This is a genomic window from Arthrobacter sp. AOP36-A1-22, assembly GCF_052377615.1.
GTDB lineage: Bacteria > Actinomycetota > Actinomycetes > Actinomycetales > Micrococcaceae > Arthrobacter_H.
Map to the genome: position 1 here is coordinate 1 of NZ_JBQSWX010000003.1, position 204,831 is coordinate 204,831.

A 204,831-nucleotide genomic window follows, 5' to 3' on the forward strand; every position below is an offset into this window, starting at 1 on the left:
GCCAGTTGGTGTTGTGCACGATGCGGCCCACAATCGCATCCGCGTGCATTCCGAAACCAAGCCGCTGATGCCAATCCTTCTTGGCATACTGCGTGCAGAACACCGTCGAAGTGGCGTCATACCGGCGCTCCACCAACTGAGTATTTGACGGCTTGAGAGCCTGTGGATATTGCCAAAGGGAGCCAGCGTTATTGCCGAAGAGCGCCAGTAGCCGCCTGCATGGGAGCCACTGGCGCTCTCGGGGCTTCTCACTACCTGCCAGCCGCGTTAACCTGCTCTCGCATGTTGAAGGTCCCGGTCTCCATCCATATGGTGTTGTGGATAATCCGGTCCATGATCGCATCCGCGTGGACCCCGGAGCCGAGGCGCTGATGCCAATCCTTTTGCGGGTATTGCGAGCAGAACACCGTTGACGTCGCGTCGTAGCGCCGCTCCAGCAGCTCAAGGAGCATGCTCTGCATTGGCACCGATGGCTTGTCCAGTAGCCACTCATCAATTACCAACATCGTGAACGAGGCGTATTTGCGTAGGAACTTCGCGGCGCCGGATGGTTTGTCCTTGGCCTGCGCCCAGGCTTCCTCAAGGTCGGGCATGCGAATGTAGTGCGCCCGGATCCTGTGCTGGCAGGCCTGCTTGGCCAACGCGCATCCCAAGTAGGACTTCCCGGACCCCGTGAAGCCCTGGAAGACCACGTTGTCCCGACGCTCGACGAACGAGCAGGTCCCCAATTCGGCGATCATGGTGCGCGATAGCCCGCGTTCCTCAATCAAATCCACCCTGCACAGGTCCGCATTCGGATACCGCAGCCCGGCCCGCCGCAACAGTCCGGCGACCTTCGAATTGGCGAACTCCGAATACGCGTCGTCAACGAGCAGGCGAACACGTTCCTCGAAGGCCAGATGCATGCTCAAGGCCTCGTCCTGGGATTCGATGGCCGCGAGCAGGTCCCCGGCATTCATCTCGCGCACCTTGCGCTTGGTCTCGATATCCACGATGCTCATCGGTTCCCTCCTGCATAGTAGCCGGCACCACGGACGTAGCCGCTGGGTTCGCCGGGGTCCTCTGGTGGTGGTGTCCGCATCTGGTCTTGTCTGGTTTCCAGAATCGGGCGCAGATGCGCATAGCGCGGGGAACGGACATTTCCGCGCAAGGCGAGCTGGCAGGCAGCTTCCACCCGGGACGGTGAATAGCGCCGAGACAAACGCAGCACCGCAAGCGCGGCGTCCAGCCCTTGTTCCTCCATGGCCACCGACTCAAAGATCCGCTCGATGACCGTCACCGTTCCAGAACCAATCCGACAAGCCCATGCCCTGACGCGTGCCCCGCCCCATTCGCGCCAGCGGCGGTCCTCGGGCAGGTCGGCATCATTGGTGCGGTACTGGTTGATGCTCCCCGCTGGTTGCAGCCGGTGGCTGGTCAGCCGTTGGTGATCGCGATAGACCTCCAACACCGATTCACCCACCCGCAAATCCACGCGCGCACCGATATGGATGAAAGGCACGGAGTAGAAGTTCCGCTGCCAGGACACGTAGCTGTTACGCCCAACCCGTCGACCCCGGATCCAGCGGCTGATCTCGTAGGGAACCGCGGGCAGGGGGCGCAACAGGGGTTTCTCCTCGCTGGTGAACACGCCCAGACGCGATCCGGCACGCTTCTGGAACGGCTCGCGGTTATAGGCCTCGATACGTTCGCCGATGGCCAGGCGCAACTGATCCGACGTGGTGAAGGAGTGCTCGCGCAGTGAGGCGATCACCCAGGTGGCGACGTGCCCTACGGTGTTTTCCACGCTTGGTTTGTCTTTGGCACGCTTCACTCTGGCGGGCAGCACGGCGGCGCCGTAGTGCCCGGCGAGTTCGCGGTAGGCGTCGTTGAGTACGATCTCGCCCTCGCGGGGGTGGGAGATGACCCCGGTCTTGAGGTTGTCCGAGACGATCCGAGGCACCGAGCCGCCCATGAATTCGAACATCGCCACGTGCACGCGCAACCAGCTGTCCTGTTTCATGTCCAGGGTCGGCGCCACGAAGGCGTACCTGCTGAACGGCAGGCAGGCGACGAACAGATACACGGTCCGCTTGCTGCCGGTCACCGGATCATCCAAGTGCATGGTCGGGCCCGACCAGTCGACCTCGACGCTGACGCCGGCCTTATGCCCGACCCTCGAGGCGGCGCCGGCGACGAGGACGTGGCGTTGGTAGGACTTACAGAACCGGTCGTAGCCCATCGCCGGCTGCCGTGATGCCGCGCAGGCATCCTGGTATTCACCGTGTAGCAGCTTCAGCGTCACCCCGACCCGGGCCAGTTGCCGGTGCACCTGGTTCCAGTCGGGTTGGACGAACACGCTTTGGTGTTCGCCGCGGCCGGGGAACAGCAGCGCATAGACCTCGACCTCGGATCGTTCGCGCAACTCGTCCCAGTCGGCACCGAGCCGGTCGGCGGCTTCGATAACGTCCGCGATGCTGTTCCTGGAGATGCCCTGCGAGGCAGAGATTGCCCTGCCCGATAGGCCATCGGCGCGAAGACCGAGCACGGCTTTCGCATTGATTTTCTTTACCATTGGAATTACTCCTTCCACCACGTGCCCTCACATGGTGGAAGGAGCCTAAGCAGGTGGCTCTGACCGACGTCAATGGTGGCTCCCAAACGCAATATCTGCGCAACGGGAACTGGCTCTGAACCGGACTACTGCTGGTCCTCAGCGACGCTAATATTCACCAACTCCAGCAACATGCTGCGCATACCCTGATCGGGATGGTCCAGAAGCCATTCATCGATTACCAGCACCGTGAAGGCCGAGTACTTCTTCAGGAATTTGTTCTGTCCTTGGGGCCTGTCCTTCGCCACCGCCCAGGGTTCCTCGAGGTCAGGCATACGGATGTAATGGGCCCGAATCCGGTGCTGGCAGGCCTGCATGGCCAGAGCGCACCCCAAATACGACTTCCCTGACCCGGTGAACCCCAGAACACGACGTTCTGCCGACGGTCGATGAACGAACACGTCCCGAGCTGGGCAATCACGTTGCGGTCTAGGCCACGCCCTTCCACCAAATCCAGCCGGCGAAGATCGGCCCCGGGATAGCGCAGCCCCGCCCGCCGGATCAGTCCCTCGACCTTGGAATGGTTGAACCCGCAGTGCGCCTCGTCGACCACGAGCCTCGGCCGTTCCTCGAAGGTCATCCCCAGTACGAGCGTCTCTTCTTGGGCCTCGATTGCTTCCAGCAACGGGCCCGCGCCCATTTCGCGGAGCTTGCGCTTGGTCTCGATATCGGTCCCGGTCACTTTGCGTCGCCTGCGTAGTAATCGGCACCGCGTACGCATCCGCCGTGTTCGGTTGGATCATGCCGTGGAGGTACTCAGCCTGGCAGCCGCTCCTGCCCAGTGGCCAGGAGCGGCTGCAGATGCGCAAACCGCGGAGATCGTATCGGACCCTTCAACGCCAGCTCGCAGACGGCCTCCACCCGCTGGGCCGAGTATCGCTTTGAGAGCCGCAACACGGCCAGAGCCGCGTCCAGGCCCTGTTCGTCGATGGGGACCGGACTCGAAGATTCGGTTGATAACGGTCATCGCCGCCGCGCCGATCCGTCCGGCCCATTCCCTTACCCGGGCAGAAACCCATTGCCGGTGCTGCTGTCCGGCAGGCAGGTCCGCGTCGTTGGTGCGGTATTCATTGGCCGCACCTTCGGGCAATAACAGGTGGCTATGGTGCCGTCCGGAGCCCCGGTAGATCAGTCGGACCCGATCGGTGATGCGCAGATCGACATTGGTCCGATATGGGCCAATGGCACCGAATAGTATTTCCGTTCCCAGACCACGTGCCCGTTGCGGCCCACGCGACGCCCGTAGGCCCAGGTGCTGATTTCGTAGGCCACCGCCGGCAATCCCGTCAGCAAGGGCTGTTCTTCTCGGCGAAGACGCTGGCCCGGGAACCGGGCCGCTTTTGGAACGGTTCCCCGCTATAGCCCTCCACTCGCTCGGTGATAGCCGATTTGAGTTCTGGCAACGTGGTGAACCGGGTCTGCCGCAAGTCGGCTCTAGTACGCATCGTCGCATGCCAGACTGTACTCTCAACGCTAGCCTTGTCTTTCGGCGCCTTCACGCGTCCGGGGAGAACCGCCGCGGAGTAGTGCGCGGCCATCTCGCGATAGGCGTCCTTGAGCACGATCTCGCCCTCGCGTGGGTGCTTGATGACCCCGGTCTTGAGATTGTCGGGCACGATTCTGGGCACCGAACCGGTGAAGGCCTCGAACATCGCCACGTGCGCCCTCAGCCAGGTGTCCTGCTTCATATCCAGTGTGGGCTCGACGAACGCGTACCGGCTGACAGGAAGGCACCCGACGAACAAGTACACAATTGTGGTCGTCCCAGATGCAGGACCGGCCAACTGAATCGTTGGTCCCGACCAGTCGACCTCGCCCGTTTGCCCTGCTTTATGTCCGACTCGTGAGGAAGCGCCGGTGATCCGCCCACGTCGCTGGTTGGTCCTGCAGATTCGGTCGTAACCCGTGGCCGGGTCACGGGCGACGGCGCATGAGTCCGCATACTCCCCATGCAGCAGCTTCAGTGTCACCACGACGCGGGCAATCTCCTTGTGGTTCCGGCCCCAATCCGGCTGGGCAAACACGCTGTGATGCTCTCCGCGGCCCCGGAAGACCAGGGTGTGCACCTCGGCCTCCGGGAATTGGGAGATTGCATCCCAGTTGAGTCCGGCTGCGTCGACGACTTCGAGGACTTCGAGGACCTCGGTGATGCTCTTGCGGGACATTCCCTGTGATGCCGCGTTCGCCCGACCGGAAAGGCCCTCGGTGCGCAACTACAAAATGAGCTTTGCTCCGATTTTCCCTACCATTGATGATTGCTCCTTCCGCCGCGTGCCCTATACACGCGTCGGAAGGAACCTAAGCTGGGTCGCCCCCAACAGCACCATAACCGGCCCCGAAGCCCGCCAATGCTGAATATGTCTACTGGCCCCCGAAGGCACGACCGGTGGCCCCCCAGCGAAGCGAATATTCAGCCGGAGAACGGCGTCGCACCCGTATACCTGTACTCCGCCCGAAGGAATCGCCGCGATGCCCCAACCAGGTGGTATTGGTGCGCCGCTCCGGCCGTGTGAAGATACAGCTAGCAGCCAACTCCGACATTCGAGTATGCGTGACGAAGTAGGCAGGGCCCGGAACAGCTGCTGAGTGCTAGATGGAGAAGGCCAGTGACTTGACGATGACTGCCACCACCAGTCGCACTGCGGATTCAGGGGCTCGGATCCTGCGGGGCGCCGGTCAGACTCTCGACCCAATCAGCAGTGGCCAGAAGATATAGAATTTTTCCTCGCCAGATAGCGAGCAGAAGTGCCGGACTGGAAAAGCTGCATGGTCTGCGGCCAGGTAACCACGCTAGTGGACGCCAGTGCCCAATTACACACGTAGAACGCCGAGGAAACTAACTGATGGTCGACATCCTTCCACTCGGCATCCGGAACCAGCATCCGTCCGGCACCCACCGCACAAGCCAAGACCACAAACGCGGAGGGCAGGAGTCGACGGATGCGTCGGGCCCAGAAGGCAACGAAATCGCCAGCCCAACGGGGAGGGGCCTTTATCAGATGCGCGGTGAACAAGAACCCAGAAATCGCAAGAAAGACATCCATCCCGACGAAGGCACCGTGAATTTAGTCGGCCAGAGTTGGTAGACGTCCACCATCGGCACGGTCGTATTCCTTGGATGTCTGGTCGGGACCAGGTGCTGCGAAGTGCCTGCGTGAACCTACCGCCTTCAGACTCTACTTCCATCTCGGAGAATATGACGGCTCTACTCATCTGCGAATAGACTTCGCTGGTTACGAACTACGCCATTCAGCGCTCGAAATCGGAAGGTACCGGATATGAGTGGTCCAGGAAGTGCCTGACCATGTGATCAATCCTGAGTTCGTCTCCGCACCGCGACTCAACTTCGTTGAGACAATATACTTCTGGCATCGTCCCACGCATCATTCGCAGCAATTGTAGTTGTGCCTTCTCGGAGGAAATATCGACGTAGCCGGAGGTGATGGAGGCGGGTACTGCGCTTCCGAGGAAAAGCCCGTAATAATGCGCCAACGACGAGGGGATCGAAAGGTCAGTGGAACTGCGAAACGGTGCAGCAGCCGTCGCGGATACGGCTTCCGGATAGTCCTTCTCGATACGTTCTAAAGTGGATCTGCGCTGCGCATGCGGTGCATGGAGGAACTTGCGGGTCGTTGTGCGCCCGAATCGGTCCGCGATGATGGCACCGTTGTTCTTGGCGGCGAGATCAACCGGCAGCACTCCCGAACCTGCTCCCCGAATGGTGATCGAGCTGAGGAAGAACCTACTCTGGCCCATGCTAGTGAAGAAATCACCCGGCGAGACGCTCCGCCCTAAGAAGACATCATCATTCATGTAGATGAAGTGTTCTGCAAGGTTCGGAATGCGGTGTAGTTGGGATTCGATGGAATGGGAATTGAAAGTTGGAAGGTTCAATGGATCCGCGAAGATTTCCCCATGGTCGACGATGTTTATCCGCCCGTCCTCGGTATTAAGCCATGTCGGGATCTGTCCGGCCGTCACCAAGTGAATGCGACGGACCCATGGTGCAAAGTACTCGACGGAACGCAGAGAATAGCGCAATTCATCATGTGAACTGTATCGGCCGTCGTCGTCCGCCGTGGGAAGGTCCGGGCCTTCATGACGCTGGCGAGCTGCCAGACGATCGGCCCGCCATCGCAAGTCACCTCCATCAACCCAGGTGTAGACGAGGTCGATGCCGAAGGTGGGCTCAAGTGCATCGGGCAATGACGGCGTCGCTGTGTCGCCGGGGATGATGACGACGGCGGCATGTGCCCTATCGACTTCCCGCAGCCCAGTCACCGGAGCTCCTACGCGCCAGCACAGGCCCGCACCAGGTGCTGGACGGCCAATCTCGACCTGAAGACCGGCTTGTCCCAGCACGGCACGGATTGCCCCGGCGTCCGCGATCCGGGCCCCAGTGAGCATGATGGCCTCTCCCGTGCCATTGAAAGTCGTCGTCGTCGGTACCCAGTTGACGAGCTTCCCGCGAATCACGGCGTCGTTCATGGCCCGTAGAGAACTCACGGTCATCCCTTGCAGGGGCCGCCGTGTCCTCGCCCCGTGCCCCAGATTCGCGACGGCACGGAGCATCGAGGCTGGAATCAACCCGGCAGCCCTTCCCCGCCACGCGCGCATGCGAACCTCCCTAGTCTGTGTCATTAGAAATCCGATGCCCGGAAGCCCCGACCCCACTTTAGCAGCGCGGCTCCCAGCCCTTTAGGCTGAATGCATGTCACCATTCTCCCGGCTCCAGCGCGTGGTCCGCCTGACGACAGATCGACTCAGCGCCATCCTGCTACGCCCCTTGGTCAACAGTTTGTTGGCGGCGCGTCGCCCCTCTCCAACGGAAGACGTTCCCTTCGTCGTTTATTTTGCCGACGTGCCCTCAAGCAGCTACCAGTTGGAACAGTGGATCCACCCGCTTGAAGTCTTGAACGCCAGATATGGTCCAGTGGTGTTGCTCCTTCGCAACCCGCAAGTGGCGCGACACATCGCCACCATGACACGGCTCGATATCGAATTGGCGGACACCTCAGACCATTTCGAAAGGTTCGTGCGGAGACACGACGTCCGAGCTGTCTTCTATCTCAATAACAACCAGAACAATTTCACGCCCTTGCGGATTAATGGTCCTGCGCACGTTCACTTGAGCCACGGTGAAAGCGAGAAGGCCTCGATGTTCTCCCACCAGCTCAAGGCCTATGATTACGTTTTCGTCGCTGGTCAGGCTTCTCGAGACCGTATCCTAGCCCACGTGCGGCACATAGACCCTGATTGTTTGATCCCCATCGGCCGGCCCCAACTTGCCGTCCCGACCACGAAGGGCGAAGCAACCGATCGACGGGTCACCGTCCTCTATGCCCCCACTTGGGAGGGTGACGGGCCAGACATGTCCTATGGCTCACTGGCCAGCCATGGCGAAGGTCTCGTACGCCGTTTGCTCTCCGATGACCGCGTTCGTGTACTCTTTCGTCCCCACCCCAAATCCGGAACCAATTCCCTGTCACACCGGACAGCTCTACGCACCATCACGAGCTTGCTTTCCACTGAAGCCGCCCGCGTGGCCGGACACCGTATCGATAATGAGCTCAATCCCGTCGTCAGCATCGAGACCGCAGATGTGCTCGTCTGCGATGTGTCGGCCATGGCCATGGATGCCTTGGGGCTGGGCAAGCCCTTGGTGCTCTGCCTGGCTGGCGGCCTAGTATCCGGTGACCTCTCCACGCACGTACGGACCTGGGTGGGCGGGCTACCATCGGCACCCGTGGACGAGTTGGTAGCCCTCGCCGTTCGTCCTGTCGCTGCGGAGCAGGTTGCCTACGCATCTCAAGTCTTCGGAGTAGGCTCCCCCGAACAGGCCATCGATGCCTTCGTCGCCGCCGCGAAGATGGCTTCAGAACTGCCGTGACGGCTACTCGTCCCGCCTCGGCGACAAAGCGGCTAGCTCAACTCCCTGACGATCTGACTCAAACTATCAAGGGTCTTTTTTAGTTCCGTCACGTGCCGTTCGTCGAAGGCGCTGAGCACGCGTTTCATTTCGGTCGTGGAAATACCCGAGGTCCGCGGCAGGTAAATCACCTCCACCTTATCCTCTAGATCGTCGAACTTTCCCTGCCAGTCATCGCCGATGCCGAAGACATCGACGTTGTACTTGGCGATATCCTCTCGTTTCTGCGCCCAGTTGTCTTCCGGGACCACCTCGTCCACATAGCGAATCGACCGCACAATCTCGGCGCGTTGGTGGTAGGGGACAATAGGCTTTTTGCCCTTGATGGCGTTGAACTCGTCGGTCGAGACGCCGACGATAAGATGATCTCCCTTTTCCTTCAGCCTCTTCAAGATATTGAGATGGCCGATATGGAAGAGGTCGAATGTTCCGTACGTCAATACGGTCTTGGTCATGTCTTTATACCTGACGTCGAGTTCCGGTTGTCCATCACAACTCTAGACGACCCGCATCCTGCGTTAGGCAACCGTTCATTCCGTGTTCGAGGACTCTGCGCCTAGATGATGGGAGGACGACCAGCCAGCGTCATACGCAGGTGCGTGCTCCACGCGAGCTTGGGACGCGGTGACTGATACCAGGGCGACGTACGATAGCCGGACACCAATCCGGCGAGATGCTGCCTTAGGCCCGTGCGGTCGTTGCGGAGACGGACGAAGTTGATTAAAGTCCAAGAAACCACGTAGGCCCAGCTGAAGGGCCACCGCAGGTTCCTGCGCGCCAACCAGACGCGGTTGCGTGCGTTCAGACGATAGAACTCCCCATGTCGTCGAGGGTCGACCACCGGATGGAATACACGCAGATCACCCGCGTACCAGACACGATGACCGGTGTCCCAAACACGCCAAGCTAACTCAATTCCCTCGTGGGCATACCAGAAACCTCCCGCCCATCCACGGGTGGCTTCAAAGATCGTCCGAGGTAGGAGAAGACAGGTCTCGCCAACATGGAAAATGTTACTTGACTCCCCCGCAGTTTTTTTATTGAGGCGAGGGATCCACCGCCGCGGCGACTCCTCACCTTCAGGATCGGCGATGCGTGGCATAAGCATTCCCATATCCGGGTACTTTCGGAAACGGCCCACCGCGTTTTGGAGAAAATCTACGTCTGGAAGCCAGGAATCATCATCAAGGAACAGAATGAACTCCCCTCGAACATGAGGCACTCCGGCGTTCCGACCTGCGGGGATGCCTTGGTTCTCTTCCAAATAGACGGGGACGAAACTTTCCGGTAGTCCTCCCGGCATCGATGCCGGGTCCCAGCCATTGCCGACTACGGCAACATCTAACTGGACGTTCTGCTGGAACTGAAGCGATGCGAAAGCACGCCTGAGCTCCTGCGGCCGGTCTCCCATCGTGAGAATCACGACGCCAATGCAAGGATCACTCTTCGTTGTGACCACGTCGTCCCCCTATGCCTTAAGCCTTGAGGAAGCGAGGCTGGCAACGAAATGGCCGACGATGACAAAAAGAGTAACCGGCGCTAGAAGCCACAAGACCCAAGATTCAATCAATCCAGGGCTACCAACAATCAAGGAAACTATGCTGGCGGCCAGGAACAAAAGGCTCAATTCCACTGCATGCAAAAGCCGATGAAACGGCAGATACCGTGCGAGTTTCCGTAACTTGCCCAAAAGAGTCATCGGCGGGATAGAGCGAGCGTCACCGGTGTCGGGAAGCTTGCCTAAGCCCGCCATGCCCCGAGCGGCGTGAACCATCAAACTTAATGAACGGTTGAGCACTAAAAACAGTGCAACCAACGCTCCGACGAACAACACTTGGTAGTCAAGGTCAGCCGACGGACCATGTTCAAGGCTCCGAGAAATCCGAACCGCAAGGGCGATCGGCAAAAGTGCCTCGGTAGTGTGGTGGCCGACCATGTCGATGAAAATTCCCTTAGGACCCTGCGTCTGCCGCCATCGAGCGACTTCGCCGTCACAACAGTCAAAATAAAGCTGGAGTTGGGACAACACGACAGCGAGAAGAGGGCCCCAAATACTTGGGACGAGCAACGCTGCAGACATACCCCAGCCGGCAAGGATCATCAGTCCTGTGACCCCGTTGGCGCTGATAGGGGTGCGGACTAGTAGCGCAGTGAAATAGATGGAAATATGTCGGAGGTAAAGTTCTGCCGTCCAATGTTCGGCGTTCCGTCGAGATCTCACTTCCGGAGGCTGGCAAACAGCACGGAGTTCGTCCAAGGACGGCCTAGCGGGCCGAGTTTCTGTATCTGTCATTCTGCATTCTCCGAGGAGGATTTCCCAGGATTTCCCAGCCGGCTCTGGTCCGTGGTTTGACCCGCTCCCAAGAGTCGTCCCCTAACGAATCCGTAGGCCCATGGGAAGTGGATGGTCGGCAATACTCGCAGCAAATGGAGCCGCTCCTGCACCGTGCAAGTACTGGCTTGTGCCGACGCGGCGACCGCCAATACGGAATAAGCTACTGGGACACTGCGCAAGGTTTGCTGGACGAATCGTCCCACGCCTTGATGATGATCCGCGCCAACGAGCCATGCCACGGTTCCCAAGGCAACCGATACAGCCATCGCCGGTGGCGCGAAGTGCCGCAGTGACTTTCCTTCTGGATACCTACGGGCTAATTCTCCGCGCCAGACGCCAGCGGCGTAACTTTGTGCCGCCAGACGACGGTAGTTGTCCCGAGGGAAGTAAGTCGTCTTCAGCAATGGATCGAACCAGACGGCTTCCCCCGCCTGGCGAATTCGGAGGCATAGCTCCCAGTCTTGACCTCGCCATAATGACTCATCGTAAAAACCGACCTCGTCGAAGATCGAGCGACGGAAGATTCCGAGATATGCAGACTCGGCCGGGCCTTCAGGAGCGCCCGAGTGATATGCCGCTCCCCCAAGACCCAGAGGAGAGTTATATGCCGCTGCGACCGCTCGTTGCAGTGAGTTCCGGCCCTGAGCATCCATCCGACCGCCAACATCGGCTGCCCCACTGCGCAATAGGGTGGCCACGCCACGACGCGTGTACTGGGGGTCAAGAACGCTGTGGGCATCGACACGAATGACGATGGGTGCCGTAGACGCCTTAATCGCGAGATTCAATCCCGCGGGTGTGCGACCGGACGGGTTTTGAACCCATCGAATTCTTGAATCTTGTAAGGCCATCTGTTCCACCACGGCATTGGTACCGTCGGCGCTTGGACCGAGGGCAAGGATGATCTCCTTGGAACCGTCGAAATCCTGACCGAGAATCCCTTCTACAGCGTTTCTAACGTACTCAGCCTCATTCAGCACGGGCATGACATACGAAACGGCGGGTATCTGGTCGGGTAAGTTCACTTCTTTGATTCCTTATATGCCTTCACGACGTCCTCCGCGTCCCCATCCATTTCAAGGACTCCCTGGTTTATCCAAAGCACCCTGTTGCAGGTATCGAGAATCGACTTCATGGAGTGTGAGACGAGGAAGACTGTTCCAGCTTCTTCCCTGATCTGACGGATCCGAGCTTCACTCCGCTTGCGGAAACGAGCGTCGCCGACTGCCAGCGCTTCGTCAACGATGAGAATTTCGTGTTGTTTCGAAGCGGCGATCGCAAATTTTAGGCGAGCGGACATACCGGACGAATAGGTGCGCATGGGAAGATCGATGAAGTCCTCGAGCTCAGCGAATTCGATAATGTCACTCCGCATCGCTTCGACTTCCTTGCGGCTATAGCCTAGGGCCAGACCACCCAGAGTAATATTTTTATCCCCTGATAATTCAGGAATGAGCGCAGCGCCGACGCCAAGCATATTGGGGCGTGAGGTCGCATAGACGGCGCCCGAAGCAGGCGGGGTCAGGCCCACGATGCTGCGCATTAGTGTGGACTTGCCTGATCCGTTAGACCCTATGATCCCAATAGATTCGTTCTCATAGGCGGTAAAAGAGATCCCCTTGACCGCGTGCACTTCCCGCAGTCCCCGGGTTTTTGTCATTAGCCGGCGTCCGCCTGCTGAACCTGCTGACTTTCCGCTGGAATACACCTTATATCGAACGTGAAGGTCCTCTACGACTACCACTGGACGTCTTCCGTCTGGATGGGTTTCAGCCGGCCCGCTCAATGGAGATACAGCGGCGGAAGACGGCGATTGTTCGGGCAAAATCTCACTAGGAAAAGTGCCCGTTCCTTCGGCTTGCTGGTGATTTCCATCGGCATTCCGGCGTCTCGCCGGAAGTCCCTGTGTGGTTGTTCGGGCGCTAGTTGCACTTCCATTGGTGCCGATGCGTTCTTCAGACTGTCGCCTGGGCCGAATCAGGTCATCAAAATCAGTTGACTCGGCCATAACGCTCCTCTGCTACCCAAAAGAAAATGACACCAAAGATCAACGTAAGTACAGACCAAATCGTCAAGTAACCCCAATACTCAACCGGGTAGTCGGTGCCCATGATGCAGCCCCTAGCAATCTGCAATGTCTGGTAGATCGGGTGGAAGTCAAAGATCTTCACCATGATTGGGAACATCTTCAGGATCCTATCCACTGAAAACAGCACACCCGACGTGTAGAACAACAGCCTATTGATTAGTGGTAATAGTTGCGTCAAGTCCCGCAAATGTACGGTGAGCCGCGCCGTGATGAGTGCAATCCCGGTGTTGAACAAGGTGTAGATGCCAACAAGCGGCAAGATGAGAAGCCAACTCCACGAAAGTTGGGCTCCCAAAATGAGGCAGTAGACATACATCACTCCCAGCATGGGTGCCAGAGTGAGCAGCTGCTGAAGGACAGTAGCTAGCGGAAGGGTAATGCGTGGAAACGAGAGCGACTGCACAAGGGAAGTATTCCCGGTGATGGACTTTGCGCCTTGGTTCATGGACTGGCTAAAGAATTCGAACAGGAAGACACCGATCACGACGTACATCGGAAACCCAGGGGGTCTGCTATCGCCCTGCAAAAGACCGAATATTGCACCGTACATCAATGCGTTCAAGGTCGGCTTGAGGACGACCCACAGCATGCCAAGCCGGTTGCGGCCGTTGCTGGCCTCGATTCGGCTGCGGGCCAACTCGTAGGCAAAGTCGCGGCGCCCCCAGGCTTGCTTCAAGTACGCAGCCAGCTTGGGCCGAGCGCCAACACGATGGAGCCCTTCTGGGCTCACTGAACCAATGACCGTCATCCGTTCAAACTCCTCATTTGGCCTTGGCTTCCAAGTCGTCGAAATACGATCCCATCGTATCGCTGCTCAGGGCTTCACCGACGTCATCAACAGCTTGTTCATCTTCCAACACGATGGATTGTCCGTCTGCGCTCGTCGATGTGCCTGCCGTTGGGAGGGTGAACAGGTGGACGTCTTTAGAACGCAACCCCTTGAATTGGATGGCCAATCCGGCAACGGTCCCTGCATCGAGCGAGTCGTCAAGTGATACATAGGGGGAGACCTTGTCAATGACCCTATAGACCTTGCTCGGATTGGTCAGTGTTTCTGACCGCAGGAGCTTGTCCATGACAGCTTTCAAGAACGTCTGTTGATTTTTCACCCGTTGGTAGTCACCATCGGAGAAGGACTTTCTTTCGCGGACAAAGCGGAGCGCGCGGTCGCCCTCCAAATCAATGTTTCCTACCGGGTAGAAATAGTCGGTGTCGTTCGCCGTGAAGGGAATTTCATTCTTCACTGTCACGCCACCCAGTGCGGTGGTGAGATCTCGGAACCCCTGGAAGTCCACTACCGCGACATGATCGATTTTAGCGTCGAATAAGCCTTCAAACGTTTGAACCACCAAGGGGACTCCCCCGAAAGCCATCGCCGAGTTAATCTTGTGCTTTCCATGGCCCGGAATCTCCAGCCACGTATCTCGCATGACTGACATGACGTAGATACCTTCGCGGTCGGCAGGAATATGGACGAGCATCATCGTGTCAGAGCGCTGGCCTGTACCACCGGTGTCGATGACGTCTTCGGTGACCTGGTTCGCTCCACCGTGGTCGGCACCCATCAACAAGATGTTCATGGACTTATCGCCCGGATCCTTCACTGGCCGAAGCGATTCGTCAGGAAAGGCTGAGCCTAACTCGGGGGTTTGGCCATCGAAGGTGTTGGCGAGCGTGAATAAGTATCCGCCGGCGACTAGAACGGCAACCACTATCAACGCCGACAACGACAGAATAACGGCGCGCACTGGGTGTTTTTTCCGCGGTGCCATCCTGCGTGGGGCATACCCGGATTCAGGCTGCGTACTGTTCAAGTCTTCTCCCGTGGGGACGTCGGCCGTGAAATGGCCCGAATTTGGCCGCGACGATGCCCGAATCAAGTGGATGGTCGTAAGCAAGCAAGTCTAGCGTCATTAGAAGACCAGATTTGCTCTACCTAGATTCAGCTGAATCTAGGCCTCCAAGTCCGCAACGAACTCCTTGAGCCACGGAACCAGTCGTTCGCCGATATCCTGCCGTTCTGCTGCGAGGCTAATGACCGCCTGAATATAGGAGAGCTTATCTCCCGTATCGTACCTACGACCACGGAAAATAACTGCGTGCACGCCACCTCCAGACTGATCCGAAGCAGCAAGTTCCTGAAGGGCGTCGGTCAGCTGGATTTCGTTGCCACGGCCGGGTTCAGTCCGCTCAAGAACCTCAAAAACTGAAGGATGCAGTACGTAGCGGCCAATCACCGCCAAATTGGACGGTGCTTCTTCCGGGTTCGGTTTTTCAACCAATCGGTTGACCTTGACGTAGTCCTCACCGTCTACGGCACTGACGTCAGCACATCCATAAGCACCGATCTGTGCAGGATCAACTTCCATCAACGCGATCACAGACCCACCCGAAATTTGTTGGACCCTGATCATTTCGCTCAGGAGATTGTCCCGTTCGTCAATGAGGTCATCGCCGAGAAGAACCGCGAAAGGGTCATCCCCCACGTGCAACTTCGCGCACAGAACAGCATGCCCTAACCCCTGGGGATCGCCCTGACGGATGTAGTGGATCTCTCCAAGGTCAGTCGCCTCCTGGATCAATGCGAGCTTCTCCGTGTCACCCTTGTCGGTCAAGACCTGCTCAAGATTCGGGACCCGGTCAAAGTGATCTTCAAGGGCTCGTTTGCTGCGTCCGGTGATCATCAATACGTCGTCTAAGCCTGCCTTGGCCGCCTCGGCGACGACATACTGGATAGCTGGCTTATCGACAACAGGGAGCATTTCCTTGGGCATCGCCTTGGTAGCCGGCAGGAAACGGGTCCCCAGGCCCGCTGCCGGAATCACTGCCTTGGTGATGCGTTTCGTTTCAGTCATGTTCTGACTTTACAAGACCTTTAGGATTTCGGGCTGCAGGCTCTAGCGACCATTGCGAAAACGGTTGACGACCGAACGTGGAAGGTACTCCTCCACATCACCGCCCAGAGCTTGGACTTCTTTGATCAGGCTTGAAGACAGATGCGCATACCTGTTATCCGCGGAGAGGAAAACAGTTTCGACGCCTGTCAGGTGCCGGTTCATGGCGGCCATCGGAACCTCGTATTGGTAATCCACAACCGAGCGCAGGCCTTTGACGATGGCATCTGCTCCGACTTCACGACAGAATCCTGCCAAGAGCCCGTCCCCCATCGGCACGACGCTGATGCCGGCAAGCCCAGAGACTGTTTCACGCGCCATGGCGATCCGCTCCTCCTCGTCGAAGCGGTACTTCTTGGAGTAGTTCGTCGACACGGCCACCACGACCTCGTCGAAGAGGCTACTGGCACGGGCAATGATTTCCACATGGCCCTTATGAATGGGATCAAAGGATCCGGGGCAGACGGCGCGACGCATACATGCAATCTATCAATTGGAGGCGTCCATGGCCTGCAAAAGTCGTCATGTTGGCCGCGTCCTTGCCATACTAAGTCCATGTCCCACAGCTTTCCCTGGCAACGTGCCGCCCATGGCGCAAACCTCCTCGGCACAGACGGCCACCTGGCAGCAACCATTTTCGAAGAGATCACAGTCCTCGCACGAAAACACGATGCCGTTAATCTCGGTCAAGGATTCCCCGACACGGACGGGCCCGACTTCATGGCCGAAGCAGCCGCAAAAAATATTCGATCAGGTCAGAACCAATATGCACCCGGTCCGGGTATTCCGGAGCTCCGCGAAGCTATTGCAGAACACCAGCAACACTTCTACGGGCTTTCGCCCGACCCGGCGGACGGCGTGGTGGTCACCACGGGTGCTACTGAAGCAATTGCTGCATCGGTCCTCGCCCTGGTCAACCCGGGAGACGAAGTTCTCACCTTCGAGCCCTTCTACGACTCCTACGGAGCCACCATCGCTTTGGCGGGAGGTATCCACCGAACGGTTCCGCTGCGGCTTCCTGATTTCCAGCCAGACCCGGCAGATCTTCAACGCGCCATCACCGACAAAACGCGGATGATTCTGCTTAATAATCCGCATAATCCGACGGGAATGGTCTTCAAGCGCGAAGTCCTCGAACAGATCGTCCAGCTCGCTGAACGTCACGACGTACTGATCGTGTCCGACGAAGTGTACGAGCACCTGACCTTCGGCTGTCAGCACATTCCGGTGGCCTCCATCGATGGCGCTTGGAAGCGGACGATCAGTATTTCCTCGGCAGGCAAGACTTTTTCCTTTACCGGGTGGAAGGTCGGATGGGCGAGTGGACCAGCCGACTTGATTGCTGCAGTCCGCACGGTGAAGCAGTTCCTTTCCTATAGTTCGGGTCCGGCCTACCAACCCGCCGTGGCCGAGGCACTCCGGCTTCCCGACGAATACTTCGCGAATTTTGCGACGGATCTGGCAGAACGCGGCACATTCCTGGCCGACGGCTTGGAGAACGCTGGCATGGGGGTGTACCGCCCTTCAGGCACGTACTTCGTCGTCGCCGATGTGGCACCCCTGGGAATCGACGACGCCGCGGACTTGGCGCGACAGATGCCTGAAATCGTTGGGGTTGCCGGGATTCCCCTGTCGGTCTTCTGTCACCAGGAGGGTGCCGCTGCTACACGTACGTTGATCCGGTTCGCCTTCTGCAAGCGGCCCGAAGTCCTCGCCGAGGCGACGAAACGGCTGAGTCGGCTGCGTGAAGTAATCACCCGATGAACGTCCCTCACCACAAGACCCATCGCCGCTGGCTGTCCGGTGTCGGTCAGCACGCGGACCTCATTCCGGACACGTGGATTCCCGGGGCATGGGTTCTCTCGATCGGCGGCGCCGAGCAATCCCACGTCAATCCAGCGGCTCCCGGCGACATCTTCTACGAGTACCTCCGCCGGACGGCAAACCATCTGGATCTACTCGGTTCTCCTGGGAGTCCGCTCAGTGTCCTCCATCTGGGGGCAGGAGCACTCACTTTGGCCCGCTATCTCGACGCAACACGGCCCGGCAGCACGCAGCTTGCCGTTGATTCAGAGCGGGAGCTCTTGGACTTCGTTACCGAGATCCTGCCGTTACCCGCCGAGGCGAACGTTCAACTGATGATCGCTGATGCACGTGATGTTGTCGCTGGGAAGCTTGCCGGGGAAACCTTCGACGCCGTCATACTGGATGTTTTTGCCGGAGCCGACGCTCCGGAGCACTTGCGTGCGGATGAATTCCATCGAGAAATCCGGCGATTATTGACCCCTGCGGGGATTTCATTGGTCAATGTCGGGGACGATCCGCCCTTTGCCTTCATCCGCCAACAGATCCGCGCCATGGAAGAGACCTACCGGCAGGTCACCGTCGCTGCTCCCCAGGATCTATTCGAGCTCCGGGCCCCGGGAAATTTCATTCTCATGGGGACGGATACCGCGTGGGACGGCTCTCGGCTAGACGACTTGCGTGGCATGGGCCCCCACCCCGGCAGTGTCCTTTCAGGCGTCGATCTTGACGACCTCCGCAAACCATAGGGTCGTCTCCCCGTATTTTTTCGTCGACAGTCCGGCCAGCTCCGCCGGCCACGAAGGTTCAGGGGAACGTGAGGAACGTTCCAGGACCACCAACGCCCCCTCGTTCAAGACAGGCACCAACGCCAGGAGCGTGGCCGAGAGCTCGGCGTCAGTCAGAGGGTAGGGCGGGTCCATGAAGACCAGGTCCCAGCCACGCCCCGACTCGGTTTCCGCTGCCAAAAACGTCTTGACTGACCCGCGCCGGGCCGCGATAACTTCGCGGCGCAGGTGTTTGTTGACTAACGCGGCATTGGCTTGGCACACCGCCAAAGCCTTGGGAGCTTGTTCAACGAGCACTACTGCTCGAGCTCCCCGACTGGCTGCCTCAACGCCGAGTGCGCCGGAGCCAGCATAGAGGTCCAGAACACGAGCGCCGTCGAGTTCGTCCTGGCTTTCCAACCTCGAGAAGAGTGCTTCCTTCACACGATCGGTCGTCGGTCGAGTAGCGTCACCCGGTACGGAAGTAAGGCCCAGTCCCCCGGCTGCACCGGCAATAACACGTCCCATATGCAGTTAACCTCGTTCCAGAAAAGCTTGCATGTCATCATCCACCCAGCTGTGCACCAGTTGGCGCAGTCCCGGGTGCGCGGCGAGCCCTCCGATGCTTTCAACGATTTTTCCGGCATCAGTTCGGGCTGCCGTGATGATCTTCCGGTCACGGACGACCCGGAGGATCTTCAGGGTGTTCTGTGTTCCCGATTGTCTGGCCCCCAGCACGTCTCCTTCGCGGCGTTCGGCCAAATCAACTTCTGCCAGCTCAAAACCGTCGGTGGTTTTGGCCACGGCTGCGAGTCGTTGCAAGGAAGGGTGCTCCTGGGGCAGCCATGACGCCAAGAGACAGGTCCCTGGCAGGCCGCCACGGCCAACGCGTCCGCGCAGCTGGTGCAACTGCGACACACCGAAGGAGTCGGCATCAAGGATCACCATGGCGGTGGCATTGGGGACATCGACGCCTACTTCGATGACCGTAGTGGAGATCAGGATTCCGGTCTCCCCCGATTCGAATCCTGACATTGAGGCTGCCTTCTCTTCGGTCGTCATCCGACCGTGCAGCGTATCGATGCCTACCCCGTTGAAAAGCGGCATGTTTGCCACACGTTGGTACATCTCCTCAACGGTAGCCTTCGGCGGTGCAGGCAGACCGGGCAGATTAGCGCCTTCAGATCCTGTGTCCGAGCCCATAGCTTCGGAGCCGTTCAGCCCCGGAGCCATGCCTTCTTCCGTCGCCTGTTCGGAGATGCGCGGGCACACCAAATAGACCTGGTGTCCCTGATCAACCTCTTCTCGCATGAGAGCAAACATTCGGTCGCGGTATCGTTCGTCATGGAGGTCAACGACATAGGTACTGGTCGGGGCCCGGCCGGCCGGCAATTCCGACAACGTACTGATCTCCAGATCCCCAAAGACCGTGATCGCGACGGTTCGCGGGATAGGTGTTGCCGTCATGACCAACATATGGGGTTGAATGCTGCCCTTGGCTCTCAGGGTATCTCGTTGTTCGACGCCAAACCGATGTTGTTCGTCGACAACAACGAATCCCAGTTCGGCGAAGATCACGTTTTCCGATAGCAATGCGTGGGTGCCGATGAGGATTCCGGTCTCCCCGGAGGCAACCCTCAGCAGGACTTCCTTGCGCTGTGCGGCGGGCATGGACCCAGTGAGCAGATCCACGCGTGTCCCGTTCGGATGCCCGTCTAGCTGCCCTGCACGTCCTAGTGGACCCAGCATCTTGGAGATGGAAGCATAGTGCTGCTGCGCCAGGACCTCTGTCGGTGCCATCAACGCCGTTTGTGCCCCGGCATCGATCACTTGGAGCATGGCCCGCAACGCCACGACGGTCTTACCTGACCCGACTTCGCCCTGGAGCAGACGGTTCATCGGTCGTTGACGCGCGAGATCCGCTGAAATTTCCATCCCAGCCCGGATCTGGCCTTCGGTGAGCGTGAACGGCAGAGATGCTTCGAAGGCATTGAGTATCCCGTCGACTCCCCCGACCCGAGCGGTCGCTGGCTGGCGGAAGCGGTGCGCCCGGCGCTCAGCCAAGGCCAGCTGGAGCACCAATGCCTCGTCGTATCGGAAGCGTTTCTTCGCCGCTTCACCATGGGCGACCGTATCCGGCGCGTGGACCGCGTGTAGGGCTCGTGCGAGCTCGGGAAGGCGGTGTTGCTCGCGGAGTGATTCGGGCAGCGGATCTGGGTATGTTGTCGATGAGACGCCAGCCAACACCAGGTCCATCATGCCCCGCAGTGCCTGGCTACTAACAGCAGCGGTCGCCGGGTAGATGGGGATCGGCCGGGGTTCGGCGTCCTCTGCGGTTTCCAAGAGTGCGTATTCGGGTTGGGCTAGTTGAAGTGTCTGCCGGTAGGCACCGACTTTTCCACTGAACATGGCCACGGTTCCGTGGGTCAGTTCCTTGGCAGCCTTGTACCCGTTGAAGAAGGTCATGTTGAGTAGGCCCTGCGTGTCGCCGAGTTCGTCCTCGACAGCTACTTGCAGGAGCATCCCTTTGCGTCGTTGCATTCTGCGTTGCTCCGAGGAGACGACCCGGGCCACCACGGTCACGGTTTCACCGAACGGAAGTTCGTCGATACGCGTCAGTTCACCCACGTCGAGATAACGTCGGGGGAAGTGGTGGAGCAGTTCCCCACAGGTTTCAAGGTGAAAGGCCTTGGCCACTGCGTCGGCTGCTCGACTTCCAATTGCCGAGCGCAAGGGTGTTTCCGGGCCGAAGGACGTTGAGTCAGCCACTGTGGGTACACAAGTCCGTAATAGAAACGTTGACCGGTTCACCGGCCTCACGGATGGCTTCCAGCGCGTCTTCTGCAGCAGGAACATGGACGTGGACACGCCAGCGATAAGCCTCGTTGGGACCATTGACCGCGCTCATGATGACCGAGTTACCGAGCGAGTCGAGCCGGGCACGCAGCGTGGCAGCTTCCAAGGCTCCCAACGTGATCGTGCACATCACTTCGACGCCTTCCTCAGTTGAGGACGTGGCATGAATGTGGGGATCCTGGATTCCGTACCCGTGTAACGGTGTATAGCGCGATTCCTCAGGTTCTTCACCCGTCAGCGCTGCACACAGCGTATCGAGGACCAGCAGCATGCCCACGGCTCCGGCATCTACCACCTTGGCTTTGGTCAGCGTCCCGAGCTGGTCTTCAGTACTGACCACGGATTGGATCGTTACTTCCTGCACGGCAGTCAGAACCTCGCGCAGGTTTGCTCGACTGGACGGATCGGCAGTCGATTGTGCCACCGCGCTACTTGCCGCCCGAGCCGCGGACTCCGCCACGGAGAGCATGGTCCCCGGAACCGGGTCGCTGAGCGCGGACCATGCCCGGACCCTTCCACGTTCAAGGGCGGCGGCGAGCAAGGGGCCGGTCAATCGTGGCTGTCCTAGCAGCGGTTCTGAAAAACCGATAAGGAACACCGAAAGCAGTGTCCCTGAATTACCGCGCGCCGATTCCATTCCGGCTCGACCAGCCGTCGCCAGATACTCGCCGAGGTCCTCTGATTCCAATACCGACACCGCGTCGTGGGCAGTTCGCGCGGTCAGGTAAAGATTGGAGCCAGTATCCCCATCAGCTACCGGAAAGATATTGATAGCGTCCAGCCGGTCGCTATGGTTGGCCAGGGCCCCGACCATCGATTCGAGCCAGGTGGCTGCTGCGGGCACCCCTGAAGCGATCTTGGCGGTCATGTTCGTTCCCCTTACGGGTTGCTTAGAGTCCGTGTGACTGGACGAATTCGCCGACTTTGTCATCCTTGAGTGCGGTGGCGAGTTCATCGATCGCCGCGTCGTCAGGGACAACGATTGATTGGCCGTCGTTGGACCAACCGGTGCCCTTATTCGGCAGTGTGAAGAAGTGCATGTCCCCACTTCGCACACGAGCCAGAGAGCCGCCCAATTTACCAACCTCGACCGCGCCGAATTCATCGTCGACAGCGATATATGGCGAGATTTCATCGACCACATCGGTCATCTTGGCCGGGTTGGCCAAAGTTTTCGGAGTCAACACCTTCCCCACGACAGCCTTGATAAAGGTCTGTTGGTTCTTCACTCGCTGGTAGTCGCCATCCTTGAACGACTTTCGCTCGCGGACGAAAGCCAAGGCCTTATCTCCTTCGAGATGTGTCTGTCCTTGAGTGAAGTCATAGTGCCCGTACCCTGACGTGAAATTCGATGGCACGTTGACATCGACACCACCTATCGCCTCGGTGAGCCCCTTGAAGCCTTCCATATCAATGGAAGCAACATGGTCAATACGCGTATCCAAGAGTGTCTCCAGCGTCTGGACCGCCAGCGGGACTCCACCGTAGGAGAAGGCTGCGTTAATCTTGTGGCTGCCCTTCCCCGGAATCGGCACCCAAGTATCGCGCATAATCGAGGTGACGAAAACGTTCTTTCGGTCTGCCGGTACGTGGATCAGCATGATGGTGTCAGATCTGCCGGCATTGGGGACACCCTTGAGGTTCTCCGAGTCACCGGATCCGCCTCCAGAGTCGCTGCCCAGGAGAAGAATGTTGGAGGCTCCATTGGCCGACTTCTCAGGGCGGACTGAGTCCGAAGGGAAAGCTGACTCGATTTTTGCGCTGTGCGAATCGAAGTTCTTGGCGAGCATGAAGACGTATCCACCGGCGACCAGGGCGGCAATCACGACCAGTGACAAGAGAGTGATGATGGTCGCTCGTACCGGGTGCTTCTTCTTATGTTCGGGTTCACCGAACGCCAAATCCATGTTCTCGTGGGACATGTCAGCCTTTCATCGCCGTGGTTGCCGTCTCATCTTAGCCGTGGCACCACGGGTTAGAGTGGAGGTGTGCGTTTGCCTGTTGATTTTTCTGTCCAGCGCCGGGCCCTCCCGGCGGTCGTTGCCCTTCTCGCGGGCCTATCATTGGCAGGATGTGCCAGCCCCGCTACCGTGCAACCGGCCGATGACGCCGCCAATCCCCTCTGCGCTGACATGATGGTCACCATGCCCGATGAGCTGGCCGGCTACAAACTTCGCCCCACAACCAGTCAAGCAACGGCAGTCTGGGGGGACCCTGCGAAAATCATCCTGCGGTGCGGCGTCAATGTTCCGGGCCCGACGACGGATCAGTGTGCCGGCGTGAACGGTGTGGATTGGGTGGCCAAGGAGGGTGAAGTCGCGTGGACGTTGACCACCTACGGCCGGACCCCCGCGACCGAGGTCCTTTTCAACCCGGATGAAGTGCCTTCCAGTTCAGTGCTGTCCCAGCTTGGATCCGCCGCCGAGCGTATTCCCGCCCAAGGAGGGTGCAGCACCCAAGACACCTCCGAGGACCTGCCGTAGGTTCCCGAAGGGAGCCACCGGGGCCTAGCGAAGACCGGTTTTTCGGTTCACGGCCAACCAGATCAGTTCGTCCACGAGTTCCGCGTAGCCGATTCCGGTTTCTCCCCAAATACGCGGGTACATGCTCACCGGGGTGAAGCCGGGCATGGTGTTGATCTCGTTGATGATCCAGCGGCCGTCATCGGTGTAGAAGAAGTCGACTCGAGCCAGGCCTTCACCACCGATCGCGTCGAACGCGATGGAAGCCTGTTCCCTGATGATCGAGATCTGGTCTTCAGGTAGAGCGGCCGGGCAGGTGAGCTCCGCGGCTCCCCCGTCCACGTATTTGGCGTTGAAATCGTAGAAGGTATCGGCCCCGGCCGTGACCTCGATTTCTCCGGGCAAGGAGGTGCGCGGTGCGTCCGAGCCGCGTCCTTCGAGAACACCGCATTCGATTTCACGGCCGGCAATGCCCTGTTCGATGATGACCTTCGGATCGTGCTCGCGCGCCGCGTCGATGGCTTCAACCAGGCCCGCTTGATCAGCCACCCGGCTCACGCCCACGGAGGATCCGGCCCGGGCAGGTTTCACGAAGATCGGATATTCCAAGCGCGACAGCCGGTCCAGACAGGACTGGCGATCACGCTGCCATTCCTTGTCGGTGATCACTTCGTAGGGACCGATTTCCAGCCCGGCGGCTTCGAAAACAAGCTTGGCGAAGTGCTTGTCCATACCGATCGCACTGGCGGCAACGCCGGAACCTACATAGGAGATATCCGCCATTTCCAGCAGACCTTGGACCGTCCCGTCCTCACCGAAGGATCCATGCAGGACCGGGAAGACTGCGTCTACTCCCCCAAGGCTCCGCATGGCCCCGGATTTGCTGTGTCCAACGAGTTCGCTCGCCTCGTTGGTGTGGGAGAACTGCAGGGACTCGTTGCTGGGCTCGACCTCAGGTGCTGCGCCCGATCTCAGCGACCAGGACTCCGGGTCGGCTTCCTCGATGGTCCACTGTCCTTGACGGGTGATACCGATGGGGATGACTTCGTATTTCTCCGGGTCCAGGACCCGGAGGATCCCGGCGGCAGTGACACAGCTCACGGAGTGTTCCGGCGACCGGCCGCCGAAGAGCAGTGCGATCCGTGTTCTGGTCTTCTTGGTCTCGCTCATGAGCCCTCTCCCTCGGATTTCAGTTCGCGGCCCAGCAGGCGTTCGGCCATGGCGGAAACGGTGAGCTTGCCTTCGAGGACCATGACGACGGCCTCGGTGATCGGCATTTCCACCTGCACGTTCCGCCCTAGGTCCAACACGGCTCGGGCGGACTTGATGCCCTCTGCCGTCTGCGTCATCGTGTCGTTGACTTCTTCGAGGGTGAGCCCGTTGCCCAGATACCTACCGGCCGTGCGGTTGCGTGAAAGCGGCGAGGAACAGGTGGCAACCAGGTCTCCCAGACCGGCAAGTCCGGACATGGTTTCCAGTTTTCCACCGATGGCCAGGGCCAACCGGGTCGTTTCGGCCAATCCACGGGTGATGACGGAGGCCTTGGTGTTGTCTCCCATCCCGCGGCCGTCGCAGATGCCGACGGCCAAGGCGATGACGTTCTTGACGATGCCACCGATTTCGACTCCGATGAGGTCGGTGTTCGTGTAGGGCCGGAAGTAGTCGGGAGAGCACGCGTTGGCGATCCATGCCGCGGTATCCCCGTCCGGGCAGGCAACCACCGAGGCGGTAGGCTCCTCACGCGCAATTTCCATGGCCAGGTTCGGGCCGGAGACCACGGCAATTTCGTCCTGGGTTCGGTCGAGCTCCTCGGCAATCACTTCCGTCATCCGTGAATCGGTGCCGCGCTCGAGCCCCTTCATCAAGGACACGATGACGGCGCCTGCCGGAATGAGGCCTGCTACGTTCCGGAGTTGTTCGCGGAGTTGTTGGGCCGGCACAGCCAGCACGACCATTTCCGCGTCGGCCAAGACGGCTGCGGCATCCGACGAGGCGATGATGTTGGCCGGAAGGACAGTCTCCTTCAGATAGGTCGAGTTCGTGTGCTTCGAGGTGATTTCCTCGGCGACCTCGGCACGACGCGCCCAAAGTTGGACCGTGGTTCCGTTGTCGGCACAAGAGTCCGCCAGGACCTTGGCGAAGGTCGTTCCCCAGCTCCCGGCTCCGAGAACGGCAATCTTCTGCGGTGTTGGCCTCATCGGTCCCCTCCCGGTCGGTCGTCTTCGGTGCGGTTCTTGTCTTCTGACTTCATACGTCCTGTCGCAGCCTGTCCGTGCGCGGCCGGGTCCCATGGGGTTTCCGGTGGCTGCTCGCCACGGAGTTCCCCGACCTCGACCGACACGGCGGCAATGATTCGTGTGGTTGCCTGGTCGAGAACTGCGCGAGTCATCGGCTGGTCCCGCAGATCATCGAGATCCACCGGCTCGCCGGCCCTCACATAGACCCGCTTCCGCGGAAGGATCTTCAAGGATTTTCCGTACCGGGGCAGAACTTTCTGGGCCCCCCAATGGGCGATCGGGACCACCGGAGCGCCGGTCTGCAAGGCGAGCCGGGCGGCCCCGGTGCGTCCGCGCATGGGCCATTCCTCGGGGTCGCGGGTCAGGGATCCTTCGGGATAGATGATGATCACGTCCCCGGCCTCCAACACCTCCTGCGCGATAGCGAGGGATCCGCTGGCACCCAAAGTGGCTCGGGAAACCGGAACCTGTCGGGAAGCCCGCAAGGCTGCCCCCAGGAGTGGAACCTTGAACAGCGAATCCTTCGTGAGGTACCGCGGAAGGCGCCCTTGGTTGTAGAAGGCATGGCCCACCACCACCGGGTCGAGCTCCGTGACATGGTTGGGGCAGGCGATGAATCCGCCTGCCGGCAGGTCATCGAACCCGATCCAGGTTTTGGCCATCAGCACGTTCATCAGGGGTCTGGCAATACCGGCCAGCACCCCGAAGACCAGTCGCTGTCCCCGTTCTTCCTTCATGCGGGCCCTAGACGATTTCGCTGATTTCGACGCGCGCTCCGAGGCCCTGGATCTTGTCCAGGAAACGCTCGTAGCCACGGCTGATCAGCTCGATACCGGTCACGTGGCTGGTCCCCTCGGCAGCCAGGGCCGCAATCAGGTGCGAGAAACCTCCGCGTAGGTCCGGAATGTCGATATCGCGGCCCATGAGCTGCGAGGGGCCGGTGATCACTGCCGAGTGTTTGAAGTTTCGTTGTCCGAAACGGCAGGGAACCGCGCCGAGGCATTCGCGGTGCAACTGGATGGTTGCTCCCATGCGCACCAAGGCCTCGGTGAACCCGAAACGGTTTTCATAGACAGTCTCGTGGACGATCGAGACCCCATGGGCCTGGGTCAGGGCAACCACCAGGGGCTGCTGCCAGTCGGTCATGAATCCGGGGTGGACATCGGTTTCGAGAACCAGAGGCTTCAGTTCCCCTCCGGGGTGGAAGAAGCGGATCCCATCATCGTGCACCTCGAAGTCCCCACCGATCTTGCGGTAGGTGTTCAAGAAGGACGTCAGGTCCTGCTGGTCCGCTCCCTCGACATAGATGTCTCCCCGCGTGGCCAACGCCGCAGAGGCCCACGAGGCCCCTTCATTGCGGTCGGGAATGGCACGATGGTTGTAACCATGGAGCGCGGCGACCCCCTCGATCCGGATGACCCGGTCGGTCTGGACCGTGATGATGGCACCCATTTTCTGCAGGAGCGCGATCAGGTCCATGATTTCAGGCTCCACCGCAGCACCGGTGAGTTCGGTGATGCCTTCGGCACGGACGGCCGTCAGCAGGACCTGCTCGGTGGCACCGACACTCGGATAGGGCAAATCCACCTTGGCGCCCTTGAGACCGTGCGGCGCACTGATCGAAATGCCATTGGCACGCTTATCGACCACCGCACCGAAGTTGCGGAGGACGTCCAAATGGAAATCGATAGGGCGGTCCCCGATCCTGCATCCCCCGAGATCGGGGATGAAGGCCTCACCGATGCTGTGGATCAACGGGCCACAGAATAGGATCGGAATACGAGAGTCCCCGGCATGGGCATCGATCTCATTGGACGGGGCCGTCTTGGCGCCCTGGGGGTCGAGGGTGAGATCACCGGATTCAGGATCCTTTTCGACCGTGACGCCGTGGATCTGCAACAGACTCGTGACGACGTCGACATCCTTGATTTCCGGAACGTTGCGCAGTACCGAGGGGGTGTTTCCCAAAAGAGAAGCCACCATCGCCTTCGGAACTAGATTCTTGGCCCCCCTGACCTTTACTCTCCCCTGTAGCGGGACGCCGCCGTGGATAGTCAGGACCTTGCCCATGTATCAAAACCTCACACTTGTATGGTTCTTCGAGTTCTCCGAAGGTTCTCGGCAAGCATACAGCCACCAACCCCGACGACCTTTGAACGCGCGGCGGTTCGGCGTGCGCGATTCGCTGTCGGCGGAAGTGTGGAACACCTACGCTCAGGAATATTTTGCGGGAAGCGTCTTCGGCTTCCAGCTCGGTCTGGTCTGCTCGTAGGCGGTGATATCCGGCTCCTGTTGCAGGGTCAGGCCGATGTCATCCAGGCCTTCCATGAGCCGCCAACGCGTGTAGTCGTCAATCTCGAAGGGTGCGACGAGCGATCCGCAGCTGACGGTCCGCGATTCCAGGTCCACGGTGACCGTGGTCCCTGGATGATTATCGAGTTCCTTCCAGATGAGCTCGATATCACCCTGGTCGACCTGCGCAGCGACCAGCCCCTGTTTACCGGAGTTGCCCCGGAAGATGTCGCCGAAACGCGACGAGAGGACTGCACGGAAACCATAGTCCTTCAGCGCCCAGACGGCGTGCTCACGGGAGGAGCCGGTCCCGAAGTCCGGTCCGGCCACGAGGACGGAACCCTGGGAGAAGGATTCCTGGTTCAACACGAACTCGGGATCCTTGCGCCAGCGGGCAAACAACGCGTCGTCGAAGCCCGTGCGGGTGATCCGCTTGAGGTAGACGGCGGGGATGATCTGATCGGTGTCGATATCCGACTGCCGCAGCGGAACGCCGATACCCGTATGTGTGGTGATCTTTTCCATGTCTGCTTCCTTAGGCTGCTGAGACGGTTGCACCGTCGGCTGGTTCCAGGTCCGAGGGCGAACTCAGGGTTCCCCGAATGGCGGTGGCTGCTGCCACCAGCGGGGAGACCAGGTGGGTGCGACCGCCCTTACCTTGGCGGCCTTCGAAGTTGCGGTTGGAGGTGGAGGCACAGCGCTCTCCTTCGGCCAGCTGGTCCGGGTTCATGCCCAGGCACATCGAACAGCCGGCAAAGCGCCATTCGGCGCCGAAGTCCTTGAAGATCCGGTCCAATCCTTCGGCTTCGGCTTCGAGGCGCACGCGCGCGGAACCGGGAACCACGATCATGCGGATCTCCGGATCCTTCTGCCTACCGTTAATGATGTTGGCGGCAGAGCGCAGATCCTCCATGCGGGAGTTGGTACAGGAGCCCAAGAAAACGGTATCGACTCGGATGTCCTTCATCGGGGTGCCCGCTGACAGATCCATGTAGGTCAAGGCCCTTTCGCAGGCGGCACGTGCGTTCTCGTCCTGGAAGTCCTCGGGGGCGGGGACCGATTCGGAGAGTGAAACTCCTTGGCCGGGGTTGGTCCCCCAGGTGACGAAAGGCTCGAGTTCATCGGCGTTGACGTTGACCTCGGCATCGAACCGGGCGTCTTCGTCGGTACGCAACGTCTTCCAATAGTCCACGGCAGCATCCCAGTCTTCGCCCTCCGGGGCGTGCGGGCGGCCTTCGAGGTAGTCGAAGGTGGTCTGGTCGGGGGCGACCATACCTGCGCGGGCGCCGGCCTCGATCGACATGTTGCAGATCGTCATGCGGGCTTCCATGGACAGCGCACGGATGGCCGATCCACGGTATTCCAGCACATATCCCTGTCCGCCGCCGGTGCCGATCTTGGCGATGACCGCCAGGATGATGTCCTTGGAGGTCACACCTGTACGCAGCGTCCCCTCGACATTGATGGCCATCGTCTTGAACGGCTTCAATGACAGGGTCTGGGTCGCCATGACGTGCTCGACTTCGGAGGTGCCGATGCCGAAGGCCAGCGCGCCGAACGCCCCGTGGGTGGAGGTATGGGAATCACCGCACACCACGGTGACCCCGGGCTGAGTCAGGCCCAGCTGCGGCCCCACGACGTGGACGATTCCTTGCTCCTGATCGCCCAACGAGTGCAGCCTCACACCGTACTCGGCGCAATTGGCCCGCAGCGTCTCGATCTGGGTACGGGACGTCGGGTCCGCGATGGGCTTGTGGATCTCCAATGTCGGAGTGTTGTGGTCCTCGGTGGCGATGGTCAAGTCCGGCCGACGCAGCGGCCGGCCGGCCAGTCGCAGTCCTTCGAAGGCCTGCGGGGAAGTCACTTCGTGAATCAGGTGCAGGTCGATGTAGATGAGGTCCGGGCGTCGTGCCGAGCCCTCACCACCACCTTCTCGGACCACGTGTGCGTCCCAGACCTTTTCGGCCAGCGTCTTGGGCGTGGTGGGTGCCGTGGATCGTTCCTGTTCAGACATTGGGTTCCTCCTGGATTCTTCCCTCGCTATCTAGGACACCACCAGCGACACTCCGCACGCTAGCAGAATGACGTGCATCTCATATGTTGAGACGCTAGTATCAATAGATGGACACATCAAGCGGGGTCGGCGTCATCGACAAGGCAGCTTTGGTTCTCGATTCGCTCGAGGCCGGCCCCATCAGTCTGGCTCAATTGGTCGCAGCCACGGGACTCTCACGCCCCACGGTCCATCGGTTGGCCCAGGCCCTGGTGCACCATCGGCTGGCGGGAAAGGACATCCACGGGCGCTTCATGCTCGGGAGCCGGCTGGTGGAACTGGCCTCGGCAGCCGGTGAGGACCGCCTCATCGCCGCCGCCGGCCCCCTCCTGGTCCAGTTGCGCGACGCCACCGGAGAAAGCTCGCAGGTGTTTCGGCGCCAGGGCGAGAACCGGGTCTGCGTTGCCTCGGCAGAACGCCCCGTGGGTTTGCGTGACACCATTCCGGTGGGAACCCAGCTTTCGATGAAGGCCGGTTCCGCCGCCCAGGTCCTGTTGGCGTGGGAAGACCACGAACGGCTTCTTCACGGACTCAGCCACGCCCGCTTCTCCCCCACCATCCTTGCCGGCGTACGACGGCGCGGGTGGGCCCAATCCCTGGGGGAACGGGAACAAGGGGTGGCTTCGGTTTCGGCACCCGTCCGCGGACCCTCCGGCAGGGTCATCGCGGCAGTGTCGATCTCGGGTCCCATCGAACGCCTCGGTCGTCAGCCGGGCAAAGCCCATTCGGAAATCGTGTGCCGAATGGCCGCCCAACTCAGCGATGCCTTGAAGAAGCCAACGGTCTAGGTGCGACTTTCCTGCACCTTATTCGCTGAAATGGTCGAATCCTTCGGGGGAACCCTTCACGACTCCTGAAGGATACCGCTGGCCATCCAGGAATATCCGCTGCCGGGGTCCCTCGCCGGTCTTCTCGCGGCCCACCTGGCCGACGGGCACGAACCCCTGCGGCAGAGCGGTCTCTCGAGGGAAGGTTGCCAGCAACCCGTGGTCCTCTCCCCCACCGAGAACCCAACCCAAGGGCTCCCGCTCCAACAGTTCCGCAACGGCCCCGAGATCGAGGCCTTTGTGCCCCATCAAAACGAGGTGGGCCCGAAGCGCCATGGATTCCAACTCAATCAACACCCCGCTGGCCTCTGCCAACCGACCCGCGTCACGGACCAACCCGTCGGAGAGGTCCATCGCCGCCGTGGCTCCGGCGGCTGCTGCCCGGGGGCCTGCGTCCAAGGGCGGCCGCGGCCGGCACTGGCGTTCAACGACGGTCGAGCATGATGGACCGAGCGCAGCGTAGTCATGCTCGGATTCCAACAGGTCCAAGCCGGCCGCGGCAGCACCCATCACCCCGCAGACGGCGACGATGTCACCTGGACGGGCCCCGCTCCGTAGTAGCTCGGAACCAGGAATCATACCGGTCAAGGCGGCCGTGATCGACAGCTCACCGCCCGAGCTCAGGTCCCCGCCGGCCAGCGCACAGTGGTCGGCGCCGAGTTCCCGCACGGCGTCCGAGAAGCCGTCGGCAATCCCCTCGACCCAGGACACCGGTGTCTCCGGGGGGAGCGTCAGGCTAATCACTGCGGCCGTCGCCACGGCGCCCATGGCGTTGATGTCCGAGAGGTTCTGCGCCGCCGATTTCCAGCCGACGTCATATCCTGTGCTCTGATAGCCGTTGCGCCAGTTCAGGCGGAAGTCCTGATCCTGGACGAGGGTGTCGATGGTCACCACGAAGCGTCCTCCCGGTGCGGAGATGATGGCCGCGTCGTCCCCGGGGCCCAGCAGCATGTCGGCACCGCGCAGGCGCGGCAGGATCCGCTTCAGGACCCCTGCTTCGCCGATCCCGGCCACCGTGCGTTCCTGATCCGGAGTCTCAGCCACGGGCCCTCCGAACGGCAGAACCGAAGTTGTTGAAGCGACTGACTTCGGCATTCACCGGTTCCACCACCAGGTCCTGCGCCACGCGGGTGATGGATGCCCTGAGTTCCCTACGCGCCCTTCGGGCCCTCCCGGAAGCCGCTGCCCGAGCCAGGAGACCGGTCACCAGACCGAGGACGATCCCCAGCAGCACTCCCCCGACCAACATCAACGTCGGCACAGGAAATCCTTCAACCCGGGGGACCGCAGGGGCGTCGAACTGGAGATATCCCATGATCGCCAGCACGGCCAGCCATCCAGCCCCGGCCAGAGCCACAGCCAAGGCGGCCCACTGCACGACCGATACGACGGGCCACCACCAGGACCCGCGCCCTGCCGAGATATTTGTTGAGGCTATGGCCTGATCCAGTGCATCGGGCAGGTTCTTTGAGCTCGCCCGGGCGGCACGTCGGATCGATCCCCGCCAAGCTTCGGGAGCACCCTTGCTTGCCCCGTCGGCGAAGAGCCTCACCGCAGAATCCGCCTGGGCCCGTTGGGCAGCACCGGGCGCCGGTAATGACGTCCTGTTCACTGCAGGGTTGACGTCACGGCTGCGCAGGTTGAGCCGCCGCAGGGGATCGGGACGAAGCCTCGACAACCACCGGGTCACCGGCCAGCCGGTCCGACCTCGAGCTTGAAGCCGGTAGGAGGTCCGGGTCGCGGCAACCACGGTTTCCACACCGGCTGCATCCGCCAAGTGATCAGCCAGTGCTCGTTGCTCGGCAGTGCCAGGTTCGGTCAGCCCCCTCCCGATGGCCACTGCCGGGTCCTCTCCAGCTCCCGCTTCAGGAGCCGCCGCTGAGTGAGTTGGTCCCACCAGACCGTCCGCAGCAGCCGCCACGTCCTGAAGTAGGCGATCCGTCGACGCCGATCGGGCAACGGCAACATCGGCAATTGCTTCACGCAATCCATCGATGCCCTCCCCGGATTTCGCCGACACGGCATGGAGCCGTGGACGGCGCAGACCATCGGTCTCCAGAATGCCGCGGAGGGACTCGATTACTGCCGTGCGATCCGAGGAATCCAGGAGATCTATCTGGTTCAACACCACGAGCGTGATCCCGGCATATGCGGCCAGTGGACGGATAAATTCGTGATGAACCGCGGCATCGGCATATTTTTGTGGATCGAGCACCCACACCAGGACATCCACCTGGCCGGCAAGCCGCTCCGCGGTTTCGCGATTCCCTGCCGTCGTGGAATCAAAATCCGGAAGGTCCACCAGGATCAGCCCGCTGGCCTGGCCGCTTCGTCGTCGCAACAGCCCGGCCCGACTCGTACCCAACGGCTGATCAAGTTGGTGGCGTTCGGGAACCTGCAGCCAATCCAGGAGATCATCACTGCCCTCGGCCTGCCACACCCCGGCCAAGGGCACGCTGGTCGTCGGGCGCGTGGCCGCGGCACGGGCCAGATCCCTGCCGGTCACCGCGTTGAAAAGCGAGGACTTGCCGCTGCCGGTGGCACCGAAGAATCCAACGACGGTGTGCTCGGCGGACAGGGACCTGCGGGTGGAAGCCTGTTCCAGCACGGCGTCCGCTTTCTCGATTTGCGCCTGGGGCACCCGGCCCGTGCCAAGCTCGGAGGCATGTTGGAGCGCTTCGAGTCGTTCGATCAACGGTGTGGTCACCGCTTCCTTGCCCCGGCGGCTCATTTGAACTCTTTCGCAGTGGTCTGTGCCAGTTGTTCCAGCCGTCCGGACACGTCCTGCAAGCTGGCGATCTCCTCCATCGTCGGGATACCCCTCAACAGATCGAGGAATCGGGTACCTTCCTCGTCGAGTAGTTGCTTCACACGTTCTTCGAGCCCTTCACGCGCCGTTTTGGCCAAGCGCCGGACAGCGTCTTCTCCGAAAATGGACTCAAGCAGCTTTTGTCCGACCACGGCGGTACCACCGGCGATGCCGACCTCTAGTCCGGTCAATCCAGCCGTGGAGGCAAACACCACAACTATCAGGGCGACGGCAACACCGTTGACGCCGAAGGACACCATCCTCGCGGTGAAACGCTTTCCGGATCCTTCCGATCTGATCAGGGCCAACAGCTCGTTTTGCCAGTCACGAATTTCCGCTGCCACGCGATCGCTGAATCCCTCGGAGGTCGATCCGTAATCGACGTCGCCAAGAAGTGAGCGGGCCGCAGGATCCGCCCGCCAGAAGTTCTCCGACTGTTCTGCCGCCTTCGCCGCTTCGTCGACGATGACAGCGTGCAAACCAGTTTCGATGGCTTCTTCGACGGTGCTGACTGGCTGTGGCCTCCCGGAGAAAAACGCCCCGATGCGGTCGCGGACCTTGCCGATGTTCGATTCCAACGACCGGAAGAACTCCCCGGTCCCCACGAAGTCCTGCCACCGGGCCAGAACCTCGCCCCTCAACAGTGTTCCTTCGCTGGTCGCCTCAGCAATGCGCTGCGCGGCACCAGCGTAGGCGTCGGCGACATGGACGGTCAGTTGGTCTCCGGCAGCATGTTGCGCCTCCTGGGCCTCGACGACCTCTAATAAGAGGCGGGCCAGGCTGGCGATCACCCCACTGAGGGTCTTGCGCGCGATTGCGGCCCGGCCGGCACTGTCCTGGGCAATCCCGGCCAACCATTTCCTCACGGGTGCCACGGCTGCGTCGGAGAGCATGCCTTGCCCATCCAGCGTGGATTCCTGGACGACGAAGAGTTCGGCGGCCGCCAGCCCCTTTCCGTCGAGCATCGCCCGCAGATCGGCGGCGACTTCGTCGTCGACACCCGGAGGGACACGGTCCAGGACAATGGCCACGGTGATCTCGCGGGAGGCTGCATCCGTCAGAAGCTGCCAGGGCACGGCATCGGCGTATCTGTTGGCGGTAGTAACGAAGATCCAGAGATCGGCTGCCGAAAGCAGCTGCCCTGCCAGTTCACGGTTGGCGTCAGACACCGAGTCGATGTCAGGTGCGTCCAGCAACGCAATCCCTTGCGGGATGGTTGCGTGGCCGAGGAGCAGCAACGATGGCCGCCCCATGGTCGCTGGGCCTTCATCCGTCCCAACGGCCTTGGTGATTGCCGCCCCGGGAAGTTCCGCCCCTGGTTCGGCGCTGCCGCTCACGCGTGGAAGACCGGGCAGGATACGGCTCCCATCGAACCAGTCTCGCTCATCCGGATGATGGACGAGGATGGGCTGTCGCGTGGTCGGACGAATGGCGCCGGCCCGCGTCACCGGATGACCGACCAACGCATTGACCAGGGTGGACTTTCCGGCGCCCGTTGAACCACCGACCACCGCCAGAAGCGGGGCGTCGAGGCTGCGGTAGCGGGGCAGGACGTAGTCATCGAGTTGGACCCTCGCGTCCAGCACGCTGGTGCGCACCCGGTTGGCCTCTGGAAGGTCAAGTGGCAAGCGCACCGCTTCAAGGGCGGACCGGCACTCATGGAGTAGTCCGAGGGCCGGCGGTCCTGCTTGGCCATCGCTGTCTAGGGAAGTCACGACTACATCATGCCAAACGAGGCGGCGGAACAGTGCAACCAGCTCAAAGGAACCGCCCCGCGCGTGGCCTTGGGGTACAAAAGAAAATCGCGGCACATCATGATGATGTACCGCGAAATTCGACAGGTGACCCCAGCGGGATTCGAACCCGCGTTACCGCCGTGAGAGGGCGGCGTACTAGGCCGCTATACGATGGGGCCGCATAGCTCGCATCGTTGAGGGCTGATGCCGCCCTGTTCTGGTGAACGTGACCCCAGCGGGATTCGAACCCGCGTTACCGCCGTGAGAGGGCGGCGTACTAGGCCGCTATACGATGGGGCCATAGCTTGTCCTGATTGCTCATCGGACAATGCCAGCCGGCGCAGAATCTGCCCCGGCTGTAGCGCTGGGATACCAGGACTCGAACCTAGAATGTCGGTACCAGAAACCGATGTGTTGCCAATTACACCATATCCCAATGGTTTGCCGGACTACGTTCACATCCTTTCCGGGATGTTCCGTAGGCCTCGGCACGAGAAATAACTTTACCCGAGGATTCCGACAAAACCAAAATCGGCTGTTCGCGCCCAGCAATGGACGCTCAGACCAGCGTGGTCCTGAAGTTCTGCAGGCGCTTCAGGGATGAATCCTTGCCCAGGATGACCATGGATTCGAACAACGGAGGCGAGACACGCTTACCTGACATGGCGGTACGCAGCGGACCGAAGGCAAGCCGCGGCTTGATACCCATGTTCTCGATCAGCGCTGCGCGCAAGACCCCTTGAATCGATTCCGCGTCCCAGGCGACCAGTTCCGTCAGCTCGGCCAGGGCCGCGTCGAGAACTTCGTCGGCATTTCCGGGCATGCCCTTGAGAGCTTCCGGTTGGATCACGATCTCGTCATCGCCACGGAAAAGGAACTCGAGCATCTCTGGTGCCTCACCCAGCAAGGTGATGCGTTCCTGGACCAAAGGCGCCGCCTGGTCCAATATGTGCTCCTCCTCTGCGGTCAGCGTCTCCCCCGTGACTCCGGCAGCCCGTAAATAAGGAACCAATCGGTCGCGGAAATCCCGCGCTTCAAGCATCCGAACATGGGTGCCGTTGATGGCCTCAGCCTTTTTCACATCGAACCTGGCCGGGTTGCCGAGTACGTCGTGGATATCAAAAGCCGCCACCAGTTGGTCGCGCGTGAAGATGTCTTCGTCTGCCGACAGACTCCACCCCAGCAACGCCAGATAGTTCAACAGGCCTTCGGGGATGAAACCCCGGTCACGGTGGAGGAAGAGACTGGCCTCGGGGTCACGCTTGGAGAGCTTCTTCTTGCCGGCACCCATGACGTAGGGCAGATGCCCGAAGAGGGGCATGTGTTCGGCGATTCCCACATCGATCATCGCGCGGTACAGGGCGATCTGTCGTGGCGTCGAGGAGAGGATGTCCTCGCCGCGCAGGACGTGGGTGATCCCCATGAGGGCATCATCCACGGGGTTCACCAAGGTATAGAGTGGCTTCCCGTTGGCGCGGACAACGGCAAAATCGGGGACTGACCCGGCTTTGAAGGTGATCTCACCGCGAACGAGGTCGGTAAACGTCAGATCGTCATCCGGCATGCGCAATCTCAGGACGGGCTCCCGCCCCTCGGCCCGGAAGGCGGCGATCTGGTCCTCGCTGAGGGTCCGATCGAAGTTGTCATAGCCGAGCTTGGGGTCCTCCCCCGCCGCACGGTGGCGTGCCTCGACTTCCTCAGGGGTGGAGAACGACTCGTAGAGGTGCCCGGCGCTACGCAACTTCGCGATCGCGTCCTGATAGATATCTGCGCGCTGGGACTGCCGGTAGGGCTCGTGCGGGCCGCCGACGTCGACACCTTCATCCCAGGTGATGCCTAGCCAGTCGAGCGCGTCGAGGAGCTGACGATAGCTTTCCTCGGAGTCACGCTTGGCGTCGGTGTCTTCGATCCGGAACACCATTTTTCCGCCGGTATGCCGGGCATAGGCCCAGTTGAACAGTGCGGTGCGGATGAGTCCGACATGTGGGGTCCCGGTCGGGGACGGGCAGAAACGGACGCGGACAGGGGTCTCGTCGGTGACGATGGGAATCTGGGATGGCTCAATCATGATGCCACCCATCCTAATACGGTCAGGGGAAGTTGATCCGCGTCATCGCTCTGCGGTCCGACTCCTGCCACGTACCGCTGTGACAATACGGCGGGTCAATAGTGCCACGGCCACCACGATGGCGATGACCAACAACGTGGTGGTGACCGGAACAGGCCATCCTGCCCGGTAGGAGATCCGTGAGCAGACGGCCAATGCCCATGCGGTCGCCCAAAAAGCGGAGCGGCGCTTCTGCCAGGCAGGGCGGGCCGCCCGGCTCCGTTGGGTCTCCGTCATCGACTCCCTGATGGCCCGTCCGACGCGACGCTTTCCGTACATAGCAGCTGCCTCTAGCGACGGAACGTGTTGGTGAGCGTGCCGATGCCCTCGATCTCTACATCGAAACGCTGCCCTTCACGGAGCAGTCCGACCCCGGCAGGTGTCCCGGTCAGCAGGATGTCGCCGGGCAAGAGCGTGAACGCCTGCGAGGCATACGCCACCAGATCGGGAACGCTCCAGACCATCAAGGTGGTATCCCCGTCCTGGACGGTGTCGCCGTCCAAGCGTCCCTGGATCCGCACGTCTTCGACATCCAGTTCCGTTTCGATCCATGGGCCGATGGGGCAGGCACCATCCCAGCCCTTGGCACGGGCCCACTGGTTATCGGTTCTCTGCACGTCACGGGCCGTGAGATCGTTGGCACAGGTGTACCCGAAGATCACATCCCCGGCCTTGTCCGCGGGAACGTCTTTGCAGATGCGGCCGATCACGACGGCCAGTTCGGCTTCGTAGGACACTTCTTCGGAAAAGGCAGGAAGGGTCACCGGGTCACCAGGGCCGGCCACCGAAGTGTTCGGCTTGAGGAACATCAACGGAGTGACAGGTACTTCGTTGCCCATTTCCCGGGCATGTTCAGCGTAGGTGCGGCCGAAGCAGACGACCTTCGAGCGCGGGATGATCGGGGCCAGTAGCCGGACATCGTCGAGCCGGTGACGGGCACCGGTGGGCTTGATGCCTTGGAAGAAGGGGTCACCGGCGATGACGATGACTTCTTCGCCGTCGACTACGCCGTACATGGGGTCATCGTCTAGTACAAACCGAGCAATACGCATGGGTTACAGCCTAGTAGAGGAATCGTGGTCGTCGCGATCCGCGTCCCCGGGGGTAGGGCGTTTTCCGCTCAAGTCAGCTCTTCGAGATTTCGAATGGGATTCATCCGGGCTCATCTCCTCGGGAGCCAGTTCCCGGTAGCCTTCCGGGTTGGCTGATTGCCAGCGCCAGACATCAGCCACCATGTTCTCGAGCCCACGCTCTGATTTCCAACCGAGTTCCTCTCGAGCCAACGTGGGATCCGCCCAGTACGCCGGCAGGTCCCCAGGTCGGCGATCGGTGACTTCATATGGAACTTCTTTCCCCGAAGCACGGGAGAAAGCCTGAATCACATCCAGGACGGACGTCCCGACACCGCTACCCAAATTCCAGGAGTGCAGTCCGTCGTGGGCCACGAGGTATTCGAGGGCCTTGAGATGCCCTGCCGCCAGATCCACTACGTGGATGTAGTCCCGGACACCGGTGCCATCTGCCGTGTCATAGTCATTACCAAAGACATTCACTTTCTCTCTGCGCCCAACGGCAACCTGAGCGACAAAGGGCATCAGATTATTCGGCAGTCCCTGCGGGTCCTCGCCGATTCGGCCTGATTCATGGGCTCCCACGGGGTTGAAATACCGTAAATTGGCGATCTTCCAACGTCCATCCGAGGCCGCCAGATCCTGCAGGATCTGTTCGATATGCATCTTGGTCCGCCCATAAGGGTTCATGGCGTCCAGTGGCAGGGCTTCCGTGTACTCCACGGTGCCTCCTGCTTCGCCATAGACCGTGGCGGATGAGCTGAAGACGATGGTACGAACGTCGTGGGCTTCCATCGTCTCAAGCAGGTTGAGCGTCCCCACGACGTTGTTTCGGTAGTACCAGAGCGGTTTCAGCGCCGATTCACCAACGGCCTTCAACCCGGCAAAGTGAATAACTGCTTCGGGGTCCGCCTCGGTGAATACTCGATCAAGTGCTGCCGGATCCAGTAGGTCCGCCACGTGCAAGGAGGCTTCACGTCCCGCTAGTTCCGCAACCCGCCTCAGTGCTTCGACTGATGAATTCGACAGGTTATCCAGAACATGAACATCATGCCCGTCTTCAAGTAGTTGGAGAACAGTATGTGAGCCGATGTACCCGGCTCCGCCGGTAACGAGAATGCGCATGACCCAAGTCTATGAGGTCCGTCTCGGTCTCGGAGGTCATTGCACCGACGCTAGCCCGATTCATTTTTCATCGTTGCTCTCAGGCCCAGGCAGTTTCGAATGCTTCTCCACTCGCGAAGCCCGGTCCGGCACCACCGGTTCAATGCAGGCTGCGTCACCCCTCAGGTCCTCGAATTCGGACTCGGAGCGGCATCCGATCAATCGACAGAGACAGTTCGCCCGCTTCGAGTTATCCCTGGAGAGACGCGTGGTGACCCGCGCCTGCTTCGCCAGTTCGGTAATCGTGAGGGGTTGGGTGCTGGCCAGTTCCCATGGGACCTGCCCAGCCTGCCTCCACTTGGCCGGGCCCCTCCTGGTGCTCCGTCGTCCACGGGCGGTCCAGGGCATCTGGACGTTTACCTGGAGACCTCGACTGCTGTCAGCGTGGCTCCTCCACGGAGGCCATCCCCGACACCTACGCGGGCCACGGCGTTGCGTTGGTGTCGGGCCAGATGAGTCCGATTCGGAATACGTCTTTCCTAGACGAGGCGAGTCAGCCAGCCGTGGGTGTCTTCGACGGCTCCGGTCTGGATACCAAGCAGCTGTTCACGGATGGCCATGGCCACCGAATCCTGGCCGGTTTCGGGAGTAACGATCGATTCATCAGTGGTCTTCAGTTCCCCGATGGGAGTAATGACCGCAGCGGTACCGCAGGCAAAGACCTCGGCGAGGGAGCCGTCGGCTGCCGCGGTTCTCCATTCATCGATGGTGATCTTGCGTTCCTGCACCGTCAGGCCACGCTCACGGGCCAGCTCGATCACCGAGGACCGGGTGACGCCATGCAGGATGTTCCCGTTCAGTTCCGGGGTGACCAGGGTGCCATCGGTGAAGACGAAGAAGACGTTCATGCCGCCCAATTCGTCGACGGCGAAGTCGTTGGTGGGATCCAGGAAGAGGACCTGCTTGCAATCGTTGGCTTCTGCTTCGAGCTGGGCGGCCAGCGATGCGGCGTAGTTACCACCACATTTGGCTTCACCGGTGCCCCCGTGACCGGCCCGGGCATAGCTCGTCGATAGCCAGATGGAAACCGGCTTGAGCTCTCCCCCGAAGTAGTTTCCCGCCGGTGACGCGATGACACGGTAGGAGACCTCATGGGAGGGGCGCACGCCCAGGAAGGCTTCCGTGGCGATCATGAATGGACGCAGGTACAGCGCCTCGCCCTCGCCGGACGGAACCCAATCAACATCGACGGACACCAACCGCTTCAGCGAATCAATGAACACGTCGGTGGGCAGTTCGGGCAGGGCGAGCCGACGGGCAGAGGTGTTGAAACGTGCCGCGTTCGCTTCGGGCCTAAAGGTCCAGACACTTCCGTCCGCGTGGCGGTAGGCCTTCAACCCCTCGAAGATCTCTTGTCCGTAGTGCAGGACCGATGCCGCCGGGTCCATCATGATCGGACCATAGGGTTCGACCCGGGCATCGTGCCAGACCCCCTTGCCGGAGGCATCCTGGGTCCAGTCGACGACGGCGGTATGGTCGGTGAAGTAGTCGCCAAATCCGGGATCTGCCAGAATCTTGGCGCGTTCTTCGGCGCTCTTGGGGGTGGTGGAGAGCTGTTGTGAGAATTCCATGGTGCCTACGCACTTCCTCTGCAAAGTTTTCGTGCCGCCCCTCACACGGGACGTTGTTCCGGCACCAGCTTATGACAGCTCCAGCGTGATCGCGTCTCCGACTTCCGCAGTTGATCGCGGATCGGTCAGTTCCGCGCGTGAATCCAGATCTTTTTCAACTGCGGCTTCGACCCGGCGGGCAGCATCGGCCAGGCCCACATGTTCAAGCAGGAGCGCCGCGGAGAGGATCGCCGCGGTCGGGTCCGCGATCTGCTGTCCCGCGATGTCCGGAGCCGAGCCATGCACCGGTTCGAACATCGAGGGACCCGTACCCAGCATGTTGATGTTCCCCGAGGCCGCCAGTCCGATCCCCCCGGTGACCGCCCCCGCGAGGTCGGTGAGAATGTCGCCAAAGAGGTTGTCGGTGACGATGACATCGAAACGTGAAGGGTCCGTGGTCATGAAGATCGTGGCGGCATCGACGTGCATGTAGTCGTGGGTGACATCCGGATATTCGGTGGCGATGGCTTCGACTGTTCTGCGCCACAGGTGCCCTGCATGGACGAGAACGTTGTGCTTATGCACCAGAGTGACATGGCGACGCGGACGCTCGTTGGCGCGGCGGAAGGCCTCTCGGACTACCCTTTCGACTCCATAGGCCGTGTTGACGGAGACCTCGGTGGCGATCTCGTGCTCGGTGCCAACACGCAGTGCACCACCGTTGCCGACATAGGGTCCCTCGGTGCCCTCGCGGACGACGACGAAATCGATGTCCCCGGGATGTGCCAGTGGACTCGGGACCCCGGGATACAGGCGCGACGGGCGCAAGTTGATGTAGTGGTCGAGGCTGAAGCGCAGCTTGAGCAGCAGTTCGCGTTCAATCAGGCCCGAAGGAATGCGGGTATCCCCCGGCGCGGCACCTACGGCGCCGAAAAGGATCACCTCGTGGGCGCGCAGGGATTCGAGGGTCTCATCGGTGAGGGTCTCGCCGGTTTCCAACCAGTGCTGGGCGCCCAGGCTGTAGTTGGTGAACCGCAGTGAACGTTCCCCGCCTTCGGTTGCCTTCTTCAGGACCTTGAGGGCTTCGGCAATGACCTCTGGGCCAATGCCGTCACCAGGGATGACGGCCAAATCAATCGCGTTGCTCATGCTTCCAGAATATTGCCCTGTCCGGATAGCGGACAAACCGTCTCACCATTTGATACCAAGTCAACGGATCCCGTACACCCCAGAGCACCGCTACAACCACGGTATGACGCGGGGCGGGGGCGACCAAAAGTAGAGTAGGTCCATGACCCCGCACCGCATCCTGGATGTTTGGATCCGTAACCACCCGGGCAAAGTCGATGGGGCCCTGGCGATCGGACTGTGGCTGCTCCTCACGCTGTCGGCCTTCCTCCTGGGCGGATTCTCCGGACAGCACCGCGTCATCGAATTCATCATCGCGTCGTTGCAGGTCCTGCCGCTGATCTGGCGGCGCTCCCATCTGCTGCTGAGCAGTGCCGTCGTCGTGCTGGGATGCCTGCTGCAGGTCGTCCTAATCCCGACGTTCCTTCCCTCCCAAGTGACCGTACCGATCGTGGTATTTACGTTGGCGAAGTACGGCAAGCGTTGGGCCTCCTCCGCCGGTCTCGGCGCCGGCATGCTCGGGGCCCTGCTGGCCACGCTGCGCTACGGAAACCCGACCGGGCAGGCATTGGGCCTGCACCTGTTGCCCAACCTCGTGGGCCTGGCCCTGATCGTGCTGGTCGCCTGGACGTTCGGCGACCTTGCCCGCACCCGACGTCTGGCCATGCAGGCCTTGTCCGACCGGGCCAGCCGGTTGGAGATCGAACGCCAACAGGAACGTGACCTCGCCGCCTCCGATGAACGCGGCCGCATCGCCCGGGAGATGCACGACATCGTCGCCCATTCGCTCTCGGTCATCATCACCCAGGCCGATGGTGCCCGCTACGCGAGTGAACACGATCCGCTGGTCGCCCGCGAAACGCTGGGCACGCTCTCCGAAACCGGACGAAAGTCGCTACGCGAGATGCGCCGGCTACTCGGTGTCCTGCGGGGCGACGAGCAAGCCTCCACCCGCCCGTTGCCCACGCTGGCCGATATCGAATGGCTTCTGGACGAAACCCGGACCGCCGGGTTGGACGTTTCCTCCTCGATCACCGGGGCGCCCCGCCGTGAGCTCCCGCCGGGGGCGGAATTGACCGCCTACCGGGCCATCCAGGAAGCGTTGACCAATACGATCAAGCACGCCGGGCCGGCCGCTTCCTCGCAGGTCCGGTTGGAATGGACCTCCACCGGATTGGACGTGGAAGTCACCGACGACGGGCGCGGTGCGGCGGCGACCGAAGACAATGTCGGGGCCCGCCAGGGTCTGGTCGGCATGGCCGAGCGGGTGGGCCTCTACGATGGACGCATCGAGACCGGTCCGCGCAGCACCGGTGGATTCTCCGCCAGCATCTTCATCCCCTACACCGAGGACTAAGTGGACACCGAGCCCAACACCCCGATCACCGTCGCTCTCGTCGACGACCAGCTCCTGGTCCGCAGCGGATTCCGTATGCTGATCAATTCGCAGCCCGACCTGGAGGTCGTGGCCGAAGCCACCAATGGCCGTGAAGCCCTCGCCTCCCCCGCGCTGGCCCGCGCCGACGTCGTCCTGATGGATGTGCGCATGCCCGAAATGGACGGGATCCAGACGACGGCCAAACTACTCGAACACGGGCCGGGGGCCGACCCCCGCATCATCGTGCTGACCACCTTCGATCTGGACGAATACGCGTTGGCGGCCATCCATGCCGGGGCCAGCGGGTTCCTGCTCAAGGACGCCCCGCCGGAGGAACTCCTCGAGGCCATCCGCACCGTCTTCCGCGGGGATGCGGTGATCGCCCCCTCCACCACCCGGCGGCTGCTGGACCATGTCGCCCCGATGCTGCGCCAGCCGGCCGCCACCACGTCGGGGCACGAGGCGGCCGTGGCCTCACTGACGGCCCGCGAGGCCGAGGTCTTCGAACTCATCGCCTGGGGCAAGTCGAACCCGGAGATCGCCGCCGAACTATTCCTGTCCGAGGCGACCGTGAAGACCCACGTGGGGCGGATCCTGTCCAAGTTGCAGGCCCGCGACCGGGTCCAGGCCGTGGTCATTGCCTACGCCACCGGGGTCGTCACCCCATGATCGCTTTTCAGCGGCGGTAGCGGGGTTTTTCCTTGGGCTGGTGGATGAAGACGAAGAAGTACCAGAGCCCGCCCAGCCCCAGCAGGGCACCCAGCCCGACGGCGGGGGCCGATGGCGAGGTGACCAGATCCATCACGACAGAAGGCCGGTCGGCGGAGTCCCCGGCTTGGCTCGTGGCCTTCGAGGTCGGGACGACGGCCGCGGCGTTCGTGCCCCCGACCCCGGCCCCGGCCGAAGGGACCGGTTTCGCGGCATCGGAGCCGCCATCGTCCTGTTCGATGGAGAGCTTCACGCTCTGTGAGGCCTGGTCATAGACGAAATCACTGGCCTCCAACGATCCACGCACCAGCATCCGTCCGGTACCGGGTTCGATGAGCAGCCCGGTCTTGGGGTGGATCGGATATCCGGTGGCCGGGTCGATGAGGAACCCCGTGGCGGCATCGCGGGCGCCATACCGCGCTTCCGGGTGCGGGGTCCTGATGTTCTTGGAGGACTGGCCGGGCCACGGGCTCCTGGTCGAGCTGCCGGGTTTCGAGGGATACCGCGGGGGCTTCGGTGGTGCCGGAATGACCCCCGGGGTGGTTTTCGACGGCATCGTCGACGGTGCCGGGGCCGGAGGCTTCGAGCTCGAATCCGAGGACGACCCGCTGGACCCCGAGGAGGAGCCGGGCTGCGACGGGGACGTCGACGAGGGCGGCGGGGTCGTGGGATCCGGGCTGGAGGGCTCCGTCGTGGGGTCGGTCGTCTCCGTGGGGTCAACGGGCTCAGTGGGTTTAGTGGGTTCCGTCGGCTCGGTGGGCCCGGGGGATTCATCGGGGTCCGCCGTCTCGGAAGGGGTTTCCGGCCCGGGAGATTTCGATGGCGTGTCGCTCGGGGTGATCGGCGATTCCGGGGTGACCTCGGGGGTCTCCCCCGGCGTGTCGGTGTCGGTCTGGTCCGCGGTGTCGGCGGCGTTGACGCTGACTGCGTTGGATGTTTCAGCGGCGGAAGCGGGCGCGATGGCGAGGGAACCGCCCAGCACCAGGGCGCCGGCGATGGCGGCCCAGCGCAGGGTGGAGCGCGGGGTCGAGTATGGGGTCGTCGCGCGCATCCGCCTCCTTCACCGGGTCAGACGCCAAACGACGCCTCTGCCATTGTAACGAAAAGGACACGATTGGCGATATTCTTCGTTACTTCGACAGATTTCCGTCCTTGAAGTCCGCGAATACCTTCCGGGTTGCGCCGGTGATCTCCAGGATCGATTGGCCGTCGGCACTGCGCCCGTAATCGGCGGTGGGCACCTGGTGGCCCATCTTCTTCAACTCGATCCGGTAGGCCCAGGCCCCGAAGGTCAGCGCCTGTGCTGCCGTCAGATCGGTGGAGACGTGTTCATCGGCGATGTCGAGGATCTTCGCCAATCCGGAGGGCCCCTCGGCGACCGCCTTGGCCCCGATCCCGGCCAGTGCGATCCCCTGGTTGGAGGTGCGGTCGAAGTCGCCGTTGGGTAGCGTCTTGCGTTCGCGGGTGAACCAGAAGGCGTCGTACCCGTCGACCTTCTGCGTGCCCTTCTCCACCGCCCGCACCTTCATCGGGGCCTTGATGGTGATCCCGCCGAGCTCGTCGATCATCTTCTGGAATCCGGTGAAGCCGGTCAGGACGTAGCCCTGGACCGGCAGGCCGGTGGCCTTGGAGACGACCTTCGTCTGAGCGTCGGGCCCGCCGGTGGACAAGGCGCTGTTGATCTTGGCGTTGCGGCCATTGGCCTGGGGTACCCAGAGGTCACGCGGGATGCCCATGACCCCACCGCCGCCGTGGCCATCGACCCCGACCAGCTGCAAGGCATCGGCTCGGGCCTCTTCGATCTTCTCCCCCTGCTTTTCCCGGGCGTCGGAGCCCATGAGCAGCACATGGCGTTTTCCGCCCAATGCCTCCTTCGGGATCCCCAACGAGGGCCACCAGCCGCCCACCGCGGTCCAGCTGCCCTTCTTCTTCACCACCAGGGTGACGTCCTTGCCACTGGTGAGCACGGCGAAATGTTCCTTGTTCCAGGTCCCGGTCGACGCCTTCACCGTGGCGGCCTTCCCGGGTGCCTGGGCCTTCTTCAGCGCCTGGGCCGCCGGTCCGCTGGCGGGCACGGATTCCCCGGTGTAGAGGCTGGTGGCGAATCCTGCGAGGTCCTTCTTCATCCCTGGGGTCTTCACCGCCGGGGCGGAGGGGCTGGGCGTGGACGACGCCGAGGAGGCAGCCGGGCTCGGGGAGGCTTCCGGCTCGGCCGGGGTGCTGCAGCCGGTCAGCAGGGCCAGGGTCATTACGGGGGCCAGCACGGCGGCGGCAGTGGAGGAACGCACAGTCATGGGCTCATTCTGCCGTTCTGGGGGTTCGCGGGCCGTGATCGCCACACCAAAAAGCCCCGGCGGGTGGTCCGGATCAACCGCTGACTGGTGCCGATGTCATACCCCGGTATGACCTGGCGGGCCTCCAAGACCCTCCACCGGGTTGATCCGGCAGGGGCACCCGGGCCAATAGGTTTGGAGCATGACGATCACCAACACCCCCACCACCACCCAGGCAGTCTCCGCCCGCGGCCTCACCAAGGTCTACGGCAGCGGCAGCACAGCGGTCCACGCCCTGGCCGGCGTCGACATCGGCTTCACCGCCGGACGCTTCACCGCCATCATGGGCCCCTCCGGTTCCGGGAAGTCCACGCTCATGCATTGCCTGGCCGGACTGGATTCGGCCACCAGCGGTTCCATCACGATCGCCGGGCAGGAGATCACCTCGATGAACGACAACGAGCTGACCCGCCTGCGCCGCGAGAAGATCGGCTTCGTCTTCCAGTCCTTCAACCTGGTCCCGACCCTGGACGCGGAGCAGAACATCCTGCTGCCGCTCCAACTCGCCGGGAAGAAGCACGACGCCGCATGGCTCGCCACCGTCGTGGACACCCTGGGCCTCGGGGACCGGCTGGGCCACAAGCCGCATGAACTCTCCGGCGGACAGCAGCAGCGCGTCGCCGTCGCCCGCGCCCTACTCACCCGCCCCGCCGTCGTCTTCGGTGACGAACCCACCGGCAACCTCGATTCACGCACCGGTGCCGAAGTGCTCTCGCTGCTGCGCTCCTCGGTGCGCGAAATGGGCCAGACCATCATCATGGTCACCCATGACCCGGCCGCCGCCGGCTACGCCGACGAAGTCGTGCTGATGCGCGACGGCGAACTGGTCGGCCACCTTCCGGATCCGACGCCGGAAGCCGTGACCTCGGCACTGGCCGGTCTGGGGGCCTAGGATGTTTTCACTCGCCCTGGCCAACATCCGCATGTATTCGCGGCGTTTCATCGCCGTCACCCTGGCCGTGATGATCGGCACCGCCTTCCTGGCGGCCACCTTGATGGTCAACGCCTCCACCACCGCCTCGCTGGAACGCAGCATCGGCGAGGCCTACCAGAACGCCGATCTGGTCGCCGGCATCAGTCCCGATGAGACCGACGACAGCGTGGGACTGGGCCCCGAGCAGCTCACCGCGGTCCGCCAGGCCCCCGGCGTCGCCGCCGCGGAGGCCCAAAGCAGCGCCGGAGCCAGGATCGAAACCGGCTCGGGCGACTATAACGCCATCGTGCAATCCTATGGATCCGACGAACAGTTGCGCACCACCAAGCTGGACTCCGGTGCCGTTCCGGCCGGCCGCGAGGAAATCACGGTGGACGATCAGCATGCCAAGACCTACCACCTGAAGGTCGGCGACGAGGTCGGGATGTCCGGGTCCTCCGCGGACGGCTCCACGGTGGACTTCACGGCCCGGATCAGCGGGATCACGACCTCCAGCAACAGCCCTTTCATGGGGTCAAATCTGCAGGTGACCGTCTCCCCCCAGCGCTACTCCACCCTGATCGGCTCCGACCCGCAGTATCAATCCCTGCTCGTCCGACTGGATGATGGAACCGACCCGGCAGAGACCACCTCGGCCGTCACTGCCGCACTGAAGTCCGCGGGTGTCCCCCAGGCGTCGGTCATGACCGCGCAGGAACGCACCGTCGAAGACCTGGCAGGTTTCACCGGAGGCCAGGATCAGCTCACCGGGGTGCTGCTGGTCTTCGCATTGATCGCCCTGGTGGTCACCGGGCTGGTGGTCATGAACACCTTCGCGGTCCTGGTCGCCCAGCGCACCCGTGAACTCGCCCTGCTCCGAACCCTGGGTGCCCTGAGCTCCCAACTGCGCCGCTCGGTGCTGGTCGAGGCCCTGGTGGTGGGGCTGGTCTCCTCCGTCCTGGGCGTGCTGCTGGCCATCGGGGTCATGGCCGGGCTGGTCGGCTACGTCTCGACGCTGCCTTCGGCTTCCTTCGCCGTGTTGGCGGTGCCCCCGGGCGCGATCATCGCCGGTCTTCTCGCCGGCACCGTGATGACCCTCTTCGCCGCCTGGGCCCCGGCCCGCAAGGCGATGAGCGTGGCCCCCCTGGCCGCCCTGCGTCCTGCCGAGAACGCCACCGTGCACAACCGGGTGGGCAAGGTCCGTCTGGTCTTCGGGGCGCTCCTGCTGCTGGGTGGCGGAGGGTTGCTCATCGTCGGAGCGGTGCTGGGCCTGCTCCTGGTGGGTTTCGCCGGCGGCCTGTTCTCCTTCATCGGGGTACTGATGCTCGCCTCGCTCTTCCTGCCCGGTGCCGTCCGCGGCGTGGGACGGCTGATCGGTGGATCCTCGGTTCCGGCGAAGCTGGCGTCGTTGAACTCGGTGCGCAACCCCGGGCGCACCACCGCGACCGCAACGGCGCTGCTGATCGGCGTCACGCTGGTGTCGATGATGATGGTCGGCGCCCAGACCACCAAGCAGTCCTTCAACGACGAGCTGGCCCGCAACTACCTGGTCGATGTCACCGTCGCCTCCCCCGCCAGCTACGGTGAGGGCTTCGACGGCGGCGCCCAGCCCGGCCCCGATGCCGCGCCGGGGGTCGGCCAGCTCGGTACCGAACAAGCCAAGCTCGCCGCGGGGGTCGACTCGATCGAGGAGGTCGCACTGCTCAAACCCGTGGGGCGGAACGCCGCCGGGGAGCCGGTCTACGCCGCAACCGCCGAGCAACTGGCCCGGGTCCTCAAGGACCCGTCGCTGGTACCGGGCACCGGCGAAGTGTTGGTCGGCCAATCGACCACCAGTGACGACGTCGAGGTCACGGCGTTCGAGGGATCCACCGCCAGCTCCTTGGCGACCAAGCATTCCCAGTCGGAGATCTCGGCACCGCTGATGAGCCTGGAAACGGCACAGCAGCTCGATGGATACACCACCGGCGCTTCGGCGGCCCGTGCCGCGGCCGAGGCGGGACCCGATCAGGTGGGCGCCTATCCGCTGCTGTGGCTCAAAGCCGCCAACGGGCTGAGCACAGATCAGCTGCAGGAACTGAGCAGTACGTTGGCCGCCGAACTACACGTGCAGGACTACCAGGTCGCCGGTGGCGCCCTGGAGCGCTCGCTGTTCAACCAGGTCATCGACACGCTCTTGCTCGTGGTCTCCGGGTTGCTCGCCGTGGCGGTGTTCATTGCGCTGATCGGGGTGGCCAACACCCTGAGCCTGTCGGTGCTCGAACGCACCCGTGAGTCGGCCCTGCTGCGGGCCCTGGGGCTGACCCGGGGCCAGCTGCGCTCCATGCTGGCCCTGGAGGCGGTCTTGATTGCCGGGGTGGCCGCGGCACTGGGGATCGTGTTGGGTACCGCCTATGGCGCCCTGGGGGCCCAGTCGGCCCTGGGCGCCTTCACCGACGTGACGCTGTCATTGCCGTGGGCCCAGTTGGCGCTGGTCCTGGGGGTCTCCGTGGCCGCGGCGCTGGCCGCCTCGGTCCTGCCGTCCCGCCGGGCGGCCCTCCTCTCCCCCGTGGAGGGCCTGGCCACCGAATAGGCCCAGGACGGCCGGAAGCCCCGCCCCTCGTGCTATCGCCAGGAGCGGGGCTTCCGTTGTGTCGGATCCGGGTGGTCCGGCCTCGGACAAGCCGGGCCTTGCCTACTTCGAGACCTTGCCCATCAACCCGGCCACTGGACGCAGGAACAGGGGCCTGGCCAGGAGCCAGGCGGCGACCATGACGGCCAGCGAGGCAGCGAAGAATCCGAAGCCGAGCCATCCTGCCCCCTCCCTCGCGGCATACATGTGGTTGAGGTTGGCCAGCATCCCGGTGGAGAACACCAGCACCACGTGCACGATGACGAATCCGACGAAGAAGACCATCACCGGAAAATGGATCCTGCGGGCGAGTTCGATCGGGAAGGCCTTATCCAGCCTACGGTGGCCCTTGGGCCAGGCAGAGCTCATCCGCACGCCGGTGATCGCTGCGAGCGGAGCAGCGATGAACACGATGGCGAAATACGCCAACAGTTGCAGCGAGTTGTAGTTCACCCAGCCGTTCTCGATCGGCCAGTTCAACGAGGCATATTGCAAGGCGGCACTGAGCGCATTCGGGACCACGTCCCAACTCGTGGGAACTATCCTCATCCAGCCACCGGTGACGAAGAGCAACACCACGAAGACCAGCCCGTTGAGCAACCACAGCACGTCCAGGCTCAGGTGGAACCACAGGTCCAGGCTGATCTTGGTCGGCTTGTTCCGGGTCTTGAACAGTCCGGTGTTCCGGCGCGTCCAATGACCCGGGGGTCGGGCGGTGTTCCTCACCTGCCAGCCCGTACGGATGATCAGCACCAGGAAGAACGCGTTGAGGAAGTGCTGCCACCCCAGCCAGGCCGGTATCCCGACCGGGGCCCCGTCGGGAAGTTCGGACCGTCCGGGGTAGGTGAGCAGGAAGTCCTGCACCGGTTCCAACCCCCGGATCCACCGGGCCAGCACGACGACGACGGCCAGGGTCACCATGGCCACACCGATCCACAGCAGAATCGCCTTCACCCCGGTGGGATGCCTCCGGGTCCCGGGCTTTGTCCGGCCGGGCTCGGTCTTCAACGTCATCTCCGGTCCCCGCCCTAGACGCCCGCGCCGACGCCCGCGCGGTCGGCGAGGCCCTGCTGGAGCTGCGGAAGGATCGTGAACAGGTCACCGACGATGCCGAAATCGGCAATGTCGAAGATGGGGGCGTCCTCGTCCTCGTTGATGGCCACGATGCGTTGGGCGGTCTGCATGCCGGCGCGGTGCTGGATCGCCCCGGAGATGCCCACGGCCAGGTAGAGGTCCGGCGACACGCTGACACCTGTTTGGCCGACCTGGTGGTTCTGCGTGATGTAGCCGGCGTCGACGGCGGCCCGGGAAGCCCCCAGGCCGGCACCGAGGGCGTCGGCCAGCTGTCCCACCAGGGCGAAGTCCTCCTCCGAGCCCAGTCCCCGTCCACCGGAGACCACGATCTTCGCCGACGCCAGATCCGGGCGACCCGAGGTCGCCGGGGCGGGGTGGGTGGCCATGATGGCAGCTGCCGTGCTGGTCTCGACCTCCAGATCGAGGGTTTCGACCTTCGGGGTGTCGACGGGGGCAGGGGCGGCTTCTCCACTGGAGGAGACGGTCACCAGCGCAATGCCGGAGCCGACGGTGGACTCGGTGGAGTAGTTCCCTCCATAGACCGTATGCGTCGCGCGGACCCTGCCGTCCGCGGTGGTGACGTCGATGGCTTCAAGCATCACGGGGTTCCCCGTGCGGGCAGCCAGGCGGCCGATGGTCTCCCGGGCATCGGCCGTGGTGGAGGCCAGAACGGCGGCCGGTGCGTACCGGGTCACGGCCTCGGTGAGGGCGGCGACCGCGCCGGCGGCCACATGGCTGGTGGCTGCCGGGGTGTGGCCGATGAGGATCACGGGGGCGCCCCAGGCGGCGAGATCGGCACCGACCGTGGTCCCTGCAGGGGCGGCCACCACCGCGACCGGTTCGCCCAACCGGGCCGCCAGGGCCAGCAGATGGGCGGTATGGGGGCGCAGCGCGCCATTGGCCGCTATTTCACAGTTGACGAGAATCTTGCTCATGGTGTCCAGTCCCTTCAGATCAGGTGTTCGGCGCTGAGGTAGTCGATGAGTTCCGAGGCCGCCTGGCCCTCGTCGATGATCTTCGGCCCTGCGGTCCTGGCCGGACGTCTGCTCGAGGCGAGGACCAGGTTGCCGTCGTCGTGCGCGAGATCGGTAAGGCCAAGGGTGGCCGCGTCGCTCACGGTGACCGGCTTCCGTTTGGCGGTCATGATGCCCTTGAACTTGGGGAAGCGTGGTTCGGCGGCCCGTTCGGTGATCGAGACCACGGCGGGCAGGGGCGCGCTCACCGTCTCGGTGCCCTCGGCGGATTCGCGCTCGCCCGTGATCGATCCGCCGGTGAAATCAGCGGTGTTCAGCGGGCCGGCGAACGGGATCCCGAGCAGTTCGGCGATCATCGCCGGGACCACGCCGCCGCGGCCGTCGGTGGATTCGTTGCCGGCGAGGATGATGTCGTAGCCATCGTCCTGCAGCCCGGCGGCCAGTGCGCGGGCTGTGGTGAGGGCATCGGCACCGGCCAGCGTGTCGTCGTTGATGTGCCTGGCTGAGTCGGCTCCCATCTGGAGGGCCTTGCGCAGCGCATCACTGGCCTGGGCAGGACCCATCGTGACGGCCACCACCTCCACCGATTTATCGGCGTCCTTCTGGAGCAAGGCGATCTCGAGGGCGCGTTCGGTGATTTCGTCGGCAATGCGCTCGCTGGCGGCCCGGTCGACGTGGCCGGAGGCCGTCAGTTGTCTCTCGTCCCACGTGTCGGGGACCTGTTTGATCAGAACGGCAATCTTCATGGGGTTTCCTCCCTGCTGGTTTCCGGCGGAGCCGTGACTGCTCCCGCCGCGACGGTCCGGTCCGCTCCGAGGGATCGGTGGGTGTAGGTGCCGCGGTCCAGGACGACGGTGTCCCCGACGCGGACCTGGAACACGGCGCCGGTTTCGGTATGCCAGATGTTGGTCGTCAGTTCATCCCCGGGCACCACGGGGGAAACCAGGCGGACGCTGATGGCACCGAAGCGGTCGGGATCCGCATCGGCCACCTCCTCGAGCACGGCCACTCCGGCGAAGCCCATGGTGCACAACCCGTGCAGTATCGGCTTCTCGAAGCCCACCATGCGAGCCAGCTGCGGGTCGGAGTGCAACGGATTGCGATCCCCGTTCAGCCGGTAAAGCAGGGCCTGGTCCCGGGCAGTCCTGCGGGACACACTGATATCCGCCGGGCGGTCGGGGACGGCCCAGGTTTCCTTGGGTCCCGGATCCCCACCAAATCCGCCTTCGCCCCGGATGATCATGGTGGTGATGCTGGTCGCCACCGGTTCACGGGTCCGGGCATCCAAGAGCTCGGTGGTCAACTCGATCACCGCGTGCTTGCCCTTGTCGTGGACGGCAGTCATCCCGCTGACCGGGATCACGGTGCCCGCCGGCTCCAGGGTGCGGTGCAGGGTGATGGTCTGGCCGCCATGGAGGATCTGGGAGAGCTTGAAGTCCCCCAGCTCCTCCATCGAACCACCCGAACCGCCCAGGACGACGGCGAAGGTCGGCAGGACCTGCTGGTCGATGCCGCGGGAATTTTCTGTGGTGAACGCCAGGTTCTCCCCCGGGTTCGACGCCCCGGCTCCGACACTGAGCGCATAGAGCAACGCATCCCGGGACTCCCAGCTGTAGGGCTCTCCCTCAGTGGTCTTCCCGATGTTCTCGACGTTGATCGTCATGGGGTTCGCTCCTTCCACGGGGATCCCCCGTGCTGCTGTGGACACGCACCGGGACGGTGGTGCGGATCACGTACCTATAAATACTATAACCAGATTCTAGTTCTTGTCTATCTGTGATGTTCCGCCGGCACGGCCATGGCGTTCTTCCCGCGGCGCGCGCCCCTCTCGGCAGCCGTCTCGGGAACCCATTTCAGCGGATGGCGTTTGAGCATCAGCCCCAGTACGACCGACAGGACCGAGAAAGCCAGCACGAACAGGAAGGCTGCGCTGACGCCGGCCTGGTTGACCAAGGTCGTGCTGGGGTCCTGGTAGCTGGCCAGGATGTAGGCGCCGATGGCCGTCGCCGCCGACTGCCCGACGTTGCGCACCATGGTGTTGGTCCCCGCGGTTTCGGAGGTATTGGCCTCGGGAATGGCTTCGATGAGCACATTGGGCAGCGCGCCGAAGGTCAGCGAGATGCCGATGCCGTTGATCCCCTGGGCGATGATGAACATGGGGGCGTTGCCGAAGGACAACAGGATGATGGCCAAGGCCGCTGTCATCAACGTCAGCCCGCAGACGAAGACCGAGCGGGCACCGAACCGATAAGCCATCCGTCCGCCCAACGGGGAGAACGCGTAGCCCAGCAGCGCCGTGATGCAGCTGAGCACCCCGGCCGCCGTGGCGCTGAAACCCAGCCCGAACCCTTCACTCGTCGGATATTGCAGGACCATCTGCGTGGGCACTGCCAATCCACCGATCGGCCCGATGGCGGCACAGAGGGTGGCCGTCATGACCAGGGCGATCTGCCGGTTCTTGAACATCCGCAGATTCACGATCGGGGATTCCACGCGCAGTTCCCACCAGGCCCAGACCGCGGAGACGAGCAGGCCGGTGCCCATCAGACCGATGAACTGGGCCGAGGCGAATCCGGTTTTGGAACTGCCGGACAGGGCCAGCAGGACGGCACTGACGGCGATGGGCAGCAGCAGGGCCCCCAGATAGTCGGGTTTCTCCGTCGTGGGGGCGGTCGTGTCCCGGGGGATGACAATCAGGATGGTGACGATCGCGACGCCGGCCAGCACCGCGGCGAAGGCGAAAATCCCATGCCAGGAGAAGGCGTCGATCATGAATCCTGCAATGAAGGCACCGGCGGCGCCGGCGATCAGGGCCGAAGCCCCGATCATGGAGACACCCACCGGAACGCGTTCCTCCTCGAGGTGTTCCCGGGCCAGGCCGAAGGCCAGCCCCATGACCGCGCCGGCAGTGCCTTGAATGGCGCGGCCCAGGATGATCATCCCCAGGGTTCCGCCCAGCAGGGAGATCAGCGAGCCGACCCCGGCGATGGCCAGCACGATAAGCAGGACCTTACGCCGGCCGTAGAGGTCCCCGAAGCGTCCGCCCATCACCCCGGCGGAGGCGGAAACCAGCAGGTAGGCGGTCACCACCCAGGCGACGGTGTTGGCGTCGACCTGGAATTCGGTGATTAGCGTCGGAAGGGTGACGTACATCATCGACAGTTCGAAGGCCGAGACGATCTCCGCCAGGATCAGCACCACCACGACGGCGGCGAATCCCGGTTTCTTGAGTTGTTTGATCAGGGTGGCCTGGCGGCCAGCGGGTGCGGACATCGTTGTCCCAACCTTTCAGGTAAGCGGCGAAAGAAGCATGGTGCAAACATTCCGTGGGTCCGCAACCCGCTCCGGTCAGGAACGGTCACAGCCCACCGGTGGCCCCACGGCTTTGAGGGGGACCACCGGTTGTGACTCGTGGGTGGTGGCTGGATCAGCCGTTTCCGTAGGCGACGGATTTGGTCCAGAAGAACTCCTCCAGGCCTTCCACCCCGCCTTCGTTGCCGTTGCCGGAGTGCCCGATCCCGCCGAAGGGTCGTTCGGTGACCGCATTGGGGGCGCCGTTGACGATGACTTCGCCGGTCTCGAGCTCTTCGGTGATTCGGATCGCCCGGCGCGTATCCGCGGTCCACAGGTAGCCGGAGAGCCCGTAATCGGTCCCGTTGGCCAGTTGGACCGCCTCTGCTTCGTCGCTGAACCGCATCACTGCCAAGACGGGGCCGAAGACTTCCTTCTGGGCCAACTCGCTGGCGGGGTCGACGTCGTCCAGGATGGTCGGCAGATAGTAGAACCCCTCGGCTAGTTCCCCCTCACCTCGGGAGCCGCCCATGACGAGCCGGGCGCCCTCGTCCTGGGCCCGGCCGACCATGCCCTCGATCCTGTCGATCGCCGCCTGGTTGACCACCGGCCCGCAGATCGTTGTCGGATCCTGGGGATCTCCGATGCTGAAGGAGCCGGCGATGGCGGCGACCTTGGCCAGGAACTCGTCGTGGATGGAGTCCTGCACCAGCAGCCGGGTCGGCATGGCGCAACCCTGCCCGGTCATGATCGCGAAGGCCATGACCGCCGCCTGCTGGGCTGCGGCATCCAGATCGGCGTCCTCGAACACGATGTTCGCCGATTTGCCCCCCAGTTCCAGCAGGACCGGCTTGAAGGTCTGCGCGGCGGTGGCGGTGATCTTGCGCGCGGTCTCCGGGCCACCGGTGAAGGACACCTTCTTGACCAGCGGGTGTTCCACCAGGGCTGCGCCCGCGTCGGCTCCGCCGGTGACGACGTTGAAGACGCCGTCGGGGATGCCTGCCTCCTGGACCAGGTCGGCGAAGAGCATGACACCCAGGGGCGTCAGTTCGCTGGGTTTGACGACGACGGTGTTCCCGGCGGCCAGGGCCGCGGGGACCTTCATCGCCAGGGACATCAGCGGGGCGTTCCAGGTGATGATGGCCCCGATGACACCGTAGGGCTGACGCAGGGTGTGCCCGAAGACCCCGCCGGCACCGACAGTAGAGGAGATCCTGCCCAGCGGCAGCTTATCGGCCCATCCCCCGTAGTACCTGATCCAGCTCACGGCAGCATCCACCGAGAGCCGGGCGGTGGTCCTCGGGGTCCCGTTGTCGGCGATGCCGAGTTCGGTGAACTCATCGACGTGGGCTTCGATGAGCCCGGCGAGTTTGAGCAGGGCCCGTCCGCGCTCGGCGGCGGGCGTGGCTTTCCACGTGGCGAAGGCCAGATGGGCGGCCTGGACGGCCTCGTCGACCTCTGCCGGTCCGGCCATCGGGACGCGGGCATCCATCTGGCCGGTGGCCGGGTTCACGTGCTCGTGGACGCCCTGGGCGTGCGTGCGGATTTCGGAGCCGATGCGCAGCGTGACCGCTGGCAGGGCGTCGGTGGTTTCTGTGCTCATTTCATACCTCCGGTTCGTAGCGCAGCATGGTGATGTCGGATGCGGGGTAGTCGCAGAAGACCGGCTTGACGCGCATGCCGATCGTGAGGTCTGCGTGGTCGATGTTGATCAGTTCGGTGGAGAACTTCGGGCCCTCATCCCATTGCACGACGGCCAGGACCATGGGGCCCTCGGCCGCGAAATGTGGTGACACCGGCCGGGTGGTGATCGTGTAGGTGTAGAGGGTCCCGGTGCCGGGGATCTCCCGCCATTGAAGGTCGTCGGCCAGGGTGCGCGGGGCCAGCGGCCGGGGGTAGAAGACGTATTCGCCCAGTGACGGGGAGTACTGGATGCGGACCTTGTGTTCGGCCAGCGCATCCCAGAACGGCTGGGTCAGCGGGGTCGGGACGGGCATGGGCCGTTCGAAAACGGGTGCTGTATCTGTGCTCATGGTCAAAGCTCCTATTCGCCTTCGAGGATCAGTGCGGTTTGTTCGCTCATGATGCCGCCGTTCCCGGAGACAAACGCCCGGTTGCAGTCGTTGACCTGGGCTTCTCCCGAGCGGCCCATGATTTGTCGGACGCCGTCGATCACGTGGTGCATGCCTCCGGCGATGCCCGCCTGGCCGAAGGACAGCTGGCCACCGGCGGTGTTCATCGGGAAATCACCGCGGAAGGTCAGGTCGTGTTCGTTGACGAACTGCATTCCCTTGCCCTTCTCGGTGAAGCCTGCGTCCTCCAAGGACATGAGCACGGTGATGGAATAGCAGTCATAGATGGAGACCATGTCCATATCGCCCCGGCCCAGGCCCGCCATATCGAAGGCCTGGTCGGCGGCGTGGATCATCGGCGAATACATCAGATCGTGGGCGTAGGTCGGCGTCTTATAGGGCACGCGTTCCCAGAAGCCCTTGATCCAGGCCGGACGGTTCTTTGACTTTTTGGCCTGGTTCTTGTTGCCGATGACGACCGCGGCGCCGCCCTGGCACGGCATGACGATTTCGAGTTTATGCAGGGGATCGGCGACCATCGGCGACGCCAGCACGTCCTCGATGGTCAGTGGCTGGCCGTGGAAGATGGCATCCGGCGTGGAACAGGCGTTGGTGCGCTGGTCGACGGCGATCTTGGCCATCGCGCGTTCGTCGTAGCCGAATTCATGTCCATAGCGTTTGGCGATCTGGCCGTAGGGCCCGTTCTGGCCCAGATTGGCATACGGGATTTCGAACTCCGCCTGCGGGGATCCGTAGGCGTTGGAGGAGGCCCCGAAGAGCATGCTGTCATCGAGGACGAACGGCCGACGCTCGTGGGTGGGCACCTCGTGGGTCCCGGGGAAGGTGACCAGGACTGTTTCGCACAATCCCAGTTCGACGGCGGCGGCGGCACGCCAGACGGCGGCAGCGGAGCCGGCCCCACCCAGGTCCACTATTTCGGCGAAGTTGGCGTTGATGCCCAGATATTCGGTGATGGTGGAGGGGACGAACATGCTGGCTTCGCCGATGAGCGGGGTGACGATTCCGTCGACGTCCGTGGCATCCAGGCCTGCGTCGTCCAACGCCGCCTTGGACAGGCGCGCCCACTGTTCGAGGTTGAAGGTCTTATCGCGGGTCAGCTTGCGCTGTGGCGGCAGTTCGTGGAAACCGAGAATCGCGGCTTCTGCTTTCAGTCCCATGGTGTTCTCCTGAGATCGGGGATGGTTGGTTCGGTGACGCGCCGATGGTCCGGCGCCTGGCTGTGGTGGTCGATGGTGACAGCTGGCGACGGTGGGATCTAGCTGTCCGCCGACACCGTTGCGGAACGCAGTGCGGCAATGCGGATCCCGAGTTCGGGATGCCCGGTGCCCTCGCCCAGCTGCGCGGTCAGGTCTGTGGGGTAGTCTCCCGGCGGCCAGAAAGTCTCGGCTGGCAGGATGCCGATGGCGTCCACCCCGATGGCTGTTCCTTGGCTCAAGACCAGGTCGGCGCCCTCGTTCCAGCCGAAGCCCAGAACATCGCTCTGGCCGCGGGGTGCGGGACCGATGCCGAAGGTGCGGGCACCGAGAACGTCCACGAGGACGGTGCGGGCGAGAGGCAGGTCCTCGACGACCCCATGGATGAGCTGGACCCGCACCGGATCGGTGTTCTGCTCATCCCACGGGCAACCACCGGTGGAATGGGGCAGTTGCTCCGCCGACGCGTCGAGGATCGTTGTGCTCTGGACCAGTTGGGCCAAAAAGCCCAGCCCGGTGTCCCGAGGGTGGAGGAAGGCCTCCTGCCATCCGGGGTGCTGCAGGTTCACCAGGATCGGCTCGATCCCTGCCTCCTGCGCCGCGGCGATGGCCGAACGGATGTCGCCCACCTTGAAGGTCACATGGTGCGGGGCCGCTGAGCCCTCGTGCTGGTCAAGGAAACGCTGGATGAAGGAGTGTTCGGACCCGCTGGGTTCGAGTAGTTCCACCCGCATGTCGTCGACCACCGCCAACTGGCAGGGGTTGAAGGCTTCGGTGGTGAATCCTCCGCCCCACCGGGCACCCAGCTCGCGGTTCAGCACCGGGCCGGCGGGCGCCCAGGCGGGCACCGCGATGGCCAGATGATCCAATTCGTGGGCGCTCATGAGAGCACCCCAGTATCCGTGGCCGAAGCCGCAGCCGGACTGAGAAGGGCTGCGCCGGTTAGGCGCCCTCGGCCTCGAACTGAGCGACCCGCAGGCCGATCATCCGCACGAAGCTGTCGATCACCCGATGGGCTTCGGGAATCGTCTTGTCCCCGGTCAGCAGCCGGGCCACCAGATCCATCAGCACGCACCACACCATGGCGGTGATATCGGCTGCCTCCTCGTGACCGAGCATCGCAAAGTCCGCGTGGATGGGTTCCTCCAGCACGACGCCGAGTTGCTGCATCAACGCCGAAACCTGCGGGTCCGAGGTGGAGCGCAGCAGCCAAATGGCCTTGTAAAAGTTCGGCTGTCGTTCGAAGGCCGCCAGCGCCGAGCGCATCCGATACTGGACGCGTTCGGTGGTGCTCAGGCCCTCCGCCCAGGACTGGTCGGCCGAGTTGAAGGGCACGCTCCAGTCGTAGACGACGTTCGCATACAGGTGCTCCTTCGAGGAGAAGTACCGGTATAGAGTGCCCAGTGCCACGTTGGCTTCGGCGGCGACGTCCCGAATCTGGATGGAGTCGTAGTCGGTTCCCACCAGTAGGGTTTTCGCCGCGTCCAGGATGCGCTGCCTGCGCATCACCTGGTAGGCGGGAAGATCGACGAGATCCGCGGAGAGTTGGCCGGACATCGTGCTCCTTCTGCTGCCGGTCGGAATGGGACTCCAACGCTATCACCGGGCTACGTCCCCATGGCCCAGCTCCCCCGGTCATGCCCGGTCCTTCCACCGGACCAGTGCGTCGAGGGCTTCAATCTGGTTCCCCGCCACCCTCAGCGGGTTGATTTCCAACTCTTCGAGTTCATCGCCCAGCCCGAGAGCGACCTGGGAGATCCTGAAGATGACCTCTGCCAGCTGGTCCAGATCGGTGGCCTCCCCGCCACGGAACCCGGTCAGCAAGTCGACTCCCTGGAGGGATTCGAGCATCCGTCGAATCTCTGCAGGGCCGACGGGCAGCAGCCGCAGGGCCGAGTCCTTGAGAATCTCGACCATGACGCCGCCGAAACCGACGGCCATCACCAGCCCCCACTGCGGATCACGGATGATCCCCACCAGCAGCTCGGTGCCGGCCGGGCGCATGGGTGAGACGGCGACGCCCTGGACGCGGGCTTCGGGGGCCAGATCGGCGACGGAAGATCTGATCGATTCGTAGGCGGCCGTGACCGCTTCCGCATCCCGCAACATCAATTTGACGCCGCCGACCTCCGTCTTATGGGCAATATCTTCAGAGGCCACCTTCAGCACCACGGGGTAGCCCAGGTCTTCGGCGACGGCGACAGCCTGTTCGGCCGAGCCCACGATGGTCGCCGGAACGTAGGGCACGCCATGCTCACGCAGGAAGGCTCCGGTCTCGATTTCGGTCCAGGTGTCCGTTCCGGCGGGTTGGTCGATGGCCGGCGCCTCTGGCACCGCAGGGTCGGCCGCCAGTTCCGCGGTGCGCCGACCCCACCAGGCGCTGCGGGCCACGGCAGGGATGCCCCGGTCGAAGGAGTCGGAGGCGTGGGGGTAGCCGTATTCGGTGGCGAAGGCCCGCCCGAATTCGGTGACCTCGGTGGGCAGGAAGCTCATCGGGATCACCGGTTTGGGTGAGGAGGTGAGCTGGGCGAGCAGCGTGTCCTGGGTGGACCTGCCCATATCGGCCATCATCTGGTTGGCCGGCCAGGAGGCGTTGATCACGACGAAGTCGAAGTTGGGGTCATCGATGAAGCATTGGTTCGCCTTGGTCAGGATGGACGGATCCACCGAGATGTAACCGGTGGTGTCCATGGGGTTGTTGACCGTCGAATACTCCGGCAGGCCTGCCTCGTGCAGAGCCCGGACCGTGGAGGGCGAAGGCGCGGGCATCTGGAGGCCGAGTGCCTCGGATTTATCGGCGATCAGGGCGCACATGGCGCCGGAGCCGGTGACCACGCCCATCCGGTTGCCGTCCACGGCACCGTAGGATTCGATGATCCCCGCGGTGGCAATCAGGTCCTCGATGTTCTCCACCCGGATCACCCCGAACTGCCGGCAGGCGGCATCGATGACGCTGTCGTCTCCGACCAGGGAGCCGGTATGGGCGGCGGCGACGCGGGCCGAGGCCTCGGAGCGTCCGGCTTTGAAGACCACTACCGGTTTGCCGGCCTTTCGGGCCCGTGCGGCGACGTCGAGGAACTGCGCGGGATTGGTAATTTGTTCGAGATAGGCGGCGATGACCGTGGTGTTCTCGTCATCGACCAGCAGGTCCATCACGTCGATGGCCGAGACCATTGCCTCGTTGCCAACCGTCACCGCGGTGGAGCAGCCCACCCCGCGTGAGGCCATATAGGGCAACAGGTAGATGGCCAGGGCACCTGACTGGCTGGCGATCCCGACACCACCGGAAATCATGGGCATCTGGGTCATATGGCTGAAAGCGGCGACCTTGGCATGCGCGTTGATGAAGCCGAGGTTATTGGGTCCCAGGATCAGCTGGTCTGCCGCCCTGGCCCGTTCGACCAGGCTCTCCTGCAAGGCCCTGCCTTCGGCACCGGCCTCGCTGAGCCCGGCGGCGAGCATCACGAGGTTGCGGATGCCCTTGAGCCGGGCGTCCTCCAAGATGGTCTCCAATGATTTGGTGCCGGTGAGCACGATGGCCAGATCGGGGGCAGTCGGCAGCTCGGCGATCGAGGTGTAGGAGGATTGTCCGTGGCATTCCTCGCCGCGGCGGTTGACCAGGTAGAGCTCACCGTCGAAGCCACCGGAGATGAGGTTGGTGTAGGTGAATTGTGACCAGGCTGACTTGCTGTTGGCGCCCACGATCACCACGGATCGTGGCTGGAGCAATTCGTGCAGTCGGTCGGTGGCGAGGGTTCTCACGTTCTGAGTATCGCGCGTCATCGTTGTCATGCGAAGGGTATCCTTTCGGGAATGGCTTGAGGTCTGGAGTCCTGCGGGGCGGTTTAGCCGCGCGGCAGGCCGAGGATGCGTTCGGCAATGACATTGAGCTGGATTTCCACGGTGCCCCCGCCGAGCAGCACCTGGGGGACGTCGAGTTGACGGGTCACCGCGCCGGCCGGGGCGTTGGCGAAGAGCATGGCCGGCCCGGCCAGGGCGGTCACCAAACTGGCTGCCTCGCGGGTCAGTCGGGCCTGGGCGACCTTGGCCAATGAGGAACCAACTCCCGGGTCGCTTCCATTGACCTGGCGCAGGGTTTCGCGCAGGTTCAGCGCGCCGATGGCCGAGCTGCTGGCCACGATCTTGCCCAGGGCGGTGAAGGCTTCGCGTTCGGTACCGATGTAGCCGTCTTCGCTGATCAGCTCGCGCATCGCGTCTTCGGTTCCTGCCGAGACGCCGGCGGAGATCTGGGTCCGTTCGTTCTGCAAGGTGGTGGCGGTGATGCGCCATCCCTGCCCCGGCTCCCCCAGCAGGTACTCATCGGGGACGAAGACCGCATCGAGGAAGACCTCGTTGAATTCCGAGGCGCCGGTGGGTTGCATCAGTGGGCGGACGTCGACGCCCGTGCTGCGCATATCAACCAGGAAGTAGCTCAGCCCCTTGTGTTTGCGCACCTCGGTATCGGTCCGGGCCAGGCAAATGCCCCAGTCCGCTTCGTGGGCCCCCGAGGTCCAGACCTTCTGTCCCTTCAGCTCCCAGCCGCCGTCGACGCGGGTGGCCCGGGTGGATAGTCCTGCCAGGTCGGAGCCGGCGCCGGGTTCGGAGAAGAGCTGGCACCAGGCCAGTTCCCCACGCAGGGTCGGCAGGGCGAACTGTTCCTTGATGGCCTCGGTGCCGTAGGCCAGGATCGTGGGCATCGCCCATTCCCCGATCACCGAGGTGGGCTGGACCAGGCCACGGCGGGCATATTCCTGCCCGATGACGACCTGTTCTGCCGGGGTGGCGCCGAGCCCGTAGGGGGCGGGCCAGTGTGGGGCGGCGAGCCCGTTCTCGGCTAGGAAGGTTCGTTGGGAGCCACGGGAGTACCAGCGGCCGCCGTCGTGCTCGTTGTCCAGTTGCGCCGCTTCATCGAGAAGTGCCCCGATGCGCGTGCGGAAGGCCGGGTCTTCGTCGGGGAGCACGATATCGATCTGCCGGTCGGCATCCAAGGCGGTGCGGCCCAGGGCTGCGACACTGTCGGCCACCGGGGCCACTTGTGCCGCGAGGCTCATGGCGCGGCGCCAGTAGAGGTGTGCGTCGTGCTCCCAGGTGAAGCCGATGCCACCAAAAATGGTGACGGCCTCGGTGATCGCCTCGACGGCGGGGACGATGGCCGACTGGATGGCCGATCCTGCGGCCAGGGCCTGCTGGGTACGGTCCTGGTCGAGTGAGACCACTGCCGACCAGGCGGCGGCGGTGGCCAGTTCGGAGGAAATGAGCAGGTTCGCGCATTTGTGCTTAATGGCCTGGAAGGAGCCGATGGGCTGGTCGAACTGTTCGCGGATTTTGGCGTAGTCGGTGGTGGCTTCCACCGCCCACCGCATGAGGCCAGACGCCTCTGCGGCGAGCAGGGCCGCCTTCAGGGCATCGACGTAGCTGGCCTCCAGTCCCTCGAGGATGGCTTCGTGCCCGATGGCCAGGCCGTCCAGCTCCAGGATTCCCGCATCGCGGGTGAGGTCCGAGGATGCTGCCACACGCTTGGTCAGACCGGCTGCCTGGGCATCGACCAGGGCGAAGCGGGTCACGTCCTCGGAGGTGAACCCGATGACCAGCTGTTCGGCGGAGAGCAACGAGGCGACGCCGATGCTGCCGCTGAGGAGCCAGCCCTCGGCCGAGGCGGCGACGGTCACGGCGGCGGTGGGCATCACCAGGGCGCCGGTGGCCCCATCGGCGAAGAGGTCCAGACCACTCGTGGAGGCCTTGCACTCGGTGGCCCCGGCCACGGCGGAGCTGGCGAGCACGGTGGAAACCAACGGGCCAGGGACGAGGCGGTGGCCGAATTCCTCCACCACGATCGCCGTGTCGGCCACGCTTCCGCCCTGGCCGCCACGTTCTTCGCTGATGTGCAGGGCGTGGAGTCCGTTATCCACGAGTTCGGCCCAGTGGTCGGGCCGGCCTCCCTCGGCATAGGCCTGGAGGTGTTCGCGGGTTTCGAGGATATCGGCGAAGCGTTCGGCGAAGTCGGAGACTGCGGAGGCTAGGTCGGTGTGCTCTTCGGTGAGGGAAAGTGGCATCTGTTCACTCCAAAATCACGGACGATGCACTCCCCTGCGACGGGGAGGATCGTCGAGCTGTGTTTCAATAACTGAAACTAGACTCTAGTTTAATTTAGTGAGCCACGCAACACCCCCTCGATGCCCCTGCCTGCGGGGAGAATCGGTGGCAGTCGTGGAGATGTTTCCTGCCCGGGCCGCGACCACGCGATGTCGCCGAGCAGCCATCCCGGCGGTCACAACAAAAAGCAGGGCCCCCTCTGGAAGAAGTTCCAGAGGGGGCCCTGCTGTGATGCTGCTTGGTCCTCGAGGCGACTTAGAGTCGAGGACGCCTATCGCGTGGCTTCCACGGGCGTGGAGGGGTCTTGACGTTGGATGGAAGTGCCGTTTCAATCCGGTCGTCCACCTGCTCGCCGAAGCGCTCATCGAAGTTGTCCGTGAGCTCGTCGGTCACGCCTTCGCCGACCTCGCGGGCCAGCTCACGCCGACGCTGGCGACGTTCGGCCCGCAGGAGCACCTGATGTTCGGCGTTCAGGGCCTTGAAGGTGGCCAGGCACATCCCGATGATCACGATGCTGACCGGCAGCGCGGTGAGGATGGACGCCGTTTGGAGGGCGCCCAGACCACCGGCCAACAGCAGCGCGATGGCGACGAGGCCTTCGAGGGACGCCCAGAGCACACGGCTCCACTTGGGCGGATCGGTATCTCCGCCGGAAGCCAGCATGTCGATCACCAGCGACCCCGAGTCCGAGGAGGTCACGAAGAAGATCGTCACCAGCAACACGGCGATGACCGACAACACCCCACCCAGCGGCAACTGGCTGAGCATGTTGAACAGGACGTTCTCCGAGACGATGCCTTCCTTCTCGTCGAACAGTCCGCCGTTCATATCATCCCAGGCGGCCTGGATGGCCGTTCCGCCCATGATGGAGAACCAGATGAAGCTGACGATGGTCGGAACCGCCAGGACGCCGAGGACGAATTCGCGCACGGTCCGGCCACGGGAGATCCGGGCGATGAAGACACCGACGAAGGGTGCCCAGGACATCCACCAACCCCAGTAGAAGATGGTCCAGTCGCCCAGCCACTCCTGACCGGCTGCACCGGTGTAGGTCGCGGTGTCGAGGGTCATGCCCAGGATGTTCTGCAGGTAGTAGCCCAGCGAGGAGATCAGGTCGCGGAAGATGAACAGGGTCGGGCCGAGCAGCAGGACGGAGATCATGAAGACCCCGGCCAAGCCCAGGTTGATGTTCGAAAGCCACTTAATGCCCTTGCCGACGCCGCTGACGGCGGAGACGAGCGCGAAGAGGGTGATGATGATGATCAACACCACCAACAACGTGTTGTTCACTTCACCGACAACGCCCATATGGGACAGTCCGGCTGAGATCTGCTGGACGCCCAGGCCCAGCGAGGTCGCGATGCCGAACAGGGTGCCGACCACGGCGATCACGTCAATCGTGTCGCCGAGCCCGCCCTTGACCTTGTCCCCTAGCAGGGGTTCCAGGGTCCAGCGGATGGAGATCGGGAATCCTCGACGGTGGATGGCATAGGCCATGGCCAGACCGACGACTGCGTAGATGGCCCAGGCATGCAACCCCCAGTGCATGAAGGTCTGTCCCATGGCGGCCCGAGCAAGATCCGCCTCGTCCCCGGTCACGCCGGGTTTGGGGTTCACGAAGAAAGTCAGTGGTTCGGCGGCGCCCCAGAACACGAGGCCAATGCCCATGCCTGCGGCGAAGAGCATGGCGAACCATGACAGCAGGCCGAATTCTGCCTTCTCGTCGTCCTTGCCGAGCTTGATGTTGCCGTAGCGGCTCAAGCCCATCCAGATCGCGAAGGCCACGAAGGCTCCGACCACCAACATGTAGTAGGGGGCCAGGCCCTCCACCACTGCAGACTGCATATTGCCGAAGACCTTCGACGTGCCATCGGGGGCAATCATCGCCACGGCGACCAGCGCCACGATGACGGCTAGTGCGGGCCAGAAGACGCGCGGTGCGGGGATAATGGGCTTCTTCGCCTCCGTCGGGGAGGCACGCCTCTGGTCTAGATTCTCACCGCTGATTTCCGGTGGGATGCTCATGACAGTCCTCAAATACGGGGTAGGGGGTACGAGTAAGTCCGTTGACCCACTTTACTGACAAGGCATCCACTGTCAATTTGCCGGTCTCTTCCCCCGGACCCGTCATCGGCGCGATCCCCGCCAGCCGGTACTCCCTGTCACCCGGCGGCAGGCACCCGCCGTCAGGCCGTTGACTAGCGCCTATTCACTCCGCGGCGGGCTCTTCGTACTTCGGGAAAATCGGCCTCGGGGCAGGCAGTTCGGCCCCCGGTTCAATGGCCGAGTCATAGGCGGCGAACGTGCGTGCCGCTCCCCCTGATTGGCCCAGGACGTCCAGCAGCTGGCTCCCCGCGGTGGGCATCACCGGCTGCACCAGCAAGGCGACCTTCCGCAGGATTTCCAACGTCACATACAGGACGGTTTCCATCCGGGCGGTATCCGTTTTGCGCAGCACCCAGGGCGCATTTTCTGCGAAGTAGGCGTTCGTATCCCCCAGCACATGCCATACGGCCTCGAGTCCCTTGCTGAACTCCTGGCGATCGTAAGCGCTGCGCGACAGCTCCAGCAGTGCCTCGGCGTCGTCCAGTAGTTCCCGGTCGGCGTCGGTGAAGTCGCCTGGGGTGGGGACGAGTCCCCCACAGTTCTTGGCGACCATGGACAGGGAGCGTTGGGCCAGGTTGCCGAGGTTATTGGCCAGATCCGAATTCATCCGGGCGACGATCGCGTCGTGGCTGTAGTTTCCGTCGGCGCCGAAGGGGACTTCGCGCAGCAGGAAGTACCGCGTCTGGTCCAGACCGTAGTTTTCCACCCAGTCGGCGGGGGCCACGGTATTGCCCAGGGACTTGGACATCTTCACGCCGTTGTTGTGCAGGTGGCCGTGGATCATGATCCGGCGTGGCAATTCCAGCCCGGCGGACATCAGGAAGGCCGGCCAGTAGATGGCGTGGAAGCGGGAAATGTCCTTGCCAATGACGTGCAGGTCGGCGGGCCAGTATTTACGGAAGGAGGCCGAATCGGTGTCCGGGAAACCTACCCCGGTCAGGTAGTTGGTCAGCGCGTCCACCCACACGTACATCACGTGGGCCGGGTTTCCGGGTACGGGGATCCCCCAGTCGAAGGAGGTGCGTGAGACCGAGAGGTCGTTCAGCCCACCCTCAACGAAACGGATGACCTCGTTGAACCGGTAGTGCGGTGCCCCGAAGTCGGGCTGGTCGCGATAGAGATCCAGCAGTTTGTCCTGGTAGGCGGAGAGGCGGAAGAAATAGGATTCCTCTTCGGTCCAGGTCACCTCGGTATCGGATTCGGTGGCGTACCGGATGCCGTCCTCGCGGACCTCGGTCTCGTCCTGACCGTAGAAGGCTTCGTCGCGCACCGAGTACCAGCCGGCGTACTTATCGAGGTAGATGTCGCCGCGTTCCTCCATGCGCTTCCAGATGGCCTGGGCGGCTTCGAGGTGGTCCACGTCGGTGGTGCGGATGAACCGGTCGTAGCTGATCCCCAGTTCGTCCTGCGCCTCCTGGAAGACGTCCGAGTTGCGCTGGGCGAGCTGGCGGGGCGTGATGCCTTCCTTCTCGGCGGTCTGCAACATCTTCTGGCCGTGTTCGTCCGTACCGGTCAGGAAGAAGACGTCACCCCCGTCCAGGCGCTTGAAACGCGCCATGGCGTCCGTGGCAATGAACTCGTAGGCATGGCCGATATGCGGGTCGCCATTGGGGTACGAGATGGCCGTGGTGATGTAGAACGGGGTCTGATCCTGAGTTGAAGTCACCCCAGAAATCTACCGCACCCTGGAGCTCCGCCGCCCATCGACGCTGTAGTAACCGGACTCATCGGCCCCGGCGGGCCCATCCGCAGCTTGCGACGCAGGGCGTGGGGTGCACCGACGATGCCGATGCCCCCCACGCCCTGCGGCGGGTTGATGCTGCGCGTGAATTACTCGGAGAGGTCTACTTCGCGGGCCGTGGTGGCGCTAATCGAATCCCTGACCTCATCCAGGACCCCGGCCGGCAGGGAGGAATCCACAGCGAGCACTGCCAGGGCCGGGCCGCCTTCCTCATTGCGGGAGACCTGCATGGCGGCGATGTTCACCCCGTGCTGGCCCAGGGTGCTGCCCAGGGTGCCGATGACCCCTGCCCGGTCCTGGTAGATCAGCACGATCATGTGTTCGGCGATGGGGATCTCGAGTTCGTACCCGCCAATTCCGACCAGCTTCTCGATCTGCTTCGGCCCCGTCAGGGTGCCCGTCACCGAAATCTGCTGGCCGTCGGACAGGGCGCCCTTCAGGGTCAACGCGTTACGGTATTCGGGTGATTCGGTGGTGGTGACCAGCCGGGTGGAGATCCCGCGTTGTTCGGCCAGCACGGGGGCGTTCACATAGGAGACCTGGTCGGAGACGATATCCCGGAAGACGCCCTTCAGTGCCGAGAGTTCCAGCACCTTGACATCGAGTTCGGCAATCTCCCCGGCCACCTCGACATCCAGTGAGGTGAGCGAATCCACGGTCAGCGCGGTGAAGATGCGTCCGAGCTTCTCGATCAGCGGGATGCCGGGGCGGACCTGTTCGTCGATGACGCCGCCGGCGACGTTGACCGCGTCGGGGACGAGTTCTCCCGAGAGCGCCTGGCGAACCGATTTGGCGACCGAGACGCCCGCCTTTTCTTGGGCTTCCGCGGTGGAGGCTCCGAGGTGGGGGGTGACGGTGACGTTGTCGAAGTCGAAGAACGGCAGGTCGGTGCTGGGTTCTGAGACGTATACATCCACCCCGGCGCCGGCGATCTGGCCCTCTTTCAGCGCGGTATACAGGGCGTCTTCGTCGATCAGGCCGCCACGGGCGACGTTGACGACGTAGGCGCTGTCCTTCATTTTGCCGAAGGCCTCGGCACCGAGCATGCCCAGGGTTTCGGGGGTTTTGGGCATGTGGATGGTCACGAAGTCCGAGGTGGCCAGCAATTCGTCGAGTTCGAGCAGGCGCACCCCCATCTGCTGGGCGCGGGCGCTGGTGACGTAAGGGTCATAGGCGACCACATCCATGCCGAAGCCCTGCAGCCGGGCCGCCACGAGGGCGCCGATACGGCCCAACCCGATGATGCCCGCGGTCTTCTCATAGAGTTCGACGCCGGTGTAGGCCGAACGCTTCCAGGCACCGGATTTCAGCGAGGCGTTGGCCGCGGGGATCCTGCGGGCCAGCGAAACAATATGCCCGACGGTGAGTTCTGCAGCCGAGATGATATTTGAGGTCGGGGCGTTCACGACCATGACACCGGCCTGGGTGGCGGCCTTGATGTCCACGTTATCCAGTCCGACGCCGGCGCGGGCGATCACCTTGAGCTTGGTCGCGGCGGCGATGGCCTCGGCGTCGACCTGGGTGGCTGAACGAACCAGGATCGCCTCGGCGTCCACGATGGCCTCCAGCAGCTGGGTTCGATCGGAACCATCGGTGCTGCGGATCTCAAAGTCCGGGCCCAACGCCTGGACGGTGGCGGGCGAGAGTTCTTCGGCCAAGAGGACGACGGGCTTGGTTTCTGACACGGAGGTGGCACCTTTACGATCGACGGCTGCGGGTCAGGGCCGGGGTCGTCCGGTCCCGCACCCCCAGATTATCGGCCGGGCGCCGCCAGCCCGGTGTCCGTGTGCCCATATTACGGGCCGGTAGACGTCAATGACCCGCACTGTTCACACAATGCGGGTCATTGACGTCATGCTCCGGGGGAGCCGGTCCGCTGCCGCTTAGCGGGCGGTGACGCCATCGGTGTAGTCGTCATCGGTCTGGATCCAGGAGAACAGCTTGCGCAGGTCCCGGCCGGTGGACTCGATCGGGTGGTCCTCGCCGCGCTTGCGCAGCTCAAGGAATTCCTTCCCGCCGGCGGCCTGGTCGTCCATGAAACGCTTGGCGAAGGAACCGTTCTGGACGTCGGCGAGGACGGCCTTCATGTTTTCCTTCACGTCCGGGGTGATCACCCGCGGGCCGGAGACGTAGTCGCCGTATTCAGCCGTGTCGGAGACGGACCAGCGCTGCTTGGCGATGCCCCCTTCGACCATCAGGTCAACGATGAGCTTGAGCTCGTGGAGGACCTCGAAGTAGGCGATCTCGGGCTTGTAGCCGGCCTCGGTCAGGACCTCGAAGCCGTACTGCACCAGCTGCGAGGCCCCGCCGCAGAGCACTGCCTGCTCGCCGAAGAGGTCCGTTTCGGTTTCTTCGGTGAAGGTCGTCTCGATGACACCGGCGCGGGTTCCGCCGATGCCCTTGGCGTAGGACAGGGCCAGTTCCTTGGCCTTGCCGGAGGGGTTCTGTTCCACGGCGATGAGGTCCGGCACGCCGCGGCCTGCCTCGAATTCGCGGCGGACGATGTGGCCCGGGCCCTTGGGGGCGACCATGGCGACGTCGACATCGGCCGGCGGCTGGATGTAGCCGAAGCGGATGTTGAAGCCGTGGCCGAAGAACAGTGCGTCGCCGGCGACCAGGTTCGAGGCGATCTCGTCCTGGTAGACCTTGGACTGGATCTGGTCCGGGGCCAGCAGCATGATCACGTCTGCTTCGGCTGCCGCCTCGGAGACGCCGACGACCCGCAGGCCCTCGGCCTCTGCCTTGGCCCGGGAGGCGGATCCTTCGCGCAGGCCGACGCGGACGTCGACGCCGGAGTCGCGCAGGCTCAGCGCATGGGCGTGGCCCTGCGAGCCGTAGCCGATGACGGCCACCTTGCGGCCCTGGATGATCGAAAGGTCTGCATCGTCGTCGTAAAACATATCGGTCACAGTGATAACTCCTTGGTGCTGTTCGGTATCTGAGTCTGGAAGTCTGGTGTGGGTGTTCAGGCCGAGACCGCGCGCAGGGCGCGGTCCGACATTGATTTGGAGCCGCGGCCGATGGCCAGGGTGCCGGATTGGACGATCTCGCGGACCCCGAACGGTTCGAGGACGGCCAGCAGCGCATGGAGCTTATCCGGGGTGCCGGTGGCCTCGATGATCAGTGAATCCGTGGCCACGTCCACGACGGAGGCGCGGAACAGGTCGGCGGCCTGGGTGACCTGCAGCCGGGTGGCGGCATCGGCACGGACCTTGACCAGGATGTGGTCGCGCTGCACCGAGGAATCCGGGGTCAGTTCCACGATCTTGATGACGTTGATCAGCTTGTTCAGCTGCTTGGTCACCTGTTCGAGCAGGTCGCCTTCGGCGTCGACGACCACGGTCACCCGGGACATCCCGGGCACTTCGGTGGGGCCGACGGCCAGTGAATTGATGTTGAACGCCCTGCGGGCGAACAGGCCGGCCACGCGGGTCAGGACGCCGGGGACGTCCTCCACGAGCACGGAAAGGGTATGGCGTGCCATGGTCCTAGTCCTCCTCTTCCCATTCAGGGGTCATTCCGCGGGCGATCTGGATCGCGTCGTTGCTCACGCCGGTGGGGACCATCGGCCACACCATGGCGTCGGCACTGACGACGAAGTCGATCACGACCGGGCGATCGTTGATCTCCAGTGCCTTCTGGATGGTGGCGTCGATGTCTTCATCGCGTTCGCAGCGCAGCCCCACGCAGCCGTAGGCGTCGGCGAGCTTGACGAAGTCCGGCACCCGCGCGGTTCCGTGGCCGGTGTTCAGATCGGTGCTGGAGTAGCGGCCGTCGTAGAACAGGGTCTGCCATTGGCGCACCATGCCCAGCGACGAGTTGTTGATGACCGCGACCTTGATCGGGATGTTGTTGATCACGCAGGTCGCCAGTTCCTGGTTGGTCATCTGGAAGCAGCCGTCGCCGTCGATGGCCCAGACCACGCGGTCGGGGTTGCCGACCTTCGCGCCCATGGCCGCCGGAACGGCGTAGCCCATCGTGCCCAGGCCGCCGGAGTTCAGCCACTGGTGGGGGCGTTCGTACTTCACGAACTGGGCCGCCCACATCTGGTGCTGTCCGACCCCTGCGGCATAGACGCCCTCGGGTCCGGTCAGGGCGCCGATGCGCTCGATGACCCGCTGCGGGGCGGTGAGCCCGTCGTCGGTCTCGGTGAACCCGATCGGGTAGGTCTTGCGCAACCGGTCCAGGGTCGACCACCACTGGGTCAGATCCGGGTGGCCGTCGGAGGCGAACCGGGCCCGGCAGGCCTCTGTGAGCTCGGGCAGGATCTCCTTGACCGAGCCGACGATCGGGACATCGGCGGTGCGGTTCTTGGAGATCTCCGCGGGATCGATATCCGCGTGGATGACCTTGGCATACGGGGCGAAGGTGTGCAGCACCCCGGTGACGCGGTCATCGAACCGGGCGCCGAGGGTGATCAGCAAGTCTGCCTGCTGCAGTGCCGTGACCGCCGAGACGGAACCGTGCATCCCGGGCATCCCCACATGCAGTTCGTGCGAATCGGGGAACCCGCCGCGGGCCTGCAGCGTGGTGGCGACCGGGGCACCGACCAGTTCGGCCAGCTCCATCAGTTCGGCGGAGGCGTGGCCCTTGATGATCCCGCCGCCGACGTAGAAGGCCGGACGCTGGGCGGCACCGATCAGTTTGGCAGCCTCACGGACCTGTTTGGAATGACCGCGCACCACGGTGCGGTAGCCCGGCAGGTCGATCTTCGGCGGCCAGGAGAAATCGGACTTGCCCTGCTGGGCGTCCTTGGTGATGTCCACCAGCACCGGCCCGGGGCGTCCCGTGGCGGCGATGTGGAAGGCCTCGGCCATGACCCGCGGGATGTCGGCGGCGTCGGTGACCAGGAAGGAGTGCTTGGTGATCGGCATGGTGATCCCGACGATGTCCGCCTCCTGGAAGGCGTCGGTGCCGATGAAGGCCGAATGCACCTGTCCGGTGATCGCGACCATGGGGACCGAGTCCATATGCGCATCGGCAATGGCGGTCACGAGGTTGGTGGCTCCGGGGCCGGAGGTGACGATGCATACCCCGACTTCCCCGGTGACCATGGCGTAGCCCTGTGCTGCGTGGCCTGCGCCCTGTTCATGGCGGACCAGGACATGGTTGAGCCTGGTCGAGTCCATCAGTGGGTCGTAGGTGGGCAGGATAGCCCCTCCCGGCAACCCGAAGACGTCTTTGACGCCCAGTTCTTCCAACGAGCGGACGATGGCTTGTGAGCCGGTCATCCCGGTGGGTGCCACAATGTTGTTCGGACCCTGGACAGGGTTCGAGGCATCCACGGTGGAAGAGACAGGAGCATGATCCTTGGCACGGCCGGCGGCCTTGGCCACCAGCGACGGGCTGATGGGTGTTCCGTTACTCATCGGATATTCCTTCTCTTCTCTAGTTCTGCGCATAAAAATACCCCGCTGGCCTTCATGGCTTCAGAGGGGTTCGCGCGTCACCGTGTCCTACAAACGAGGCTTAGGCTCCGCGCTTGGTAACTAGTAGGACTTCGGTTCGGATCTGCATGTCTTCAGTTTCCCCGGTGCTGCGGGGGCTGTCAACGAAACCCACTGACTGTCTCAACATGTGGACGCGACGTCCAGTCCGTGGACATGCCCGGTGACCGGACGTCGCATCCCGTTGGTTTAGCTAGCCACAGTAGGCCCCCGTGCTGGCGGACTTCACGAGCTTGGCGTATTTGCCCAGCACGCCGGTGGTGAACTTCGCCGGCAACGGCTCCCAGCCCTCACGGCGTGAGGCCAGCTCCGCCTCGTCGACCAGCAGTTCGAAGGAGCGGGCGGCGATGTCCACCCGGATCCTGTCCCCGTCCTTGACGAAGGCGATGGGTCCGGCGTCGACCGCTTCGGGGGCCACGTGCCCGATGCACAACCCGGTCGTGCCTCCGGAGAAGCGCCCGTCGGTGAGCAGCAGGACGTCCTTGCCCAGCCCGGCGCCCTTGATGGCACCGGTGATGGCGAGCATCTCGCGCATCCCCGGGCCGCCCTTGGGCCCCTCGTAGCGGATGACGACGACGTCGCCGGCCTTGATCTCCCCGTGGTCCAGCGCATCCAGGGCACCTTGTTCGCGTTCGAAGACGCGGGCGCTGCCTTCGAAGACATCCGCGTCGAAGCCGGCGCTCTTGACCACTGCACCCTCGGGGGCCATCGAGCCCATGAGCACGGTGATGCCACCGGTCGCGTGGATCGGGTTGTCCAGCTCACGCAGGACATGTCCGTCCAGTGCCGGCGGTTCGATGTCAGCCAGGTTCTCGGCAACGGTCTTGCCGGTGACGGTCAGGCAGTCGCCGTGGATCAGCCCGGCGTCGAGCAGCGCCTTCATGACCACCGGGACGCCGCCGATCTTGTCGACGTCGTACATCACGTATTCGCCGAAGGGCTTCAGGTCCCCCAGGTGCGGGATCTTGTCGCCGATGCGGTTGAAGTCCTCGAGCTTGAGCTCCACGTTGGCTTCGCGGGCGATCGCCAGCAGGTGCAGGACGGCATTGGTCGAGCCACCGAAGGCCATGGTCACGGCGATCGCGTTTTCGAAGGCCTTGCGGGTCATGATGTCGCGGGCGGTGATGCCCTGGCGCAGCATCTCCACCACGGCTTCACCGGATTTGCGCGAGAACATGTCGCGGCGGCGGTCCGCCGAGGGCGGGGCGGCGGAGCCGGGCAGTGACATGCCCAGGGCCTCGCCGATGCAGGCCATTGTATTGGCGGTGTACATCCCCCCGCAGGCGCCTTCGCCCGGGCAGATGGCCCGTTCGATGGTGTCCAGGTCCTTTTCGCTCATCTTGCCCGCCGCGCAGGCCCCGACGGCCTCGAAGGCGTCGATGAGGGTGACTTCCTTCTCGGTGCCGTCCTCGAGCTTGGCGGTGCCGGGCATGATCGACCCGGCGTAGACGAAGACACTGGCCAGATCCAGTCGGGCTGCGGCCATCAGCATGCCGGGCAGGGACTTGTCGCAGCCGGCCAACAGGACCGATCCGTCGATGCGCTCGGCCATCATGACGGTCTCCACGGAGTCGGCGATGACCTCACGGGAGACGAGGGAGAAGTGCATGCCCTCGTGGCCCATGGAGATGCCGTCGGAGACCGAGATGGTTCCGAACTGCATGGGGAACCCGCCCCCGGCGTGGACGCCGTCCTTGGAGGCCTGCGCCAACCGGTTCAGGGAAAGGTTGCAGGGCGTGATCTCGTTCCACGAACTGGCCACCCCGATCTGCGGCTTGGCGAAGTCGTCGTCTCCCATACCGACCGCGCGGAACATTCCGCGGGCCGGGGCAGCGTGGATGCCGTCGGTGACGGCTCGGCTACGTGGCTTGATGTCTATGGTGCTGTCCTGGCTCATAACCCAGAGTCTAGAACTCCCGGCCAAACGCAACGAACACGTGACCTGCTTCTGAAACATTTGCCCTGAACTATCGGGGCACTCCCTTTAGGATGGATGCATGGGGAAAACAGACAGTGACGTCAGCGCGCCCGAGACCACGGATGACTCGACGCTCAAGGCGCACCTGCATCGCGCCTTCGATCAGCAGATCCCTAACTTCGGAAGCTACAACCTCGTCTATGCGACGGGGCGTGCCGGTGAAGGCGGTAAATACATCGTCGGCTACCGTCGTGAACCGATGGAGCTCCTGGTGGCCCCGCTGCATGCCGGGACCTTGGCAGCGCTCGAACCCGCAGTGGCGATCAACCTCACCAACCTCAGCCATCTGGCGGAAGACCGTGCCGGTGGCCACGAGGTCGGAACCAGTACCGGACGGGTCTACCGTTTCGAAGTGGCACCGGAAACAACCGTTGACGCACCGCCTGCTGCAACCAGCGCCCCGGGGTCCCGTGTCAGGCTCCAGCAACACCACGACGCCGAGGACTTCTCCGAGTTCTTCGATGAGTTCCTGACCCTTTTGGACGGTTTCGGCGAGCCCGGAAATATCTCCGACGACCAGTAGCCGCACGGGGTCGCTCGTTGATCCACCGACAGCCATCCCGCCTAGTCATTGCCTCAAGCGATGAAACTCCTTGACGGCCAGCGCCGGGAAAAGTCGTCACTTACCCCTCCCCGGACTTTGGGCTCCGCGCCCAGGCGAGCTTGAGTGTTCACGAATTAGGTATAAACTTTAGTCTTCGTTGATCGTGTTGCACTCAGCCCTATGGAACAGGCGGCACCACGACGGGCTTGGGCGAAACCTCCCCCGGCTCCACGACCACGAGCACAGGGGCCCATGCTTCAAGAACACGAGGGTGGACCGCCTCCGGCCGACCTTGGCGTACCCCAGACACTTCGAAGTGCCATCCCGGCATCCAGCCCTGACGGCCACACCGTCCCTGGGGCGACCACGACATGCTCCCTCGAGCGCATACTCGGGCTACTCGAGGTAGTTGGATTCGAGATCGACCAATTCATGAATTCACACACCCTGCCGGGCGAAAAGGACGACGAAATTGCCCTGTCTTGGATGAGCACAGCCTTGGAAGACATGTCCGCTACCCTCATCGGCGTCTCCAACCATCCGCGGCATCGCCACGAGGACTGATCCTTCAGCTGTGTATGTAGGTGCATCCCGCCCTGTGCCGAACTTCTATTTCGGCCGGATCCACGCCGTGGCGTGATTTGTGAGGCACCTTCATGTCTCTTCGGCGATTCCACCGTGTCTTCCACTGCCGCCATCAGCCGAGGTTTCGTTTCATCGTCGTGGGAAACACGGAGTTGTGGATAACTATTCAGTCGAGTTGATTTCCGGGCTAGGGTGCGTTTACACCCGTTTCAATGTCGAACCCGGAAGGCCTCATGCCGCTCACGATCGCCCGAAAGGCACTCAGCGGTTTCGCCGTTGGAGCAGCCATCGCCATCACCTTGAGCGCCTGTTCCCCGTCGGACGGCGCTGAAAACAGGAGTCCCAGCGGCACTACACCAGCGTCATCTTCAGCATCCCCGTCAGTAGCCGGGAAGGACGGCAGCGCTGCGGCCTCCCCCACTTCGAAGTCCGCCTCGCCAACTCCGGTTGCCGCAAGTTCTGATGGGCCTGCCAAAAACTGGCCCGTCCCGAAGATGCCTGCTGAGGCCTCTAAGAAAACGTTGGAAGGTGCCGCCTCGTTCTCTGAGTACTATTTCGAAGTCATCGAATACACCTCGGTCACGACCGAAACGAAACCGGTGAAGCAAGCCACGATGCCAACCTGCAAGGTGTGTCAAGACGACATCATCGCTCCGTCTATTCAAAACGAGAAAAACCATGCTTGGAATTCTGGTGGCGCCTACCATTCAACGATTACGGCAGCGAAGTTTGCCGAAGCAGGAGGGGCGCTCGTTTCGTTTAAATATGACCAAGACAAACGCTACGTCCATGACTCAGACGGTGAGGCAACAACAATCTACGGAAAAACAAAGAAGCCCGTCTATGGAACTTTCTCCCTAGCGTGGGATGAAGGCTGGAAAGTCCAGTCCATCAACATCGTTGAGTCATAAGTTGATACCGTGCCAAAAATCATGAAACTCACCTGCACGGACGGACACTGGTCCAGTTCACTGATTTGCTCGTTGATATTGATATTGGTGGTGCTGGCGACACCCGAACAATCTTTTGCCAAAGGGCCTAGTTCTGGAGCCGGCGCTGGTGTCGGCATAAACGCCCAAGACGAAATCTATTCAGCCGCAAAAGGCCAGAAGAAAACTACTGACCGGCCTTTGGTTCCTCCGAAGAGTTCAAAGCCATCAGACTCGGCCGCGAAGGGAGAGATGGTAAAAGAAACTGTTAAAAGGGTCCCCCCTGCGAAGAAGGCTTCGCGGCCCAAATACAAAATCAGCTACGAGACCATGTGCGAAATGCTCAAGTCTGGCCAGGGAGGCTGCATCACTTTCGATGAAGAAGTCTGCCCTACAGGAACTCCTTTGATTACCCGTACTATCACCACGGTTTCTGGAAGCCTTGTCCACAAAGATTCCTACTGCACTCGCGAGCCTCAGCCCGAGCTGCCAGAGAGTTCAACGGACGATGCCCATGAGGTACAGACTGCGATCCAGGCGGCGATCAAGGAGCAGAAGAAAGTCGAAGTGACGCCGAATAGGTTCCAGAGTTTTCCCATCCTCTCTTCCCAGACCGCAAGCCAGCCGAACGGCTTCTCTCTCCGAAATGGCAACGCACATATGTATGCCATCCCGAACCCGCAGACATTCAACGTGGAAATATTCGACGAGCCGGTTCGTGTCCGGGCGATTCCCCAGACCTATCTCTGGAACTACGGAGATGGTCACAGCAGGAAACTTCAAAAGCCCGGGAAACCCATGCCTGGCCACACCTTCGATCAGCCCACCGACACCAGTCACGTCTATACGAAGACCGGCGACTACAGCATCCAGCTGAACACCGCCTATCGCGGCGAATATTCCGTCGACGGCGGTCCGTGGATGCCCATTCCCGGAACCGCAACGGTCCCCAGCGATCCCATGCCCATGAGCGTCTGGCGGACCAAGAAGCTCCTGGTTGACGAGGACTGTGCCGAAAACCCTGGCGGCCCGGCGTGTGACTCACCGTTCCTGAATGGGGAAACCGCATCGAAATAGGCGTCGGTTTTCCCATACCGGAGGGGAAGCGCGCAGCTACCTACAGCAGGTGCTCGCCCTCATGCACCAGGTTCTTCGGCTTCTCCCCAACAGACATGCTGGCCATCTGTTCGTGGACCAGCTGGGCAATACGTGGCGGGAAGGCTTCCGTATTGCCGCCGACATGCGGTGTGATCAGTGCGTTCGGCAACTTCCACAGCGGGTGATCGCTCGGCAGAGGTTCGGGGTCGGTCACGTCCAAGGCGCAGTGCAGTCGCCCCGAGGCTACTTCCGCCGTCAACGCGTCGGTATCGACCACCGGACCGCGGGCCACATTGACGACCACTGAACCGTCGGGCAGCGCCCCCAGCAGGTCCCGTCCCAGCAGATGGTGGGTCGAATCATTCAGCGGGACGATCGCGATGACCGCTTCGAGGCCGGGCGCCAGTTCCATCAGCTCGTCCAGACCATGGACCTGCCCGTGTTCGTCGGTCCGCGCATGGGTTCCGATCCGGACCAGGTCGATCTCAAAGGGATCCAGCCGGCGGCGGATCTCCTCGCCGATGCCGCCGACACCGATCAAACCGATCCGACGGTCCGCCAGCCCCTTCCATCGTGCCGAATCCCAGGTACCGGTCAGCTGGTTCTGCGCCGCCTGGCCGATGCCGCGTAGGGCCGCCAGGAGCAGGCCCACGGTCAGTTCAGCGGTGGCCGCGGCATGGACCCCATGGGCCGACGCAATGGCAATGTCTTCGCCCACGGCATCCACAACGCCGTCGTACCCGGTGGACTGGGTATGAACCAGACGCAGATTGGGGGCCCGACGGACCTGGCCCAATCGTTTCCTTGAGGCCATCGAGTAAGGCAGCACCACGGCGCCGATGTCTTCCAGCTCCACCCCCTGGGGTTCGCCGTCCAGATCCCATACTCCGCAGCGCACCCCGGCGGGTAGTGGCGAGCAGGCATCGAGGAGGTCTTGGTCAGGGACGGTGAAGGTGGTGATCGGTTCCATGTCCACAGCTTAGGATTCATCCCCGGCACAGCCGCCAATCGGAGTCCGGAAACCGGATGGAATGTGACACGGAACGCATTCAGGAAAGCGGTTTTGCACGGTCGGAAAAGTGCTGGTAATGTTTCATCTCGTTGCAAAGCGCGGTCCCGCAAGGAAATCGCAGCCAGCAGCAATGCACCTCTAGCTCAATTGGTAGAGCAACTGACTCTTAATCAGTAGGTTTCGGGTTCGAGTCCCGAGGGGTGCACACACGATGAAGGAGGCCGGCCGAGAGGCCGGCCTCTTTTTGTATACCCGGATACCTGGAGGAAGCCCATGACCACCCCATCCCAGCGCCTCGCCGTCGGCGATGCAGCTCCCGCCTTCACCCTGACCGCCGCGGACGGCTCCACCGTCTCGCTCTCCGATTACGCCGGCTCCAAGGTCGTCGTCTACTTCTACCCGGCGGCGATGACCCCCGGCTGCACCAAGCAGGCCTGCGACTTCCGTGATTCGCTCTCCTCGTTGGCTTCCGCCGGGTACCAGGTGCTGGGGATCTCCCCCGACGCCCCCGCGAAGCTGGCGAAGTTCACCGACAAGGAATCCCTGACCTTCCCGGTGCTCTCCGACGAGGACCACGCCGTCGCGGCCGCCTACGGCGCCTGGGGCGAGAAGAAGAACTACGGCCGTGTCTACGAGGGCCTGATCCGCTCGACGATCGTGGTCGGCGAGGACGGGAAGATCCAGCTCGCGCAGTACAACGTCAGGGCCACGGGCCACGTCGCCAAGCTGCACCGCGATCTGGGCCTCGACACCGCCTCCTGACCGCACGGGCCAATCCACCGGTCCTGCAATGGGTTCCGTTACACTGGTTGAGGCCTTCCGCGTGCAGGGGGCCTCAGCGAGCGTGGCGGAATTGGTAGACGCGCTGGATTTAGGTTCCAGTGTCTTAGGACGTGGGGGTTCAAGTCCCCCCGCTCGCACCAGGTGATGATGACCGACGAGAAAGAACGACCCATCGGCTCGTCACAGGACCTTCATCGGCCCCGCAGAACCCATCGGGACGCCCCCTAGGCAAGGAGCAAGTCAGCGTGGAGTCCACCAACCGCCCCGGCGACGCTCCGGGGCCTGGTACCTCGCTCCCCGCGGGAGGACGTCCCTCGCGGCGGACGGTACTGGGTATCGGGTCGATCGCCATGGCCGGACTGGTCGGATGCACCAAGGCCACCACACCGGAGGAACTGCCCACCGCTGCCCCGCCATCCAGATCGATCGTGAAGAACCTGGAAATACGGTTCGGCACGCCTGCCTCCCCGGCCATCCTGGATCCGGCCCTGGCCTCGGACAACGAATCCTTCAGGGTCACCCGGCAGATCTTCGAATCGCTGATCAGCGTCGACCCGGATACCGGGGCCCCCACCCCGGGGCTGGCCACCAAGTGGACGACCAGCAAGGACGGGCTCACCTACACCTTCACCCTGCGGGACGGGGTGTCCTTCCACGACGGCACCGAATTCAACGCCGACGCCGTCGTCCACAACTTCGAACGCTGGGCCAACCTGCCGAAGGATCTCGGAGGGCAGGTCGGGCAGGCCTTCGAATCGGTCTTCCACCACAACGATGTGCAACTGGCCCACGACAAGTCCATTGCCCCAGATACCCGGGCGGCCACCCAATCCGCGCTGCGCTCCCCCGACGTCCTGGGCGGGTTGGGCCTGGATAAGGACCCCGGCAAGGAGCCGGCCCCGGAGGACCCGATCAAGACGGTGACTGCCAGCTACTACCAGGGCTGTCGCGCCGAGGGGACCCACACGTTCGTCTTGACGCTCACCAAGCCGATCACGGGTTTGATCGATGCCCTCACCCTTCCGGGTTTCGGGATCGCCTCGCCGTCGGCGCTGCGGAAATACAAGGCCGACGAATCGACGAAGGATTCCTCCGGCGGCATCAGCACCGGTTTCAGCAAGCATCCGGTGGGCACCGGCCCCTATCTCTTCGACGAGGCGGCGGAAGATTCGGTCACCGTCATCGCCAACGAGGACCACTGGCGGCACAGCACCCAGATCGGTCGGGCCACGTTCGCCGTCCTGCGCGATCCCTCCTCGCGTCTGCAGTCCCTGCGGCGGCAGAAGATCGCCGCCTATGACATGGTCACCGTCGGGGAACTGCGCGAGCTCGTCCGTGAAGGCCAACAGGTCCTGCAGCGCGACCCCTTCTCGATCCTGTACATGGGGATGAACCAGTCCAACCCGGTCCTGGCGGACCGGAAGATCCGCCAGGCGGTGGCCCATGCCGTGGACCGGCAGAAGCTCATCGAGGAGTTTTTCATCTCCGGGACCAAGGAGGCACGCAGCTTCGTGCCACCCAGCCTCGGGGTCCCCGACGCCCAGACCTACTTCGGCTATGACCTCCCCAAGGCCAAATCGTTGCTGAAGAGCTCGGACTACGACGGCGAACCGATCCCCTTCACCTATCCGCTGAATGTCACCCGGGCCTATCTGCCGATGCCCGAGCGGATCTATGCCGCGCTCAGCGCCCAGCTGACCGCCGCCGGGTTCAACATCAAGCCCTACCCGGTCGAATGGGAGGACGGCTATCTGGAGGACGTCGTCTCCGGCCACCGCCCCGGCTTCCACCTGTCGGGGTGGAACGGCGGCTACCGGGACCCGGACAATTTCATCGGCACGCTGTTCGGCACCACGTCCCCGGAATTCGACTACGACGCCCCGAAGGTGCGCGCGAAGATCGTCAAGGCCCGCTCCATGCCCAACGGGGACCAGCGGGCGACCACCTACCAGCAGATCGGCGAACAGCTGGCCAAGGATCTTCCCGCCCTGCCGCTGGCCTACCCGATCTCCGCCGTCGCAGCCGACGATACGGTCCTGCATTACCCCACCAGTCCCACCCTGGACGAGCCCTTCGACCGGGTGAGGCTCGCCACCTAGGGCGGCCGAGGGCACTGCTTGATTTCATGGCGGTGATCCGACCGCGCTAACCTTGACTTAAGCCACCAGAGTCGTCGGATGGAGAATCCTGTGCCGAGCCAAACCAGCTCATCGAATGTCGATATCGCCCTGATCGGCGGTGGGGTCATGAGTGCAACGCTGGGAACGCTGCTCAAGCAACTGGAGCCCAGCTGGGATGTCGCCCTGTTCGAGAACCTCGACCAGGCAGGCCAGGAGGCGTCCGACCCCTGGAACAACGCTGGTACCGGCCACTCCGCCCTGTGCGAACTGAACTACTCCCCGCTCGGCGCCGACGGCAAGGTCGACCCGGCCAAGGCCGTGGGCATCAACGAGCAGTGGCAGGTCTCCCGCCAGTTCTACTCCCACCTGGTGGACCAGGGCCGCATCTCCACGCCCAGCTCGTTCATCAACCCGCTGCCGCATATGAGCTTCGTCCATGGCGAAAAGAGCGTGGACTACCTGCGGACCCGCTTCGAGTCACTGCGCACGCAACCGATGTTCCAGGAAATGGAGCATACCGAGGACGTCGCCACGATCGCCGAATGGGCGCCGCTGGTCGCCGAGGGGCGCAACCCGTCCGAGCATGTCGCCGCATCGCGCATCATGGGCGGAACCGACGTCGACTTCGGGTCGCTGACCCGCCAGCTGATCGCCAACCTCGGTGAGGACGGGGTCGACCTGAACTTCGGCCATAAGGTCACCGGCCTGGAGCGCAACGGTGCCGGCTGGACGCTGACCGTGAAGAACAAGGCCACCGGGGACAAGCACACCGTGAACGCCAAGTTCGTCTTCGTCGGTGCCGGTGGCGGCGCCTTGCATCTGCTCCAGGCCGCCGGCATCCCCGAAGCCCACGGCTTCGGCGGCTTCCCGGTCTCCGGGCAGTTCCTGCGCAGCACCAACGAGGAGGTCATCTCCCGCCACCATGCCAAGGTCTACGGCCAGGCCTCCGTCGGCGCCCCGCCGATGTCGGTGCCCCACCTGGACACCCGCTTCGTCAACGGCAAGCGTTCGCTCATGTTCGGCCCCTACGGCGGTTTCTCTCCCAAGTTCCTCAAATCAGGTTCCTATATGGACCTGGTGGCCTCGGTCCGTCCGGGCAACCTCATCCCGATGCTGGCCGTCGCCAAGGACAACCTGGGCCTGGTGAAGTACCTGGTCACCGAGGTCCTCAAGAGCCGCGAGGCCAAGAACGAGGCCCTGCGCGAGTACTACCCCAACGCCTCGGGCGATGGCTGGGAACTGATCACCGCCGGCCAGCGGGTCCAGGTCATCAAGAAGGACAAGAAACGCGGCGGTGTGCTGCAGTTCGGCACCGAGGTCATCACCAGTGCCGACGGGTCGATCTCGGGTCTGCTCGGCGCTTCGCCCGGCGCTTCGACCGCTGCCCCGATCATGATCGAGGTCCTGCGCCGCTGCTTCCCGCAGAACTTCGCCGGCTGGGAGTCCAAGCTCACCGAGATCGTCCCGAGCTTCGGCGTCAAGCTCAATGAGAATCCCGAGCTGCTTGCCCAGGTCACCGCGGCCACCAACAAGTCCCTCGGACTGAAGTAGCCGGACAGTGCCGGCGACGGTGGGACGGGTACTGCCCGTCCCACCGTTCGTTAACGCCCCGGTCGGCGCCGCCGCCACTCTGCCTCCCCGCACCGCTGGGAATACCGGGGAAACCACCGTGGTTCTTACATGCATACGCATACATTTTCTGGCATACTGAAAGCCGGAGCCACGAAGGAGCACCATGGAAATCGGCGTCTTTTCGGTCAGCGACATCACCGCGGACCCCACCACCGGGCATCTGCCGACCGAGCATGAACGCATCACCGCGATGGTGGCGATCGCGAAGAAGGTCGAAGAGATCGGGATGGACGTCTTCGCCATCGGCGAGCACCACAACCCGCCGTTCTTCTCCTCCTCCCCCACCACCGAGCTGGCCTATATCGCCGCTCTGACCGAACGCATCACCCTCTCCACGGCCACGACCCTGATCACCACGAACGACCCGGTGAAGATCGCCGAGGATTTCGCGATGCTCCAGCATCTGTCGGGCGGCCGGACGGATCTGGTGCTCGGACGCGGGAACACGGCCCCGGTCTACCCCTGGTTCGGCAAGAGCTCGGCGGATGCGGTGGAACTGACCGTGGAGAACTACCATCTGCTGCGCCGCCTCTGGGACGAGGAGAACGTCTCCTGGTCCGGCAAGCACCGTACGGCGCTGCAGAACTTCACCTCCACCCCGCGTCCGCTGGATTCCGTTGCCCCCTTCGTCTGGCACGGTTCCATCCGTACCCCGCAGGTCGCGGAGATCGCCGCCTACTACGGTGACGGGTTCTTCGCCAACAACATCTTCTGGCCCAAGGAGCACTACCAGGAGCTGATCGGCCTCTACCGGCAACGTTTCGAGCACTACGGCCACGGCCGGGCCGACCAGGCCTATGTGGGCCTGGGCGGACAGTTCTACCTGGCCGAAAACTCGCAGGACGCCGTGGCACAATTCCGCCCGTACTTCGACAAGGCCCCGGTCTATGGCCACGGACCCTCGCTGGAGGATTTCACCGCCCAGACGCCCTTGACCGTCGGCAGCCCGCAGCAGATGATCGAGAAGACGCTCACGTTCCAGGAATACTTCGGTGACTACCACCGCCAGCTCTTCCTGGTCGATCACGCCGGTCTGCCCCTGAAGACGGTGTTGAACCAGTTGGATCTGTTCGGCGAGCGGGTCCTGCCCGAGCTGCGGGCCGAATATGCCCGGCGCAAACCCGCGGACCATCCGGAACCCCCGACCCACGCCAACCTGCTGGCAGCGCGGCGGGCAGGCATCAAACCGGCCACCGCCCGCAACGAGGTCCCGCTGCCGGCCACCACCTTCGAGGAGTCCCATGTCTAGGCCCGCCACCCTCCGTGAAACCACGCAGGCCTGGGAAGCGCTTTTCCGGGCCCAGGTGGCCATCATGCGTCGGCTCCAACGCCATCCGGCCTTCAAACGACTCACGATGCGCGAATACGACGTGCTCGTCACCCTGGACCGCTGCCCCGAGGGCGGGATCCGGTTGGGCGAACTCAACGAGGACGTCCTGCTCAGCCAACCCAGCCTCAGCCGGATGGTCGACCGGCTCGAGGCCAAGGGGTACATCACCCGGACCGTGGACCCGGTGGACCAGCGGGCGATGCGGCTACGGCTGACCGAGGACGGGCGCAGGATCCAACGCGAGATCGGCCGCGAGCATGTCCGACACATCCACGAGGTGATGGGATCCGGGCTCTCCGTGGATGAATTCGCCGAATTGACCCGGCTGACCCGCAAACTGGGGGCCTCCGTCCAGGCCAGGGACTGACCCCCGGTCCACCCCCGGTCCACCCCCGGGCCGCCGCGTCCCTAGAATGGGTGGATGAGCGCCCATCTCGTGGCCAAGGACCTCGCTGGAGGTCCTGCCCACCGCACCTTGTTCTCCGGTTTGAGCTTCACCGTCGCCCCCGGCGACGTGGTCGGGGTGGTCGGTGCCAACGGGGCCGGTAAATCCACGCTGCTGCGCCTGCTCGCCGGACTGGACACCCCCCGCTCCGGTTCGGTCACCGCCTCCCCCGACGGGGCCTTCATCGGCTGGCTGCCGCAGGAGCACGAACGCCGCCCCGGGGAGAGCATCGCCGACCATCTGGCCCGTCGGACCGGTTGCGCCCAGGCCACCGTGGCCATGGAAGCCACCGCCGAAGCCCTGGCCACCGGGGCCCGCGGTGCCGAGGACGCCTACTCGGAGGCCTTCGACCACTGGATGGCCTCCGGGGCGGCCGACCTCGAGGACAGGACCGCCCCGGTGCTGGCCGAACTGGGGTTGGAACTGGACCCCTCCACCGTGATGACGGCGCTCTCCGGGGGCCAGGCCGCCCGGGTCGGCCTGGCGGCCCTGCTGCTCTCCCGCTTCGACCTGGTGCTGCTGGACGAGCCGACCAACGACCTGGATCTGGCGGGGCTCCAACGACTGGAGGCCTTCGTGCGGGGACTGCGCACCGGCGTCGTGCTGGTCTCCCACGACCGGGAATTCCTCTCCCGGTGCGTCAACCGGATCGTGGAACTGGACCTGCCGCAGCAGCAGGTCTCGGTGTACGACGGCGGATATGACGCCTACCTGGCCGAACGCGCGGTGGCCCGCCGGCATGCCCGGGAGGCCTATGAGGAGTTCGCGGAGAAGAAGTCGGAGCTGGTGTCCCGGGCCCGGACCCAGCGCGAATGGTCCTCCCAGGGGGTGCGCAACGCGATGCGCAAGGCCCCGGACAACGACAAGATCCGTCGTCGGGCCAGCATGGAGTCCACGGAGAAGCAGGCACAGAAGGTCAGGCAGATGGAGTCGCGGATCGCCCGCTTGGACGAGGTGGAGGAGCCGCGCAAGGAATGGGTACTGCAGTTCTCCATCGGCACCGCCCCCCGCTCCTCATCGGTGGTGGCCACGCTCAATGACGTGGTGTTGACCCAGGGCTCATTCACTCTCGGCCCGGTCTCGCTGCAGGTCAACGCCGGCGACCGGATCGGCATCACCGGGCCCAATGGGGCCGGCAAGTCGACCCTGCTGCGGCTGCTCTTGGGCTGGACGGCCCCGGATCAGGGGACGGCGTCCCTGGGGGCCAGCGTGGCCATCGGAGAGATCGACCAGGCCCGGGGGCAACTGGAGGACGGCCTGGCCCTGGGCGAGTCGTTCGCCCGGGTCGTCCCGTCGATGGATCCCGCGGGGATCAGGACGCTGCTGGCCAAATTCGGGTTGAAGGCCGACCAGAGCACCAGCCTGGTCTCGGAGCTTTCCCCGGGCGAGCGGACGCGGGCCTCACTGGCCCTGTTGCAGGCCCGCGGAGTCAATCTGCTGGTGCTCGACGAACCGACCAACCATCTGGATCTGGCGGCGATCGAGCAGCTCGAGGAGGCACTGGAGTCCTATACCGGGGCGTTGCTGCTGGTCAGCCACGACCGCCGGCTGTTGGAGAACGTCCGCCTGGACCACCGGTGGGCCGTGGCGGATGGGCGGGTCGACGTCGCCGCCGCCCGCTAGGGACCCCACCAGTCGGTGGCGGGAACCGCGGGGCCTAGTAGTGGCCGGGGTGGCGGCGCTTGGTCATCCCGATGAGCCCGAAGACGACCATGACCAGGCCGATGATGACGCCGAGCCAGAGCGAGGTGTGCGTCTGGTCCACGAAAGGGTTCTGCACCAGCACTGCGGAGGTGCCGTAGATCGCGATGATCACCAGCCCCAGCACGAACCAGACGATTCCCGTGCGGTCACGACTTTTCGTTGTTGCTTCCTTCGTTGCCATGGCAGGCTCCCTTCCACCGGTGGAAGAGGCGACCGGCTGTTCCGGGGGGTCTCTTCGTCGTGCCATTCCGACCCGTGCCTCGCCTCATGCGCCGAAGACGGCCGGTCCTTTCAATTTACGCCTCCTCGGGCCGTGCGACAACGCGGGCCGGCGCCGTGTCGGTGACTGCCTGGACCGCGGCGACGACGGCGCGGGCCGCGGTGCTCAGTTGCACCTCGGTGGTCTCGGCGGTGAAACTCAGCCGCACCGCGGTGCGGGCGACGTCGGGGTCGAGCCCCAGGCCCAGCAGGACCGGTGAGGGGTCGGTGGATCCAGCGGCGCAGGCCGAGCCCGAGGAGCAGATGACCCCGCGGCGTTCCAGCTCCAACAGGATCGTTTCCCCGTTGGCCCCGGGAAAGACGAAGGACACGATGCCCGGCACCCGCCGCCCGCGGTCCCCGGTGAGCAGTGCCGCTTCCTGCCCGGGGGCCCGTCCGTGGTTGAGCCCGTCCAGGACGGTATCGATCAGCTGTTCGGTCCGGTCCCGGGTCGTCTCGAAGGCTTCCACCTGGGAGGACGCCAACCGTAGGGCGGTGGCCGTGGAGACGGCTCCTGCGATGTTCTCGGTCCCCGAACGGCGCCCGCGTTCCTGTCCCCCGCCATGGATCCCGGGTTCCAGGGCCAGTTTCCCGCGGATCATGGCCAGCCCGGCCCCCTTCATCCCGCCGAGCTTATGTCCCGAGAGGCTGAGGGCATCCAGGTCCCTGGCCAGTTCGGCGATGGGCAGCCAGCCGGCCGCTTGGACGACGTCGGCATGCATCAACGCCCCCACCGCATGGGTGGCGGCGGAGATCTCCGGCAGGGGCTGGATGGTGCCGATCTCGTTGTTCACTGCCATGACGGTGACCAGCGTCGTGTCCTCCCGCAGCAGGGCGGTGAGTTCCGCGGGGTCCACCAGTCCCCCGGGGCCCACGGGGACGATGTCGATGGTGAACCCGTGGTGGCGCTGCAGGTAGTCGCAGGCCTCCCGGACCGAGGAGTGTTCGATTCCCGAGCGGATGACGTGTCTGCCGCGGGGGTTGGCCAGGGCCAGACCGATGATCGCCAGGTTGTTCGCCTCGGTACCACCGGAGGTGAACACAATGTCCCCGGTGCGCACCCCCAGGGTGCCGGCCGCCGTGGTGCGAGCGTAGTCCAGCGCCCGGGCCGCGGTCTCCCCGATGCCGTGGGTGCTGGAGGGGTTGCCGAAGTCCCGGGCCATCAGCGGCCAGACGAGCTCGAGGATCTGCTGTTTGACCGGGGTGGTGGCGGCGGCGTCGAGATAGATCATGCCCGCACCGTGCCCTGCGCTTGAGGGGCGCCGGCAATCGGGGTGCCGGGGGCCCGGCTGGCGCCGAGGCGCATGTCCAGTCCCACGTCCAGCGCCCGGACCGAATGGGTCAGTGCTCCGGAGGAGATGACGTCGACCCCGGTGGCCGCCAAGGCGGCGACGGTATCCAGGGTGACGTTCCCCGAGGCCTCCACATAGGCGGCCCCGTTGATCCGTCGCACCCCTTCGACGAGGTCTTCGACGGTGAAGTTGTCGAGCATGATCGTATCCACCCCGGCGGCCAGGACAGCTTCGAGCTGGTCGAGCCCGTCGATCTCCGCCTCGAAGTGCACGGTGTGTCCGAGCCGGGCGCGGGCGGCACGCAGGGCGGCGGTCAGCTCGGCCCCGGTGCCCAGCAGGGCCAGGTGGTTGTCCTTGGCCATCACGGCCTCGGAGAGGGAGCCACGGTGGTTGTGTCCGCCGCCGCAGCGCACCGCGTAGCGTTCCAGGGCCCGCAGCCCCGGGGTGGTCTTGCGGGTGTCGGCGATCCGCGTGCCGGTGCCGGCGACGGCGTCGACGAAGGCCCGGGTCAGGGTGGCGATCCCGGAGAGGCGTTGGAGCAGGTTCAGTGCCACCCGTTCACCGGCGAGCACCGAACGGGCCGATCCCCTCACGGTGGCCAGCACGTCCCCTGCGGCGAACTCCTGCCCATCGGCGAGCGCGAATTCCACGGTGGTGGTCGGATCGGTCCGGGTCATGGTGGTCGAGAAGATGCCCAGGCCGCTGGCGATGCCCGGTTCCCTGGCGATCACGTCGGCGGTCGCCGTGGCGTGGACGGGCAGCAGGACGTTCCCGGTCAGGTCCCCGGTGGGGTTGTCTTCGGCGAGCGCCGCGTCGACGAGGCTCTCGATGACACGTTGCGGCACGGGCATCGGCTCGGGTGTCTCTACAGCGGCAGAGTGGGCCCCGGTGGTGGGGCCGTGGTGCAGGGTGGTCATTCGTTCCTCAGGGGTTGGGGCTGCCGGTCAGCAGCAGGTCGTTGCTGCCCGTCCCGGCGGAGGTATCAGGTGTGGGTGTCCGGGTGGCCCGGACGAAGCCGGTGCGGACCCGTCGGGGTGCGGCGGTGGGTGGCGGGGCATCGGTGCGGTAGTGGGCGCCGATGGAGGTGGTGCGGGCCAGCGCGGCTTCGGCGATGAGGCGCCCCACGGTGATCAGGTGGCCCAGTTCGGCCTCCTCCCGTGTCCTTGCTCCCGGGCCCGAGGGCGCGGCGGTCAGTGTAGCCACGGCTTTGGCCAGTCCCTCCCCGGTGCGTTCGACCCCCAGCCGGGCGGTGGCCAACTCCTGGAGCCCTTCGAGGCTCAGCGGTGCCGCCGCGGGATCGGTGGCCCCGTCACTGAGTTCGAACACATAATCGATCGCGGTGGGGGTGCAGGCCTCCCCGGCGTCGTCGGCCCCCAGGGAGGAGGCCGCTCCGAAGCCGTGGACGAGTGCTTCGAGCAGCGAGTTGGAGGCCAGCCGGTTGGCCCCGTGGGTTCCGGTGCAGGCCGCCTCCCCTGCCACCCGCAGTCCGGGCACGGTGGTGCGTCCACACCCGTCGGCATGGACCCCGCCCATCCAGTAGTGCTGGGCCTCGGTGACCGGGACCGGTGCGGCGGCCAGGTCCAGGCCCAGGGCGGCCAGACGGGTGGTGATGGAGGGGAACCGGCGGGCCAGATACCCCTGCCCCTTCGCGTCCTCCACGGCCCGGGCGTCCAGGAACACCTGTCCTCCCGTGGCGTGGACGTGGTGGATGGCCCGGGCCACGACGTCGCGGGGCGCCAGTTCGGCCGCCGGGTGCACCCCGGTCATGAAGCGGTGCCCGTCACCGTCGATCAGTATCGCACCCTCCCCCCGGACGGCTTCGGAGACCATGAACCTGCCGGCACGGACCAGGGTCGGATGGAACTGGACGAATTCGGCATCCACCATCAGGGCTCCGGCCCGCCACGCCAGGGCGGCCCCGTCGCCGGTGGCCCCCGCGGGGTTGGTGGTCCATCCGTACAGCGAGCCGATCCCCCCGGTGGCCAGGAGCACGACGTCGGCCTCGAGCCGGATGGCCTCTGCCCCCTGGAGGTACCGCAGGCCGGTGACCACCCCGGCGTCGTCCACCAGGTCGGTGACGAAGGCGTGTTCGAGGATCTCCAGGCGTCCCTGCCCGGCGAGCCGGCGGCAGAGGTCAATGAGCGCCGAGGCGATCACCTTCCCGGTGGAGTCCCCGCCGGCGTGCAGGATGCGGGCGTGGGTGTGGGCGGCTTCGAGCCCCAGGGCCGGATGCTCCCCGGAGGGTTCGGCGTCGAAGTCGGTGCCCAGTGCCATCAGGGCTTCGATATGCCCCCAGGCGGAGGAGCAGAGAGCCCTCACGGCGGCCGGGTCGTTCAGCCGTGCCCCTGCCGTGAGGGTGTCCTCGATATGGCTGGCCACCTGATCCCCGCGGGATGTCCCCCGGGGTCCGACGGCGGCGATCCCGCCCTGGGCGTACCAGCTGTTCGAATCGGCCAGGGCGTCCTTGGTGAGCAGGGTGACCCGGTGGCCGTGTTCGACGGCGGTGATCGCCGCATAGAGCCCGGCGACCCCCGATCCGACGACCGCCAGTTCCAGCGGCTTCCTCACGGTTTAGCCGCCAGCATCCGTTCCAGGGCCACCCGGGCGTTGGCGGCATCGGTTGCGGGGACGGAGATCTGGTTGACCACGCGTCCGGCGACGAGTTCCTCCAGGACCCAGGCGATGTAGCCCGGGTGGATCCGGTACATCGTCGAGCAGGGGCAGATCACCGGGTCCAGGCAGAAGATGGTGTGCTGCGGGTACTGGTCGGCGAGCCGGTTGACCATGTTGATCTCGGTGCCGATCGCGAAGGTGGTCGGCTCGGTGGCGGCGGCGACGGCCTTCTGGATGAAGTCGGTGGATCCTGCCGAGTCGGCGGCGTCGACGACCTCCATGGGGCATTCGGGGTGGACGATGACGTTCACCCCCGGGTATTCGGCACGCGCCTTGTCGATCTGGCCGGTGTTGAACCTGCGGTGCACCGAGCAGAAGCCGTGCCAGAGCAGGACCTTCGCGTTCTGGAGCGCCTCGGGGGTGTTCCCGCCCAACGGCTTGGCCGGGGACCACAGCGGCATCTGCTCCAGGTCGATGCCCAGCGCCTTGGCGGTGTTGCGGCCCAGGTGCTGGTCGGGGAAGAACAGGACCCGCTGGCCGCGTTCGAACGCCCATTCGAGCACGGTCGTGGCATTGGAGGAGGTGCATACGATCCCCCCGTTGCGTCCCACGAAGGCCTTCAGCGCCGCGGAGGAGTTCATGTAGGTCACCGGGATGACGGGGACCCGCCCCTCGGAGTCGGCTTCGGTGCCGTAGATCTCCTCGAGCTGTTCCCAGCATTCCTCCACGGAGGATTCATCGGCCATATCCGCCATGGAGCAGCCGGCGGCCAGGTTGGGCAGGATGACCTTCTGCGCGTCCTTCGAGAGGATGTCGGCGGTCTCGGCCATGAAGTGGACCCCGCAGAACACGATGTATTCGGCTTCTTCGCGGTTCAGCGCCTGGTTGGCCAGCTGGAAGGAGTCCCCGATGAAGTCCGCGTACTGCACGACCTCGTCGCGCTGGTAGAAGTGTCCGAGCACCACCAGCCGCTCGCCCAGGGTCTCCTGGGCCGCACGGATGCGTTCGTCGAGTTCGGCGTCGTCGGCGGTGCGGTATTTCTCGGGGATGACCCCCTGTTGCGGGGTGTCCTCAGGGGCGACGTCATCCATCGAGGAGCCGGGGCCGTAGGAGGGCAGCCCGGTGTCGAGGTCCCAGGGGGATTTCACCTGATCGGAGGTGCAGACCCCCGAGTCCGCGGTGTCCCCGACCGGGGTCAGGGTGAGCTGGGCGATGGTGTTGTTGACACTGGTCATGATCTATCCCGTTGTTCTTCCGTGTTGGTGTTCTCTTGCGGTACCGCGGCGGTGTCCCCCGCGTACCGGTACAGGCGCGGTGGGCGGTGCTTGCCCCCGTGCAGGTATTCGTCGGTGGCCTCGATGCCGGGGGCTCCGCGCAGGTGGCGGCGGAAGTTCGCGGCGTCGAGGCGGCGATCCAGGACGGCCTCGTAGACCTCCTGGACCTGGGCCAGGGTGAAGCGTGGGCCCAGGAAGCGGTGGGCGATGGATCCGTATTCGACCTTGTTCCGCAGCCGCCACAGGGCGTAGCGGACGATCTCGGCATGGTCGAAGGCCAGGGCCTCGATGACGGCGTCGTCGCGGGCCGGGAACCAGGCCACGTTGGGGTCCTTCAGCAGCCGCTCCCGGTGTGTCGGGGCCCCGCCGGCGACGGGGGCGGCTTCGGTACCTTGCTCGTCGTCTTCCCGGACCAGGGCCCAATACACGATCGAGACGACCCGGTGGGCCGGGGACCGGTCCAGCCCGCCGAAGGCGTAGAGCTGTTCGAGGTGGCTGGGGGCCAGACCGGTGGTGGCCCGTAGGTTCGCTGCGGCGGCATCCTGCAACGTCTGCCGGGCCCCCAGCGGACCACCCGGCAGCGCCCATTGACCGCGGTAGGGTTCGCGGGTCCTGCGGATCAGCGGCAGCCAGAGCGTGGGCCTGCCGACCGCCTCGCCGTCGTCGGCCTCGTCCCGCAGGGCGAAGATCACCGTCGAGACAGCCAGTTCCGGGCTCATGGCCTGGCGTTCGGAGACATTGGCGAACTCCATTCCGGCTCCTTCCCGACGCAGTTCCGAGTTATTGTCGAAGTGACAATAAGTCAGCATACGTGGGTGTCCGGGCATTTCCAACACCCATGACGCGGGTTTTGGGCTCCGGTCTCCGCCCTCTACCGGCCGGCCACATCGTCGTCGTCGAGCAGGACCTCTTCGATCCGTACGGTGCGGAAGGGAGAGACGGCCAGCAGCATCATGCCTGCGGCAATGAATCCCGCGGCGACCCACAAGGCAGCACCAACACCCGCCACGGTGGCGATGAACCCGCCCACAGGGGCCCCGAGAACGATCATCCCGCGGTTGGCCGAACGGCGGACCGACGTCATCCGGGCGATCATCGCATCGGGTGTCAGTCCCTGCCAGAAGCCCATCTCCAATGGACTTTCGGCCCCCATGGCCACACCCCAAAGCAGCTGTGCCGCCCCCAGGCACACCAAGAGGGCGACCCGCCCCCCGGAGGCGGGCGACAGTTGCGGCAGTAGCGAGGCGATGAGGGCCAAAGCCACCACGGAGAGGGCCTCGAGACCACGGGCCAGGACGACGACGCGGCCCGTCCCCCACCGTTCTCCACACCGGGCGGAGACGCTGGTACCCACCACTGCTCCGACACCCGCGCAGCTCAGAACCACCCCCAGATCGAGGGGACCCAGCCCGGCAGCCTGCAGGATGAGCACCGGCAGGGCCGTGCCCACTATCGCCGATCCGATGAACCACACATGCGTGCTCCAGGCCAGTGGACCCAAGTAGTGGTGCCCATAGAGCCAACGCACCGATTCGGCCACCCGCGAGCGTAGGCTCGGCCCCTTCCCGCGGTCCTTGGAGACACTGTCATTCCCCGCAGGGCGTCCGGGCAGAGTGGCCACCACGATTCCTGAGAACAGGAAGCTTCCGGCGTCGAGCAGCAGGGCCCAGGGCGCCGTGAGCACGGCGACCAGGCCGCCCGCCACCGCAGCTCCGATGGTCTGGGCCACCGTGCCGCTCTGCTCCAGACGGACGTTGGCCCTGACCAACAACTTCCGCGGCACCAGCTGCGGGATGAAGGATTGGTAGGCGGCATCGCCCACCAGCGACAGAACCCCGAAGCCGAAGACCAACGCAACGACAGCGGGAACGGACAGCCATCCCGACACCCCTCCGAGGCACAGCACCCCCAGGAGGACCGCCCGACCGAGGTCGGCGACCATGAGGGCACTGCGTCGACTGAAGCGATCCACCCAGATCCCGGCCACGAGCCCGAAGATCAGATACGGCGCCCACCGCGCGGCACTGACCCACCCCTGGTCCTGCGCGTTTCCATCCAAGGTCACCAGGACCAGGACGGCGAGCGCGACGGAGGTGACGTAGGTGCCGAAGTCCGAGACGGTGGATGCGGCCCAGAATCGGACGAACGGGCCATGCCGGCGCAACCGTCCGGGACTGCGTGGCGCGCTCATGGTGTCGAGGCTACTGCAGCGGCCCCCGCCGAGGCGGCACCCCGGCCACCGCCATCCTGATCCCCGCCCCTGCCTGGGTCATGGGTTCGGTCGCGGTGGGCCGGGGTGTCAGCGAGGCGCAACCTGCCATCGCCCTGACGCCGCCCGCTGCCGGGGACATGGGTGCGAGTTCATGTTGGTCTCCGTGGAGACACCGGCCGCGGCGACGCCTGCCCTGCTCCCACGCTAGGGCCCGGCCGGGCGGGGAACCAGCGAGGGGCCCTCTTGCCTTTCGTGGCCGAAACACGTGTTTTCCCCGCACGGATACTCGGATCCCGGCGGCGGGCCGATTAAAAACTCCCCGTCGCAGGGTTGGGTCGTTCAGCCGCCGAACCCGGGCTCGAACTTCCATCCTTCGGCGAAGAAGTGTCGTTCACCCAGGGGATGGTCCGGATGCTTCTCCAGCCATTGCTCCTGCGCGGCGAGCAATTCGGCGGTCGCCTCCCAGGTTTCCCCGGTCGATGGCGGATGCACTCCGGCATCGCGGGCAATGGAACGCAGTTCCTGATCCGTGTACTCGGCCAGTTCCTCGGGCCCGAGGTGCCGATCCCAGAGGAACCGGGCGAGCTTCTTGGCCTTGGTCGCCCGGTTGTTCATCGCCCGCGCCGTGCTGCCGAAGGCATTGGGGTCCTGGCTCATGCCTCTATTCCTCTCACCGTGGACAAGGCCAGCAGCCTACCAAGCGGGGATGGGCGTGTGGGCCATGATCCGAGCCCGGGCTCACCCCCAGAGTGCCGAGTAGCCCCTGATCCAGCCACCGGTGACGCCGAGACCCAACACCACCACCAAAACGGTGAGCACACCGAAAGCCATGATCCAGTCGGTTCGTTCGACCCGGATGGGCTTCCAGACGGTTCTCGGAGCCAACCCCAGGCCGCGGGACTCCATGGATTGGGCCATGCGCTCCCCCCGGCGCAGCGAGACCACCAGCAGTGAGAAGGCAGCGTGGCCGAACTCCCGGATCCCGGGCCGGCGCACCCCCGGGGCCGGCGCGGGGGCCCGCACGGATTGGGCTTGCCGGATGGTCTGCCAGGTGCCGGGCATGTCCTGGAGCATCTGGTACCCGGCGAGGATCGCATGACAGAGCCGTGGGCCCAGCCGGGCCTGCTGATGCAGGCTGTCGGTCAGGGCCACGGCGTCGGTGGAGAAGACGAAACCGATCGACAGCACCCCCAGGACGAAGGTGCGCAACGCCAGGGAGGCACCCAGGGTCACCCCTTCGACGCTGGCCTGCAGGCCCAGGACCGTGAACAGTTCCTCCCCCGGCCGGGTGATGGCGTTGATCATGAGCATCCCGAGGGCGAACCCCAGGAACGGGATATGGGCCAGCAGCAGCATCCGGGGTGAGGGCCGGCCCCAGATCAGCACGGCGGCCAGCGCCAACGGATACAGCAGGGCGGGGGTCAGCGGATCGAAGACGAACAGCAGTGCGAAGGAGACCACGAACAACACGGCGAGCTTCATCGTGGGGTTGCGCCGCCCCAACGGCGTGGCCGTGTTCACCCAGGGCAGGGGGCCCGCGCTCACGACTGCACCTGCATCCCGGGCACCGGGGAGACTTCCCGATCCAGCCCGTCCAGGATGGCCCTGATCGCCTCCGGGCGGTCCTCGACCTCCACCAGCCAGTCCAGCAACGGGGGCAGCACGATCCCGGCCCGGGACAGCACCCCCCGGTCGCCCAGCACCTCGAAGATCGGCCCCTCGGCGATGATCGTGCCCCCGGCGATGACGATCCCCCGATGGGCCAGGGTGGCGACGCTGCGCAGATCATGGCTGGAAAACAGGATCGACTGCCCCTCGGCCGCGGCGTCCCGGAAGGCTGTCATCATCGAGATCGTGGCCTTGCGATCCAACCCGAAGCCCGGTTCGTCGGCCAGCAGGGTGGCGCGCGAATGGGCGAGCATGGCCGCGACGCTGAGCCGGCGCTTTTCCCCGCCCGAGAGCCGGAAGGGGTTGGCCTCCGCCAGATGGGTCAGCCGGTGTTCGGCCAGCAGGGCCTCGATCCGCTCATCGGCGGGACGACCATTGATGACCGCGGGCAGGCCATGGCCGATCTCCTCGCGGACCGTGGAGGCCACGAACTGGTGTTCGGGGTTCTGGAACACCAGCCCGGGGCGGTCCCCCGTCACTGTGCCGGCTAGTGGTTGCAGCAGCCCGGCCAACGCGAGCAACAAACTGGTCTTGCCCGTCCCGTTGGCGCCCAGCAGGGCCGTGATCTCCCCGGAATGCAGTTCCAGGTCGATGCCTTCCAGCTGGGCGGTGATGGTTTCCGGGTCGCGCCGGCGTTTCCTGGCCGATGCCGGGGCCCGGGTGACCGAGAGTCCCCGCGCGGATAGGACGACCCCGCCGCGGGACGGTGCCGGAACCGTGGGCCGGTCCTGCGCCCACCCGAGCAGTCGGTCCCGGATGATCGGGCAGGCCAGCCCTCCCCCGGTGCCGAAGGCCGCCTGCAGTTCGGTGTCCAGCGGTGTCCAGCACCCCGCAGCCACCAACCGTCTGGACCACTGCTCCAGCACGGTCGGCGTGGGGCCGTCCGCCAGCAGGGTTCCTGCGGCATCGAGCACGATGGCCCGGGCAGGGAGCCCCGCGACGCCGTCGCTTCCCGCGTACTCGTCGATGCGGTGTTCCACCAGCACGACGGCGGGGCCGCGCGTTTCCACGGCCCGGTCGATGGCCCGGCGCACCGAGGAGATGCCCTCGGCGTCGAGCATCGAGGTGGGTTCGTCGAGCAACAGCACCGGGGGCTCCGCGACCAGGCTGGCCGCCAGGGCCACCCGTTGGCCTTCACCGCCGGAGAGCTGCCGGGTGGATCTGCCTCGCAGCCCGGTTCCGTTGATGTGTTCCAGCGCCGCGTCGATCAGGGCGTCGATCCGGGGTGGGGCCACCGCATGGTTTTCCAGTGGAAGGGCGATCTCCCGGTCCACATCGGGCATGCACATCGCCGATTCGGGGTCCTGGGCCAGGACGCCCACGGTCCGGGAGAGCTCGGCAACACTGCTGTGGGCGGTGTCCTGGCCGGCTACGAGGACCCGGCCGGTGGTGCGGGCCGCCACCGAATGCGGGATGACCCCGGTCATCAGCTGCAGCAACGTGGATTTCCCGGCCCCCGAGGGGCCCAGGATGATGACCTGCTCCCCGGCGTCCAGGCCCAGCGACACCTCCTGCAGCACCGGTGCCGCCCGCCGGGGGTAGTGCACCGTGGCCTCCTGAAGCGCGATCACCGCCGCGCCCACCGGTTTCATGCTCCCCCGGTGGTGGGCAGATCGCGTCCGATGGCGTAGTTGTCCACCACGCCGGTCTTCGCCAGGGCGTTGACCGTCCGGCGGGCCAGCAGCCCGCCGAGGATGAGACCGGACAGCAGTTGGACGACGAGCCGGATGACGAAGAAGTCCTGCCCGTACCATCCGAAGCGGAAGGCCGAGACGGCGAAGGCCAGCCCGGCCCCGAGCAGCCCCGAGCAGGCGTACACGCCCCAGCTGAAGGACCGGTATCGGCGCAGGGCGAAGGGCAGTTCGCTGCCCAGACCCTGGATGGCGGCCACGAGGAAGAGCATCGGACCCGCCGTTGAACCGAGGAAAACGACTTCCACCCCGCCGGCGATGACCTCGGCCAGGATCCCGGCGCCGGGGCGTCTGATGACGGCGACGGCGATCGGGGCGACGATCAGCCACCCGCCGAAGAGTAGATGCGAGGAGAGGTCCCCGAACGGGCCCATCAGCAGGGTCAGCCCGGCCGATGCCTGGACCAGGGCCCAGTAGAGGAACCCGAAGACGACCCCCAGGACCACGATGAGCACCAGGTCCTTGAGGTCGAAGGAAAAGCGTCCCCGCGCCGGTACTGGCGTGGTGGATGGCGGCGTTGTCGAGTGCACTGTCGTGCCCCTTCCGTTGAGTGAACAGGGCACGGGATTCAGAGTTTTGCCTCCCTGCGCTGGCATGACCCAGATCAGGTTCGACGGTCGAAGCTTGATCAGCTTCCTCTCAGCCCGGCTCACCGGACTCCCGTGTTCAGCACAGACTGTACACGGGGACACGAAGTTGTCGAATCGCCACGTCACGTGTGTAGGCTGTGGTGCAGTGACACGGGGTGCCACGATTTCCTGGCTGAGAGAACACCCGTTGAACCTGATCTAGTTCGAACTAGCGAAGGGATGTTGCAGGTGTTTCTCCACCTAGACCCCCATTTTGGAAGGTCCTGCCGGACCGCTGCCCCACTGCCCGGTACCAGCTTGTCCCGGTTGCGTCCGCCCTGGCGTCCGGCGGCTTGTCCAGGACCCGCCCGGCCAGGCGTTTAGCGTCTGCCCACCAGCTGCACCGCAACCAAGAATCCTGCCCGAAGCCTGCTCTCCGCCGTCGGGCAGGACAGCACGTGAACGATGCTGCCCACAGTGCTTGCCGCGCCATTCCCTACTCTCCCCGGGCGACTCCGCCTCCGGGGCCCCCTCGCCATTTCCACCACCCCCTGCCCTCGGCAGCCATGAAAGTGAGACCAGATGAACCTCTCCGACCAGCTTGTCCTCGTCACCGGAGGCGCCCGCGGTCTGGGCCGTCACATCGTGACGGCCTTCGCCGGGCAAGGCGCCCGCGTCATCATCAACTACCGGCAATCCGCCCAGGCCGCCCAGGAGCTCGCCTCCACCCTAGGGCCCGACCGCGCCCTGGCCGTCCAGGCGGATGTCACCGATCCGGCACAGGTCGCCACCATGCTCGAGACCGCCCAGGCCCATTTCGGTTCCCCCGTGACCACCGTGGTGAACAACGCGTTGGCCGATTTCTCCTTCAACGGCGAGGCCCGCTCCTCGGCCGCAGACATTGGGTGGGAGGAGTTCACCACCCAGTTCTCCGGCAGTGTCCGCGGCGCCCTGAACACCGCCCAGGCCGCCCTGCCGGGAATGCGTGAACACGGCTTCGGGCGGATCATCAACATCGGCACCAACCTCTTCCAAAACCCGGTGGTCCCGTACCACGACTACACCGCCTCCAAGGCCGCCCTGTTGGCGCTGACCCGCACACTCGCCGCCGATCTGGGCCAACACGAGGTCTCGGTGAACATGGTCTCCGGCGGCCTGCTGCGGACCACCGATGCCAGCGCCGCCACCCCCGAGGAGGTCTTCGACTTCATCGCCTCCTCCACCCCCTTGCGCAAGGTGACCACCCCCGCCGAATTCGCCGACGCCATCCTGTTCTTCGCCTCCCCCTGGGCCCGTGCGGTCACCGGACAGAACCTGGTGGTCGACGGCGGACTGGTGATGAACTAGAGATGAGCGCACACACCACCGACACGGCACCACGCCAACTGCATTTCAACGCCTTCCTCAACGCCTGCGGGCACCACCAGGCCGCCTGGCGCCACCCGGGCTCAGCGGTCGAACAGCTGGGGGACATCGACCACTACGAACGCCTGGCCCAAACCGCCGAACGTGGCCTGTTCGACGCGGTGTTCTTCGCCGATGGGCATTCGGCAGGGAATCCGTCAGTGGGTCCACGGTGGTTCTTCGAACCGTTGACGGTCCTGGCCGCCATGGCACGGAACACCAGCCGCATCGGGCTGATCTCCACCGTCTCCACCACCTTCTACACCCCGTACCACGCGGCACGGATGCTCGCGTCGCTGGACCACATCAGCGCCGGGCGCATCGGGTGGAACGTGGTGACCTCGATGTTCGACGCCGAGGCACGCAACCACTCAATGGATGCCATGCCGGCCAGCCCCGAGCGTTATGCCCGGGCGGCCGAGTTCATCGACGTCGCGCTGGGACTATGGGATTCCTGGGCCGACGACGCCGTGTTGGCCGACAGGGAAGGGCTTTTCGCCGATCCCGAGAAAGTCAGACCCATCAACCACGACGGCGAGCATTTCAGCGTCGACGGGCCGCTGAACGTGCCCCGGGGCCCGCAGGGCCGGCCGGTCCTGTTCCAGGCGGGGGCCTCCGAGTCCGGCCGCCAGCTGGCGGCACGCCATGCCGAGGGCATCTATGCGGTGGCCTACGATCTGGCCAGTGGACAGGACTACTACGCGGACCTGAAGCGGCGCATTGCCGCCGAAGGCAGGGACCCGTCCAAGGTCGCGATCATGCCCGGCCTGGTCACCTTCCTGGGGTCCACCGAGGCCGAGGCGCTGGCCGGGCAGGCCGAGGTGGACGCCCTGCTGCCCACCGAACAGTCGCTGGCCCAGCTGGGGATGTTCATCGGGCAGGATTGCCGCGACTGGGACCTCGACGCACCGGTTCCGACCCTGCCACCGGCGAGTGAATTCACCGGCCCGCAGGGCAGGTACGCCACGATCCTGCGCATCGTGGAGGCCGAACGTCCCACGGTGCGGCAACTGCTGGGCCGGTTGGCCGCAGGAGGCGGCCATTGCACGATGGTGGGGACCCCGGAGCAGGTGGCCGACTCCATCGAACGTTGGTTCGTTTCGGGGGCCGCCGATGGCTTCAACCTGATGCCGCCGATGCTGCCTGACTCCCTGGAGGAGTTCGTGGACCGGGTGGTGCCGGTGTTGCAACGTCGGGGGCTCTACCGCACCGAATACTCGACCGACACCCTGCGCGGGCATCTGGGGCTGGAGCGGCCGGTGGCCTAAGCCGCCACCGGCCCCTCAGGGCTCAGCCCCGTTGGGCGGCGGCGCGGGCCAACGGCAGCATGCGTAGGGCGATGGGCGAGTTCAGCACCACCAGCGAGGAACTGCGCAGCACGGTCCGGGTGGCAATGATCGCGTCCAGGACCCGTTGCAGGTCGTCGTTGGACGTGGCCACGATGGTGGCCATCAGGTCGGACTCGCCCGAGACGGTCTGGAGTTCGAGCACCTCGGGGACCTCGGACAGGGCGGCGGCCACACCGTCGTGACCGGCATCCTGGTGGATCACCAGGGAACAGTAGGCGCGCACCGGGTATCCGAGCCCCTCGGCCGAAAGGTGCGGTCCCCAGCCGGTGACCACCTCTTCACGGGTGAGCTTATCCAGCCGCGACTGCACCGTGGCCCGGGCGACCCCCAGGGTCCGGGAGGCCTCCAGGACCGACATCCGTGGGTCCGAGGAGAACTCCTCCAGGATCCTGGCGTCCAATTCGTCGATCTTCACTAACCCCTCCTAGCTATACAATGTGCACAGTTGATCATTCTTAACTATAGACACTCTGCGCAGATTGTTGGTCCAACCATCGGCGTATTGCGCATGAACTTCCGGGTCATTACGGTCGGAGCAAGTCCACCGAACCACACCCCCAGGGAGTCGAACATGACCGATGCACCCCGGCTTGAGCCGCACGCCGACGAGCTCGGCACCGATGAACTACTGAAGCTGTATTCCCTGATGGTGCGCACGCGGCAGCTCGATGTCGCCGCCATCGCCTGGCAGCGACAGGGCATCCTGCCCGGTTACGCCCCGGAACTGGGCCAGGAAGCAGCCCAGGTGGGCAGCGCCTACGCGCTGGACTCCGCCCGCGACTTCGCCTTCCCCACCTACCGCGAAATGGGCGTCGCCCTGGCCGCCGGGGTCGACATGGTCGAGTACATGTCCACCCATAAGGCCTCCTGGCATGGTGGCCTGTGGAACCCCGCCGAAACCCATGTGGCACCCATCCAGGCCGTCGTCGCCGGTTCGGTGCTGCACGCCGTGGGCTGGGCCCACGGACAGACCGTCGATGGCACCGGCAACGTCGCGCTCACCTACTTCGGTGATGGCGCCAGTTCGCAGGGCGACGTCCACGAGGCCATGAACTTCGCCTCGGTCTACAAGGCCCCGGTGGTCTTCTTCACGCAGAACAACGGCTGGGCCATCTCGGTTCCCACCGAACGCCAGGTCGCCGGCGGCTCCGTTGCCGCGCGCGGGGCCGGCTACGCGATCCCCTCGATCCAGGTCGACGGCAACGACGTCGTCGCCGTGGTCCGCGCCGTACGTGCCGCCGTCGAACACGGCAGGGCAGGCAACGGTCCGGCCATGGTGGAGGCCATGACCTACCGCCGCGGACCGCACTCCACCTCCGATGACCCGGGCCGTTACCGCAGCCTGGACGATGAACGTCGTGACGGCGGCGAGGACCCGCTGAACCGCCTCGAAGCGACCCTGCGTGAAGCAGGCGCCCTCGATGACGCGACGGTAGCCGACATCAGCGAGCAGGCCGGCGAATTCGTCGAGCAGGTCCGCCTCGGAGTCGACGCTCTCGACGCCCGCCCGGGCACGGAGATGTTCGACTTCGTCTTCCAGGAACCCACCGAAGCACTAGCAGCCCAGGCCGCGAACTGGCGAGAGGAATCCGAACATGTCTAACCCGGCCACCGCAACCGTGCAGGAGCGTCCGATGGAGAACACCGTCGTCGAAATGTCCATGCAAAAGGCCCTGAACCGCGGCCTGGACGAACTATTGACCGAAGACCCGCGCTCGATGATCTTCGGCGAGGACGTCGGCGGCCTCGGCGGCGTCTTCCGCATCACCGACGGGCTGCAGGCCAAACACGGCAGCACCCGCGTCTATGACACCCCGCTGGCCGAATCCGGCATCCTGGGCATGTCCATCGGGCTGGCCATGGCCGGCTGGCATCCGATCCCCGAAGTACAGTTCGACGGTTTCGCCTACCCGGCGATCAACCAGATCGTCTGCCAGCTGGGCCGGATGAACTACCGTTCCCGCGGGACGTTGCCGATGCCGGTGACCCTGCGCGTGCCCTCCTTCGGCGGCATCCGCGCCCCCGAAATGCATACCGAGTCCCTCGAGTCGCTCTTCGCCCACGTCCCCGGGCTCAAGGTCGTCTCCCCCTCGACCCCGCACCAGGCGTACCACCTGCTGAAGAAGTCGGTCCTCATGCCCGATCCGGTCATGTTCATGGAGCCGAAGTCCCGCTACTGGCAGAAGGGCGAGGTCGACACCGAGAACCCCGGGGACCTGGAGGGCTCGGTCATCGCCCGCGAAGGCCGCCATCTGACCCTCATTGCCTGGGGCGCCATGGTCGCCCGCTGCCTGCAGGTCGCCGAACTGGCCGAAGAGGACGGGATCAGCATCGAGGTGTTGGACCTGCGCTGGCTCAAGCCCATCGACGCCGCCGGTCTGGCCGCCTCGGTCTCCAAGACCAAACGCGCCGTCGTCGTCCATGAGGGCCCGCGGACCGCGGGGCTGGGCGCCGAAGTCGCCCAGCTGGTCTCCGAGTCCTGCTTCGGGGTGCTCAAGGCACCCGTTGAGCGGGTGACCGGTTTCGACGTACCGTATCCCTCAGGTGACCTGGAGGACGAGTACATCCCCAACATCGACCGCATCCTGTTCGGCATTCAACGAGTATTGGAGTACCGCCGTGGCTGAAATTTCCTTCCCGCTGCCCGATCTGGGTGAAGGCCTCATCGACGCGACCGTGCTCGAATGGCTGGTGGCCGTCGGCGACCAGGTCGAGCGCAACCAGCCGCTCGTCGAGGTCGAAACGACCAAGAGCTCGCTGGAGCTGCCGTCCCCGCAGGCCGGCAAGGTGCTGCGCATCCACGGCGAGCCCGGCGACACGATCAACGTCGGCGAGGACCTGATCGTCTTCGAGGTCCCCGACGACACCGCAGGCATCGTGGGCACCGTACCCAAGGAAGCCGCCCCGAAGCGCCGGGTGCGTCTGAGCGCCAACCTGGACGAGGACTGATCGTGGCCCCGGTCGAAAACACCGGCGCGGACCGGCCGGCCACCGCACATCATGAGGCGGAACACCGGGTGGAGGGCACCGAGAATTCCCTGGCCGTGCGGATCTTCTCCGCCGGGGACGACTCGGCCTCCCGCCCGGTCCTGCTCATCCACGGATTCGCCTCCTCCACCGAACTGAACTGGGTCGCCACCGGGTGGATCACCGCCCTGAACGACGCCGGTCGCAAGGTCATTGCCGTGGATCTGCCGGGTCACGGGCTCAGCCCCGCCCCGGATGACCTCGATGCCTACACCCCCAGCCGGATCCGTGCGGAGCTCCTGCAGATCCTGCAGGACCAGCACGTCAGGCCGTTGGCCGACGGGGATCCAGACTCGGGGGTGGACGTGTTGGGCTACTCGCTGGGCTCACGTCTGGCCTGGGAGTTCGCCGGGACCCAGGACCAACTGGTGCGCCGGGTGGTGCTCGGCGGGCCGGCCAGCAACGACCCGTTGGCGACCTTCGACCTCGACGCGGCCCGGGAGCACCTCGCCGGCGGTTCCGAGATCGGGGACCCCACGACGGCGGAGCTGGTGCGCATGGCCCAGCTGGTGCCCACGAACAACATGTTCTCGATGCTGTCCCTGATCGAGGCCATCAAATCCGAGCCCTTCGACCCCGCGGAGGCCGTGCCCTCGATGCCGGTGTTGCTGGTGGCCGGCGAACGCGACGAACTGGCGGCGACCTTGCCGACGCTCGTTCAGCTGGCCCAGGAGCACCAGGGTCCCGGGGCCGAGGTCCAGGAGCTGATCCTGCCGGTGCGCACCCACGCCAATGCGGTGACCTCGCGTGCGTATAAGCAGGCGGCCGTGGAGTTCATCAACGGCTAACGCCCCACCCCTGAAGGACAGCAAGGCCGCCCGGCTACCGGGCGGCCTTGCGCCGTCTCCAACAGGTTCATTCCACACCCCTGATCCCCTTGACGTGATGTGGTCCACAGGGCATGATAGATCGTATACGATTTCGTACATCACAGGAGGAACCGTGGCGTTGGAGCAGAATCCCGAAGTAGACACCGGCGAGCAGGGCGCAGTTCGGACCGTACCGGTCGACGAGTCCATGATCGACGCCGTCGGGAAGGTGCTGGCCGTCCATCTGAGCTACGCCTCGCGGGCCGCCCAGCGCGGGCGCACCCCGGAGCATCCCTCCTACTTCATGAAGGCCGCCTCCTCGCTGTCGGTCTCCGGAACACCCGTCGAACGGCCCGCGGGCACCGAGGCCCTGGCCTTCGAAGGCGAGATCGCCCTGGTCATCGGCACCACGGCCCGCCGGGTCTCCCCCGATCAGGCCTGGGCCCACGTCGGCGGGGTCACCGCCTCCAACGACCTGGGCGTCTACGACATGAAGTACGCCGATAAGGGCTCCAACGTCCGCTCCAAATCGGGCGACGGCTTCACCCCCATGGGCCCGGCCATGCTGCCGGCCGCCTCCATCGACCCGGCGAAGCTGCGGATCCGCACCTGGGTCAACCAGGAGCTGGTCCAGGACGACACGACCGCCGGGCTGATCTTCGACTTCGCCCGCATCGTCGCCGACCTCTCCCAGCTGATGACCCTGGAACCCGGGGACGTCATCCTCACCGGCACCCCGGCCGGCTCTTCGGTCATCGTCCCCGGGGACACCGTCGAGGTCGAGGTCGACGACCCGGCCTCGGGGCTGAGCACCGGCCGGCTGACCACCCCGGTCATCCAGGGCACGGCGGCAATGGGCAGCTTCGGGAACCAGCCCCGGCTCTCCGAAACGGATCTGATCGACGCCTACGGCTCCCGCGAGGCCGCCTCCGCGGCCGGCGCCCTCTCCCCGGCCGCCGGCTCCGCCGTCGTCCTCACCGAGGATCTGAAGGCGAAGCTGAACGCGGTGGCCACCGCGACGATCTCGGCCACCTTGCGCAAGCACGGACTGAACAACGTCTCGATCGACGGCCTGCACCCGACCAAGACCGGACACAAGGTCATCGGCACCGCCCGGACCCTGCGCTTCGTCCCCAACCGCGAGGACCTCTTCAAGTCCCACGGCGGCGGTTTCAACGCCCAGAAGCGGGCGATCGATTCGGTGAACGAAGGCGAGATCCTCGTCATGGAGGCCCGCGGCGAAACCGGCTCGGGCACCCTGGGCGACATCCTGGGACTGCGCGCCCAGGTCCGTGGGGCGGCGGCCATCATCACCGACGGCGGCGTCCGCGACCTCACCGCGGTCTCCGAACTGGAGATCCCCGCCTACTACAGCGGTTCGCACCCCGCGGTGCTCGGCCGCAAGCACGTCCCATGGGACACCGACCTCACCATCGCCTGCGGCGGCACCACCGTGCAGCCCGGTGACATCATCGTCGCCGACGACGACGGCATCCTGGTCATCCCCCCGGCACTGGCCGAGCAGGTCGCCGAGGAGGCGATGGAGCAGGAACGCAAGGACGAGTTCACCTTCGAACAGGTCCGCCAGGGCCACCAGGTCGAAGGCCTGTTCCCGATGAACGCCGAATGGAAGAGCACCTACGACGCCTGGCTCGCCTCCGGTGCCTCAACCGTCGGCGTCGACCCGAAGTAGGGGCCCCGTGATCGCCACGAGTAAATCGGAGCAGGCCTACACCCTGCTCAGCGACCGGATCGCCTCCGGTGTCCTGGTGCCGGGCTACCGCCTGGTCCTGGGGACCATCGCCGCGGAACTGGGCTGCAGCGTGGTCCCGGTCCGCGAGGCGATCCGCAAACTCGAGGCCGAGGGCCTGGTCCGTTTCGAACGCAACGTCGGGGCCACCGTCGCCTCCCTGGACACCGACCTGTATCTGCACACCATGCAGACCCTGTCGGTGATCGAGGGGGCGGCCACCGCCCTGGCCGCCCCGCTGCTGAGCAGCCAGGACCTGGCCCGGGCCCGGCAGATCAATGAGTCCCTGCGCCGGACACTCACGGATTTCGATCCGCGCCGCTTCACCGAACTGAACAACCAGTTCCATGCGGTGCTGTACGAGAACTGCCCCAATCCGCACATCCTGGATCTGGTCCACCGCGGCTGGGCCCGTCTGGGCGCCATGCGCTCGACGTCGTTCGGCCATATCCCGGGCCGGGCCCGTCATTCGGTGGCCGAACATGACGCCCTGCTCGATCTGCTCGCCACCGGAGCCCCGGCCGAGCAGATCGAAAAGGCGGCCCGCGCCCACCGCACCAACACCCTCAACGCCTATCTCGAAGCCGCCGGCCAACCGCCGTCGACCCTCTGAACCACCCGTCCACGGAAGGAACACAGCATGAGCAAGCATTTCGTCCCCGAGAACCTGCCGAAGCACCTGCAGCACTACATCGGCGGCCGCTTCGTCGATTCCGCCGGCGGAGAGACCTTCGAAGTCCTCGACCCCGTCACCAACACCACCTATGCCACCGCCGCTTCCGGCCAGCAGGCCGACATCGATGCCGCCGTCGACGCCGCCCGCGAGGCCTTCAACCACGGCCCCTGGCCGACCATGAAGCCCCGGGCCCGCGCCAAGGTCCTGTACGCGATCGCCGACGCCGTTGTCGCCCAGGAGGACCGTCTGGCCGAGATGGAGACCTTCGATACCGGTCTGCCGATCACCCAGGCCCGCGGCCAGGCCCAACGTGCCGCCGAGAACTTCAGGTTCTTCGCGGACCTGATCGTCGCCCAGCACGACAACGCGCTGAAGGTCCCCGGATCGCAGCTGAACTACGTGAACCGCAAGCCGATCGGCGTCGCCGGGCTCATCACCCCGTGGAACACCCCGTTCATGCTCGAATCCTGGAAGCTGGCCCCCGCAATCGCCTCGGGCTGCACCGTGGTGCTGAAGCCGGCGGAGTTCACTCCCCTCTCGGCCTCGCTCTGGGCGAAGATCTTCGAGGAGGCCGGTCTGCCCGAAGGCGTCTTCAACCTGGTCAACGGCTTCGGCGAATCGGCCGGCGACGCCCTGGTGAAGCACCCCCAGGTCCCGCTGATCTCCTTCACCGGCGAATCCACCACCGGCCAGACGATCTTCCGCAACTGCGCCGAATCGCTCAAGGGCATGTCGATGGAACTCGGTGGCAAGTCCCCCGCCATCGTCTTCGACGACGCCGATTTCGACGCGGCCATCGACTCGACCGTCTTCGGGGTCTTCTCGCTCAACGGCGAGCGCTGCACCGCCGGCTCGCGGATCCTGGTCCAGCGCGGCATCTACGACAAGTTCGTCGAGGCCTACGCCGCCCGGGCGAAGAACATCGTGGTGGGCGACCCCCACGACCCCGCCACCGAGGTCGGGGCCCTGGTGCACCCCGAGCACTACGACAAGGTCATGTCCTACGTCGAGATCGGCAAAACCGAAGGCCGGCTCGTCGCCGGCGGCGGCCGCCCCGAGCAGCTGCCCGCAGGCCAGGAGAACGGCTCCTACGTCGCCCCGACGGTCTTCGTGGACGTGGCCCCCGACGCCCGGATCTTCCAGGAGGAGATCTTCGGACCCGTGGTGGCGATCACCCCCTTCGACACCGAGGAGGAGGCCCTGGAACTGGCGAACAACACCAAATACGGGCTCGCCGCCTATGTGTGGACCAACGACCTCAAGCGCAGCCACAACTTCGCCCAGGCGGTCGAGGCCGGCATGGTGTGGCTGAACAGCCACAACGTCCGTGACCTGCGTTCGCCCTTCGGCGGGGTGAAGTCCTCGGGCCTGGGCCATGAGGGCGGCTACCGTTCGATCGATTTCTACACGGACCAGCAGGCCGTGCACATCACGCTCGGCGAGGTCCACACGCCCAAGTTCGGCGCCTGAAAGACAGCAATGACGCTGCCGGGCATCCCACACCCTAAGGAATCATCATGAGCACCAAAACCGTCACCTCTTCGCTTCCGGCCCCCGATATCGTGCGCTGTGCGTACATGGAGATCGTGGTCACCGATCTGGCCAGGTCCCGCCAGTTCTATGTGGACCTGCTGGGGCTGCACGTCACCTACGAGGACGAGCACGCCATCTACCTGCGCTCCTTCGAGGAGTTCATCCACCACAACCTGGTGCTGACCCTGGGCCCGGTGGCCGCGGTGGCCGCCTTCGCCTACCGGGTGAGGTCCCCGGAGGAGGTCGACGCTGCGGAAGCCTACTTCAAGGAACTGGGCTGCCGTACCGAACGCCGCAAGGACGGGTTCGTCCGGGGGATCGGTGACTCGGTCCGGGTGGAGGACCCGTTGGGTTTCCCCTACGAGTTCTTCTACGCCGTCGAGCACGTCGAACGCCTGCACCAGCGCTACGATCTCTACTCCGCCGGCGAGCTGGTCCGTCTGGACCACTTCAACCAGGTCACCCCCGATGTCCCGCGGGGCCGCGAATACCTCGAAGGTCTGGGTTTCCGCGTCTCGGAGGACATCCAGGACTCCGACGGGGTCACCTACGCGGCCTGGATGCACCGCAAGCAGACCGTGCATGACACGGCCCTGACCGGTGGTGACGGGCCGCGGATGCACCACGTCGCCTTCGCCACCCACGAGAAGCACAACATCATCCAGATCTGCGACAAGATGGGCGCCCTGCGCATCTCCGACCGGATCGAGCGCGGCCCCGGCCGCCATGGGGTGTCCAATGCCTTCTACCTGTACATCCTGGATCCGGATGACCACCGGATCGAGATCTACACGCAGGACTACTACACCGGCGATCCGGACAACCCCACGATCACCTGGGATGTGCATGACAACCAGCGTCGTGACTGGTGGGGCAACGCGGTGGTCCCCTCCTGGTACACCGAAGCCTCCCTGGTCCTGGATCTGGACGGGAACCCGCAGCCGGTCACCGTCCGCGAGGACAAGTCCGAGATGGCGGTGACCGTCGGGGCCGACGGCTTCTCCTACACCCGTTCTCCCGGGGACGGAAAGACCGACGAGCCCGGCGAGGAAACCGGGTTCAAGATGGGCCACCAGCTCTAGGAGCGACCGGTCCCGCGGCGGGGGGGGGGGGGGGGGGGGGCGCGCGCCCCCCCCGGCGCGCCCCCCCCCCCCCCCCCCGCCCCCCCCCCCCCCCCCCCCCTCCCCCCGAACCCGCCCCAGGGCCCCGCCCCCCCCCCCCCCCCGCGGGGGGCCCCCCCCCCGGGGGGGCCCCACCACCGTCGGACTTCAGTTGTCTGTGGCCCTTTGGGCCTAGTCGCCGTCGGGCCTCGGCGGGTTGGCCGGCTGGCCTTCGGCCGCCTGGGCCTTGGTCCGCCAGGGGCCGACCTTCTCCCGGAAAGGTGCCTGGTTCTTGCTGCCTTCCAGCAGCTGGCCGGCGTCGGCGATGTCCCCGACCCGGTGGATCCGCAGCGAATTCGTGGAACCGGCCTGCCCGGGAGGTGAACCGGCGGCGATCACGACCATGTCGTTGACCTCGGCCAGCCCCTCGGCCTGCAGCGATTGGTCGACCTGGGCCGTCATCTTATCGGTGTGGTCGGCGTAGTCGACGAGGCGGGGCTGCACGCCCCAGACCAACGTCAGGATGTTGTAGGTGTGCTTCAACGGAGTGAAGCCGAGCACCGGCTCCGAGGGGCGCAGCCGCGACAGGCGACGTGCCGAATCACCGGACTGGGTGAAGGCGACGATGAACTTGGCGTCCAGCTGGTCGGCGATCTCCACGGCGGCGCGGGTGATGGCTCCGCCGCGGGTGCGCGGCAGCGTGCCGAGCGCGGGGATGCGCTCCAATCCGTGGTCCTCGGTCGCGGAGATGATCCGTGCCATCGTCTCGATGGTCTCGATCGGGTACTGGCCCACCGAGGTCTCCCCCGAGAGCATGACCGCGTCGGCACCGTCGAGAACGGCGTTGGCGCAGTCCGACGCCTCGGCGCGGGTCGGCGTGGGTGACTCGATCATCGATTCGAGCACCTGGGTCGCGACGATGACCGGCTTGGCCCAGCGCCGCGCCAGTTCCACGGCACGTTTCTGGACCAGAGGAACCTGTTCCAGCGGCAGTTCCACCCCGAGGTCGCCACGGGCCACCATGATCGAGTCGAAGGCGTCGATGATCTCCTCGAGGTGATCAACGGCCTGCGGCTTTTCGATCTTGGCGATCACCGGAAGTCGGCGGCCTTCCTCGTCCATGATCTCGTGGACCCGTTCGATGTCCGAGGCGTTGCGGACAAAGGACAGGGCGATCATGTCCACCCCGGCGCGCAGGGCCCAGCGCAGGTCGTCTTCGTCCTTCTCGCTCAGTGCCGGGACGTTGACCGCGACGCCGGGGAGGTTGATGCCCTTGTTGTTGGACACCTCTCCACCGACGATGACCTCTGTGACGACCTTGCGGTCATCGACTTCGACCGCACGCAGGCCGACCTTGCCGTCGTTGATGAGCAGGCGATCTCCCACCTCAACGTCCTGGGGCAGGCCCTTGAACGTCGTGGAGCAGATGTCCTTGGTGCCCTCGATGTCGTCGATGGTGACGGTGAACCGGTCACCGACCTCCAACAGGTGCGGGCCGTCGGAAAACCGTCCGAGCCGGATCTTCGGGCCCTGGAGATCGGCGAACACGCCGACCGGGCGCCCGAGCTTCTCCGACGCCTGACGGACGTTGGCCAGGTTCTCGGCGTGGGTTGAATACTCGCCGTGGCTCATGTTCAGCCGGGCCACGTCCACACCGGCCTGGAGCGCCTGGAGCGTCTTCTCGAAGGTTCCAATGGCCGGCCCAAAAGTGGCCACAATCTTTGCGCGTCTCATACCGAAAGCCTATCCGCCTTATCTCGTCCGAAAACGGGGACGCGGACGAATCCGCGACCCTCACATCATGTCGATGGGGCGAACGCGCGGCGCCACGGGGGCGGGCAGCCGGCTCACACCCATCAGGTACTCGTCCATCGCGGCGGTGCAGAAGCAACCCGCTGCAATGGCCCACACGACCAGCGCCTGCCCACGTCCGGAATCCCCGGTCGCAAACACGCCTGGCGTGTTGGTCATGAAGTAACCGTCTCGGGCGACACTGCCCCGGTCATCAAAATCGATCCCGGCCCGTTCATCCAGGCCGGCGGGTTCCGGCCCGGTGTTTCCCGGATCCGAAAGCGTGAAGACGGCGGGACAACGCATCATTCAGGCCGGTGGCCTATTCGCATTCCCCATGGATTCCTCTTCGAAAGCCATGACGCCGGTCACACGACCGTCCTCACTGTGGAACTCTACAGCAGATCCCGGCCCGAAGTATCTACGGCAGCCCACATGTGACGTAGCAGCCAAGCCCCGGACCGGGACGACGACGGCATGGTCCCGTCCTCCCGTGGTTCAGGAGGCCGCCACCGGGTTGCGTCCGCTCAGTTCGGCGGCCAATGCGGCCACGGCGTCGACTCCTCCGTCGCGCAGGGCCGCGACCAGGGCCGTCCCCACGATCACACCGTCGGCGTAGGCGCCGATTTCACGCACATGCTCGGCCTTGGAAACCCCGAGCCCGACGCAGGCCCGGGGTGCCCCGGCCTCCCGGGCGGCCTCCACGACGGCCTGCGCGGCGGAGGACACCGAGGTGCGGGCCCCGGTGACCCCCATAATCGATACGCAGTAGACGAAGCCGCGGCTGGCTTCGACCGTGGCGCGCATCCGCTCGGGGGTGGAGCTCGGGGCCACGAGGAACACCCGGTCGAGGTCGTATTTATCGGAGGCCTCGAACCATTCGGAGGCTTCATCGGGGACCAAGTCCGGGGTGATCAGCCCGGCGCCTCCGGCCTCTGCCAAGCGACGCGAGAACTCGTCGACGCCGAGACGCAATACCGGGTTCCAGTACGTCATCACCATCACTGCGGCATCGCAGCGCTCGGTGATGCCGCGGATGATGTCGAACACCTGCGCCACACGGAAACCCTGGGCCAGCGATTGCACGGTGGCGGCCTGGATGACGGCCCCGTCCATGACCGGATCCGAGTACGGGATGCCGATCTCGATGATGTCGGCACCGTTGTGTGCAACGGCCACCGCGGCATCGATAGTGGTCTGGATGTCGGGGAACCCGGCGGGCAGATAGGCGATCAGCGCCGGCCTGCCCTGGCTGCGGGCCCGCTCGATGGCTGCTTCGGAGGTCATGCGGGTCATTCGGCTGCCCCTTCGTCCGGGTCGATGAGCTGGAACCATTCGGCAGCGGTTCCCACGTCCTTGTCACCGCGTCCCGAAAGGTTCACGATGATCGTCTTCTCCTGCGGATCCGCCGCCGTTTCGGCAAGCTTCCGGCCGACGCGCAAGGCCCCGGCCAGGGCATGTGCCGATTCGATCGCGGGGATGATGCCTTCGGTCCGCGAGAGCAGGCTGAAGGCATCCATGGCCTCGGTATCGGTGACCGGTTCGTAGGTGACCCGGCCGATGTCATGCAGGTAGGAGTGTTCCGGGCCGACGCCGGGGTAGTCCAGTCCCGCCGAGATCGAGTGCGATTCGATGGTCTGGCCGTCCTCGTCCTGCATGAGGTAGCTGCGGGCTCCGTGCAACACGCCCGGACGCCCCAAGGTGATGGTGGCCGCATGGCGGTCGGTGTCGACGCCATCGCCTCCCGCTTCAAAGCCATAGATCGCCACGGAGGGGTCGTCGAGGAATCCGTGGAAGATCCCGATGGCATTGGAGCCGCCCCCGATGCAGGCGCAGACGGCATCGGGCAGCCGGCCGGTCTGGGCGATGATCTGTTCGCGGGCCTCCTCGCCGATGACCTCGTGGAAGTAGCGGACCATGGCCGGGAACGGGTGGGCCCCGGCAGCTGTTCCCAACAGGTAGTGGGTGTTGTCGACGTTGGCGACCCAATCCCTCAGGGCCTCGTTGATCGCGTCCTTCAGCGTCTGGGAACCGGCGGTCACCGGTACCACCTCGGCGCCCAGCAGACGCATCCGTGCCACGTTCAGGGATTGCCGACGGGTGTCCTCGGCCCCCATGTACACCACGCATTCCATGCCCATGAGGGCGGCGGCGGTGGCACTGGCGACCCCGTGCTGACCGGCCCCGGTTTCGGCGATGATGCGGGTCTTGCCCATCCGCTTGGCCAGGAGCGCCTGGCCGATGACGTTGTTGATCTTATGGCTACCGGTGTGGTTCAGGTCCTCACGTTTGAGGAAGACCCGCACACCCCCGGCGTGTTCGGAGAAGCGCTTGGCCTCGGTCAGCAACGAGGGACGTCCGGAGTAGTTGCGGTTCAACTCGGTGACTTCGTCGATGAACTCCGGGTCGGCCTTCGCCTTCTCGAACGTATCGTTCAGTTCGTCCAGGGCCGCGATCAGCGACTCGGGCATCCAACGGCCGCCGAAATCACCGAAGTACGGGCCCGGGGCGTGGCGCAGGCTCCTGCCCTCGGCCAGGAAGGCATCGGCGGGGTGCTCCGCGGAAGCCGCGGGATCTTCTGGGGTCTGGCTCATGCGTGGCCTTCCTTCGTTCAGGCGTGGTGAGGGCTGTCCGGGGTGGGTCAGCGTCCACGCGGGGGCTTGGCCGCGCTGCCGACCTCGATGAACGAGCGCAGGGCGGTGAGTGGGTCGTTGTCCTTGACCAGTGCCTCGCCGACCAGCACCGCATCCGCCCCGTGGGAGCCGTAGAGCGCGACGTCCTCGCGGCCACGGATCCCCGATTCGGCGACGATGACCACCGAGTCCGGGATGTCCCCGGAGAGCCGGGCGAACGTTTCCCGGTCCACGTCGAGGGTCTTGAGGTTGCGGACGTTGACACCGATGATGCGGGCGCCGACGCGCACGGCCCGCTCGACTTCCTCGGCGGTATGCGTCTCCACCAGGGCGTTCATGCCCAGGTCGTGGGTCAGGTCGAGGAAGCTGCCCAGTTCCTCGTCGTCCAGGGCGGCAACGATCAGCAGGACCAGATCGGCGCCGTGGGCGCGGGCCTCGTGGATCTGGTAGGCATCGACGGTGAAGTCCTTGCGCAGAAGGGGGGTGTCCACGGCGGCCCGGACGGCATCGAAATCGGCCAGGGACCCGCCGAAACGGCGTTGTTCGGTGAGCACCGAAATCACCGATGCTCCCCCATCGCGGTACTGACGGGCCAGAACGGCCGGTTCGGGGATATCGGCCAGCGCCCCCTTGGAGGGGCTGCGCCGTTTGACCTCGGAGATCACATGGAGCACCTGGTCGCGTCGGGAGGGATCGAGGTGGCCCCCCAGGGCGGCGAGGGCGTCGCGGGCTGGCGGTGCCGCCTGGGCACGGGCCCTGATGGCGGCGTCGCCGACCCGCAACCTTCGATCGTGCAGGTCCTCGCGAACTCCGGAAATGATGTCCTCGAGAACACTCACGACTAGTGTCCGTCGTTGTTGGACCGGTGTCCGCCGACGCCGAACCCGATGATGCGCATGACCAGGCCGGCGATCAGGCCCAAGATGATGATGGCGACGCCGATGTAGACACCGACCTCGGCGTAGAGTGCGAAGGAGATGCTGCCGATCAGGAAGCCGATGAAGATGATTCCGACGCCCGTCCAGGCGGCGATGCTGTTTCCGTGTCCCACGGGCTCGGTGAGAACCGGGTCCGGGCCGTGTTCTGTCTGGACGGTCGTGTTGCTTGCCATGATCTGATCTACTCCTCAGTGCCTCAAGTATCCCCGGTCTCATTCGGGGCCAAACTGTGTTCCATTCTGCCATTCTTTTGGCTGCGATGAGGCCATGTTGCCCCACGCGTACCCGGGTGTGGCTAACCCGTGGGGTCCTCGCCCCGGGTCAGGCTGTCCCAACCGTCGATTTCGTCCATCGACTCCTCGTCCTCGGGCTGTTCCTCGGACGAGGTCGGAGCCCCGCTCCCGGGGCGCTGCGCCGTGGCCGGGGCCGCGTCCCCGGCGACCGTGTCCGCAACCGGGGTGGCAACGGCCTGCGTGGCCGGTGCGGGAGTGTATTTCCGGCTCGTCTTCCACCGGTGCCCGGCCACGGCCAACCACACGGCGGTGGCCATGATCCAGACTCCGATGACCACCGTCAGCCACGGCCAGAACGTCAATTGGTAGTCACCGTTGACCCTCAGCGTCCCTGCGGCCGCGCCCACCGTCGAAACGGAGGCGGCGACCGGGTCGGAGAGGGCGCTGATCGCCGAAGCGGCGATCCCCAACCCCGAGAGGAGGATCAATACGGCGATGATCCATCGGGCCATCCGTCCGGCGATCGCCGCGGCGACCGAACCTGCCAGCACGACCACGGCCAGAGCCGCCACTGCCGTTGCGGCATCATCACCGGAGACATCGAAGGGCTGTACGTTGATGGCGCCGCTGGATGGAATGACCCGGACCCAGGTCCGGGTGCTCATCGCCAGGGCGGCAATGGCCCCGATGACGCCGGCGGAGACGACCATGCGTTTGGACATCCAGCGTCCGATCACCTTTCGTTCAGGCTCCTGGTCGCTGGTTGGGGTGTTGGTCTGGCTCATGCGTCCTCCTCGGGGACAGCCGGCTGCAGGGTCCGGGCGGCCCAGACGGCCCGAAGCGGTGCCGCCGCCTTGTTGATGCTTTCCAACGACTCGGCATCCGGGTCGGAATCGGCGACGATCCCGCCACCGGCCTGGACGTAGGCCCTTCCGTCCTTCAACAGGGCCGAGCGGATCGCGATGGCCAGGTCCATGTCCCCGGCGAAATCCAGGTAGCCCACGACGCCGCCATAGACGCCTCGGCGGTGGGGTTCGAACTCGTCGAGCAGTCGAAGGGCCCGGGGTTTCGGAGCCCCGGACAGCGTGCCTGCGGGGAAGGTGGCCGCCAACACGTCATAGGCGGTGGCCTGTGGTTCCAGGCGTCCGACGACGTTGGAAACCAGGTGCATGATGTGGCTGAAACGCTCGACCTCCATGAACTGGGTGACCTCGACGCTCCCGGGCTCGCAGACCTTCGAGAGGTCATTGCGGCTCAGATCCACCAACATGAGGTGCTCGGCACGCTCCTTCTCATCGGAGAGCAGGTCCTTCTCATGGAGGGCGTCGTCTTCGTAGGTCTCCCCGCGGGGCCGTGAGCCGGCGATGGGGTGGGTGACGACGTGACGTTCGTTGACGGTGACCAGCGCCTCCGGCGAGGATCCGACCACCGCGTAGGTATCGCCGTCGGCATCCTCGAGGTTGTAGAGGTACATGTACGGGCTCGGGTTGGTGGTGCGCAGGATCCGGTATACATCCAGCGGGTCAGCGGCGCAGTCGAGTTCGAACCGTCGGGAGACCACCACCTGGAAGACCTCCCCATCGACGATTGCTTCCTTCCCGCGCAGGATGGCCTGGCGGTAGCCGTCTTCATCCCAGCTTTCGGTGACTGCCGCCATGAGCTCGGCGGTGGGGATCCGGTTCCCGGAGAAGACGGTCGCCGATCCCGGCGCGGTGTCGGTCAAGTTCCCGAGCATGACGTGCAGCCGGGACACGGCGTCGGCGTAGGCTTCATCGACCCCCGTGTCGGCCCCGTCCTGGTTGATCGCATTGGCGATGAGGGTGAGCGTGGAGTCGCGGTTGTCCAGAACTGCCATATCCGCCACGAGGTTCATCGCCAGCTCCGGCAGGCCCAGGTCATCGGGTGGGGGGTCGGGCAGCTTCTCCCAATGGCGCACGCTGTCCCACCCGATGAAACCGACCATTCCCGAGGTGAACGGGGGCAGTCCGTCGAGGGGTTCGGTGCGCAACCGGGCCACCGTATCCCGCAGGACCTCCACCGGGGTCCCCTCGGTCGGGACCCCGGCCGGAGGGGTCCCGATCCAGTGGGCCTGGCCCCCACGGGTGGTCAACGTCGCCGAGGAACCGCATCCGATGAAGGAATAGCGGCTCCAGACACCCCCCGCTGCGGCGCTTTCCAGCAGGAAGGTGCCCGGCCGGCCGCCCGCGAGTCGTTCGTAGACGGCGATGGGCGTGACGGTATCGGCCAGGACGCGCAGGTTCACCGGGATGACGCTGCGACCCCGCGCCAGTTCACGGAATTCCTCGAGAGTGGGGGAAACAACCCCGAATTCATGCATGCTGTACTGGATTTCCTTGCGTCGTTGGAAGCTTCATACGTTGGCCGCGGACGGTCCTTCGACGGCGGGAAGGGCCCGGCCGTCGAAACAAGTCCGCGTTCCGGTATGGCAGGCGGCCCCGATCTGATGGACCTGGATCAGCAGCGCATCCCCGTCGCAATCGCGGGCTACCGAGCGCACCAGTTGCTGGTGCCCCGAGGTGTCGCCCTTGCGCCAGTAGCTCTGGCGTGATCGGGACCAGAAGGTGACCCGCCCGCTCGTCAGGGTCCGGCGCAGGGCCTCGTCGTCCATCCATCCGAGCATCAGCACCTCGGCGGTGTCGTGTTGTTGGATGATGGCGGCCACCAGGCCGTCGGCGTCTCGTTTGAGGCCCGCAGCGATCTCGGGATCGAGTGCGGGATCCGGACTCCGGGGGGCTGGGTTCTGCGGCATCGCCTCCAGTCTACTGGCCGTGGACTCGCGCCACGCAGTCGGTGACTCGGGTACCGGGCCGTAGGCCCCGGAACGTGCTAGCTTCGGGGTAATGCGATACGTACACCCGTCCCGTGAAGTCCTCGCCGAAGTCCTGCTGGCAGCCGGCCCGGACGAGGCGACGTTGTGCGCCGGTTGGAAGACACGACACCTGGCGGCACATCTGGTTCTGCGCGAACACAGCCTTTGGGCTGCGGGCATCGCCATCGGGGCGTTTCGTGCCCCCATGGAACGCCGATTGCAGCAGGCGGCCCGTCGGGCCGAGGATCCCGGACATTATGCGGAGTTGGTGGACCGGTTCCGCCGAGGCCCCTCCGCGCTGTCTCCGTTGGCCCTTCCGTCCGTGGGCCATGCCGCGAACCTCATCGAATTCTTCGTCCATGCCGAGGACGTCCGCCGGGCCATGGATCGGTGGGCCCCGCGTGTGCTGGACACCGATTACGCGGATGTCCTGTGGGAGTCCCTGATCCGTCAGGCGGCGGTCTTCTACCGGGGCACCGACGTGGGCATCATCCTGCGCCGGCCGGAGGGACAACGCCACGTCGTCCGCAAGGCGTCCACCTCCGTGGCCATCACCGGGGACCCCGGAGAGCTGCTGATGCATGCCATCGGACGACGCGAACACGCGTTGGTGACCTTCGAAGGGTCCCCCGACGCGCTGGCCCTCTTCTCCAGCTCCGAACAGTAGCTTCTAGGATTCTTCCAGGATCCTGGCCAGGACGGCCGCCTGGCTATGGTCGATGTCCTTGGTGGCGGACAACAGCGTGAGCCGTTTGCCGCGCACGCTGTCCTTCAGCTTTTCGAGTGCGGCCCGGCCTTCGTCGGAATCGAGTTCGGAACGGTATTTCCTGGCGAACTCCTCGAACTTCTCCGGATCGTGCCCATACCATTTGCGTAGTTCCGTCGACGGGGCCACGTCCTTGTTCCAATCGTCGAGCGCGGCATCCGCCTTCTTCACCCCCCGCGGCCAGATCCGGTCCACCAGGACCCTGGTGCCGTCGTTGTGGCCGGGCTCCTCCTGGACTCTTCGGACCCACACATTCAGTGGCATTGCCCCTCCTCGGATGGCTTTTCTCGGAGCATACCCCGGCTGGGCCCCGAGGTGAACGCCCCTAATCAGTCCCGCTCCCCGGCGTCTGGTTCCCACCAATCGAGTACCCGCAGGCCGGACCAGGTCAACCATTTCGACGGTTCACCGGGCGGCACATCGACGTCGAACCACGTGGCGCCGAGCAGCCGCGCCGCCTGGCGCCACGTCGCGTCTGCCGTCCGGGCGGCACGGACCACCTCGATTGCGTCGGCCAGCCGGGGATCCGGCGCGGTGCCTTCCAGCAGTGCCACCTCCCGGAAATGTTCCAGTGCGGCAAGGGCGCTGTACCGGTGGCGGCTCGGATGGAGGAACTCGGAGACGAAATCCCCGATGGGTTCCCCGGTCGTGGCCCGGTAGAGAAGTCGTCGTTCCAGCAGGTACTCCTCGCCCCCGTGGCGGGCGGCCCGCAGCGAGGTGTCGCCCGTCAGCTGCTCGTGGGCGAGCAGGCCGCGCACGGCGTTGAGCGTCGAGTGCACGGACGATCGAATCGAGTTCCCTTCTTCTGCTTCACAATTCCAGCCACCATCGGCCAGCCGGTAGGCAGGAAACCACTCGATGAGTCATGAGACATCAGCCCCGAGCCACGCGCCGTTTGCCAGTGTGAACGAATTGATGCAGACATCGACCTCGCCGCCCCAATAGGGCAGGTCGTCATATTCCCAGGTGCTGTTCCTGTCGAGTTTTTCGGCGGTTCCTGCCAACACGCCGGCCTCCAGCCCCCAGTCGCGCAGGTCCTTCAGCGCCCAGGTGGTCGCCGTCCAGGGCTGTCCCGGTTCCCTGGCCTCGGCACTGCCCAAGAACCCTGCAGGAAAGTAGGCTCCCCCGGCCCATTGGCCATCCGGGTCCTGCTTCGAGAGCAGGCGGGCACCGTAACCCGCGGTGGCGATCCGTGATCGCGTTTCCTTCCACACCGCCGGATGCGCGCCGGCAACATCCCTCTGGACCTGCCAACGCAAGGCAGGATCCGAGTCCAGAAGCCAGTCGAGCATCTCCGGTCCGGTTGCCATTCCTGCAGGTTACCGCCGGGGCCGCCGCGGGGAAAGGGGGATCCGCGGCCATCCTGCGGTCACTGCTGCCCCGATGCCCCGGCCGGGTTCCACATCCATGGGGAGGCCAGATGGAGGACATCGCGGATCCGCTGCCCTACCGCGGTGGAATGCCGGACACGAACCCCCCGGCCCTGGTACGACATTTCTTCGTCCGTCAGCAGCTGGACCACGCGGAGCGTCCGGATCGAGTTGGAGACGAAGGCGGGCACGGGCCCGGAGTCGGCCCGCAGGAATGCTTCTTCGAGGGGATCCAGCCAGGAGAGGGCATCGTCCGGGGTGAGACGCGGATTCGCCAGGGTGATGGCCAAGGCATACCCCAGCCGGTCGTCCTCCTGGTCGCGCCAGATCCCCGGGCCCTGGTGCAGCATCCTCAGGGCCGCCAGGTCAAGGGCGGGCCGCGGTGATTCCCGGGCCATCCATCCGAAGGCACCGAGCACGTCCGCCCCGTGGGCCACGGCATGGAGCCACCCGCGGACGTCGTCATATCCGGTGGTTTCTTCTTCGGTGGCGTACCAGGTCGCGAAATCGTCGAACCACCCGGGTTCAGCAGCGTCGTGGAGGATGAGTGGGATCAGCACCAAGGCGGCGAAGCTCCGCACTTCCACGCGAGGGTCGGCCAGTCGTTGCACCGCGGTCGAGCCGACCCGCCTGCGTTGTGCCGGAGAAACAGCCGGCGAATCCAGTATTTCGTAGAGCCGGCCCAGCGACTCCCCGTCCCTGATGAGGGGGTCGGGCGAGCTGATGTCGTCGAGGAGCCCGGCGATCTCCGCCTCGTAAATATTTCCGTTCGGCTGGGACATTCCCTGAAACTAACACGCAGCCGTCCCATGGCACAGCCTGGATGCTGGTGGCCAGGAGGACCCGTTTCGATTCCAGGAATTAACCCTTGTGTTATATAACCAAATGCACAATGTTCGATGAGTGGATGTCTTTCAGGTGTTGGCCGACCCGGTCCGTCGTCGCATCGTCGAGCTGCTCGGCGGTGGTGAACGGCCCGCGGGAGAAATCGCCCAGGCGCTGCACGTCGAGTTCGGGATCAGCCAACCGGCGACATTGCGCCACCTCCGCCTATTGCGTGAATCCGGGGTGGCGGTGTGCACCAACCACGGCGCCCAGCGCCGATATCACTTGGATCGGGCCACCTTGGATGACGTCGCCACCTGGCTTCACGACGTGCGCAGCTTCTGGCACCAACGCCTGGACGCCCTGGACACGGAACTATTCCGGGGAAGACCCGCAAACGCAGCGGACGAGCTCAACGAGGAGGACATCTCATGACCACGGATTCCGAAGGTGCCATCGATGCGGAGAACCGCAGCGTACGATTCGTCCGCCATTATGCCTTGGGCCGGGAAGACCTCTGGCAGGCCTTCACCGACCCCCCCCAACGGCTGGCCCGGTGGCTGGGCGCCGTGACCGGTGATATGCGGGAGCACGGCCGATACGGTCTTGACTTCGGGGACGACGAGACCACGACCGGCCGGATCACCACCTGCCGCGAACCCGACCAGCTCACGGCCACCTGGGAATCCCCCGGTGAGGGGACCACGCAGGTGGACGTCCACCGCTCCGATACCGGCACCGGCACCCGGGTGGTCTTGACCCACGCTTCACTACGCCCGGAAGACCTGCCTGGGCATGCGGCGGGCTGGCACACGCATCTGGACCACCTCGATACGGACCTGAACGGCCATCGGGCGTCCGGATGGTCCGAAAGGTACAACGAGTTGTTGCCCCGGAACACCAGTCATGGGCCGGGTGTCCCGGCCACTGGCCAAGGATCGTGGGCGAAGGATGCCCCCTCGCTCCCGCCACCGACGACATGACCGCCGCCGGCAGGGGGCGCCGTGGTGCTGAAGAAGCCTAGAGGGCGCGGGTGCGGTAATGATAGGTGGATGCGGTGCTGAAGCCCAAGGCGTTGTAGAGCACGATGGCCCCCACATTGGACTCCCGGACCTGCAGCCAGACACCGTCCAGTTCACGGCGGTAGGCCTCATGCAGGACGGCTTCCATCACCAGCCGCGAATACCCCCGGCGCCTGGCTTCGGGGCGCGTGGTGACACAGTAGATGCCGCCGTGGTTCTCCACGATGGCCAACCGGGCGATCGATTCGATGCGTCCGTCCACCCGCAACGAGATGTAGGTCGCCGGCACCCCTGTGAGGATGCGGCGGGATACCGCCCGGTCGTCCTCGGCGGCGGGGCCGTCCTGGTACCAGAACAGCTCCAGCCAGTCCTGCGGGGGTTCGTCGGTGAATTCCAGGCGTACGTCGGGGACGATCTCGGCGAAACGGTCCAGTTCCGAGCCGTCCATGACCTGGACCAGGGTCGGCGTGCCCACGGTATAGCCGCGGGCCGCCAGATAGGCATCCAGATCGGCGGGCTGGGCCGACGGGGAGATCTGGAAGGTCGAGTTCAGCCAGCGCGCGGCACTGCGCGTCTCGACCTCCTCGAGAGCGGCATCGAGGTCATTGGGTGCGGCAACCGGGAGCACGGAATTGGCGCGCTGGCTGATGCCGGCGGAAAAACGCAGGGTCCACCCTCCGACGGCGCTCTTTTCAAGAGCCGGCCAGGCGGCATCCATCAGCCGGTCTAGCTCTTCTGGTTCAGCGAACAGGATAACCTGCCTCCTTGATGGCTTGTTTGACCTGGGCGATCATATCGACCGGGCCGAAATGGAAGATCGACGCCGCCAGCACCGCATCGGCTCCGGCGGCCACTGCCGGCGGGAAATCCGCGGGTGCCCCGGCACCGCCGGAGGCGATGAGCGGCACGTTGACCGCCGCGCGGACGGCGGAGATCATTTCGAGGTCGAATCCGTTCTTGGTCCCGTCGGCGTCGATCGAGTTCAACAGGATCTCACCCACCCCGCCGTCGGCCGCCTCACGGGCCCAGTCCACGGCGTCGATCCCGGTACCGGTCCGCCCCCCATGGGTGGTGACTTCGAAACCAGAGGGCAGCGAGGGGTCGCTGCTGCGCTTGGCGTCGACCGAGAGGACCAGGACCTGGGAGCCGAATCGCTCGGTGATCTCCCGGATCACCTCCGGACGCTTCACGGCCGCCGTGTTGATCGACGCCTTGTCGGCCCCGGCGCGCAGCAGGCGGTCGACATCCTCGACCGAGCGGACCCCGCCGCCGACGGTCAACGGGATGAAGACCTCTTCGGCGGTGGTGCGTACGACGTCGAACGTGGTTTCCCGGTCCCCGGAGGTGGCGGTCACATCCAGGAACGTCAGTTCATCGGCTCCTGCTGCGTTGTAACGCTGGGCCAGTTCCACGGGATCCCCGGCATCGCGCAGGCCCTCGAAGTTCACGCCCTTGACGACACGTCCTGCATCGACATCGAGGCAGGGGATGACACGGATGGCTACAGTCACGGGTGGATCCCCTAAATACGGATGGCGTGGATGTTGGTCACGAGGATGGCGCGGGCGCCCAGCTCATAGAGTTCGTCCATGATGTTGTTGGCCTGGGCCTGTTTCACCATCGAACGCACCGCCACCCAGTCGCCGTCGTGCAGCGGGGAGACCGTGGGTGATTCCAGGCCCGGAGTCAAGGCGCACGCCCGGGAGACGAGGTCCTTGCGGATGTCGTAGTCGAGCATCGCGTAGCGGCGGGCCACCAGGACGCCCTGCAGTCGGCGGGTGAGGATCTCCAACCCGTGGGGGTGTTCGCCGGTCCGTCCGATGAGCACGGCCTCGGACTCCAGGATGGCTTCGCCGAAGGTCTCCATGCCGGCCGCGCGCAGGGTGCTGCCCGTTTCCACGACGTCGGCGATGGCGTCGGCGACACCGAGTCGTACCGAGGATTCCACGGCGCCGTCCAGACGGACCACGGCCGCGTCGATCCCCCGTTCCTCGAGGTAGCTCTTCAGCAACACGTCGTAGCTGGTCGCCACGCGCTTGCCTTCGAGCTGTTCGACGGATGAGAAGTCCCCGACGGGTCCTGCGAAGCGGAAGGTCGAGGCGCCGAGTCCCAGCGGAAGGAGTTCCTCGGCATCTCCGTTGACCCCGGCATCGACGAACAGATCACGGCCGGTGATGCCCACGTCGAGGATGCCGCGTCCGACGTAGACGGCGATGTCCCGGGGACGGAGATAGAAGAATTCGATGTCATTGTCCGGATCGACCATGACCAGTTCGCGGTTGTCGCGGCGCTGGCGGTACCCGGATTCGTTGAGCATGGCGGTGGCGGCCTCCGAGAGGGCGCCTTTATTCGGTACGGCTACTCGCAACATGGCGGTGCTCTTTTCTGTGCTGGTTTTCGGTGGTCTGGGCTCCCTGGGCCGCCGACCCCGCCGAGTGCGGGGTCGGGCGGCTAGAGATGCTTGTAGACGTCTTCCAGCGACAGTCCCTTGGCCAGCATCATGACCTGCAGGTGGTACAGCAGCTGCGAGATCTCCTCGGCTGCTTCCTCGTCGGTCTCGTATTCGGCGGCCATCCAGACTTCGGCTGCTTCTTCCACGATCTTCTTGCCGATGCCGTGGACACCCGAATCCAGCTCCGTGATGGTGCGGGAATCCGAGGGTCGGGTTTGTGCCTTTTCGGCCAGTTCGGCAAAGAGGGTGTCAAAGGTTTTCACCCTTCAAGCCTAGCCGTTGGCGAAGCGCCGCCCCGACTCCGACGTTTCAATGTGACGAAACCGACGGTGCGGGGCGGCGCCGGGAACACTATTCCGCGGACAGTGCCAGGGCAGTCAACAGCGCCGCCGACATGGCTTCATGTCCCTTGTCCTCCACCGAACCGGCCAGCCCGGCACGGTCCAGGGCCTGCTGCTCCGTATCGCAAGTCAGCACGCCGAAGCCCACCGGGACGCCGGTCCTGATCGAGACCTCGGTCAATCCCGCCGTCGCCCCCTGGCAGACGAATTCGAAATGCGGTGTCCCCCCGCGGATGACCACGCCCAGGGCCACGACGACGTCGTAGTCCCCGGCGAGCCGGGCTGCGGCGACGGGCAGCTCGAAGGTGCCCGGGACCCGGACGAGGCGGGGCTCTGGAAGGCCTGCCTCGTTCGCGGCCCGCAACGCGCCGTCGACGAGTCCGTCCATGACCTGCTGGTGCCAGCTGGCGGCAACGACCACCGCACGCAGTCCGGCTTTTCCTGCTGCCTTCAGTTCATCGGCTCCGGTATCCGGTGCTCCGTGTCCGCTCATCAGTGGTGCTCCTTCGTGGTGGGTGTGCTGGGTTGCGAGGGATCCGTCGAGGCGAAGGCCTCGGCCAGGATGCGGTGGGACATGCGTTCGCGTTTGGTCTGCAGGTACCGGGTGTTCTCCGGGCGGGCGACGATGGTGCTGGGGATCAATTCCACGACGTCGACCCCCGATTCCCGCAGCCATTGGGCCTTCAACGGATTGTTCGTGATCAGTCTGATCCGGTCCAGGTCCAGGCTGTGCAGGATCGCCGCAGCCGCGTCGTACCGACGGGCGTCGATGGGAAGTCCCAGCTGTTCATTGGCCTGGACCGTGTCGGCGCCACCGTCCTGCAGCGAATAGGCGCGGATCTTATTGGCCAACCCGATCCCCCGGCCCTCGTGGCCGCGCAGGTAGATGATGGTTCCCCCGTCCACCGCAATGGCTGCCAGGGCGGCGTTGAGCTGCTCCCCGCAATCACACCGATAGGACCCGAAGACGTCTCCGGTCAGGCATTCCGAGTGCAACCGCACCAGCGGGATCTCGGTGCTGGCATGCTGCGGGGTGGGCGCCGTCAGGGTCAGGTGTTCCAACCCGGTCTGGCGTTCGGTCCAGGCCTGGGCGGCGAAGGTCCCGTGCTCCGTGGGCACGGCGACCACCGGTCCCCCGAGCACCGCGGAGGGGGTGGACGGTTCAGGGGCGGCATCCTGCTGGCTTTCGAGCCGGGCCGCGAGGTCCTCGATGCTGATCAGCGGGATCGAGAATTCATCGGCGAAGACCCGCAAGGCCGGTAGACGCATCATGGACCCGTCGTCGTGGATCAGTTCAGCGATCACTCCCACCGGCTGCACGCCCGCCAGACGGCACAGGTCCACGCTGGCTTCGGTATGTCCACGCCTCACCAGCACACCGCCGTCGACGGCCCGCAGGGGGAACATGTGTCCCGGACGGTTGATCACCGTCCCGTCGCTGGCCGGATCCGCGAGCAGGCGCGCGGTCAGGGCCCGGTCCGCCCCGCTGATGCCGGTGGTGATTCCCGCCGCCGCATCGCAGGAGACCGTGTAGGCGGTGCCCTTGGCGTCCTGGTTGTCCTCGACCATCGGGGGCAACCCCAACTGGTCGGCCCGGTCCCCTGGCAGCGGGACACAGAGCACGCCGGAGGAATACCTGATGGTCCAGCCCAGCAGTTCGGGGGTGGCGAATTCGGCGGCGAAGATGATGTCGCCTTCGTTTTCGCGGTCCTCGTCATCGACCACGACGACGGGGCGTCCGGCAGCCATCGCCGCCACGGCGGCGTCCACCGGGTCCAGCAGGGACTCGCCCTGCTCCCGGGGGCTCATCGCCGGGCTCCTTCGGAGAATGCGGCAAGCCGCTCGGCATATTTGGCCATCACGTCGACCTCCAGATTCACGGTGTCCCCGGGCTGGCGCTGCCCCAGGACGGTTTCCCTCAGCGTGGTCGGGATGACCCCGACCTCGAAATATTGTTCGGCCTCCGCGGCCTCGGAGACGGTGGTGACCGTCAACGAGACCCCGTCCACGGCGATCGAGCCCTTGCGGGCCACATAGCGGGCCAGTTCGCGGTCCAACCCGAATCGCAGGCGCACCCAATTGCCTTCGTCCTCGCGTTCCAGGACGGTTCCGGTGCCGTCGACATGGCCTTGGACGACGTGACCGTCCAGGCGCCCGCCAGCGGGCACGCAGCGTTCGAGGTTGACCTGCTCCCCCACCGCCAGCGTGCCGGTGGTGGTCAGTCGAAGGGATTCGCCCATGACATCCAGGTCCACGGCATCGCCGGTGATGGCCGTGGCCGTCAGGCACACGCCGTTGACGGCCAGGGATCCGCCGAGGCCCAGATCCGAGGCATGCCCCGGGGCGTTGATGCGCAGGATCGCTGCGTCCTGTCCCGGAACCGCGGAAATCTCTTCGACATTCCCTAATCCGGTGATGATGCCCGTGAACATTAGCGGGTCCCTTCGTGCTCGGAGGCCCGGTCTGCGGGCCCTGGTTGTGGTTCAAGATGCAGGACGACGTCGGAGCCCAGCAGTTGGTGGGCCGGCCCACCGGCGTCGTCGAATCGGAAGTGTCCGGCCTCCGCCAGCGTGCCGACCCCCAGATCACCCACGGCATGGCGTCCTGCTCCCAGGAAGATCGGGGCCTGGTACAGCCAGATCTCATCCACGAGATCGGCGGCCAGGAACGCCGTGGCGATCGAGGCACCGCCCTCGATCATGGCGTGGTCGATGCCCCGTGCGGATAGGGCCGCCAGCACCGCCGCCGGATCGTGGGTGCGGAGCTGGACGTGGTGGTCATCGGCGGCCACCGCTGCCCCGCCGGGCAGTTCGCGGTGGCCCATGACGACACGTAGCGGTTGGCGTGGTGCTGCGGTCCCTGCGGGGGTCCGGGCGGTGAGTCGGGGATCGTCGGCGAAGATCGTTCCCGTTCCGGCGATGATGGCTTCGCTACGGGCCCGGATCAGATGGGAGTGCTCGCGGGAACCGGCACCGGTGATCCACTGGCTGGTTCCGTCGGCGGCGGCGATCCGGCCATCCAGGCTCTGCGCCAGATGCAGGCTCGTGAAGGGCCGGTCGGCGGCCCGGGCGCCAATCCACCGGTGGTTCAGCAAGCGGGCCTCGGCTCCCAATAGCCCCGACACGACGTCGACCCCGGCGCGCGAAAGGATTTCCGCCCCGCCACCGGCCCGTGCGGTGCCATCCGTGGCCGCATGGACGACCCGGCCGATTCCGGTGGCGGCAATGGCCTCGGCGCAGGATCCGGTCCGGCCCCGGTGGGAGCACGGTTCCAGCGTGGCCAGCATCGTCAACCGGGAGGCTTGTTCGGAGGTGACCGGACCCAGCTCGTCCAGGGCCGCGGCTTCGGCGTGGGCGGTGCCCGCCCCGCGGTGCCAGCCGCTGGCGACGGGGCGCCCGGTTTCATCCAGGATGACCGCACCGACCAGTGGGTTGGCCCCGCGGATGCCGCGGCAGGCCAGTTCCAGGGCCAGTTCCATCCCCTCCTGTTCGGCCCGGCTGGTCGGGGGGCCCACCGTCTGCCCGCTCATGCTGAGGTCCGCGTGATCGGATCGGGCATGGCGGTCTGGACCAGGGCCTGTTCCCGGTTCCGGGCCCTCCACCAGACGAAGAACCCCGCGAGGGTGAAGCCGCCGTAGAAGAGGTACATGAAGGCGCTGGCATAGTAGCCGGCGCTGAAGAGCAGCGGCACCCCGACGACGTCGACGACGACCCAGAGCAGCCAGAACTCGACCCATCCCTTGGCCATCCCCCAGGTCGCCAGGAGCGAACCGACGAAGGTCCAGGCATCGGCCCAGACGGGTTCGTAGGAGCCGAGGATGCGGAAGAGCGGGGTCAGCGCGACCGTTCCCACGATCATGATCCCGCCGAGCGCCCAGCGCTCGCGGCCGGTGGCCCACCGGGGGGTGACCGCGGTGCCCGTTCCATCACCGCTGGCTTGTTTCCAGCGGCGGTAGCCGTAGACCGAGACGGCGATGAACATGATCTGCCGACCCGCCTGGCCCAGGAGGTTGGCCGCGTGGCCGGTGTCGAAGATGCTGCCGACGAAGACGGTCAACAGCAGCAGGTTGCCGACGATGCCGACCGGCCAGGCCCAGACCTTGCGGCGCATGCCGCCGACGGCGCTGGCCAGACCGAAGATGTTGCCGACGACTTCCCGCACCAGAAGCGAGCTGTTGCCGACCGGAATATTGGCGTTGAAGATATCAATGAGCCACCGCAGGGATTCCATCATTCCTCCTCATGAGCCGCGGCGGCTCCGGGGGAACGACAGTTGAGGCATCGGCGGACGGGGCGTCGAGGACGCCACCGGTCACCAGACCAGCCCTGTACGTGCTTCTCCCATCCAGACTTTAACTGTCGGTACTGGAATTCCACCAGTTCAACCTCGGCGCCGTGAGGCACCTCGGGTCGCGGACTATAACCGCCGGTTCGGACTTACACCGACCCCGGAGCACGTGTTGTTTACTTATGTCCCTAAACTATAGCCCCGACTCGGTGTGTTCGACGACATGTCGTAATGCGTCGACGGCCGCGGCGGGATCCTCGGTGCCGTAGACGCTGGAACCGGCCACGAAGACATCTGCTCCCGCCTCCGCGGCACGCAGGATGGTTTCGCGGGTGATTCCCCCATCGACCTGCAGCACCAGCGGCAATCCGGAGCCCTCGATGGCGGCCCGGGTCCTACGGATCTTGGGCAGGATGAGGTCCAGGAAGGACTGGCCGCCGAAACCGGGTTCGACGGTCATCAGCAGCAACATGTCCAGTTCCTCGAGCATGTCCAGATACGGTTCGACGGCGGTGGCCGGGCGCAGGGCCATGGCCGCCTTGGATCCACGCGCCCGAAGTTCGCGGGCCAGCCGGACCGGGGCCGCCGAGGCTTCGGCATGGAAGGTCACGGAGTCGACCCCGAGGTCGGCGTAGTCCGGGGCCCACCGGTCGGCGTCTTCGATCATCAGGTGCACGTCCACCGGGAGCGTGCTGACGTCGGCGATGCGTTTGACCACGGGCAGGCCCAGGGTCAGGTTCGGGACGAAGTGGTTGTCCATGACATCGACGTGCACGGCATCGGCGGTCCCGATGCGGTGCAGCTCGGCCTCGAGGTTGGCGAAGTCGGCGGAGAGGATGCTGGGGTGGATCCGGCAGGGGGACATGGGTCTACCTTTCGTCTACTCGGGCTGTTCGGTCGGCTCGACATCGGCGTCGAGGGTGATCAGGGCCAGGAACATGGCGTCGGTGGAGTGCAGATGCGGCCACAGCTGGACGGTGTTCCCTCCCGACGCACGGTCGGTTCCGACGATGCCGCCTTCGAGCGAGACGGCATTGACGGCGGCGGCGGTATCGAGGAGCCGGGCTGTCGGGGTGCGGCGCAGGGCGTCCTCCAGCACGGCCAACGATTCGGCCGGGTGGGGTGAGCAGGTGGCGTAGGCCAGGACGCCGCCGGGCCGCAGGGCCTTCAGCGCCGCATCGATCAATTCATCCTGCAAGGTGGTCAGTTCGGCCACATCCGCCGGGGTCTTGCGCCATCGGGCTTCGGGCCGGCGCCGCAATGCGCCCAGCCCGCTGCACGGGGCATCGACGATGATCCGGTCGAAGCGCTGATCGGCCGGGATCCCCAGATAGCGTCGCCCATCACCGACCACGACGTTCCAGGCCTGTCGATCCACCGGCCGCAGGGCCTTGCGGACCAGCTCGGCACGGTGTTCGGCCGGTTCGTTGGCGGTCAGTTCGGCGCCTTGCTGCGCGGCCAGACCGGCCAGCAGGGCGGCCTTGCCGCCCGGGCCGGCGCAGAGGTCCAGCCAGTCGGTGTCGCGTCCCTCGATCTCCACGGAGGCCAGGGCGCGGGCCAGCAATTGCGAGCCGGCATCCTGGACCCGGGTGGTTCCGCGGTGGATGGAGGAGAGCTTGGAGAGGTCTCCCCCGCTGTAGTAGGCCGAATCGGGGGCCAGTCGTCCCGGGGTCGCGCCGTGGTCGAAGGCTTCATCGAGGGATCCGACCCCCGGCAGGGCCACCAGGTTGACCACCGGGGCCAGGTTGTCCGCGGCAAGCAGGTCGGTGATTTCGGCCGCATCCCGGCCGTGGGCGACCAGGCCCTGGCGCAGGGCCCTGACCACCCATTCCGGGTGGCTGTATTCCAGAGCCAGCCTCGAGATCTCGTCCTGGACACCGTCCAACAGCAGCGTCTTCCAGGCGTCGGCGTCGTTCCGTGCGACCTTGCGCAGGACGGCGTTCACCAGCCCGGAAGGACCGGCGCCGATCACCGCCCGGGCCAGGCCGACGGTTTCATCCAGTGCCGCGTGGTGGGGAACGCGCATGGCCAGCAACTGGTGGGCGCCCAGCCGGAGCGCGTCAAGGATCGCCGGATCCAGTTTTTCCAGCGGACGGTCCACGCAACGGGAGAGGACGGCGTCGTAGAATCCGCGACCCCGGAGGGCACCGTAGGCCAGTTCGGTGGCGAATCCGGCGTCCCGTCCGCTGAGCCCGTGTTCGCGCAGACGGCCGGGCAGGACCAGGTTGGCGTAGGCGTCCTGCTCGGCGACGGCCCGCAGGACCTCGTAGGCGACCCGTCGGGCGGGGTCGGCGATCCGCCGGCGTTGGGAGGGGGCCGAAGCACTGAAGTTCCGGTGGCCCGAACCGCCCCGGTTGCGTTGGCGTCCGGCGTCGTTGCGGCGTTCACCGCGTGGGTCCTTGCTCATGAAAAGGAGACCTGCTTCCCTGTTGCGCCTTCGTCGTCGATATCCAGGCCGCGGGCCCAGTCGGAGGCCTTCATCATCTTCTTGCCCGCCGGTTGGACCTGGTGCAGTTCCAGGGCATGTGAACCGGTTCCGACCAGGACGCGGGGCGTCCGGCCGGGCAGGACACGGAGCACGGCCGGCTCCAGATCCGTCACCGAGGGCTCGAGGCCGACGGCACCGAGTTTGAACCGCTTGCCGTCCAACAACGTCCAGGGACCGGGTTCGGGGGTCGTGCCGTTGATGCGCCGCCGGATCGCCAGCGCCGGTTCCGCCCAGTGGACATGCGCGTCCTCGAGGCCCAGCTTGGGGGCCAGCGTCACCGGCCCGCTTTGGGGTACCGGCGACAAGCGGCCGGCGTCGATCCCATGCAGGGTCTGCGAGAGCAGGACGGATCCGCTGTGGGAGAGCCTGTCCAGCATGGCCCCCGCGGTATCCTCCGGGGCGATGTCCTCGGTCAGCGTCCCGTACACCGGGCCGGTATCCAGGCCTTCCTCGAGGCGGAAGGTCACCGCCCCGGTGACATCATCGCCATGGATGATCGCGTGCTGGACCGGGGCGGCGCCGCGCCAGGCCGGCAGCAGCGAAAAGTGCAGGTTGACCCAGCCATGCCGGGGCACCTCCAATGCCCGCGGTGGCACCAGTCCCCCGTAGGCGACGATGGCGGCGATCTCGGCTTCGGTCCGGGCAATGGCCGAGATGACGTCCTCGTCGATCCTGTTGGCCTTGATGACCGGCAGCCCCAGATCGGCCGCACGAGCGGCGACGGGCGAGGGCGTGAGGACGCGTTTGCGTCCGAGCGGGGCGTCTTCGCGGGTCAGCACGGCCACTACTTCCAGACCGTCGGAGATGAGCTGGTCCAGGCACGGCACGGCAACCTGCGGCGTTCCGGCGAACAAGACCCTCATCGAGCTGCCCCGAAGGTCCCGCCGCCGAAGCTCGATCCCACCGCAGTGGCCCGGCTGCCGCGGATTTCCGAGGCGACGTCGTCGTAGCCGGAGTCCCGGATGCGCCTCAGGGCCTCCTTCTTATCGGCTCCACGCAGGCGGTCGATGTAGAGGCGGCCGTCGAGGTGATCGGTTTCGTGTTGCAGGCAGCGGGCGAGGACGCCCTCCGCCTCGATGACCAGCGGTGCCCCGGTCATATCGGCCCCACTCACGCGGGCCCAGCCGGGCCGGGGCAGGCGGTATCCCAGACCGGGGACCGACAGGCAGCCTTCGAGGGCTTCGTCCTCGTCGGCTCCCCCGACTTCCAGGACCGGGTTGACCACGTGGCCGTATTGGTCCCCGACCCGGTAGGTGAAGACGCGCAGACCGACGCCGACCTGGGGCGCGGCCAGTCCGACGCCGGAGACGGCGTCCATCGTTTCGGTCATGTCCTGGACCAGGCGGGCCAGTTCGGGCCCGAACCTGGACACGTCCTCCGCGGGGGTCCGCAACACGGGGTCCCCCACGATGCGGATTTCCAGAATCGTCATGACTGTATGCTCCTGACGCCGTATACCCGGCAATGTGCTGTGGAAAGTCGTCCGGTGGCCCTGCTGGCGGCAGCACCGGTACGCAGGAACCAGTCTACTGGGCCGGGGGCGGTCCCACGGCCCGCAGCGCGGTCCCGGCCTCGGAGACCTTCACCCCCGATTCCCAGACCCGGCGCAAGGCGAAGAACCTGCTCCAATAGGCCGGCAGAACCTCGGGCGGGGCCATCAGGGTGCGCACTTCGGTCTGCCCCACGGCCACCCCGAGCAGCATCGGATCCTCGCCGTAGGGCCAGGGCTCCCAGGTTCCGGCCTCGGCGTCGACCACGACCTCCTCGGCCTTGTAGCCGGCGGCCAACTGCATGACGACCTTGGGATCCAATGCCTTGACCCGCCCGTCCCGATCGGTGCCCTTGGTCTTGTAGTCGATCAGGCATAGCCGTCCACCGATCCGGGCGACCAGGTCCAGGGTTCCCGCATAGCCCACCGTGTGGTTCCAGACGGTGACCTCGGCAGCGATCGGTTCCACCCGGTATTCGTCCCACCAGTCATCGAAGCGCGAGGCGAATCCGCCTTCGTCCTTTTCCAGGAGGACCTCCCGTGCCTCGGCGGCGGAATGCGGACGTCCCAAGGCCCGCAGCGCCACCTGTTCGCAGTAGTTGTGGACGCGGTCCCCGCGGGCCGCGGCCTCGTTGCGGTAGGTTTCCGCGGCGTTGGAGGCGTCCCGCGCCACGGTGCGCAGCTTGGCCTTGTTGCCGACCGCTGCGCCGAGCCGGTCGTCCTGGGTGACCGCCGTGGCGGCCATGTGCCCGATCCAGCCGTCCAGGGACATGGACGCCTGGCCGATCACCGTGGTGATGGAGGGGACCTCGGGCAGGCCGTTGATCTTGCGGGAGTACATGCGGCCGTACGTGGTCTGGTGGGCCAGGGCAGGTGAAGTCATGCCCACGATTCTGGCATGCCGGTCCGACGCATCGGGTGCCGCACCGGCGATCCAGACGCCGTTCATCCCCCCTGATTCCGCCCTCCGACGATCCCATGACATCCCCGATTTGGAACTTCGGGGAATCGTCGTATAGAGTTTTTACTCGTTGGAACGCACCGGTTCGGAAAGCTAAAAGCAACCGAAACGGAGCAGTTCTCCGACATGCGGACATAGCTCAGTTGGCTAGAGCGCCACCTTGCCAAGGTGGAGGTCGCGAGTTCGAATCTCGTTGTCCGCTCGCAAGTCACTGTAACGGTCGATTCGTCGATCGAGCCGGGACCGGGAAACCGGTCCGGGTCACGGTGGGGTGGCCGAGTGGCTAGGCAGCGGCCTGCAAAGCCGTATACGCGGGTTCGAATCCCGTCCCCACCTCGCATACGGTAATGTTGCACCCTGAAGAGGGCGATTAGCGCAGCGGTAGCGCGCTTCCCTGACACGGAAGAGGTCACTGGTTCGAACCCAGTATCGCCCACTGAAACTGCTCCGCCACGGCGGAGCGTTTTTATGCGGACATAGCTCAGTTGGCTAGAGCGCCACCTTGCCAAGGTGGAGGTCGCGAGTTCGAGTCTCGCTGTCCGCTCCACGAACCGCCGGATGACCCCAGGGTCGACCAGGCGGTTTTTTTGTTGCCTTCCCCTCGAATTGGCCGGCGGTCCGCCGGTATGATGGTGATCACACGGAAGCCTCGAAGGCTTCCCGGAGGAGAGGAGGTGGCACTTGGCTTTTTTTGACGAGCTCAAGGGCAAGGCCGAGGGACTCAAGGACAAGGCCGCGACAGTGGCCGAAGACGGAGCCGAGAAGCTCCGTGGGGCCGTAGGCGGTGTCGGCGGTTTCGTCGACGAGAAAACCGGTGGCAGGTATTCCGAGCAGGTGGAACACCTCCAGGAATCCGCCCACCACCTTCTCGACAAGGCAGCCGGCAACGACTCGAATCCTCCGACCTAGAATTCCACGCGTCCCCCACAGGACGCCTGCCGGCCCACGAGCACGGCAAACAGGTGCCGGTCCCGCCGGGAGGCGGGGCCGGCACCTGCCCGTTAACGCCCGGCGGCCCCGGGGATCGGCGGATTGATGATGGTCAGCACCCCTTCGGCACCCACGTCCGATGAGTAGACATGTCGACCAGAGGACTCCCATGACAGGGCCTGCCCGGCCTTGATCCGTTTGGCCCAGCCCTCCGGCCCCACCTCGGCCTCACCCCCCACGAGGACCAGGCGTTCGGCCACGCCCCGTCCATGGGCCGGGGAAACCCTCCGGCCCGGACCGATCGTGAGCCAATACACTTCGATCAACGACCCGTCGGCGACCCGGCGGGCCTCCAGCAACCGGGCCGATACCGGGCCGCCTCCCACCGAGATCGCTCCATCGCCCGGCAGCGGCCCGGCTCCCCCGGTGGCCTGCGAGGCCACCGGCTGGTGTCCGTCATCGGTGGAGACGAAGCCGGCCAACGGGACTCCCAGCACCCCGGCGACGGCATAGAGGGTCTCCAAGGTCGGGTTGCGCTGCCCGTGCTCGAGTTCGGAGAGCGTCCCCTTGCCGATGCCCGCGGCCGTGGCCAGGCCGGTCAGCGACAGCCCGGCACCTTGCCGGTGCGTGCGGATCCGGTTGCCGACGTGGAGCATGCGGGGATCGATTGCGGCTGACATGGACCCAGACTACGCTGAGAGTCGTTCCGTAAACAGAACCACCGTCAGTCGAGGTCATGTCCCATACTCCAGTTCCCACCGCCCCGGGCGATCTCGTCCGCCCACTGACTGCCGGTCTGGTCACCGCCCTGGTGGGATTCACCTCCTCCTTCACCGTCGTCCTGGCCGGGCTCAGCGCCGTGGGCGCCAGCCCCGGGCAGGCCGCTTCCGGGCTACTGGCGCTGACCATCTCGTTCTCCTTGTGCACCGTTGCCATCGCGGTCACCACGCGGCGTCCGGTGACCTTCGCCTGGTCGACTCCCGGTGCCGCCTTGCTGGCGGCCGCCGGCGGGCTCGGGCTCGGCTGGGACGAGGCCGTCGGCGGTTTCGTGATGTGTGCCCTGCTGATCTTCCTCACCGGTGCCGTCCCGGTCATCGGGCGGCTGCTCGGAAGGCTTCCGGCACCCCTGGCCCAGGCGATGCTCGCCGGGGTCCTGTTCGAACTCTGTCTGGCCCCGTTCCACGCACTGGCCAATGTCCCGCTCATGGCCGGGGCGATCATCCTGGTCTGGCTCGTGTGCATGCGCTGGGCGCCTCGGTGGGCCGTCCCGGCTGCCATGGCCGCCACGTTGCTGATCGTCCTGTTCAACGCGGCCCAGACCGGAACGGCGCTGCCCGGCGATCTATGGCCCCGGTTGGAATTCACCCTGCCGAAATTCACCTGGGCCGGAGCCACCGGCGTCGCGGTGCCCCTGTACATCGTGACCATGGCCTCGCAGAACATCCCCGGGATGGCCGTCCTGTCCGGGTTCGGTTACAAGACCCCCTGGACCGCTTCCATGCTGGCCACCGGCGCTGCCGGACTCGGCGCCGCCTTCTTCGGCGGGCATGCCATCAACCTGGCCGCGATTTCCGCGGCCCTCGCCGCCGGCGAGGAAGCCGGACCCGACCGTTCGCGCCGCTGGATCGCCGCGGTCTCCGCCGGCGGCTTCTACTTCCTCCTCGGTCTGGGGGCCACCGTGGTGGGGGCGATCGCCGTCACCGCCCCCGAGGGCCTGCTGACCGCAGCCGCGGGTCTGGCGCTCTTCGGCACCCTGGGTGCCGCGGCCTCTTCCGCCCTCGAGGACCCACGCTCCCGGTTCGGGGCGTTGACCACGTTCATGATCACCGCCTCCGGCGTCGCGTTCCTGGGGGTCGGCGCCGCATTCTGGGGGCTGGCCGGGGGGCTGTTGGTCAGATGGGCGATAGAACGTCCGGGACGCCATTAGGCTGAGATCATGGTGGACCCCTAGGGCGACGAGGATCTCGTGGCCCTCTACGAAACCGCTCACCCGGCAGGGCGGGACCACGAGTATTACCGGTCGCTCGCCGACACCCTCGGTGCCGGAAAGATCATCGATCTGGGGTGCGGCACCGGGCTGCTGACCCGAACCCTCACGGCCCCCGGGCGCGAGGTCATCGGTGTGGACCCGAGCCCCCACGATGCTCGGATACGCCCGCCGCCGGCCCGGGGCGGGTGCGGTGAGGTGGATCGACGGTGATGCCCGTGTCCTGGACCCCTCGGCTCCTGCCGATCTGGTGCTTTGCACCGGGAACGCCTTCATGCACATCGGCACGGACGAGCTCGTGGAGACGCTCGACCATCTTCGACGCAGCCTCACTCCGGGCGGGGCCTTGGCCTTCGAAACGCGCAACCCGGCCCACCGCGAATGGAAGAACTGGACTCCGGACCAAACAACCCATGTCCGCCCGGCAGCATTCGGGACCTTCACCGAATGGTTGGAAGTCACATCGGTGCGCCCCGGCGTCGTCGTCTTCGACAGCCATAACCTCTTCGCCAACGGAACCGACAGGATCTTCACCAGCGCCCTGTACTTCCGCACCGAAACCGAGCTGATCGAAGCGTTGGGCGCTGCGGGCTTCGAGCACGTCGAGGTCATGGGTACTTGGGAAGGCGATCCCGTGGCTGCCCGGCACCGGTTGCTCATCGTGCTCGCCACCACGGGCGTCACGACCACCTCGTGAACCGAGGCTAGATCGCCACTTCGGCCTTCTGGCCTTCTCGGGCCAGGGCCGTCAGCCGCGACACGGCACGGGAGTACTTCTTCTGGTACCCCCCGGCCATCATCTCCTCGGTGAACAACTCGTTGAACGGTTTCCCACTGGCCAGGACGGGAACGTCCTTGTCGTAGAGCCGGTCGGCCAGCACGACGAAGCGCAGGGCCAGCGACTGTTCGGTGATGGTCCGGACCTCGTGGAGGACCAGGATGTCGATATCGTCCACCAACTGCCGGTAACGGCTGGGGTGGACGCTCGACAGATGCTTCACCAGCGCTTCGAAGTCATCGATGGCCAGGACCTTATCGGCATAGAGTTCGGTGGCGGTGGACTCCAGGGCGGCATCATCCACGGGCCGGGGCGCCTCGGGCAGGCCACGGTGGCGGAAGTCGTCGCCGTCGATGCGCAGGACATCGAACTGGTCCGCCAGCACCTGGATCTCGCGCTGGAAGTCCACGGCGGCGAAGCGCCCCTCGCCCAAGGAGCCCGGCAGGGTGTTCGAGGTCGCCGCGAGTTTGACTCCGGCATCGGATAGTTCACGCATCAGCCGCGACATCAGCACCGTGTCACCGGGATCGTCGAGTTCGAATTCATCGATGCACACCAGGTTGTAGCCGCTGAGGACCTCCACCGTCTTGCGGAACGACAGGGCGCCGACCAGGTTGGTGTATTCAACGAACGTACCGAAGGCCTTGGGGCCGGGAACCGCGTGCCAGAGGGAGGCCAACAAGTGGGTCTTGCCCACGCCGAACCCGCCATCGAGATAGATGCCGGCCTTGGTCTGCGGTCCCTTCCCCCCGAAGATCCGTCCCAGCAGGGACTTCTTCGAGCCACCGACGCCCTCGGCGAAGGCCCGCAGGGCCTCCACCGCCTCGGTCTGTGAAGGCTGCGCCGGATCCGGACGGAAGGTGTCGAAGGAGACCACGCCGAACCGGTAGGACGGATGGAATCCGGCCAGGAGTTCGTCGGGCGAGACCTGGGGGATGCGTTCGGTCAGGTGTTCGATGTGTGCCACGGGCGGGGTCGGTTCCTTTGTGAGGGGACGGGCCGGCACGCGGGGCGCACCATGACCAACTTTACGCCCCGCGCGCAAAGCCACCGGCACGTGACGCCCGACCCAGCAGGCCGGCACCCGAAGACGTAGGCTGGAGACAGATCCCCAGCCACCGTGTGAAACGAGGAATCCTCATGGGCCTTGCCGCCGATACCACTGCCAAGTTCTCCGCCTATGCCCATCCCGGGCGCTTGGTCTCCACCGATTGGCTGGCCGAGCATCTGAAGGATGACGGCCTGGTCGTCGTGGAATCCAACGAAGACATCCTGCTCTACTCCACCGGGCACATCCCCGGCGCCGTGAACATCGACTGGCACACCGACCTGAACGACGAGGTCACCCGCGATTACGTCGAGGGTGAAGCCTTCGCCCGGCTCATGGGGTCCAAGGGCATCACCCGGGAGACCACCGTGGTGATCTACGGGGACAAGAGCAACTGGTGGGCCGCCTACGCACTCTGGGTCTTCACCCTGTTCGGCCACGAAGACGTCCGGCTGCTGGACGGCGGCCGCGATAAATGGTTGGCCGAAGGACGCGAGACGACTAGGGAAAAGCCCCGGCCCGAAACCGTCGACTACCCAGTGGTCCCCCGCAACGACGACGCGATCCGAGCCTTCCGCGAGGATGTCAGCGCCCACTTCGGCAAGCCGTTGATCGACGTACGCTCCCCCGAGGAATACACCGGCGAACGCACCCACATGCCGGACTACCCGCAGGAAGGCACGTTGCGCGGCGGGCACATCCCCACCGCTGCCTCGGTTCCCTGGAGCAAGGCGGCCAACGAGGACGGCACCTTCCGCAGCCGTCCCGAGCTGGAGGCCCTCTACTTGGACGAGGCGGGGCTGAAGCCCGGGGACGACGTCATTGCCTACTGCCGGATCGGCGAACGGTCCAGCCATACCTGGTTCGTGCTCAAGCACCTGCTCGGCTTCGATTCCGTTCGCAACTACGATGGTTCCTGGACCGAATGGGGCAACGCGGTCCGGGTTCCGATCGCCGTCGGTACCGAGCGTGGCGAGGCCCCGGCCTCGTCATCCCGCAGCTAGGCCCCCCGCCCACCAAGGAGCATGCACCCATGAGTGAGACTGCCATTCCCTCCGCCCTGGCGGAGATCATCGATGACTTCAACGCAATCACCGAGCGCGAGCGCCTCGAATTGCTCCTGGAGTTCTCCGACGAACTACCCGCCCTGCCGGAGCGGTTCGCCGAACACCCGGAGTTGCTGGAACGGGTCGTGGAATGCCAGACCCCGCTGTTCCTGACCCTGGAGATCGCCGATACCGACGCCCGGGAAGTCAGTCTGTTCTTCTCGGCGCCGCCGGAGGCCCCGACCTCCCGGGGTTTCGCGGGCGTCCTGGCGGAAGGCCTCGATGGCTTGCCGGCCGCCGAGATCCTCGCCGTACCCAACGACATGCCCGACCGGCTCGGGCTGACCCGGGCCATCACCCCGCTGCGCATGCGCGGGATGTCCTCGCTGCTGGGCCGCATCAAACGCAAGGTCGCCGAAGGCCTGGCCGCGTAACAGGCCCCGTGATGTCCAGGAAGAAGCACGCCCACGACGCCGGTGGCACCCCGGCCACCCTGCTCCTGGACGCGGACGGGGCCGAATACGGGACCCATGCCTACGCGCATGATCCGCAGGCTCCGTCCTACGGTGCCGAAGCCGCGGAGGCCCTGGGGGTGGATCCCGCCCGGGTCTTCAAGACCCTACTGATCGATACCGGCCGCCCGGGGTCCGAGGCGCTCGCGGTGGCGGTCGTCCCGGTGACCGGGTCGCTGGATCTCAAGGCGGCGGCCATGGCCCTGCACGTGAAGAAGGTCCATCTGGCGCAGGCGGCCGACGCGCAACGCCGTACCGGCTATGTGTTGGGCGGGATCTCCCCGCTGGGTCAACGACACCCTTCCACGACGGTCCTTGATGATTCCGCACTGGACTGGCCCACGATCCACGTCTCGGGCGGGCGTCGCGGGCTGGAGATTGAATTGGCTCCGCAGGATCTGATCCGGTTGACCGGCGCGCGTCCGGTTCCGCTGGCCGGCCCCTAGCCCTTCGGGCCGCGGCCCCGGCTGCCGGGATTCCCCGCCCCGGGTTTGGGGGCCACGATGATCCGCGAGAGCCACCGGATGACCGTCTGCTCCCAGCGTTCGGGATCGACGTTCCACTCGCGGGTATGTGCCGCGAGCGTGAAGCGTTCGAAGGTGACCATCTCGGGATTGAGTTCGGCCAGCTGGGCCGAGGGGCCCACCGGCACGAAGTCGTCGTCTTCGCTATGCAGGATCAGGGTGGGAACGCGCAGCTGGTCGGCCTTGGCGATCCAGTTCAGCTCCTTCAGGTCCACCGGGGCCGCCAGTCCGGTGATCGCGCGGCCCGCCCGGTTGGAGAGCAACCATTGCCCGAGCCGCCCGACGGCTTCGGGGATGCGGTTGACCTTGGCCTGGTGGCGCAGGACGTCGATCCAGTTCACCACGGGGCCATCCAGGACCAGTGCCTGGATATGGCGCTTATGCCGAGATTTATCGGCCACCTGCAAACTGATGGCCCCGCCCATGGACCAGCCCATGAGGATCACGTTGCGTGCCCCGTGCTGAAGGGCGAAGTCGATCCCGGCGTCGACGTCCTCCCATTCGGTGCTGCCCAGTCCGTAGCGCTGATCGGCGGCCGACGGGGCCACCCCGTCGTTGCGGTAGGACAGCAGCAGTGAACTGATGCCCAGTTCCGCAGTGGTGGACAAGGCCCGCAGGCCCTCGGTGCGTGCCGCCCCGCGGCCGTGCACCATGATCGCCCAGGTGTCGGCGCGATCGGTTCCGGGAACCACCCAGGCCGGGGCGTTGCCCACCGACGTGGGGATGTCCACGCTCTCGAAGGCGAACCCGGCGTCCTCGGGGGTCTCGTAGACCGCGCCGGACCACCAGCCACGCACCGCGGTCTCCAGGTTTCCCGAGTACACGTGCTCCACGCGGCGGGCGATGGTGCCTTCGGCCGGGGTGAAGGAGAGGATCTCCCCGATCCTGGCGTGGCCGCGGCCGACGTCGAAGTACAGCGAATAGGTACCGGGATCGGTGGTTTCGGCGGTGGCGGGCAGGATCACTTCCATTCCCTCGTCCCCGCGCACGACGGCGAGGATCGCCAGATCCTCGGTCTTGCGTACCGGAAGCACCACTTGCCGGGCGAAGTATCCGGCCAACGCGGAGGCACTGGCGGCCAGCAGGGAGCCGGCGGCGACACCGGCACCGGCACCGAGGACGGCCCACCGCATCATGGGGGCCTGGGGGGTCGCAGGGTCGGCGGTCCGTGTGTACTCGCGCATGTACCCATCATGGCAAGTCAACCCGGGTGCGCCAAGTCCCCGCCGGCTCATCAGCTCACCCGGAGGTCCGGACCGGCCACCGCGGGAATGGCCGGGCCTCCCCGGGCGTTGGACCGGATGTGAGTACATTTTCTGATTCGAACGCCCAGTCCTTCCCCGTCACCAAGACCGATGAACAGTGGAAGGAAGAACTCAGCACCGAGGAATACCAGGTGCTTCGACAAGCAGGGACGGAGCGCCCCTTCACCGGCGAGTACTGGGATAGCACCACCGAAGGTGTCTACGCCTGCCGGGCCTGCGGGGCCGAGCTGTTCACCAGCAAGGAGAAGTTCGGCTCCGATTGCGGGTGGCCCTCCTTCTTCGCTCCCCTGGCCGAAGGGACCGTGCGCTATCTGCATGACAAGTCCCTGGGCATGGAACGCATCGAGGTCCGCTGCGCTTCCTGCGATTCCCATATGGGGCACGTTTTCGAGGGCGAGGGGCTGGACATCCCCACCGACCAGCGCTTCTGCATCAACTCGGTGTCGCTGACCCTGCGTCCCGCCCAGGCCTAGCGGCGACTGCCACGGCAGCCTGCCCCCGCGCTGGGTCTGCGGAAGGTATTCCTCCGCACAAGCATGAGTATCTCTTGGCCTCACTCGCTCCACACGCCAGCAGTGCTTGATCTCTCCTAGGCTGGAACCACCACGGCAGCAGGCCGGCGCACCCAGCGCGGCCCCGGAGATGATTCGAGGTGCAGGACCGATGTCCCAGGCAACCATGACCCATGACACCACCAGCGGACACGGCGAGGACCTCGCCAACCATCCCTCGTGGCTTGAGCTGAAGGCGGCGGCCACCGCCTTCCACGAGCTGCAGGTCAAGGACGGTTCGGTCCCCGAAGCAGACGATCGGGCCCGCGCTGCGGAATTGACCACCACCATCACCAATGCCGTGGCGGAACTTCGCCCCCTGTTCGAGCACGACGACGAATACCTGGATCAGGTGGTCGCCGACTTCAAGGCCTGGGCCGAGGGCGGTTTCGGTATCCCGGATTTCCTGGACTCGCTCCAGGCCTTCCAGCCGCAGCTGGACCGCGTCGACGGGCTGCGCCACCTCGTCCTGTTCCCCATGTACACGCAGAACGGGTCATCGAACCGTTTCGTCGAAGCCGTGCTGGTCGAGGTCATCTGGCCCGACTTCATCGCCGAACTGGAAGCCGGGGACTACTCCAATAAGCTCTTCGTCCCGCTGCGCTTCCTGGACTTCACCCCCGGCTACGACACCAACGCCGCGGTACTCTTCCCCGAGTCGGTGGCCATGCGCGAGACCCCGGCGTTCACCTGGGGCGCGATCTTCCAGGACCGCGAAGCCGCCCGCTACCGCCGGGTCGTCGCCGCCGCGGCCGAGATCACGAATCTCGATCTGCCGGCCGAGGCCGCCGAACTCCTGGCCGACCAGAAGCTGACCGAGGAAACCTTCATCATGTGGGACATGATCCACGACCGCACCCACATGCGCGGGGACCTGCCCTTCGATCCCTTCATGATCAAACAGCGCATGCCCTTCTTCCTGTACTCCCTGGAGGAACTGCGCTGCGATCTCACCGCCTTCCGCGAATGCGTCAAGATCGCCGCCTCCCCCGCCTCGGACCCCGAGACCGCCCGGCATGCCCGCCTAGTACAGTACACGGTGATCTTCGACCGGATCTTCCGCTTTGCCATCACGGGCAACCGCGTGCGCAACTACGACGGGCTCGGCGGACAGCTGCTCTTTGCCTGGATGCACCAGCACCACGTGCTGCACTGGACCGATACCAAGCTGACCATCGACTGGGACGCCATCGCCCAGGTCGTCAGCTCCTTGGGCGATGCCATTGACGATCTGTACTGGCGCTCCATCGACCGGCCGAAGATCTCCCACTGGCTGGCTGCCTACGACCTGGTCTCCTCCACGCTCACCCCGCACCCGGCCTCGGTCTGGGCGAAGGGCAAGGAAGCCCTGCCGCTGACGGAGCCCCTGAAGGAAATGACCAACCAGGTCCTCGACGATGAGTTCCCGCTGTCGATGTTCTACGAGGCGCTGGGCAAGAAGATGAAGCCGGTCATTGAATCCACGGTCGGCATCACCGCCGGCGACGTCCCGGCCTCGGCCTAGACTAGCCAGATGAGCACACCGCATATACCCACCGTCCTCATTGCCGGCGCCACGTCCTCCTCGGGGGTGGCCGCCGCCCGGGCACTGCATGATTCCGGGGCCCGGGTCCTGGCCGTCGGGACCAACGCGGCCCGGTTGGAAGAACGCCTGGGGTTCGTCTCGGAGCGCTACGCCACCGATCTGGGCGACTACGCCGCCACCACGGCGCTGGCAGAACGGATCCACGCCGAGGTCGGAGCCATCGACGGGCTCATCCACCTGGTCGGCGGTTGGCGGGGAGGCAAGGGACTGGCCGGACAATCGGATGAAGACTACGACTTCCTGCACCGCAACGTCGTCACCACCCTGCGCAACACCTCCCGGGCCTTCTACCAGGACATCGCCGACTCCCCCGTCGGACGGCTCGCCGTGGTCTCTTCCACTGCGGTCCAGCGCCCCAGCGCGTCGGGAGCGAACTACATCAGCGTCAAGGCCGCGGCCGAAGCGTGGACCATGGCCACCGCCGGGGGCCTGCGGGCCGCCCAGTCCGGCCATAAGCAGGATCCCGTCCCCCAGCGTTCCGCCGCCGTCGTTCTGGTCATCAAGGCCTTCGTCGACGCCGCGGCCCGCGAGGCCGAACCCGAGAAGGAATTCACCGGGTTCACCGACGTCGCCGATTTCGGCAGTGCGGTCGCCGGACTGTTCGACGCCGATGCCGGGACCTTGAACGGCACCCGTTTGTCCCTGGTGCCGCAGGCATAGACTGGGACGACTTCCCACCAGCAACTTCTGAGGATAAACGTGAGCACATCCCTGCACGACACCATGGTCCGCGGCTTCGCATCGGATAACTACTCGGGGGTCCATCCAGAGATCATCGAGGCCTTGATCGCCGCCAACGGCGGCCACCAGATCGCCTACGGCGAAGATGAATACACCGAGCGGCTCGGGCACGTCATCCTGTCCCATTTCGGGCCGGCCACCGAAGCCTTCCCGATGTTCAACGGAACCGGGGCCAATGTGACCGCACTGCAATCGTTGCTGCCCCGGTGGGGTGCCGTGGTCTGCGCCGATACGGCGCATATCCATGTCGACGAGAATGGTGCCCCCGAACGCGCCGGCGGGATGAAGCTGCTGACCGTGCCGACCCCGGACGGCAAACTGACCCCCGAGCTGATCGACCGGGAGGCCTGGGGCTGGGGCGACGAACACCGCGCCCAGCCGTTGGCGGTCTCCCTGACGCAGTCCACTGAACTGGGCACGCTGTACACGATCAAGGAACTGAAGGCGATCACCTCCCATGCCCACGAATTAGGCATGAAGGTCCATATGGATGGGGCCCGCCTCTCCAACGCCGCGGCGGCATTGGACGTGCCCCTGCGGGCGTTCACCCGCGATGCGGGGATCGATGTGTTGAGCATGGGGGGCACCAAGAACGGGATGATGTACGGCGAAGCGATCGTCGTACTGGATCCGGAGGCCGCCACCGGGCTGAAATACCTGCGGAAGATGAACATGCAGCTCGGATCGAAGATGCGCTTCATCTCCGCCCAGCTCATCGCCCTGTACGGCGGTGACCTCTGGCAGCGCTCGGCGTCCCACGCCAATGCGATGGCCCAGCGGCTCCGGGCCGCGGTGGAGGACATCGACGGATTGGAAATCACCCAGCCCACGGAGTCCAACGCCGTGTTCGCGAAGCTGCCCCCCGCAGCGGCCGACCGGGTGCGCGAGGACTTCCGCTTCTATGACTGGGACGAAGCCACCGGCGAGGTCCGGTGGATGTGCGGCTTCGACACCACCGAGGAGGACGTCGACCGCTTCGCCGCGGCCATCCGCACGGAGGTCGCTGCTGGCTAGCGCCAACGCCCGCTCCACCACGCTCGAGCAGCGCCTCGAGTCCCTGGCCCATCGCCTCATCGGCCGCTTCCCCGACAGCAGGACGGCCAGGGTCCTGATCGAATTCGCGGTCTTCACGTCCAAACAGGCGTGGGCCTGCGTCTTCGGGGCGGCCATGCTGGTGGTCTTGTTGGCCACCCGGCTCTGGTACCCCCAGGACGTGGCCCTGGCCCGCAATGATGCGGTCACCCTCGCCGCGGTCCTCATCCAAGTGCTCATGGTCGTCTTCCGTCTGGAGACGCTGCGCGAGCTGCGGGTCATCGTGTTGTTCCATGTGGTGGGCACCGGCATGGAATTGTTCAAGACCGGTGTCGGGTCGTGGATCTATTCGGGCGAGGGACTGCTCCATCTGGGCCACGTCCCGCTGTACAGCGGCTTCATGTACGCGGCGGTCGGCTCCTACATGGTCCGGGTCTTCCGGCTCTTCGATCTGCGCTTCGATCGCTATCCCCGCCGCTGGGCCACCGCCGTGCTGGCCGCCGCCATCTACCTGAACTTCTTCACCCACCACTACATCGTCGATCTGCGCTGGGTGCTGATGGGGGCGGTGGCCGTGGTCTTCGGTCGCAGCTGGATGCATTTCCGGATCTTCCGGGTGCGGTTGCGGATGCCGCTGGTGCTCGCCTTCGTGCTGGTGGCCCTGTTCATCTGGTTCGCCGAAAACATCGCCACCTGGTCCAATGCCTGGGCCTATCCCGACCAACTCGACGGCTGGCAATTCGTCTCGATCAGCAAACTCGGCTCCTGGTTGCTGCTCATGATCATCTCGGTGGTGCTGGTCGCCTGGGTCTACCCTCCGCAGCCGCCTGAACCGTGGCGGGTCCAGCCGCGGGCCAGCGATGGAACCGGGTCAGAAGAGAACCCAGGTGACCAGCCCCAGAACCGCCGAAACGACGATCAACAAACCGAAGATCCGCGGCAGGACCCACCGGTTGACCGCTGATTCGGCATCCAGCGGGTCCTCGGGCCCGCCCCCGGCTCCCCCGCCGGTCGGGGCCCCCACCGGGGTCGCCACGGCCAATTCATAGGCCAACAGCAGCCGTGAAGGCGCAGCCATCGTTGCCATTGAGGCGGCCACGTTGGTCGCTGCCACCATCTGCAGGACCGAACTGCCCAGTTCGGTGGCCACCTGGGTCTGGGTGGCGGTCAGCATGGCGTTGGCGGCGGTGTTCGACCCGGTGATGAAACCGGCCAGGGCGTTCACTGCCGGGGCGATCACCAGATAACTGCCGCCCATGGCGGCCAAGGCCGTTCCCAGCTCCGCGCCCATTCCGGTGGACGCCAGTACCGAACCCAGGACGGTGAAGCAGAAGGTCACCACGCCCACCGGGAGCCACGTCCCGAAGGCCGAGGCCGCCCGGCGCCGCAGCCGCGTTTCCGGCCCCCCGCTACCGTTTCGCTGCCCCGGACCGAAATGGGCAACCAGACAGGCGCAGACGAGCCAGGTCGCCGGGCTGCTGATCGCGCGCAGGCCCAGCTGCGTCTCCCCCAGGGACGACACCACGGCCCGGGTGGTGAGCAACCCGGCAGCCATGACGGCATAGGGCAGGGCGGCCCGGGCCACCACCCATCCGGCAGCGACGAGCGATCCGCGCCATCGATACACCAGCAGATGCCCGGCGATGGGAACCAGCGAGCCCATCACCCCCGCCAAGGGGGTTCCCAGCAGGATGTTGGCCCCGAGGATCCCCGCCCAGAGCAACAGGGCACTGGCCACGGCGCCGCCGAACAGCCGGCCCACGGACCCTTCATGGCGCAGCAGGAACGTCACCAGCAAGGCCGCCCCGAGCATGACCGGCAGGGAAATGATCGCCGAACGGATCCCGACCTCCAGCAGCGAGGTCCCCGATAGTTCGGAGGCCAGCAGGGTCCCGGGGCCGAGCGCACCCCAGGGAACGGCGAGCAGCCCGAGCAGCGAGAAGATCGTCGATCGTGGCACCGTGTGTCCGATCAACCGCAGGATCGGCACGCCCACGGTGACCCCGATGCCGAAACCGGTCACCGATTCGGCGAAGGGGACGATCCCGAAGACCACGAGCAGCGTCCCGGTCCGCCGTGACGGGGCACTCGAGCGTAGCCAGCCGGAAATCGAGGCCATCGCACCCGTGGTGGACATGATCCGGCTCAGCAGGACCCCGGCATAGAGGATCAGCAGGATCTCGATGATGGTCGGGGCGAAGGCGCCCAACGACCCGGCGACCACCGACCAAGGCGTCGGGAAGAAAAGCAGGGCCACCACCAGGCCCACCGCCAAGGACCAGACGGATATCCGGGTGGATCTGATGCCCAGGAAGAACAACACGCCCGCGAGCACGATCGGTACGGCAGCGGCTACAGCCAACATGGTCCACCTCCCGGTTCCTTGATCGTCCATGGCGCGTGGCGGCGAACAGCACGCCCCGAACGACCGTAGTCCACCGGGCCCGAACCGGCACGGTGCACCGCTGTGCCACGGGGTCCTCCCCCAGCGGCGGGCTCCGCCCCGCAGGACAACGGCGAGCCTTCCGGGCCCCCCGGACCGATGACCCTAGACTCGGTTCCGTGACCGCTCTTGGCGACCTGGCACAGGTTCCCCCAGACTTCATGACGGCGCTCTCCGGACTCCGTCAGGCCGATTGCCGTGCCGAAATGCACTTGGCCGAAATCCCGGCCCCCGCACGGCTGGCTCCGTTCGCGGTGGCTCTTTCCGCCGAGGTCCTGGACTCCCCACCGCGGGTCCATGGGTCCCCCCACGGCCCCGCGGCGACCGCACTGACTGAGTCCCGCAGTGCCGATGAGGACAATGAATTGGCGACGGGACGATTCATCCTGCTGCACGATCCCGATGGCTCCGACCTCTGGAACGGCACCTTCCGCATCGTCACCTACATCCGGGCCCAGCTCGACGCCGAGATGGGCAACGACCAGATGCTCGGTTCCGTGGCCTGGACCTGGTTGCTCGATGCCCTGCACGAGAACGACGCCGATTATGCCGAGGCCGGGGGAACCGCCACCCGGATGCTCTCGCAGAGCTTCGGCAGTCTGCAGGAGCGGCCCGAAACCATCGACATCGAGTTGCGGGCCTCCTGGACCCCGCAGGGTGCCGAGCTCCGGTCCCATCTGGAGGCCTGGAGCGATATGGTGTGCACCTTCGCCGGTTTGCCACCCCTGCCGGAGGGCGTGACGGCCCTTCCACGCCGCCGCCGGAGTTGAATCCACTAGAATTGGTTCCATCATGACCACTTCGCACACCGACAGCACCCCCGCCCCCACCGATCTCGAGGATCCGACGCCCCCGGCGCCCGAACCCACCCCGCTGACGGAACCCCGCGATGGAGTTCCCCCCGTGGTCAACACCGACGCCGGTCTGCTCCGTGCCGCCCGCGCCCTGGCGGCCGGTAGCGGGCCGGTGGCCGTGGACGCCGAGCGGGCCTCGGGGTTCCGCTACGGCCAACGCGCCTTCCTGGTCCAGCTCCGCCGCCGCGGCGCGGGGACCTGGCTGATCGACCCGGTTCCCTTCAACGACCTACTCCCCGTGAACGAGGCCCTGCAGGGGGTGGAATGGATCCTGCATGCGGCCACCCAGGACCTTCCCTGCCTGGGGGAACTCGGGATGCACCCGGACGCGCTCTTCGATACCGAGTTGGCCGGGCGCCTCGCCGGCCTGCCGCGCGTCGGCCTCGGCCCGGTCGTGGAGTCCCTGCTGGGCCTGCGGCTGGCCAAGGAACACTCCGCCGCCGACTGGTCCACCCGCCCGCTTCCCGATTCCTGGCTCAGATACGCCGCCCTGGATGTCGAGGTCCTCGACGAGCTGCGGATCGCCCTGGCCGAGCTGCTGGAGGAATCCGGCAAGCTGGGGTTCGCGGCCGAGGAATTCGAGGCCATCCGCACCGCCCCGGCCCCGGCCCCGCGCGTTGATCCGTGGCGCCGGACCTCGGGCCTGCACCAATTGCGCGACCGTCGCCAGCTCGCTGCCGTCCGGGCCCTGTGGCTCGAACGGGAGTCGTTGGCGGAGAACCGCGACGTCGCCCCCGGCCGCCTCATTCCCGATGCCGCACTGATCGCGGCGGCCAAGGCCATGCCCACCACCGTCCCGCAGATGCTCAAGACCCCCGGTTTCCATGGTCGGGCGGCCAGCAAGGAAGCCCCGCGCTGGTTGCGCTGCCTGCAGTCGGCCCGGCATGCCGACGAGCTGCCACCCATGCACATCCCCACCTCGGCCCCACCGCCGGCCCGCACCTGGCCGGATAAGGACGAGGCCGCGGCCCGCCGCCTGGGCACCGCCAAACCCCGGGTCGCCCGGCGGGCCGAGCAGTTGGAGATGCCCACAGAGAACCTGCTGACCCCCGACACCCTGCGTCGGCTGGCCTGGCGACCACCGGAGGAGGTCACCCCGGAAGCCATCGCCGCCGCCCTGGCCGAACTGGGAGCCCGTGACTGGCAGATCCACGAAACCGCTCCGATCATCACCGTCGCCTTCCTGGATCCCGATCCCCTGCCGAAGAAGCACGCTTCCAAGGCCGAATGACCGGCCCCGCCCACCTGCTGCGGGGGTCTTGCGGCCCACCGGTGACACGGCGGGTCCCGCACGCCTTGCGCCTCTAGTTACTCACCGGTAACATATGGACTGGATCACATTCATTCCACGCAAGGAGTCACCCCCAGTGAGCCCAACATCCGCACGCGCGCTGCCGCGCAACCGGCAGGTCCGCGACGTCGTGTTCGTCGACGGCGTCCGCACCCCCTTCGGCAAGGCCGGAGACAAGGGCATCTACCACGGTACCCGCGCCGATGACCTGGTGGTCAAGTGCATCCGCGATCTGCTGCGCCGCAACCCCGAGGTCCCGGCGGAGCGCATCGACGAGGTCGCCATCGCCGCGACCACCCAGACCGGTGACCAGGGCCTGACCATCGGCCGTACGGCGGCCTTGCTGGCCGGACTGCCCCAGTCCGTTCCAGGCTTCGCCATCGACCGGATGTGTGCCGGAGCGATGACCGCGGTGACCACCACCGCCTCCTCCATCGCCTTCGGCGCCTACGACGTCGTCGTGGCCGGCGGTGTCGAGCACATGGGCAACCACCCCATGGGCGCCGATGCCGATCCGAACCCGCGCTTTGTCTCCGAACGCCTCGTGGACCCGGCGGCCCTGAACATGGGCAACACCGCCGAGAACCTGCACGACCGTTTCCCGGCCATCACCAAGGAACGGGCCGACCGTTACGCCCTGGCCAGCCAGAAGAAGCTGGCCGCCGCCTATGAGGCCGGCGACATCCAGCCCGACCTGGTTCCCGTCGCGGCGCGCCGCCCGGGTGAGGGATGGGCCCTCAACACCACCGACGAACCGCCCCGGCCCGGGACCACGCTCGAGGACCTGGAGTCCCTGCGCACCCCCTTCCGCGCCCACGGCCATGTCACCGCCGGCAATGCCGCCGGACTGAACGACGGCGCCACCGCGGCCCTACTGACCTCCTCCGAGACGGCCGAGGAGCTCGGGCTGGCCCCGAAGATGCGCCTGGTCGGCTACGCCTTCGCCGGCGTCGAACCACAGGTCATGGGCATCGGCCCGGTCCCCGCCACCCAGAAGGCCCTGGCCCAGGCCGGCCTGACCATCGAGGACATCGGGCTCTTCGAGATCAACGAGGCCTTCGCCGTGCAGGTCCTGTCGTTCCTGGACCACTACGAGATCGCCGACGACGACCCGCGGGTGAACCGCTATGGTGGGGCCATCGCCGTCGGGCACCCGTTGGCCTCCTCGGGCGTGCGGCTGATGAACCAGCTCGCCCGGCAGTTCGAAGCCGACCCCTCCGTGCGCTACGGCCTGACCACCATGTGCGTCGGCCTGGGCATGGGCGGCACCGTCATCTGGGAAAACCCCCACCACGCCGACTACGGGAAGGACGCCTGAGACATGGCCACCAAGGATTTTGACCGCTTCGAGGCACTCGCCGAGCAGGTCCCCGACGAAATCATCACCCACACCCTGGTTTCCGACGTCACGCTGGCCTCCGGGGCGACGCTGGCGTTGCTGACCCTGGACAACGGGCTGGACCACAGCAAGCCGACCACCCTGGGCCCGGGAACCCTCATCGAATTCGGGCGGGAACTCAACCGCCAGCACGAGAGGGCGGCTGCCGGGCAGATCCAGGCCCTGGCCGTCACCGGAAAACCCTACTTCCTCGTCGCCGGGGCGGACCTGACGACGGTGAAGACGCTGAAGAAATCCGCCAGCGGGGCACTGATGGCCGATCTCGGTCATGCCGCCTACGATCTGCTGGCCGATCTCGGGGTCCCCACCTTCGCGTTCATCAACGGCGTTGCCCTCGGCGGAGGGCTGGAGGTCGCGCTGGCCGCGAACTACCGCACCGTCTCCTCCGGGGCCAACGGCCTCGGTCTCCCGGAGGCGTTCATCGGCCTGGTCCCCGGATGGGGCGGCGTCTACCGCCTGCCGCGCCTGATCGGCCCCGAAGCCGCCACGACGGTGATGATCGAGAACCCGTTGAACAACAACCGCTCGTTGGCCGGCCCGGCCGCCTACAAGCTGGGCATCGCCGATGCCCTGTTCGAACCCGCCGACTTCCTCGAGCAGTCCCTGGCTTGGGCGGATACCGTCCTGTCGGGGGCCGAGGTGGCCCGGCCGAACGCCGTGGATCCGGCCGCCGATCCGGCTGTGGCCGAACGGTGGGATGCCGCCGTCGCCAAGGGCCGGGCCTTCGTCGAGGCGAAGACCGCCGGCGCCGCTCCGGCCCCGGGCAAGGTCCTGGATGTGTTCGAGGCCGGCAAGACGATCAGCCAGGGGGAATCGGCGCGGCTCGAATGCGCCGCCCTGGTCGAACTGATGCAGACCCCGCAATTCCACGACACCGTCTACTCCTTCCTGGATCTGGTGCAGAAGCGGGCCAAGCGCCCGGCCGGGGCCCCGGACCGCAAGCTCGCCCGCCCGGTCACCAAGATCGGTGTCGTCGGGGCCGGGCTGATGGCCGGACAGTTCGCCCTGCTCTTCGCCAGGTTGTTGAAGGTCCCGGTGGTCATCACCGATATCGATCAGGGCCGGGTGGACAAGGGCCTGTCCTACATCCATGGCGAGGTCGATAAGCTGCTGGCCAAGAAGCGGATCTCCGCGGACGCGGCCAACCGCACGAAGGCGCTGGTCACCGGTTCGGTCTCCAAGGAGTCCTTCGCCGACGCCGATCTGGTCATCGAGGCCGTCTTCGAGGAACTCCAGGTCAAGAAGCAGGTCTTCGCCGAGGTGGAGGCCGTGGTCTCCCCCGAATGCATCCTGGCCACCAACACCTCCTCCTTGTCGGTCACCGAGATGGCCGCCGATCTGTTACACCCCGAGCGGGTGGTCGGTTTCCACTTCTTCAACCCGGTGGCCGCCATGCCGCTCATCGAGATCGTGCGGGCCCCCAAGACGGACGACGCCATCCTGGCCACCGCCTTCGCCGTGGCCAAGGACCTGCGCAAGACGGCGGTCCTGGTCAAGGATGCGGCGGCCTTCGTGGTCAACCGTGTCCTGCTGCGCCTGATGGGCGAGGTGTCCAACGCCTTCGACGACGGCACCCCCGCCGAGATCGCCGACAACGCGTTGCGCCCGATGGGTCTGCCGATGAGCCCGTTCACGCTCCTGGCCATGGTCGGGGTCCCGGTCGCCCAGCACGTCACGGAATCCCTCCATGAGGCCTTCGGCGACCGTTTCCGAGTCTCGGCGAACCAGCAGGCACTGATCGACCACGGCGTGAAGTCCCTCTGGGTCCAGCACGACGACGGCACCCGGTCCATCCCGGACTCCACCCTCGAGCTGCTCAGCTTCGGTTCGACGCCGAGCACGTCCGAGGAGTTGCTGGTCCGCACCCAGGAGGCCCTGGCCGAAGAGATCGGCCTCATGCTCGACGAGGGGGTCGTCGCCGGTCCCGAGGACATCGACCTGTGCATGATCCTCGGCGCCGGATGGCCGATGCACCTGGGCGGCATCACGCCGTACCTGGACCGCGTCGGTGCCTCCGAACGCATCCGGGGGGCCCGCTTCCACGCGGAGTGACCCACCGGATCCTGTGAGTTGTCCGACATGACGGCGATGCCCCGCTGACGGGGCATCGCCGTCATGCGCGGTCATGAAAGGATCAGGGCATGAATACCTCAGCACAACCGTGCCGCCGTCTGGTTCTGGGTTCCACGCTCGCCCTCGGCGCGGGCACGACGCTCGCCGCCTGCGGCGATGGTTCCTCCGCGGCGCCGCAGAACACTTCCCAGCCCGTGCCGGAACCGGCCGGGAACCCCTTGACCGTCGCCCCCGTGGCCGATCTCCCCGTGGGGTCCATGGTCAACGTCGACGCCGAGGCCACCGGCGAGACGTACCTGCTCTACCGCAAGGACGAGGAAACGGTCCTGGCCTATACGGCCGTCTGCACGCATGCGGGCTGCCGGGTGGGCCCGGGCGAGGAGGACTTCATCTGCCCCTGCCACGAATCGCATTTCGACCCCGCCGACGGCACGGCCACCGGTGGCCCCGCCCGTGAGGCCCTGACCCGCTTCGCGGCGGAAATCGCCGATGGGCAGATCCTGCTCTACCCCTGAGCCCCCCGTGGTGTTCCACGCTGGTTCCCCCCGGGATGCCACAATGGCAGCATGGAACACTTCACAGCACACACCACGGGACGACGGGCCGTTCTGGGCGGATCATTGGTCCTGGGGGCCGGGGCGGCGTTGGCGGCCTGCGGTAGCGGATCCTCGGTCGATGAGATCCCCGAACCCAGCGGCGAGGCCACGAAGGCAACCACCACCGACGAATTGGCGGTGGGCCAGAGCGCCTCGGTGGCCGTTGACGGTGACACCTACCTGCTCTGGCGCCAGGACGAGGACACCGTCCTGGCGTATACGGCGGTCTGCACCCATCAGGGCTGCACGGTGGGTGTGACCAAGAAGGATTTCAAATGTCCGTGCCACGGTTCCGAGTTCTCCCATGAAGACGGCTCGGCCGTGGTCGGGCCGGCGTCGAAGCCCCTGGCGCGTTTTGCCGCGGAGATCAAGGGCAAGGACGTCCTGATCTACCTCTAGGCGGTCCCGCGTCCCGGGATCAGGGGCGGGCTCCGTGGAGCAGGAAGCGGGCCGTTGAATCCTGCAGCCCGGCAATGGTTTCCCAGGCCGCTGAGCCGGCGTCGTCTCCGACGCGCACGGAATACGCCCCGGCCCATTCGCTGGCCAGGATCTCCCCGTCGACGACCCAATGGCTGGCCCCGCGCTGGTCGTCGTCGAAACGGTCGAAGCGCAGCACCGGTCCCCCGTCGAGGGACGGGGCCACGTAGGCAGGGGGGCGGGGATCCTCGACCGCCACCAGGCGGGTCTGCTGGACCTGTCCGTCGTCGTCGCGGATGCTGCTCCAGGCCGCTTCGGCCCGTCCGCGACCCACCAGGTTGCGCACCACGAGGAATTCCCCGTAGCCCGGGACCGTTCCCGCCGGGGCCTGCCGGCTCACCCCCGTGGGGAGTTCGCGCCCATCAGGGGTGATCAACGATTCGGCGCTGACGACGGGCAGGCTGCCGGTGTGGGTCCAGTTGGCCGGATTATGCAGCAGGACCGGTTGGTCCATGCCGCTGGAATGGAACCAACTCAGATCCCAGTCGGGTCCAGGCACGAAGCGGATGCGTGACTCGGCCAGGTAGTCCCCCGATTCGTCCTCGATGGCGATGCGGGTCAACAGCACCGAATATTGCCAGATGCGGTGCAGGGCACCAACACGTTGGCCACCCACCCAGAACGTTTCCCAGCGTTCGAAGTCCGGCAGCGTGTTCAGGTCCTCCACGGGTTCGGCCATGAGGTCCCTTCCTAGAAGAGGGCGACTTTCGGTTCACGAGGAAAGATCCGGTCCAGTTCCGCCAGGTCCTCGGCGTCGGGCTTCCACTGGGCGGCGGCGGCATTCTGGTGGATCTGCTCCACCCGGGTGGCTCCGGCGATGACGCTGGACACCGGGTCCTGGGCCGCCAACCAGGAGAAGGCCACCTGCACCGGTGTCAGTTCCCGTGCCGAGGCGAAATCGGACAGTTCGGACAACTGGTCGAAGTCGACCTTGTCCAGCAGGTTCTGCCGCGAGTGGCTCAGCCGGCTGCCGCCGGGCGCCTGCCGTGACGTGTATTTGCCGGTCAGCAAGCCATTGGCCAGCGGGAAGTAGGGCAGCACGCCCAACCCGTAGGCATTCGAGGCCGGGAGAACTTCGAGTTCGGCCCGGCGGTCGAGCAGGTTGTAGTGGTTCTGGCTTGAGATGAACCGGGTGTAGCCTCCACTGCGGGCGGTGAATTCGGCATCGGCGATCTGCCAGCCGGCCCGGTTCGAATGCCCGATGTAGCGGACCTTGCCGGAGGCCACGAGGTCATCGAGGGCGGCCAGCGTCTCATCGATGGGGGTCAGGTCGTCGGGGGTGTGGAACTGGTAGAGGTCGATGTAATCGGTCCCCAGCCGGCCCAGGGACGTCTCCACGGACTGCATGATGTACTTGCGGGACCCTCGGGCCCCGAAGTCCCGGCCGTTGGCTCCCCCGGCGTCCATGCCGAATTTCGTGGCCACCACGACCTCGTCCCGCCGCGTGCCCAGGGCCTTGCCCAGGCGGGTCTCCGCCAGTCCTGGTTCGCGCCCATAGGTGTCGGCGGTGTCGAACAGGGTGATGCCGGAGTCCAGGGCCGCGTGCACGATCGCGTTGGTGCCCTCCTGCGATTCGGTGGCGGTGCCGCTGCGGCCGAGGTTGTTGCACCCCAGGCCCACGACGGAGACACTCAGCCCCGAGCGGCCCAGCCGACGGTATTCCATCTCGGGGTGTGGCTGGGCGGTGGCGGCGCGGGTCGAATTGCTGGAGGAGCTCATGGGATGCGTCCTTTCGGAAGGAGGGGCTGGACGGGAACGGATCAGGCCACGGAGAACGGAGTCTTGGGCGGCATCGGATACTTCTGTTTGGCCGCCTCGGGGGCGTCGTGGGGTGCCACACCGATGGAAAGTTTGGTGAAGTCGAGTTTGGCCTGCCGAATGCACGTGGTGATCGCGGTGACCGCCTTGCCTGGCTCCGGGGAGAGGATGCGGATATTGAGTTTACGGGGGGCAAAGTCGCTCGACTCCACCGTGCCCAGACCGCGCCAGGCCAGATGGCCGCGCAGCGCTTCCATCGCCTTATCGCGCAAGTATTCGTCGCGCTGGGTTCCTTCGGTGGTCTTCAACGCATATTGGGCAATCACCCACGATTGGTCGGCCCCGGTCAGTTCGGCAAACCCGTCCGTGGCGCATTGGTCGGCGAAGGCCTCCATCAAACCCGCCCCCCGTTCGGCATCGACGTCGACGGCTTCCTTGGTGGTGGACAAATTTCCGACGGTGCCGTGGTTGATCACGAACTGGCCGGCTTCCTCGCCCTCGCCCTGCTCGAACCAGGCCTCACGGAATTGCAGGACCCCGTCGTCGTCGCGGCGGTAGGTGCGCTGGATCGGCATGCGATTCTCCTCGGTTCGGGCCTGTGCTCATGCTGTGGTTCGGCGCCCCCGCTTCGGTGGCGGCGCGTCGACGCATCTAGCCTACTGCCTGTGCCAGCAGCCGGTGTCCGCGCTCGAACCAGGCGTCGGCGCACACCCCGAACGGTTCCTTCAGGGTTTTCACGCCCACCAGCAACTCCTGGGCGGCGGCACGCATCCGCTCTGCCAGTTCTTCGGGGTAGCCCATGGACAGGGCGTGCTCCTCGAATTCGTCCTCGTCGTCGAGGTAGATGCCCCGGCGCGTGGAACGGACCACGTCCAAGTCCATATCAACGGAGTTGAACTCCCACCCGGAGGGCTTCAGCGCTTGCCAGCCCAGATTCCGGGAGACATCGATATAGAGCCGGAAGTGACCGGGATGGGAATCGTCGTAAAACGTGGCGACCCAATCGGCTGCGTGGGGAAACAGGCAAATGGCATCCGACTCCGCGGCGAAGGCAGCGCCGGGTCGGGCCACCAGCGAACCTGCCGGTTGGATGACCCAGTGCCCGTGTTCGTCGGCCCCCAGGTACCTGCCGGGGACGACCCAATGCGGCCAGCCATCATGTTTCCACGCCCGGGCGATCACCACGTCACCTACGGAAATGTCACCGGGGGCTGCAGCCAACGATTCTAGCCGGCTCATAGGCGGGGTATCTGGCCGGTGGGGGCGTCCTGGCCGGGTAGCGGCCGGGCGAAGGGGACCTTGGTTCCCAGCACCTGGGCCAGGGTGTCCTGGGTGATCTGGTTGGCGGTCAGGCCAACCCGCTCCAGGATCTGGTTCCGAGAACCGTGTTTGAGGAACTGCGTCGGCAGGCCCACTTCGTTCAGTGCCGTATCGACACCTGCGGCACGCATTTCCTGGCGGATCCGCGAGCCGACGGCGCCGGCCTTCACGCCGTCCTCGATGCAGACCACGATCCGGTGGCGCGCCGCCAAGGAGATGATGGATCGGGCGACCGGAAGGACCCAACGCGGATCCACCACCGTGGAACTCACCCCCTGGGCCTCGAGCCGTTCTGCGACCTCCAGGCTCAATCCGGCCATGGAACCGACAGCGACGATGAGGACATCCCGCTCTCCTTCGCCGTGCCGCGCCAGCACGTCCACGCCGTCGTCGAGACGTTCAATGGCTTCCAGTTCCTGACCGACACTGCCCTTGGAGAAGCGCAGGACGGTGGGGGCATCGTTGATGGCTACGGCTTCGCGCAGTTCCTCACGCAACCGGGTGGCGTCGCGCGGTGCCGCCAGGGAGAGCCCGGGGACCGACTGCAGCAACGACATATCCCACATCCCGTGGTGGCTCGGCCCGTCGGGGCCGGTGACCCCGGCCCGGTCCAACACCACGGTTACTCCGGCACGGTGCAGGGCGACGTCCATGAGCAGCTGGTCGAACGCCCGGTTCAGGAACGTCGCGTAGAGCGCCACCACCGGGTGCAGGCCACCGAAGGCCATGCCGGCGGCGCTGGTCAACGCATGCTGCTCGGCGATACCGACGTCGATGACCCGTTCCGGGTGGCGGGCGGCCATCGTGGACAGCCCGACCGGGATGAGCATGGCTCCGGTGACGGCGACGATGTCTCGGCGTTCGTCGGCGATCTCGGCAATCTCTTCGCCGAAGACCGAGGTCCAGGACTGGGCTCCGGGCCGGGAGACGGGTTCGCCGGTTTCGGGGTCGATCACGCCCACCGAATGCATCTGGTCGTTCGGGTCGGCCAGGGCGGGACCGTAGCCACGCCCCTTCTCGGTGAGCGTATGCACGATCACCGGGCCCTCGTACTGCCGAGCCTGCTGCAGGGCCTCTTCCACGGCCTCCTGGTTGTGCCCGTCGATCGGGCCGATGTACTTCATGCCCAGATCCTCGAACAGCCCCTGCGGGGCCCACCAGTCCTTCATGCCCTTCTTGGTGGCGTGCAGCGACTTATAGGCAAAACGGCTCACGGCGCCGCCTTGCTGAAGTCGGTCCTTCCACCAGTTCAGGGTGTCTTCGTAGACGGGGTGGGTCCTGACCTTATCCAGGGTGCGTTGGCGCAGGGCGCCCAACTGGTCGGCCAGACCGCCGACGGTGGGGGCGTAGGACCGGCCATTATCGTTGACCACGATCACGACCCGGCGATCCTTATCGGCGGCGATGTTGTTCACGGCCTCCCAGGCCATGCCGCCGGTCAGGGCTCCGTCCCCGACGACGGCGACGACGTAGCGGTCCCCTTCCCCGGAAAGCTTCCGGGCCCGGGAGATGCCCTCGGCCCAGGATAGCGAACTGGAGGCATGCGAGGACTCGACGATGTCGTGGACCGATTCGGAGCGTTCGGGGTAGCCGGCGAGCCCGTCCTGTTGGCGCAGCGTGGAGAAGTCCTGCCGCCCGGTCAGCAGCTTATGAACGTAGGACTGGTGTCCTGTATCGAAAACGATGGAATCACGCGGGGAATCGAAGACCCGGTGGATCCCCAACGTGAGCTCCACGACCCCCAGATTCGGGCCCAGATGTCCTCCGGTACGGGAGACGTTGGCAATCAGGAAGGCCCGGATCTCCTCCGCCAATTGCTGAAGCTGTTGCGCACCCAGACCACGCAAATCGCGCGGCTCATGGATGGTCTCGAGCAATCCCATGCCGGTTCGTCCTTTCGCAGCCGGAAACATCATTCCATCGTACTGCGCACGGCGACGGGTTCTCGACCCGGCACCGCCTGCGCGGACTCAGGCAAACCGAGGAAAGTGGCGGCGGCGTCGTGCCCGGTGACCTGCAGCGACCAGTCGGGCCGCCGCAGGAGCTCGGAGGTCAGCCGCACTCGTTGTACCTCCTGGGCGGAGTCGCCCCACATCCGCCGGGTCACCCCGTTGTCCTGGTATCCCACGGCGCGCGAGACCCCCAACGAGGAGAGGTTCCAGCTGGCGGCGTCGGATTCGGCCACCTGGGCACCGAGGTGGTCGAAGGCATAGAGCACGACGGCGGTGCGCATCTCCGTACCGATGCCCCGTCCTTGGGCCGAACGAGTCAACCAGGAGCCGGTGGTGACCAGTCGCATCCGGGCGAAATCCTGCCCCAGCAGATCCTGCATCCCCACCAGTTCGCCTTCATGCCAGACCCCGAAGGACAGCGTCCAGTCCCCGGGCTGCGTCTGGGCGCGGGTCCGCCACACATGGCGGGCCATGTTCGCCGGCAGCTCGGCATCGGGGACGTCGGTCCAGGGAAGGGAGAAGGGGCTGCGCCCGGGCTCGTGGATGCCGCTGAGCCCGGCAGCTTGGAAGGCCGGCAGGTCCTCGTCGGTGATCGCCCGCAGCTCCAGGCGCGGAGTGGACAGGTGCAGGCCGAAGAGCGGCCACGAGTCGGTCAGTGCGTCCATCTCCAAATCCTATAACCCCCGCCGCGCCAGCCGGGCCCGGGCACGCAAAAGGGCGGGCCACCCGGTATCCCGGATGGCCCGCCCCGTCTGCGGTGGATCTGCGGTTAGCTGCCGGAGATCTGACGCAGCACGTACTGCAGGATGCCGCCGTTGCGGTAGTAGTCGGCCTCACCGGGGGTATCGATGCGCAGCACGGCATCGAATGACTGGGTGGAGCCGTCTTGCGCGGTGGCGGTGACCTTCAGCGTGGAGGGGGTGGTCCCCTCGTTGAGTTCGGTCACACCCGAGATCGAGAAGGACTCGGTGCCTTCCAACCCCAGGGTCGAGGTGGACTCGCCCTCGGGGAACTGCAGCGGCAGCACGCCCATCCCGATGAGGTTCGAGCGGTGGATCCGCTCGTAGCTCTCGGCCAGGACGGCCTTGACGCCCAACAGTGCGGTGCCCTTGGCGGCCCAGTCACGCGAGGAGCCGGAACCGTATTCCTTGCCGGCCAGCACGACCAGCGGGGTCCCTTCGGCTTCGTAGTTCGTCGCCGCGTCGAAGACCGTGTTCTGCGGTCCGCCGTCCTGGGTGAAGTCGCGGGTGAAGCCACCCTCGATGTTGTCCAGGAGCTGGTTGCGGATGCGGATGTTCGCGAACGTACCGCGGATCATGACCTCGTGGTTACCACGACGGGAGCCGTAGGAGTTGAAGTCCTTACGATCCACGCCATTGGCCAGCAGGTACTGTCCCGCCGGGGAATCGGACTTGAACGAGCCGGCCGGGGAGATGTGGTCGGTGGTGACCGAATCGCCCAGCTTCAGCAGCACGCGGGCACCGTCGATGTCGGAGACCGGCTCCGGCTGTGCCTTCATGCCATCGAAGTATGGGGGCTTGCGCACGTAGGTGGAATCCTCGGCCCACTCGAAGGTGTTGCCAGCCGGGGTATCCAGCGCCTTCCAGCGGTCGTCTCCGTCGAAGACCCCCTCGTAGCCCTTGGCGAACATGTCCTTGTCGATGGAGGCGTCCATGACCTGCTGGACCTCGACCGGGTTCGGCCAGATGTCCTTCAGGAAGACGTCGGTTCCGGCGTCGTCCTGGCCCAGTGGCTCGGATTCGAAGTCGAAGTCCATGGTCCCGGCCAGGGCATAGGCGATGACCAGCGGCGGGGAGGCCAGGTAGTTCATCTTCACGTCCGGGTTGATCCGGCCCTCGAAGTTGCGGTTACCCGACAGGACCGAGGTGACGGAGAGGTCGTTGGCCTGGATGGCCTCGGAGATCTCCGCTTCCAATGGGCCTGAGTTGCCGATGCAGGTCGTGCAGCCGTAGCCGACGATGTAGAAGCCGAGCTTCTCCAGGTACGGGCTCAGGCCGGACTTCTCGTAGTAGTCGGTGACGACCTTGGAGCCGGGGGCGACGGAGGTCTTGACCCACGGCTTCGAGGCCAGGCCCTTGTCCACGGCGTTGCGGGCCAGCAGGGCTGCTGCGAGCATCACCGAGGGGTTGGACGTGTTGGTGCACGAGGTGATCGAGGCGATGGAGACGATGCCGTGGTCCAGCGAGAATTCGCGGCCATCGGCGGTCTTCACGTCCACGGACTTCGAGGGACGGCCCACGTTGCGATCGTCGGCGTCACCGGCGGCGTAGTTGTGGATGTCCTTGCGGAACTGTTCCTTCGCGCTGGTCAGCTCGATGCGGTCCTGGGGACGCTTCGGGCCGGCGATGGAGGGAACCACTGTGGACAGGTCCAGCTCGAGGTACTCGGAGAAACGCAGTTCCTTGGACGGATCGTGCCAGAGGCCCTGTTCCTTGGTGTAGGCCTCCACGAGGGCGACGTTCTCCTCGGAACGGCCGGTCAGGCGCAGGTAGTCCAGGGTCACGTCGTCGATGGGGAACATGGCTGCGGTGGAGCCGAACTCCGGGGACATGTTGCCGATCGTGGCGCGGTTGGCCAGCGGCACCTGGGCGACGCCTTCGCCGTAGAACTCGACGAATTTGCCGACCACGCCGTGCTGGCGCAGCTTCTCGGTGATCGTGAGGACGACGTCGGTCGCGGTGGCACCTGCGGGGATGGAGCCGGCGAGCTTGAAGCCCACCACCCGCGGGATCAGCATGGAGACGGGCTGGCCGAGCATGGCCGCCTCGGCCTCGATGCCGCCGACGCCCCAGCCCAGCACACCCAGGCCATTGACCATGGTGGTGTGCGAGTCGGTGCCGACGCAGGAGTCCGGGTAGGCGCGCAGCTTGCCGTCGACCTCGCGGGTCATGACCGTGCGGGCCAGGTACTCGATATTGACCTGGTGCACGATGCCGGTGCCCGGGGGGACGACCTTGAAGTCATCGAACGCCGTCTGGCCCCAACGCAGGAACTGGTACCGCTCGCCATTGCGCTGGTACTCGATCTCCATATTGCGTTCGATGGCGTCCTTATTACCGAACACGTCGATCTGGACGGAGTGGTCGATCACCATTTCCGCGGGAGCCAGCGGGTTCACCCGGGTCGGGTCACCACCCAGGTCCTCGACGGCTTCACGCATGGTGGCCAGGTCGACCACACACGGCACACCGGTGAAGTCCTGCATCAGCACGCGGGCCGGAGTGAACTGGATCTCCGTGCTTGGCTGGGCGTTCTGATCCCACTGGGCCAGCGCACGAACGTGGTCGGCAGTGATGTTCTTGCCGTCCTCGGTCCGAAGCAGGTTCTCCAGAAGGATCTTAAGGCTGTACGGAAGGCTGTCGCTGCCCTCGACCGCGTTCAGCCGGAAAATTTCATATTCGTTGCCTTGGACGTCCAATACGCCCTTGGCACCAAAGCTGTCCACATTACTCACTGGGACTCCTCTCGCCAGACTTTCATCTTTGTTGCACGCACGGGCATCCCGCCAGTAAGGCGAACCTAACCGGCCGGGAAGCACGATGGGATTGCGGCAGAGCTGCCCCCAGTCTATCCGTTGGCCGAAGGGACCAGCGCCGCCACGCACTCCACATGGTGGGTATGCGGGTAGAGATCCAAGGCCCGTACCGATTCGGTGGCGTAGCCCTTCGCGGCAAAGTCGCGTAGATCCCGAGAGAACGACGCCGGATCGCAGGAAACGTAGGCGATCCGTCCCGGTCGGGCGGCGCTGACGGCGGCCACCCCGGCCCGCCCGAGGCCGGTGCGGGGTGGATCCAGCACCACCGCATCCAGCCCCCGGGGCAACCGGGCCACCTCGGCACGCAGGACCTTTTCCACCCGGCCCTGGCGGATCAGGACCTGGTCCAGGCCCTGGACATTGCGGCGGGCATCCTTGCTGGTGCCCGGGGCCCCTTCGATCGACAGGACGATCCCCTGCGCCCCGACGGCGCGGGCCAAGGGCACGGTGAACAGTCCGGCGCCGGCATAGAGGTCGGCACAGGCCTGGCCCGGTTGCGGGTCCAGGATGCGTTGGACGGCGTCGTTCAGGGCGTCGGGGGCACTGCGGTGGATCTGCCAGAACCCCTCCCCGGTGACCCGGTAGGTTTCCCCGGCGGCCTGTTCGGCCACCCAGGTCCTGCCGCGCAGTCGGTGCAGGGTTCCCGCCCCGTCGGCCGCCGCACCGCCGTGTTGGGTGATCAGCGCCGCGTTGCTGCCCTCGGGCAGGGCCTTGGCCAGGCGTGTCGCGGCTCCCGGGGTGGCATCGGCCCGTTCGACGAGGAGCACCAGCGGTGCCCCGCCGGCCGAACCGGCCGCGACCTCGATCCGGTCCAGCCCGCGCAACGGCAACTCGGCCAACGACAGGTCGTTGATCGCCGCCACGGCCAGCGGCAGGTCGCGGATGGGGACGAGCCGGTCGGAATGGTGGGCGTTCATGGCCAGTCGTCCCGACGCGTCGACGCTGAAGGCCGCCCGGGTCCTCCAGCCCAGTCCGTCCCCGCGCTCGCCCGGCGCGGCCTCGACCCCGGTGAAGCCGACGTCGTCGGCATCCAGACCGGCCAATCGTTCAAGTTGTTCGCGGACGACCGCGGATTTCAGTTCCCGCTGGTATCCAAGCTCCGCATGCCCGAACTCGGCCCCGCCGACCGGCAACTCCCCCGCGGCGTGGCGGGCGATGGCATCGGCTTCGGGCCAGAAATGCGGTACCCGGTGCGCGGAGGCCTCCAGCATCTCCACCGCGTCGGCCCGCCAGAAGCGGGCCTCCTGCCCGGCGTCGGTCAACCGGGCCCGGACCCGTTCACCGGGCAACGCATGGCGGACGAAGACCACCCGGCCCTGGTACCTGGCGACGAAGTGGCCCCCATGGGCGGGGGCGCCGATCTCGACCTCGATCAGATCGCCCGTCGCCGGTTCTTCCTGCTGGCTCACCTGCTGCTCCCGCCGTCGTGCTCTCGTGGTTGGCCTTCGGTCCCGGTGATCCCGCGCTCGTGTTCGAAGAGTGCCCGCCCGTGGGTTTCCTCCGAGAGTTGCCAGGGGACGCTGGCGACCACGACGCCCGGGACGAAATGCAGCCGGGTCTTGATGCGCAACGCCGTCTGGTTGTGCACCAGCTGCTCCCACCAGCGTCCGACCACGTATTCGGGGATGTAGACGACCACCAGGTCACGGGGTGAATTGGATTTGATGGTCTTGATGTAGTCGATGATCGGCGCCGCCGTCTCGCGGTAGGGCGAGGCGAGCACGGTGATCGGCACCGGGATCTGCAACCGCTCCCATTCGGCCACGGTGCGTTCCGTGGCATCCTGGTCGATGTCCACGATGATGGCATCGAGCTTCGAGGGGCGGCCGGCCCGGGCGAAGGCCACCGCCCGCAGCACCGGTTTGCGCAGCGTCGACACGAGGATCAGGGCATGCACGCGGGCCGGAAGGGCCTTGGCGGTGCCTCGCCCGTCGACCGCCAGTTCACGGTCGACCGCCGCATAGTGGGCGTGGATCGAGGACATGATCAGATACATCGCCAGGATCGCCACCACGGCCAACCAGGCACCGAAGATGAATTTGGTGACCAGCACGATCACCAGCACGGCGGCGGTGAGGACGAACCCGACGAGGTTCAGCAGGCGCGAGCGCATGATCCGGTGGCGTACCCGCTGGTTGGCGGTGCTGGCCAGTTGCCGGCTCCAGTGCCTGACCATGCCCAGCTGGCTGAGCGTGAAGGAGACGAAGACCCCCACGACGTAGAGCTGGATCAGGGTCGCCACATGGGCGCCGAACACCAACACCAGCACCAGGGCCCCGACGCCCAGGGCGATGATGCCGTTGCTGAACCCCAGCCGGTCCCCCCGGGTCCGCAGCTGCCGGGGAAGATAGCCGTCGGTGGCCAGATGCGAGGCCAGGTTGGGGAAGGAGCTGAATGCGGAATGTCCTGCCATACCCAAGACGGCGACGGTGACGGCCAGGATGATGTAGAAACCGACGCTACCGCCGCCGAAGACGGCGTGGGCCAGCTGGCTGAGCACCGGGTTCTGGATGTAGTCCCCCGGGATCGATCCGCCGTCGACCGCAAGGTTCCGTTGCGGGTCCTCGACCATATGCACCCGGGCGGCGCGGGCCAGGAACATGGTGCCCAGGGTCAGTACCGTGGCGATGAGGCCCAGCAGCAGCAGGATCGATGCGGCGTTCCGGGCGCGCGGCCGGGCCAGGTTCTGGACGTTGCTGATGGGCGCTTCGATCCCCGTCAGTGCCGCCGAGCCGGTGGAGAAGGCGCGCAGCACCAGCACGGCGCCCAGCAGCCCGGTCAGTGCCGGGTCGTAGCCCTGCTGCGGCAGGATCTCGAACCCTGCGCTGGGGGCCGAGCCCAACCGGCCCATGGCGGCACTGATCGTGCCGGTGAGGATCATCACCAGCATCGCGCCGATGAACAGATAGGTCGGCAACGCGTTGCCCAGCCGAGACCGGCCCAGCCCGCGCAGGTTCAGCAGCGCCAGGATCACGACGCCGGCACCGGCGAGCAGCGATTGGTGCCCGTCCAGCCCCGGGAAGGCCGCGACGACGTAGTGTGCGGCGGCGGACATGGACACCGCCACGGTCAAGACGAAGTCGACCAGCAGGGCCGAGGCCACCGTGGTGCCGGCCCGGGGCCCGAGGTTGACGCTGGCGATCTCATAGTCCCCGCGTCCCGAGGGGTAGGCCTTCACCGATTGCCGGTAGGACGCGATGATCACCATCATCACCGCCATGATGGCGATGCCGATCAGCGGCGAGAAGTAGATCGCCGACAGTCCGGCGATGGCCAGGGTCATGAGGACTTCATCGGGGGCGTAGGCCACGGAAGACAACGCGTTGGAGGACAGCAGGGGAAGCGCCAGCCGGCGGCGCAGGGGCGCCTGCTTCAGCCGTTCGGTGCGGAATGGTCTGCCAACCAGGATCCGTTTCAGCGCGTCGAGGAACGTCAGCACCAGTCAAAGCTAGCCCGTGAACGGCATATCTGTCATACACGCCGCACCGCCACCGGCTCCTGCACGCTTCCCGCGTGGGAGACTGGGAGCCATCATCGGGGTCGGAAAGGCCCCGCCGTCAGCAGGACAATCGCGGGGAGCAAGGCATGGCCCATTTCGTCATCATGGGGTGCGGGCGCGTCGGCGTCACGTTGGCCCACACCTTGGACGACGCCGGACACACCGTGGCGATCATCGACCAGGACGACCGGGCGTTCCGTCGTCTACGGCGCGGATTCACCGGCCAGAAGGTCAGCGGGGTCGGCTTCGACCGGGAAACCCTGGAACGGGCGGACATCTCCAACGCCTACGCCTTCGCGGCGGTCTCCAGCGGCGACAACTCGAACATCCTGGCCACCCGGGTGGCCCGCGAAAACTACCACGTCCCCCATGTGGTCGCCCGGATCTACGACCCGGGGCGGGCCGAGATCTACCAGCGGCTGGGGATCCCCACCGTGGCGGCGGTGCGCTGGAGCGCCGACCAGGTCCTGCGTCGGGTCCTGCCCGAACAAGGCATCAACGGCGATTTCCGTGAAGCCTCGGGCCGGCTGATCCTCGGCGAGGTGTCGGTCCATGACCAGTGGTACGGACGCAGCCTGGCCGAAATCGAGGAGGTCTCGGGGATCCGGGTGGCCTATCTGACCCGGTTCGGCGAGGGCCAGATCCCCCGCCCCGATGCCCGGCTGCAGCAAGGCGACATCCTGCACGCCATGATGGCCGTCGCCTCCCTGGGAGAGATCGACAGGATACTTTCCAAGGCCCCCACCACCCAGTTGCCCGACGACGAGGAGAACCAGTGAAGATCGTCATCGCGGGGGCCGGCAGCGTCGGCTCCTCCATCGCCAAGGAACTCCTCTCCCACGGTCACGACGTCCTGTTGATCGATGAGAAGCCTGAAGTCGTCGGGCGCAGCGGCGTCCAGGGTGCCACCTGGCTGTTCGGGGATGCCTGCGAGCTCACCACGCTCAAGGACGCCCATCTGTCCGATGTCGACGTGGTGGTTTCGGCCACCGGCGACGATAAGGTCAACCTGGTCGTCTCCCTGCTGGCCAAAAGCGAATTCGGGGTCGGGCGGACCGTGGGCCGGGTCAACAACCCGAAGAACGATTGGCTCTTCGACGACGCCTGGGGCGTCGACGTGGCCGTGAGCACCCCGCGCATGATGACCGCCCTCGTGGAGGAAGCGGTCGAGGTCGGGGACGTGGTGCGGTTGCTGACGCTGCAGACCGGGGTGACCTCCATGGTCGAGTTCACGGTCCCCACCGATGCGGCATTGATCGGCAGCACCCTGGGTGAGGTCCCGTGGCCGCAGGACACCGCGGTCGTGGCGATCCTGCGTGATGACCTGGCGATCACCCCGAGCCCCGATGACGTGATCGAAGGGGGCGATGAGCTGTTCTTCATCACCGCAATCGCCGCCGAGGACGATCTGCGGGCCGTCCTGCGCCTGGATACCAGATCACGGAACGACGACGAATCCCAGGACGCCTCGGACGCCTTCCGCGACTGAGCCGCGGCGGGGTGGCCCCGGGCCGCCCCGGGGGCCGGCCCGGTGGGACCAGCCCCGGAGGATCAGCCCTGCCGAGTCAGTCCTGCGGGGCCTGCTGCGGTCCGGGCTCGGCGTCCAGCGCCGTCGACGGCCGGGAGACCAGCCAGGCCAGCCAGAGCCCCATGGCATAGAGGGGGATGCCCATCACGATGCGCGCCGCTCCCAGCGCCTCGATGTTCTCCGCCGCATACAGCGGCAGCTGCACCAGCAGCCGGGCCGCCATGACCCCGGCGATGATCCAGGTGGCCACCGCGTAGGAGAGGCGGCGGGCCCGCTGGGCCCGCCATTCGATGCCTTCACCGCGGATGAAACCGAAGACCAGGCCCATGAGCGGCCAGCGGACCAGGATGGACACCACGAAGGCCACCAGGTAGGCGCCGTTAGTGTAGAAGCCGGGCACGTAGAAGTCCCGGGCGTTGCCGGTGGTGCGGGCGAACACGGCGCAGATCAGCACACCGAACAGCCCGGTCAACGCCTGGGTCAACCCTGTTTTGCGCACCAGCCGGGCGATGGTGAAGACGGCCGCGATGGCCAGCGAGGAAATCAGTGCCGGGTTCAGTTCCCGCAACACCATGAAGACCACCAGGAAGACGATTCCCGGCAACAGTGCCTCGATCAGGCCGCGGATGCCGCCCACGGTCTTCAGGACATCGACCTGTCCCGCGGCGGTCCGGTGGATGCCCGAGCCTTCAGCCAATCGACGTCCGAGATCCTCAGCCTGGTCGTGGCCGTCATCTGCGGTCGGCTCCCCCTCGGGGTGCTGGCTCATACCTGGTCCTCCACGTCGTGGTCGTCCTCGGGCAGGATCTCGTACCGGGGGTTGTAGATGGTGGGCACCCCGTCGACGCGGGCGATCATCCCCTCGAACAGCAGGCGGGTGCCCGCTTCGATGCCCGGGACCCGGCGCTGGCCGTTCCAGACCAGCACGATCCGTGCCACCTGGGAGCGTCGTCCCCCGGGTGGGGCCGGTGCGTCGACGATTCCGGCGGTGAAGACCGGGGCCTGGGCGCTGGGCAGGATCCTGATGTTCTCCACGAAGCCGCGGGCAAGCACCCGCCCCCGTTCGGGGAGCCGGGCCAGGGCGGAGCAGCGTTCCGGTTCATCGGCCCCGGTGTATCCACCGGGTCGGGAGGCCAGGCCGCGGCGTCGGGCTGCGACGCCACGCTCAGCCAATTTCGGTGATCTCCGGTCCGCGTTCGGGCCGACCCTGCAGTGAACGTTCGCTGCTGGTGTCCGTCTTTTCCTCGGTCTCCTCGTCGGTGTCGGTCGCCGACCGGGTCACGGCACCGGCCGGCATCGTCAACGGGAGCAGTTCCTGGGGCGGCATCGGCTGGTCGCCGCGTTCGACGACCACCCGGGCCAGACGGTCCTCGAGGCGTTCGGCCTGGGCGCGGTCCAGGGTGGCCGGACCGCCGACCACGGCACGCAGGAACCAGCGTCCCCCGTCGATGCCGATGAACCTGGCGACCATGTATCCCTGCTCGCCATCGGGGCCGTCCGCGGGTACGCGGGCCACCAGTTCGGTGCCGAACCGTCCTTCGACGCGATCGATCTTGCCGTTCTGCTCCCCGATGCTCTCCTCGATCTGGGAGGAGATCCCCTCCCAGAGGCCGCTGGACTTCGGGGCGGCGAAGACCTGGAGCTGCAGGCGTGAACCGTCCAGTTCAAGGGCTGCGGCAATGACCCGTTGGGAGCCTTCTTCGACTTCCAGGCGCAGCTGCATGCCTTCGACCGGTTCTATCTTCAGGGCCCCGAGGTCGATGTAGTGTCCGTGTTCCGGGGCATCCTCCAGATCGAAGGGTCCTTGTTCGTTCCCGGCGGCGACGGAATCCGTGTCCTGGACCTGCTCGTCCCCGGTGGCGGCGTCGTCGTTCGTTGAATTATTGCGGCGTTTGAAAATCATCGTTGCTCCTCCCGGCCCGACGGGCCGCAGGTGGTGAAGTAGGGGTGGTGGCTCAGCGAGCTGCGGCGTCGGCGAATCCTCCGGTCGAGCCGAAGCCCCCGGCGCCGCGCACCGATTCGGGTAGTTCCGCGACGGGGATGAACGCCGCATGCTCCACGCGCTGGATGAGCAGCTGGGCGATCCGGTCGCCACGGTTGAGTTCGATCGGCGTCCGGGTGTCGGTGTTCAGCAGGGTCACGCACAACTCACCGCGGTAGCCGGCGTCGACGGTTCCCGGGGCGTTGACGATGCTCAACCCCTTTTTCGTGGCTAGCCCCGACCGCGGGTGGACCAGGGCGACGAACCCCGGGGGCAAGGCGATGGCCACTCCGGTGGGGACCAGCTTCCGTTCCCCCGGAGCCAGGACGACATCCTCGCGGGTGCGCAGATCGGCGCCGGCATCCCCGGGATGGGCATACGACGGCGGCTCCAGGCCGGGGTCGAGCATCTTCAGCTGGACGTCAAGGGTGGTGGTGGGCTGCTCGGGCATCGTAGCCGGATTCTCCAGGGCGTTGAGGGTCATGACCGTGTTCACTCTAGCCCGATTGCCGTCCAGCCCCAATGTGTCCACGACAGGCTCTGGGCGAACTAAGCTGGTGTCATGCCTGATTCGACCCCTCCTGCAGCGTCCCCCGAGATCTTCCGCGAAAAACTGTGGCCGGCCTGGTGGATGTGGATCCTCGTGGTGGGCACCGGTTTCGCCGGCACGGCGATGGTCCTTCCCATCAACCTGAACGTTTCCATCATCGTGGGAATCGTCGTGTTCATCGCCGTCGGTGCCACGCTGCTGGCCCTGACCCCGACCATCAGCCTGACCCGGGAGTGGTTCAAGGTCGGCCGGGCCAGCATCGAGTGCCGCTACATCGGCGAGGTCTCCGCCCATCGCGGCGAGGAAGCCACCCATGCACGGGGCCCGGCCCTGGACGGGACCGCCTATTTGTGCCTGCGCGGCTGGATCGACCCGGTCGTGAAGCTGGAGATCGTTGATCCGCTCGATGCCACCCCCTATTGGCTGGCTTCGACCCGTCGCCCGGAGGAGCTGGTCAGGGCGCTGCAGCAGACCGCACGCGCCTAGACCCGGCTCCCCCTCCCGGCCTCTCGCCCCGGCGGGACCCCGGGGTGCGGGGCCGTCGAAGGCCTCAGCCCTCGCAGTCCTTGCAGTAGAACAGCCCGCCCTTTTCCTTCGCCACCTGGGACCGGTGTCGGACCAGGAAGCAGGAAGCGCAGGTGAATTCGTCGGTCTGGGCGGGGAGGACCCGGACCAGGAGTTCCTCGCCGGAGAGATCGGCCCCGGGCAGCTCATAGCCTTCGGCCAGCTCGGTCTCGTCCTCGTCGACCACCGGTGACTGGTGGCCCTTGCCGCGACCCTTCAGTTCCTCCAGCGATTCCTGGTTGGGTTCGTCGTCGGTCTTCCGCGGCGCGTCGTAGTCTGTCGCCATAGTCTCTCCATCACGCTCCGGTCATTGCTCGATGGGGGCCGTCCAGGTCCCCGGCACCGTTGCTGCAGCAGCATCGGGCCGTGGTGCGGGTTCGAGTCGATCGGGGGCGGCCCGGCGTTCCCGACCCTCAAGGTACAACGCCACCGGGGCGCATTTTGTGCCCGCAACGCACAGATTGTTCACCATCGGGGGGTAAAAAGCCAATGACCCGCGCCCCGTGACCGGGGCCCGGGGGATGAGGCCGGCGCCCCGCCGTGGCCCCGGCCCGCAGATCAGGGGTTCCCCCGCGGTTCCCGGGGCCGCCTGAGAGTAAACTAACCGCGCCACACCAGGGCAAATAATGACTTTTCCACCCACCCGGTGGCAGAGTCGTATCCGTACGTGAGCGTCCGTGGAGGGAAAGTATGCAGCAACTTCGGCTCGTAGGTGTCCAAGAGGATGGCGAGCACCTGCTGTTGAGCAGTGACGATGGGTCCAGCTTCGTGCTGCGCATCGACGAGGCGCTCCGCGCCGCCACTGCCCGGCCCATTGGCCGACCCGCCGCGTCGGGCGCGGAACAGGAACCGGCGGCGTTCTCCCCCCGGGAGATCCAGACCCGGATCCGCAACGGCGCCACCGCCGAGGAGGTTGCCGAGGAATCGGGCTTCCCGTTGGACCGCGTGCTGCGGTACGAAGGTCCCGTCCGCGCCGAACGCGACTACGTCGCCCAACAGGCCCGTGGGGTGGAGGTCTCCGCCCCCCAGGCCCATGACACCTACCGTTCGGCCTTCGGCGATGAGCCGGCCTCGCTCGGGGAGATGGTCGACGTCCGGCTCAATGCCTTGGGCGTCAGCGCCGCCTCCCTGGTGTGGGATGCCTGGCGCCGCAGCGACGGCTCCTGGAACATCTCGGCTGAATTCGATGCCTCGGGCTCGGAAACCGATGCCAGCATCGGCGAAGAGCCCCCGGCCATGTGGGTCTTCCATCCGGCCCGTAAGTCCCTGCAGAACGCCAACCGCTGGGCCCAGGTCCTCAGCGAACTGGAACCGGTGGAGAACGCGTTCACCAATCGTCGCCTCACTGCCGTGGCCGACCGGCCTTTTGATTTCGAGTCCGACGCCGGCCATGACCCGCAGGGCCCCGACGCGGCGGCGACCTCCCCGGGCGATCCGGAGGCCGAGGAACTACTCGACGTGCTGCGCGCCCGCCGGGGACAACGACTCGGTGTGGACGAGGAAGGCGACGACGCCCTGGCGATGATGCTGTCCCAGGGGTCCATCCCCGCCGCCCATCCGCGGGACGAGGATTTCGCCGATGAGGGCGAAGCCCGTCGCCTGGGAATCGTTCCACCGCATGACGACGATGATGACGAGCTGCCGCATCTGCATGACGGGGTCAGCACGAACACCAGTGAATACACCGTCGTGCCCGGTCTCTCGGCCGCGGATTTCCGCCACGCCGAGGATACCGTGACCCGTCACGAGGACTCCGAGGACGACGGCGGCCAGGGGCGCAAGAAGGCCAAGCGCTCCTCGGTGCCCAGCTGGGACGAGATCGTCTTCGGCAAGGGCAAGAAGCGCGACTAGCGCCCCGGCGCCCCGGGCTACTTCGGGGTGGCCAGGGTCAGGAGCGGGATCTCCCGCTCGGCCCGCGTCATTGACCCGTGCTGGCCGATCATTTCCATGGCCCGGGGTGAAACCCGCCGGCCGTCGAAGAGTGCCAGTTCCCCGCTGGCCAGGACCAGCACATCACCGATCCGTGATCTGACCCGCTCGTCCACTTCCCCGAAGTAGCCGTGGTCGATGGCCTCGTCCCGGGTGATGACCCAGGCCTTCGCCCCGAAGGCCTCCTTCCAGTTCCGGATCAGCGCGGCGCGGGTCGCTTCGGTGGCGTCATGGCTGAAGTGCAGTTGCACTGCCCGCGGTTCCCCCGCCGTCAGGGCGATCCCCTCCAGCAGTTCCGGATCCCGTGAATAGTCGATGCGCGCTTCGGGCCGCACGTCGACCATGCCGTGGTCGGCGACCAGCAGCAACAACGTGCCCGCCGGGACCCGTTGGGCCAGGGTGCGCATGTTCGCGTCGAGTTCCTCCAGCTCGCTGAGCCATTGGGGCGAATCGCTGCCGAATTTATGCCCAGCCTTATCAAGTTCGTTCCAGTAGCAGTACACCAATGACCGATCGTGGGCGGCCAGGGCTTCGGTGGCGGCCCGCACCCGGGCCTGGGGGGTGCCCGCCGGGAGGAACTCGCCCCCCTTGAGCGAGGCGCGGGTCAAGGCCGAATCGCTGAAGCGGGGCAGGCTCGCCGTGGCCACATGGACATGCTCCGAGGCCTGGTCCATCACCGTCGGATACGGCTGCCACACCGCCGGATCCAGATCCTCCGGCCAGTTCCCGAGCATGTTCACCACCCGCGGTACCGCCGGATCAACGACGTCGTACCCGACGATGCCATGCCGGCCCGGGGGCACACCGGTGCCCAGGCTCGACAGCGACGCCGCCGTGGTGGTGGGGAACGAGGCATCGAGCGTCCGTGAATTGGCCATCTTCGAGCGCAGGAACGGGGCATGCCCCGAGCGCGCCTTCAGCAGTGATTTACCCAGACCGTCGGCCATCACCACGCAGACCTTGCGGGCCTTGGGCAGGGACAGGACGTTGCTGAACCCGGGGACTCCCAGGACGGCGGCGGCGCTGGACATCACCACCGAGAGATCGGCGGTGCCGTAGCGCGGCGGCGCGGGCAGCGGGTCGGCGGGTTCGAGTCGGGTGGGGCGGGCTGTGCTCACGCGGTTCAGCCCTGGTGGTGGCCGCGGACGAACCGTCCCGCAGGACGGGGAGCCCGCGATTCGGCCGCAGCGACCGGACGATGATCCAAGGCCGTGGTCGTGGTGGCCTGGCGCAGGGCACGGGCGAAGGACCGGGCGTCCTCGACGGCCTGGAGGCCATCGGCTTCGGCGCTGACCCGCAGCACCACGTCCTCCTTCTGCAGCGTCCCGGTGTACCCGTGGTCGGCTTCACATTGGGGGTCGGCACATCCTGCCGGGGCCAGATCGACGCGTTGTCCGCCGGACCAGGAGATGGCCAGGGTCAGTTCGCGGCTCTTGTCGCTGGTGCGGTAGTTCTGCGGCTGGTGGTAGACGAAGCTGAGCACCACCGAGGAGATCCTGCCGATCGGCACGGTCTCCGTGGAGACCTGGGCCATGACCTGGTCGCCGGCCACGTCCAGTTGCTGGTCGTCCACGTGCACGATGACCATGACCTCGGAGGTCAGCACCAGCACGGTGACATGGCGGTGGACCTCGGTGTGTTCGATATGGGTTTCGAGCTGGACCAGATGGGCCAGCGGCTCCATCCCATCCAGGGCGTCTTCAACGACGTCCGCGACGAGCTTCGGGTAGAACCCTGCTCGTTCCAAGGCACTGTGCAGATCACGGCCGGGGGCCGAAGTACGGGAGAACATCACCCCACTCTACCGGTGTCGGTGCCGTCGGCGGGCCGTGGCGGGGACGACGACGGCACCGGTCCGTCTCCCCCGGACCTAGCGCATGGCCCTCCGGGCGCTGTCCGTGCGCTGTGCGGGGTTGCCGATCCGCACATCGGCGGCGAGCACGGTGACCGATCCTTCGGAGACGAGCACCGGGTTGAACTCCATGAGCGCCACTTCCGGGTGGTCGTCCTTCAGGGTCGCCACCCGGTTGAGGAAGTCCTCCAGCCCCGGCACGTCCACCCGGGGGAAGCCCTGGTAGCCGAAGAGCTTATGTGAGGCGCGGGGGGTGCGCACGAAGTCCGAGAGGTCCGTGTCCGTCAGTGGCGGGATCGCGTGGGCCCAGTCGTCGAGCAGATTCACGGCATCCCCGGCCAGCCCGTAGGAGATCAGCGGCCCCAGCAGCGGGTCCTCCAAGGCCCGCACCACGCAGCCCTGGCCGGAGGCGGCCATCGTCTGGACCTCGAGGTCGTCGGCACCGTATTGGCGCAAGGTCTGCTGCATATGCCGGATGTTCTGGCGCAATGCCGTCTCGTCGGTGATGTTCAGCCGCACCCCGCCCAGATCCAGCCGGTGGCGCAGGTACTGGTCGGTGGCCTTCAAGGCCACCGGCCAGCCGATGCGGTGGGCGGCCTGGACGGCCTCCTGTTCGTCGCTGAACCGGACCGATTCCAGCACCCCGACGCCGTAGCATCCCAACAGTTCGACGGCGTCCTCCGTCGAGAGCGCCAGCAGTTCCGTGCCGTCCACGCGGTGCATGTATCCGGCCAGCAGCTCATCGGCCCGGTCCCTGTCGATTCCCGTGGATTCGACGTATTCGCCGAAGTCCCGACCCCGCCAATCGACGTAGCCGACCATTTCCGCCAGGGCCCCGATGGCGGTCCCCGGAGAAGCATAGGCGGGGACGGCATCCTGCCGGACCTCCACGGGCCCGGCCCCGTCCTGGTCCGGGGTGGCCTCCACCTCGGCGGTGCCCCCGGCTGGGACGGGGCCGGTCTGGATCAGGCCGACGGCGGGCTCCTGCGGATCCATGATGCCGGTGAAGGAGGCCAGTACCGGTTTGCCGGCCTCCCGGCCAGCGTCGAACAGGATCCGGGCCAGCTCGTGGTGGTCGATGCCCGGGGCGGGCAGGACCGCCAGGATCAGCGAGTGCACCTCGTCCCTGGCCAGCAGGGTCTGCAGCATCGTCCGGAGCCTAGGCAGGGCGCGGGAGGCCCCGTCGGTCAGGACCAGTTCGCATTCACGGGCGACGACCTCCAGATCGTGCTGTTCGGCGTTGTCCTCCACCACGCGGGAGAGCGCCCGCGAGTTGGCGACGATCGCCAGCCCGTTGCCGGCGGGCAGCGGCTGGGTGGCGAAGAGCTGGGCCAGGTCCATCAACAGTTCGTTGGAGGCCACGCGGATGGCCCCGGACTGGCGGAGCATCGCATCCACGGCGCCCAACGGGGCCTGGGTGGTGCGCACGGCATGGCCCGGGGGCAACCGCAGGCCCATGACATCGGATTTGGCCACGATGACCGGCTTCTTCCTCGCCAGTCGACGGGCGATGCGTGAGAACTTGCGGGGGTTGCCGAAGCTTTCTAGGAACAAGGCGACGGCGGTGGTTTCGGGATCGTCCTCCCAGAACTGCATGGCGTCGTTGCCGGAGACGTCGGCACGGTTTCCCGCCGAAACGATGCTGGAGACCCCGATGCCGCGGCGGCTGGCCGCCGAGTAGACGAGCACACCGATCGCCGCGGAATGGCTGAACAGCCCCAGGCCCCCGCGTCGGGGCATCCCCGGGGCCATGGAGGCATTGAAACTGACCGAAGGGGCCGTATTGACCAGTCCCAGCGAGGCCGGACCGATTAGCCGCATCCCGTTGCTGCGGGCCAACCGCACCAGCTCGCGCTGGCGTTGCATCGCTTCGGCCTGGTCTCCCGGGAAGGTCTCGGTCACCACGAGCAGACCGCGCACGCCGTGGGCCCCGCATTCGGCCACGACGGTTTCCAGTTCGGCCACCGGCACGGCGATCACCGCCAGATCCACGGTGCCGGGGATCTCAGAGAGGGAACCATGGGAGATCATGCCGGCAATTTCCAGGGCATCGGGGTTCACCGCGTGGACCGGCCCCGTGAAACCACCTTCGATGATGTTCTCCAGCAGCGTGTATCCCACGGTCCCCCACTGCCTGCTGGCGCCGATCACGGCCACCGAACGCGGGGCAAGCAGCCCGGCCAGGGACTGGGCCTCGGCCCGGTGTTCGCGTGATTCCATGACGGCCCGGGACTTCTCGGTCGGGTCGATGGGGAACTCCAGCATCACCACCCCGTCGTCGAACCGGCGTTTGACCTCGTAGCCTGCTTCGGCGAAGACCGTGAGCATCTTGCGGTTCTCGGGCAGCACTTCGGCACTGAATCGTTCGATCCCGTTTTCACGGGCCGCAGCAGCCAGGTGTTCGAGCAGGATCGACCCGGCCCCCTTGCCCTGGGTGTTGTCGGCGATGTTGAAGGCCACCTCGGCCTCGCGGGGGTCATCGAGTCGGTCGTAGCGTCCGACCCCGATGATCTCGGAGCCACGCAGGACGATCATCGCGACCCGGTTCACGTGATCGACCTCGGTGAAGCGGGTCAGCTCGCGGTCGGTGAGCTTTGACTTGAACGTGAAGAACCGCAAGTAGATCGATGTCTCGGATTGTCCGGCGTGGAACCGTTGCAAAGCAGCGGCATCCGAGGGGCCGATGGGCCGCAAATGGGCCGTGGTCCCGTCGCGTAGGACGACATCGGCTTCCCAATGAGCCGGATATTCAGCATTTTCCACCTCGTGCACCATAGGCTTAGCCTACGGCCTTCGTGCGCGGATCCGTCGTGATCCGGCTTCCAGCGACGAGACTGCCCATTCGTGTGGCACCGTCCAGTCGCGCAGGCCCCACATCAGCACCGATTCGAGGAATCACAGACATGGCCCGCAGGCAGACACCGGAACCACCGCAGGACTTCATCGAGAACATCGTCGACATCGACGTGACCTCGGAGATGGAGGGGTCGTTCCTGGAGTACGCCTATTCGGTGATCTACTCCCGGGCCCTGCCCGATGCCCGTGACGGCCTCAAACCGGTCCAACGCCGCATCCTGTTCATGATGACCCAGATGGGTCTGCGCCCCGAGAAGGGCCATGTCAAGAGTGCGCGTGTGGTCGGGGAGGTCATGGGCAAGCTGCACCCGCACGGTGACACCGCCATCTACGACGCAATGGTGCGCATGGCCCAGCACTTCGCGTTGCGGTTGCCGTTGATCGACGGCCACGGCAACTTCGGTTCGCTCGACGACGGTCCGGCGGCCCCGCGGTACACGGAGGCCCGGCTGGATTCCCCGGCAGTGGCGATGACCGACCACCTCGACGAGGACGTCGTGGACTTCATCCCCAACTACGACAACCAGCTCCTTCAGCCGGAGGTGCTTCCGGCGGCCTTCCCGAACCTGCTGGTCAACGGAACCACCGGCATCGCCGTGGGCATGGCCACCAACATGGCCCCGCACAACCTCGGAGAGGTCATTGCCGCCGCCCGCCACCTGGTGGAGAACCCCGAAGCGACCCTGGCCGAACTGATGAAGTTCGTCCCCGGGCCGGACCTGCCCAGCGGCGGGGAGATCATCGGGCTCGAAGGCATCCACGACGCCTACACGAACGGGCGCGGCTCCTTCAAGACCCGGGCCAAGGTCGAGCTCGAGCAGATCAGCGCCCGACGCAGTGGCCTGATCGTCACCGAGCTGCCCTACATGGTCGGTCCGGAGAAGGTCATCCAGAAGATCAAGGATGCCGTCACCGCCAAGAAACTGGTCGGGGTCTCCGATGTCATCGACCTCACCGACCGCAAGAACGGCATGCGTCTGGTCATCGAACTGAAGAACGGCTTCAACCCCAATGCCGTCCTCCAGCAGCTGTACAAGTACACGCCGATGGAGGATTCCTTCGGCATCAACAACGTCGCTCTGGTCGACGGCCAGCCCCGCACCCTGGGGTTGCGCGAACTGCTCCAGGTCTACGTCGGACACCGCCTTTCGGTGGTCACCCGTCGGACCGCCTTCCGCCTAGGCAGGAAGAAGGACCGGCTGCATCTGGTCGAGGGGCTGCTTATTGCCATCGTCGACATCGACGAGGTCATCCAGATCATCCGCAACTCGGACGAAACCGCGGTGGCCCGCCAACGGTTGATGACCATCTACGACCTCTCGGAGATCCAGGCCAACCACATCCTGGAGCTGCGCCTGCGCCAGCTGACCAAGTACTCGCAGATCGAGCTCGAGAAGGAACGCGACGAACTCCAGCGCGAGATCGAACGGCTCAGCGCGATCCTCGCCTCGGACGAACTGCTGCGCGGCCTGGTCTCCAGCGAACTGGCCGAGGTCTCCGAGCGCTATGCCACCCCGCGCCGCACCCGCCTGTTGAAGTCGGCCACGGCGGCCCCGTTGAAGGGCACCACGATGCCCGCGCCCGCGTCCACCAGCGCCAAGGCACCCTTGACCCTCGAGATCGCCGACGACCCCTGCTGGGCGATCCTCTCCGCCTCGGGCCGGCTGGCCCGCACCACGACCCGTGATCCGCTGCCCACCGATGGCTCCCGGGTCAAGCACGATGTGCTGGCCTCGCTGCTGCCGGCGACCGCCCGGGGGGAGATCGGGGCCGTCACCTCCGCCGGGCGCATGTTGCGCCTGCAGGTCCTCGACATCCCGGTCCTTCCGGCCACCACCTCGTTCCCGCAGCTGAACGACGGGGTCCCGGTCGCCGAATTCATTTCACTGGCCAAGGGCGAGACCGTGATCGGACTGGTGCCGCTGAACGAGGTCCTGGCCTTGGGGACGGCCCGCGGCGTGGTCAAACGGGTCACCCCCGACTACCCGCTGAACCGTGACGAGTTCGAAGCGGTCTCGCTCAAACCCGGGGACCGGGTCATCGGCGTCTGCGTTCCGGGGGAAGACGACGATCTGGTCTTCGTTTCGGCCCAGGCCCGGTTGTTGCGCTATCCGGCATCCGCCGTGCGCGCCCAGGGACGCACGGCCGGCGGAATGGCGGGAATCAAGCTCGTTGACGGTGACCAGGCCATCTTCTTCGGTGCGGCGGATCCCGCGGACGATTCGGCGGTCGTGGTCACCATTGCCGCGGCGGGGGCCACCCTGCCCGGAACCGAGGCCGGAACCGTGAAGGTCACCCCGCTCTCCGAATACCCGGCCAAGGGTCGTGGCACCGGCGGGGTGCGGGCCCACCGCTTCCTCAAGGGCGAAAGCGTGTTGGCCCTGGCGTGGGCCGGTCATGGCCCGGCCCGGGCCGCGTCGGCGGCCGGGGTCTCCCGGGCGCTGCCCCTGGAACACGGCCGCCGTGATGGTTCGGGGGTTCCCCTGTCGAGCAAGGTCGACGCCCTCGGTGGGGCCCCGATCGCCCCCGAGGCCGTGGGCGAACCCGCACCGCCGATCGAGCGCTCCGGCGAGAACACTGCCGGCGGCACCGGCCCCGCGCCGGAGGCCGCCCCGACACCGAGACGCCGCAGCACCTCCACCTCCCGACCGGCGGCGGGTCGCCGCGGCAAGGCGGGCCCCGAAGAGCCGGTCGGAGACTTCCTGCCGGGCTTCGATGCGGAGCAGCCCCAGCGCGCCCCGCTGGCGGCCCCGGAAGAGGATAGCGTCCCCTTCGCCGATTCGGCGGTCGTGGAGGTCGAAGGCGGCGGCACGACGCCGGTGGACCCCTAGTCGTACTGCCCTGCCGGCCGCGACCCCCGCCGGTGCCGGTGCCGGGGATTCACCGCTCAGGACCGCAACGGCGACACCATTGCCCCGCCGCCCAGATCCAGGACCGTATCGGCGCCGGCGGCCATCGCCGTATCGTGGGTGACCATGACCACGGCCATTCCCGAGAGGGCTTCACGTAGATCGGCGATTAGTTCCAGGGCCTCGCCCTGGCCCAGATGCGCCGTCGGTTCATCGAGCAGGACGGCGTCCGCCCGGGCCACCAGGGCCCTGGCCACCGCGAGTCGTTGACGTTGTCCCCCGGAGAGCCGGTGTCCCCCGCTGCCGATCCGGGTCGCCAGCCCCTGGCCCTGCTGGGCGAACCAGGTTCCGAGCCCGACCCGGTGGAGCGCCGCGTGGAGTTCGGCATCGGTCGCTGGATCGTGGGCGGCACGGCCCAGCGAGAGGTTGTTCCGCAGGCTTGAATCGAAGAGGTGGGCTTCCTGCGGGCACCACGTGATCCGTCCCAGCAGGGGTGCGGCGTGCTCCGGCTCCCTCCAGGGGTCCAGGACCCTGCCGGATCCATCCTCCAGCCGGAAGGCTCCATGCGAGGGCCGGACCAGTCCCAACAGGACGGCCAGCAGACTGGATTTACCCGATCCCGAGGGGCCGGTGATCGCCAACCAGCCGCCCCGTTCGACCCGTGCCGAAATCTGTTCCACCACCGCTGTGGTGCCCGTCCAGGTCACCGAGACCCGGTCCAGTTGAAGTGATTCCACCCGTGCCTTGCCGCCGTCGCATCCGGCGTCGTTCACGGCGCCTTCGGACGCCGAGGCCGGAAGCGGTGCCGGGGCGTCGTCGTCCTCCGGGAGCAGGATCCGGCCGACGGCATCGAGCCGGTCGCCGAAGAGCGGCAATTTCGAGGCGGCCTCGGAGGCATTGGCGAAGGGTTCGTTCAGGCTCAGCGCGAGCAAGGCCACCACCGCCAGAAGGGCCGCGGCGTCTGCTCCCGCTGCCCCGCCGGCACCGGCGACCAGTAGGCATCCGAGCGCCGCCAGCCCGGAGGTGAGCACGGCGATGGCCTCGCCGAGTCCCGTCCCCATGGCGGCCCTGAGCAGTGTGGTGGAGGCCTGGCGGTCGCGGCGGGTGAAGCCGGTGGCCGCCCGGGTGGCGACCCCGTTGGCCCGCAGGTCCGCTGCGGCGGTGAAGAGCGTGGAGATCCGGCCGGTCGCCCAACTGCGGTGCCGGGCGGCCTCGACGGCCGAGCCGCGTTCGATGCGGACCGCCAACCAGGGTCCGAGCAGGAAGCCCAGCACCCCGGCGCCCAGAAAGATCACCGTGGTCGAGGGGAAGACCAGGGCCGCGGTGATCAGGGAACCGAGCCAGGCCAGGATCGCTGCCGGCAAGGGGACCAGGACCCGGGGGGCTGCATCACGCAATTCGTCGACGTCGGCCACCAGGTACCTCAGCGCGTCCCCCGAACGGGTCAGCTTCCCCCAGCCGGCCGGGCGGTCGGACAGCGCGTCCCAGAGGCGGGCGCGCAGCGTCGTCGCCCAGTCAAGGACCGCCCGGTGCACGGCCAGCTGTTGGGCGTAGCGCAGGACGGCCCGGCCCAATCCGAAAAAGCGCACCCCGACGATGGCGACCATGAGCACCATCATGGGCGGCTGGGTGCTGGCATTGACGATCAGCCACCCCGAGACCGCGGTCAGGGCGGCTCCGGAAAGCACCGAGGCCGTGGCCAGCAGTATTCCGCCGGCCATTCCCGAACGCCACCACCTGATCGAGCGCAGCAGCCCCCGGCGGGCGGGCCATGCGGAGGCGGGGGCCGGGGTGGCCCCTTCAGCGGTCTCGGGTGTCGCCGGGCCGGGCGGCAGCGCGACGGAAGCCTGTGTTGCCGGCAGGTCCCCTCGGATTTCCCGAGGGGCCTGGAGCTGCCCGGCGGCTGGTGTCGGCCGCAGCATCGCGGCCAGTTCACGGTCGTGGGTGGCGACGACGAGCGTCACCTCATCAACGAGACCTGCCAGCGCGCTCCTGACGGCTGCGGCGCTCACCTCATCCAGGTGGGCCGTCGGCTCGTCGGCCAACAACACGCAGGCTCCGGCGCACCGGATGCGCAGCAGCGCCCGGGCCACCGCGATGCGGCGGAGTTCCCCGGGACTGAGCCGCTCCAGCGGCAGGGTGGCCAGATGTCCCGCCCGCACGTCCTGAAGCACCCGGGTCAGTTCCGTGGGGGCGGCGTCCGGCGCGTAGAGCCGTAGTTCGGCGGTGGCCGTGGGCTCGGTGAACCGGGGGTGCTGGCCGATCCAGGCGGTGCGGGCCGCCCCCGGGACCTCGATCACCCCAGCCACCTCGGCATCGGCGGGAAGCACTCCCGCCAGGGCATGCAGCAAGGTGGTCTTCCCGCTCCCCGAGGGACCGTCCAGGACGGTTCGTTCGCCGGGAGCCACCGTGAGTTCCTCCCGTGAGAGGGCCGGGGCCTGCGCGCCGGCATATCGGACGACCAGGTCGTGCACGCGCAGCCCGACGGGGCCCGGCTCCTCGTCGGCCCCCTCCGGGTCCTCGGCGGCGGGCCGGGGCCCCTCGAGGTCCTCCCCCAGCAGGTCCTCGGCCCGGCGGAGGGCCTCCAGACCGTCTTCGGAGGCGTGGAAGGCGGCGCCGACGGCGCGCAACGGCAGGAAGACCTCAGGGGCGAGGATCAAGGCCAGCAGTCCCACGTCGAGTCCCAGCTGCCCGTAGACGAGCCGCACCCCGATGAACACGGCCACGACGGCCACGGAGATCATCGCGATCAGTTCCAGCGCAAACCCGGACAGGAAGGCGGTACGCAACGTGGACATCGTGCTTTCCCGGTAGCGACGCGATACCGCGGTGAGTCCCTGCCGTCGTTCGGCCGAACGACGCAACCCGATCAGTGCCGGCAGGCCCTGGGCCAGTTCGGCGAGCTGGTTGGACAAGGCATCCAGCCCCGCGGCGGCATGGGCCACCCGGTCCTGGGTATGCAGCCCGATCAAGGCCATGAACACCGGCACCAGGGGCACGGTGAGCACCAGGATGAGGGCACTGACCCAGTCTGCGGCCAGGATGCGGGCCCCGATGAAGACCGGCACGACGGCAGCGCCCACCAAAGCGGGCAGGAACGTCGTGTAGTACTCGTCCAGGCCGTCGAGCCCGCGCGTGGCCAAGGCGGCCACGGCACCGGGCCCGTTCGGCGCATCGGCGCCTCCCGGACGGGTCCTTCCGGTCAGTTCGGCGGCGACCAGACGGTGGCGCAGGCGTTCCTTCGTGCCCCGGGCGGTCCGCTGCGCGGCATGGGTCATGCCCCAGGTGGCTGCGGCGCGCAGCAGCACCCCGAGTGCCCCGAGCAGGCAGAGGGGAGCCAGGGAACCGGCCAGGTCCAGGACGGTCCCCGGGTGGGAGCCGACGGTGCCGTCGGCCACCGCGGTGATTCCGGTGGCCAGTGCCTGCCCCAGCAGGATCAGGCCCACGGCCTTCACGGCGGCCAGGGCGGCCAGCAGCACCAGCTGCCCGCGCGGGACCTCGCGCAGCCCCTGGTGGGGACCGCCGGCAGGCGTCGTCATACGGGTCATCTCGGTCCTAGACCACCGGGGTCACGGTATGGGCGTCGGGAATGTGTTTCTCGGAGACCCGTTGGCGGAACACCCAGTACGACCAGCCCTGGTAGAGCAGCACCAGCGGGATACCGAAGGCCGCGATGATGCTCATCAGTCCCAGCGTGTATTCGCTCGAGGAGGCGTTGGCGACGGTCAGGCTGAACGCGGGGTCGATCGTCGAGGGCAGGACCACGGGGAAGACCGCCACGAAGATCGCGGAGACCCCGGCCACCAGGAAGGCCCCCGAGAAGGCGAAGGACCACCCTTCGGCGCCACGCCGGTTGGCCAGCCATCCGGCGACGCCCCCCACGACGGCGAGGACCAGCAGACCCAGCGGGACCACCTGGCCGGTCGGCACGACCACCAGGATCGCCCAAAGGGCCATCGGCGCCAGGGCCACCGGCAGCCATCGGCCGATGATCCGGCGGGCCCTCCCCCGTAGTTCACCGTCGGTCTTGAGTCCGACGAAGGCCAGCGCATGGATCAGCGAGAAGGCGACGACGGCCAGGCCCCCCAGGACGGCGTACCCGGTGAACCAGGCAAAGGCCCCGCCCACGCGATCGCCGTTGGCGTCCAAGGGAAGCCCCGTGGTCGTCAGGGCGAGCATCGCCCCCACCCCGAAGGCCGCGGTGAAGGAGCCGAGGCTGATGGCCCAGTCCCAGAGGTTCCTGGTGGACTGGCGATGGGCCTTGCCACGGTATTCGAAGGCCACCGCACGGAAGATCAACGCCACCAGGACCAGGACCAGGGGCACGTACAGGGCGGAGAACAGCGAGGCGTACCACATCGGGAAGGCAGCAAACGTCGCGGCTCCGGCGGTGATCAGCCAGACCTCGTTGCCGTCCCAGACGGGACCGACCGTGTTCAGCAGGACCCGCCGCTGCCGTTCGTTGCGGGCCAGCAGTTTCATCAGCATGCCCACCCCGAGGTCGAAGCCCTCGAGGAAGAGGTAGCCGGCCCAGAACACGGCAATGATCACGAACCAGAGTGTCGGGAGGAATTCCATCATCAATCCTTAGATCGTTTCCGCAGGACGGATCAGTACGCGAAGGCGAGGACGTCGCCGTCGCCGGGCGGGGTGTCGTCGTCGTCCTCCCCTGGTGGTGGGGCCGTCAATTCGGGCATGGCCGCCGGTACCCCGCCGCGCACGTAGCGCACGATCATCTTGACCTCGACGATCGCCAGCACCCCGTAGACGGCCGTGAGGGCGATGAGCGAGAAGAGCATTTCGGCGGCAGAGACCCCCGGGGAGACGGCCGCGGCGGTATACATGAAGACCTGGTCCACCGAGCCGTCCATGGTCGGGTTCGGTGCCACGACGAAGGGCTGGCGCCCCATCTCGGTGAAGATCCAGCCCGCCGAGTTGGCTCCGAAAGGGGCCAGGATGCCGAAGACCGCCAGCCGGGAAATCCATTTGTTCTCCGGCACGGTGCCTTTGCGCACCACCCACAGGGCGACCAGGGCCGCCACCGCCGCGATGCCACCGAAGGTGATCATGAGCCGGAAGCCCCAGTAGGTGACCTCCATCAGGGGCAGGTAGTTGATCTCCTGCCCGGCCCGGTCCCCGTACATCGGGTCGTCGGGCAGGTGGGTCCCGTATTTCTCCTGGTACTGCGGCAGCAGGGTGTTCACCCCGGGGATCTCGGTGGTGAAGTCGTCGTTCGCGAGGAAGGAGAGCAGTCCCGGCAGTTCGAAGACCGCCACGACGTCGTCGCAGGTGGTGGCCCCTCCGCCCCCGAGGTTGCCGATGGTCAGCACGGAAAAGCCGGTGCCGTCGTGGCAGGCGGCTTCGGCAGCGGCCATCTTCATGGGTTGCTGCTTGAACATCAGCTGGGCCTGGGCGTGCCCGGAGAAGGCCACCCCGGCAAAGGCAACCATCGCCACGACCGCGCCGATGCGCAGCGATTTGAGCCACACCGCGTGGTCCAGCTTGTCCCGGCCTGCACCATGGGAGGTGTCCTGGCCGACGATGACGTATCCCTGGGCATCCACGGTGTCGATGCCCGCCTTGCGGCGCCGGTAGAGGTGGAACCAGGCGATGCCGATCAGGAACCCACCCGCCACGGCGAAGGCCCCGAAGATGGTGTGCGGGAAGGTGACCAGGGCGGTGCTGTTGGTGAAAACGGCCCACGCGTCGGTCATGACCGGGCGTCCATCGACCATTTCGACACCGACCGGGTGCTGCATCCAGGAGTTGGCCACCAGGATGAAATAGGCGGAGAGGACCGAGGCCAGGGTGGCCATCCAGATACAGCCGAGGTGCAGCAGTTTCGGTAGTCGTTGCCAGCCGAAGATCCACAGTCCCAGGAAGGTGGATTCAACAAAGAAGGCCAGCAGGGACTCCATGGCCAGCGGCGCCCCGAAGACATCACCGACGAATCGGGAGTACTCGCTCCAGGCCATGCCGAACTGGAACTCCTGGACCAGACCGGTGGCCACCCCCATGATGAAGTTGATCAGGAACAGCTTGCCCCAGAACTTCGTCATCCGCAGGTACACGTCCCGGCCGGTGCGCACCCACATGGTTTGCAGGACCGCCACGAGGATGCCCAGTCCGATGGTCAACGGCACCATCAGGAAGTGGTAGACCGTGGTGATGCCGAATTGCCAGCGGGCAATTTCAAGGGGGTCCATGAACAACCTTCCAAACCCTGCGGACGTCCCGGGAGAGCCCCCGAGACGTTTTCTACGCTTTGTAGAATACCCGATTTTCTACGCCATGTAGAACCTGGACGGAAATCAGGGTAGATTGGTATCAGCGCAGCGGACCGGAGGATGAACAGACTCCACCGACGTGAACCCTGCGTAGACCTGGTTGGGCTAGATAAGGAAGATCATTGGCAACTCTCGGCGACCTCGAACGCTCGGTGATGGATCTGCTGTGGGACGGTGCCGAAGCGCAGACGGCCAACGACCTTCGTGACAAGCTGGCGCAGGCCCACAGCAACGACGGCAAGGAACTGGCGGTGACCACGGTGTTGACCGTGCTGGCCCGGCTGGAGAAGAAACAGCTCGTCACCCGTGAACGCGATACCCGGCCGCACCGCTACCGCGCGGTCACCAGCCGCGAGGAACACACGGTGGAACTCATGAACGAGGCCATGGGCAACGTCATGGACCGTGAAGCCGTGCTGGCCCGTTTCATCGGTGGCATCTCCCCCGTCGAACTGGCTTCCCTGCGACGCATCCTCGATGACGGAGCCAACGCCTAGCGGCGCCACCGCCGCTCCCCGGCTACGATGCTGACAGCCTCCTATCTCCTGCTCGGCCTCGCCATCATCCTGGCGTGGCCGGCCCCGATAGTGCTCTCACGCGCCCATTGGACCTCCCGGTCCCCCTTCACCGCCCTGCTGCTCTGGCAGGCCATCGCCCTGGCCGGCGGTCTGTCGATGATCGGGGCCTTCCTCGTCTGGGGACTCTCCCCCCTGGGCGACAACCTCCTGTCGGCCCTCTCGGGATTCCGCGGCATCCTGGCCGGGGAACCGGGCGCCGCCCTGCTGACGGTCGTCCACGTCTTTGCCCTGAGCACCGCCTTGCTGCTCGGCGCCCACCTCGTCTTCACCTTGCTGTTGACCGCCTATAAGGTCACCCGCCAGCGGGCCCGCCACCGCCGCCTGCTGGCCCTGCTCAGCGGTCCATCCGCCTCGATCCCCGGCACCGTCGTCGTCGAGCACCAGGCACCGGTGGCCTACTGCCTGCCCGGATTCAACGGCTCCCTCACGGTCCTTTCCCGGGGACTGCTCGACTCGCTCGACGAAGAGGGCCTGCGCGGGGTGGTCGCCCACGAACGGGCCCACCTGGATCAGCGTCATGATCTGCTGGTCCTGGCCTTCGAATCCTGGAACCAGGCGCTGCCCTGGCTGCCGACCTCCCGGCTGGCACGTCTGGCCGTCCAGGAACTGATCGAAATGCTGGCCGACGACGCCGCCTTGGAACAGGTGTCCCGCGATGATCTGCTGCGCTCCCTGGTTGCCGTGTCCTCGGGCATGGACCCTTCCCCGGTGGGGGCCGTCGAGGCGCGGCTCGGCGATGCCGTGGAAACCGACCGGCCCCACGGAACGGGGGCCCGGGAATCGGCCGCCGGGCCCGGACGCGCCGCGGCGGTGCCCCCGAGCCAACTCTCCTCGTTGCGGCTGCGCCGGCTGCTCAGCCCGGTCGGGGAACTCCCCGCCTCCGGGCGGGCAACGGTCATGGCCACCGCCGTACTGCTGGTGCTCGTCCCGACCCTGGCCCTGGTGGCCCCGGGTCTGCTGAACTGATTGGCGCCGATCAGGCGTCGATGTTCTCCATGTCGAGGCGTTCCGCGCCGGCAATGATGAACTCCTTGCGCGGCGCCACATCACTGCCCATCAGCAGATCGAAGACCTGCTCGGCCCGCTCCGCGTCGGCGATGTTCACCCGGCGTAGCATGCGGTGGCGCGGATCCATCGTCGTTTCGGCCAACTGCTCGGCATCCATCTCACCCAGACCCTTATAACGCTGGATGGGTTCCTTGTACTTCTTGCCCTTAGCCTCGAGCTGGGCCAGAACCGTGTGGAGCTCGTTCTCCGAATACGTGTAGAGCATCTCATTGGGCTTGGTCCCGGAGTGGATGACCTCCACGCGGTGCAGCGGCGGCACCGCGGCATAGACCCTGCCATGCTCGACCATCGGGCGCATGTACCGGAAGAACAAGGTCAGCAGCAAGGTACGGATGTGGGCGCCGTCGACATCGGCATCGGTCATCAGGACGACCTTGCCGTACCGGGCGGCGGAGATATCGAAACTCCTCCCGGATCCGGCCCCCACGACCTGGATCAGGGCCGCACATTCGGCGTTGGAGAGCATGTCCCCCACCGAGGCCTTCTGGACGTTGAGGATCTTGCCCCGGATGGGGAGCAGGGCCTGGAAGTCCGAGGAGCGGGCCAGTTTGGCGGTGCCGAGCGCCGAATCGCCCTCGACGATGAACAGTTCGGAACGCCCCACGTCATCACTGCGGCAATCAGCCAGTTTCGTCGGCAACGACGAGGTCTCCAACGCGCTCTTGCGCCGCTGGGTCTCCTTGTGGACCCGGGCCGAGATCCGGGACTTCATCTCGTTGACGACCTTCTCCAACACGGCCCCGGACTGCTGCTTATCGGCCCGCGCCGAGGAGGTTAGCCGTGCCCCGAGTTGCTTTTCCACGACCCGGGAAACGATCTGGCGCACCGCCGAGGTCCCCAGGATCTCCTTCGTTTGCCCCTCGAACTGGGGTTCGGCCAGACGCACGGTCAAGACGGCCGTCATCCCCGCGGTCACATCGTCCTTCTCGATCTTGTCGTTACCGGCCTTCAGCTTGCGGGCGTTGGACTCGATCACCTTGCGGAAGGTCTTCAGCAGGGCCTGCTCGAACCCGGTCTGGTGGGTGCCGCCCTTGGGCGTGGCGATGATGTTCACGAAGGAACGCACCGTGGTGTCGTAGCCGATTCCCCAACGCAGGGCGACATCGACCTCGCAGGAGCGTTCGACCTCCATGACTTTGCTGTGTCCGGCGTCGTCGAGCACGGGCACCGTTTCCTTGAAGCTCCCGCTGCCTTGGATGCGCCAGATGTCGGTGACGGCCGGATCGTTGGCCAGGTAGTCGACGAATTCCGAGATGCCGCCGTCGTGATGGAACACCTCCTGGATCGGCCCGTCCTCACCGGCGGTTCCCGCGAGCTTGCGTTCATCGCGCAGGGTCAGCCGCAGGCCCGGCACCAGGAACGCCGTCTGACGGGCGCGCGCCTCGAGTTCCTCGTAGGAGAACTTGGCGTCGGAGATGAAGATCTGTTCGTCCGCCCAGTAGCGGATGCGGGTTCCGGTGACCCCGCGCTTGGCCTTGCCCACGACGTCGAGTTCGGAGTTTTCCACGAACGGTTCGAAAGGTGCTTCAGGCCTGGGTTTCCCGGTGTCCTTGAAACGTCCCGGCTCCCCGCGGCGGAATTGCATCTGATAGGTCTTCCCGCCACGGTCCACCTGGACATCCAGACGTCCGGACAGGGCGTTGACCACGCTGGCACCCACGCCGTGGAGGCCGCCGGAGGCGGTGTAGGAGCCGCCACCGAACTTTCCGCCGGCGTGGAGTTTGGTGAAGACGACTTCGACGCCGGTCAGCCCGGTCTTGGGTTCGACGTCCACGGGAATGCCCCGGCCATCGTCATGGATCTCAACTGAACCGTCCGCGTGGAGCACGATGGTGATGCTCTGGCCGAATCCGCCCAACGCCTCGTCCACGGAGTTGTCGATGATCTCCCAGAGGCAATGCATGAGGCCCCGCGAATCGGTGGAGCCGACATACATGCCCGGACGTTTGCGGACCGCTTCGAGGCCTTCGAGCACGGAGAGGTGGCGTGCGTTGTACTGAGAACTCGGTGCCACGGGGAACGTGCTCCTTGTTGACGATGGAATGGGGACCAATTCCACGGTAGTCCCCGCCTCCGGCATTTCACGGTTCCCGCGCCGTTGCTGCTTTTCGACGGTCGATCAGGGCGTGTTCCACGACACGCCCATGCCTCCAATACCCCCCGAACGCTACGCGGTGAGCGAAAGTCGAGTCATGACGGGATGAATCACCGCCGTAACTGGTTGTATTGGGTACACGAGATCTAAGGAGGTCACCATGACGCCAACATCAGTGGCAACACGCGGACTGTCCGCACTCGACCGCTGCGACCGCTGCGGAGCACAGGCCTATGTGCGGGCGGTTCTTCAGACCTCTGGCGGAGAGCTGCTCTTCTGCGGCCACCACGCACGCGACGTCGAGGCCAAGCTGCGGCCCATGACCGCCGAGTGGCAGGACGAAACCGACAAACTTCATGAAAAGCCGGTCTACGACGACGAGGACTGATCCTCGATCGACAGGCCCCTTGGGGGCCTGAAGACTGCTGAAGCGGGAACCGTGAACACACGGTTCCCGCTTTTTGTCTGCGCTGATTCGTTTCGGCGCGCGCCCCTTGTCATGGGGCAGCACCCCACCGCCTGCGAGGAAGCGCCCCTGGAAACACCACAGGCCGGCACCCCGTGGCAGGGGTGCCGGCCTGTGGCTCCGGGTCGGCTCGCCGACGCTCCGGTCTAGTCCAGGTAGTCCCGCAGGACCTGCGACCGGGACGGGTGGCGCAGCTTGGACATCGTCTTGGACTCGATCTGACGGATCCGCTCCCGCGTGACGCCATAGACCTTGCCGATTTCATCCAGCGTCTTCGGCTGGCCATCGGTCAGCCCGAAACGCATCGCCACCACGCCGGCTTCGCGCTCGGACAATGTGTCCAGCACGGAGTGCAGCTGTTCCTGCAGGAGCGTGAAGCTCACGGCATCGGCCGGGACCACGGCTTCGGAGTCCTCGATGAGGTCCCCGAACTCGGAGTCGCCGTCCTCGCCCAACGGGGTATGCAGGGAAATCGGTTCACGACCGTACTTCTGGACCTCGACGACCTTCTCGGGGGTCATATCGAGTTCCTTGGCCAACTCATCAGGAGTCGGTTCGCGCCCGAGGTCCTGCAGCATCTGACGCTGGACGCGGGCCAACTTGTTGATGACCTCAACCATGTGGACCGGGATGCGGATGGTCCGCGCCTGGTCTGCCATGGCACGGGTGATCGCCTGACGGATCCACCAGGTGGCATAGGTCGAGAACTTGAAGCCCTTGGTGTAGTCGAATTTCTCGACCGCACGGATCAGCCCCAGGTTGCCTTCCTGGATCAGGTCCAGGAAGAGCATGCCACGACCGGTGTAGCGCTTGGCCAGCGAGACGACCAGGCGCAGGTTGGCTTCGAGCAAGTGGTTCTTGGCGATCTTGCCGTCATGGACCACCTGTTCCAGGTCCCAGCGCAGGCGCTTGGGCAGGTCGTCGCCGGCCTTGAGCTTCTCGGTGGCGTAGAGACCCGCCTCGATCCGCAGGGCGAGGTCCACTTCCTGTTCGGCATTGAGCAGGGCGACCTTGCCGATCTGCTTCAGGTAGTCCTTCACCGGGTCGGCGGTCGCACCGGCGACCAACACCTGCTGCTGCGGGGCATCGTCGTCATCGCTGGTGATGATGAAACCGCGCGCCTCGTCTTCGCGGGCTGCCGGATCGGCGGGGGCCCCCGATTTTTCACTGTCGGGCTTGGCTGTTACCTCGCCCTCCTCCTCGGCCTCCGGCTCCGCCGCCACCGGTTCGGTGGGCTCGGCTGCTGCCTGGGCCGCCTTCTTGGCCTTGTTCTTGGCGCGCGTCTGAGCGGCCTTCTGCTGAGGCGTCAACTCATCCGTCTCATCGGCTGTATCCACTGCACCCGCTGCGGCTGCGGGCTTCTTGCCCCGGCTGGTGGTGGCCTGAGAGCTTGATTTGGAAGCTGGCACGAATAACCTTTCTCACGGATCGACCGCGGCGCCACCTGACGGGTAACACCACTATGACCCTGTCAAGTCCGGGTTCCGCCACATGGGCGGATCCGAATGAAGGGTCCAGTGGGTGCAACGCCTGCATTCGGCCTTTTGTTCCCGTCTCCGAAAGTGGACGACGGGCGGGACAGTGGCTACCGTCCCCAAGGACACGGACCCAACCGGGTCTGCGGTTAATAGTGTCTCACGTTTCGAGCCCACGCTCGTCATTGGCCGGCCTCGAGACAGCCCGCCCAGGCGGTTTCCCGGTTGGTGGCCCACCGGGGCAACCGCCCCCGGGAAAGGAAGGCGTCCAGCAAGGCGGCCAAACGGTAATCGGGCTCCTCCGAGCGGCAGGTGGCAATGAGGGCATGGGCCCCGCTGCTGTGCCCCTTGGCCCATTCAACCCAGCCCAGGATGCACAGCAGGGCCCACCGGTCCCGCCCCCTTGCCGCCGGTAGTATTCCCCGGCCCACCTCCCATAGGTGCTCCAGGCCCTCCCAGTGGGGCGCCTGGTCCGAGTTGCCCAACATGAATTCACCCAGTTCACGCAACTCGACGTTGGCCCGGGCGTTGCGCAGCCTGCCCACCAGGGCGTTCCGCGCCGCGGTTCCCGAACTTCCGGCGGCGAACGGCAGTGCGTCCCGCACCAGATCGGTCCCCAGGGATGCCAACAGTGCCCCGGTGTCCGAGGGGTTCGACTTCAATTCGGCCACCAGCCCCCGGGGCTCCTGGTCCAGGGCCGCACACCATCGTTCAAGGCCGCGCAGGGATTCCCGCCACCCGCCGCCGGCACTGCGGTGTTCTTCAACCACCTCACGCACCGCCTCCAGCCCGGGCCACGAAGCTGTCCCCGTCCCGTCCCACGGTTGGGACACGGGGCTGCTCCCCCGCAGGACCATGTCCAGATGTGTCTCCGAAAGCAGGACGGATTCGATCGGCCGCCCCGACGTAGGACAGCAGTCCGGTTCCGCGCAGAAGTAGGACCACCAGCGTCCGCAGCCGACCAGCCAGGCATCAGGGATCCGGTATCCGCGGCGCTGAAGCTGCGTGGCCACCACATCGGTGAAATCCCGGTACGGGAGCATCTTTCCGTCCGCATGGGCCAGTTCCGAATACACCACCAGGCAGGCGCCATCCGCCTCGGGGGCCGCCCGCAGATAGTCGGCCAGCTGCCGGGTGAATGCCCGCGCCGCCATCATGCCGGGGCCCGGGGCCGGGAGGTCCACCCGCAGCGTGGCTTCCAAGGCTTTATCCCGCATGATCAGCACCACCAGGCTTTCGCGCGGATGGAATCCGAGCAGATGGGGTACGAGCGAGATGACGCCTTCGGCGTCACTGACGGAGAGTTGTCCCGGTGAGCTGTTCATAACCCCACCGTGTCCCCTGCCGTGCGTGGCGTCCGAGGCTGGGCCGTTGACTTGTGGAGCAACCGGCCCCGACGGCGCCGGGCAGCTCCCGGTGAGGGGTCCGTGGCAGCTGCCGTTCAGATGCGGGGCCGCCGGCCGCGGCGCCACCGCCGTTCCGAGAAGGCCTGCCGGAGGGGGACGACCACCACCCCGTGATGGGCCAAATCGTCCCGGGCCTTGCGGCGGGTGACGAGGATGCCGATGGCGCCCGCCGCCAGGGGGATGAATTGGAACGCCATCGCCCAACGGAAGGCATCGAGGTTGTAGAGATCCCCCCGGCCGCCCGCGGCCGCGAACTGCAGGTCGAGGATGAGCCCGATGAAATACACGCTGATCAGCGCCGCGGTGAATCCGCCGACATTGACGATGCCCGTGGCGGTTCCGATGCTCTGAGGGGTGTTGAAGGTCCGGGCGAAATCAAAGCCGATCATCGATCCCGGTCCACCGATCGCCAGCAGGGTCAACAACACGACCAGCAGGCTCAGCGGTGCCGGTCCGGGCCAGAGCAGGACGGTGGCCCACGCAGCCGAGATCAGGATGATGATCCCCAACGCCAACGTCGACCGCCGCAGGGGATGCCGCGCCACGATGGCCCCGAACAACGGCCCGAAAACCAGCGAGACCAGGACGAAGATCGTCATCAGTCCCGACGCCGCGGCCGGCTCCAGGCCCTGACCGGAGACCAGGAAGGGGTACCCCCAGGCGAGCAGGAAGACGTTGGAGGTGAATTGCAGGCCGAAGTGCGTCCAAAACCCCAACCGTGTCCCCGGCTGGCGCCAGGCCTCCCCCAGGACGGCCAAGGATTTCGGAGCGGGTCCGGGGGGCAGCGGCGCGCTTCCGGCCGGCTGGTCCCGCACGACGGCCAGGGAGAGGACGAAAGCCAGGACGCACAGCGCGGCCAGTGAGAGGAACGAGGTCGTCCATCCGGCCCAATGCAGCAGGGCCACGAAGGGCACCAGGCTGAGCAGTTGCCCCAACTGGCCGACCATGCCGGTGAACTGGGTGAGCATCGGGACGCGATAGCCCGGAAACCAGGCCGAGATGAGGCGGATGACCGATACGAAGGTCATCGCATCGCCGGCGCCCACGAAGAAGCGCCCGACCAATCCTGCGGGAACGGAGGTGGCCAGGGCCAGCAACATCTGTCCCACGCCCATCAGGACGGCACCGAAGATGATGAGCCGCCGTGAACCGAACTTGTCGATCAGCATGCCCACCGGGATCTGCAAACCGGCATAGACCACGAGCTGGACGACACTGAACATCCCCAGGATCGAGGCACTGGCATCGAACCGGGTCGTTGCTTCCAGCCCGGCGACACCGAAGCTGGTCCGTTGGGTGACGGCAACCATGTAGGCGAAGACACCGATCCCCCAGACCCACCAGGCGGGCCCGGAGGCGGCCCTGACCCTGAGGGCGGTCACTGACCGCTTTCGTCGGGGTCGCCCTTGGCTGCTTCCGAGGAGAGGAAGGCTTCCGCCGCCGTCCCCAGGTCTTCGCCATCGGGAACGGCCTCGTCGGCCGTCAGGAGCAGCGAACGCCGTTCGGCCTCGGGCTCATGGGCGTCAAAACGCTTCTCGAAATTGGCGACCATCCGCTGGACGTCCGGGGCGTCGGCGACCTGCTCGGCGATCTGTCCTTCGACCTTCCGCGCCGCTTCGCGCAGATCGTCCGAGGGCAATCCCAGCCCCAGGGCGGCCCCCAGGAATTCCAGCGCAGCCACTGCTGCCTGGGGGTATTCCGAATCGGCCAGGTAATGCGGAATGTGCAGGTCGTACCCCACGACGTCGCGGCCATCCGCGTCCAGGCGCATTTCCACCAGATGGGCTGCCGCCGCGGGAATCTGGGCGGAGGGGTTCCACGTCGAGATGCCTTGCCCGAAATCGGGGCGGTTCCCGTGCACCGTGACTCCGATGCGCCGGGTGTGCGGTACGGGCAGGGGCGCCGCGCCGATCCCGGCAGCCAACGAGACATTCAGGCCACGGGCCAGCAACACGACGGCGGCGGCGAACCGCTCCCATTGGAAATCCGGTTCCGATCCGGTCAGGAAGAGGAAGTCGGTGCCCAGCCCATCCGTGAGCCGGTGCAGTTCGATCACGGGCGCCGCATAGTCGGTGAAATGGTCGGCGGCCAGGGAGATCTGCGGGCGTCGTTCGCGGTAGTTGACCAATTGGTCGGCATCGAAGGAGGCGATGAGCTCGGAATCGAGCTTACCCAGCAGTTCCCGACGGATTTGTTGACTGACCTGCCCTGCGTCGGCATGGCCCGCGAGGGAGACCAGCATGCCCAGTCCTTGGAGACGCACGTCATCGACGACCTCGTCGTCGTACCTGACGAGGGACAAGGGATCAAGCATGGTGTCTCCTTCCAGGGACTCGAGCATGCACCTTCCGGTTCAACACACGGGGCCTCGGATTCCTTCCCGGCCCGGGCACCATTCTATCGGTTGGACCCACCAGGTCGGCCCATCACGACGCCGGTGGACCCCGGCACCATCGGGCAGCGATACGATCAAGGGGAACGCAACATCTACTTCACATACCAACCGCAGCCCTGGTGGGCGGCTGCATTAAGGATCCCGACCCGTGATCAACGCCAGCGAATTGAAGCTGACCGCCGTTTCCCCCGACGTGCGGCGGGTGGCGGCCAACGCCGTCGTCATCGCCATCGCCCAGGGCAAGGACGGCCCCCGGCTGCTCGACGCACCCCTGCCGAAGGCAGAGGCCTCCGCCCTCCAGGACTCACTGCCCGCCCTGGGCGCCACCGGAGCGGCCGATGAAGTCCTCCGGCTCCCGGCCACCGGTTCGCTGAAGGCCGAAGTCCTGGTCCTGACCGGCGTCGGGACCGTCGAAGGCGAGACCCCCGAACCGGAGGCGCTGCGTCGCGCCGCCGGTGCGGCCGCCCGCCAGCTCAAGGGCCACGCCAAGGTGGTCTTCGCCCTACCGACCCCCACCGTCGAATCGGCCACGGCCGTCGCCGAAGGTGTCGCCCTGGGTGCCTACGCCTTCTCCAACCACCTCTCCAAGGCTCCGGAGAAGACGCCATTGACCGAGGGCATCATCGCCACCGCTGCGTCGGCCGATAAGACCCTGCCGGCCGCATTGCGCCGGGCCGCCATCGTCGGTCGCTCCGTGCGCGGCGTGCGCGATCTGGTCAACACCTCCCCCAGCGACCTCTTCCCCGAATCCTTCGCGACGGAGGCGCGCAGCGCCGTGAAGTCGCTGCCGATCAAGGTCACCGTCTACGACGAGAAGCGCCTGGAAAAGGACGGGTACGGCGGGATCATGGGCGTCGGCAAGGGCTCTTCGCGCCAGCCGCGCCTGGTCAAGCTGGAGTACTCCCCGGCCAAGGCCCGCCGCCACCTCGCCTTCGTCGGCAAGGGAATCACCTTCGACACCGGCGGCATCTCGTTGAAGCCGGCAGCGAACATGCACTTCATGAAGTCGGATATGGCCGGGGCAGCCACCGTGCTGGGAAGCATGCTCGCCATCGCCGAGCTCCAACTGCCGTTGCGCGCGACCGCCTGGCTCTGCCTGGCGGAGAACATGCCCGGCGGCCACGCCGCCCGTCCCGGCGACGTCTTCACCATGTTCGGCGGCAAGACCGTGGAGAACCTGAACACGGACGCCGAAGGTCGCCTGGTGATGGCCGACGGACTGGTGGCTGCCAGCGCCGAAAAGCCCGACGTCATCATCGACATCGCCACGCTCACCGGCGCACAGTTGATCTCGTTGGGTCGCCGCACCAGCGGCATCATGGGTGACAGCGGTGTCCGCGATGCACTGGTCAGTGCCGCAGGGACCTCCGGGGAATCCGCCTGGGGCATGCCCATGCCCGAAGAGCTCCGGGCCTCCCTGGATTCGACCGTCGCCGATCTGGCCAATGCCGGTGAACGCAACGGCGGGATGATGACCGCCGCCGCGTTCCTGCAGGAGTTCGTCGGTGAGGTCGATGGCCGGAAGATCCCCTGGGCACATATCGACATCGCCGGCCCCTCATATAACGACGTCGCCCCCTATGGTTACGTCCCCAAGAACGGGACCGGATCCGGTCTGCGCACCCTGGTCACCTACGCGGAGGCACTGGCAGCACGGTAGTTTCCGAAGCGGCGGTCCATGAGACCGGTCACCCACCCACGATCGGCCGGTCACGGTTTGTGGATGATCGGCCATGGTCCGCGCTAAGGTGAACCCTGAAAGAATAGTAGGCAGTGCCTCTCCGGCCCCGAGGTCGGACAGGCAGAACACATGGAACGAGCCCCCACACCGTGGGGCATGATCTCACTCGCGAGGGAGCGTCAACGTGGCCGAATCGGCAACAACGCAAGAATTCGATGTACTCATCCTTGGTGGCGGCAGCGCCGGCTACTCGGCCGCATTGCGCGCCATCCAGCTCGGCTTCACCGTCGGCCTGGTGGAAAAGGCAAAGCTCGGTGGCACGTGCCTGCACACCGGGTGCATCCCGACCAAGGCGTACCTGCACTCGGCCGAACTGGCCGACAACGCCCGCGAAGGCGCCAAGTACGGCATCAACACCACGTTGGATTCCATCGACATGGGCGCGGTCCGCCAGTACAAGGACGGCATCGTCGCCGGCAAGTACAAGGGACTGGCCGGCCTGCTGAAGATGAAGAAGGTCAACGTCATCGAGGGCAACGGCCGCCTGGTGTCCCAGGACACCATCGATGTGGACGGGGTCGCCTACAAGGGCAAGAACATCATCCTGGCCACCGGCTCCACCACCAAGACCATGGGGCTGGAGATCGGCGGCCGAGTGCTCACCAGCACCGAAGCGCTCGCCATGGAAACCCTGCCCCAGAGCGCCATCGTCCTCGGCGGCGGCGTCATCGGCGTGGAGTTCGCTTCCGTCTGGAAGTCCTTCGGCGTCGACGTCACCATCGTGGAGGGCCTGCCGTCGCTGGTCCCGAACGAGGATCCCTCGATCGTCAAGGGCCTGGAGCGTGCCTTCAAGAAGCGCGGCATCAAGTCCAAGACCGGCGTCTTCTTCGAGAAGGTCGAGCAGAACGACGACGGGGTCAAGGTCGCACTGGCCGACGGCACCGACCTCGAGGCGGACATCGTCCTGGTGGCCGTGGGCCGTGGCCCGGTCACCGAGGGCCTCGGCTTCGAGGAGCAGGGCCTGACCATGGATCGCGGCTTCGTCATCACCGACGAACGCCAGCACACCGGTGTCGGCAACATCTACGCCATCGGCGACATCGTTCCCGGTCTGCAGCTGGCCCACCGCGGCTACCAGCACGGGATCTTCGTGGCCGAGGAGATCGCCGGCAAGAACCCGGTCATCGTCGAGGACATCAACATCCCGAAGGTGACCTACTGCGAACCGGAAATTGCGTCCGTGGGCTACACCGAGCCCAAGGCCAAGGAAAAGTACGGCGACGACCAGGTCGAGATCCAGGAATACAACCTCGCCGGCAACGGCAAGTCCTCCATCCTGGGGACCGCGGGCATCATCAAGATGGTGCGCGTCAAGGACGGCCCGATCGTCGGTGTGCACGGCATCGGCAGCCGGATCGGCGAGCAGGTCGGCGAAGCGCAGCTGATCGTGAACTGGGAGGCCTACCCCGAGGACGTGGCCCAGCTGGTCCACGCACACCCGACCCAGAACGAGGCCATGGGCGAGACCGCCCTGGCCATGGCCGGGAAGCCACTTCACGGTTAAGCACGGGTATGACGTGCACGGTGGGCCGATCTTACGCGGGTCGGCCCACCGTGCACTAAGCTCGACGCAAGCCGAACACCGGCCGCTTCGCCCTCGTTGCCGGCCGTCCAAGTCAAGAGATATAGCTTTAGGAGAACGGGGACACCATGTCTGAAACCGTGAACTTGCCCGCACTCGGTGAGAGTGTCACCGAAGGCACTGTGACGCGCTGGCTCAAGCAGGTCGGCGATAGCGTCGAGGTCGACGAGCCACTACTGGAGGTCTCCACCGACAAGGTCGATACCGAGGTCCCCTCGCCGATCTCCGGTGTGATCGAAGAAATCCTCGTCCCCGAGGACGAGACGGCCGATGTCGGCGCCCCGCTGGTGCGCATCGGCGACGGATCCGGATCCGGATCCTCCGAAGAGGCACCGGCCGCCGAGGAAGCCCCGGCAGAAGAGGCCCCCGCCCAGGAGTCCGCTCCCGCAGCCGAGGAGTCCTCCTCCAGCGAGGCCCCCGCTGCTTCCGATGATTCCGGCGAACGGGCCGATGTCACGCTTCCCGCCCTCGGCGAAAGCGTCACCGAAGGCACCGTCACCCGCTGGCTCAAGCAGGTCGGCGACGAGGTCGAGGTCGACGAGCCGCTGCTCGAGGTCTCCACCGACAAGGTCGACACCGAGATTCCTTCACCCGTCGCCGGCACCCTGCTGGAGATCAAGGTGAACGAAGACGACACCGCCGAGGTCGGATCCGTGCTGGCCGTCATTGGTTCCGGGTCGGCTCCGGCCCAGGAGGCCCCGAAGGCCGAAGCGCCCAAGGAAGAAGCACCGAAGCAGGAAGCCCCGAAGGCCGAAGCGCCCAAGGAAGAAGCACCGAAGCAGGAAGCCCCGAAGGCCGAAGCGCCCAAGCAGGAGGCACCGAAGCAGGAAGCTCCGAAGGCCGAGGCCCCGAAGCCCGTTTCGACGCCGGCCCCCGCCGGAGGCAACGACGGCTACGTGACCCCGCTGGTCCGTCGTCTGGCTTCGCAGAACGAGATCAATCTGTCGACCGTCACCGGCACCGGTGTCGGCGGCCGCATCCGCAAGCAGGATGTCCTGGACGCCGTCGAGGCCAAGAAGTCCGCTGCTCCGGCAGCACCGACAGCCGGCTCGGGCTCCGCACCGAAGGCTCCTGCCGCCGTCGTCCCCTCCTCGCTGCGAGGGAAGACGGAGAAGGCACCCCGCATCCGCCAGGTCATCGCCCAGCGGATGCGCGAGTCGCTGGAGACGTCCACCCAGCTCACCCAGGTCCACGAGGTCGACATGACCCGCGTGGCCAAGTTGCGCACCTCGGCCAAGGCACAGTTCCAGGCCGTCAACGGCACCAAGCTGACGTACCTGCCCTTCATCGCCAAGGCCGTTGCCGAGGCGCTCAAGCAGCACCCGAAGCTCAACGCCGAATACGACGAGGGCAAACAGGAGATCACCTACCACGACGCCGAGCACCTGGCGATCGCAGTGGATACCGAAAAGGGTCTCCTCGTTCCCGTCATCAACAACGCCGGTGATCTGAACCTGGCCGGCGTTGCCAGCCGCATCGATGATGTCGCCAAGCGCACCCGCGACAACAAGATCGGCCCGGATGAGCTCTCCGGTGGCACGTTCTCGATCACCAACATCGGGTCGGTCGGCGCGTTGTTCGATACTCCGATCATCAACCAGCCGCAGGTGGCCATCCTCGGCACCGGAGCCATCGTCAAGCGTCCCATGGTCGTCACGGGCACCGATGGCGATGACACCATCGCCATCCGCCACATGATGTACCTGTCGCTGACCTACGACCACCGTCTAGTCGACGGCGCGGATGCCGGACGCTTCCTGCAGACGCTGCGCGCCCGGCTGGAAGAAGGCGCCTTCGAGGCCGACCTCGGTCTGTAGCAACGCCTCCCGGACCAGCATAGGTGTCCGGCGGTGAACGACGACGGCTGGTGCCCCTCCTCGGGAGGGACGCCAGCCGTCGTCGTTGATGCAGGAGTCCGCGGTTTCGACACGCTGTCGAAACCACC

General features: G+C 65.7%; 181 protein-coding genes, 9 tRNA genes, 4 pseudogenes and 3 riboswitches. Of the genes and pseudogenes, 68 read left to right on the top strand and 126 right to left on the bottom strand.

Features of this window, described 5'->3' with window-relative positions:
• The 5 genes and pseudogenes from ACT3S2_RS02560 to istA (ACT3S2_RS02580) form a co-directional block, all read right to left on the bottom strand.
• Positions 1 to 139: pseudogene (locus ACT3S2_RS02560) on the bottom strand (ATP-binding protein); the annotation flags it as partial.
• A gap of 112 nt (positions 140 to 251) precedes the next feature.
• Positions 252 to 1,001 carry an ATP-binding protein gene (locus ACT3S2_RS02565; protein WP_444561158.1) on the bottom strand — a complete coding sequence of 250 codons (750 nt, stop codon included), beginning with the start codon at positions 999 to 1,001 and terminating at the stop codon, positions 252 to 254.
• Positions 998 to 2,554, bottom strand: coding sequence for an IS21 family transposase (gene istA / locus ACT3S2_RS02570; RefSeq protein WP_444561159.1), 1,557 nt, complete (start codon positions 2,552 to 2,554; stop codon positions 998 to 1,000). Before istA (ACT3S2_RS02570) ends, ACT3S2_RS02565 begins: the two co-directional genes overlap by 4 nt.
• Positions 2,555 to 2,679: 125 nt before the next feature.
• Positions 2,680 to 3,314 (bottom strand): annotated as a pseudogene (locus ACT3S2_RS02575) (ATP-binding protein).
• Positions 3,272 to 4,806, bottom strand: a pseudogene (istA, locus tag ACT3S2_RS02580) (IS21 family transposase). Before istA (ACT3S2_RS02580) ends, ACT3S2_RS02575 begins: the two co-directional pseudogenes overlap by 43 nt.
• Before the next feature lie 630 nt (positions 4,807 to 5,436).
• On the opposite strand from istA (ACT3S2_RS02580), the gene ACT3S2_RS02585 reads away from it, so the two are divergent.
• Positions 5,437 to 5,679, top strand: coding sequence for a hypothetical protein (locus tag ACT3S2_RS02585; RefSeq protein WP_444561160.1), 243 nt, complete (start codon positions 5,437 to 5,439; stop codon positions 5,677 to 5,679).
• A gap of 163 nt (positions 5,680 to 5,842) precedes the next feature.
• On the opposite strand, the gene ACT3S2_RS02590 is transcribed toward ACT3S2_RS02585, so the two are convergent.
• Entirely contained in the window at positions 5,843 to 7,081 is a 1,239-nt protein-coding gene (locus tag ACT3S2_RS02590; protein ID WP_444561161.1) for a stealth conserved region 3 domain-containing protein, read from the bottom strand.
• 223 nt (positions 7,082 to 7,304) lie between these two features.
• Here ACT3S2_RS02590 and ACT3S2_RS02595 point away from each other — a divergent pair, with 223 nt between their 5' ends.
• The gene (locus ACT3S2_RS02595; RefSeq protein WP_444561162.1) at positions 7,305 to 8,483 is read left to right on the top strand and encodes a CDP-glycerol glycerophosphotransferase family protein; all 1,179 of its coding nucleotides are present in this window, start codon (positions 7,305 to 7,307) and stop codon (positions 8,481 to 8,483) included.
• 32 nt (positions 8,484 to 8,515) lie between these two features.
• Here ACT3S2_RS02595 and tagD read toward each other — a convergent pair whose 3' ends face one another.
• From tagD to coaD, 9 genes are all read right to left on the bottom strand, one after another.
• Positions 8,516 to 8,977: a glycerol-3-phosphate cytidylyltransferase gene (tagD, locus tag ACT3S2_RS02600; RefSeq protein ID WP_443427986.1), complete on the bottom strand. Its 462-nt coding sequence runs from the start codon at positions 8,975 to 8,977 to the stop codon at positions 8,516 to 8,518.
• Between the two features lie 101 nt (positions 8,978 to 9,078).
• On the bottom strand, positions 9,079 to 9,981 hold the full coding sequence (locus ACT3S2_RS02605) for a glycosyltransferase family 2 protein (RefSeq protein WP_443427987.1): 903 nt from the start codon (positions 9,979 to 9,981) through the stop codon (positions 9,079 to 9,081).
• A gap of 9 nt (positions 9,982 to 9,990) precedes the next feature.
• Positions 9,991 to 10,815 carry a CDP-alcohol phosphatidyltransferase family protein gene (locus ACT3S2_RS02610; RefSeq protein WP_443427988.1) on the bottom strand — a complete coding sequence of 275 codons (825 nt, stop codon included), beginning with the start codon at positions 10,813 to 10,815 and terminating at the stop codon, positions 9,991 to 9,993.
• Positions 10,812 to 11,882, bottom strand: a complete 1,071-nt coding sequence (locus tag ACT3S2_RS02615; RefSeq protein WP_443427989.1) for a glycosyltransferase family 2 protein — start codon at positions 11,880 to 11,882, stop codon at positions 10,812 to 10,814. Before ACT3S2_RS02615 ends, ACT3S2_RS02610 begins: the two co-directional genes overlap by 4 nt.
• Positions 11,879 to 12,643: an ABC transporter ATP-binding protein gene (locus ACT3S2_RS02620; protein WP_443428010.1), complete on the bottom strand. Its 765-nt coding sequence runs from the start codon at positions 12,641 to 12,643 to the stop codon at positions 11,879 to 11,881. Before ACT3S2_RS02620 ends, ACT3S2_RS02615 begins: the two co-directional genes overlap by 4 nt.
• Before the next feature lie 205 nt (positions 12,644 to 12,848).
• A complete protein-coding gene (locus tag ACT3S2_RS02625; protein ID WP_443427990.1) occupies positions 12,849 to 13,694 on the bottom strand; it encodes an ABC transporter permease in 846 nt (281 codons plus the stop codon).
• A gap of 13 nt (positions 13,695 to 13,707) precedes the next feature.
• Positions 13,708 to 14,694 carry an LCP family protein gene (locus ACT3S2_RS02630; protein WP_443427991.1) on the bottom strand — a complete coding sequence of 329 codons (987 nt, stop codon included), beginning with the start codon at positions 14,692 to 14,694 and terminating at the stop codon, positions 13,708 to 13,710.
• A gap of 204 nt (positions 14,695 to 14,898) precedes the next feature.
• Positions 14,899 to 15,801 (bottom strand): UTP--glucose-1-phosphate uridylyltransferase GalU, encoded by a 903-nt coding sequence (gene galU / locus ACT3S2_RS02635; RefSeq protein ID WP_443427992.1) that lies wholly within the window; start codon positions 15,799 to 15,801, stop codon positions 14,899 to 14,901.
• A gap of 42 nt (positions 15,802 to 15,843) precedes the next feature.
• Positions 15,844 to 16,317 (bottom strand): pantetheine-phosphate adenylyltransferase, encoded by a 474-nt coding sequence (gene coaD, locus ACT3S2_RS02640; RefSeq protein ID WP_443427993.1) that lies wholly within the window; start codon positions 16,315 to 16,317, stop codon positions 15,844 to 15,846.
• Between the two features lie 78 nt (positions 16,318 to 16,395).
• On the opposite strand from coaD, the gene ACT3S2_RS02645 reads away from it, so the two are divergent.
• Both ACT3S2_RS02645 and ACT3S2_RS02650 read left to right on the top strand, forming a co-directional pair.
• Positions 16,396 to 17,604: an aminotransferase class I/II-fold pyridoxal phosphate-dependent enzyme gene (locus ACT3S2_RS02645; RefSeq protein WP_444561163.1), complete on the top strand. Its 1,209-nt coding sequence runs from the start codon at positions 16,396 to 16,398 to the stop codon at positions 17,602 to 17,604.
• The gene (locus ACT3S2_RS02650) at positions 17,601 to 18,392 is read left to right on the top strand and encodes a spermidine synthase (RefSeq protein WP_443411202.1); all 792 of its coding nucleotides are present in this window, start codon (positions 17,601 to 17,603) and stop codon (positions 18,390 to 18,392) included. The genes ACT3S2_RS02645 and ACT3S2_RS02650 overlap by 4 nt, the downstream gene beginning before the upstream one ends.
• Here ACT3S2_RS02650 and rsmD read toward each other — a convergent pair.
• The 4 genes from rsmD to ACT3S2_RS02670 form a co-directional block, all read right to left on the bottom strand.
• Complete coding sequence (rsmD, locus tag ACT3S2_RS02655; RefSeq protein WP_086998680.1) at positions 18,357 to 18,938, bottom strand: 16S rRNA (guanine(966)-N(2))-methyltransferase RsmD; 582 nt, start codon at positions 18,936 to 18,938, stop codon at positions 18,357 to 18,359. The two genes, ACT3S2_RS02650 and rsmD, sit on opposite strands and share 36 nt — an antisense overlap.
• Positions 18,939 to 18,944: 6 nt before the next feature.
• Positions 18,945 to 21,107: an ATP-dependent DNA helicase RecG gene (recG, locus tag ACT3S2_RS02660; protein ID WP_444561164.1), complete on the bottom strand. Its 2,163-nt coding sequence runs from the start codon at positions 21,105 to 21,107 to the stop codon at positions 18,945 to 18,947.
• Between the two features lie 64 nt (positions 21,108 to 21,171).
• Complete coding sequence (locus tag ACT3S2_RS02665) at positions 21,172 to 22,134, bottom strand: DAK2 domain-containing protein (RefSeq protein WP_444561165.1); 963 nt, start codon at positions 22,132 to 22,134, stop codon at positions 21,172 to 21,174.
• A gap of 22 nt (positions 22,135 to 22,156) precedes the next feature.
• Entirely contained in the window at positions 22,157 to 23,188 is a 1,032-nt protein-coding gene (locus ACT3S2_RS02670; protein WP_443427999.1) for an LCP family protein, read from the bottom strand.
• 66 nt (positions 23,189 to 23,254) lie between these two features.
• Here ACT3S2_RS02670 and ACT3S2_RS02675 point away from each other — a divergent pair, with 66 nt between their 5' ends.
• Positions 23,255 to 23,749, top strand: a complete 495-nt coding sequence (locus tag ACT3S2_RS02675) for a DUF3515 family protein (RefSeq protein WP_443428000.1) — start codon at positions 23,255 to 23,257, stop codon at positions 23,747 to 23,749.
• Between the two features lie 24 nt (positions 23,750 to 23,773).
• Here ACT3S2_RS02675 and ACT3S2_RS02680 read toward each other — a convergent pair whose 3' ends face one another.
• The 6 genes from ACT3S2_RS02680 to leuC form a co-directional block, all read right to left on the bottom strand.
• Positions 23,774 to 24,898, bottom strand: coding sequence for a D-alanine--D-alanine ligase family protein (locus ACT3S2_RS02680; RefSeq protein ID WP_444561166.1), 1,125 nt, complete (start codon positions 24,896 to 24,898; stop codon positions 23,774 to 23,776).
• On the bottom strand, positions 24,895 to 25,926 hold the full coding sequence (locus ACT3S2_RS02685) for an NAD(P)H-dependent glycerol-3-phosphate dehydrogenase (RefSeq protein ID WP_444561167.1): 1,032 nt from the start codon (positions 25,924 to 25,926) through the stop codon (positions 24,895 to 24,897). The genes ACT3S2_RS02680 and ACT3S2_RS02685 overlap by 4 nt, the downstream gene beginning before the upstream one ends.
• Positions 25,923 to 26,702, bottom strand: coding sequence for a lysophospholipid acyltransferase family protein (locus ACT3S2_RS02690; protein ID WP_444561168.1), 780 nt, complete (start codon positions 26,700 to 26,702; stop codon positions 25,923 to 25,925). Before ACT3S2_RS02690 ends, ACT3S2_RS02685 begins: the two co-directional genes overlap by 4 nt.
• 7 nt (positions 26,703 to 26,709) lie before the next feature.
• Positions 26,710 to 28,035 carry a UDP-N-acetylglucosamine 1-carboxyvinyltransferase gene (gene murA, locus ACT3S2_RS02695; protein WP_444553449.1) on the bottom strand — a complete coding sequence of 442 codons (1,326 nt, stop codon included), beginning with the start codon at positions 28,033 to 28,035 and terminating at the stop codon, positions 26,710 to 26,712.
• A 144-nt stretch (positions 28,036 to 28,179) separates the two neighbouring features.
• A complete protein-coding gene (gene leuD / locus ACT3S2_RS02700; RefSeq protein WP_444553450.1) occupies positions 28,180 to 28,782 on the bottom strand; it encodes a 3-isopropylmalate dehydratase small subunit in 603 nt (200 codons plus the stop codon).
• Positions 28,783 to 28,792: 10 nt separating this feature from the next.
• Positions 28,793 to 30,271, bottom strand: coding sequence for a 3-isopropylmalate dehydratase large subunit (leuC, locus tag ACT3S2_RS02705; protein ID WP_444553451.1), 1,479 nt, complete (start codon positions 30,269 to 30,271; stop codon positions 28,793 to 28,795).
• Between the two features lie 107 nt (positions 30,272 to 30,378).
• On the opposite strand from leuC, the gene ACT3S2_RS02710 reads away from it, so the two are divergent.
• Positions 30,379 to 31,098 carry an IclR family transcriptional regulator gene (locus tag ACT3S2_RS02710; RefSeq protein ID WP_444553452.1) on the top strand — a complete coding sequence of 240 codons (720 nt, stop codon included), beginning with the start codon at positions 30,379 to 30,381 and terminating at the stop codon, positions 31,096 to 31,098.
• An 18-nt stretch (positions 31,099 to 31,116) separates the two neighbouring features.
• On the opposite strand, the gene thiL is transcribed toward ACT3S2_RS02710, so the two are convergent.
• From thiL to ACT3S2_RS02770, 12 genes are all read right to left on the bottom strand, one after another.
• Positions 31,117 to 32,181: a thiamine-phosphate kinase gene (gene thiL, locus ACT3S2_RS02715; protein WP_444553453.1), complete on the bottom strand. Its 1,065-nt coding sequence runs from the start codon at positions 32,179 to 32,181 to the stop codon at positions 31,117 to 31,119.
• A complete protein-coding gene (locus ACT3S2_RS02720) occupies positions 32,174 to 33,868 on the bottom strand; it encodes a GTPase (RefSeq protein ID WP_444561169.1) in 1,695 nt (564 codons plus the stop codon). Before ACT3S2_RS02720 ends, thiL begins: the two co-directional genes overlap by 8 nt.
• Positions 33,865 to 35,661, bottom strand: coding sequence for a dynamin family protein (locus ACT3S2_RS02725; RefSeq protein ID WP_444561170.1), 1,797 nt, complete (start codon positions 35,659 to 35,661; stop codon positions 33,865 to 33,867). The genes ACT3S2_RS02720 and ACT3S2_RS02725 overlap by 4 nt, the downstream gene beginning before the upstream one ends.
• Positions 35,662 to 35,788: 127 nt before the next feature.
• Positions 35,789 to 35,861 (bottom strand) — tRNA-Glu (locus ACT3S2_RS02730).
• Positions 35,862 to 35,909: 48 nt separating this feature from the next.
• Positions 35,910 to 35,982, bottom strand: a tRNA-Glu gene (locus tag ACT3S2_RS02735).
• A 64-nt stretch (positions 35,983 to 36,046) separates the two neighbouring features.
• A tRNA-Gln gene (locus tag ACT3S2_RS02740) sits at positions 36,047 to 36,118 on the bottom strand.
• A 123-nt stretch (positions 36,119 to 36,241) separates the two neighbouring features.
• Positions 36,242 to 37,750 (bottom strand): glutamate--tRNA ligase, encoded by a 1,509-nt coding sequence (gene gltX / locus ACT3S2_RS02745; protein WP_444553456.1) that lies wholly within the window; start codon positions 37,748 to 37,750, stop codon positions 36,242 to 36,244.
• A 42-nt stretch (positions 37,751 to 37,792) separates the two neighbouring features.
• Positions 37,793 to 38,026 (bottom strand): hypothetical protein, encoded by a 234-nt coding sequence (locus ACT3S2_RS02750; protein ID WP_444561171.1) that lies wholly within the window; start codon positions 38,024 to 38,026, stop codon positions 37,793 to 37,795.
• A gap of 53 nt (positions 38,027 to 38,079) precedes the next feature.
• Entirely contained in the window at positions 38,080 to 38,841 is a 762-nt protein-coding gene (locus tag ACT3S2_RS02755) for a fumarylacetoacetate hydrolase family protein (RefSeq protein WP_444561172.1), read from the bottom strand.
• A gap of 3 nt (positions 38,842 to 38,844) precedes the next feature.
• Positions 38,845 to 39,984 (bottom strand): UDP-glucose 4-epimerase GalE, encoded by a 1,140-nt coding sequence (gene galE / locus ACT3S2_RS02760; protein WP_444561173.1) that lies wholly within the window; start codon positions 39,982 to 39,984, stop codon positions 38,845 to 38,847.
• A gap of 518 nt (positions 39,985 to 40,502) precedes the next feature.
• A complete protein-coding gene (locus ACT3S2_RS02765; protein ID WP_444561174.1) occupies positions 40,503 to 41,594 on the bottom strand; it encodes a branched-chain amino acid aminotransferase in 1,092 nt (363 codons plus the stop codon).
• 69 nt (positions 41,595 to 41,663) lie between these two features.
• On the bottom strand, positions 41,664 to 42,722 hold the full coding sequence (locus ACT3S2_RS02770) for a 3-isopropylmalate dehydrogenase (RefSeq protein WP_444561175.1): 1,059 nt from the start codon (positions 42,720 to 42,722) through the stop codon (positions 41,664 to 41,666).
• A gap of 142 nt (positions 42,723 to 42,864) precedes the next feature.
• Between ACT3S2_RS02770 and ACT3S2_RS02775 the strand changes: the two genes are divergently transcribed.
• Positions 42,865 to 44,058, top strand: a complete 1,194-nt coding sequence (locus ACT3S2_RS02775; RefSeq protein WP_444561176.1) for a sensor histidine kinase — start codon at positions 42,865 to 42,867, stop codon at positions 44,056 to 44,058.
• Entirely contained in the window at positions 44,059 to 44,748 is a 690-nt protein-coding gene (locus ACT3S2_RS02780) for a response regulator (RefSeq protein ID WP_444561177.1), read from the top strand.
• 7 nt (positions 44,749 to 44,755) lie between these two features.
• On the opposite strand, the gene ACT3S2_RS02785 is transcribed toward ACT3S2_RS02780, so the two are convergent.
• Positions 44,756 to 45,838 (bottom strand): hypothetical protein, encoded by a 1,083-nt coding sequence (locus ACT3S2_RS02785; RefSeq protein ID WP_444561178.1) that lies wholly within the window; start codon positions 45,836 to 45,838, stop codon positions 44,756 to 44,758.
• A 79-nt stretch (positions 45,839 to 45,917) separates the two neighbouring features.
• Positions 45,918 to 47,081, bottom strand: coding sequence for an LCP family protein (locus tag ACT3S2_RS02790; protein WP_444561179.1), 1,164 nt, complete (start codon positions 47,079 to 47,081; stop codon positions 45,918 to 45,920).
• A gap of 181 nt (positions 47,082 to 47,262) precedes the next feature.
• Between ACT3S2_RS02790 and ACT3S2_RS02795 the strand changes: the two genes are divergently transcribed.
• Both ACT3S2_RS02795 and ACT3S2_RS02800 read left to right on the top strand, forming a co-directional pair.
• Positions 47,263 to 48,012, top strand: a complete 750-nt coding sequence (locus ACT3S2_RS02795; RefSeq protein WP_444561180.1) for an ABC transporter ATP-binding protein — start codon at positions 47,263 to 47,265, stop codon at positions 48,010 to 48,012.
• A gap of 1 nt (position 48,013) precedes the next feature.
• The gene (locus ACT3S2_RS02800; protein WP_444561181.1) at positions 48,014 to 50,605 is read left to right on the top strand and encodes an ABC transporter permease; all 2,592 of its coding nucleotides are present in this window, start codon (positions 48,014 to 48,016) and stop codon (positions 50,603 to 50,605) included.
• Positions 50,606 to 50,707: 102 nt separating this feature from the next.
• Here the strand turns inward: ACT3S2_RS02800 and ACT3S2_RS02805 are convergent, their stop codons facing one another.
• The 19 genes from ACT3S2_RS02805 to ilvD all read right to left on the bottom strand — a co-directional run bounded on the left by ACT3S2_RS02805 (position 50,708) and on the right by ilvD (position 76,553).
• A complete protein-coding gene (locus ACT3S2_RS02805; protein ID WP_444561182.1) occupies positions 50,708 to 51,658 on the bottom strand; it encodes a cytochrome b/b6 domain-containing protein in 951 nt (316 codons plus the stop codon).
• Positions 51,659 to 51,672: 14 nt separating this feature from the next.
• The gene (locus tag ACT3S2_RS02810) at positions 51,673 to 52,653 is read right to left on the bottom strand and encodes an electron transfer flavoprotein subunit alpha/FixB family protein (protein WP_444561183.1); all 981 of its coding nucleotides are present in this window, start codon (positions 52,651 to 52,653) and stop codon (positions 51,673 to 51,675) included.
• A gap of 14 nt (positions 52,654 to 52,667) precedes the next feature.
• The gene (locus ACT3S2_RS02815) at positions 52,668 to 53,438 is read right to left on the bottom strand and encodes an electron transfer flavoprotein subunit beta/FixA family protein (protein ID WP_444553471.1); all 771 of its coding nucleotides are present in this window, start codon (positions 53,436 to 53,438) and stop codon (positions 52,668 to 52,670) included.
• Entirely contained in the window at positions 53,435 to 54,355 is a 921-nt protein-coding gene (locus ACT3S2_RS02820; RefSeq protein ID WP_444561184.1) for a MaoC/PaaZ C-terminal domain-containing protein, read from the bottom strand. Before ACT3S2_RS02820 ends, ACT3S2_RS02815 begins: the two co-directional genes overlap by 4 nt.
• Positions 54,356 to 54,462: 107 nt before the next feature.
• Entirely contained in the window at positions 54,463 to 55,965 is a 1,503-nt protein-coding gene (locus ACT3S2_RS02825) for an MFS transporter (RefSeq protein ID WP_444561185.1), read from the bottom strand.
• Positions 55,966 to 56,119: 154 nt separating this feature from the next.
• The gene (locus tag ACT3S2_RS02830) at positions 56,120 to 57,586 is read right to left on the bottom strand and encodes an aldehyde dehydrogenase family protein (RefSeq protein ID WP_444553474.1); all 1,467 of its coding nucleotides are present in this window, start codon (positions 57,584 to 57,586) and stop codon (positions 56,120 to 56,122) included.
• A gap of 1 nt (position 57,587) precedes the next feature.
• Positions 57,588 to 58,016, bottom strand: a complete 429-nt coding sequence (locus ACT3S2_RS02835) for a Zn-ribbon domain-containing OB-fold protein (protein ID WP_443411176.1) — start codon at positions 58,014 to 58,016, stop codon at positions 57,588 to 57,590.
• Positions 58,017 to 58,027: 11 nt separating this feature from the next.
• Positions 58,028 to 59,233: a thiolase family protein gene (locus ACT3S2_RS02840; protein ID WP_444561186.1), complete on the bottom strand. Its 1,206-nt coding sequence runs from the start codon at positions 59,231 to 59,233 to the stop codon at positions 58,028 to 58,030.
• 98 nt (positions 59,234 to 59,331) lie between these two features.
• A complete protein-coding gene (locus ACT3S2_RS02845; protein WP_444561187.1) occupies positions 59,332 to 60,153 on the bottom strand; it encodes a VOC family protein in 822 nt (273 codons plus the stop codon).
• 58 nt (positions 60,154 to 60,211) lie between these two features.
• Entirely contained in the window at positions 60,212 to 60,826 is a 615-nt protein-coding gene (locus tag ACT3S2_RS02850; protein ID WP_086998579.1) for a TetR/AcrR family transcriptional regulator, read from the bottom strand.
• A 78-nt stretch (positions 60,827 to 60,904) separates the two neighbouring features.
• Positions 60,905 to 63,061 (bottom strand): acetate--CoA ligase family protein, encoded by a 2,157-nt coding sequence (locus ACT3S2_RS02855; RefSeq protein WP_444561188.1) that lies wholly within the window; start codon positions 63,059 to 63,061, stop codon positions 60,905 to 60,907.
• A 53-nt stretch (positions 63,062 to 63,114) separates the two neighbouring features.
• Positions 63,115 to 65,322, bottom strand: a complete 2,208-nt coding sequence (locus ACT3S2_RS02860; RefSeq protein ID WP_444561189.1) for an acyl-CoA dehydrogenase family protein — start codon at positions 65,320 to 65,322, stop codon at positions 63,115 to 63,117.
• Positions 65,323 to 65,617: 295 nt separating this feature from the next.
• Positions 65,618 to 67,387 carry a BCCT family transporter gene (locus ACT3S2_RS02865; protein WP_443348082.1) on the bottom strand — a complete coding sequence of 590 codons (1,770 nt, stop codon included), beginning with the start codon at positions 67,385 to 67,387 and terminating at the stop codon, positions 65,618 to 65,620.
• Positions 67,388 to 67,571: 184 nt separating this feature from the next.
• Positions 67,572 to 69,134: a methionine--tRNA ligase gene (gene metG / locus ACT3S2_RS02870; RefSeq protein WP_443348081.1), complete on the bottom strand. Its 1,563-nt coding sequence runs from the start codon at positions 69,132 to 69,134 to the stop codon at positions 67,572 to 67,574.
• Between the two features lie 164 nt (positions 69,135 to 69,298).
• Positions 69,299 to 70,894 carry a phosphoglycerate dehydrogenase gene (gene serA, locus ACT3S2_RS02875; RefSeq protein ID WP_441380597.1) on the bottom strand — a complete coding sequence of 532 codons (1,596 nt, stop codon included), beginning with the start codon at positions 70,892 to 70,894 and terminating at the stop codon, positions 69,299 to 69,301.
• 198 nt (positions 70,895 to 71,092) lie between these two features.
• Positions 71,093 to 72,118 (bottom strand): ketol-acid reductoisomerase, encoded by a 1,026-nt coding sequence (gene ilvC / locus ACT3S2_RS02880; protein WP_444553482.1) that lies wholly within the window; start codon positions 72,116 to 72,118, stop codon positions 71,093 to 71,095.
• A 56-nt stretch (positions 72,119 to 72,174) separates the two neighbouring features.
• Positions 72,175 to 72,693: an acetolactate synthase small subunit gene (ilvN, locus tag ACT3S2_RS02885; protein ID WP_444561190.1), complete on the bottom strand. Its 519-nt coding sequence runs from the start codon at positions 72,691 to 72,693 to the stop codon at positions 72,175 to 72,177.
• 4 nt (positions 72,694 to 72,697) lie between these two features.
• Positions 72,698 to 74,578 (bottom strand): acetolactate synthase large subunit, encoded by a 1,881-nt coding sequence (locus tag ACT3S2_RS02890; RefSeq protein WP_444553484.1) that lies wholly within the window; start codon positions 74,576 to 74,578, stop codon positions 72,698 to 72,700.
• 271 nt (positions 74,579 to 74,849) lie between these two features.
• On the bottom strand, positions 74,850 to 76,553 hold the full coding sequence (gene ilvD / locus ACT3S2_RS02895) for a dihydroxy-acid dehydratase (RefSeq protein WP_444561191.1): 1,704 nt from the start codon (positions 76,551 to 76,553) through the stop codon (positions 74,850 to 74,852).
• Between the two features lie 100 nt (positions 76,554 to 76,653).
• On the opposite strand from ilvD, the gene ACT3S2_RS02900 reads away from it, so the two are divergent.
• The 4 genes from ACT3S2_RS02900 (at position 76,654) to ACT3S2_RS02915 (ending at position 79,769) form a co-directional block, all read left to right on the top strand.
• On the top strand, positions 76,654 to 77,157 hold the full coding sequence (locus tag ACT3S2_RS02900) for a hypothetical protein (protein ID WP_444561192.1): 504 nt from the start codon (positions 76,654 to 76,656) through the stop codon (positions 77,155 to 77,157).
• Between the two features lie 453 nt (positions 77,158 to 77,610).
• Positions 77,611 to 77,742, top strand: a complete 132-nt coding sequence (locus ACT3S2_RS02905) for a hypothetical protein (RefSeq protein ID WP_444561193.1) — start codon at positions 77,611 to 77,613, stop codon at positions 77,740 to 77,742.
• Positions 77,743 to 77,975: 233 nt separating this feature from the next.
• Positions 77,976 to 78,674 carry a DUF6318 family protein gene (locus tag ACT3S2_RS02910; protein ID WP_444561194.1) on the top strand — a complete coding sequence of 233 codons (699 nt, stop codon included), beginning with the start codon at positions 77,976 to 77,978 and terminating at the stop codon, positions 78,672 to 78,674.
• Positions 78,675 to 78,683: 9 nt separating this feature from the next.
• The gene (locus ACT3S2_RS02915; protein WP_444561195.1) at positions 78,684 to 79,769 is read left to right on the top strand and encodes a hypothetical protein; all 1,086 of its coding nucleotides are present in this window, start codon (positions 78,684 to 78,686) and stop codon (positions 79,767 to 79,769) included.
• A gap of 40 nt (positions 79,770 to 79,809) precedes the next feature.
• Here the strand turns inward: ACT3S2_RS02915 and ACT3S2_RS02920 are convergent, their stop codons facing one another.
• Positions 79,810 to 80,760 carry a 2-hydroxyacid dehydrogenase gene (locus ACT3S2_RS02920; RefSeq protein WP_444553490.1) on the bottom strand — a complete coding sequence of 317 codons (951 nt, stop codon included), beginning with the start codon at positions 80,758 to 80,760 and terminating at the stop codon, positions 79,810 to 79,812.
• A gap of 174 nt (positions 80,761 to 80,934) precedes the next feature.
• Between ACT3S2_RS02920 and ACT3S2_RS02925 the strand changes: the two genes are divergently transcribed.
• The 8 genes from ACT3S2_RS02925 (at position 80,935) to ACT3S2_RS02960 (ending at position 88,735) form a co-directional block, all read left to right on the top strand.
• Positions 80,935 to 81,007 (top strand) — tRNA-Lys (locus tag ACT3S2_RS02925).
• Positions 81,008 to 81,075: 68 nt separating this feature from the next.
• Positions 81,076 to 81,564 (top strand): thioredoxin-dependent thiol peroxidase, encoded by a 489-nt coding sequence (gene bcp / locus ACT3S2_RS02930; RefSeq protein ID WP_444561196.1) that lies wholly within the window; start codon positions 81,076 to 81,078, stop codon positions 81,562 to 81,564.
• 76 nt (positions 81,565 to 81,640) lie between these two features.
• Positions 81,641 to 81,725, top strand: a tRNA-Leu gene (locus ACT3S2_RS02935).
• A 105-nt stretch (positions 81,726 to 81,830) separates the two neighbouring features.
• On the top strand, positions 81,831 to 83,684 hold the full coding sequence (locus ACT3S2_RS02940) for an ABC transporter substrate-binding protein (protein ID WP_444553492.1): 1,854 nt from the start codon (positions 81,831 to 81,833) through the stop codon (positions 83,682 to 83,684).
• A gap of 78 nt (positions 83,685 to 83,762) precedes the next feature.
• A complete protein-coding gene (locus ACT3S2_RS02945; RefSeq protein ID WP_444553493.1) occupies positions 83,763 to 85,256 on the top strand; it encodes a malate:quinone oxidoreductase in 1,494 nt (497 codons plus the stop codon).
• 184 nt (positions 85,257 to 85,440) lie between these two features.
• The gene (locus ACT3S2_RS02950; protein ID WP_444553494.1) at positions 85,441 to 86,586 is read left to right on the top strand and encodes an LLM class flavin-dependent oxidoreductase; all 1,146 of its coding nucleotides are present in this window, start codon (positions 85,441 to 85,443) and stop codon (positions 86,584 to 86,586) included.
• The gene (locus ACT3S2_RS02955) at positions 86,579 to 87,034 is read left to right on the top strand and encodes a MarR family winged helix-turn-helix transcriptional regulator (RefSeq protein ID WP_444553495.1); all 456 of its coding nucleotides are present in this window, start codon (positions 86,579 to 86,581) and stop codon (positions 87,032 to 87,034) included. The genes ACT3S2_RS02950 and ACT3S2_RS02955 overlap by 8 nt, the downstream gene beginning before the upstream one ends.
• Before the next feature lie 54 nt (positions 87,035 to 87,088).
• On the top strand, positions 87,089 to 88,735 hold the full coding sequence (locus ACT3S2_RS02960) for an ABC-F family ATP-binding cassette domain-containing protein (protein ID WP_444561197.1): 1,647 nt from the start codon (positions 87,089 to 87,091) through the stop codon (positions 88,733 to 88,735).
• A gap of 34 nt (positions 88,736 to 88,769) precedes the next feature.
• Here ACT3S2_RS02960 and ACT3S2_RS02965 read toward each other — a convergent pair whose 3' ends face one another.
• The 11 genes from ACT3S2_RS02965 to ACT3S2_RS03015 all read right to left on the bottom strand — a co-directional run bounded on the left by ACT3S2_RS02965 (position 88,770) and on the right by ACT3S2_RS03015 (position 100,354).
• Positions 88,770 to 88,997: a hypothetical protein gene (locus ACT3S2_RS02965; protein WP_444561198.1), complete on the bottom strand. Its 228-nt coding sequence runs from the start codon at positions 88,995 to 88,997 to the stop codon at positions 88,770 to 88,772.
• Between the two features lie 115 nt (positions 88,998 to 89,112).
• A complete protein-coding gene (locus tag ACT3S2_RS02970; protein ID WP_444561199.1) occupies positions 89,113 to 90,306 on the bottom strand; it encodes a cysteine desulfurase family protein in 1,194 nt (397 codons plus the stop codon).
• A complete protein-coding gene (nadC, locus tag ACT3S2_RS02975; RefSeq protein ID WP_444561200.1) occupies positions 90,303 to 91,283 on the bottom strand; it encodes a carboxylating nicotinate-nucleotide diphosphorylase in 981 nt (326 codons plus the stop codon). Before nadC ends, ACT3S2_RS02970 begins: the two co-directional genes overlap by 4 nt.
• A gap of 7 nt (positions 91,284 to 91,290) precedes the next feature.
• Positions 91,291 to 92,934: an L-aspartate oxidase gene (locus ACT3S2_RS02980; RefSeq protein ID WP_444553500.1), complete on the bottom strand. Its 1,644-nt coding sequence runs from the start codon at positions 92,932 to 92,934 to the stop codon at positions 91,291 to 91,293.
• Positions 92,931 to 94,214 carry a quinolinate synthase NadA gene (gene nadA, locus ACT3S2_RS02985; RefSeq protein ID WP_444561201.1) on the bottom strand — a complete coding sequence of 428 codons (1,284 nt, stop codon included), beginning with the start codon at positions 94,212 to 94,214 and terminating at the stop codon, positions 92,931 to 92,933. Before nadA ends, ACT3S2_RS02980 begins: the two co-directional genes overlap by 4 nt.
• On the bottom strand, positions 94,211 to 95,005 hold the full coding sequence (locus tag ACT3S2_RS02990; RefSeq protein WP_444561202.1) for an NUDIX hydrolase: 795 nt from the start codon (positions 95,003 to 95,005) through the stop codon (positions 94,211 to 94,213). Before ACT3S2_RS02990 ends, nadA begins: the two co-directional genes overlap by 4 nt.
• A 119-nt stretch (positions 95,006 to 95,124) precedes the next feature.
• On the bottom strand, positions 95,125 to 96,444 hold the full coding sequence (locus ACT3S2_RS02995) for an MFS transporter (RefSeq protein ID WP_444561203.1): 1,320 nt from the start codon (positions 96,442 to 96,444) through the stop codon (positions 95,125 to 95,127).
• Between the two features lie 360 nt (positions 96,445 to 96,804).
• Positions 96,805 to 97,122: a hypothetical protein gene (locus tag ACT3S2_RS03000; protein WP_444553505.1), complete on the bottom strand. Its 318-nt coding sequence runs from the start codon at positions 97,120 to 97,122 to the stop codon at positions 96,805 to 96,807.
• An 81-nt stretch (positions 97,123 to 97,203) separates the two neighbouring features.
• Positions 97,204 to 98,010, bottom strand: coding sequence for an energy-coupling factor transporter transmembrane component T family protein (locus ACT3S2_RS03005; RefSeq protein ID WP_444561204.1), 807 nt, complete (start codon positions 98,008 to 98,010; stop codon positions 97,204 to 97,206).
• Positions 98,007 to 99,725 carry an ABC transporter ATP-binding protein gene (locus ACT3S2_RS03010; protein WP_444561205.1) on the bottom strand — a complete coding sequence of 573 codons (1,719 nt, stop codon included), beginning with the start codon at positions 99,723 to 99,725 and terminating at the stop codon, positions 98,007 to 98,009. The genes ACT3S2_RS03005 and ACT3S2_RS03010 overlap by 4 nt, the downstream gene beginning before the upstream one ends.
• Positions 99,722 to 100,354 (bottom strand): ECF transporter S component, encoded by a 633-nt coding sequence (locus ACT3S2_RS03015; protein ID WP_444561206.1) that lies wholly within the window; start codon positions 100,352 to 100,354, stop codon positions 99,722 to 99,724. Before ACT3S2_RS03015 ends, ACT3S2_RS03010 begins: the two co-directional genes overlap by 4 nt.
• Before the next feature lie 34 nt (positions 100,355 to 100,388).
• Positions 100,389 to 100,498: riboswitch (TPP riboswitch) on the bottom strand.
• A 57-nt stretch (positions 100,499 to 100,555) separates the two neighbouring features.
• A riboswitch (TPP riboswitch) is annotated at positions 100,556 to 100,651 on the top strand.
• 324 nt (positions 100,652 to 100,975) lie between these two features.
• Here ACT3S2_RS03015 and ACT3S2_RS03020 point away from each other — a divergent pair.
• Both ACT3S2_RS03020 and ACT3S2_RS03025 read left to right on the top strand, forming a co-directional pair.
• On the top strand, positions 100,976 to 101,740 hold the full coding sequence (locus ACT3S2_RS03020; protein WP_444561207.1) for a 3-oxoacyl-ACP reductase: 765 nt from the start codon (positions 100,976 to 100,978) through the stop codon (positions 101,738 to 101,740).
• Between the two features lie 2 nt (positions 101,741 to 101,742).
• Positions 101,743 to 103,065 (top strand): LLM class flavin-dependent oxidoreductase, encoded by a 1,323-nt coding sequence (locus ACT3S2_RS03025; protein ID WP_444561208.1) that lies wholly within the window; start codon positions 101,743 to 101,745, stop codon positions 103,063 to 103,065.
• Positions 103,066 to 103,087: 22 nt separating this feature from the next.
• On the opposite strand, the gene ACT3S2_RS03030 is transcribed toward ACT3S2_RS03025, so the two are convergent.
• Positions 103,088 to 103,561, bottom strand: a complete 474-nt coding sequence (locus tag ACT3S2_RS03030) for an Lrp/AsnC family transcriptional regulator (RefSeq protein WP_444553511.1) — start codon at positions 103,559 to 103,561, stop codon at positions 103,088 to 103,090.
• Between the two features lie 156 nt (positions 103,562 to 103,717).
• Between ACT3S2_RS03030 and ACT3S2_RS03035 the strand changes: the two genes are divergently transcribed.
• The 8 genes from ACT3S2_RS03035 (at position 103,718) to hpaD (ending at position 112,023) form a co-directional block, all read left to right on the top strand.
• Complete coding sequence (locus tag ACT3S2_RS03035; protein WP_444561209.1) at positions 103,718 to 104,749, top strand: thiamine pyrophosphate-dependent enzyme; 1,032 nt, start codon at positions 103,718 to 103,720, stop codon at positions 104,747 to 104,749.
• Entirely contained in the window at positions 104,742 to 105,773 is a 1,032-nt protein-coding gene (locus ACT3S2_RS03040) for an alpha-ketoacid dehydrogenase subunit beta (protein ID WP_444553513.1), read from the top strand. The genes ACT3S2_RS03035 and ACT3S2_RS03040 overlap by 8 nt, the downstream gene beginning before the upstream one ends.
• Positions 105,766 to 106,095, top strand: coding sequence for a biotin/lipoyl-containing protein (locus ACT3S2_RS03045; RefSeq protein ID WP_444553514.1), 330 nt, complete (start codon positions 105,766 to 105,768; stop codon positions 106,093 to 106,095). Before ACT3S2_RS03040 ends, ACT3S2_RS03045 begins: the two co-directional genes overlap by 8 nt.
• Before the next feature lie 2 nt (positions 106,096 to 106,097).
• Positions 106,098 to 106,961, top strand: a complete 864-nt coding sequence (locus ACT3S2_RS03050) for an alpha/beta fold hydrolase (protein ID WP_444561210.1) — start codon at positions 106,098 to 106,100, stop codon at positions 106,959 to 106,961.
• 160 nt (positions 106,962 to 107,121) lie between these two features.
• A complete protein-coding gene (locus tag ACT3S2_RS03055; RefSeq protein ID WP_444561239.1) occupies positions 107,122 to 108,675 on the top strand; it encodes a fumarylacetoacetate hydrolase family protein in 1,554 nt (517 codons plus the stop codon).
• Positions 108,676 to 108,685: 10 nt separating this feature from the next.
• Positions 108,686 to 109,345 (top strand): GntR family transcriptional regulator, encoded by a 660-nt coding sequence (locus ACT3S2_RS03060; protein WP_444553607.1) that lies wholly within the window; start codon positions 108,686 to 108,688, stop codon positions 109,343 to 109,345.
• Positions 109,346 to 109,372: 27 nt separating this feature from the next.
• Positions 109,373 to 110,878 carry a 5-carboxymethyl-2-hydroxymuconate semialdehyde dehydrogenase gene (gene hpaE / locus ACT3S2_RS03065; RefSeq protein ID WP_444553516.1) on the top strand — a complete coding sequence of 502 codons (1,506 nt, stop codon included), beginning with the start codon at positions 109,373 to 109,375 and terminating at the stop codon, positions 110,876 to 110,878.
• 47 nt (positions 110,879 to 110,925) lie between these two features.
• Positions 110,926 to 112,023: a 3,4-dihydroxyphenylacetate 2,3-dioxygenase gene (hpaD, locus tag ACT3S2_RS03070; RefSeq protein WP_444561211.1), complete on the top strand. Its 1,098-nt coding sequence runs from the start codon at positions 110,926 to 110,928 to the stop codon at positions 112,021 to 112,023.
• A 210-nt stretch (positions 112,024 to 112,233) separates the two neighbouring features.
• Here the strand turns inward: hpaD and pyk are convergent, their stop codons facing one another.
• The 9 genes from pyk to hisI all read right to left on the bottom strand — a co-directional run bounded on the left by pyk (position 112,234) and on the right by hisI (position 120,406).
• Entirely contained in the window at positions 112,234 to 113,775 is a 1,542-nt protein-coding gene (gene pyk / locus ACT3S2_RS03075) for a pyruvate kinase (RefSeq protein WP_444561212.1), read from the bottom strand.
• 60 nt (positions 113,776 to 113,835) lie between these two features.
• Positions 113,836 to 114,012 (bottom strand): hypothetical protein, encoded by a 177-nt coding sequence (locus tag ACT3S2_RS03080; protein ID WP_444561213.1) that lies wholly within the window; start codon positions 114,010 to 114,012, stop codon positions 113,836 to 113,838.
• Positions 114,013 to 114,330: 318 nt separating this feature from the next.
• Positions 114,331 to 115,128, bottom strand: a complete 798-nt coding sequence (trpA, locus tag ACT3S2_RS03085; RefSeq protein WP_444561214.1) for a tryptophan synthase subunit alpha — start codon at positions 115,126 to 115,128, stop codon at positions 114,331 to 114,333.
• The gene (gene trpB / locus ACT3S2_RS03090; RefSeq protein WP_444561215.1) at positions 115,125 to 116,426 is read right to left on the bottom strand and encodes a tryptophan synthase subunit beta; all 1,302 of its coding nucleotides are present in this window, start codon (positions 116,424 to 116,426) and stop codon (positions 115,125 to 115,127) included. The genes trpA and trpB overlap by 4 nt, the downstream gene beginning before the upstream one ends.
• Before the next feature lie 47 nt (positions 116,427 to 116,473).
• Entirely contained in the window at positions 116,474 to 117,304 is an 831-nt protein-coding gene (gene trpC, locus ACT3S2_RS03095; RefSeq protein WP_444561216.1) for an indole-3-glycerol phosphate synthase TrpC, read from the bottom strand.
• Between the two features lie 2 nt (positions 117,305 to 117,306).
• On the bottom strand, positions 117,307 to 117,576 hold the full coding sequence (locus tag ACT3S2_RS03100) for an HGxxPAAW family protein (RefSeq protein WP_444553974.1): 270 nt from the start codon (positions 117,574 to 117,576) through the stop codon (positions 117,307 to 117,309).
• A 122-nt stretch (positions 117,577 to 117,698) separates the two neighbouring features.
• Positions 117,699 to 118,421, bottom strand: a complete 723-nt coding sequence (locus ACT3S2_RS03105) for a Trp biosynthesis-associated membrane protein (RefSeq protein WP_444561217.1) — start codon at positions 118,419 to 118,421, stop codon at positions 117,699 to 117,701.
• Complete coding sequence (locus ACT3S2_RS03110; RefSeq protein WP_444561218.1) at positions 118,418 to 119,974, bottom strand: anthranilate synthase component I; 1,557 nt, start codon at positions 119,972 to 119,974, stop codon at positions 118,418 to 118,420. The genes ACT3S2_RS03105 and ACT3S2_RS03110 overlap by 4 nt, the downstream gene beginning before the upstream one ends.
• A gap of 33 nt (positions 119,975 to 120,007) precedes the next feature.
• Positions 120,008 to 120,406, bottom strand: coding sequence for a phosphoribosyl-AMP cyclohydrolase (gene hisI, locus ACT3S2_RS03115; RefSeq protein WP_444561219.1), 399 nt, complete (start codon positions 120,404 to 120,406; stop codon positions 120,008 to 120,010).
• A 91-nt stretch (positions 120,407 to 120,497) separates the two neighbouring features.
• Here hisI and ACT3S2_RS03120 point away from each other — a divergent pair, with 91 nt between their 5' ends.
• Positions 120,498 to 121,133 carry a TIGR03085 family metal-binding protein gene (locus ACT3S2_RS03120; RefSeq protein WP_444553978.1) on the top strand — a complete coding sequence of 212 codons (636 nt, stop codon included), beginning with the start codon at positions 120,498 to 120,500 and terminating at the stop codon, positions 121,131 to 121,133.
• Positions 121,134 to 121,136: 3 nt separating this feature from the next.
• Here the strand turns inward: ACT3S2_RS03120 and ACT3S2_RS03125 are convergent, their stop codons facing one another.
• From ACT3S2_RS03125 to ACT3S2_RS03135, 3 genes and pseudogenes are all read right to left on the bottom strand, one after another.
• The gene (locus ACT3S2_RS03125) at positions 121,137 to 121,496 is read right to left on the bottom strand and encodes a DUF488 domain-containing protein (protein WP_444553979.1); all 360 of its coding nucleotides are present in this window, start codon (positions 121,494 to 121,496) and stop codon (positions 121,137 to 121,139) included.
• A 65-nt stretch (positions 121,497 to 121,561) separates the two neighbouring features.
• Positions 121,562 to 122,542: pseudogene (locus tag ACT3S2_RS03130) on the bottom strand (squalene cyclase).
• Positions 122,543 to 122,601: 59 nt separating this feature from the next.
• Positions 122,602 to 123,384, bottom strand: a complete 783-nt coding sequence (locus tag ACT3S2_RS03135) for a DUF2785 domain-containing protein (RefSeq protein ID WP_444561220.1) — start codon at positions 123,382 to 123,384, stop codon at positions 122,602 to 122,604.
• 121 nt (positions 123,385 to 123,505) lie between these two features.
• Here ACT3S2_RS03135 and ACT3S2_RS03140 point away from each other — a divergent pair, with 121 nt between their 5' ends.
• Positions 123,506 to 123,862, top strand: coding sequence for an ArsR/SmtB family transcription factor (locus ACT3S2_RS03140; RefSeq protein WP_444561221.1), 357 nt, complete (start codon positions 123,506 to 123,508; stop codon positions 123,860 to 123,862).
• Positions 123,859 to 124,410 (top strand): SRPBCC domain-containing protein, encoded by a 552-nt coding sequence (locus tag ACT3S2_RS03145; protein ID WP_444561222.1) that lies wholly within the window; start codon positions 123,859 to 123,861, stop codon positions 124,408 to 124,410. The genes ACT3S2_RS03140 and ACT3S2_RS03145 overlap by 4 nt, the downstream gene beginning before the upstream one ends.
• 37 nt (positions 124,411 to 124,447) lie before the next feature.
• On the opposite strand, the gene ACT3S2_RS03150 is transcribed toward ACT3S2_RS03145, so the two are convergent.
• The 14 genes from ACT3S2_RS03150 to ACT3S2_RS03215 form a co-directional block, all read right to left on the bottom strand.
• The gene (locus tag ACT3S2_RS03150) at positions 124,448 to 125,167 is read right to left on the bottom strand and encodes a GNAT family N-acetyltransferase (RefSeq protein ID WP_444553983.1); all 720 of its coding nucleotides are present in this window, start codon (positions 125,165 to 125,167) and stop codon (positions 124,448 to 124,450) included.
• 22 nt (positions 125,168 to 125,189) lie between these two features.
• Positions 125,190 to 125,960: an imidazole glycerol phosphate synthase subunit HisF gene (gene hisF / locus ACT3S2_RS03155; RefSeq protein WP_444553984.1), complete on the bottom strand. Its 771-nt coding sequence runs from the start codon at positions 125,958 to 125,960 to the stop codon at positions 125,190 to 125,192.
• Between the two features lie 11 nt (positions 125,961 to 125,971).
• Positions 125,972 to 126,820, bottom strand: coding sequence for an ATP phosphoribosyltransferase (gene hisG, locus ACT3S2_RS03160; RefSeq protein ID WP_444553985.1), 849 nt, complete (start codon positions 126,818 to 126,820; stop codon positions 125,972 to 125,974).
• Positions 126,821 to 126,900: 80 nt separating this feature from the next.
• Entirely contained in the window at positions 126,901 to 127,164 is a 264-nt protein-coding gene (locus ACT3S2_RS03165) for a phosphoribosyl-ATP diphosphatase (protein ID WP_444561223.1), read from the bottom strand.
• An 88-nt stretch (positions 127,165 to 127,252) separates the two neighbouring features.
• On the bottom strand, positions 127,253 to 127,735 hold the full coding sequence (gene ribH / locus ACT3S2_RS03170; RefSeq protein ID WP_444561224.1) for a 6,7-dimethyl-8-ribityllumazine synthase: 483 nt from the start codon (positions 127,733 to 127,735) through the stop codon (positions 127,253 to 127,255).
• Positions 127,735 to 129,051 (bottom strand): 3,4-dihydroxy-2-butanone-4-phosphate synthase, encoded by a 1,317-nt coding sequence (gene ribB, locus ACT3S2_RS03175; protein WP_444561225.1) that lies wholly within the window; start codon positions 129,049 to 129,051, stop codon positions 127,735 to 127,737. Before ribB ends, ribH begins: the two co-directional genes overlap by 1 nt.
• The gene (locus ACT3S2_RS03180; protein WP_444553989.1) at positions 129,048 to 129,674 is read right to left on the bottom strand and encodes a riboflavin synthase; all 627 of its coding nucleotides are present in this window, start codon (positions 129,672 to 129,674) and stop codon (positions 129,048 to 129,050) included. The genes ribB and ACT3S2_RS03180 overlap by 4 nt, the downstream gene beginning before the upstream one ends.
• Complete coding sequence (ribD, locus tag ACT3S2_RS03185) at positions 129,674 to 130,771, bottom strand: bifunctional diaminohydroxyphosphoribosylaminopyrimidine deaminase/5-amino-6-(5-phosphoribosylamino)uracil reductase RibD (RefSeq protein ID WP_444561226.1); 1,098 nt, start codon at positions 130,769 to 130,771, stop codon at positions 129,674 to 129,676. Before ribD ends, ACT3S2_RS03180 begins: the two co-directional genes overlap by 1 nt.
• Entirely contained in the window at positions 130,768 to 131,472 is a 705-nt protein-coding gene (gene pnuC, locus ACT3S2_RS03190) for a nicotinamide riboside transporter PnuC (RefSeq protein WP_444554051.1), read from the bottom strand. Before pnuC ends, ribD begins: the two co-directional genes overlap by 4 nt.
• Before the next feature lie 97 nt (positions 131,473 to 131,569).
• Positions 131,570 to 131,702: riboswitch (FMN riboswitch) on the bottom strand.
• Positions 131,703 to 131,722: 20 nt separating this feature from the next.
• The gene (gene rpe / locus ACT3S2_RS03195) at positions 131,723 to 132,394 is read right to left on the bottom strand and encodes a ribulose-phosphate 3-epimerase (RefSeq protein WP_444561227.1); all 672 of its coding nucleotides are present in this window, start codon (positions 132,392 to 132,394) and stop codon (positions 131,723 to 131,725) included.
• 15 nt (positions 132,395 to 132,409) lie between these two features.
• Positions 132,410 to 133,936: an RsmB/NOP family class I SAM-dependent RNA methyltransferase gene (locus tag ACT3S2_RS03200; protein WP_444561228.1), complete on the bottom strand. Its 1,527-nt coding sequence runs from the start codon at positions 133,934 to 133,936 to the stop codon at positions 132,410 to 132,412.
• Positions 133,933 to 134,880, bottom strand: coding sequence for a methionyl-tRNA formyltransferase (locus ACT3S2_RS03205; RefSeq protein WP_444561229.1), 948 nt, complete (start codon positions 134,878 to 134,880; stop codon positions 133,933 to 133,935). The genes ACT3S2_RS03200 and ACT3S2_RS03205 overlap by 4 nt, the downstream gene beginning before the upstream one ends.
• Complete coding sequence (gene def / locus ACT3S2_RS03210) at positions 134,877 to 135,449, bottom strand: peptide deformylase (protein ID WP_444553994.1); 573 nt, start codon at positions 135,447 to 135,449, stop codon at positions 134,877 to 134,879. Before def ends, ACT3S2_RS03205 begins: the two co-directional genes overlap by 4 nt.
• A 94-nt stretch (positions 135,450 to 135,543) precedes the next feature.
• A complete protein-coding gene (locus ACT3S2_RS03215) occupies positions 135,544 to 136,389 on the bottom strand; it encodes a cytochrome (RefSeq protein WP_444553995.1) in 846 nt (281 codons plus the stop codon).
• A 206-nt stretch (positions 136,390 to 136,595) separates the two neighbouring features.
• On the opposite strand from ACT3S2_RS03215, the gene ACT3S2_RS03220 reads away from it, so the two are divergent.
• The 5 genes from ACT3S2_RS03220 to ACT3S2_RS03240 all read left to right on the top strand — a co-directional run bounded on the left by ACT3S2_RS03220 (position 136,596) and on the right by ACT3S2_RS03240 (position 137,376).
• A tRNA-Gly gene (locus ACT3S2_RS03220) sits at positions 136,596 to 136,669 on the top strand.
• Between the two features lie 63 nt (positions 136,670 to 136,732).
• Positions 136,733 to 136,803: transfer RNA gene (locus tag ACT3S2_RS03225), tRNA-Cys, on the top strand.
• 28 nt (positions 136,804 to 136,831) lie between these two features.
• Positions 136,832 to 136,903: transfer RNA gene (locus tag ACT3S2_RS03230), tRNA-Val, on the top strand.
• Positions 136,904 to 136,937: 34 nt separating this feature from the next.
• A tRNA-Gly gene (locus ACT3S2_RS03235) sits at positions 136,938 to 137,014 on the top strand.
• Between the two features lie 134 nt (positions 137,015 to 137,148).
• Positions 137,149 to 137,376, top strand: coding sequence for an Rv0909 family putative TA system antitoxin (locus ACT3S2_RS03240; protein WP_444553996.1), 228 nt, complete (start codon positions 137,149 to 137,151; stop codon positions 137,374 to 137,376).
• Positions 137,377 to 137,468: 92 nt separating this feature from the next.
• On the opposite strand, the gene ACT3S2_RS03245 is transcribed toward ACT3S2_RS03240, so the two are convergent.
• Complete coding sequence (locus ACT3S2_RS03245; protein WP_444561230.1) at positions 137,469 to 138,077, bottom strand: helix-turn-helix domain-containing protein; 609 nt, start codon at positions 138,075 to 138,077, stop codon at positions 137,469 to 137,471.
• A 56-nt stretch (positions 138,078 to 138,133) separates the two neighbouring features.
• Between ACT3S2_RS03245 and ACT3S2_RS03250 the strand changes: the two genes are divergently transcribed.
• From ACT3S2_RS03250 to ACT3S2_RS03260, 3 genes are read left to right on the top strand one after another with little or no spacing between them, the layout of a single operon-like run.
• Entirely contained in the window at positions 138,134 to 139,324 is a 1,191-nt protein-coding gene (locus ACT3S2_RS03250) for a benzoate/H(+) symporter BenE family transporter (RefSeq protein WP_444553998.1), read from the top strand.
• A 39-nt stretch (positions 139,325 to 139,363) separates the two neighbouring features.
• A complete protein-coding gene (locus ACT3S2_RS03255) occupies positions 139,364 to 139,597 on the top strand; it encodes a class I SAM-dependent methyltransferase (RefSeq protein ID WP_444553999.1) in 234 nt (77 codons plus the stop codon).
• The gene (locus ACT3S2_RS03260; RefSeq protein WP_444561231.1) at positions 139,578 to 140,081 is read left to right on the top strand and encodes a class I SAM-dependent methyltransferase; all 504 of its coding nucleotides are present in this window, start codon (positions 139,578 to 139,580) and stop codon (positions 140,079 to 140,081) included. The genes ACT3S2_RS03255 and ACT3S2_RS03260 overlap by 20 nt, the downstream gene beginning before the upstream one ends.
• A gap of 7 nt (positions 140,082 to 140,088) precedes the next feature.
• On the opposite strand, the gene zapE is transcribed toward ACT3S2_RS03260, so the two are convergent.
• On the bottom strand, positions 140,089 to 141,129 hold the full coding sequence (gene zapE / locus ACT3S2_RS03265) for a cell division protein ZapE (RefSeq protein ID WP_444554001.1): 1,041 nt from the start codon (positions 141,127 to 141,129) through the stop codon (positions 140,089 to 140,091).
• A 173-nt stretch (positions 141,130 to 141,302) separates the two neighbouring features.
• Between zapE and ACT3S2_RS03270 the strand changes: the two genes are divergently transcribed.
• Genes ACT3S2_RS03270 through ybaK form a run of 3 tightly spaced genes read left to right on the top strand, consistent with a single transcriptional unit; the run spans position 141,303 to position 143,214 of the window.
• Positions 141,303 to 142,214 carry a sulfurtransferase gene (locus ACT3S2_RS03270; protein WP_444554002.1) on the top strand — a complete coding sequence of 304 codons (912 nt, stop codon included), beginning with the start codon at positions 141,303 to 141,305 and terminating at the stop codon, positions 142,212 to 142,214.
• Positions 142,215 to 142,243: 29 nt separating this feature from the next.
• Complete coding sequence (locus tag ACT3S2_RS03275; protein ID WP_444554003.1) at positions 142,244 to 142,690, top strand: SufE family protein; 447 nt, start codon at positions 142,244 to 142,246, stop codon at positions 142,688 to 142,690.
• Positions 142,691 to 142,701: 11 nt separating this feature from the next.
• Positions 142,702 to 143,214 carry a Cys-tRNA(Pro) deacylase gene (gene ybaK, locus ACT3S2_RS03280; RefSeq protein ID WP_444554004.1) on the top strand — a complete coding sequence of 171 codons (513 nt, stop codon included), beginning with the start codon at positions 142,702 to 142,704 and terminating at the stop codon, positions 143,212 to 143,214.
• On the opposite strand, the gene ACT3S2_RS03285 is transcribed toward ybaK, so the two are convergent.
• Positions 143,211 to 144,476, bottom strand: coding sequence for an alpha/beta hydrolase family protein (locus ACT3S2_RS03285; protein ID WP_444554005.1), 1,266 nt, complete (start codon positions 144,474 to 144,476; stop codon positions 143,211 to 143,213). The genes ybaK and ACT3S2_RS03285 overlap by 4 nt on opposite strands.
• A gap of 119 nt (positions 144,477 to 144,595) precedes the next feature.
• Here ACT3S2_RS03285 and msrB point away from each other — a divergent pair, with 119 nt between their 5' ends.
• The 5 genes from msrB (at position 144,596) to ACT3S2_RS03310 (ending at position 149,430) form a co-directional block, all read left to right on the top strand.
• Positions 144,596 to 145,030, top strand: a complete 435-nt coding sequence (msrB, locus tag ACT3S2_RS03290; RefSeq protein WP_444554006.1) for a peptide-methionine (R)-S-oxide reductase MsrB — start codon at positions 144,596 to 144,598, stop codon at positions 145,028 to 145,030.
• 190 nt (positions 145,031 to 145,220) lie between these two features.
• Positions 145,221 to 146,612 carry a DUF6421 family protein gene (locus tag ACT3S2_RS03295; protein WP_444554007.1) on the top strand — a complete coding sequence of 464 codons (1,392 nt, stop codon included), beginning with the start codon at positions 145,221 to 145,223 and terminating at the stop codon, positions 146,610 to 146,612.
• Positions 146,613 to 146,621: 9 nt separating this feature from the next.
• Positions 146,622 to 147,353 carry an SDR family NAD(P)-dependent oxidoreductase gene (locus ACT3S2_RS03300; RefSeq protein ID WP_444554008.1) on the top strand — a complete coding sequence of 244 codons (732 nt, stop codon included), beginning with the start codon at positions 146,622 to 146,624 and terminating at the stop codon, positions 147,351 to 147,353.
• A 63-nt stretch (positions 147,354 to 147,416) separates the two neighbouring features.
• A complete protein-coding gene (locus tag ACT3S2_RS03305; RefSeq protein WP_444554052.1) occupies positions 147,417 to 148,448 on the top strand; it encodes a threonine aldolase family protein in 1,032 nt (343 codons plus the stop codon).
• Positions 148,336 to 149,430 carry a DUF817 domain-containing protein gene (locus ACT3S2_RS03310; RefSeq protein ID WP_444554009.1) on the top strand — a complete coding sequence of 365 codons (1,095 nt, stop codon included), beginning with the start codon at positions 148,336 to 148,338 and terminating at the stop codon, positions 149,428 to 149,430. Before ACT3S2_RS03305 ends, ACT3S2_RS03310 begins: the two co-directional genes overlap by 113 nt.
• On the opposite strand, the gene ACT3S2_RS03315 is transcribed toward ACT3S2_RS03310, so the two are convergent.
• Entirely contained in the window at positions 149,338 to 150,831 is a 1,494-nt protein-coding gene (locus ACT3S2_RS03315) for an L-lactate permease (RefSeq protein WP_444554010.1), read from the bottom strand. The two genes, ACT3S2_RS03310 and ACT3S2_RS03315, sit on opposite strands and share 93 nt — an antisense overlap.
• A 239-nt stretch (positions 150,832 to 151,070) precedes the next feature.
• On the opposite strand from ACT3S2_RS03315, the gene ACT3S2_RS03320 reads away from it, so the two are divergent.
• From ACT3S2_RS03320 to ACT3S2_RS03345, 6 genes are all read left to right on the top strand, one after another.
• The gene (locus tag ACT3S2_RS03320) at positions 151,071 to 151,679 is read left to right on the top strand and encodes a DUF3000 domain-containing protein (RefSeq protein WP_444554053.1); all 609 of its coding nucleotides are present in this window, start codon (positions 151,071 to 151,073) and stop codon (positions 151,677 to 151,679) included.
• A 22-nt stretch (positions 151,680 to 151,701) separates the two neighbouring features.
• Positions 151,702 to 152,994 carry an HRDC domain-containing protein gene (locus ACT3S2_RS03325; protein ID WP_444554011.1) on the top strand — a complete coding sequence of 431 codons (1,293 nt, stop codon included), beginning with the start codon at positions 151,702 to 151,704 and terminating at the stop codon, positions 152,992 to 152,994.
• Between the two features lie 136 nt (positions 152,995 to 153,130).
• Positions 153,131 to 154,372, top strand: coding sequence for a thiolase family protein (locus ACT3S2_RS03330; RefSeq protein ID WP_444554012.1), 1,242 nt, complete (start codon positions 153,131 to 153,133; stop codon positions 154,370 to 154,372).
• 3 nt (positions 154,373 to 154,375) lie between these two features.
• Positions 154,376 to 156,505, top strand: coding sequence for a 3-hydroxyacyl-CoA dehydrogenase NAD-binding domain-containing protein (locus ACT3S2_RS03335; protein WP_444561232.1), 2,130 nt, complete (start codon positions 154,376 to 154,378; stop codon positions 156,503 to 156,505).
• An 89-nt stretch (positions 156,506 to 156,594) separates the two neighbouring features.
• On the top strand, positions 156,595 to 157,041 hold the full coding sequence (locus ACT3S2_RS03340) for a Rieske (2Fe-2S) protein (protein ID WP_444554014.1): 447 nt from the start codon (positions 156,595 to 156,597) through the stop codon (positions 157,039 to 157,041).
• A 51-nt stretch (positions 157,042 to 157,092) separates the two neighbouring features.
• Positions 157,093 to 157,521, top strand: coding sequence for a Rieske (2Fe-2S) protein (locus ACT3S2_RS03345; protein WP_444554015.1), 429 nt, complete (start codon positions 157,093 to 157,095; stop codon positions 157,519 to 157,521).
• Between the two features lie 19 nt (positions 157,522 to 157,540).
• Here the strand turns inward: ACT3S2_RS03345 and ACT3S2_RS03350 are convergent, their stop codons facing one another.
• The 9 genes from ACT3S2_RS03350 to ACT3S2_RS03390 all read right to left on the bottom strand — a co-directional run bounded on the left by ACT3S2_RS03350 (position 157,541) and on the right by ACT3S2_RS03390 (position 169,624).
• A complete protein-coding gene (locus ACT3S2_RS03350; protein WP_444554016.1) occupies positions 157,541 to 158,278 on the bottom strand; it encodes a hypothetical protein in 738 nt (245 codons plus the stop codon).
• 11 nt (positions 158,279 to 158,289) lie between these two features.
• Entirely contained in the window at positions 158,290 to 159,264 is a 975-nt protein-coding gene (locus tag ACT3S2_RS03355) for an aldo/keto reductase (RefSeq protein WP_444554054.1), read from the bottom strand.
• A gap of 95 nt (positions 159,265 to 159,359) precedes the next feature.
• A complete protein-coding gene (locus ACT3S2_RS03360; RefSeq protein ID WP_444554017.1) occupies positions 159,360 to 159,932 on the bottom strand; it encodes a hypothetical protein in 573 nt (190 codons plus the stop codon).
• Between the two features lie 76 nt (positions 159,933 to 160,008).
• Complete coding sequence (locus tag ACT3S2_RS03365; RefSeq protein ID WP_443383500.1) at positions 160,009 to 160,596, bottom strand: DUF402 domain-containing protein; 588 nt, start codon at positions 160,594 to 160,596, stop codon at positions 160,009 to 160,011.
• Entirely contained in the window at positions 160,593 to 162,560 is a 1,968-nt protein-coding gene (dxs, locus tag ACT3S2_RS03370; RefSeq protein ID WP_443346163.1) for a 1-deoxy-D-xylulose-5-phosphate synthase, read from the bottom strand. Before dxs ends, ACT3S2_RS03365 begins: the two co-directional genes overlap by 4 nt.
• 29 nt (positions 162,561 to 162,589) lie before the next feature.
• On the bottom strand, positions 162,590 to 163,294 hold the full coding sequence (locus ACT3S2_RS03375) for a GNAT family N-acetyltransferase (RefSeq protein ID WP_444554018.1): 705 nt from the start codon (positions 163,292 to 163,294) through the stop codon (positions 162,590 to 162,592).
• A 104-nt stretch (positions 163,295 to 163,398) separates the two neighbouring features.
• Positions 163,399 to 166,104: an aconitate hydratase AcnA gene (gene acnA / locus ACT3S2_RS03380; RefSeq protein ID WP_444561233.1), complete on the bottom strand. Its 2,706-nt coding sequence runs from the start codon at positions 166,102 to 166,104 to the stop codon at positions 163,399 to 163,401.
• 113 nt (positions 166,105 to 166,217) lie between these two features.
• Complete coding sequence (locus tag ACT3S2_RS03385) at positions 166,218 to 167,594, bottom strand: class I SAM-dependent RNA methyltransferase (RefSeq protein WP_444561234.1); 1,377 nt, start codon at positions 167,592 to 167,594, stop codon at positions 166,218 to 166,220.
• Positions 167,591 to 169,624, bottom strand: coding sequence for an APC family permease (locus ACT3S2_RS03390; protein ID WP_444554021.1), 2,034 nt, complete (start codon positions 169,622 to 169,624; stop codon positions 167,591 to 167,593). The genes ACT3S2_RS03385 and ACT3S2_RS03390 overlap by 4 nt, the downstream gene beginning before the upstream one ends.
• 146 nt (positions 169,625 to 169,770) lie before the next feature.
• On the opposite strand from ACT3S2_RS03390, the gene ACT3S2_RS03395 reads away from it, so the two are divergent.
• The gene (locus ACT3S2_RS03395; protein ID WP_444554022.1) at positions 169,771 to 170,463 is read left to right on the top strand and encodes a potassium channel family protein; all 693 of its coding nucleotides are present in this window, start codon (positions 169,771 to 169,773) and stop codon (positions 170,461 to 170,463) included.
• On the top strand, positions 170,460 to 171,173 hold the full coding sequence (locus ACT3S2_RS03400) for a potassium channel family protein (protein WP_444554023.1): 714 nt from the start codon (positions 170,460 to 170,462) through the stop codon (positions 171,171 to 171,173). Before ACT3S2_RS03395 ends, ACT3S2_RS03400 begins: the two co-directional genes overlap by 4 nt.
• 76 nt (positions 171,174 to 171,249) lie before the next feature.
• Here ACT3S2_RS03400 and ACT3S2_RS03405 read toward each other — a convergent pair whose 3' ends face one another.
• Genes ACT3S2_RS03405 through dut form a run of 4 tightly spaced genes read right to left on the bottom strand, consistent with a single transcriptional unit; the run spans position 171,250 to position 173,677 of the window.
• On the bottom strand, positions 171,250 to 171,981 hold the full coding sequence (locus ACT3S2_RS03405; RefSeq protein WP_444554024.1) for a DUF3159 domain-containing protein: 732 nt from the start codon (positions 171,979 to 171,981) through the stop codon (positions 171,250 to 171,252).
• Positions 171,978 to 172,385, bottom strand: a complete 408-nt coding sequence (locus ACT3S2_RS03410; protein ID WP_444561235.1) for a hypothetical protein — start codon at positions 172,383 to 172,385, stop codon at positions 171,978 to 171,980. The genes ACT3S2_RS03405 and ACT3S2_RS03410 overlap by 4 nt, the downstream gene beginning before the upstream one ends.
• A complete protein-coding gene (locus ACT3S2_RS03415) occupies positions 172,378 to 173,115 on the bottom strand; it encodes a DUF3710 domain-containing protein (protein WP_444554026.1) in 738 nt (245 codons plus the stop codon). Before ACT3S2_RS03415 ends, ACT3S2_RS03410 begins: the two co-directional genes overlap by 8 nt.
• Before the next feature lie 52 nt (positions 173,116 to 173,167).
• Positions 173,168 to 173,677, bottom strand: a complete 510-nt coding sequence (gene dut / locus ACT3S2_RS03420; protein WP_444554027.1) for a dUTP diphosphatase — start codon at positions 173,675 to 173,677, stop codon at positions 173,168 to 173,170.
• Between the two features lie 78 nt (positions 173,678 to 173,755).
• On the opposite strand from dut, the gene ACT3S2_RS03425 reads away from it, so the two are divergent.
• Positions 173,756 to 174,229 (top strand): DUF3093 domain-containing protein, encoded by a 474-nt coding sequence (locus tag ACT3S2_RS03425; protein ID WP_444554028.1) that lies wholly within the window; start codon positions 173,756 to 173,758, stop codon positions 174,227 to 174,229.
• A gap of 64 nt (positions 174,230 to 174,293) precedes the next feature.
• On the opposite strand, the gene ACT3S2_RS03430 is transcribed toward ACT3S2_RS03425, so the two are convergent.
• A complete protein-coding gene (locus ACT3S2_RS03430; RefSeq protein ID WP_444554029.1) occupies positions 174,294 to 174,593 on the bottom strand; it encodes a DUF4193 domain-containing protein in 300 nt (99 codons plus the stop codon).
• A 404-nt stretch (positions 174,594 to 174,997) separates the two neighbouring features.
• Here ACT3S2_RS03430 and sepH point away from each other — a divergent pair, with 404 nt between their 5' ends.
• A complete protein-coding gene (gene sepH, locus ACT3S2_RS03435; protein WP_444554031.1) occupies positions 174,998 to 176,158 on the top strand; it encodes a septation protein SepH in 1,161 nt (386 codons plus the stop codon).
• Positions 176,159 to 176,175: 17 nt separating this feature from the next.
• Here sepH and ACT3S2_RS03440 read toward each other — a convergent pair whose 3' ends face one another.
• The 3 genes from ACT3S2_RS03440 to ACT3S2_RS03450 all read right to left on the bottom strand — a co-directional run bounded on the left by ACT3S2_RS03440 (position 176,176) and on the right by ACT3S2_RS03450 (position 180,863).
• The gene (locus ACT3S2_RS03440; protein WP_444554032.1) at positions 176,176 to 177,354 is read right to left on the bottom strand and encodes an alkaline phosphatase family protein; all 1,179 of its coding nucleotides are present in this window, start codon (positions 177,352 to 177,354) and stop codon (positions 176,176 to 176,178) included.
• A gap of 5 nt (positions 177,355 to 177,359) precedes the next feature.
• The gene (locus ACT3S2_RS03445; protein WP_444554033.1) at positions 177,360 to 178,028 is read right to left on the bottom strand and encodes a DUF5998 family protein; all 669 of its coding nucleotides are present in this window, start codon (positions 178,026 to 178,028) and stop codon (positions 177,360 to 177,362) included.
• A gap of 78 nt (positions 178,029 to 178,106) precedes the next feature.
• On the bottom strand, positions 178,107 to 180,863 hold the full coding sequence (locus ACT3S2_RS03450) for a bifunctional acetate--CoA ligase family protein/GNAT family N-acetyltransferase (RefSeq protein ID WP_444554034.1): 2,757 nt from the start codon (positions 180,861 to 180,863) through the stop codon (positions 178,107 to 178,109).
• Positions 180,864 to 180,991: 128 nt separating this feature from the next.
• On the opposite strand from ACT3S2_RS03450, the gene ACT3S2_RS03455 reads away from it, so the two are divergent.
• Positions 180,992 to 183,775, top strand: a complete 2,784-nt coding sequence (locus ACT3S2_RS03455; protein WP_444554035.1) for a DNA topoisomerase (ATP-hydrolyzing) — start codon at positions 180,992 to 180,994, stop codon at positions 183,773 to 183,775.
• Between the two features lie 56 nt (positions 183,776 to 183,831).
• Here the strand turns inward: ACT3S2_RS03455 and cydC are convergent, their stop codons facing one another.
• The 3 genes from cydC to ACT3S2_RS03470 are packed head-to-tail and all read right to left on the bottom strand — an operon-like array spanning position 183,832 to position 189,999.
• Positions 183,832 to 187,341 (bottom strand): thiol reductant ABC exporter subunit CydC, encoded by a 3,510-nt coding sequence (cydC, locus tag ACT3S2_RS03460; protein ID WP_444561236.1) that lies wholly within the window; start codon positions 187,339 to 187,341, stop codon positions 183,832 to 183,834.
• A gap of 7 nt (positions 187,342 to 187,348) precedes the next feature.
• On the bottom strand, positions 187,349 to 188,371 hold the full coding sequence (cydB, locus tag ACT3S2_RS03465; RefSeq protein WP_444554055.1) for a cytochrome d ubiquinol oxidase subunit II: 1,023 nt from the start codon (positions 188,369 to 188,371) through the stop codon (positions 187,349 to 187,351).
• A gap of 32 nt (positions 188,372 to 188,403) precedes the next feature.
• Positions 188,404 to 189,999 (bottom strand): cytochrome ubiquinol oxidase subunit I, encoded by a 1,596-nt coding sequence (locus ACT3S2_RS03470; RefSeq protein WP_444554037.1) that lies wholly within the window; start codon positions 189,997 to 189,999, stop codon positions 188,404 to 188,406.
• Between the two features lie 203 nt (positions 190,000 to 190,202).
• On the opposite strand from ACT3S2_RS03470, the gene ACT3S2_RS03475 reads away from it, so the two are divergent.
• Together ACT3S2_RS03475 and ACT3S2_RS03480 are read left to right on the top strand one after the other, a co-directional pair.
• Entirely contained in the window at positions 190,203 to 190,577 is a 375-nt protein-coding gene (locus tag ACT3S2_RS03475) for a BlaI/MecI/CopY family transcriptional regulator (RefSeq protein WP_444561237.1), read from the top strand.
• A gap of 27 nt (positions 190,578 to 190,604) precedes the next feature.
• Entirely contained in the window at positions 190,605 to 191,624 is a 1,020-nt protein-coding gene (locus tag ACT3S2_RS03480; RefSeq protein ID WP_444554039.1) for a M56 family metallopeptidase, read from the top strand.
• Between the two features lie 10 nt (positions 191,625 to 191,634).
• Here the strand turns inward: ACT3S2_RS03480 and ACT3S2_RS03485 are convergent, their stop codons facing one another.
• Positions 191,635 to 193,740, bottom strand: a complete 2,106-nt coding sequence (locus ACT3S2_RS03485; protein WP_444554040.1) for a DNA gyrase/topoisomerase IV subunit B — start codon at positions 193,738 to 193,740, stop codon at positions 191,635 to 191,637.
• A gap of 241 nt (positions 193,741 to 193,981) precedes the next feature.
• Here ACT3S2_RS03485 and ACT3S2_RS03490 point away from each other — a divergent pair, with 241 nt between their 5' ends.
• Entirely contained in the window at positions 193,982 to 194,209 is a 228-nt protein-coding gene (locus ACT3S2_RS03490) for a DUF7455 domain-containing protein (RefSeq protein WP_086999860.1), read from the top strand.
• Positions 194,210 to 194,433: 224 nt separating this feature from the next.
• Here ACT3S2_RS03490 and ACT3S2_RS03495 read toward each other — a convergent pair whose 3' ends face one another.
• From ACT3S2_RS03495 to ACT3S2_RS03510, 4 genes are all read right to left on the bottom strand, one after another.
• Positions 194,434 to 195,696 (bottom strand): RNA polymerase sigma factor, encoded by a 1,263-nt coding sequence (locus ACT3S2_RS03495; RefSeq protein WP_444554041.1) that lies wholly within the window; start codon positions 195,694 to 195,696, stop codon positions 194,434 to 194,436.
• 248 nt (positions 195,697 to 195,944) lie between these two features.
• The gene (locus ACT3S2_RS03500; protein WP_444554042.1) at positions 195,945 to 197,087 is read right to left on the bottom strand and encodes a DUF4192 domain-containing protein; all 1,143 of its coding nucleotides are present in this window, start codon (positions 197,085 to 197,087) and stop codon (positions 195,945 to 195,947) included.
• Between the two features lie 116 nt (positions 197,088 to 197,203).
• Complete coding sequence (locus tag ACT3S2_RS03505; protein ID WP_444554056.1) at positions 197,204 to 198,478, bottom strand: MFS transporter; 1,275 nt, start codon at positions 198,476 to 198,478, stop codon at positions 197,204 to 197,206.
• A 68-nt stretch (positions 198,479 to 198,546) separates the two neighbouring features.
• A complete protein-coding gene (locus tag ACT3S2_RS03510; protein ID WP_444554043.1) occupies positions 198,547 to 199,482 on the bottom strand; it encodes a PAC2 family protein in 936 nt (311 codons plus the stop codon).
• A gap of 229 nt (positions 199,483 to 199,711) precedes the next feature.
• Between ACT3S2_RS03510 and ACT3S2_RS03515 the strand changes: the two genes are divergently transcribed.
• The 3 genes from ACT3S2_RS03515 (at position 199,712) to sucB (ending at position 204,703) form a co-directional block, all read left to right on the top strand.
• On the top strand, positions 199,712 to 201,223 hold the full coding sequence (locus ACT3S2_RS03515; RefSeq protein WP_444554044.1) for a leucyl aminopeptidase: 1,512 nt from the start codon (positions 199,712 to 199,714) through the stop codon (positions 201,221 to 201,223).
• 205 nt (positions 201,224 to 201,428) lie between these two features.
• Positions 201,429 to 202,808: a dihydrolipoyl dehydrogenase gene (gene lpdA / locus ACT3S2_RS03520; protein ID WP_444554045.1), complete on the top strand. Its 1,380-nt coding sequence runs from the start codon at positions 201,429 to 201,431 to the stop codon at positions 202,806 to 202,808.
• Between the two features lie 146 nt (positions 202,809 to 202,954).
• Positions 202,955 to 204,703 (top strand): 2-oxoglutarate dehydrogenase, E2 component, dihydrolipoamide succinyltransferase, encoded by a 1,749-nt coding sequence (gene sucB / locus ACT3S2_RS03525; RefSeq protein WP_444561238.1) that lies wholly within the window; start codon positions 202,955 to 202,957, stop codon positions 204,701 to 204,703.
• The last annotated feature ends 128 nt before the right edge of the window (positions 204,704 to 204,831 follow it).

Excerpts from the sequence above, each read along its gene's own strand:
- galE (WP_444561173.1), bottom strand. The coding sequence starts at position 39,984 with ATGCGCATTCTCGTTACCGGCGGAGCCGGGTACATCGGCTCACATACT.
- ACT3S2_RS02955 (WP_444553495.1), top strand. The coding sequence starts at position 86,579 with ATGTCTAGGCCCGCCACCCTCCGTGAAACCACGCAGGCCTGGGAAGCG.
- ACT3S2_RS02805 (WP_444561182.1), bottom strand. The coding sequence starts at position 51,658 with ATGACGTTGAAGACCGAGCCCGGCCGGACAAAGCCCGGGACCCGGAGG.
- ACT3S2_RS02905 (WP_444561193.1), top strand. The coding sequence starts at position 77,611 with ATGAATTCACACACCCTGCCGGGCGAAAAGGACGACGAAATTGCCCTG.
- dxs (WP_443346163.1), bottom strand. The coding sequence starts at position 162,560 with ATGGGATTGCTCGAGACCATCCATGAGCCGCGCGATTTGCGTGGTCTG.
- ACT3S2_RS03430 (WP_444554029.1), bottom strand. The coding sequence starts at position 174,593 with ATGGCGACAGACTACGACGCGCCGCGGAAGACCGACGACGAACCCAAC.
- ACT3S2_RS02825 (WP_444561185.1), bottom strand. The coding sequence starts at position 55,965 with ATGTCCGCACCCGCTGGCCGCCAGGCCACCCTGATCAAACAACTCAAG.
- ACT3S2_RS03110 (WP_444561218.1), bottom strand. The coding sequence starts at position 119,974 with ATGCATGAATTCGGGGTTGTTTCCCCCACTCTCGAGGAATTCCGTGAA.
- ACT3S2_RS02970 (WP_444561199.1), bottom strand. The coding sequence starts at position 90,306 with ATGATCTATCTCGACGCCGCCGCCACCACCCCGGTCAAACAGCAGATC.
- ACT3S2_RS02890 (WP_444553484.1), bottom strand. The coding sequence starts at position 74,578 with ATGAGTAACGGAACACCCATCAGCCCGTCGCTGGTGGCCAAGGCCGCC.
- ACT3S2_RS02670 (WP_443427999.1), bottom strand. The coding sequence starts at position 23,188 with ATGTCCCACGAGAACATGGATTTGGCGTTCGGTGAACCCGAACATAAG.
- ACT3S2_RS03215 (WP_444553995.1), bottom strand. The coding sequence starts at position 136,389 with ATGACTTCACCTGCCCTGGCCCACCAGACCACGTACGGCCGCATGTAC.
- trpB (WP_444561215.1), bottom strand. The coding sequence starts at position 116,426 with ATGAGCCAGACCCCAGAAGATCCCGCGGCTTCCGCGGAGCACCCCGCC.
- ACT3S2_RS03275 (WP_444554003.1), top strand. The coding sequence starts at position 142,244 with ATGAGTGAGACTGCCATTCCCTCCGCCCTGGCGGAGATCATCGATGAC.
- cydC (WP_444561236.1), bottom strand. The coding sequence starts at position 187,341 with ATGACCCGTATGACGACGCCTGCCGGCGGTCCCCACCAGGGGCTGCGC.
- ACT3S2_RS02860 (WP_444561189.1), bottom strand. The coding sequence starts at position 65,322 with ATGCCACTTTCCCTCACCGAAGAGCACACCGACCTAGCCTCCGCAGTC.
- ACT3S2_RS03180 (WP_444553989.1), bottom strand. The coding sequence starts at position 129,674 with ATGTTCACGGGCATCATCACCGGATTAGGGAATGTCGAAGAGATTTCC.
- ACT3S2_RS03295 (WP_444554007.1), top strand. The coding sequence starts at position 145,221 with ATGTCCCAGGCAACCATGACCCATGACACCACCAGCGGACACGGCGAG.
- ACT3S2_RS03305 (WP_444554052.1), top strand. The coding sequence starts at position 147,417 with ATGGTCCGCGGCTTCGCATCGGATAACTACTCGGGGGTCCATCCAGAG.
- ACT3S2_RS02625 (WP_443427990.1), bottom strand. The coding sequence starts at position 13,694 with ATGACGGTCATTGGTTCAGTGAGCCCAGAAGGGCTCCATCGTGTTGGC.
- ACT3S2_RS02585 (WP_444561160.1), top strand. The coding sequence starts at position 5,437 with ATGGTCGACATCCTTCCACTCGGCATCCGGAACCAGCATCCGTCCGGC.
- ACT3S2_RS03025 (WP_444561208.1), top strand. The coding sequence starts at position 101,743 with ATGAGCGCACACACCACCGACACGGCACCACGCCAACTGCATTTCAAC.
- ACT3S2_RS03120 (WP_444553978.1), top strand. The coding sequence starts at position 120,498 with ATGCGATACGTACACCCGTCCCGTGAAGTCCTCGCCGAAGTCCTGCTG.
- ACT3S2_RS02565 (WP_444561158.1), bottom strand. The coding sequence starts at position 1,001 with ATGAGCATCGTGGATATCGAGACCAAGCGCAAGGTGCGCGAGATGAAT.
- ACT3S2_RS03345 (WP_444554015.1), top strand. The coding sequence starts at position 157,093 with ATGGAACACTTCACAGCACACACCACGGGACGACGGGCCGTTCTGGGC.
- ACT3S2_RS03375 (WP_444554018.1), bottom strand. The coding sequence starts at position 163,294 with ATGGACGCACTGACCGACTCGTGGCCGCTCTTCGGCCTGCACCTGTCC.
- istA (WP_444561159.1), bottom strand. The coding sequence starts at position 2,554 with ATGGTAAAGAAAATCAATGCGAAAGCCGTGCTCGGTCTTCGCGCCGAT.
- ACT3S2_RS02720 (WP_444561169.1), bottom strand. The coding sequence starts at position 33,868 with ATGAGCCGCCGGGGCAAGGAAGCGGTGACCACACCGTTGATCGAACGA.
- ACT3S2_RS03105 (WP_444561217.1), bottom strand. The coding sequence starts at position 118,421 with ATGAGCCAGACCAACACCCCAACCAGCGACCAGGAGCCTGAACGAAAG.
- ACT3S2_RS02910 (WP_444561194.1), top strand. The coding sequence starts at position 77,976 with ATGTCGAACCCGGAAGGCCTCATGCCGCTCACGATCGCCCGAAAGGCA.
- ACT3S2_RS03355 (WP_444554054.1), bottom strand. The coding sequence starts at position 159,264 with ATGGAATACCGTCGGCTGGGCCGCTCGGGGCTGAGTGTCTCCGTCGTG.
- ACT3S2_RS02840 (WP_444561186.1), bottom strand. The coding sequence starts at position 59,233 with ATGGGACTGAAAGCAGAAGCCGCGATTCTCGGTTTCCACGAACTGCCG.
- ACT3S2_RS02995 (WP_444561203.1), bottom strand. The coding sequence starts at position 96,444 with ATGAGCGCGCCACGCAGTCCCGGACGGTTGCGCCGGCATGGCCCGTTC.
- ACT3S2_RS03020 (WP_444561207.1), top strand. The coding sequence starts at position 100,976 with ATGAACCTCTCCGACCAGCTTGTCCTCGTCACCGGAGGCGCCCGCGGT.
- pyk (WP_444561212.1), bottom strand. The coding sequence starts at position 113,775 with ATGAGACGCGCAAAGATTGTGGCCACTTTTGGGCCGGCCATTGGAACC.
- ACT3S2_RS02965 (WP_444561198.1), bottom strand. The coding sequence starts at position 88,997 with ATGGCAACGAAGGAAGCAACAACGAAAAGTCGTGACCGCACGGGAATC.
- ACT3S2_RS03325 (WP_444554011.1), top strand. The coding sequence starts at position 151,702 with ATGACCACTTCGCACACCGACAGCACCCCCGCCCCCACCGATCTCGAG.
- ilvD (WP_444561191.1), bottom strand. The coding sequence starts at position 76,553 with ATGAGCCAGGACAGCACCATAGACATCAAGCCACGTAGCCGAGCCGTC.
- ACT3S2_RS03245 (WP_444561230.1), bottom strand. The coding sequence starts at position 138,077 with ATGTCAGCCGCAATCGATCCCCGCATGCTCCACGTCGGCAACCGGATC.
- ACT3S2_RS02945 (WP_444553493.1), top strand. The coding sequence starts at position 83,763 with ATGGAGAATCCTGTGCCGAGCCAAACCAGCTCATCGAATGTCGATATC.
- ACT3S2_RS02835 (WP_443411176.1), bottom strand. The coding sequence starts at position 58,016 with ATGAGCACAGATACAGCACCCGTTTTCGAACGGCCCATGCCCGTCCCG.
- ACT3S2_RS03470 (WP_444554037.1), bottom strand. The coding sequence starts at position 189,999 with ATGGACCCCCTTGAAATTGCCCGCTGGCAATTCGGCATCACCACGGTC.
- ACT3S2_RS03080 (WP_444561213.1), bottom strand. The coding sequence starts at position 114,012 with ATGACCAACACGCCAGGCGTGTTTGCGACCGGGGATTCCGGACGTGGG.
- coaD (WP_443427993.1), bottom strand. The coding sequence starts at position 16,317 with ATGCGTCGCGCCGTCTGCCCCGGATCCTTTGATCCCATTCATAAGGGC.
- ACT3S2_RS02960 (WP_444561197.1), top strand. The coding sequence starts at position 87,089 with ATGAGCGCCCATCTCGTGGCCAAGGACCTCGCTGGAGGTCCTGCCCAC.
- ACT3S2_RS02650 (WP_443411202.1), top strand. The coding sequence starts at position 17,601 with ATGAACGTCCCTCACCACAAGACCCATCGCCGCTGGCTGTCCGGTGTC.
- nadA (WP_444561201.1), bottom strand. The coding sequence starts at position 94,214 with ATGACCAGTGTCAACAACACCATCGCCCAGCTCACCCTGACCCCGGTC.
- ACT3S2_RS03340 (WP_444554014.1), top strand. The coding sequence starts at position 156,595 with ATGAATACCTCAGCACAACCGTGCCGCCGTCTGGTTCTGGGTTCCACG.
- ACT3S2_RS02790 (WP_444561179.1), bottom strand. The coding sequence starts at position 47,081 with ATGACTGTGCGTTCCTCCACTGCCGCCGCCGTGCTGGCCCCCGTAATG.
- ACT3S2_RS02950 (WP_444553494.1), top strand. The coding sequence starts at position 85,441 with ATGGAAATCGGCGTCTTTTCGGTCAGCGACATCACCGCGGACCCCACC.
- ACT3S2_RS02795 (WP_444561180.1), top strand. The coding sequence starts at position 47,263 with ATGACGATCACCAACACCCCCACCACCACCCAGGCAGTCTCCGCCCGC.
- cydB (WP_444554055.1), bottom strand. The coding sequence starts at position 188,371 with ATGGAATTCCTCCCGACACTCTGGTTCGTGATCATTGCCGTGTTCTGG.
- ACT3S2_RS02855 (WP_444561188.1), bottom strand. The coding sequence starts at position 63,061 with ATGACAACGATGACGCGCGATACTCAGAACGTGAGAACCCTCGCCACC.
- ACT3S2_RS03490 (WP_086999860.1), top strand. The coding sequence starts at position 193,982 with ATGACGCCAACATCAGTGGCAACACGCGGACTGTCCGCACTCGACCGC.
- ACT3S2_RS02750 (WP_444561171.1), bottom strand. The coding sequence starts at position 38,026 with ATGACGGAGACCCAACGGAGCCGGGCGGCCCGCCCTGCCTGGCAGAAG.
- hisG (WP_444553985.1), bottom strand. The coding sequence starts at position 126,820 with ATGTTGCGAGTAGCCGTACCGAATAAAGGCGCCCTCTCGGAGGCCGCC.
- ACT3S2_RS03450 (WP_444554034.1), bottom strand. The coding sequence starts at position 180,863 with ATGGTGCACGAGGTGGAAAATGCTGAATATCCGGCTCATTGGGAAGCC.
- def (WP_444553994.1), bottom strand. The coding sequence starts at position 135,449 with ATGACGATTCTGGAAATCCGCATCGTGGGGGACCCCGTGTTGCGGACC.
- dut (WP_444554027.1), bottom strand. The coding sequence starts at position 173,677 with ATGACCCTCAACGCCCTGGAGAATCCGGCTACGATGCCCGAGCAGCCC.
- ribB (WP_444561225.1), bottom strand. The coding sequence starts at position 129,051 with ATGAGCCCCCGGGAGCAGGGCGAGTCCCTGCTGGACCCGGTGGACGCC.
- bcp (WP_444561196.1), top strand. The coding sequence starts at position 81,076 with ATGACCACCCCATCCCAGCGCCTCGCCGTCGGCGATGCAGCTCCCGCC.
- ACT3S2_RS02990 (WP_444561202.1), bottom strand. The coding sequence starts at position 95,005 with ATGGAGTTCGCCAATGTCTCCGAACGCCAGGCCATGAGCCCGGAACTG.
- leuC (WP_444553451.1), bottom strand. The coding sequence starts at position 30,271 with ATGTCTGAACAGGAACGATCCACGGCACCCACCACGCCCAAGACGCTG.
- ACT3S2_RS02775 (WP_444561176.1), top strand. The coding sequence starts at position 42,865 with ATGACCCCGCACCGCATCCTGGATGTTTGGATCCGTAACCACCCGGGC.
- pnuC (WP_444554051.1), bottom strand. The coding sequence starts at position 131,472 with ATGGAATCCCTGCGGTGGCTCATTGATATCTTCAACGCCAATATTCCG.
- ACT3S2_RS02800 (WP_444561181.1), top strand. The coding sequence starts at position 48,014 with ATGTTTTCACTCGCCCTGGCCAACATCCGCATGTATTCGCGGCGTTTC.
- ACT3S2_RS02590 (WP_444561161.1), bottom strand. The coding sequence starts at position 7,081 with ATGAACGACGCCGTGATTCGCGGGAAGCTCGTCAACTGGGTACCGACG.
- ACT3S2_RS03425 (WP_444554028.1), top strand. The coding sequence starts at position 173,756 with ATGCCTGATTCGACCCCTCCTGCAGCGTCCCCCGAGATCTTCCGCGAA.
- ACT3S2_RS02815 (WP_444553471.1), bottom strand. The coding sequence starts at position 53,438 with ATGAAGATTGCCGTTCTGATCAAACAGGTCCCCGACACGTGGGACGAG.
- ACT3S2_RS03395 (WP_444554022.1), top strand. The coding sequence starts at position 169,771 with ATGGCCCATTTCGTCATCATGGGGTGCGGGCGCGTCGGCGTCACGTTG.
- ACT3S2_RS03205 (WP_444561229.1), bottom strand. The coding sequence starts at position 134,880 with ATGAGGGTCTTGTTCGCCGGAACGCCGCAGGTTGCCGTGCCGTGCCTG.
- ACT3S2_RS02770 (WP_444561175.1), bottom strand. The coding sequence starts at position 42,722 with ATGAGCAACGCGATTGATTTGGCCGTCATCCCTGGTGACGGCATTGGC.
- hisI (WP_444561219.1), bottom strand. The coding sequence starts at position 120,406 with ATGCCGCAGAACCCAGCCCCCCGGAGTCCGGATCCCGCACTCGATCCC.
- sucB (WP_444561238.1), top strand. The coding sequence starts at position 202,955 with ATGTCTGAAACCGTGAACTTGCCCGCACTCGGTGAGAGTGTCACCGAA.
- ACT3S2_RS03350 (WP_444554016.1), bottom strand. The coding sequence starts at position 158,278 with ATGGCCGAACCCGTGGAGGACCTGAACACGCTGCCGGACTTCGAACGC.
- ACT3S2_RS03335 (WP_444561232.1), top strand. The coding sequence starts at position 154,376 with ATGGCCACCAAGGATTTTGACCGCTTCGAGGCACTCGCCGAGCAGGTC.
- ACT3S2_RS02900 (WP_444561192.1), top strand. The coding sequence starts at position 76,654 with ATGGGGAAAACAGACAGTGACGTCAGCGCGCCCGAGACCACGGATGAC.
- ACT3S2_RS02850 (WP_086998579.1), bottom strand. The coding sequence starts at position 60,826 with ATGTCCGGCCAACTCTCCGCGGATCTCGTCGATCTTCCCGCCTACCAG.
- ACT3S2_RS02920 (WP_444553490.1), bottom strand. The coding sequence starts at position 80,760 with ATGGAACCGATCACCACCTTCACCGTCCCTGACCAAGACCTCCTCGAT.
- ACT3S2_RS02665 (WP_444561165.1), bottom strand. The coding sequence starts at position 22,134 with ATGACCGCCAAGATCGCTTCAGGGGTGCCCGCAGCAGCCACCTGGCTC.
- ACT3S2_RS03200 (WP_444561228.1), bottom strand. The coding sequence starts at position 133,936 with ATGAGCAAGGACCCACGCGGTGAACGCCGCAACGACGCCGGACGCCAA.
- ACT3S2_RS03300 (WP_444554008.1), top strand. The coding sequence starts at position 146,622 with ATGAGCACACCGCATATACCCACCGTCCTCATTGCCGGCGCCACGTCC.
- galU (WP_443427992.1), bottom strand. The coding sequence starts at position 15,801 with ATGACTGAAACGAAACGCATCACCAAGGCAGTGATTCCGGCAGCGGGC.
- ACT3S2_RS02710 (WP_444553452.1), top strand. The coding sequence starts at position 30,379 with ATGGACACATCAAGCGGGGTCGGCGTCATCGACAAGGCAGCTTTGGTT.
- rpe (WP_444561227.1), bottom strand. The coding sequence starts at position 132,394 with ATGTCCCCCTGCCGGATCCACCCCAGCATCCTCTCCGCCGACTTCGCC.
- murA (WP_444553449.1), bottom strand. The coding sequence starts at position 28,035 with ATGGGCAAGGTCCTGACTATCCACGGCGGCGTCCCGCTACAGGGGAGA.
- ACT3S2_RS03250 (WP_444553998.1), top strand. The coding sequence starts at position 138,134 with ATGTCCCATACTCCAGTTCCCACCGCCCCGGGCGATCTCGTCCGCCCA.
- ACT3S2_RS03035 (WP_444561209.1), top strand. The coding sequence starts at position 103,718 with ATGACCGATGCACCCCGGCTTGAGCCGCACGCCGACGAGCTCGGCACC.
- leuD (WP_444553450.1), bottom strand. The coding sequence starts at position 28,782 with ATGGAAAAGATCACCACACATACGGGTATCGGCGTTCCGCTGCGGCAG.
- ACT3S2_RS03010 (WP_444561205.1), bottom strand. The coding sequence starts at position 99,725 with ATGAAACCGGTGGGCGCGGCGGTGATCGCGCTTCAGGAGGCCACGGTG.
- ACT3S2_RS03320 (WP_444554053.1), top strand. The coding sequence starts at position 151,071 with ATGACGGCGCTCTCCGGACTCCGTCAGGCCGATTGCCGTGCCGAAATG.
- ACT3S2_RS03310 (WP_444554009.1), top strand. The coding sequence starts at position 148,336 with ATGACTGGGACGAAGCCACCGGCGAGGTCCGGTGGATGTGCGGCTTCG.
- gltX (WP_444553456.1), bottom strand. The coding sequence starts at position 37,750 with ATGATTGAGCCATCCCAGATTCCCATCGTCACCGACGAGACCCCTGTC.
- ACT3S2_RS02785 (WP_444561178.1), bottom strand. The coding sequence starts at position 45,838 with ATGCGCGCGACGACCCCATACTCGACCCCGCGCTCCACCCTGCGCTGG.
- ACT3S2_RS03040 (WP_444553513.1), top strand. The coding sequence starts at position 104,742 with ATGTCTAACCCGGCCACCGCAACCGTGCAGGAGCGTCCGATGGAGAAC.
- ACT3S2_RS02610 (WP_443427988.1), bottom strand. The coding sequence starts at position 10,815 with ATGACAGATACAGAAACTCGGCCCGCTAGGCCGTCCTTGGACGAACTC.
- ACT3S2_RS03360 (WP_444554017.1), bottom strand. The coding sequence starts at position 159,932 with ATGCCGATCCAGCGCACCTACCGCCGCGACGACGACGGGGTCCTGCAA.
- trpA (WP_444561214.1), bottom strand. The coding sequence starts at position 115,128 with ATGACCCGCATGACCTCCGAAGCAGCCATCGAGCGGGCCCGCAGCCAG.
- ACT3S2_RS03315 (WP_444554010.1), bottom strand. The coding sequence starts at position 150,831 with ATGTTGGCTGTAGCCGCTGCCGTACCGATCGTGCTCGCGGGCGTGTTG.
- ACT3S2_RS03455 (WP_444554035.1), top strand. The coding sequence starts at position 180,992 with ATGGCCCGCAGGCAGACACCGGAACCACCGCAGGACTTCATCGAGAAC.
- ACT3S2_RS02685 (WP_444561167.1), bottom strand. The coding sequence starts at position 25,926 with ATGAGGCCAACACCGCAGAAGATTGCCGTTCTCGGAGCCGGGAGCTGG.
- ACT3S2_RS02645 (WP_444561163.1), top strand. The coding sequence starts at position 16,396 with ATGTCCCACAGCTTTCCCTGGCAACGTGCCGCCCATGGCGCAAACCTC.
- ACT3S2_RS02845 (WP_444561187.1), bottom strand. The coding sequence starts at position 60,153 with ATGAGCGCCCACGAATTGGATCATCTGGCCATCGCGGTGCCCGCCTGG.
- ACT3S2_RS03405 (WP_444554024.1), bottom strand. The coding sequence starts at position 171,981 with ATGAGCCAGCACCCCGAGGGGGAGCCGACCGCAGATGACGGCCACGAC.
- ACT3S2_RS03445 (WP_444554033.1), bottom strand. The coding sequence starts at position 178,028 with ATGTTCTCCCGTACTTCGGCCCCCGGCCGTGATCTGCACAGTGCCTTG.
- ACT3S2_RS03145 (WP_444561222.1), top strand. The coding sequence starts at position 123,859 with ATGACCACGGATTCCGAAGGTGCCATCGATGCGGAGAACCGCAGCGTA.
- ACT3S2_RS02690 (WP_444561168.1), bottom strand. The coding sequence starts at position 26,702 with ATGAAGGAAGAACGGGGACAGCGACTGGTCTTCGGGGTGCTGGCCGGT.
- hpaE (WP_444553516.1), top strand. The coding sequence starts at position 109,373 with ATGAGCAAGCATTTCGTCCCCGAGAACCTGCCGAAGCACCTGCAGCAC.
- ACT3S2_RS03365 (WP_443383500.1), bottom strand. The coding sequence starts at position 160,596 with ATGAGCCGGCTAGAATCGTTGGCTGCAGCCCCCGGTGACATTTCCGTA.
- ACT3S2_RS03500 (WP_444554042.1), bottom strand. The coding sequence starts at position 197,087 with ATGAACAGCTCACCGGGACAACTCTCCGTCAGTGACGCCGAAGGCGTC.
- ACT3S2_RS03285 (WP_444554005.1), bottom strand. The coding sequence starts at position 144,476 with ATGCGCGAGTACACACGGACCGCCGACCCTGCGACCCCCCAGGCCCCC.
- ACT3S2_RS03510 (WP_444554043.1), bottom strand. The coding sequence starts at position 199,482 with ATGCTTGATCCCTTGTCCCTCGTCAGGTACGACGACGAGGTCGTCGAT.
- ACT3S2_RS03125 (WP_444553979.1), bottom strand. The coding sequence starts at position 121,496 with ATGCCACTGAATGTGTGGGTCCGAAGAGTCCAGGAGGAGCCCGGCCAC.
- ACT3S2_RS03135 (WP_444561220.1), bottom strand. The coding sequence starts at position 123,384 with ATGTCCCAGCCGAACGGAAATATTTACGAGGCGGAGATCGCCGGGCTC.
- ACT3S2_RS03100 (WP_444553974.1), bottom strand. The coding sequence starts at position 117,576 with ATGGCAAGCAACACGACCGTCCAGACAGAACACGGCCCGGACCCGGTT.
- ACT3S2_RS03480 (WP_444554039.1), top strand. The coding sequence starts at position 190,605 with ATGCTGACAGCCTCCTATCTCCTGCTCGGCCTCGCCATCATCCTGGCG.
- ybaK (WP_444554004.1), top strand. The coding sequence starts at position 142,702 with ATGTCCAGGAAGAAGCACGCCCACGACGCCGGTGGCACCCCGGCCACC.
- ilvN (WP_444561190.1), bottom strand. The coding sequence starts at position 72,693 with ATGGCACGCCATACCCTTTCCGTGCTCGTGGAGGACGTCCCCGGCGTC.
- ACT3S2_RS03505 (WP_444554056.1), bottom strand. The coding sequence starts at position 198,478 with ATGGTTGCCGTCACCCAACGGACCAGCTTCGGTGTCGCCGGGCTGGAA.
- ACT3S2_RS02865 (WP_443348082.1), bottom strand. The coding sequence starts at position 67,387 with ATGAGCATCCCACCGGAAATCAGCGGTGAGAATCTAGACCAGAGGCGT.
- ACT3S2_RS02810 (WP_444561183.1), bottom strand. The coding sequence starts at position 52,653 with ATGAGCAAGATTCTCGTCAACTGTGAAATAGCGGCCAATGGCGCGCTG.
- ribD (WP_444561226.1), bottom strand. The coding sequence starts at position 130,771 with ATGAGCGGGCAGACGGTGGGCCCCCCGACCAGCCGGGCCGAACAGGAG.
- rsmD (WP_086998680.1), bottom strand. The coding sequence starts at position 18,938 with ATGGGACGTGTTATTGCCGGTGCAGCCGGGGGACTGGGCCTTACTTCC.
- ribH (WP_444561224.1), bottom strand. The coding sequence starts at position 127,735 with ATGAGCGGACACGGAGCACCGGATACCGGAGCCGATGAACTGAAGGCA.
- ACT3S2_RS02755 (WP_444561172.1), bottom strand. The coding sequence starts at position 38,841 with ATGCGTATTGCTCGGTTTGTACTAGACGATGACCCCATGTACGGCGTA.
- ACT3S2_RS02595 (WP_444561162.1), top strand. The coding sequence starts at position 7,305 with ATGTCACCATTCTCCCGGCTCCAGCGCGTGGTCCGCCTGACGACAGAT.
- ACT3S2_RS02830 (WP_444553474.1), bottom strand. The coding sequence starts at position 57,586 with ATGAGCACAGAAACCACCGACGCCCTGCCAGCGGTCACGCTGCGCATC.
- nadC (WP_444561200.1), bottom strand. The coding sequence starts at position 91,283 with ATGACCACCCTGCACCACGGCCCCACCACCGGGGCCCACTCTGCCGCT.
- tagD (WP_443427986.1), bottom strand. The coding sequence starts at position 8,977 with ATGACCAAGACCGTATTGACGTACGGAACATTCGACCTCTTCCATATC.
- ACT3S2_RS02680 (WP_444561166.1), bottom strand. The coding sequence starts at position 24,898 with ATGAGCGAGACCAAGAAGACCAGAACACGGATCGCACTGCTCTTCGGC.
- hpaD (WP_444561211.1), top strand. The coding sequence starts at position 110,926 with ATGAGCACCAAAACCGTCACCTCTTCGCTTCCGGCCCCCGATATCGTG.
- ACT3S2_RS03415 (WP_444554026.1), bottom strand. The coding sequence starts at position 173,115 with ATGATTTTCAAACGCCGCAATAATTCAACGAACGACGACGCCGCCACC.
- ACT3S2_RS02820 (WP_444561184.1), bottom strand. The coding sequence starts at position 54,355 with ATGACGATCAACGTCGAGAACATCGGGAAGACCACTGAGGGAGAGCCC.
- sepH (WP_444554031.1), top strand. The coding sequence starts at position 174,998 with ATGCAGCAACTTCGGCTCGTAGGTGTCCAAGAGGATGGCGAGCACCTG.
- ACT3S2_RS03000 (WP_444553505.1), bottom strand. The coding sequence starts at position 97,122 with ATGAGCCAGGACCCCAATGCCTTCGGCAGCACGGCGCGGGCGATGAAC.
- ACT3S2_RS02765 (WP_444561174.1), bottom strand. The coding sequence starts at position 41,594 with ATGGAATTCTCACAACAGCTCTCCACCACCCCCAAGAGCGCCGAAGAA.
- ACT3S2_RS03150 (WP_444553983.1), bottom strand. The coding sequence starts at position 125,167 with ATGGATGCCGCCTGGCCGGCTCTTGAAAAGAGCGCCGTCGGAGGGTGG.
- ACT3S2_RS03270 (WP_444554002.1), top strand. The coding sequence starts at position 141,303 with ATGGGCCTTGCCGCCGATACCACTGCCAAGTTCTCCGCCTATGCCCAT.